The following is a 220,979-nucleotide window of genomic DNA, read 5'->3' as shown; positions in this document are numbered from 1 at the left end:
ACCGGCAGCGGCAAGACCGCGGCCTTCGGCATCGGCCTGCTGAACCCGATCAACCCGCGCTTCTTCGGCTGCCAGGCACTGGTGATCTGCCCGACTCGTGAGCTGGCCGATCAGGTTGCCAAGGAAATCAGGCGCCTGGCCCGCGCCGAAGACAACATCAAGGTCCTGACCCTGTGTGGCGGCGTGTCGTTTGGCCCGCAGATCGCTTCCCTGGAGCACGGCGCCCACATCATCGTCGGCACGCCAGGGCGCATCCAGCAGCACCTGCGCAAGGGCTCGCTGGTGCTGGACGGCCTCAACACGCTGATCCTCGATGAAGCCGACCGCATGCTCGACATGGGCTTCTACGACGCCATCGAAGACATCATCCAGCAGACCCCGGAACGCCGTCAGACCTTGCTGTTCTCCGCCACCTACCCGGTGGGCATCAAGCAACTGTCGTCCAAGTTCATGCGCAACCCGCAGCAGGTCAAGGCCGAAGCCTTTCACTCCGACGCGCAGATCGAGCAGCGTTTCTATGAAATCTCCCCCGAGGAGCGCATGGACGCCGTGGTCAAGGTGCTGGCGCATTTCCGTCCGGCCTCCTGCGTGGCGTTCTGCTTCACCAAGCAGCAGGTTCAGGAAACCGTCGACCATCTGACATCCAAAGGTATCTCGGCGGTCGGCCTGCATGGCGATCTGGAACAGCGCGACCGCGATCAGGTGCTGGCGATGTTCGCCAACCGCAGCACCTCGGTGCTGGTCGCCACCGATGTGGCGGCCCGTGGCCTGGACATCGACGCACTGGACATGGTGATCAACGTCGAACTGGCCCGTGACTCGGAAATTCACATTCACCGCGTCGGCCGCACCGGGCGTGCGGGTGAAAAAGGCATCGCCATCAGCCTGGTGGCGCCGTCCGAAGCCCACCGCGCCCAAGCGATCGAACAGTTGCAGAAGTCGCCACTGAGCTGGGACCAACTCGACAACCTCAAGCCCCAGGGCGGCGGCCCGCTGCTGCCGGCCATGAGCACCCTGTGCATTGGTGCCGGGCGCAAAGACAAAGTCCGCCCCGGCGACATCCTCGGCGCCCTCACCGGCGAGGCCGGCATCCCCGGCGCCCAGGTCGGCAAGATCGCGATTTTCGACTTCCAGGCCTATGTCGCCGTGGAGCGCGCAATCGCCAAACAGGCGCTGCAACGCCTGAACGATGGCAAGATCAAGGGCCGTTCGTTGCGGGTGCGGATCCTGTAACTCCAACAGAGATCAAACTGTGGGAGCAAGCCTGCTCGCGATGACGGACAGTCAGACAACATCAATGTTGAATGTACCGGCCTCATCGCGAGCAGGCTCGCTCCCACAATGGGTTTTGTGGTGACATTTAGAGGGACACCGTTTTGCGCTCTACCGAAGTCGTGATCATTGGCGCTGGCGCCGCGGGGTTGATGTGCGCGCTGACCGCCGCAGGGCGCGGAAGGCAGGTGATGCTGCTGGACCACGCCAACAAGGCCGGCAAGAAAATCCTCATGTCCGGCGGTGGGCGCTGCAATTTCACCAACATGTACAGCGAACCGGGCAATTTCCTCTCGCAGAACCCGCATTTCTGCAAGTCGGCCCTGGCCCGTTACACCCAGTGGGATTTCATCGCCCTGGTGGCCAAGCACGGCGTGCCCTATCACGAGAAAAAACTCGGCCAGTTGTTCTGTGATAACAAGTCCAGCGACATCCTCGGCCTGCTGCTGGACGAATGCGACCAGGCCGGTGTCAACCTGCACCTGGACACCTCGATCGAGCGCATCGAGAAAACCGAGAGCGGCTACCTGCTGCAAACCACCCTCGGGGCCATCACCTGCCAATCCTTGGTGATTGCCACGGGCGGGCTGTCGATCCCGACGCTGGGCGCGACCGGTTTCGGTTACCAGGTGGCCAAACAGTTCGGCCACCAACTGCTGCCCACCCGCGCCGGGCTGGTGCCGTTCACCATCACCGACCAGCTCAAGGCGTTGTGCACCGAACTTTCAGGCACTTCAGTGGATTGCCTGGTGAGCTGCAACGAGCAGAGTTTTCGCGAGAACATCCTGTTCACCCACCGCGGCCTCAGCGGCCCGGCGATCCTGCAGATTTCCTCGTTCTGGGAACCGGGTGACACGGTGCAGATCAACCTGCTGCCGGACCACGACGTGCCGAGCTGGCTGCAACAGCAACAGGCCGAACGCCCCAACAGCGAACTGAAAACCCTGCTGGGCGAATTGTTCACCAAGAAGATGGCCACCCTGCTGGCCGATACTTGGTTCGTCTCCAAACCCATGAAGCAATACACCCACGCCGAACTGGCAGACATTGCCGAGAAACTGTCGAGCTGGAATGTCGTCCCGGCCGGCACCGAAGGCTACCGCACCGCCGAAGTGACCCTGGGCGGTGTCGATACGCGGGAAGTCTCGTCCAAGACCATGGAATCGTTGAAAAGCCCTGGCCTGTATTTCATCGGCGAAGTGCTGGACGTCACCGGGCACCTGGGCGGGTTCAACTTCCAATGGGCCTGGGCGTCGGGGTATGCGGCTGCGCAATACGTCTGATTGAAGGGATGCATAGAATCCAATGGGGATGATGATCCTGTGGGAGCGAGCCTGCTCGCGATGGCGGACTATCAGACAACATCAATGTTGAATGTACCGGCCTCATCGCGAGCAGGCTCGCTCCCACTGGGGTTTGCTGGAGCATCCCGGAACACTTTTTGCTGCCGGATGTGATCGCCGCCATTGCGTCGGCGTCATTACTGCCTCAATTTAGCGTCATTGCCCGTCAGGCCCGTGCACTTCATGTCATCGACCTCGTTTAGTCAGTCTCTGCGTCGCCTTTGGGCGTTGGATAAATTCAGTTATAGCGTGCGGGTGTTCATCGCCCTGACCGGCAGCATGGCGCTGTGTTGGTATCTGGATGAGATGGCGCTGTTGATCCCGCTGTTCCTGGGCATCATCGCCAGCGCCCTGGCCGAGACCGATGACAGCTGGCAGGGCCGCCTCAACGCGCTGGCCGTGACGCTGGTGTGCTTCACCATCGCAGCGCTGTCGGTGGAATTGCTGTTCCCTTATCCGGTTCTGTTCATCGTTGCCCTGGCGCTGGCGAGTTTCGCCCTGACTATGCTCGGTGCGCTGGGCGAGCGCTATGGCGCGATTGCCTCGGCCACGTTGATTCTCTCGGTCTACACCATGATCGGCGTAGACCAGCGCGGTGGCGCGGTCACCGATTTCTGGCACGAACCTTTGCTGCTGGTGGCCGGTGCGGCTTGGTACGGCCTGCTCTCGGTGCTGTGGCAGGCGCTGTTTTCCAACCAGCCGGTGCAGCAAAGCCTGGCGCGGCTGTTCCGCGAGCTGGGACGCTATCTGAAGCTCAAATCATCGCTCTTCGAGCCGATCCGTCAACTGGACGTCGAAGCCCGACGCCTGGAACTGGCCCAGCAGAACGGCCGGGTCGTCGCCGCGCTTAACGCGGCGAAGGAAATCATCCTGCACCGCGTAGGCAATGGGCGACCAGGCTCGAAGGTCAGCCGCTACCTGAAGCTGTACTTCCTCGCCCAGGATATCCACGAGCGCGCCAGCTCCTCCCACTACCCCTACAACGCGCTGGCCGAGGCGTTCTTTCACAGCGACGTGCTGTTCCGCTGCCAACGCCTGCTACGCCAGCAAGGTAAAGCCTGCCAAGCGTTGGCCGAGTCGATCCAACTGCGCCAGCCGTTCGTCTATGACGCCAGCTTCGCCGAGGCGCTGAATGACCTGCATGCCTCCCTCGAACACCTGCGGATCCAGAGCAACCCGGCCTGGCGCGGATTGCTGCGTTCGCTACGGGCCTTGTCGGCGAACCTTGGCACCATGGACCGCCTGCTCAGCGACGCGAGCAACCCCGACGCCCTGGCCGACGCCACCGATAGCAGCCTGCTGGATCGCTCACCGCGCAACCTGAAGGACGTCTGGGTCCGCTTGCGCACACAGCTCACGCCCACCTCGCTGCTGTTCCGACATGCCCTGCGCCTGCCCCTGGCGCTGAGTGTGGGTTATGCCATGGTGCATCTGATCCACCCGTCCCAAGGCTACTGGATCATTCTCACCACGCTGTTCGTGTGCCAACCCAACTACGGCGCCACCCGGCGCAAGCTCGGCCAACGGATCATCGGCACCGCCATCGGCCTGACGGTGGCCTGGGCGCTGTTCGATCTGTTTCCCAACCCGCTGGTGCAATCGTCTTTCGCCATCGCCGCCGGGGTGGTGTTCTTTACCAACCGCACGACCCGCTACACCCTGGCAACCGCCGCGATCACGATCATGGTGCTGTTCTGCTTCAACCAGGTGGGCGACGGCTATGGACTGCTGCTGCCACGCCTGTTCGATACGCTGCTGGGCAGCCTGATCGCCGGCCTTGCGGTATTCCTGTTCCTGCCGGACTGGCAAGGCCGCCGGTTGAACAAGGTGCTGGCCAACACGCTGACCTGCAACAGCATTTACCTGCGCCAGATCATGCAGCAATACGCCGCCGGCAAAAGCGATGACCTGGCCTATCGCCTGGCCCGACGCAACGCCCACAACGCCGACGCCGCATTGTCCACCACCCTGGCAAACATGCTGATGGAGCCGGGGCATTTCCGTAAGGAAGCCGATGTCGGGTTCCGCTTCCTGGTGCTGTCCCACACCCTGCTCAGCTACTTGTCAGGTCTGGGCGCCCATCGGGACACCCCATTGCCTGCAGACGTGCGCGAACACCTGATCGACGGCGCAGGGGTGAAACTGGCCGCGAGCATCGACGAAATTGCCCAGGGCCTGGCGAGCAAACAACCGATAGCGGTCCAAAGCGACGAGGAAGAAGCCTTGGCCAGTGAGCTTGAGCAGATGCCCGATGATATCGACGAGGGTCAGCGGCTGGTGCAGACGCAACTGGGGTTGATCTGCCGTCAGTTGGGGCCGCTGCGCACGTTGGCGGCGCATCTGGTCAAGGATACTAGCGAGGCTTGAGGAGTGTGGTGCTCGCACCACCGCCATCGCGAGCGGGCTCGCTCCCACAGTGGACCTCAGCCGTACAAAATTTAAGTGTCCGCTCTAGATCAACTGTGGGAGCGAGCCTGCTCGCGATAGCGCCAGTCCAGGCACCGCAAGATCACATCCCGTGCGCCTTCAATAACCGCGCATAACTACCATCGGCCTTCATCGCCGCAATCTCCCGATCGAATCCCGCGACAATCTGCTCGTGCTGCGGGTTCTTCAGGCTGACCAGAATGTGCAGGCTGTTTTCACTCAGTGGCTTGGGCATGAACTCCACGGCGTTGCGCACCTTGGCCGACTCACGAGCCAAGTAATAACGGGCGACGAACTCATCTTCCAGGGTCAGCTTCACCCGACCGGCAGCGAGCATGCGCACGGCCATTGCAAAGTTATGCACAGGGATTTTCTGCAATTGCTGATCCTCATCGAACGCCTTGGAGTAGGCGTATCCGCGGACCACGGCGATGGGATAGGCATGCAGCTGCTGCAGGTTCTCGTACTGGATGGGTGCGTCCTTGCGCTTGATGAAGCGCACGCGATTGAGCAGGTATTCAGCCGAGAAACGGCCCACATGGGTACGTTCTTCGCTGTACCAGGCATTGATCAGCACGTCATAGCGCCCCTCGCCGATGCCCAGCATCGCCCGGGCCCAAGGCACCTGCTCAAAGTCACTGGCATAACCGGCTCGCGCCAGAGCGGTACTGACGATATCGGTCGCCAGGCCACCATTGACCAGCGTGGTGTCGGTAAAGGGTGGCCAGCCATCTGCCACCAGACGCAACTTTTGCGCGCAGGCGTTGTGGCTCAGCAACAGCAACCCGACCAAAGCAAGAGCTCGATGCAATCGCGGCATGCCAAACATCCTTGACGGGTTCAAAGCCCGGTTTGTTTTTAGCCGAATCTCAAGAGATGTCGTCAGACATCCGGTCCTAACATTAGCTCAGTGGAACCGCTGCGCAGCGTTGAATCGAAGATTACACAAAGAAGGCCACGCCGCGACAATTCGATGATGGCATTTTGGCCTTTGTCACAGATTTTTACAGTTGTCCAAGAAAGAGACTTCCGCAGCCAGCCCGCTTAATATCGGCATCAGGTTCTTCAGGAAATTCAAAAAATGGATATCGACTGGGTCTGCAAACATCACAGTGACCTGAGCAAGGAACAGCTGTACGCCATCCTCAAATTGCGCGCCGAAGTATTCGTCGTGGAGCAGAATTGCCCCTACCTGGACGTCGACGGCCTGGACCTGGAGGGCGACACCTGCCACCTGATGGCCTGGCAGGACAATCGTCTGGTGGCTTACCTTCGCTTGCTCGATCCGCACTCGCAAAACAGTGACGTGGTCATCGGGCGCGTGGTCATCTCCCCCCAAGCACGGGGACAGGGGCTGGGCCACAAACTGATGGAACAGGGTCTCAAGCAGGCCGAGAAGCACTGGCCCGGTACATCGATCTCACTGTCGGCACAGGCGCATCTGCAGGGGTATTACTCGCGGTATGGGTTTGGAGTGGTGGGTATCGAGTACATGGAAGACGGGATTCCACACATTGGCATGCATCGGCCTTGATGCCCTCTTCGCGAGCAGGCTCGCTCCCAGTGGATCTGCGTGGTACATAAATCATATGTCCACTGCAGATCAATGTGGGAGCGAGCCTGCTCGCGATAACGCCGACCCAGACGCCGCCAATGTTCAGGGATACTCCAACACCGCTTTAATGCGCGGCAAATTCCCCTCGATCCAGCGCCGATCAATCGCCCCCCAATCACGGATCCGATAATGCCCGGCATGGTTACGGGCACCCTCTAGCTGCTCGAATTCACACACGATATCCAGGTCCGCCAGCGCTGCCACGGTGTCCTGGGCGGTGCGTCGCGGCATGCCGGTGACTTCGGTGAGCGCGGGAATGTTGCTGGCCACGCCGCTATCAATCAGGTACGCCACATACAAACGACGATAGAAGCTGCTTTTGGTCTTGCTGACGTCCATTCGGTCATTCCTTGGGGGGTTGCAGATCGCGCCAGGTCAGGTACACCCGCAAGTCGAATTCCAACTGGTGATACCCCGGCAGCATGTGCTCGCAGAGTTGGTAGAAGGCTTTGTTGTGGTCCGACTCCTTGAAGTGGGCCAGTTCGTGCACCACGATCATTTTCAAAAACTCAGGTGCCGCGTCCTTGAACAGCGAAGCGATACGAATTTCTTTCTTGGCCTTGAGCTTGCCGCCCTGCACCCGTGAAATGGCAGTGTGCAAGCCCAGGGCGCGGTGAGTCAGGTCCAGGCGATTGTCGAACAGCACCTTGTCGATAGCGGGCGCGTTACGCAGGTATTGTTGCTTGAGATCCAGCGCATAACCGTACAGGGCCTTGTCGCTCTGGACCGAATGCCGGTCGGGGTAGCGCTGCTGCAAGTAGTCGCCCAGCCGATCCTGGGCAATCAGTTGCTGCACTTGGGCTTGCAGGGCGGCGGGGTAAGCCTGGAGGTATTTGAGCGCGATCATCGGCGGCAACACAGTCACAAAAGCCGCCAGTGTAGCGAATTCAGACCTGCATCGCGCTCCAGTCAAATGGCCGGGCAAAGGCATCCGTGTCTTCGGCCATCAAGGGCCGCGCTACCAGGAACCCCTGCACATATTCGCAGCCGTGGGCCTTGAGCCACTTATATTGCTCAGGCGTCTCTACGCCCTCGGCGATCACCCGCAACCCCAATTGCTTGCACAAATCGATGACCGACGCCGCCAGTGCCGCATCCCGGGGCGAATCCGGCAGACGGGCGATCAGGTGTCGATCAAGCTTGAGGGTATCGAGCTCCAGGTCGCGCAGGTGCGCCAGCGAGCAAGGCCCGGAACCGAAATCATCCAACGCCACCCGCACCCCCAGGTTATGCAGCAGCCGCAGTTGTTTATGGGTTTCGTCGGGGTTGCGCATCAGTGCGTCTTCCGTCACCTCGACCTCAAGTTGCCGGGGTTTGAGGGCATGTCGCTCCAGGACCTGACGCAATTCGGTCACCAGATTGGGCAAACCGAACTGGGTGCTGCTCAGACTCACCCCCAGTACCAGATCATCAGCGAACAAGCGCTCCCAGACCTTACGCTGGGCGGCGCTGCGATGATAAATCCAGCTCCCCAGCCGACTGATCAACCGGGCCTCTTCCAGTAATGGCAGGAACAAGCCCGGCGGCACATCACCGACGCTGGGGTGCTGCCAGCGCAACAGCGCCTCGAAGCCACGGATGCGCCCGTCGCCAACCGCCACCTGGGGCTGGTAGACCATATTGAAATCGCGGTTTTCGATGGCCGAGCGCACACTTTCTTCGAGCATCAGCCGTGAACGGGCTCGACCGTTCATTTCGTGATCGTAAAAACGGTATTGCTGACGGCCAGCGCGCTTGGCCTCGTACATGGCGATGTCGGACGCGCGCAGCAGACCGTCGAGATTGGCGCCGCAATCGGGGTACGTCGCGATGCCGATGCTGGCCCCCAGCGCTACGTCCATGCCCTCGATCTGTTGGCAGATAGACACTCGTTCGATGAGTTTCTCGGCAATCTTGGCCGCTTGCTCGGGCACCTCCAGATCCAGCAGGGCGGTGAACTCATCGCCGCCCAGACGCGCCAGAATGTCGAACGGGCGCAGGCACGCCTTCAGTTGTTCCGACACCCAGCGCAACACGCGGTCACCGGCATCATGGCCCAACGAATCATTGACCCGTTTGAAGCCATCAAGATCCAGGTACAGCAGCACCCAGTTGCTTTCCAGCCGCTCGCTGCGCATCAGCAGGTTTTCGGCTGTCTGATAAAACCCCCTGCGGTTGAGCAGACCGGTCAGCGGGTCAGTGACGGCCTGGTATTCGAGTTGCTGGTGCAAGTGACGCACCACCGACATGTCCTGAAGCGTTACCACCATGGCCTTCTGCTCCGCAGGCAGGGGCGCACAAGACAAGGCCACCGACACCTGCTGGCCGGGCGCGGTGCGCAAGACCGCATCGTGCAGGCGCCAGGTCTGCCCCCGGCAGTAGGCGACATGGATATCGGAGCCGGCCCACTCGGGGATGTGGGGTTTTTGCAGGAAATCCAAGAGCGGCATTCCCTGCAACTGCTCGGCGGTGGCATTAAGCAGGCGGCAGGTAGACGGATTGGCGAAGCGAATACACCCGCTTTCGTCCACCACGAGGATGCCTTCGGCGGCGTTATCCAGCACCGAGGCGTTGAAAGCCCTGGCGGCTTCCAGGTCCTGGCTCAGGCGCTGCAAGGCCCGGCGATTGCGCTGGTGTTCGAGCAGGGCATGAACCTTGGGCTTGAGAATCTGCGGATCGAATGGTTTGAACAGGTAATCCACGGCGCCGCTGGCGTAGCCCTTGATCACCGCATCCTGGGATTGCTCGTTGGCGGTCAGGAAAATGATCGGGGTCAGCCGTGTCCGCTGGCTGCCGCGCATCAGACGCGCTACTTCAAAACCGTCCATGTCGGGCATCTGCACATCCAGCAGGACCAGGTCGATGTCATGTTCGAGTAGAAGGTTAAGGGCTTCGACACCCGAGGACGCGGTCATCACCTTCCAGTCCTGACGCTGCAACAACGCTCGCATGCTGAGCAGGTTTTCAGGGTAATCATCAACTATCAAAAGGACGGAACTGTCTTCGCCAAGCGGTGGTTGCACGCATTCCATGCTGCTTCTCTTATCGGGCGTCACGTCCGTCCTGACGTAGCAAGGCGGACAAATACTGTGATCTCACTCTAGACCGTGATTCTGAAAAGCAGTAGGTGTCATCCCGCCATCATCCAGACAAAGCCCAAAATAGCCGACTAACGGTCACCCACCTCGGGCACAAAACCTGCAATGACACCTTCGACGAACAATTGACGTCAATCATTCGCTGGGCGGTCATCGAAAATTTCCCCCTGCGTGATCAATGCGCCGAAAAGCTTGAGCTAGAGCCTCTGGCTGGGCGTTCAGCATTTTCACTCCGTTACGTAGGATCCGACCATGATTGATCTCGCCACCTGGAACCTGAGCATCCCCGAAGGCAGCCCACCAACGACCATCGAAACCTCTCAACTGGTGCAGGGGTTCCAGAACCAGTATTTCCACGCCGACTCCGGAACGGTGTTTTTCTGGGCACCGGTCACCGGCGCCAAGACTGCCAACGCGATTTACCCACGCAGCGAACTGCGAGAAACCTATAGCAACGGTACCCAGCGCAACTGGTTGTACTCAGCGGCTGATAACAAGCTGGCCGCCACGCTGACCGTCAACCAAGTCCCCAGCACTGGCAAGCTCGTCATTGGCCAGATCCACGCCAAAGACAGCACCAGCCCCATGGTGAAACTGGAGTACCAGTACAAAACCTACAGCTCCACCGGCAACATCGTAGCCAAAGTGCGCATGCGTCCCGACGACGAATCGGGCCAGGTCATCACCATCGCCACAGGCATAAAGCTCAATCAGTCCTTCTCTTACCTGATCCACCTCAGCCCCGCCGGCGTCCTGACCATCAATGGTGCGGGTTACCAGTGGAGCTCCCCCATCAGCTCCACTTGGAGCGACAAGCCGCTGTACTTCAAGGCGGGCGTGTACGTGCAGGACAACACCGGTTATCCCACCGAAGGCGGGACCGTGACGTTCAGCCTGCTGGATATCGATCACATCTAGCCGCTTGGCAGGGCGCCATGGCAGCAACGCAGCGCTGCCCGCCCAGGCGACCCTATCAATGCGAAATCGTTCAGGGCGAATTCGAAACTGCCGACTAACGGTTCTCTCTCCAGGCACAGATGCTGCAAATGACCTATTCGACGGGCAATTGACGTCAAACATCCGCCGGATGGTCATTCAAAAAAACTCCTTCCTGCGTGATCAACACACCCCAAGTGCCTGGAGTAGAGCCTCCCGCTTTGGTTCTCAGCATTTTTACTTTCGTTACGCAGGATCCGACCATGATCGACCTCACCACCTGGAATCTGAGCATTCCCGAAGGCAGCCCTCCGGCGACCATCGAGACGCCGAGACTGGCGCAAGGGTTCAAAGACCAGTATTTCAATGCCGAAACCGGCACCCTGTTTTTTTGGGCTCCCGTGACCGGTGCCAAGACCGCCAACGCCATTTACCCGCGCAGCGAACTGCGGGAAACCTACAGCGACGGCACCCTGCGCAACTGGCTCTACTCCGCGGCAGACAACAAGCTGCGCGCCACCTTGACCGTCAACCAGGTGCCCAGCACCGGCAAGCTCGTGATCGGCCAGATCCACGCCAAAGACAGCACCCGGCCCATGGTGAAACTGGAATACCAATACAAGGCCTACAGCTCCACCGGCAACATCGTCGCCAAAGTCCGACTACGCCCCGATGATGCGTCAGGCCAAGTCATCACCATCGCCACAGGCGTGCAACTTGATCGCAGATTTTCCTACCAGATTCACCTCAGTCCGAAGGGCGCGCTGGGCATCAGCGCGGCGGGTTACAACTGGAGAACCACGGTAAGCCCGGACTGGAAGGACAAGCCGTTGTATTTCAAAGCCGGGGTCTACGTGCAGGACAACACCGGCTACACCACTGAAGGTGGAAAAGTGACGTTCAGCATGCTGGAAATTCATCACACCGTTCGATAAGGGTATTTCCCCTGGCATACCGCAGCATGGACGCTGCTCCCTTCGAACGTGACCCACATCGACACCGATGCCATAGCGCCATCGTTCAAAAAAAATTCGAATTGCCCGACTAACGGTCGTCGTCCTCGGGCACCAAAGCGGCAAACACCACTCTGACGGACAGTTGACGCCAACCCCCCGCCGGACGGATATGAAAATTCGATCCCCCGCGTTTCTCGGGATGCGTCATAAAGCGCTGGCTAGAGCCTCCGGCTGGATCTTGCAACATATTCATTCCGTAGAAAGGGCCCGCACATGGTCGATCTTGCAACCTGGAACTTGAGCATCCCCGAGGGAAGCCCACCCAAAACCATCGAAACCCCTCGACTGGTGGACGGTTTCAAGAACAAATATTTCAACTCTGAAGGCCAGACGGTGTATTTCTGGGCACCGGTGACCGGCGCCAAGACGGAAAACGCCATATACCCGCGCAGCGAGCTGCGGGAAACCTATAAAGACGGCACCTTGCGCAACTGGCTGTACCCCGACGCCGACAACTATCTGCAGGCGACCCTGGCAGTCAATCAGGTGCCCAGCAGCGGCAAGATCGTGATCGGTCAGATCCACGCCAAGGACAGCAACAAACCCATGCTGAAATTGGAATACCAGTACAAGGACGACAGCAAGACCGGCAACATCGTCGCCAAAGTGCGCATGCGCCCCGATGACGACGACGGCCGGGTCATTACCGTTGCCACGGGGGTGAAGCTTGATCGGTCCTTTTCTTACCGGATCCATCTTGATCGTACCGGCGACCTGGGCATCACCGCGGCGGGTCGTAGCTGGTACACCACCATGAGCGCCAAATGGAAGGTCAAGCCGCTGTATTTCAAGGCTGGCGTGTATGTGCAAGACAATACGGGCTATACCAGCGAAGGCGGGAAAGTGACGTTCAGCAAGCTGGATATCGATCACAACACCTGACCACGGTGCTTCAGGCGCCACAGCAGCAACGGAATGCTGCTCGCCTGGCCGTCTGTAAATTTCGTAGGAATTCGCCCACCGTGGCGAGGGAGCTTGCTCCCGCTGGACTGCGAAGCAGTCCCCTCTTTTCGTCAGACCTAGCACATACCCAAGTTTTGCAGCGGCTGCGCGCCCGAGCGGGAGCAAGCTCCCTCGCCACGTGGGCGCGGTGCGTCCTACAGGTCGATTTTGGGCTCGAAAATCTCCTCTATAGTTCGGGTTCGTCTGCTGGCTTTGGTCAGCGGGGCACGGGTTTCGCAGCCCGACAGAGAACAATGACTTTGCACCGCAAAATGAAAACTCAGGCAGAATTGCCGACGTTCATTTTATGGCGGTTGCGCGCGGGAGGCCTTTGGGTCTGCCGGGTTTGGTCATTCTCGGTCTGCGAACCCGCGCGTAGCTGCCACCCACTTTGTTTCGCAGCAAAAAGGTGGCAATTCTTTTTCTATAGGGAATTTCATCTATGACCATGCATCAATCGATTAGCCGCTTCACGCCCTTGACCCCGATCGCCACCACCCAACCCGTCCTGTTCATCGATAAAACCGTCCCACTGAGCGAGCTTCACGCCTGTGCCAGCGAACGCCTGCATGCCACGCTCGACTACTTGACGCTCATGGCCTGCGCCACCCTGCGCGATTCGGCCTCCAGCGACCTCAATACCCTCACCAATGTCGCCCGGATCCTGGTTCAGGATGTCACCGATGTGTTCGGCGTCATTGAACAACGCGGCCTCGAAGACCAATAAAGCCCTCCCGGCGGGAGATGATCCCCTGTGGGAGCGAGCTTGCTCGCGATAGCGCTGGGTCAGCGGCAGAGATGTTGGCTGACACGGCGCTATCAAGATCTGTGTGTATATCCGTTGCTGCGGTAACGGCCACTTAGGGTTCCGCTCTTACAGCGGGTCACTTTCGAAAATCCGGAAGCCGGCCCAGGCGAAAGCAACCAAAGCGCTCCTGCCCCACCACTCGGCACCTCGCTTAGGCTCGGTGTGCCCTCACTCCGGCATTGCTCCGTGGGCCCGCCGCGAAGGGCCATCCATGGCCCAGCGCGGCTACCTCGGCATCCATGCCGAGGTGCCCACTACGCAACACCTGCGTTCGGCCAGCGTGGTTAACGGGGCGCCGAGATCAAAGTCCTCCGCGAGGCGGCCTTATAGCCGACCTGTTTTTTGATTGATCGCGTTTCTCCTGTGGGAGCGAGCCTGCTCGCGATGACGGCAGTAAATCCAACTTCTGTGCAACTGAATTACCGCTATCGCGAGCAGGCTCGCTCCCACAATTGGATTGGAGTACACCCGCAAGAGCCAGGTCGGCTATCAGGCCGCCTCGCTTTTGATTTTGATCTGGGGGCCCCGTTAACCACGCTGGCCGAACGCAGGTATTGTGGAGTGGGCACCTCGGCATGGATGCCGGGATAGCCGCGCTGGGCCATGGATGGCCCTTCGCGGCGGGCCCACGGAGCAATGCCTGCGTTCGGGCATGCCGAGCCTAGGCGAGGCACCGAGTGGTGGGGCAGGAGCGCTTTGGTTACTTTCGCGCTCTTCGAAAGTGACCCGCCGTAAGGGGGGAACCATAAGCAGCCGTTACCCAAAAAACGGATATACACACAAATCCCACACATAAAAAAACCCGCATCACTGCGGGTTTTCTCACAACCACAACGCTGAAGCCTTAGTTAACCTTAGCGTTCAACTCACCCTTCAAATACCGCTGATACATCGCTTCCAACGAGATCGGCTTGATCTTCGAAGCATTACCCGCAGTACCGAAAGCTTCGTAACGCGCAATACACACATCACGCATCGCCGTCACGGTCGCACCGAAGAACTTACGCGGATCAAACTCGCTCGGATTGGTCGCCATCAAACGACGCATAGCACCGGTAGAGGCCAGGCGCAGGTCGGTGTCGATGTTGACCTTGCGCACGCCGTACTTGATACCTTCGACGATTTCTTCAACCGGCACGCCGTAGGTTTCTTTGATGTCGCCGCCGTACTGGTTGATGATCGCCAGCCACTCTTGCGGAACCGAGGAAGAACCGTGCATCACCAGGTGAGTGTTGGGAATGCGTTTGTGGATTTCCTTGATGCGGTCGATGGCCAGCACGTCGCCGGTAGGCGGCTTGGTGAACTTGTAGGCGCCGTGGCTGGTGCCGATGGCGATGGCCAGGGCGTCGACCTGGGTCTTCTTGACGAAGTCCGCGGCTTCTTCCGGGTCGGTCAGCATCTGGCTGTGATCCAGCACGCCTTCGGCGCCGATGCCGTCTTCTTCACCGGCCATGCCGGTTTCCAGCGAGCCCAGGCAACCCAGTTCGCCTTCCACCGAGACGCCGCAGGCATGGGCCATGGCGACGGTCTGCTGGGTGACACGCACGTTGTATTCGTAGTCGGTCGGGGTCTTGCCGTCTTCGCCCAGCGAGCCATCCATCATGACCGAGCTGAAGCCCAGTTGGATGGAGCGCTGGCAGACGTCAGGGCTGGTGCCGTGGTCCTGGTGCATGCACACCGGGATGTGCGGGAATTCTTCGATGGCAGCCAGGATCAGGTGACGCAGGAATGGCGCGCCGGCGTATTTGCGAGCGCCGGCCGAAGCCTGGACGATCACCGGGGAGTCAGTCTTGTCAGCGGCTTCCATGATGGCGCGCATCTGCTCAAGGTTGTTGACGTTAAAGGCTGGGACGCCGTAGCCGAACTCGGCTGCGTGGTCCAGCATCTGACGCATGCTGATAAGTGCCATTAGTGTGTCTCTCCCGGTCGAGGGTCGTTAATCGTGCCAGCCTGCCGGAGCGGCGGCGGCTATTCAAGTCATTGCAGGTCGGGGGTGGGTCCGGCCTGTGTGTTCGGTGAAACAAAATCTCGAAACTATAAGAGGCCCCTGTGGGAGCGAGCCTGCTCGCGATGAGGGCCCGACAGTCAACATCACTGATGCCTGATACATCGCTATCGCGAGCAGGCTCGCTCCCACATTGGATCTCTATTGAATCAGTCAGCCTTGCAGCCCCGGCCAATCAAGTCATTGGTGGCGACCCAGTAAACCAGGCCTTCCTCACCTTTGACGTGAAACGCCAGCATGTCGTCGCTGTACAGCGTACCCGATGCGCCCGGCTCTTCCTTCAGGTGATAGACCTGCTCGGCACCGCCGAGGCGAACGTCGACTTCCTTGCGGGTGTCATCGGTATAGCGCCACAGCACCTTGGCCTGACTGTCACAGGTCCAGGTTGTCCAGCCCTCTACCACAGGCTCGGACGAACGAAACCGATCCAGCTGCGCACAACCGGCCAGCATTGCCAGCGCCACAACGGCGATAAAGCCTTTCATCCGTGTTCCTCGACTGACAGCGCAAGCCGCCAGCCATGAGTTAATGAGTTAATGAGTCAGACCCGTCAAGGGCAACCATGTTCCTTGGCCGGGACCTGCGTCTCGTATTTGTCCAGGCCGTCCGGCCCGGAACGCTTATTGAGCACCGGGTTGGTTTCGGCCTGCCACTCGGCCTGGTAGCAACCTGTTTTCGGCTCGCTGGGAGTGACCGCTTCCGGTGCGGCTTGCGGGTGGCTCCCGCAAGCGGCCAGGGATGCGGTCAGCAATAAAAGCGCCAACGTCTTGACCATCACAACACTCCTTTGCCTGGTCAACGAAACCTCAGGCCTTGGCCCGGCTTTCCAGGACTTCCACGGCTGGCAGTACTTTGCCTTCGACGAATTCGAGGAACGCACCGCCGCCGGTAGAAATGTAGGAGATCTGCTCGGCCACGCCATATTTATCGATCGCCGCCAGGGTGTCGCCGCCGCCAGCGATGGAGAAAGCGTCACTCTCGGCGATGGCCTGGGCCAGCACTTTGGTGCCGTTGCCAAACTGGTCGAACTCGAACACGCCGACCGGACCGTTCCACAGGATAGTCTTGGAAGATTTCAACAGTTCGGCGAAATTGGCTGCGGTTTGGGGGCCAATGTCGAGGATCATGTCGTCTTCGGCCACGTCAGCGATCAGCTTGACGGTGGCGGTGGCGCCTTCGGCAAATTCCTTGGCGACCACCACGTCCACCGGCAACGGCACGCTGACCTTGGCGGCGATTTCCCGGGCGGTGTCCAGCAGGTCCGGCTCGTACAGGGATTTGCCGACCGGGTGACCGGCCGCAGCAAGGAAGGTGTTGGCAATGCCGCCGCCGACGATCAACTGGTTGCACACCTGGCTCAGGCTGTTAAGCACGTCGAGCTTGGTGGAGACCTTGGAGCCGGCAACAATGGCAGCCATCGGCTGGGCCGGGGAGCCCAGGGCCTTGCCCAGTGCGTCCAGTTCGGCGGCCAGCAGCGGGCCAGCAGCGGCCACTTTAGCGAACTTCGCCACGCCGTGGGTCGAGCCCTCGGCGCGGTGGGCGGTGCCGAACGCGTCCATCACAAACACGTCGCACAGGGCTGCATACTGCTTGGCCAGTTCGTCAGCGTTCTTTTTCTCGCCTTTATTGAAGCGCACGTTTTCGAACAGCACGACATCGCCGGCCTTCACGTCCACACCGCCCAGGTAGTCAGCCACCAGCGGTACGTCACGGCCCAAGGCTTTGCTCAGGTAAGCGGCGACCGGCTTGAGGCTGTTTTCCGCCGAGAATTCGCCTTCGGTCGGACGGCCCAGGTGGGAGCAGACCATCACGGCCGCGCCTTTTTCCAGGGCCAGCTTGATGGTCGGCAGCGAAGCCAGGATACGCGCGTCGCTGGTGACAACACCGTCCTTGACGGGGACGTTGAGATCTTCGCGGATCAGTACGCGCTTACCTTGCAGATCGAGGTCGGACATCTTCAACACGGTCATGGGTCGCAATTCCTGGGTAACTGTTTAGAGAGCAGGTTTTTTAGAAGCGGTTTGCAGGTAATGCTCGGCAACGTCCAGCATTCGGTTGGCAAACCCCCATTCGTTGTCGAACCAAGCCAGGATGTTCACAAGCCGTGGCCCGGAAACCCGGGTCTGGCTGGCATCGACGATGGCCGAATGTGGGTCATGGTTAAAATCACAGCTGGCATGGGGCAACTCGGTGTAAGCCAGAAGGCCTTTGAGCGGACCGCTGGTGGCGGCTTCGCGCAAGATCCGGTTGACCTCGGTGGCGTCGGTATCGCTCACGGTCTGCATAGTGATGTCGAGGCAGGACACGTTGACCGTCGGCACCCGCACGGCTTTGGCCTGAATTCGCCCCGCAAGTTCCGGCAGCAGCCGTTCAATGCCGCGCGCCAGACCAGTGGACACCGGAATCACCGACTGGAACGCCGAACGGGTCCGCCGCAAGTCTTCATGGTGATAGGCGTCGATCACAGGTTGATCGTTCATCGCCGAGTGAATGGTGGTGATCGACACGTATTCCAGGCCAATGGCCTGGTCCAGCAGGCGCAGCAGCGGCACGCCGCAGTTAGTGGTGCAGGACGCGTTGGACACCAACAGCTCGTCGCCGCTCAGGCAATCCTGGTTCACGCCGTAGACAATGGTCGCGTCGACATCCGCTTCGCTGGCCATCGGCTGGGAGAACAACACCCGCGGCGCGCCGGCCGCGATGAAGCGCTGGCCATCTTCACGGGTGTTGTAGGCGCCCGAGCATTCAAGCACCAGGTCGACACCCAAGGATGCCCAATCGATACCTTCGGGAGTGGCACTGCGCAGGACTTTCACGCAATCGCCATTAATGTGCAGACAATCGCCCTCGATCCGCACCTCGCCCGGAAACCGGCCGTGGGTGGAGTCAAAGCGTGTCAGGTATTCGATGCTGGCCATGTCGGCCAGATCGTTGATCGCCACAATCTCGAACCCGGCCTTGGCCCCTCGCTCGAACAACGCACGCAAGACGCAACGACCAATCCGGCCGTAGCCGTTGAGTGCAACTTTGTAGGGACGCGGTTGGGGCATGGGGTTCTCTGACTTGGGTGAATCCATCAGGGCAGCGTTGCCTGAGCCATCGCCATCGCGAGCAAGCTCGCTCCCACAGGGTCGGTGGAGATCCTTGTGGGAGCGAGCTTGCTCGCGATGGCGTCAGCCCGGACGACGCGACTTCGGATCAGTCTTCCAACAGCTCTTCAGCCTGACCCAGAATGTTTTCCAGGGTAAAGCCGAACTCCTCGAACAACGCCGGCGCAGGCGCCGATTCGCCGTAGGTGGTCATGCCGATCACGCGACCTTCCAGGCCGACGTACTTGTACCAGTAATCGGCGTGAGCGGCTTCGATGGCGATCCGGGCGCTGACTTGCAACGGCAATACCGCTTGCTTATAGCCGGCGTCCTGGGCATCGAACACGCTGGTGCACGGCATGGACACCACACGTACGTTGCGGCCCTGCGCGGTCAGTTTGTCGTAGGCCTGGACGGCCAGGCCGACTTCGGAGCCGGTGGCGATCAGGATCAGTTCAGGCTCGCCAATGCAGTCCTTGAGCACATAGCCGCCGCGGGTGATGTCACCGATCTGGTCGGCATCGCGGTTCTGGTGCTGCAGGTTCTGGCGGGAGAAGATCAGCGCCGATGGACCGTCGTTACGCTCGATGGCGTATTTCCAGGCCACTGCCGATTCCACGGCGTCACATGGGCGCCAGGTGTCCAGGTTCGGCGTGCAGCGCAGGCTTGCCAGTTGCTCGATCGGCTGGTGAGTCGGGCCGTCTTCGCCCAGGCCGATGGAGTCGTGGGTGAACACATAAAGCACGCGCTTCTTCATCAGGGCCGACATGCGCACTGCGTTGCGGGCGTATTCCATGAACATCAGGAAGGTAGCGCCGTAAGGCACCAGGCCGCCGTGCAGAGCCACACCGTTCATGATCGCGCTCATGCCGAACTCACGAACACCGTAGTACATGTAGTTGCCGCTGGCATCTTCGGCGCTGACGCCTTTGCAGCCCTTCCACAAGGTCAGGTTGGAACCGGCCAGGTCGGCCGAACCGCCGAGCAGCTCCGGCAGCAGCGGGCCAAAAGCGTTGAGGGTGTTCTGGCTGGCCTTGCGGCTGGCAATGGTTTCGCCTTTGGCGGCGACTTCAGCGATGTAAGCCGAGGCTTTTTCAGCGAAATCGGCAGGCAGCTCACCGCTGAGGCGACGGACCAGTTCATTGGCCAGCTCAGGGAATTGCGCGGAGTAGGCGGCAAAGCGCTGGTCCCACTCGGCTTCGGCGGCACGGCCTTTTTCCTTGGCGTCCCACTCGGCATAAATGTCGGCCGGGATTTCGAACGGACCGTGTTCCCACTTCAACGCAGCGCGGGTCAGGGCGATTTCCTCGGCGCCCAGTGGCGCGCCGTGGCAGTCTTCCTTGCCTTGTTTGTTGGGCGAACCGAAACCGATGGTGGTCTTGCAGCAGATCAGGGTCGGCTGGGCGCTCTTGCGCGCCGTCTCGATGGCGGTCTTGATTTCTTCCGGGTCGTGGCCGTCGACATTGCGGATGACCAGCCAGTTGTAGGCTTCGAAACGCTTGGGGGTGTCGTCGGTGAACCAGCCTTCGACTTCGCCGTCGATGGAAATGCCGTTGTCATCGTAGAAAGCGATCAGCTTGTTCAGGCCCAAGGTGCCGGCCAGGGAGGCGACTTCGTGGGAAATGCCTTCCATCATGCAGCCATCACCCAGGAACACGTAGGTGTGGTGATCGACAACGTTGTGGCCTGGGCGATTGAACTGCGCCGCCAGGACTTTTTCCGCCAGGGCAAAGCCCACGGCGTTGGCCAGGCCTTGGCCCAGTGGACCGGTGGTGGTTTCCACGCCTGGGGTGTAGCCATATTCCGGGTGGCCCGGAGTGCGGCTGTGCAACTGGCGGAAATTCTTCAGGTCATCGATCGACAGGTCATAACCGGTCAGGTGCAGCAACGAATAGATCAACATCGAGCCGTGGCCGTTGGACAGCACGAAGCGGTCACGGTCGGCAAACGACGGGTTGCTCGGGCTGTGCTTGAGGTAGTCGCGCCAAAGCACCTCGGCGATATCCGCCATACCCATAGGGGCACCGGGATGGCCGCTGTTGGCTTTTTGCACGGCATCCATGCTGAGTGCACGGATGGCATTGGCACGCTCACGACGGCTGGGCATCGCTGATCTCCTGGGTTTTGAATTGTGAAACTGAAAAAAGGCGAGCATTTTCCCTCACCCACCCGCCCCGGGGCAATGACAGATAGTCATCCAGAGGCTTTTTTCCGGTGGATAAAGTCGCATTCGCCAGGTGAAACCTTTCCGCTGAAGGTTTGTAGAGTCGAGCACACCTTGGGAAGTGCCATTTATCGAGCAATATCAAAACTTTTTGATATTGACCTTGCGGTGATCCATACCCCTCACTAGACTGCCGCCCTATGAATTTACGCGTGCCTTCCATTCGCCATGACGATTGCGATGAGCTGGCGGCCCTTTGCAAGGCCGGCGGCGATCCGCTGCGGCTCAATGTATTGCGCGCCTTGGCCAACGATTCGTTCGGCGTGCTGGAACTGGCGCAGATCTTCGGCATCGGTCAATCCGGCATGAGCCACCACCTCAAGGTCCTGGCCCAGGCCGACCTGGTGGCGACCCGTCGTGAAGGCAATGCGATTTTTTACCGCCGCGCCCTGCCCCATACCGATCTGCTGGGCGGCAAGCTGCATGCCGCGTTGCTCGAAGAGGTGGATGAGCTGGACCTGCCGGCAGACGTGCAGGCCCGCATCGCCCAGGTACACGGGCAGCGAGCCGCTGCCAGCCAGGATTTTTTCGCCCGGGTGGCCGAGAAGTTTCGCGCCCAGCAGGACCTGATTGCCGGGTTGCCGCAATACCGTGAAAGCGTCGTGGCGCTGCTCGACAAACTGGGATTCGAGCCCACCGCCACGGCCATTGAAGTCGGCCCTGGCGACGGTGCGTTTCTGCCGGAGCTGGCGCGGCGTTTCAGCCAAGTGACGGCGCTGGACAACAGCCCGGCCATGCTCGAGCTGGCACGCCAGGTGTGCGAACGTGAAACACTGGCTAATGTCAGCCTGCAACTGGCCGATGCCTTGAATGGTGTGAGCCTGCAGGCCGATTGTGTTGTATTGAACATGGTGCTTCACCATTTCGCCGCGCCGGCCGATGCGCTCAAGCACATGGCCGACTTGCTGCAACCGGGCGGTAGCCTGTTAGTGACAGAGTTATGCAGCCACAACCAGAGTTGGGCCAAGGAGGCCTGCGGTGATCTCTGGCTGGGGTTTGAACAGGACGATCTGGCCCGTTGGGCCACCGCTGCGGGCCTCGTGCCCGGGGAAAGCCTCTATGTGGGCTTACGTAATGGTTTCCAGATCCAGGTCCGCCATTTTCAGCGACCGGCTGGCGACACTCACCATCGGTAACTTGTAGGAAAACATCGAGATGAGCGAATACTCCCTTTTCACCTCCGAGTCCGTGTCTGAAGGGCATCCGGACAAAATCGCCGACCAGATTTCTGATGCGGTGCTGGACGCCATCATTGCTGAAGACAAGTTCGCCCGCGTGGCGTGCGAAACTCTGGTGAAAACGGGCGTGGCGATCATCGCTGGCGAAGTCACCACTTCAGCCTGGGTCGACCTGGAACAGATCGTCCGTGACGTCATCCTGGGCATTGGCTACAACAGCTCCGACGTCGGCTTCGATGGCGCGACCTGCGGCGTGATGAACATCATCGGCAAGCAGTCCCCCGACATCAACCAGGGTGTTGACCGCGCCAAGCCTGAAGACCAGGGTGCCGGCGACCAGGGCCTGATGTTCGGCTACGCCAGCAACGAGACCGACGTGCTGATGCCAGCACCGATCACCTTCTCGCACCAGTTGGTTCAACGCCAGGCTGAAGCCCGTAAATCCGGCCTGCTGCCTTGGCTGCGCCCGGATGCCAAGTCTCAGGTGACTTGCCGTTACGAAGGCGGCAAGGTTGTCGGTATCGATGCCGTCGTACTGTCGACCCAGCACAACCCCGAAGTGTCCTATAAAGACCTGCGTGAAGGCGTGATGGAGCTGATCGTCAAGCACGTACTGCCTGCCGAGCTGCTGTCCAAGGACACCCAGTTCCACATCAACCCGACCGGCCAGTTCATCATCGGTGGCCCGGTAGGCGACTGTGGCCTGACCGGTCGCAAGATCATCGTCGACAGCTACGGCGGCATGGCCCGTCACGGCGGTGGCGCGTTCTCCGGCAAGGATCCATCGAAGGTCGACCGTTCGGCAGCCTATGCCGGTCGTTATGTGGCCAAGAACATCGTGGCCGCCGGCCTGGCCGAGCGCTGCGAGATCCAGGTTTCCTATGCCATCGGCGTTGCTCAGCCTACCTCGATCTCGCTGAACACCTTCGGCACCGGCAAGATCGGCGATGACAAGATCATCAAGCTGGTTCGTGAAGTGTTCGACCTGCGTCCGTACGCCATCACCACCATGCTCGACCTGCTGCACCCGATGTACCAGGACACTGCCGCCTACGGCCACTTCGGTCGTACGCCGCAGACCAAGACGGTCGGTGACGACACCTTCACCACCTTCACCTGGGAAAAAACCGACCGCGCCGACGCCCTGCGCGCCGCTGCCGGCCTGTAAAAACTGCGGGTACGAAAAGCCCCTGGCGACTGGGTCGTCAGGGGCTTTTTCATGTCCGGCTCATACCCATTCAGGGGGGTTTAAGCCATGCAAGGATTTGTCGCTTGGGCACTTATCTGTGGGAGCAAGGGACCATCGACTTCAGGACCGTCGCGCCACCAGCAAGAACGAAGCCGCACTGGCCAGCAGCCCCGCACACAGGCGATTGAACAGACGTTTGCCGCTCGGCCGGGCAAACAGCCGCCGCGCATAAATCCCCATGTAGCAATACAACCCGATGGCAATGCACTCCAACGCCAGGAACAGGCCGCCCAGCACGGCGAACTGCTGGGTGACAGTGCTGGCGCGGTCGACGAACTGCGGCAGGAAGGCGGTGAACAACAGGATCGCCTTCGGGTTGCCGATCGCCACCAGAAACTCCTGGCGTGCCAGGCGGGTCACGCTCATCGAAGTGACCGCCGTTTCAGCTCCGGTTTCTGGCTGCGCCCGCCACAATTGCACGGCAAGGTAGAACAGATAAGCGGCACCCACGAACTTGATCCCCAGGAACAACAGTTCCGAGGTATGCAGCACAGCGGTCAATCCCACCGCTGCCAGGGCAATCATGAGTGCAAACGCCAGCAACCGGCCAATGCCACCGCTGCACGCCCGGACGAAGCCATAACGCGAGGCGTTGCTGATGGACAGCAGGTTATTCGGCCCCGGCGCCATGTTCAGCGCGAAGCAGGCCGGGATGAAAACAGCGAGGGTCGTCAGGTCCATAGGGATGCACGCCTGGCAGAGCGGATCGAGCCCCCATTCTGCACTCGCCCCTGATGGGTTCAAGGCACAGTTGCGCAACCAAATCACGCTGCACTGTACCGCCACGACTTCGCTATCGCCCCCTGCAAAATCCGGTAACGCTCCCAGCCTCGCACCTTCTGTGACAGTGACTAGCCTTCAAGCACACCACCAAGCAAGGATGCTTCGATGCTGCCGTTATCACGCCTATTGGCCTGTCTTATATTCATCTGCTCCCCTGTCATTGCCGCGCCTTGTCCCGACTGGCCCCTCGGACGCGCCCAGGCGGAAATCACCGCCCTGCAACAGCGAATCGATTCGTGGGATGACAGCTATCACCGTCTCGGCCGATCACTGGTAGCCGATGAACTCTACGATCAATCCCGCATCCAGCTGGGCCATTGGCGCGACTGCTTTGACCTTGTGACACCCAGTTTTCCCCTGCGCACGGCGGGCGGGAAAGTGCCACACCCGGTTGCACACACCGGCCTGGACAAACTCAAGGATGCCGACGCGGTCAAGGCGTGGCTACAAGGCCGAGAAGACCTGTGGGTCCAACCGAAAGTCGATGGCGTGGCCGTGACTCTGATCTATCGCGGGGGGCGCCTGCATCAGGCGATCAGCCGCGGTGATGGTGCCCAGGGGCAAGACTGGACCTGGGCTGCGCACAAAATCAACGCCATCCCGCAACGGCTGAATCAGCCATTGGACCTGGTCGTTCAGGGTGAGCTGTACTGGCGGCTGATTGCCCATGTCCAGGCCCGCAACGGCAGTCTCAACGCCCGGGCGACCGTGGCGGGGCTGATGGCGCGCACGAATTTGACCGCGCAAGAAGGGGCGGACATCGGCCTGTTTGTCTGGGACTGGCCTGACGGACCGGCCACGCTGCCCGAACGGGAGGCGACCCTGCAGGCGCTGGGCTTCGCCGACACCATCGGCTACAGCCAGCCCGTTCAGGCATTGGCCGACGTCGAGCACTGGCGCAACCACTGGTATCGCACGCCACTGCCCTTTGCCAGCGATGGCATCGTCCTGCGTCAAAGCCGCCGCCCACCGGCCGACCGCTGGCAAGCCCGGGCGCCGTTCTGGAGCGTGGCCTGGAAGTACCCCTATGCCCAGGCCCTGGCCGAGGTGCGCAACGTGCGCTTCAAGATTGGTCGTACTGGGCGCATCACGCCCGTGCTGGAACTTGAACCTGTCATGCTCGACGACCGACGAATCCGCCGCGTGAGCGTCAGCTCCCTCAAACGCTGGGAGCAAATGGACATCCGTCCTGGCGACCGGGTCGCCATCAGCCTGGCCGGGCTGACTATCCCGCGCCTGGACAGCGTCGTGCTGCGCAGTGTCGAGCGCCAGGACGTGAACGCCCCAACGGCAGCCGATTATCACTTTTTAAGTTGCTGGCAGCCGACACCCGGCTGCGAAAGCCAGTTTCTGGCGCGCCTGGGCTGGCTCAGCGGCAAGCACGGTTTAGCCCTGCCCCATGTCGGCCCGGGCACCTGGGAAAAACTCCTGGCGGCCGGGCGACTCAATGGTTTGCTGGATTGGATGACCCTCGATGCCGACGAGCTTGCTAACATTGCCGGCTTCGGCGAACGCAGCAGCGCCCGCTTGCTCGACAGCCTGCACAGCGCCCGGCAACGTCCGTTTGGGCAGTGGCTCAAGGCTCTTGGCCTGCCACCCGCTGGCGAGGTCCGGCTGGAGGGGCCATGGCAGGTGCTTGCCGAGCGCGACATCGAACATTGGCAAGCCGAAGCCGGTATCGGCCCGGGACGCGCCGCGCAATTGAGGGCTTTTTTTCGCGACCCACAGGTGCTGGCGTTAAGTGAAGTACTAAGGGGTGCCGGGGTCGACGGTTTTTAATCCAGGTCCCACAGTTGAACCCAAGGGGTAAACATGCGCTCCAACAGCGCATCTATACCAACCGTTCGCGAGTTTTCACGGAGTTGCTATGAATTTCCTGTCTCCTATCGCACTGCTGACACTATGCAGCGCTATGGCCGCCCCCCTGATGGCAGCCGAGCAAACACCGGAGCTCACCGGCTGCGCAGCCAAGCGCCAGGGCATCATCAATCAAATCGAGCTGGCCAAGTCCCGCGACAACAAAGACCAGCAAGCCGGCCTGGAAACAGCATTAAGCCAGGTCACCACCCATTGCACCGACGCGTCCCTGCGCAAGGAACGTGAAAACAAGGTTCTTGAAGCCAAGCACGAAGTAAACCAGCGTCAGGCCGATCTGGACAAAGCCATGAAAAAAGGCGACGCGCAGCGGATCAACAAACGCAAGGACAAGCTGGCGGCTTCGCGCAAAGAGTTGCAGGAAGCGGTGGATGAGTTGGATAAATAAGCGGCAAGTTTCAAGCTGCAAGCCCCAAGCTTCACACTTGCAGCTTGCAGCTAAAAACTTGCAGCTGCCCCTACTCAATAATCCCGAAACTCTTTATGGCAGGCACTGCACGCGTCCTCTACTTTCTGCACCGCAGGCCCCAGGTTGCTGGCCCTGTACGGCTGGACCTTGCTGGCGGTTACCAACTCACCGGTGGCGGCTTCAAGGCTGCGGGCCAGTTCCTGGAAACGCGCCTGTTTTTGCCAGACCTCATCCCGGGCACTGGTGTGGTCTTCTTCACGCACTTGCGGGAAATGCTTCCACGGCTCGCGGGACAGTTGATCAAGTTGCACCGCGCCCTCGGCAAAGCGCGGGCCGTCGAACGGGATGCGACCGCGCAGCATGCCACCGAGCTCTTCGTTGGTCTTGAGCATCTGCTTGAAGATCGCTTTGCGTTGGCCCAGCGGGGAATTGGGATCGACACCGCCACAGGCGGACAACATCAGGCAGGCCAGCACGGCCATGGAAAATCGTTTTACAAACATCTTGGCCTCGGAGCAGGAAACGGCGGTTAGTATCCTCGGGTCATCGGCAAAGACCAATAGCCCTATTATCAATACGGGTTGTCTGGACGCCTGGAGCGTCCGTACGACCGGCAAGGAAATCTCATGCACAGTTTCAAGACCTGGCACAAAGGCCTGGCGCTGACCCTACCGCTTATCGCGCTGTTGGCCGGTTGCAATCGCGGCGACAAAGCCGAAGAGCCCCAGACTCACGCCGTCGCTACTTATGTCAGCGCACCGTGGGAAGCCTTGCCATCGGTGTCCGACGAGGACCTGCTGGCGGGCTTTGGCTCCTGGCGCAGCGCCTGCACCCGGCTCAAGGCCGACGCGGTGTGGGGTGCCACCTGCGCGGCGGCGGCCAATGTGCCGCTGACCGCTGTAGATGTGCGCAACTTTCTGAAGCAGAACCTGGATGTCTACGGCCTGCGCTCGGGTGACAACAGCCCCAACGGTCTGATTACCGGTTACTACGAACCGGTCTACCCCGGCAGCCTCACCCAGACTGCCAGCGCTAACATCCCGGTGTACGGGGTGCCGGAGGACATGATCATCGTGTCGCTGGACAGTATTTACCCCGAGCTCAAGGGCAAGCGCCTGCGCGGTCGCCTCGAAGGCCGAGTGCTCAAGCCCTACGACGACGCGGCCACCATCGAAACCAACGGGGTAAAGGCGCCGGTGATCGCCTGGCTGACAGACCCGATGAACCTGCAATTCCTGCAAATCCAGGGCTCGGGCCGCATTCGACTCGATGACGGCCGCCAGTTGCGCATCGGCTATGCCGACCAGAACGGCCACCCCTACCGGCCCATCGGGCGCTGGCTGGTCGAACAGGGCGAACTGAAGAAAGAAGAGGTGACCATGGGCACCATCAGTGCCTGGGCAAAAGCCAACCCGAACCGGATTCCCGAATTACTCGGCAGCAACCCCAGCTACGTGTTTTTCAACCGCAACCCCGACAGCAACGAAGGGCCACGGGGCTCACTGAATGTGCCGTTGACCGCCGGCTACAGCGTGGCGGTGGATCGCAAGGTGATTCCTCTGGGAAGCCTGTTGTGGTTGTCCACCACCCGCCCTGACGGCAGTGCATTGAACCGCCCGGTCGCGGCTCAGGACACCGGCGGCGCAATTGCCGGCGAAGTACGGGCAGATCTGTTCTGGGGTACTGGCGAAGCAGCAGGAAACCTGGCCGGGGATATGAAACAACAAGGGCAGATCTGGATGCTGTGGCCCAAGGGCATGGCATTGCCGCAGGTGCCGCAGGTTGCCAATACGGTCACCGCCAATCCCTGAGAAGTGGGCTGACTGTACCGGCCCCATCGCGAGCAGGCTCGCTCCCACATTGGATCTAGTCGTACACAAAACATGTGTCCACTGGAGATCGACTGTGGGAGCGAGCCTGCTCGCGATGGGGCCAGCACAGACAACGGGACTCAACCGCCAGGCTCAGACCGAAACGAAGAAGAAACTCAACACCAACCCTACCCCCACGAACCACACCAGCGAACGCAAGATCGCCCAGTCCGCCAGATAGCAGATGATGTACAGCAGACGACTGGTGATAAACAGCACCGCCAGCACGTTGATGGTCACAAGCTCGGCATTGCCGGCCAGGTGCGCGACGATCACGGCAGCGGCGAAAAACGGGGCGATTTCAAAGCTGTTCAGTTGCGCGGCGTATGCACGCCGGGGGGCTCCTTCGAGCGAGTCCAGAAAATCCCGAGGGTCGTGGTTGTCGCTCAACCGGTACTTTCCACCGGCCTTGGCGATCGCAATGCACAGGTAAGGCAGGAGAAAGGCAATCAAAATGCACCACAGGGCAACCGTCATGAAGCAGTTCCTTCTTTGAGTGTTATAGAAAAACAAGAATCGAGGCACTGGTCAGAATTTCATCACCAACATGCCAATCAGCACCAGCCCGCAGGCTAAGAGCCGCGGCCGGCCGAAAGGTTCTTTCAGGTAGCGCATGCCAAACAAGACTACCAGGATCACGCTGATCTCCCGCAGCGCAGCCGCTTCGGCAATCGAGCCCAGTTGCATGGCCCACAGCACCAGAGCGTAGCTCAACAATACGCAAAACCCGACCGCCAACCCCAGCCGCCACTGTTCACGCCAGAACAGCATGAACGCAGGTCGTTTGCGCACCAGCGCCAGCAACGGAAAGGGCCAGGCACTGAGCAGCGTGACCCAGGCCAGGTAATCCAGTGGCCGGGGCCAGCGCCGCAGGGCATGGCCGTCAATAAAGGTGTAGCAGCCGATGCACAGGCCGATCAGCGCCACCACCGGTAGCATCGACCAGGGCAACCGTTCGCCACCACCGCCCTGCCACAACAGGCACAGCATGCCGAACGGGATCAGCAAGATGCCGATGATCTGATGGGTTGTCAGCACTTCTCCGGCGAAGATCAACGTCAAAGCCAGCACCACCAATGGCGACAGACCACGCATCAGCGGATAGACCAGCCCCAGGTCACCCACCCGATACGCCTGGATCAACAGATAGCGGTACAACAGCTCGAATGCCGCCGACGCCAGGATCCACGGCCAGATCTCCAGCGGTGGCAACGCCACAAAGCCCAGCACCAGCACCACGAACAGCAACGCGACGCTGTCCATGCACGCTACCACCAGCGAACGCTCGCCACTGAACTTGATCAGCGTATTCCATGCCGCATGCAACAGCGCGGCGACCAATACCAAGGCCGTTGCCAGCACAGCAAGCTCCTTATTGCGTCCAGAGAATTGATTCGCCATCCATCAGCGGCCGTTTATACTGCAAACGACCACGCCGCACTCAGTTGCGCATAAACCAATTCCAATGATTTTGCTGCTGCCCCGTTTCATCCGAACCGGCGCATCGGCATGCGTATGCCTGATCAGAGCGTCAAGACTACAGACAGAGACCTTGCGCATGCCACTCGCCTTGCTTGCTTTGGCCGTCGCCGCTTTTGGCATCGGCACCACCGAATTCGTCATCATGGGGCTGTTGCCCGATGTCGCCCGTGACCTGGCCGTGAGCATTCCCCAGGCCGGGCTGCTGATTACCGGGTACGCCCTGGGCGTGGTGTTCGGCGCGCCGATCCTGGCCATCGGCACCGCCAACATGCCGCGCAAGGCAACGCTGCTGGGCATGACGCTGATGTTCATCGTCGGCAACGTGCTCTGCGCCCTGGCGCCGAACTACGCCACGCTGATGGCCGCCCGGGTCATCACCGCACTGTGCCACGGGGCATTCTTCGGGATCGGCTCGGTGGTCGCGGCCGGACTGGTGGCACCGAACAAACGGGCCCAGGCCATTGCGATGATGTTCACAGGACTGACCCTGGCCAATGTGCTGGGCGTGCCCTTGGGCACTGCGTTGGGCCAATATGCCGGCTGGCGCTCGACCTTCTGGGCGGTGTCGGTCATCGGGATCATTGCCGCCATTGCCCAATGGGTCTGGCTACCCCGGGAAATTCCCATGGAGAAGGCCAATCTGGCCAGCGAGTTCAGAGTGCTGGGCAAGGCCAACGTGTTGCTGGCCCTGGGCATGAGCGTGCTGGCCTCCACCAGCCTGTTCAGCGTGTTCACCTACATCGCGCCGATCCTGCAGGACATCACGGGAGTCAGCCCCCACGGCATCACGCTCATGCTGCTGCTGTTCGGTGTCGGCCTGACAGCGGGCAGTTTCCTCGGCGGACGGCTGGCGGACCGGCGCCTGCTGCCTTCGCTGGTAGCCATGGCCCTGGCAGTGGTGCTGGTGCTGGCCGCGTTCAGCCAGACCAGCCGGTCGGTGGTTCCTGCAGCTATTACCCTGGTCCTATGGGGTGTGTTCGCCTTCGCACTGTGTCCGATCCTGCAATTGCTGATCATCGACCAGGCCCAAGAAGCGCCAAACCTGGGCTCGACCCTGAACCAGAGCGCGTTCAACCTTGGCAACGCGGCGGGTGCGTGGATTGGCGGCCTGGTGGTGGCCAGCGGCGCCGACCTGGCGGACCTGCCATGGACCGGCGCTCTGGTGGGCGGGCTGACCGTGTTGACAGCACTGTATTTTATTTATCGTCAGCGTCGTCAGGACGCCCTGGTGGGTGTGGCCGACTAGGCTGGCCGGTCTCGCTCCGCACCTGGGCATGACTCAGCAGCGCAAAGATGAAACTGCCACCAATGATGTTCCCTGCAAGGGTCGGCCCGGCAAACACCATCCAGAAGTCCTCCCACGACAGCTGGCCGGCGAACACCAGATAGGACACTTCGGCCGAGCCGACGACAATGTGGGTGAAATCCCCAAGCGCCATCAGGTAGGTGATGAGGATGATGATCCACATCTTGGCGCTCTCCATGGACGGGATCATCCAGACCATGGTGGCGATCATCCAGCCTGAAATGATGCCCTTGGCGAACATCTGGCCGGTGTCGTTTTCCATGACCTTGCGACCGATCTCCAGAAAAGCCATATCGGTGCGGCGGTCGAAAATCGGCAGATGCAGCATCACATAGGCCACCAGCAAGGTCCCGCACAAGTTGCCCACCAGCACCACACCCCACAGGCGGAACAGACGGCCGAAGTTGCCCAAGGTGGGTTTGCTCATGATGGGCAGCACGGCGGTCAAGGTGTTTTCGGTGAACAACTGCTGGCGGGCAAGAATCACCGCGAGAAAACCGGCGCAGTAGCCGAAGCTGGCGATCACCTTGAAGGCTTCACCCTCGGGCAAGCGGGAATTGAGCAGCCCCATCGCCATCAGCGACAGGCCCATGGTCAACCCGGCGGCCAGGGCCGACCACCAAAGCGCGGCGACACTGCGCTCCAGTTCCTGATTGCCCTGGGTACGGATAATTTCATGCAGCACTGCGGCCCGCGGTGGCTGATTGCGGTCGACTTCGTGCTTTTCCTGTGCCGAAAGATCAGGTGTCTTGCCGTCTTTACGAGTGTCCATGGAGCTCCTGAACCGGTGGCGTGATGTACCTACGACACGCGGCCTTCAGAGCTGTTCAGTGGCGGATGAAATCCAGGCGCTTGTAGCACTGCCGTCGCGAGCAGGCTCACTCCCACAAGGGATGGGTGGTAGACAACAATGCTGCGATCGACCGCAAGTCCATGTGGGAGCGAGCCTGCTCGCGATCGGCGACGCCGTCGATCTCACGCACCGGCAATATCGTCCTGAAACTGATCCTTGACGTACCTGATCTCGGTCCGGCCGTGCGGCGCCGGCAGGCCATCTTCCCCAAGATTGACGAAGACCATCTTCTCCACGGTGAGGATGCTTTTACGGGTGATCTTGTTGCGCACTTCGCAGGTCAGGGTGATCGAGGTGCGGCCGAATTCGGTGGCGGTGATGCCCAGTTCGATGATGTCGCCCTGGCGCGAAGCGCTGACGAAGTTGATTTCGGAGATGTATTTGGTAACCACACGCTGGTTGCCGAGCTGGACAATGGCATAGATCGCCGCTTCCTCGTCGATCCAGCGCAACAGACTGCCGCCAAACAGCGTGCCGTTGGGGTTGAGGTCTTCGGGCTTGACCCACTTGCGGGTGTGGAAATTCATGTTCACTCCTGAGCGTCTGGCCGATGGATGCCTGCATCATGGCAGACCGGGCAGCGTGGCTCTATGTCGGGGTCCCAATAACGATCATCGGCAATTTTGATTTGCCGACAGAAACCCTTTGGAAGATCCGATTAGCCCGTTATAATCGCCACCGCTTTACCTCGGTCCTCGCTTTGGACCGTTCCCGCCACCTGTCCGAGGGGCGCTGCAGCAGGTTCGACCTGTCAGGCTCGGATGGGGCGTTGTTTGTACGGGGCACCCCGCACGGACACTAAACGCACAACGGCGCCCATTCGCATACATTACGAATGGAGGCTCTTCATGAGCGCTGTTATCACGCCTGCAGATTTTACCGATTACAAAGTCGCTGACATGTCCCTGGCTGCCTGGGGTCGTCGCGAAATCATCATCGCCGAATCCGAAATGCCAGCCCTGATGGGTCTGCGTCGCAAATACGCCGGCGAGCAACCGCTCAAGGGCGCGAAGATCCTCGGCTGCATCCACATGACCATTCAGACCGCCGTGCTGATCGAAACCCTGGTTGCCCTGGGTGCGGAAGTGCGTTGGTCGTCCTGCAACATCTTCTCGACCCAGGACCAGGCCGCTGCCGCCATTGCCGCTGCCGGTATCCCGGTATTTGCCTGGAAGGGCGAGACCGAAGAGGAATACGAATGGTGCCTGGAGCAGACCATCCTCAAGGATGGCCAGCCATGGGCCACCAACATGATTCTTGACGACGGCGGCGACCTGACCGAACTGCTGCACAAGAAATACCCAGCCGTACTGGACAACGTCCACGGCGTGACCGAAGAGACCACCACCGGCGTACACCGCCTGCTGGACATGCTGGCCAAGGGCGAACTGAAGATCCCGGCCATCAACGTCAACGACTCGGTGACCAAGAGCAAGAACGACAACAAGTACGGCTGCCGTCACAGCCTCAACGACGCCATCAAGCGCGGTACCGACCACCTGCTGTCGGGCAAGCAGGCGCTGGTCATCGGCTACGGTGACGTGGGCAAGGGCTCGGCTCAGTCCCTGCGCCAGGAAGGCATGATCGTCAAGGTGTCCGAAGTCGACCCGATCTGCGCCATGCAGGCCTGCATGGACGGCTTCGAGCTGGTTTCGCCATTCATCGACGGTAACAACGATGGCACCGAAGCAAGCATCGACAAAGCGCTGCTGGGCAAGATCGACTTGATCGTGACCACCACCGGTAACGTCAATGTCTGCGACGCGAACATGCTCAAGGCCCTGAAAAAGCGCGCCGTGGTCTGCAACATCGGCCACTTCGACAATGAAATCGACACCGCTTTCATGCGCAAGAACTGGGCATGGGAAGAAGTGAAGCCACAGGTCCACAAGGTGCATCGCACCGGCGCCGGCAGCTTCGACCCACAGAACGATGACTACCTGATCCTGCTGGCCGAAGGCCGTCTGGTAAACCTGGGCAACGCCACCGGCCACCCAAGCCGCATCATGGACGGCTCGTTTGCCAACCAGGTCCTGGCGCAGATTTTCCTGTTCGGCCAGAAATACGCCGACCTGTCGCCAGCCCAGAAAGCCGAGCGCCTGACCGTGGAAGTGCTGCCCAAGAAACTCGACGAAGAAGTGGCCCTGGAAATGGTCCGCGGTTTCGGCGGCGTGGTCACCAAACTGACCAAGCAACAGGCTGACTACATCGGCGTGACCGTCGAAGGCCCGTTCAAGCCGCACGCTTACCGCTACTGATCGGCGCTGCCTCCTTGGTGGAGCGGACCTGTGGGAGCGAGCCTGCTCGCGATGCAGACACCTTGATCTGACTGTCAGACCGAGGTGATGCCAATCGCGAGCAGGCTCGCTCCCACATGAGTCCGCTTCCAGAAGGGATATGCAAGCCTCACCGGCCTACGAGTTTCCAAGGATATGACCATGTCCCAAGACCGTCGCTACAGCTTCGAGTTCTTCCCGACGAAGACCGATGCTGGGCATGAAAAACTGATCGCCACTGCCCGTCAGTTGGCGAGTTACAACCCCGACTTCTTCTCCTGCACCTATGGCGCTGGCGGTTCGACCCGTGACCGCACGATCAACACCGTGTTGCAGCTCGAAAGTGAAGTCAAAATCCCCGCCGCCCCGCACCTGTCCTGCGTGGGTGACAGCAAAGCCGATCTGCGCAGCCTGTTGAGCCAGTACAAGGCTGCCGGCATCACCCGTATCGTGGCCCTGCGCGGTGACCTGCCCTCGGGTATGGGCATGGCGAGCGGCGAACTGCGCCACGCCAACGACCTGGTTGAATTCATTCGTGAAGAAACCGGTGAGCACTTCCATATCGAAGTGGCGGCCTACCCAGAGATGCACCCCCAGGCACGCAACTTCGAAGACGACCTGCTCAACTTCGTACGCAAGGCCAACGCCGGCGCCAACAGCGCGATCACCCAGTACTTCTTCAACGCTGACAGCTACTTCTACTTTGTCGACCGCGTACGCAAGATGGGCGTCGACATTCCTGTCGTGCCGGGGATCATGCCAATCACCAACTACAGCAAACTCGCGCGTTTTTCCGACGCCTGCGGGGCAGAAATCCCACGCTGGATCCGCAAGCAGCTGGAAGCCTACGGCGACGACACATCCAGCATCCAAAGCTTCGGAGAGCAAGTCATCACACAAATGTGTGAACGCTTGTTACAAGGCGGGGCACCGGGGCTGCATTTCTATACCCTGAACCAGGCCGAGCCCAGCCTCGCGGTATGGAATAACCTCAAGCTGCCGCGTTAATGACTTAGTTCGGCGGTGTATAAAAGCCTTGGCGAAAACCAAGGCTTTTTCGTTCGTCCTATGTCGAAAGACGACCAGACCGCGGGCCAGAGGGCTCTAGCTATTTGATGAGCTCTCGTCGTAACCTCAGGCCATGCCCTTCATCACCCGGTTACTGACCACCTTTGTCCTCCTGTACCTGAGCATGGATGCCCGGGCCGAGAAGCTGCGCATTGTCACCGAACCCTGGGCGCCTTATGTCTACGAAGAGAACGGCCAGGTGCTGGGACTCGACTACGAAACCACCGCCATTGTGTTCAAGCGCCTGGGCATTGATGTGCAATGGCAACTGCTGCCGTGGAAACGTTGCCTGGCGATGCTTGAGCAGGGCCTGGCGGACGGTGCGCTGGACATTTTCCACAGCAACGAACGCGACGCCATGCTGCTTTACCCCAGCGAACCGCTTTCGGACGTGGAGTTCGTGATGTTCTACGCCAACGCCCGCCCCCATCCTTTTCGCACGCTGGATGACTTGGGCGGCCTGACCGTGGGCACCTCGCCCGGCTATCTGTACAGCCAGGCCTTCAGTGAGTCGACCCTGTTCAAACGTGAGACGGCACCCACCCATGAAGCCAACTTCGGCAAGTTGCAACTGGGCCGGATTGACCTGCTCATCACCGACCGCCGGGTGGGTCGGCACGTACTCAAGCAAATGCAACTGGGCGACCAGATCACCGAAAACCCCGTGGTTGTGAGCCGTCAAAGCCAATACCTGGCGGTGCGGCGCAACGCCGGGATGGATCTGCTGGTGCAGCGCTTCAGCGCCGAACTCAAGCGCTTCAAGCGCGAACCGGCCTATGCCGAGCTGATCGCCCGCTATGGCGCCGTTCCGTCTGCCAGGACCGAACCGTCCAGCCCGGTGCAGCGTTGAAATAAACCGTTGAGCAGCAGGAAAGCGGCGCGCGGCGTTTGCTCTGTTATACTCCGGCCTTCCCGCCAGGCTCACGCCCGGACGCCCGGTCTTGCAAAAGGCATCCCGACACCGCTACAGCGCAGCTTCCAGCCCGCGCGAGCCCTGTCCGGACCTGCCTTCCAGACTCGGCAGGACCGGACGGGATGACGTCTTTTTGTTGAACGTCATTCGCGCCCGGCAAGACTATCCCATTGGGCCAGGCCCTCACTAAAACAGGATTACTCATGTCCTTTGCTTCCCTCGGTCTCTCCGAGGCTTTAGTCCGCGCCATCGAGGCTGCCGGCTACACCCAGCCTACCCCGGTGCAACAGCGGGCCATCCCCGCCGTGTTGCAAGGTCGCGATCTGATGGTCGCGGCGCAGACAGGCACTGGTAAAACCGGTGGTTTTGCCCTCCCTATCCTGGAGCGGCTTTTCCCCAACGGTCACCCAGACAAATCCCAGCGTCACGGCCCGCGCCAACCGCGCGTCCTGGTCCTGACCCCAACCCGCGAACTGGCGGCCCAGGTACACGAGAGCTTCAAGATCTATGCTCGCGACCTGAAATTCGTCAGTGCCTGCATTTTCGGCGGCGTTGGCATGAACCCTCAGGTCCAGGCCATGGCCCGTGGCGTCGACGTGCTGGTGGCCTGTCCGGGTCGTTTGCTCGACTTGGCCGGCCAGGGCAGCGTCGATCTGTCCCACGTGGAAATCCTCGTGCTGGACGAAGCCGACCGCATGCTCGACATGGGCTTTGTCCATGACGTGAAGAAAGTGCTGGCCCGCCTGCCCGCCAAGCGTCAGAACCTGCTGTTCTCGGCGACGTTCTCCAAGGACATCACCGACCTGGCCGGCAAGCTGCTGCACAACCCGGAACGCATTGAAGTCACACCGCCAAACACCACGGTCGAGCGCATCGAACAACGTGTGTTCCGCCTGGCGGCCAGCCACAAGCGTGCCCTGTTGGCGCACCTGATTACCGCCGGCGCCTGGGAACAGGTCCTGGTGTTCACCCGCACCAAGCACGGCGCCAACCGTCTGGCCGAGTACCTGGACAAGCATGGCCTGCCGGCCGTGGCGATCCACGGTAACAAGAGCCAGAACGCCCGCACCAAGGCCCTGGCCGACTTCAAGGCCGGCGAAGTGCGCATTCTGGTTGCCACCGACATCGCCGCTCGCGGTCTGGACATCGACCAGTTGCCCCACGTGGTCAACTTCGAGTTGCCGAACGTCGATGAAGACTACGTACACCGTATCGGCCGTACTGGCCGGGCCGGCCGTTCGGGCGAAGCGATCTCGCTGGTCGCGCCGGACGAAGAGAAACTGCTCAAAAGCATCGAGCGCATGACCAAGCAGAAAATCGCCGATGGCGACCTGATGGGCTTCGATGCCAGCACCATCGAGGCCGAGAAGCCTGAAGTGCGTGAACGTCCGGACGTGCGCAACCCACGCAATGCCCGTGGCCCTCGCGGTGACGGTCCAAATGGCGGCGGCGGTGGTGGCGGCGGCCGTAAAGACAAAGGCAAGGACAAGGGCAAGGAAAAATCGGCCAGCACCAGTCGCGGCGAACGCCCGGCTCGCGAGCACAAGCCTCGCGAAGGTACCCCGGCCCGTGAACAGCAGCGCCCGGCACCACGTGCCGCTGCCGATCGCGCACCGGACGAGTTCCTGGACGACGATATCGATAACTTCGGCAACCGCGTCGATTACGTGCCGCAGCAGAAACCCGCCCAGGGTCGCGGACGTCGTCCTGGCGCACCGGCACAGGGCGCGGCGGGCGCAGGTGCTCCTCGTGGCCAATCCCAGGGGCGTCAGAACGGCCCGCGCAACAGCAACGGCTCGTCCACCGGCACCCCGCCGGCCAAGCGCAGCGGCCCGCGCAACGGCGCACCTCGTGACGGCCAGGCCCGCCGCGAAGACTCCCGCCCTCGCCGCCCGGCACGTGACGAGCAGCCTCGTCAGGAACCTGCCGTGCAAGCCCCTCGTGGTAACCAGCCGAAGATCATGCACAAGGAGTCGAAGATCGATCGATTCCCGACGCCTGAACAGCTGGATCAACTGCCAAGCCGTCCACGGGGCGAGAAGCCGGCACTGCTGACCCGCAATCGCTGAGTTTCTCCAAGCCGTAAAAATGCCCCTGATCTCGCGATCAGGGGCATTTTTTTTAGGTGACGCCAACTTCACCTTGTGGGAGCGAGCCTGCTCGCGATTGCCATGGGTCAGTCAACCTCTGTACTGGCTGAACCACCGCAATCGCGAGCAGGCTCGCTCCCACAAGGGGTCATGTGCGGTTCACAAGATTCCATGCGGCAATAAAAAACGCCCCTGATCCAAGATCAGGGGCGTTTTTTGTCAGGCGCGAATGTTATTTCGCTTTGACACCTTCAAACGAAACGTACAGCTCGACCACGTCGGACGTTGGGCCCAGGTCTTTCTGCTTGCCGAAATCGGAACGCTTGATGCTGGTGGTCCCTTCGAAGCCGGCACGGTAGCCGCCCCACGGGTCCTTGCCTTCACCCAGGAAGGTGGCTTTGACCACGACAGGCTTGGTCACGCCCAGCAGGGTCAGGTCACCAGCCACGTCGGCGGTTTCCTTGCCATCAGCGTTCTTGCCGGTGGATTTGACGCTGGTGGACACGAAGGTGGCCTTGGCAAATTTGCTCGCGTTCAGGAAGTCAGCACTGGCGATGTGCTTGTCGCGCTCGGCGTGGTTGGTGAACACGCTGGCGGTGTTCACGTTGAACTCGATCTTGCTGTCTTCAGGCTTGGCGGCGTCGAAGCTGAACTTGCCGTCGATGTCCTTGAAGGTACCGGTGATGTAGCTATAGCCCAGGTGGCTGATCTTGAAGTCGACGAAGGCGTGTTGGCCTTCCTTGTCGACCACGTAGTCGGCAGCCATGGCCTGACCGGCCGACAGCAGGGCAGAACCGATTGCCAGGGCGGCGAGCGTTTTTTTCAACATGCTTTCTATTCCTTTGGAGTCGAGGTTGAACATCAGGCTTGGCGTCCCAGCATGCGCTTGAGGGTCGCGTCACGATCGATAAAGTGGTGTTTCAATGCTGCCAACGCATGGAGGCCGGAGAAAATTACCAGCGCCCATGCCAGGTAGAAGTGAATCTGGCCGGCAACGTCTGCCTGATCGGGCAGTCCGGACACCAGCGCGGGTACTTCAAACAGACCAAACACCGGAATCCCGACACCGTCTGCGGTGGAAATCAGGTAACCGGCAATCATCACGGCGAACAACCCGAGATACAGTGCGCTATGGCCAAGCTTGGCGCCGACGCGGGTCAGGCGGCCATAGGTTGACAAGGTCGGTGGTGGCGGACTGACAACCCGCCAGATCACCCGCAGCAACATGACCGCCAGCAGCACCAAGCCAATGCTCTTGTGCAGGTCCGGCGCGTCTTTACGCCAAGTGCTGTAGTAATCCAAGCCGACCATCCACAGCCCCAGCGCGAACAGCCCGTACACCACCAGTGCAATGCCCCAGTGCAAAACGATGCTGACCCAGCCATAGCGAGAAGAAGAGTTGCGTAGCTGCATTGCTCATATCCTGTGAAAACTGCGACCAAGACTAGCGAGTTATCTATCGATTTAAAGCGGAAATTTTTGCTTTGAAATATCGAGAAATACGATCATCAGTCTGGAGGGGGTGGGTTAAGGAAAGATTAAAGGGGAAACGGTGGGTGATGGCGAGGCGATCAGGCAGCCTTTGGGGCCTGTATGGACCTCATCACGAGCAGGTTCGCTCCCACAGGGGATCGCACCGGAGCCGTCACCGCCGTCCAACTATTTGTTCCATTCAATATATATCTATCGCTATTTTCACTTTCACCCTTGATCAAATGGGCGCACCACAACTCATTGAACAAGGTGAACAAAATGACTGTTCGTTATACCCACTTTAAAGCGAGCGGCTCGCCGCAGTTACCCCCTAATCAAACGATGTCCCCGGGGCAACACCTAAAATCCAGTAATGGCGGCTCCGATTGATATTGCAGGCCGATGGAAACTTGGTAATCAAGGACCGCGAGGCAATTATCTGGACCGCTGGTGATAAACAACCTCACAGCGTCACGTTGTATCCAAGGAGAATGCGTGAACCTCTACAATTCGTCGTCAGGAGTGGTGCATTCAGGTCTATAAGGATCTATATCGCATCTGTACGTCAATTGAGGGTCGTGCTTTTTAAGTATCATACGGCCATCAGTACAGCCGCTCGAACCTAAAGCTTTGAATTATTAGTTCACCGAGCATTCAGGTTTATATGGATCGATGGAGCATTTGTATGCTAATTGCGGATCTCTTTTTGGGATCATCGGAATCTTCAAAGGATCCCGGCATTCGCCATACACACATCCATACATCGAAACCAATACGACCATCGCCATCAGTATTTTCATACGCGCTCCAGTTTTTCGAGGAGCCTAGACTTATGGCTTGGTCCGCTCTATCGCCTGCTTCTGGTTAAAGGGTGGGAAGTTTCTGATATATCGCCAAGGCGTGCCCTAACGCAATTCATTTAAGAAAAATGATGGACCTGCGGCGAGGGAGCTTTCCCACTCGGCTACGAAGCAGTCGTGAACCGGCGGGTGCGGTGCGTCTGATGCTCCGCATTCGGCAGGTTTTGGGGCCGCTTAGCGGCCCAGCGGGAGCAAGCTCCCTCGCCACGGGTTTGTTGATTGCCTTAAGTGAACAGCATTACGTCCTTGAGCCGCGTTCTTTCCACCTGATCGTTACTGAGCCTTGGTTTCAGTAGTCGTCGTCGGTTTGACTGCCGGCTTCTTCGCCGGCGGGGCCTTTTTCACCGGAGCCTTGGCCGGGGCTTTTTTGGCCGGGGTCTTGGCGGCTGGTTTTTTCACCGCTGGTTTGGTGGTTGCTTTCTTGGCGGGCTCAACTTTCGCCGGGGCTGGCGCGGGTGGTGCCACCGGTGCAGGCGCTGGGGCGGGTGCCGGCACTGGAGCAGGCGCTACCGGCTCCGGAGCCTTGACCGGCTCCGGCTTCTTGTCGTCATCCGAGCCACCAAACAGGTTGGTGAAAAAATTACCCTTCTTCGCCGCCACCGCACCGGCAGCTGCTGTCGCTGCCACCGGCACGACCTTGGCCGGTTCAAACGATTTGCCCGCCGCCAGGTCTTCAACCTGGCTGGCTGCCCGCTGACCGCTACGCAACGCGCCCTCCAGGGTGCCCGGATACAAGGTATCGGTGTGTTCGCCGGCAAAGGCTACGCGCTGCAACGGCATTTCCCACAGGCGCCAGTACTTGCTGATCTGGCCCGGTCCGAAGGCCAGGTACGCGCCGCCCATGGACGGGTCGGTGCTGTAGCGGCGAATTTCATAACCGGTGAAAGCACCCCGGGCCTGCGGATAAAACGCGTGCAAGCGAATCAGCACCTGATCGGCCATCTGCTTGTCACCAAAGGCCTGCATCACCCGGGCGTTGTCGCCGGACAGATTGATGACCACATTGGCGCCGCCCTTCATGGCCGGCTCGATCCACATCATGCCCAGACCGGTGTTGCTGTAGATCTCACCCGACATGCGCGCCTTGCTGTCCCAGACCGGGGTCTTGAACTTGAGCATGATCTGGTCGCGCCAGCCGTAGTTGGTGCCCTTGATCGCGCCCTGATGCCGGGCGTCCAGGGCCGGGGTCAGCTGGATTTTGTTCAGGGCTCGCAACGGCACCGCCAGCACTACGTAGTCAGCTTGATAGCCGACGCTGCCAACCTTGACGGTAACGCCGTCCTTGTCCTGGGAGATGGCCGAGACGGGCGAGCTGGTCTTGATGGTTTTCAGTTGCTTGACGAAAGCCTGGGCCAACACAGGGCTGCCACCCAGCAGGCGCGCGGCGCGCAGGTCACGGTCGGACACACCACGGTAGACCCGGGTTTGCTGGGCAAAATACAGCAACGACAGTCGCGACGGCTCGTCATAGCGGGTGCGGATCTGCTGGTTCACCAACTGCCGCGCGGTGGTCGGCAATTGCAGACGGTCGAGCCAGTTGGAGACACTGATCTGGTCCAGTGCGTGCAACGTGTTGTTGGCCGACGGGTTCTGTGGGTCTTCAATGGAACGGGCCAGGTCGTCCAGGGTGGTTTCGTAACGTTTGAGGGCCTCAGCCGTGGCCGGTTGCTTGGTCGCCAGGTCAGCGGCGGTGAGGTAGGTGCCGTCGATCAAATAGCTGGGGGTGCGCACGAACTCCGGGGCCGGTGTGGTGCTCAGCTTGAAGGTCGAGATGTACTTGTTCAGTACCGGCTGAGTTTTTTCGTTGCCGATCCATTCACTGGTGGCCATGCCCGAACGACCGCCCAGGCTAGGCTTGGCTTCCAGCAGGGTTACCTGCCAGCCTTTGTTCTGCAGCTCGTAGGCCGCCGTGAGCCCCGCCAGGCCGCCGCCGATGACGATCACCGTCGGTTGCTTGTCCTTGGCCAGCGCACACACGCTGAACAGCCCTATCACCACCAGCGCACAGGCGCGCAGCCAACCAGCAGACATTCAGCGAACTCCGGAATAAAACGCAGGAACGATCAGTTTTTCGAGCCAGACGGCTCAGAGAACGGCGAAGAATACGTCAGCCACCCCAGCGCCGCCAGCGGCGTCTATCGCCTTACTCAAGGTAGCAGGAATGACACAATGGGTTGTCCCCGGGGCTGCCATTGCATAGGCTTGCCCGATTGTTTTGCCCGCGCCCGCCGCGAGCCGCCTCGAGGAGACTGTATATGGGCCTGAATAACCAGTGGATGCAACGCGACCTCGCGGTGCTATGGCATCCCTGCACCCAGATGAAAGACCACGAAAAGCTGCCGCTGATCCCGATCAAGCGCGGTGAAGGCGTGTGGCTGGAAGACTTCGAAGGCAAGCGCTACCTCGATGCCGTCAGTTCCTGGTGGGTCAACGTGTTCGGCCATGCCAACCCGCGGATCAACCAGCGCATCAAGGACCAGGTCGATCAACTGGAGCATGTGATCCTCGCCGGCTTCAGTCACCAGCCGGTGATCGAACTGTCCGAGCGCCTGGTGAAGATGACACCTGAAGGCCTGACCCGGTGTTTCTACGCCGATAACGGCTCGTCCTGCATCGAAGTGGCGATGAAGATGAGCTTTCACTACTGGATCAATCGTGGCCAGCCGGCCAAGAAGCGCTTCGTCACCCTGAGCAACAGCTACCACGGCGAAACCATCGCAGCGATGTCGGTGGGCGACGTGCCGCTGTTCACCGAAACCTACAAGGCATTGCTGCTGGACACGATCAAAGTGCCGAGCCCCGATTGCTACCTCCGCCCTGAAGGCATGAGCTGGGAAGAGCATTCGCGCAATCTGTTCGCGGCCATGGAACAGACCTTGGCCGAACACCACGACACCGTGGCCGCCGTAATCGTCGAGCCGCTGATCCAGGGTGCCGGTGGCATGCGCATGTATCACCCGGTGTACCTGAAGCTGCTGCGCGAGGCTTGCGACCGCTATGGCGTGCACCTGATCCATGACGAAATCGCCGTCGGCTTCGGCCGCACCGGCACGATGTTCGCCTGTGAACAGGCCGGTATCACCCCGGACTTCCTCTGCCTATCCAAGGCCCTGACCGGCGGCTACCTGCCGCTGGCGGCGTGCGTGACGACCGATGAGGTCTACAGCGCGTTCTACGACGACTACCCGACCCTGCGCGCCTTCCTGCATTCCCACAGCTACACGGGCAACCCGTTGGCCTGCGCGGCGGCCCTGGCGACGCTGGATATCTTCGAAGAAGACAACGTCATCGAAAACAACAAGGCCCTGGCCCAACGCATGGCAAGCGCCACCGCGCACCTGACCGATCACCCGAATGTGGCCGAAGTGCGCCAGACCGGCATGGTCCTGGCCATCGAGATGGTCAAGGACAAGGCGAGCAAGACCGCTTACCCATGGCAGGAACGTCGCGGTCTGACGGTGTTCCAGCATGCTCTGGAGCGCGGCGCATTGCTGCGGCCGCTGGGCAGCGTGGTGTATTTCCTGCCGCCGTATGTCATCACCCCCGAGCAAATCGACTTCCTGGCTGAAGTGGCCAGCGAGGGCATCGACATCGCCACCCGGGACAAGGTCAGCGTGGCGGTGCCGAAGGATTTTCATCCGGGCTATCGCGATCCGGGCTGACGTTCCGTTTCTCTGTGGCGAGGGAGCTTGCTCCCGCTCGATTGCGCAGCAATCGCAAAAAAAAAAGGGGCCGCTTCGCAGCCCAGCGGGAGCAAGCTCCCTCGCCACAAAAGCGCTCGCTCAACCAGCAATGCCGAATTCAGATTCAGTAGAGAAAAAACATGAGACTGTCCCGCTTCTTCATCGACGCCCCCCTCAGCCTCGGCGCTCACGAACTGCCCGAAGCCCAGGCCCACTACATCGGTCGGGTGCTGCGCATGGCCGAGGGCGATGCGGTGCAGGTGTTCGACGGCTCTGGCCAGGAGTTTCGCGGCACCCTGGCCGAAGTCGGCAAGAAACGCGTGCTTGTGCAGTTGAACGAACAATTCGCCGGGCAGGTTGAATCGCCCTTGCGCATCCACCTCGGCCAGGGCCTGTCCCGGGGCGAGCGCATGGACTGGGCGATCCAGAAAGCTACCGAACTGGGCGTCAACGAGATCACGCCGATTTTCAGCGAGCGCTGCGAAGTGCGCCTCAAGGACGAACGCGCCGACAAACGCCTGCTGCACTGGCGCCAGGTGGCGATCAGCGCTTGCGAGCAGTGCGGGCGCTCCACCGTGCCGGTGATCCACCCGCCGCTGCTACTGGCCGACTGGCTGAAGCAAACCGACGCCGAACTGAAACTGGTGCTGCACCCGGTGGCCGAGCCGCTGGTCAGCCATGCCAGACCGTCGAGCCTGGCCTTCCTGATCGGCCCCGAAGGCGGTTTGTCGGATGCCGAAGTGGCACAAGCCGGGACCGCCGGCTACCACGCCGCCCGCCTCGGCCCGCGCGTGCTGCGCACTGAAACCGCACCGGTGGTGGCACTGGCCGTGGCACAGCAGCTGTGGGGGGATTTCTAAAGTCGAATGAAGAAGCCGTGTGGGAGCGAGCCTGCTCGCGATAGCGGTGTGTCAGCCAATGAATATGCCCACTGAACCACCGCTATCGCGAGCAGGCTCCCTCCCACAGGACCAGCGGTGGTTATGAGCTAGAGCACATAGAACAAGATCGCCACAAAATGCAGCAAACTGCCGGCGATCACGAACAGATGCCAGATGCCATGGGCGTGCCGCAACCGATGGTCCAGCGCGAAAAAGACAATGCCGACGGTGTACAACACACCACCCGAAGCCAGCCAGGCAAAGCCGGCGCTGCCCAAGGCGGCCAATAACGGTTTGACCGCCACCAGCACGATCCAGCCCATCACCGCGTAGATCACGATCGACAGGATTCGCGCTTCAGAGCGCGGCTTGATCTCCTGCAAGATCCCGATCAGCGCCAGCCCCCAGACAATCCCGAACAAGGTCCAGCCCCACGGCCCGCGCAGGGTGACCAGGCAGAACGGCGTATAGCTGCCGGCGATCAGCAGATAGATCGAAAAGTGATCGACCTTCTGCATGATTGCTTTCTTGCGCCCGCGCACACTGTGGTAAACCGTCGAAGCGCTGTACAGCACCAGCAAGGTGAAACCGTAGATCGCCACGCTGACGATCTTCCACGCATCGCCCGTCATCCCGGCAATTACCAGCAACCACACCGCCCCGATAAAAGCCGCCACCGCCCCGACCAGGTGGGTCCAGGCGTTGAGTCGCTCTCCGTGATACATCCAGTCCCACCTCACATTCCAAAACAGACGCCAAGGCTCAGGCTTGGCGCTACAAAGTGCAATGTTTAGCTCTCTGTGGGAGCAAGGCTTGCCCGCGATGAAGATAACGCGGTGCCTCAGGAGCCCAGTCGCCTGCATCGCGAGCAAGCTTTGCTCCCACAGATCAACATCCTCCTACCGATTGGGGCACAATCGGGCGATACGAATAAGAGTCCACCCCATGCTGATCGACGAAGAATTGACCCTGAAAAAACTCGAGGTGTTCCTGGCGTTCATGCGCACCGGCAATCTTGCGCGGGCGGCGGCCGAGTTGCAGACCAGCAACGTCAGCGTACACCGGGCCATTCACTCGTTGGAAAGCGCCTTGCGTTGCCCGTTGTTCAAGCACGAGGGCCGCAACCTCACCCCCCTGGAAAGCGCTTATGTGCTGGAAGAACGCACACAGAAGCTGATTCAGGACGTAATCGAAAGCGTGCGCCTGACCCGTGAAGCCGCCGGGTTTTCCGCGGAGCGGTTCAAGCTCGGCTCGCTGTATTCACTGACGGTCAAGACCGTGCCGCAGTTGATCATGGGCCTGAAAATCCGCCGCAGCGAACTGAACATCGACCTGATCCTGGGCTCGAACATCGACCTGCTGTACAAGCTCAAGAACATGGAGGTGGACGCCATCCTGATCTCCCTGGACGACAGCGTGAACGATCCGGACTGCGAGCATATCGAGCTGTTTTCAGACGACATTTTTCTCGCCACGCCAGCCGATTCCGCCTTCGCCCAACGCAGTGAAGTGGACTTGGCCGAAGTGTGCAACGAAACCTTCATCACCCTCACCCAGGGCTTCGCCACCCATCAGGATGGTAATCGAGTGTTCAAACAGGCGGGGTTCGAGCCGAAGGTGGCGATGCAGGTCAACGACATCTTCACCCTGCTGAGCATGGTCAGCTCCGGGGTCGGTTATGCCTTGCTGCCGGGACGGATTGCGGCGGTGTATGAAAACCGGGTGAAACTGATCCCGTTGCAGGAAAAGTATCGGCTGCAGCAGCACATCGGCGTGGTATTCCTGAAGGCCAAGGAGCGCGATCCGAATTTGCTGGCGTTGCTGGCGGAGTGCCGGATGTATGCCAATCGCCAGGCTTGAGACCCAGTCGCCTTCATCGCGAGCAGGCTCGCTCCCACACGGGATGGTGAACACCGATCCAATGTGGGAGCGAGCCTGCTCGCGACGAGGACAGCCCGCTCAGCGAAAATTCAAAGCCTTAGCCCAACAACCCCCGCATGATCAGATACAACAGCGAAGGCCCGAGCAAGCACCCGAGCGCCGTGTAGAACGCCGCCGTCAGGCAACCATACGGCACCAGTTTCGGATCGGTGGCCGCCAGGCCGCCGGCCACGCCGCTGGAAGTGCCCATCAACCCGCCAAAGATCACCGCACTGCGCGGATTGTTAAGGCCGATAAAAGGTGCCACGAACGGCGTCGCCACCATCACCAGGATCGCCTTGATCAAACCGGCGGCGATGGACAGCGCCATTACCTCGGAACTGGCACCGATCGCCGCGCCAGTGACCGGCCCGACGATGTAGGTCACCGCTCCGGCGCCGATGGTGGTCAGGCTCACCGCGTCGGTGTAACCGAAGGCCATCGCCACTCCGACACCGGCGATGAACGAGGTGGCCACCCCGACGAACAACGCCAGCACCCCGACGAAACCGGCGCGCTTGAGCTCCTCGACACTCACCCCAAACGCCGTGGCGACAATGGCGAAGTCACGCAGCATGGCGCCGCCCAGCAAGCCGATGCCCGAGAGCAGCGGAATGTCTACTACACCCTTCTGCCCGCCGGTCATCGCACCGCCGATGTACGACAGCACCAACCCCAGGAGAATCGCGATGGCCGAACCGTGCAGGCGGCCCTTGGTGAACGTGTCGCTGATCCAGTACGACACCCACATGGTGATGCCGACAATCGCAAAGCCACTGAGCAGACCGTAGCCGGTGATCACTTTCATCATTGATTCGTACATGGCAATCACCCGACTGTCTTGGCGGAAACATCGGTTTCAGGCCCTTTGTTGCCGATGCGCACCAGCACCGGCACCATCGCAAAGGCAATCACCACCGCCAGGGTCCCAGCCAGAATCGCCATTGGCCCGCCCTTGAGCGCGCCATAGACGTTTTGCTGGGCCGCCATCGCGACCACGATAGGAATGTAGATCGCACTCCAGAATTCCACGCCGGCTTCGGACTTGCCCTTGAACAGGCCGCGTTTGCTCAGGTAACTGCCCAGGCCGATCAACAGCAGCATCGCAATGCCGACACCGCCGACGTTGGCCGGCACGCCGATCAGTTTGCCCAGCAGCTCACCGATGAAAATACCCGCCAGGGTACAAAAGGCCAAAAACGCCACACCGTAAATAATCATTGTTGTAGTCCTCAAAGTGCATCGTCGAAGTTGTTGTTTTTGTGCTTCGCCAGCTTGAGTCGGTGGTTTAGGGTCGGCGGCGTCCCTCCTCTCTGAGCAGCGTCTGCAAGGTGTCCAGGCGCGCACCGTCGAAGGCAATGACGGTGCCCTGCTCGAACACCCGACGCGCCAGTCCCGTCAAAACCGCACCGGGTGGCAGTTCGATCTGTAACCGCACGCCTCGCTCGTAGGCGCTTTGCACGGTGCCGCGCCAATCCACCACGCGGCACATGTTGAAGGCCAGGTCCTCACGCAAGGCGTCGGTGTTCACCACGGGCCGGGCACGACTGCCGCTCAGATAACCCAAAACGGGCGCTTTCAACGGCACGTCGGCAAACGCCTGGGCCAGTGCCCGGGCCGGGACCTCCAGCAACGGGCAGTGGGACGGTACGCTCACCGCCAGCCGACACGCTTTCGCGGCGCCCTGGCGGCGTGCTCTCTCGGCAACGCTGGCCAAGGCCTCGTCACTGCCAGCGATGACCACCTGGTTATCGGCATTGATGTTGGCCAGGTAAACCGGCGTCATGGCGCTGTGTACCTGCGCGAGCAACGCCTCCACTGTCGCCAGATCAAGGCCGATGATCGCCGTCATGCCGTAGCCTCGCGGATACGCCTGCTGCATCAGTTCGCCACGCAGGCTGACCAGGCGCAATGCATCATCGAACCCCAGCGCACCAGCCACCACCGCCGCCGGGTACGCGCCGATGGACAGGCCCGCGACGTAATCCGGCACAGGTGCCTGTTCCAACAATTGCCGGGCCGCCGCGACACCCGCGATCAACAGACACAGTTGTACGGCTCGGGTCGATTGCAACGCCTCGGTGCTGTCCAGCTGTCGTACGTTTTCGCCGAGCACTTCACAGGCCAGTTCCAGCAGTTGCGGCGACACGCCCTGGAGCATGCCCGCTCGCTGCGCACCCTGGCCGGGGAATACCAAAAGGCTGCTCACGCCACTTGCTCCAGCGCCGGTTGCCATGGATCGGTCACCAGACGCGCCTGAAGATTATCCTTGAGCAACACCCGCCGCGCCGAGCCTGCCCACTCGCGCAGGGCGACGGCGCCGAAAGGGGTTTGCAGTTGCATGTCTACGGCGCACGTCGAACCGTCCAGTTGCGCCAACAAATCCCTGGCCTGAATACGATCCAGCGGATGCGGTGTGCGCAGGATCAAGTCCAGATCGCTGCGTGCATGCAGCACCTCGATGCCACTGGCCAGTTCAAATCCGGCGCTGCCGCTGACGCCCCAGATCCAGCCGCTGGCATCCAGCATTGGCCGCACTTGAGCGAGCGCCTGCAACGCCGGCAAGTCACGGCGCAATGCGACATGGCAAAGGTCCTCCGGGCGCACCCGGCGCTGGATCGCCGCCACCGGCATCGACGTGGCGTAACGCTGTTCCCGCGAGACGCCTCGCACGCCCACGGCAATGTGTCCCGGCGCGGTGATCGCTCGCCGCACCACCACCGGCTGCTCAAGGCTCAAGGACTCAATGACCCACGCCGGCGCATCCGCAGGCAACGCCTGTGGAGTCATTCCCCATAGCAGGTCGTGGGCCAGGAAGGTGCTCACCACTGCGCTCTCAACAATTGGCGAACGGTGCTGGAAGCCGCACGATGCGTCGCCCCGAGACGGCTGCTCAGGTCCCGAGGCGCACCTGCCACTTCGTTGATCGCCTGTTGCAGACAATCCCTGACCCGTGCCAGATCCGCCGCGTTTGGCTGTTCGATCTGCTCCACCGACAGGGTTTCCCAGAGCAAACCGAGGCTGGCGAAACTGTCGATGTCGTAGGCCATCGGCGGCACGCTGGCGGCCAGGGCCTCAAGCTCTTCGACACTGCGCAGGGTCACCCGCGCCGCCGAGGCCTTGCCCATGGCGTGGACCATCACGCCCGGATCACGCAAGGCGATCAACCGGTTGGCCTGATAACCGTGGGCCAGGAACGCCCCGGACATGGCCTTGCCCACCAGCAAACCAATCACCGGATGCCCGGCCAGCCGCGCTCGGGCATAACTGTCTGCGGCACCGGCCAAGGCCTGATGAATGCCCAGGGCTTCTTCGCGACGACCGTAGGCCTGGCTCGGCACATCGACGATGGCAATCAGCGCGCGCTTGCTGGACGCATCACGGTCGGCGTCAATAGCCTCATCCACGGCTTTGGCCAAGCCCCAGCCTTCCAGCAAACCGACTTCGCCGTTGCGGGCACGAGGGAAACGGCTATCGGGATCGGCCACGACGGCCAACAGCCGCACGTTTTGCTCGCCCAGTGTGACGTCGGCCACTTTCAGCGAAGCGGGCAGTCCTGCCAACGGCGTGGCGCCGTCGCTCAGAGCCGCGAACCAGCGCAAGCCTCTCAACGAATACGAATTCATGGGCGTTCTCCCTGATACAGCTGGCGAACCGCGGCCGGTTCGATTTGCACTTCAGTGTCCAGTCGGGCCAAACGTTGCAGGAATACCTCGGCCTGACCGCTGCGGTGCTCGGCGGGTACACCCAACTGCAACAACTGGCTGACTTGCTCGCGGATCTGCGCCACGTCATCAGCCACATAGCGGTCCACCAACCCGGTGGCGAAGCGTTGCTCACCGCCGGTCAGGCTCCAGATGAACGGCCGATCACGCGAGTCGTACTCGTCGATCCCGGCTTCCTGCTCGATCACTTGCGGACCGTTCAGGCCCAGTCGCGCTTCCTGGGTCACCAGCAGATAGCTGCACAGCCCAGCGGCGATGGACATGCCGCCAAAACAACCGACGCTGCCGGCCACCACGCCGATGACGGGCTGGTACTGGCGCAAGTCGACAATCGCCGAATGAATCTCGGCAATCGCCGCCAGCCCCAGATTGGCCTCTTGCAGACGCACGCCGCCGGTTTCCAGCAGCAACACGGCGCGGGTCGGGATGCCCTTGCGGTTGTCTTCAGCGGCCAGCTCCAGCGCGCCGGCGATCTTCGCCCCCCCGACTTCGCCAAGGCTGCCGCCCTGGAACGCACCTTCGATGGCCGCGATCACCACCGGCAGGCCAGCAAGCAAACCCTTGGCGATCACCACACCGTCGTCGCTTTGCGGCACCACGCCCTGGCGCAGCAGCCACGGCGACATGACTCGCTGAAAGGGGTCGAGCAGTTCACGGAACGAACCGTTATCCAGCAGGGCCTTGGCCCGTTGCCGGGCACCCAGCTCGACGAAGCTGTGTTTGTTGAGCAACGCGGCGCTGTCAGTCATGGCCGATCTCCTCGAAGCCCTGTTCCAGGCGCAAACGCACCACCCCGGGGGTGGCGCCGAAATCGTGGATGTCGATCGCCAGGGCCGGCGGCATCTGGCCGTCGAACATGCGGGCGAACAGGTGTTGCCAGCGTTGTTCACTGCCGTTGACCGAGGTCTGCACCTGAATGGTCAACTTGCCCGCCAGGCCCGGCTCGATCAGCACTTCCAGGTCGCCCGAGCCGACACAGCCCACCAGCGCCCGGCCCCGTGGCGGCTGCCCGGCGGGAAATTCAAAGGATAAGGTTTGCATCAGCACACTCCTGGGAAGAGGCCATCGCCGCGCTCGATACGGTCGAGGAACAGGCAGGCGGCGAGCAAGTCAGCAGCGCCGCCGGGCGAGGCGTTCATGGCAATCAGTTGTTGGTCCAGCGCATGCAACTGGCGACGACCGCCCAGGCTGGCACTGCCACCAGCGTCGAGCACCGCTCTGGCACCGTGGTGCATGGCCTGCAAACCCGGCTCACCGGCGCGGTAGAGCACGCAGGTGTCGGCCAACGTCGTCATGATCGCCAACAAGGCATCGAGCCGCGCGTTCTGTTCTCCCGCCCCCGCCGCGCGACTGCGCTTGAGTTGTGGCAGGCCCAGGCCGGTGACGGCCGGGAATGCCAGTTGCGCTTCTTCCCGGGCACCGCGCACGCCGTAGCGTTGGGCCACTTGAGCGCCATGGCTGAAAGGTTTGGGGGCGTAGCGATCGTTGAGCAAGGCCAGGCGGGCGGCACGTAAGGTGACGGCGCTGGCGACGCTGGATTCAGGTTCCAGCGCGGCCGCAGCCACCAACAACCCCAACGCCCAGATCGCGCCGCGGTGGGTGTTCACACCATCGGTGGTAGCGAGCATCGCCGCTTCCCCCTCACGGCCGATCCGCCCAAGGGCTTCGCGTAACGGCAGGCCGATCTCGCCGCATTCAAGGGCGGCGTCGGCCATTTCCTTGAATGCCGGCCACAGCGACAGCGCCGAAGCGTGCATCAGCCCCAAGTGCAGATCAGTGTGGGCGCCATTGCCGCGCCGATCCACCAGGGCCGGTTTGGGTGACAGGTCGGCTTCGTCGATCAGCGCGTCCACGGCCATGTCCGCCAAGCGCTCGGCCAAGGACAATTTTTTCGGTTGCAGGTTGAAGGCGTGCATTTACCAACTCCTGAACTTGGCGGGCGGGTTGTAGAGACCACCGGACCACTCCACCAGATCGGCCACGCTCTTGGCGGCGAGCAACTCGCGGGTGGCATCGGTGCGACGAATGCCGAGGTCTTCAGGCAGGGCAATCAAGCCTTCGCGGCGCATACGGGCAGTGTCTTTCGGGTTATGGCGCAAACCGATGGCAGTGACCCCGGCCACGGCCGCGATCATTGCCTGACGCTCTTCCAGCGAGCGGGCCTTGTACAGGTAGGCGATGCCTTCTTCGGTGAGCAAATGGGTGACGTCGTCGCCGTAGATCATGATCGGTGCCAGGGGCATGCCGGCTTTTTTCGCCACCTCCACCGCGTCGAGGGTTTCGACGAAGGTGGGTTTGCCGCCCTCCTGGAAGGTCTCGACCATCTGCACCACCAGTTTCTTGCCCCGTTCGAGCAACGGCGCCTCGCCATCGCCGTGGCGCATGTCGAGCCAGGCCGGCGTGCCGTGACGGCGCCCGCGCGGGTCGTGGCCCATGTTCGGCGCACCGCCGAAACCGGCCAGTCGGCCACGGGTCACCGTCGAGGAATGTCCGTCACCGTCCACCTGCAAAGTGGCGCCGATGAACAGGTCCACCGCGTATTGCCCGGCCAGTTGGCAGACCATGCGGTTGGAGCGCAGCGAGCCGTCATGACCGGTGAAGAACACGTCCGGCCGCGCGGCGATGTAGTTTTCCATGCCCAGTTCGGTGCCAAAGCAATGCACGCTTTCGACCCAGCCGCTTTCGATGGCCGGAATCAGGGTCGGATGGGGATTGAGGGTCCAGTTACGGCAGATCTTGCCCTTCAGGCCGAGGGACTCGCCGTAGGTCGGCAGGATCAGCTCGATGGCGGCGGTGTTGAACCCGATGCCGTGATTGAGGGACTGGACGTTGTGTTTTTCGTAGATCCCGCGGATGGCCATCATCGCCATCAATACATGCACCGGCTTGATGTGGCGCGGGTCGCGAGTGAACAACGGTTCGATGTAGAACGGCTTGTCGGCCACCACCACGAAATCGACCCAGGACGCCGGGATATCAACCCGTGGCAGGTCGCTGACATCGTCCACCAATTGGTTGACCTGGACGATGACGATGCCATCGCTGAAGGCCGCCGGCTCGATCAGCGCGGGGGTATCTTCGGTGCTGGGGCCGGTGTAGATATTGCCGGCACGGTCGGCCATGAACCCGGCCGAGAGCACCACGTTGGGAATCAGGTCCACCACCAACCGGGCATAGAGCTCGATGTAGGTGTGGATCGCGCCGACTTCCAGCAGCCCGTCTTCGAGCAACTGGCTGATGCGCAGGCTCTGGGTTCCGGCGAAGGAAAAATCCAGCTTGCGGGCAATGCCGCGTTCGAACAGGTCCAGATGTTCGGAGCGGCCGACGCTGGGCATGATCATGTGCAGGTCGTGCAGCTTCGCCGGGTCGACTTTGGCCAGAGAGCGTGACAGGAAATCCGCCTGCTTCTGGTTATTGCCTTCCAGCACCACGCGATCGCCCGGCAGAATCAACGCCTCCAGCGCCGCAACGATCTTGTCGGTGGGCAACACCACACCGTCGGCAAGCCCCTTCACCAGCTCGAGACGCCGCTGCTTTTCGCAACGCCGCCGCGTCCAGCGCGAGTCGGGGGATATTGTTGTTGTCATGACCACTCCACGGGTTCGCTGTCGTGGAGGCCACATTAGGAGTGTTGTGGCGAGGGCATCAATCAAGCTTAGCGGCGGATCGTTACGGTTGGCGTAATGGTTGTCCGGGTTGGAATCAGCCCATCCAATGCAAAACCATCCGTCGCATAACCGATCGGACCTGTCAGCCCTGACAGTATCTGATTTGCCGTTTGCAGGGCTGAATAAGCTGTGCAGCGATCCTCAATGCTCGCTTTCCAGGAACAAGGTCGATGCGCCTGTAACCTCACACAATATTTTGGAGGCATTTATGGAATACGAAGATCTCACCACATTCGATAGGGAAGACAGGAACAAGTGGGTTGATGGCGATGGGGCAGTCGACGCAAGAGTTGTGACTGAAGGCGAGAACAGTTTCTGGTCTGGAAAAATCGAGGGGCGTGAAATTTCTACGTTCAAACCAAGTCTGCGCAAGATCTTTAATATCGATCCCAGGTTGATGGGGAACATGTTTCTAGTAACTTACCGTTACCGCTTCAAACAGGAAGTGCTTCACTATATTCAGATTGCGATGACCAACGATAAGCATCAGATTTGGGCCGGCACATTGGTACATCCTGGCACACCTGGCGAAGAGTGGCAGGATTCAGAAACGTTTGCTTTTCCCTTCACCCCTAACAATCGAGAGATGCTGCTAGGCCTGCGTGTCGGTAAGGACCATGCCGGAACGCTCTACGAATTTGAAATCGATAACATCAGGGTCAAGATGGTGTCCTAATCTGCGGAAAGCTGTAACACCCCCTGTGGGAGCGAGCTTGCTCGCGATGGCGGAGTGTCAGGCAACGTCAATGCTGACCTGTTCTGCCGCTATCGCGAGCAAGCTCGCTCCCACAGGGGAACGGGTTGGATTGGAAGTTTGCGGCGACCGCAACGGGTCAACTCATACTCATCAATTGCCGGACCCGTTCGAGCAGTTCTACCGCACTCTCAATCAGCTGGGTAAGCAGTGCATCATCTTCATTCATATACCCCTCGTACTCGGCAAGGTTGCGCCGCTCATGGCACAGCGCGAATAACCGGACCTGCACTTTACTGGCGTCTGCGGTGTGGACCAGACATTGAAAGACCAGATAACGCTTGTCCGAACGATAGCCGCTCAAGCGTAGCGCCGTGAGCGCTGCGGCATGGGCGGCGTTGTAGGCCAGGTCGAACCGGCTGGCAAATGAGAGGGAAGTTGTTTGTGCGTCCTTCAGGCGATCCACTGCAGAACGCATCAAGCCTTCACATTCCTGACGATCAGGCGGTTCGGCTTTCAGGCCGCCGCTATGTAACAGATTCTTCAGGTTTTCGTGCTTGCCCATCCTTGGACTCCAAAGGGTCTTCACCCAGCAAATTGATCTTGTCCTGTTGCGCTACCCGCACCACGAAACTGTTGCCAGCCGCAAATTTCGCAGCCCAGTCCTGGGGCGTGTAGAGCGTAGGGTTGAGGGGGCGACCCAGCTGCTCTTCCAAGGGCATGAGCCGCTCCATCACTTCACTGTAGTGCAGGCCTTCGCCGATCAGCATGAGATCTATGTCACTGGATGCGTTTGCCTGGCCCTTGGCAATGGAGCCATAGACGAACGCCCAGCTCAGTTGTTCTGAAAAGGGTTCCAGCGCCTGGCGCAACGGTTCGGCGATGCCGATGGTTTTCTGCACGATGCCCAACAGTTCGCTGTAAATCGGGCAATGTGGATTGGCTTGATAATGGGTTTGATTGCCCAGACGCGTCATGGTGAGCACACCAGAGCGTTGCAGGCGCTCCAACTCCCGCACGAGGCTGCCCTTACCGACTTGAGCCCAGCGGGCGATTTCGTTGGTGTAGAAGCTTTGATCCGGCTTACCGAACAACAAGCCCAAGACTCGCTGCTGGGTGGCAGTGAATAGAGCATCACTGAGAGAGAGCTGATTCATGGAGGCCACCGCGAGTCCCAAAAAGGGAACGATAGATCCCTTTTTGGGACCTATCAAGCTCTGAGCCCTGAATAAGTCCCAAGAAGGGACTGATCAGACCCTTTATGGGAACGATCCGTTGATATGACGCTGAATCAGCGGCATGCCTGAATCCAGTAATCGACACATAAATCATTGTGGGAGCGAGCTGGGTCTCGATAGCGGTGGGTCTACTTGCATCAATGCTGAATGTGCCGCCGCCTTCGCGAGCAAGCTTTGCTCCCACAGGTCCTACTCAAACAGGTCCAGTCCAAACAGGTCTGATGGCTGTACGCCCCCCGCAAGAGCCCGGCCGGCTATCAGGCCGCCTCGCGCAGGACGTTGATCTCGGGCGCCCCGTTAACCACGCTGGCCGAACGCAGGCATTGTGGAGTGGGCATCCCGGCATGGGTGCCGGGATAGCCGCGCTGGGCCATGGATGGCCCTTCGCGGCGGGCCCACGGAGCAATGCCTTCGTTCGGGCACACCGAGCCTAGGCGAGGTGTCAAGTGGTGGGGCAAAAGCGTTTTGCTTACTTTTGCCTGGGCCGGCATTCCGGCTTCTCAAAAGTGAGCCGCTGTAAGAGCGGAACCGCCAGCGGCCGTTACCGCATCAATGGATATGTACCCGGTCAACAAAACCCTGGTCGGCTGTCAGGCCGCCATCGCGAGCAAGCCCGCTCCCACAGGTACTGTGTCTGACCTAGTTTTTTGCCAACCCCGAGGCAACGACCAACTCCTCCAGCGCCAACAAATCCGGCACCTTCGCTACATGCTCGCCCACTTGTACCGCCGCCTGTTCCAGCCCACACAGCGGTACATCGACGTAGCTCAACTGGGTGTCGAGTTTGTAGGAACGCGGGATACCCTGGACCAGCAACGCAATGAACCGCAACTCCGGGTGCCCGCCCAGGGCATTGAGCACGACGATGCGCGCACGCTCGCCGATCACGGTTTTCTGGCCGCAGGCCGACTCGAAACTCAGCAACGGGATTTGCCGTTCGCGCCAGCTCACCCAACCCAGGAACCACGGCGGAGTGTCCATATCGAACGCGCTGCTCTGGTAGTCGATCAGCTCGGCCACAGCCACGTTGGGCAAAATCAGGTGCCGGTCGGCCAGGGGTAGCAGCAGCCCGGTGATGTGCCCGGTGCGCGGGTGAAGGTCATGCATGGGTTTTGCTCCAGCGGGCGATGCTGTCGAGCAGCACCGATTCCTGGTACGGCTTGCCCAGGTAGTCGTTGACGCCGATGGCCATGGCGCGGTCGCGGTGTTTCTGGCCGGTGCGGGAGGTGATCATGATGATCGGCAGGTGGGCCAGGCGCGGGTCATTGCGTACTTGCGTGGCCACTTCGAAGCCGTCCATGCGCGGCATTTCGATGTCCAGCAACATCAGGTCGGGGGAGTGTTCGGCCAGCAGCGCCATGGCATCCACGCCGTCCTTGGCGGTGAGCACGTGCATGCCGTGGCGCTCCAGCAGGCGGCTGGTGACCTTGCGGACCGTCACCGAGTCGTCCACCACCAGCACCAGCAATGCTCGCGGGTGTTCGCCCTCGCCTTGCGCCGCTGCCGGGCGGCGTGGGACCTGATGAGGCAAGGCGCGGATCGGCGCCAACAGGTCGAGAATCAACACCACCCGGCCATCGCCCAGGATCGTCGCCCCCGACAAGCCCTGCACCGCCGAAAATTGCGGGCCGAGGCTCTTGACCACGATCTCCCGGGTCCCGGCGGTAGCATCCACTTGCACCGCGATATGCCGCTCGCTGCATTGCATCAGCAGCACCGGCAACGGTTGGCTCTGGCCCAACAGTTTCGGGCGAGCGCCGGTTTTCAATAGCTCACCCAGGTAGCACAGCTCATAGCGTTGCCCGGCGTAGGTGTAGGTCGGCGGGTCGAGCTGGTAATAGCCATCCAGTTCAGCGGGCAACACCCGGACGATACTTTCGATGGTGTTCAGTGGGATCGCGTACTGGTCTTCGTGACATTGCACCATCAACGCCCGGTTGACCGCCACGGTAAACGGCAGGCGAATGCGGAAATGCACGCCCTGCCCCGGTGTGGAGTCGATGACCATACTGCCACCCAGTTGCCGCACCTCTTCATGGACCACGTCCATGCCGACGCCGCGCCCGGAAATCTGGGTGATTTTTTCGGCGGTGGAAAAGCCCGGCTGCAAGATGAATTGCAGCACGTCGCGGTCGCTGATGTCGCTGTCCGGTGCCAGCAGGCCACGCTTGATCGCCTTGCTGCGCACCGCCTCCAGCGGCACGCCGGCGCCGTCGTCGCGAATGTCGAAAATGATGTCGCCACCTTCCCGGGACAGGTCGAGGCTGATGCGCCCCCGGGCCGGTTTCCCGGCAGCGATGCGCACGTCGGCCGGCTCCAGGCCGTGGTCGACGGCATTGCGCAGCATATGCTCCAAGGGCGCGGCCATGCGCTCCAGCACGCTACGGTCCATTTCGCCTTCAGCATTGCCAACCACGAACTCCACGTCCTTGCCCAACTCCTGCGCCACTTGCCGCACGATGCGTTTGAGGCGCGGCAACATGCGCTCGAACGGCACCATGCGCGTGCGCATCAACCCTTCCTGAAGTTCGGTGTTGACCCGCCCCTGCTGTTGCAGCAGGTTCTCAGCGTCGTGATTGCTGCGTTCGAGGGTTTCCTTGAGATCGAGCAAGTCCGAGGCCGATTCGAACAGCGCCCGGGACAATTGCTGCAACTGGGAATGCCGGTCCATCTCCAGCGGGTCGAATTCTTCGTAGCCCAGGCGCTCGGCCTCGACCTGCTGGCGACTGAGGATCCGGCCCTGGGTTTCGGTATCAAGACGGCGCAACTGGTCGCGCATGCGCTCGATGGTGGTTTCCATCTCGCCCAGGGCCACGCGCGCGTCGTTGACCTGCTGTTCGATACGCCCACGGAAAATCGAGGTTTCCCCAGCCAGGTTCACCAGGTCGTCAAGCAGTTCGGCGGAGACCTTGACCATGTCCGCGCCGTCGCTCGGGGTGCCGGTCTCAAGCCTTGTGGGCGCAGGCGGCGGGGTCGGGGCCGGTTCCGGCGCGGGGACGACTTTGGGCGTCTCGCTGTCCTGCGGATGATTCACCGCCTGGATCTGCGCGATCAGCCGGTCGGCAACAGGGCACGGGTGGCCGGCGCGTACCGCATCGAGCATCTGCGCCAGCCGGTCATGGCTGCTTTGCAGCAAGGCGAACAGCGCCGGTGTCGGTTGGAGCAGCCCCGCCGACAAGCCTTCATAAAGATTTTCCAGCTCATGGGCCAGGTCGCCGATGGGGACGATTTCCACCATCCGCGCTCCACCCTTGAGGGTGTGCAAATCCCGCAACAGCGTTTCCAGGGCCTGACGGTTCGATGGTTCGTCCTGCCAGCGCAGCAGCGCTGAGCCTGCGCTGTCGAGAATGTCGAAACCTTCTTCGAGGAAGATTTCCAGCAGCTCCGGGTCATGTCCGGCCCCCTCGCCCTGGATCGCCCCTGCCGAATCGATTGGGTTCGGCTTGTCCTGACGGAACCGGCGAATGGCGTCGATCAGCGCAACGGGATCGCCCAACGGCTGGCCCTGCTGCAACTGCCCGAGCAGCAGATCGAGGCGTTCGTGACTGCTGCTGAGCAGTTGCTCGAGTTCCTCGCTGTGGCTGTAACGGCGGTCCACCAGCCCTTCGTAGAGATTTTCCAGCTCCTGGGCCAAGTCGCTCACCGGCCGGATATCGGCCATTCGTGCGCCGCCCTTGAGGGTGTGCAAGTCTCGTTGCAACGAGGACAGCGGTGCTGCGTTGTCCGGGTCGGCCAGCCAACGTTGCAGGGCCTGGGCGGCGCTTTCGAGGATGTCCTGCGCCTCTTCGAGGAAAATCGAGGCAATGTCGTCGTCCACTGAGGTCTCAGCAGGGGCGCTGCGCTGCAGTTCCGCTGTCGCGTTACCCAGTTCGCGGATGCTCAGGGTGCGGCTGCCATCGCTGCGGATCAGGCCGGTGGCGGATGGGTCCAGGCTCTCTTGGAGCAAGCCGCGCAGGGCCTGCACCCGCTCGGGCTGCGAGTGCACGTGTTGCCCGGCGGCCAGTTCATCGAGCATGTCGATCAAGGCTTCATGGGCGCGCTGCGCTTCCTGGAAAAACACGTCGCTGACTGCCAGGCTGCTTTCCTCCACTGCGCCATAGAGATCGAGCAAGGCTTCACAGAGCTCGTCCACCGGGTGCAAGTCGGCCAAGTGCGCGCCTTCGCCGAGGGTGGTCAGCTCGTCCAGCAGCGCACTGAGTTCCTGGCCTTCGCCGGGGTGCTGCTGCCAACGGCGCAAGAGGTTTTCGGCATCGAGCAGGATATCCATGCCCTGGGCGAGGAAGTTGTTGATCAGTTGGGGATCGCGCTTGGTCCGCAAGCCTTTGTCCGGTGCACTGAGGGCCGTTTGCAGGCGCTCGGCCAGCAGCGTTTGGGTTCGCTGGATCAGCTCTTCTGCGCCGGGGATCGGCGCCAGGGGGTCACCGTGCAACTGACGCAAGCCCAGGCGCAACAGGCCCTCGGCCTCCAGCAGCAATTCAGTTTCATCAAGGTCGAGGGCGATCAGGTGCGCCTTGTATTCCCGGGCCAACTGGTCCATCGCGCCGGCCAGCTCGGCAATCGGCAACACGCCGGCCATTGATGCGCTGCCCTTGAGGGTATGCAAGGCTCGCTGCAATTCGTCGTTGGCCTGCAGCGGCAAGTGTTCGGCGGCCTGGTCGAGAAAGCGATTGAGGCTGGCAAGGTGACCCTGGGCTTCGTTGTCGAATATCTTCAGCAACAACGGGTCGAGGGCGGCGACATCCTGGGCGTCTTCATCGTCATCGACGCCCTTTGCCAGCGCATGGGCACGGGCCGCCAGACGGTCGACATCGTCGCGCTGACGCTGGCGGTTGTCTGCAAACTCGCTCACCAGGGCCGGTAGCAACTGCACCGTCTCATCGAGCAACTGCCGGACCGCAGCACCCGGCTCAACACTGCGCTCCAGCACCCGGTTGAGCAGGTTTTCCACAGCCCAGGCCAGCTCTCCCAAGACCAGCGCCCGCACCATCCGACCGCTGCCCTTGAGGGTATGGAAGGCCCTGCGCAATTCGGCCAGGGCGCCATGGTCGTCAGGGTGAGCGGCCCAGCGCGGCAGGTATTCGCGCAAAACGTCGAGTACCTCGTCGGCTTCTTCAAGGAAGACCTCGCGCAGCTCGTCGTCCACCGGATGCTCGTCCAACGGCGGCGGCAGCAGGCTACCCGGCGTGCTCCGGGCCGGCGGGTTGACCGCCGAGACCGGGCTGGCCAGCATTTGGGCCAAGGACTGCACGGTCTGCGGGTCATCCAGCTCCTGCAAGTCCTGCATGACCTGGGCCTCGTTCGGGCTCAGCACATCGTCAAGCAACGGCACCCGGGCTTCGTCGGGGAAATAACCGAGGGCCCCCAGGCTGCGCTCGACCACGTCCAACAAGGGTTCGCCGGGCGTTTCCGGGTCTTCGCTCAAACGTTCCAGGTAATATTCGAGGCCGGTGATTACGTCGGCCAGGTGATCGAGTTCTTCCCAGCCCGGCTGGGCGTGATCCAACAGCAGATGCTCGCGAATGAAACCATTGCACGCCTCCACAAGGCTGGCGGCGCGGCTCAAGGGGATCATCGCCAGCGCGCCGCGCACCTGGGTCAGCAACGCCGGTAGCGCTTGCAGTTGTTCGCTGTTCCAGTCGGCGTCGATGTAGTCGACGATCATGTCCTTGGCCTGTTGCAGGCAGGTGTGGGCTTCCTTGATGACGATCTGGTGGATCTGGGTCAGGTCTGTGGTGGGCAGGTGGCTGTCTTCAGGGCTCTCGGGCTCGACGGTGCCGACCATGCCGGCCAGAGTGGCCTCGACGTAGAGCAAGGCCCCGGCGACATCCATGAGCGTCGCGTCATCCGGCTCGCGATGACCTTGGGCGAGGCTCAGGACCACCGCCAATTGATCGATGATCACTTTTCGCGGCTGACCGAAGCCGAGCACCGCCAGGGTGTCGGCGATCTGTCGCAGGGGCGCCAGCAGGCTGTCCAGCTCCGAGGCGTGCTGGCGGTCACTGCGCACGAACAGGTCGAGCCGCTCCTTGACCCGCACCAGCTCTTCGCAGAGTGCGGCGAGCACCGAGCGCATGGCATCGCGGTCCGGTCCGGCCAGGCGTGCGCGTTCTTCGTCGACCATGGCGCTGTCGGGCAGCGCGTCGTCCAGTGAGTAGCGTTCTTTCATGATCTGCATCTGCCCGCTGGGATGTTCGGCCTTGGCAATATAGAACAACAAACTCGTCAGCAACTGTGGCGGCGCCGGTTGATTGATGCCTTGCAGGCCCTGGTCCAACAGGCGCTTGAGTTCCTTGTCCGCTTCCTTGAATAAGCTGCGCAGGGCCGGGCTATTGGCGATACGCCCCTCGCGCATGCCTTCGACCAGGGCCGACGCCACCTGCCACAGCGCATTGAGCGGTGCGCCGGCGCACAGCCCTTCCAGGCGGTGGAAGACCTTGGCCAGATAGCCGAGATGGGTGGCGTCGTCCTGTTCGCGCAACAGCCCCACCAGGGCCACTTGCAGGGTCTGGCGCAGTTTGCGCAAGGTGTTGGGCAGGTCAGGCGGTTCGAGTCGCTTCAAGGCCTCGTCACTGAGCGGCGCGATCAGCGGTAACTCTGGACTGAACAGGCTGGTCTCCGACAACAGGCTCTCGCCCCGGGCGCTGCGCAAATCATTGATCAACGGCAGCACCACCAACGGCAGGTCGCGGCGGGCACCTTGGATGCGGTCCAGATAGATCGGCAACTGCCCAAGGGCCTGGCTCAACAGACTGATGGCTTCGTCGCGATGGGCGATGCGGTTGTCCTGCAGGGCGACGCACAGCTGTTCCATCTCCTCGGCCAGCAGCGCCGCACCATAGAACTCGACCATCTGCAGGCCGCCGTGCACCTGATGAATGCACGCCAGACAGTGCGCGAGGGCATCCGCCGCCTGCGGGTCGTCCACCAGGCGATTGAGCGCCAGATGGGCCTGCTTCAGCGTTTCGGCAATCTCGCCCTTGACCCACTCCAGGGCCACATAGTCGTGCCGATCACCCATAACCACTCCAATCAGCAGAACCTAACACCTCTGTGGGGAAGAAGTTTCTCTGTGGGAGCAAAGCTTGCTCGCGATGCAGACGCCGCAGCTCCCGAAGTACCGCGTTATCTTCATCGCGAGCAAGCCTTGCTCCCACAGTCACACTTTTCCCTCATCAACAGCCGCCGCCGGCAAAGTAAACCCCGACACCGAACGACGCAGCTGACTGGCCATTTTCGCCAGGTTGCCGATGCTCTCGGCGGTGGCGGTGGAGCCGGAAGAGGTTTGCGTGGTGATCTGCTGGATCACGTTCATGGTCAAGGAAATCTGCCCCGCCGACGTGGTCTGTTGCTGCGCCGCGTTGGAAATGCTCTGGATCAGCGCCGCCAGGGTCTTGGACACGCCTTCGATTTCTTCCAGGGCCACCCCGGCATCCTGGGCCAGTCGGGCGCCGCGCACCACTTCGGTGGTGGTCTGTTCCATGGAAATCACCGCCTCGTTCGTATCAGCCTGAATCGCCCGCACCAGGGTCTCGATCTGCCGGGTCGCCGCCGAAGAGCGCTCCGCCAGCCGCTGCACTTCATCGGCCACCACCGCGAACCCGCGCCCGGCGTCACCGGCCATGGACGCCTGGATAGCGGCGTTGAGTGCCAGGATGTTGGTCTGGTCGGCAATGTCATCGATCAGGCTGACAATGTCGCCGATTTCCTGAGACGACTCCCCCAGGCGCTTGATGCGCTTGGCCGTGTCCTGGATCTGCTCGCGAATGTTGTCCATGCCATGAATGGTGTTGTGCACCACCTCGTTGCCTTTGTTGGCGATCTCCACGGAGCGCTCGGCCACCGCCGACGACTCGGCGGCATTGGCCGAGACCTGATCGATGGACTGGGCCATTTCATTGATTGAAGTCGAAGCTTCGGATATCTGCTGGGCCTGATGTTCGGAAGCCTGCGCCAGGTGCATGGCCGTAGCCTGGGTTTCCTGCACCGCAGCGGCGACCTGGCCGGCGGTGAGGTTGATGGTGGCCACAAGGTCACGCAGTTGGTCCACCGAATAGTTGATGGAATCGGCGATGGTGCCGGTAAAGTCTTCGGTAACCGAGGCGGTCACGGTCAGGTCGCCATCGGCCAGGTCTTCGATCTCGTCCAGCAGACGCATGATCGCGTTCTGGTTGCGCTCATTCTTTTCTGCGGTTTCACGCAACTGCCGGTTGGTTTCGCGGACCATCACCAGCCCGATCAGGATGATCGACATCAGCGCCAACAGACCCAGCACATAACCACCGATGGCGTTTGCGGAACGCCCGCCGGCCAGGTTTTCGAACGCGGTGGCCAGGTGCGACGCTTCGTCCAGCAAGGTTTGCGACAGGTTGAAGATGTTGCCTGCCGACTCGCGGACCTTGAACAGCTCAGGAGAGGTTTCGAGGATTTCGTCCACCGAGCCGGAGACGAATTCGAAGAGTTCGCTGATCTCACTCAGGCGAGCCCGGGCATCGCGGTCCTGTACTTGGGAGATCTTCAAGGCCGGGTCACCTTGCGACATGCCATTGAGCACCTGACCAAAACGTGCGGCATCGCGGCCAAAGGTATCGGCGGCCTGACTAGCGTTTTCATCCCCCGCCAGCACGGTGTTCACCGCCCCGAGAATCCGTTCGGCCAGCAACGACTGGCGCTGGGCCATGGCGACCTGCGCGGCGGGCGCGCCGCGTTGCAGGAGAATTTCGACGACTTTTTCGTACTCGACCTGCAATTGCGGCACGGTTTCGGCGAGGGTTGCCGCCACCTGATGCAGCGACAGCACAGTCTGTTCGCTGGACAGGATGGCATCGGTGTTCTTGAGCAAGCGTTCCCAGTCCAGCTGTACGGCACGCATCTGCGGGCGCAGGGCAGCAGGTGCCGGTGGCAGGCCGGTCACCGGGTCGCCTTGCTTCAGGTAGCCCCAGCGCTGGGCGAAATCATTGCGCGCCTCGCTCAGCAACTTGAACGCCGCGGCCTTGCCGGCGGCCGCCTCGGTGGCGTTCTTGGCGATGCGCTGGGACAGCACCCGCAACTCACCGGCGTGGCCGATGTACTGCTTGTCGTAGTTTGACTGGGTGTTGAGGTAAGCGAAGTTGGCGAACAGCAGCATGATGAAGACAATCAGCGCGACGAACAGCACGATGATCTGCGAACGACTGCGCGACGCTTCCAGAGGCTTGCCTGTATTTGCTTTGATCATCGGTTCTCGCCTGTACTGCCCAATCCAACCCACTCACCACTGCCAACTGTAAGCAAGCCCTTGTAGTGCAGCCTGCTCAATCAGTGTGACTCTGTGGGAGCAAGGCTTGCCTGCGATGAAAACAACACGGTTTCCCGCCTACCGAGGCGCCGCCATCGCGAGCAAGCTTTGCTCCCACTGGCTCGTTCCCACAAGGGACCGTGTGGCATCTCGTCAAACAGCTACATCCATGAACCCCGGCGAGCGCGTCAGCGCAAACGGGCTGAACACCTGCCACTGCCGTTCACCGCGAAACCGGCCCTTGACGAAGGCCGACTCCGGGCCGTCAAGGTCGTCCATCAGCGTCGGCTCCAGGCTGTCCTGGGCAAAATGCTGCAATCCGAGGACTTCATCCACCAGCAACCCGGTAAAGACCTCGTCATGATCCACCACCAGCACCCGCCGCTGCTTGCGCACGCTCGACAGCTCATGGCCGAAGAAACCGCACAAATCCATCAACGGCAATAAGCGCCCGCGCAGATTAGCCACACCACGAACCCATGGCTTGACCCCGGGCAAATGTGTGTAGCGCGGTTCGTGCAGCACTTCGCTAACTTCGCCCATGGGCGCCACGTACCAGTGTTCGCCGAGGCGAAAACCGATGCCGCTCCAGCTGTCGCCGTGGGTCGGTTGTGACGGCAGGTCCGCCCCCAGCAGCCGGCAACGCCGGTCGATCTGCAGGAGCAGTTCGAAAGCGGTCAGGGATTGGCTCATGGCCGCGTCATCAACCCGCCAGCACGTTGTTCAGGGTCTTGATCAGGGTTTCTTCGTCCACCGGTTTGGTCAGGTAGTCCTTCGCGCCTTGGCGAGTGCCCCAGACCTTGTCGGTGTCCTGGTCCTTGGTGGTGATGATGATCACCGGGATGTGCCCGGTGTCCGGATCCTTGGTCAACTGGCGCGTGGCCTGGAAACCGTTGAGGCCGGGCATGACGATATCCATCAGGACCGCGTCGGGCTTTTCCTGGCGAGCCAGGGCCACGCCGTCGGCACCGTTTTCGGCCTTCAGGACCTGGTGGCCGTGCTTTTCCAGCATGCCGGTCAGTTTGTACATTTCGGTCGGCGAATCATCGACGATCAGAATTCGTGCCATGGTGTTCCCCATTTTTCGTTGACCCCAGGCCCGATGGCCGAGTGTCATTAATGTGCCTGGTGCGGCTGGACAGCGGCAAAGCCCGGAACATGAGCCCGTATCGCGCCCAGCAGTTCTTCCTTGCTGAAAGGCTTGGTCAAAAACTGATCGGAGCCGACGATGCGCCCCTTGGCCTTGTCGAACAAACCGTCCCGGGACGACAACATGATCACCGGCGTGGCCTTGAAAACGCTGTTGTTCTTGATCAGGGCACAAGTCTGGTAACCGTCCAGGCGCGGCATCATGATGTCGACAAAGATAATGCCCGGATGATGGTCGGCGATCTTGGCCAGGGCATCGAAGCCATCGACCGCCGTGATGACCTCGCAACCCACGTTGCGCAACAAGGTCTCGGCGGTGCGGCGGATGGTCTTCGAGTCGTCGATGACCATGACCTTCAAGGCGCTGGGTTGCTGCTGCGTAAGATGCTCTGCCATTGCCACTGCAAACCGGTTTTTAACGCGTAAGTGTGAACGACAGCGCAAACCCTTGATGTTCAAGGCCCGCACGTCACATGCCAGCCTTTTTAGCACAGTCTCCATCGCCGATCTATCGGCCGCTCGGTACAGTGGTTTTTCCTTGACCGCCAATCTTCCGGGCGCCACTCTGACGCCACTTTTTCACACCATTTGTGCCCATCAATTTTCGAGGAACCAAGCCATGAGCGTACGCGTCGGCATTGTCATGGACCCTATCGCCAGCATTTCCTATAAAAAGGATAGCTCGCTGGCCATGCTGCTGGCCGCTCAGAAGCGCGGCTGGGAGCTGTTCTACATGGAGCAGCGCGACCTCTACCAGGCCGAAGGCCAGGCGCGGGCACGGATGAAGCCGCTGAACGTCTTCGCCAACCCCGAAAAATGGTTTGAGCTGGGTACCGAACGCGATGCGCTGCTCAGCGACCTGGACGTGATCCTCATGCGCAAGGATCCGCCTTTCGACATGGAGTTCGTGTATTCCACCTACCTGCTGGAACAGGCCGAAAACGCCGGTGTGCTGGTGGTCAACAAACCCCAGAGCCTGCGCGACTGCAACGAAAAGCTGTTCGCCACGCTGTTCCCGCAATGCACGCCGCCCACCATCGTCAGCCGTCGCCCGGACGTGCTGCGTGAATTCGCCGACCATCACGGCGACGTGATCCTCAAGCCCCTGGACGGCATGGGCGGCTCCTCGATTTTCCGTCACACCGCCGGCCACCCCAACCTGTCGGTGATCCTGGAAACCCTGACCCTGCACGGCCAACAGCAGATCATGATCCAGGGTTACCTGCCGGCCATCGTCGATGGCGACAAGCGCATCCTGATGATCGACGGCGAACCGGTGGACTATTGCCTGGCGCGCATTCCCGCGGCCGGCGAAACCCGCGGCAACCTGGCGGCCGGCGGGCGTGGCGAGGCGCGTCCGTTGACTGAAAAGGACCGCTGGATCGCGGCCAAGGTCGGCCCGACCCTGCGGGAGAAAGGTCTGCTGTTCGTGGGCCTGGACGTGATCGGCGAGCACCTGACGGAAATCAACGTCACCAGCCCGACCTGCATCCGCGAGATCGACAACGCCTTCGGCACCGACATCGGCGCGATGCTGATGGATGCCATCGATCAGAAGCTCAAGGCTCGTTGATCCAGATCCTGCTGAAGGAAACCCACATTGCGTTATCATGCCCGGCCTGAAAAAAACGCGATGTTGGTTTCCTTGCCATGACCCTCCCGTCCGATCTGCCCCAAGAGCTCGCCCATCGCGGCGTGCGCCCGGCTGATCGTCTCGGTTTTACCCTGTTCCTGGCGGCATTGATCCACTTGGCACTGCTGCTGGGCGTCGGGTTTGCCACGGTAGAACCCAAACAGATCAGCCAGACCCTGGAAATCACCCTGGCCACCTTCAAAAGCGAAGCCAAGCCACAAAAAGCGGACTTCCTCGCCCAGGAAAACCAGCAAGGCAGTGGCACCCTGGAAAAAAAGGCGACGCCCAAGACCACCCAGATCGCGCCATTCCAGGACAATAAAGTGCAGAAGGTCACACCGCCGCCAGCGGCCAAGCCCGAGGTCCGGGAGACGGCGCCCAAGGCCGCCGTGACCACCGTGGCGCCGAAGCCGAAAAAAGCCCCGGTCAAAGAAGAGGTCAGGCCCGACCCCAAACCCAAGGCCCCGGTGCCCACCTTCGACAGCGCCCAACTGTCCAGCGACATCGCCAGCCTGGAAGCCGAGCTGGCCCAGGAACAGCAGTTGTATGCCAAACGCCCGCGTATCCACCGCCTGAGCGCCGCCTCGACCATGCGCGACAAGGGCGCCTGGTACAAAGATGAGTGGCGCAAGAAAGTCGAGCGCATCGGCAATCTCAACTACCCCGACGAAGCCCGGCGCAAGCAGATCTATGGCAACTTGCGGCTGCTGGTCTCGATCAACCGCGACGGCTCGTTGTATGAAGTGCTGGTGCTGGAGTCCTCCGGCCAGCCATTGCTGGATCAGGCCGCCCAGCGGATCGTGCGCCTGGCCGCGCCGTTCGCACCGTTTACCGGGGACCTGTCGGACATCGACCGCCTGGAAATCATCCGCACCTGGAAGTTCGCCCGGGGCGATCGTCTCTCCAGCAACTGACCCCATCCCCTTGTGGGAGCGAGCCTGGTCGCGATAGCAATCGAACATCCAGCATTGATGTCGCCTGACACACCGCATCGCGAGCAGGCTCGCTCCCATAGGGGTTTCGTGACAGTCTCCGGCATTTGCTGCACATCCCCAGCTTGTCAGTTCGCCCCTGCGCCGCCACACTAGCGCCTATGAAAAACGTCAGCCCCACCTACCTCAAGCATCACTTCCTGATTGCCATGCCACACATGGCCGATCCGAACTTTGCCCACACCTTGACCTACATCGTCGAGCACACGGCCAATGGGGCCATGGGGCTGGTGATCAATCGGCCGCAGGAACTGAACCTGGCGGACATTCTTGAGCAGTTGCGCCCGGATGTAGAACCGCCACTCTTGTGCCAGCACGTCCCGATTTTCATCGGCGGCCCGGTGCAGACCGACCGAGGCTTCGTGCTCCACCCGACGGGGCCGTCCTACCAGGCCACCGTGGACCTGGATGGCGTCTCGCTGTCCACCTCCCAGGATGTGCTGTTCGCCATCGCCGACGGCGTAGGCCCGGAAAAAAGCCTGATCGCCCTCGGCTATGCCGGTTGGGAAGCCGGGCAATTGGAAGCCGAGCTGGCCGATAACGCCTGGCTGACCTGCCCGTTCGACGCCGACATCCTGTTCAACACCAGCAGCGAACTGCGCCTGGAAGCAGCGGCCAGCCGGCTGGGGGTCAACCTCAGTCTGCTCACCAGCCAGGCAGGACACGCCTGATGGCCCTGCGCTTGCTGCTGGGCTTCGATTACGGCACCAAACAGATCGGCGTGGCGGTCGGCCAGGTGATTACCGGCCAGGCCCGCGAGCTGTGCACCCTCAAGGCGCAGAACGGCGTTCCCGACTGGAACCAGGTCGAAGCGCTGATCAAGGAGTGGAAACCCGACGCCGTGGTGGTCGGCCTGCCGCTGAACATGGACGGCACGCCCAGCGAGATGTGCGTTCGTGCGGAGAAATTCGCCCGCAGGCTCAACGGCCGCTACAACCTGCCTTTCTATACCCACGACGAGCGTCTGACCACGTTCGAGGCCAAGGGTGAACGCTTGGTACGTGGCGGGCAGAAAGGCAGTTACCGCGACAACCCGGTAGACGCCATCGCGGCCGCCCTGCTGCTGCAAGGCTGGCTCGACGCCAACGCCGCCCTGTTCGAAACCTGATTTTTTTGAAAGCGCCGCCAGGGCGCTTTCTTTTAGCGATAAACCGGGCCTCTGACCACCGGCCCGGGAACCTGAAGGAGCCAGCATGAGCCTGCCCAATCCCGCCGAACTGATCAGCCAGATGGCGATTCGTCTCACGGCGCATCTGGAACAACGCGGCATCAGCGAACCGCGCTACATCGGCATTCGCACCGGTGGCGTCTGGGTCGCCCAGGCCTTGCTCGAAGAACTGGGCAGCGATGTGCCGCTGGGCACCCTCGATGTGTCGTTCTACCGCGACGACTTCAGCCAGAACGGCCTGCACCCGCAAGTACGCCCTTCGGCCCTGCCATTCGAGATTGAAGGCCAGCATCTGGTACTGATCGACGATGTGCTGATGAGCGGCCGGACCATCCGCGCCGCCATGAACGAACTGTTCGATTATGGCCGCCCCGCCAGCGTGACCCTGGTGTGCCTGCTGGACCTGGACGCCGCCGAGCTGCCGATCCGCCCGAACGTGGTCGGCGCGACGCTGACGCTGGCCGCTCACGAGCGAGTCAAGCTGTCCGGCCCCGCGCCGCTGCAACTCGAACTGCAAGACCTTGCCCTTTAACTGCCCTTGTAAGAGTCCATTGCGATGACGCCTCTCGAAACCAAGCGAGCGCTACAGCTCAACGATCAGGGCCAGCTGCGGCACTTCCTGTCCCTCGACGGCCTGCGCCGCGAGCTGCTGACGGAAATCCTCGACACCGCCGATTCGTTCCTCGAAGTCGGGGCCCGGGCGGTGAAGAAAGTCCCGTTGCTGCGCGGCAAGACCGTGTGCAACGTGTTCTTCGAAAACTCCACCCGCACCCGCACCACCTTCGAACTGGCAGCCCAGCGGCTGTCGGCGGACGTGATCACCCTCAACGTATCCACCTCCTCGGCGAGCAAGGGCGAAACCCTGCTCGATACCTTGCGCAACCTCGAGGCCATGGCGGCCGACATGTTCGTCGTGCGTCACGGTGATTCCGGCGCCGCGCATTTCATTGCCGAGCATGTATGCCCACAAGTGGCGATCATCAACGGCGGCGACGGCCGTCACGCCCACCCAACCCAGGGCATGCTGGACATGCTGACCATCCGTCGGCACAAGGGCAGCTTCGAGAACCTGTCGGTGGCTATCGTCGGCGACATCCTGCACTCGCGGGTGGCCCGTTCGAACATGCTCGCCCTCAAGACCCTCGGCTGCCCGGACATCCGGGTGATCGCGCCGAAAACCCTGCTGCCCATTGGCGTCGAGCAGTACGGTGTGAAGGTCTACACCGACATGACCGAAGGCCTCAAGGACGTGGACGTGGTGATCATGCTGCGCCTGCAGCGCGAACGCATGACCGGCGGCCTGTTGCCCAGCGAAGGCGAGTTCTACCGCCTGTTCGGCCTGACCACCGCGCGCCTGGCCGGGGCCAAGCCGGACGCCATCGTCATGCACCCGGGGCCGATCAACCGCGGGGTGGAGATCGAGTCGGCAGTGGCCGACGGACCACATTCGGTGATCCTCAACCAGGTGACCTACGGCATCGCCATCCGCATGGCCGTGCTGTCCATGGCCATGAGCGGGCAAACGGCCCAGCGCCAATTCGACCAGGAGAACGCCCAGTGAAGCTCAGCATTCTCGGCGCACGCGTGATCGATCCGGCCAGCGGCCTGGATCAAGTGACTGACATCCACATCGATGCCTGCAAAATTGTCGCCCTTGGCGCCGCTCCGGCCGGTTTTACCGCCGTTGATACCCTCAACGCCCAAGGCCTGGTGGCCGCCCCTGGCCTGGTGGACCTGAACGTCGCCCTGCGCGAACCCGGTTACAGCCGCAAAGGCAGTATCGTCAGCGAAACCCAGGCTGCCGCCGCCGGTGGCGTGACCAGTTTGTGCTGCCCGCCACAGACCAAGCCGGTACTGGACACCTCGGCCGTGGCCGAGCTGATCCTCGATCGCGCCCGCGAAGCCGGCAACACCAAGGTGTTCCCTATCGGCGCCTTGAGCAAAGGCCTCGATGGCGAGCAACTGGCAGAACTCATTGCGCTACGCGACGCCGGTTGCGTGGCGTTCGGCAATGGCCTGAACAGTTTTCGCAATACCCGCACCCTGTGCCGCGCCCTGGAATACGCTGCGACCTTCGGCCTGACGGTGATCTTCAACTCCCAGGATCACGATCTGGCTGAAGGTGGGCTGGCCCACGAAGGCCCGACCGCCAGTTTCCTCGGCCTACCGGGCATTCCGGAAACCGCCGAAACCGTGGCCCTGGCCCGGGACCTGCTGCTGGTGGAACAAAGCGGCGTGCGCGCACACTTCAGCCAGTTGACCAGCGCCCGCGGCGCCGCACTGATCGCCCAGGCCCAGGCTCGCGGCCTGCCCGTCACCGCCGATGTAGCGCTGTACCAACTGATCCTGACCGACGAAGCGCTGATCGACTTCAACAGCGTCTATCACGTCCAGCCGCCGCTGCGCACCCGCGCCGACCGCGATGGCTTGCGCGAGGCCGTGAAGTCCGGGGTGATCTCGGCCATCTCCAGCCATCACCAGCCCCACGAGCGCGATGCCAAGCTGGCACCATTCGGCGCCACGGAACCGGGCATCAGCAGCGTCGAACTGTTGCTGCCACTGGCCATGACACTGGTGGAAGACGGATTGCTGGACCTGCCGACCCTGCTGGCACGCCTGAGCAACGGCCCGGCCGACGCGCTGCAATTACCGGTGGGTAAACTGGCAGTGGGCGCGGCGGCGGACCTGGTGCTGTTCGACCCGGCGGCGTCCACCGTGGCGGGTGAAGCCTGGCGTTCCAAGGGTGACAACTGCCCGTTCCTTGGCCACAGTTTGCCGGGGGTGGTGCGTTATACGCTGATGGATGGGCGGATTACTCACCAGGCCTGACACCGCATCGCTCTTATCGCGAGCAGGCTCGCTCCCACAGGGATCTTCGGTGAACACATAACCTGTGAACACCTTGATCCAGTGTGGGAGCGAGCCTGCTCGCGATGCAGGCGACTCGGTCTTAATGAAAAGCCCCGCGCTTCTGCGCATTGCGAATCGAGACCTGATCGTTCAGCGTCCAGAAGTCATACAGCACCCCCAGGAAAAACACCCCGCCAGTCAGCAGGTAAAGGATGCCGGTGAGCCATTTGCCCTGGTACATGCGGTGCACACCCAGCACACCGAGAAACGTCAGCAGAATCCACGCCACGCTGTACTCGAGGGGACCCGGGGTGAAGCGCAGATCGGCCTCCCGATCCATGGCCGGAATCAGGAACAGGTCGATCAGCCAGCCGATGCCCAACAAGCCGAAGGTGAAAAACCAGATCGTGCCGGTGATCGGCTTGCCGTAGTAGAAGCGGTGGGCGCCGGTAAAGCCGAAAATCCACAAGAGATAGCCGATCACTTTGCTGTGGGTATCGCGTAAAGCGTCCTGCTGATAGCTGTTCATGAATCGCCTCTTTTGCCTCGATAGATAAATTTGTTCGGATTATTTGTGACTTTTTTATGGATTGCCGACAAGCGGTCTCCAGCGTCAGGAACCCGGTAAACCCCCGTGCTGTCTGGGTTCTGTCAGACAATCAGGTCAATATGTCGCAATTATGCGGGTTTCACCTGGGGTTGCGATTCGACAAACGGCCTCGGAACAGTAAAAAAAGCTGTTATAAAGTTGCGCGCTTACCTTCAAGAGCCCTGCCTATGCGTCCATTTATCAAGACATGGCTAACCATTTGCCTATTATTGCCCCTGGCCGCCCACGCCACCAATCGTGAGCAACGTCTTCCCAACGTCAACGGCTACACCCCCAAATCCCATGTTTCTGCTCCTTCGAGCAAGAACAAGCGAAACGCCCAGCGTTTGAGCACCGCCAATAGCAAGCTGGTTCCGGTCATGACCGCCAAGACAAGCAGCAACGTCTTGAGCCGTGCCGTTAACGTACTGGGAACACCTTACCGTTGGGGCGGCAGTAGCCCAAGCAAAGGTTTCGATTGCAGCGGCCTGGTGAAGTACGCCTTCAACGATGCCACCTTCGACCTGCCGCGCACTTCCAATGCGATGGCCAGCGGTCACGGCCAGAAGGTCGATCGCAAGGACCTCAAGCCCGGCGATCTGATTTTCTTCAAGCTCAAGAGCCGCCGGGTCAACCACGTGGCCATCTACCTGGGCAATGACCGCTTCATCCACGCCCCGCGCCGTGGCAAGTCGGTGACCATCGATACCTTGAACAAGCCGTACTGGAACAGCCACTACGTCCTTGCCAAGCGGGTGCTGCCCAAAGAGCCGAAAGGGATGCAGCTGGTTCAGCGCTGATTTGAAAGTGGCACATTTGCCAGTTCAAGCAAACTGTGGGAGCGAGCCTGTTCGCGATAGCGGTACATCCGTCAACTTCAATGTTGGCTGATCCAACGCTATCGCGAGCAAGCTCGCTCCCACAGGAGGTTTTGTGGCCGATCCTCAGAAGTTATCCGGCGTACGCGCCCGCTCCCGCGCATGTTCGCGACTGATCAGCCCCTTGTTCAGCAAATCCTTCAAACACATATCCAATGTCTGCATCCCCAGCGACCCACCGGTCTGGATCGCCGAGTACATCTGCGCCACCTTGTCCTCGCGGATCAGGTTACGGATCGCCGACGTTCCCAGCATGATTTCATGAGCCGCGACCCGGCCGCCGCCAATCTTCTTGACCAGCGTCTGTGAAATCACCGCCTGCAAGGATTCGGACAACATCGAACGAACCATGGATTTCTCATCCCCCGGGAACACGTCCACCACCCGGTCGATGGTCTTGGCCGCCGAGGTGGTGTGCAAGGTGCCAAACACCAGGTGACCGGTTTCGGCGGCGGTCAGGGCCAGGCGGATGGTCTCCAGGTCACGCATCTCCCCCACCAGAATCACGTCCGGGTCTTCGCGCAGGGCTGAGCGCAGGGCCGTGGAGAAACTTTGGGTGTCGCGGTGCACTTCGCGCTGGTTGATCAGGCATTTGCGCGGCTCGTGGACAAACTCGATGGGATCTTCGATGGTGAGGATGTGATGGTGTTTGTGGGTGTTGAGGTAGTCGATCATCGCCGCCAGGGTGGTGGACTTGCCGGAGCCGGTCGGCCCGGTCACCAACACCAGCCCGCGAGGCGCCTCGGTCACTTTGCGAAACACTTCGCCCATCCCCAGGTCTTCCATGGTCAGGACTTTCGACGGGATGGTCCGGAACACCGCACCTGCACCGCGATTCTGGTTGAACGCATTGACCCGGAACCGTGCGACGCCCGGCACGTCGAAGGAAAAGTCGGTTTCCAGAAACTTCTCGTAATCTACCCGCTGCCGGTCGTTCATGATGTCGTAGATCAGCTCATGGACCTGCTTGTGGTCCAGGGCCGGCAGGTTGATCCGCCTCACATCGCCATCGACACGGATCATCGGCGGCAGCCCGGCGGACAAGTGCAGGTCCGATGCGCCCTGTTTGGCGCTGAACGCCAGTAGCTCAGTGATATCCATAGCGCTCCTCAATTCCAGTAGAATGCCGCGAACCTCACCGCTGGCGCTTCTTTAATGTCCACGATAGCAGACAACATTGCTCAGGTTAGATCGCGTATCCGCGCAGCCGAACAAGCCGCCCACCGCGACGAACACAGCGTGCAGCTGCTGGCGGTGAGCAAGACCAAGCCCGCCCAGGCCCTGCGTGAAGCCTATGCCGCCGGCCTGCGGGACTTTGGCGAGAACTATCTGCAGGAGGCGCTGGGCAAACAGGCCGAACTGACCGACCTGCCCTTGATCTGGCACTTCATCGGCCCCATTCAATCGAACAAGACGCGCGCTATCGCCGAACATTTCGACTGGGTGCATTCCGTGGATCGTTTGAAAATTGCACAACGCCTGTCCGAGCAGCGCCCGGCCGACCTACCGCCGCTGAATATCTGCATCCAGGTCAACGTCAGCGGTGAAGACAGCAAATCCGGCTGCACCGCGGCGGACCTGCCCGCTCTGGCCAGCGCCATCAGCGCGTTGCCACGCCTGAAGCTGCGTGGGTTGATGGCGATTCCCGAACCGACCGAGGAGCGTGCCGCCCAGGATGCCGCCTTCGCAGCGGTTCAACGCTTGCAAGCCGATCTGAAGCTACCGCTGGACACCCTTTCCATGGGCATGAGCCATGACCTCGAGTCGGCCATTGCCCAGGGCGCCACCTGGGTGCGGATCGGTACCGCGCTGTTTGGTGCGCGCGACTATAGCCGTAGCTAGCCGTACGCCATGCTGACTCAACTCTCTAATCAAGGACCTGTCATGAGCAACACACGTATTGCCTTCATCGGCGCCGGCAACATGGCCGCCAGCCTGATCGGCGGCCTGCGGGCCAAGGGTCTGGACGCTTCGCAGATCCGCGCCAGCGATCCGGGGGCCGAGACTCGCGCCCGGGTGAGCACAGAGCACGGCATCGAAACGTTCGCCGACAACGCCCAGGCCATCGAGGGCGCGGACGTCGTCGTGCTGGCGGTCAAGCCACAGGCGATGAAAACTGTCTGCGAGGCCATTCGTCCAAGCCTCAAACCCCATCAGATGGTGGTGTCGATCGCCGCCGGCATTACCTGCGCCAGCATGAACAACTGGCTCGGGTCCCAGCCGATCGTGCGCTGCATGCCCAACACCCCGGCGCTGCTGCGCCAGGGCGTCAGTGGGCTGTTCGCGACCGCACAAGTGACCGCCGAACAGCGCCAGCAGGCCGAAGAACTGCTCTCGGCCGTAGGCCTGGCACTGTGGCTGGAAACCGAGCAGCAACTGGATGCGGTGACGGCCGTGTCCGGCTCGGGCCCGGCATACTTTTTCCTGCTGATCGAAGCCATGACCGCCGCCGGTGAAAAACTCGGCCTGCCACGCGAAATCGCCGCCAAACTGACGTTGCAGACCGCCCTGGGCGCCGCCCACATGGCAGTGTCCAGCGATGTCGATGCGGCCGAACTGCGGCGCCGGGTGACTTCGCCAGCCGGCACCACCGAAGCCGCCATCAAATCGTTCCAGGCCGGGGGCTTCGAAGCCCTGGTGGAAAAAGCAATCGGCGCCGCCGCGCACCGCTCGGCCGAAATGGCCGAACAACTGGGCCAATAAGGAGCCATTCATGATCGGATTGAACACTGCAGCGGTCTACGTGCTGCAAACCCTCGGCAGCCTGTACCTGCTGATCGTACTGCTGCGCTTTGTGCTGCAACTGGTGCGCGCCAACTTCTACAACCCGCTGTGCCAGTTCATCGTCAAGGCCACCCAGCCATTGCTCAAGCCACTGCGCCGGATCATTCCGAGCGTGTTCGGCCTGGACATGTCGTCGCTGGTACTGGCGATCATCGTGCAACTGGCGCTGATGGCCCTGACCCTGCTGCTGACCTACGGCACCACCGGCAACCCGCTGCAACTGCTGATCTGGTCGATCATTGGCGTGACCGCGCTGTTCCTGAAGATTTTCTTCTTCGCCCTGATCATCAGCGTGATCCTGTCCTGGGTCGCTCCCGGCAGCCACAACCCGGGCGCCGAACTGGTGAACCAGATCTGCGAGCCGGCGCTGGCACCGTTCCGCCGCATCGTGCCGAACCTCGGCGGCCTGGATATCTCGCCGATCCTGGCGTTCCTGGTGCTCAAGCTGATCGACATGCTGGTGATCAACAACCTGGCGGCGATGACCATGATGCCGGAAATCCTGCGGTTGCTGATCTAAAACGCTGCAGCCTTTCCTATGGCGAGGGAGCTTGCTCCCGCTGGGCTGCGAAGCAGCCCCAAAGCGGGCGCCACCGTATCCCGGACAGTCACGGGCAGCAGCTTTCAGGGCCGCTTCGCGCCCCAGCGGGAGCAAGCTCCCTCACCATGGGTAAAGCGGCGGACAATCAGCTCCGCCCTTTGCTTGCCGCTTGCCACAGCGGTCTTTAGACTTACGCCTCATTTCAACGAGAGCAGGGTCGATGCCAGCTGCCTTTCCCCCCGATTCCGTTGGTCTGGTGACGCCGCAAATGGCGCATTTCAGCGAGCCCCTGGCCCTGGCCTGCGGTCGTTCGTTGCCAGCCTATGACCTGATTTTCGAAACCTACGGCACCCTCAATGCCACGGCGAGCAATGCCGTGCTGATCTGCCACGCCTTGTCGGGGCATCACCACGCCGCCGGCTATCACAGTGTCGACGACCGCAAGCCGGGCTGGTGGGACAGTTGCATCGGCCCGGGCAAGCCCATCGACACCAACAAGTTCTTCGTGGTCAGCCTGAACAACCTCGGCGGCTGCAACGGCTCCACCGGCCCCAGCAGCGTCAACCCGGACACCGGCAAACCCTTCGGCGCCGACTTTCCGGTGCTGACCGTGGAAGATTGGGTCCACAGTCAGGCACGCCTGGCGGACCGCCTCGGTATCGCCCAGTGGGCCGCAGTGATCGGCGGCAGCCTGGGCGGCATGCAAGCCCTGCAATGGACCATCACTTACCCGGACCGTGTGCGCCACTGCCTGGCAATCGCCTCGGCCCCCAAGCTGTCGGCGCAGAACATCGCCTTCAACGAAGTGGCGCGCCAGGCGATCCTCACCGATCCGGAATTCCACGGCGGCTCGTTCCAGGAACACGGCGTGATTCCCAAGCGCGGGCTGATGCTGGCGCGGATGGTCGGGCATATCACCTACCTGTCCGATGATTCCATGGGCGAGAAATTCGGCCGCGGTCTCAAGAGCGAAAAGCTCAACTACGACTTCCACAGCGTCGAATTCCAGGTGGAAAGCTACCTGCGCTACCAGGGCGAAGAATTCTCCGGACGCTTCGATGCCAACACCTACCTGTTGATGACGAAAGCCCTGGACTACTTCGATCCGGCGGCGAACTTCGACGATGACCTGGCAAAAACCTTTGCCGGCGCCACCGCCAGGTTCTGCGTGATGTCGTTCACCACCGACTGGCGCTTCTCCCCGGCCCGCTCACGGGAGCTGGTGGACGCGCTGATGGCTGCCCGCAAGGACGTCTGCTACCTGGAAATCGACGCGCCCCAGGGTCACGACGCCTTTCTGATCCCGATCCCGCGCTACCTGCAGGCGTTCGGCAACTACATGAACCGTATAACGCTGTGAGGACGCCATGAGAGCCGATCTGGACATCATCCAGGAATGGATCCCCGCCGGCAGCCGCGTGCTCGACCTGGGCTGCGGCAACGGCGAACTGCTGACCTGGCTGCGCGACCACAAGCAAGTCACCGGCTACGGCCTGGAAAACGACCCGGACAACATCGCCGAGTGCGTGGCCAAGGGCATCAACGTGATCGAGCAGGACCTGGACAAGGGCCTGGGCAACTTCGCCAGCAACAGCTTCGACATCGTGGTCATGACCCAGGCGCTGCAAGCGGTGCACTACCCGGACAAGATCCTCGACGAAATGCTGCGGGTCGGGCGCCAGTGCATCATCACCTTCCCCAACTTCGGTCACTGGCGCTGCCGCTGGTACCTGGCGAGCAAGGGCCGCATGCCGGTGTCGGAGTTTCTGCCCTACACCTGGTACAACACGCCGAACATCCACTTCTGCACCTTCGAGGATTTCGAGGCGTTGTGCCGCGAACGCCAAGCCAAGGTCATCGATCGCCTGGCGGTGGACCAGCAGCACCGCCACGGGTGGGCCAGCAAGCTATGGCCTAATCTGTTAGGTGAAATAGGCATCTATCGGGTCAGCAGCCCAGGCCTTGCCGATCATCAGGTCGCGGTGTGAAGCCCGGCCTTTCCAGGAGCACGACATGAAACGTCTAGCGTTGTTTCTCATTACCGCCTGCCTGAGCGCCGGAGCCATGGCCGCGGATGTCATCAAGAGCGATCGCAAGGAAGTGTTCGGCGACATCACCGTGCACTACAACACCTTCAATTCCACCTTCCTGACGCCGGATATTGCCGACGCCGCCGGATTGATCCGCGACAAGACCCAGGGCGTGATCAACGTTTCGGTACTCAAGGATGGCAAACCCTTGAAGGCCGAGGTCAGCGGGACAGTCAAGGACCTTACCAGCAGCAGTGTCACGCTGAACTTCAAGGAGGTGGCCGAACCCAACGCGACCTATTACATCGCCCAATACCCGGTGAAACAGCAGGAAACCCGCACCTTCAACATCCAGGTGAAAACGGGCGACAAGATCAACACCCTCAACTTCAACCAGGAACTGTTCCCCGGCGAATGATGAATTTCACCCAACTCGTACTGGCCAGCCACAACGCCGGCAAACTCAAGGAGCTCCAGGCCATGCTCGGCGGGTCGGTGCAACTGCGCTCGATTGGCGAGTTCAGCCAGGTCGAACCTGAAGAAACCGGCCTGTCGTTCGTCGAGAACGCCATCCTCAAGGCCCGCAACGCCGCGCGCATTTCCGGCCTGCCGGCGCTGGCCGACGACTCCGGGCTGGCGGTGGACTTTCTCGGCGGTGCGCCGGGCATCTATTCAGCCCGCTACGCCGATGGCAAAGGCGACGCGGCGAACAACGCCAAGCTGCTCGAGGCCCTCAAGGATGTCCCCGAAGCCGAGCGCGGCGCACAGTTCGTCTGCGTCCTGGCCCTCGTCCGTCATGCCGACGATCCACTGCCGATCCTCTGCGAAGGCTTGTGGCACGGGCGCATTCTCACCGAAGCCAGCGGCGAGCACGGTTTTGGCTACGATCCGCTGTTCTGGGTGCCAGAGCGCAACTGCTCCAGCGCCGAACTGGGCCCGGTGGAAAAAAACCAGCTGAGTCACCGCGCCCGCGCCATGGCTTTGCTGCGCCAACGCCTGGGCCTGCAATGATCGATGAGTCCCCCGCACCTCTGATCCATGGCGGTGCGCAAACGCCTCGGGCGCCGCTGCCAATGCTGCCGCCCCTGGCGTTGTACATCCACATTCCGTGGTGTGTACGCAAATGCCCGTATTGCGATTTCAACTCCCATGCCGCCAGCCCGCAGTTGCCGGAAGAAGAATACGTCGACGCCTTGCTGGCCGATCTCGACCAGGACCTGCAGGCGGTGTATGGCCGGGAACTGAGCTCGATCTTTTTCGGCGGCGGTACTCCAAGCCTGTTCAGCGCCCAGGCCCTGGGCCGGCTGCTCAAAGGTGTCGAGGCGCGAATCCCCTTCGCCCATGACATTGAAATCACCCTGGAAGCCAACCCAGGGACCTTCGAGCAAGAGAAATTTGTCGCTTACCGGGCACTGGGCATCAATCGCCTGTCCATTGGCATCCAGAGCTTTCAGGAAGCCAAGCTCAAGGCTTTGGGCCGGATTCATAACGGTGACGAAGCTGTGCGCGCCGCCGGCATGGCCCGTCAGGCCGGGTTCGACAACTTCAACCTGGACCTGATGCATGGCCTGCCCGATCAGTCCCTGGACGACGCCTTGAGCGACTTGCGCCAGGCCATTGCACTGAAGCCCACGCATCTGTCCTGGTATCAGTTGACCCTGGAGCCAAACACGGTGTTCTGGAACCAGCCGCCGACCTTGCCGGAGGACGACACGCTGTGGGACATCCAGGAAGCCGGGCAAGCGTTGCTGGCCGAGCATGGCTACAGCCAATACGAAGTCTCGGCCTACGCCCAACCCGGCCGGCCGGCGCGGCATAACCTCAATTACTGGAGTTTCGGCGACTTCATCGGCATCGGCGCGGGCGCCCACGGCAAGCTCAGCCATCCGGACGGGCGTATTGTGCGCACCTGGAAAACCCGCCTGCCCAAGGACTACCTCAACCCAGCCAAACGCTTCCTGGCCGGCGAGAAAACCCTGAGCAATGAAGAACTGCCCTTCGAGTTCCTGATGAACGCGCTGCGCCTGACCGAAGGTGTGGACGCGCGGCTTTACCCCGAACGCACCGGCCTGCCTTTGCAGAGTCTGGCTGAAGGCCGACGCGAGGCCGAACAAAGCGGGTTGTTGCGGGTCGAACCGGCACGTCTGGCAGCCACCGAGCGCGGACAGTTGTTTCTCAATGACCTGTTGCAGAAATTTTTGAGCTAATCACACAAGGAAACCCCATGGATCTGGTACTCGACCTGCTCGCCACCGTGTCCCGCTGGAGCCGCAGCAACCTGTCGGAAATCTCCCTGGCATTGGTAGGCTGCCTGCTGGTGCTGTTTGGTGCCGACATCAAAGGCTGGGTCGAACAACGCCTTGGCAATATTGCCGGGGCCTTGCGCGTCCCGCTGATCGCCCTGCTGTGCATGATCGGCAGCGGCGCGGCCTTGATCTACGCCACGCCATGGGTCGTCCGGGGCTTGAGCCAGTTCAACAACTACAGCCTGGCACCGGTGCTGTTGGTGGTGCTGGTGTTGATTGGGGTGGTCGCTGACCGTCGCTGATTTTCGATGTAGCACAGAACGAAATGTGGGAGCGAGCTTGCTCGCGATGGCGGCCTGACAGTCAACATTGATATTGAATGTTATGGCCTCATCGCGAGCAAGCTCGCTCCCACAGGGGATCCCATTTCAGCAGGATCTTCTGGTGTTTAAGCCACCTTCTCGAACTTCAAATCCCAAACCCCATGCCCCAAGCGTTCGCCACGGCGTTCGAACTTGGTGATCGGTCGTTCGGCCGGGCGCGGTACGCACTTGCCGTCTTCGGCCAGGTTACGGTAACCCGGGGCGACGTTCATCACTTCCAGCATGTACTCGGCGTAGGGTTCCCAGTCGGTGGCCATGTGCAGCACACCGCCGACCTTCAACTTGCTGCGCACCAACTCAGCGAACGACGCCTGGACGATACGGCGCTTGTGATGGCGGCTCTTGTGCCATGGGTCCGGGAAGAACAGCATCAGCCGGTCGAGGCTGTTGTCGGCCACACAGCGGTTGAGCACTTCGATGGCGTCGCAGTCGTAGACCCGCAGGTTGGTCAGTCCTTGGGTCAGTACGCCGTTGAGTAGCGCGCCCACACCGGGACGATGAACTTCCACACCGATGAAATCCTGTTCCGGCGCCGCGGCGGCCATTTCCAGCAGCGAGTGGCCCATGCCGAAGCCGATTTCCAGCGAGCGCGGCGCCGAGCGGCCGAACACCTGGTCAAAGTCCACCGGCGCATCGGCCAGGGGCAGGACAAACAGCGGCGTGCCCTGTTCCAGGCCGCGTTGCTGGCCTTCGGTCATGCGCCCGGCGCGCATCACGAAACTCTTGATGCGGCGGTGTTGGCGCTCTTCGCCTTCTTCCGGGAGGACAGGCGTGTCGTTCGATTCAGTCATCAATGGCTCTTACTTGATCAGACCATCCAGCGGCGAAGAGGCGCTGGCGTAGAGTTTTTTCGGCATGCGGCCGGCGAGGTATGCCAGGCGACCGGCCACAATGGCGTGCTTCATGGCTTCGGCCATCAGGATCGGTTGCTGGGCATGGGCGATGGCCGAGTTCATCAGCACTGCTTCACAGCCCAGTTCCATGGCGATAGTGGCGTCGGACGCGGTGCCGACACCGGCATCCACCAACACCGGAATCTTGGCTTCTTCCAGGATGATCTGCAGGTTGTACGGGTTGCAGATCCCCAGACCCGTGCCGATCAGGCCAGCCAGCGGCATCACCGCGATGCAGCCGATTTCCGCCAGTTGACGGGCGATGATCGGGTCATCGCTGGTGTAGACCATCACGTCGAAACCTTCCTTGACCAGGGTTTCGGCGGCCTTGAGGGTTTCGATCACGTTGGGAAACAGGGTTTTCTGGTCCGCCAGCACTTCCAGTTTCACCAGGTTGTGGCCGTCGAGCAGCTCACGGGCCAGGCGGCAGGTGCGCACGGCCTCGATGGCGTCGAAGCAGCCGGCGGTGTTGGGCAGGATGGTGTAGCGATCTGGCGGCAGGATATCCAGCAGGTTCGGTTCGCCCGGGTTCTGGCCGATGTTGGTGCGGCGCACGGCAACGGTCACGATTTCAGCGCCCGAGGCTTCGATGGCCAGGCGGGTTTCTTCCATGTCGCGGTATTTGCCGGTGCCAACCAGCAGACGCGACTGGTAGGTACGACCGGCCAGGACGAAGGGCTTGTCGCTACGAACGATGCTCATGGGAAATCCTCTGTTGGGGTGAGGTTCTTGCGAAATACTGGAAAACCGCAGGGACTAGCCGCCGCCGATGGCGTGGACCACTTCGACGCTGTCGCCATCGTTCAACGTGGTGTCGGCGTGCTGGCTGCGCGGGACGATATCCAGATTGAGCTCCACCGCGACGCGGCGTCCGGTCAGTTCCAGACGGGTCAGCAGGGCCGCAACGGTTTCACCGTCGGGCAGATCAAGGGGTTCGCCGTTCAATTGAATGCGCATGCCGGATGCCGCCATCATTTTTAGGGGCTGGCATTCTAGCCCGATCAGTCTGGACGACCCAAGCCATTCGTCATGAATTGGACCGTGCGGTCAGCCCAACCGCCAGGCGGCAAGCCCCAGGCACAACCAGCCGATCAGGAACGCCACCCCACCGAACGGCGTGATAATGCCCAGTTTGCTGATGCCCGTGAGCGTCAGCAGGTACAGACTCCCGGAGAACAGCAGGATACCGATGACAAACGAAATCCCGGCCCAGGTGACGATACGTCCGGGGATGTGCGTGGCCAGCAGCGCGACGCCCAGCAACGCCAGGGTGTGTACCAACTGATAGGTGACGCCGGTATGAAAGATCGCCAGGTAATCGGCGCTCAGGCGATTTTTCAGGCCGTGGGCGGCAAACGCTCCCAGTGCCACGCCGGTGAAGCCGAAAAAAGCAGCCAGCATCAGAAAACTACGCAGCATGAGAACTCCAGTCAGACTCGGTGGACAGGGTCTGTATAATGGCCCGCTCGACGGGTTCGGCCAAGCCATCTCTATGTTACGTTCATTGTTTCGACGATTCGTTAAAGCCCTGCTCTGGTTCGCCGTCGGCAGCGTTGTGCTGGTGCTGTTGTTTCGCGTGGTGCCGCCGCCGTTCACCGCGCTGATGATCGAGCGCAAGGTTGAGTCCTGGTTCGGTGGCGAGCCGATCGACCTGCAGCGTACCTGGCAACCCTGGGATCAGATTTCCGACAACCTCAAAATCGCGGTAATCGCGGGTGAGGACCAGAAATTTCCAGAGCACTGGGGCTTCGACTTCGGTGCGATCCAGGCCGCGCTTACCCATAACGGACGTGGCGGCTCGATTCGCGGCGCCAGCACCCTCAGCCAGCAAGTGTCCAAGAACTTGTTCCTGTGGCCGGGCCGCAGCTGGCTGCGCAAGGGCCTGGAAGCCTGGTTTACCGCGCTGATCGAAATACTCTGGCCCAAGCAGCGGATCCTCGAGGTGTACCTCAACAGCGTCGAGTGGGATGACGGTGTGTTCGGTGCCGAAGCCGCAGCGCGGCATCACTTTGGGGTAAGCGCCGATGCATTGTCCCGGCAACAGGCCAGCCTGCTGGCGGCGGTCCTGCCCAACCCCCGGGTATGGAGCGCCGCACGCCCAAGCCCTTATGTACTGCGGCGCGCGAACTGGATCCGCCGGCAGATGAGCCAGTTGGGGGGCGACAGCTACCTGCTGGGGCTCAATGACTCGCGGCGGGCGCCTTGGGCCCAGTAGACCAGACACCGACATTCAACTGTGGGAGCGAGCTTGCTCGCGATGGCGGAGGGTCAGGCAGCATCGATGTTGAATGATAAGCCGCCATCGCGAGCAAGCTCGCTCCCACAGGGGGTCTGCGGCGAATCCAATAGTGAGCACACACAAAAACGCCCCGATCATCACTGATCGGGGCGTTTTTTATTACCGCTACCGCCGGTCAAGCCGCAATCGACACCTTGAGCTTGTTCATCGCGCTCTTCTCAAGCTGGCGAATCCGCTCGGCCGACACGTTGTACTTCTGCGCCAGGTCGTGCAGCGTGGCTTTTTCCTCGGCCAGCCAGCGCTGGTAAAGGATGTCACGGCTGCGCTCGTCCAGCACTTCCAGAGCTTCGTGCAGGTTGGTGTTGGAGTTGTCGCTCCAGTCGGCGTCTTCCAGTTGACGCGCCGGGTCATACCGGTGGTCTTCCAGGTAGTTGGCCGGCGACTGGAAAGCGCTGTCGTCGTCCGCTTCGGCGGCCGGGTCGAAGGCCATGTCATGGCCGGTCAGGCGACTTTCCATCTCGCGCACTTCCCGCGGCTCGACGCCCAGGCTCTCGGCCACACGATGGACTTCTTCATTGTTCAGCCAGGCCAGACGTTTCTTCTGGCTGCGCAGGTTGAAGAACAGCTTGCGCTGGGCCTTGGTGGTCGCGACTTTCACGATGCGCCAGTTGCGCAGGATGAACTCGTGGATTTCCGCCTTGATCCAGTGCACTGCAAACGACACCAGGCGCACACCCATTTCCGGGTTGAAACGCTTGACCGCCTTCATCAGGCCGACGTTGCCTTCCTGGATCAGGTCGGCCTGGGCCAGCCCGTAGCCGGAATAGCTGCGGGCGATATGTACAACAAAACGCAGGTGGGCGAGCACCATCTGCCGAGCCGCCTCAAGATCCTGCTCATAATAGAGACTCTCGGCCAGTTCACGCTCCTGCTCGGGCGTCAGCAAAGGGATGCTGTTCACCGTGTGCACATAGGCCTCCAGGTTCGCACCCGGGACCAGAGCATAAGCAGGTTGCAAAGAAGTGGTCATACGAAAAAACCTCCGACTCACATAACTCGTGCAGTTCAGCACTGCGAAAATTGACCGGGAACCGTAGGACAAGTTCCCACAAAAACCGAAAGGTCAATACGCGCAAAAAAACACTATTTTGGAGCAAGCTCACGCAAGTGGCGTGCTACCGCAATCCATGCACCGATATAACCCAACAGCACCGCGCCAAGCAAGAGCGACAGACCGTCGGCGGCTGGCACTCCGGCCAGGGAAAAATCACTGCCGTACAAACCGGCCAGCCCCACTACCGCGTCATTCAGCCAGTCCAGGCCAAACGCCAATACGCCCCAGGACAGAATCCCCGCACCGAAGCCATACAGCGCCCCCATATAAAGGAAGGGCCTGCGTACATAACTGTCCGTACCGCCGACGAGTTTAATCACTTCTATCTCGGTGCGGCGGTTTTCAATATGAAGACGAATGGTATTGCCTATCACCAAAAGTAATGCAGAAACCAGAAGCACCGTCAGACCGAAGACAAATCGGTCGCCGAGCTTGAGGATCGCCGCAAGACGCTCGACCCAGACTAGATCAAGTTGCGCCTGTTGTACCTTCGGCAACTCGGAAAGTCTTTGTCTTAATGCTTCAAGGGTCGGCTTGTCGACTTCGTCGGGTGTCACCAGTACCACTCCCGGCAGCGGGTTTTCCGGCAGCTCCTTGAGGGCATCGCCCAGGCCGGACTGCTGCTGGAATTCTTCCAGCGCCTGCTCGCGACCAATGTATTCGGCGTCGGCCACGCCCGGCATGGCCTTGATCTGCTCGCGCAACGCCTGGCCTTCGGCAGGGCTCGCTTCCAGCTGCAAATACAGGGAAATCTGCGCGGCACGCTGCCAGGAGCCACCCAGGCGCTCCACATTACTTAGCAATAATGACAGGCCCATGGGCAAACTCAGGGCCACCGCCATCACCATGCAGGTAAAAAAGCTGCCGATCGGCTGCTTGCCCAGACGCTTGAGGCTGTCCAGCAGGCTGGCGCGATGGCTTTCGACCCAGGCGTGAAACAGTGTCGCGAAATCCGGGCCGTCGTCATCGTCGCGCTTCTTCTTTGGCGGCTGCGGATCGGAGGCTTTCGGAGCCACGCGCTCGGCCACCTTGGGGCTGCGGGTCGCACTCATACGCCAGCCTCCCCGTCACCGATCAGTCGACCGCGTTGCAAGGTGAGCATGCGGTGACGCATGCGCGCGATCAGGGCCAAGTCGTGACTGGCAATCAGCACGCTGGTGCCCAAGCGATTGATGTCTTCGAATACGCCCATGATTTCCGCCGCCAGACGCGGGTCCAGGTTACCGGTAGGTTCGTCCGCCAACAGCAAGGCCGGGCGATGAACGATGGCGCGGGCGATGCCCACGCGCTGTTGCTGGCCGGTGGACAGGTCGCCGGGGTACAGATCGGTCTTGTCCGACAGCGCCACACGCTCCAGGGCCGAATCCACGCGCTTGTTGATCTCGGCCTTGGACAGGCCAAGGATCTGCAAGGGCAACGCCACGTTGTTGAACACCGTGCGATCGAACAGCAACTGGTGATTCTGGAACACCACGCCGATCTGCCGACGCAAGTAAGGAATCTGGGCATTGCTGATGGTGCTCAGGTCCTGGCCGGCCAACAGCAATTTGCCGGTGGTGGGCCGTTCCATCGCCAGCAGCAGGCGCAGCAAGGTACTTTTACCGGCGCCAGAATGGCCGGTGACAAACAGAAACTCGCCACGACGGACCCGAAAGCTCAGCTCATGCAAGCCGACGTGACCGTTCGGATAGCGTTTACCGACCTGTTCGAAACGAATCATGAGTGCTCCCGCTCGGCAAACAGTGCCTGGACAAAGGGCTCGGCTTCAAAGGTGCGCAGATCGTCGATGCCTTCACCCACGCCGATGTAGCGAATCGGCAGGCCGAACTGCTTGGCCAGGGCGAAAATCACCCCGCCCTTGGCGGTCCCGTCGAGCTTGGTCAGGGCCAGTCCGGTCAGTTGGACGGTCTGGTTGAACTGCTTGGCCTGGTTGATGGCGTTCTGGCCAGTGCCGGCGTCCAGCACCAACAGCACCTCATGGGGTGCGTCGGCATCGAGCTTGCCGATCACCCGGCGAACCTTCTTCAGCTCTTCCATCAGGTTGTCTTTGGTGTGCAGGCGACCGGCCGTGTCGGCAATCAGCACATCGATGCCACGGGCCTTGGCGGCCTGCACGGCGTCGAAAATCACTGAAGCGGAGTCGGCGCCGGTGTGCTGGGCGATTACCGGAATCTTGTTGCGCTCGCCCCACACTTGCAGCTGTTCGACCGCAGCGGCGCGAAAGGTGTCGCCGGCGGCGAGCATGACTTTCTTGCCCTCCAACTGCAGCTTCTTCGCCAGTTTGCCAATGGTCGTGGTCTTGCCGGCGCCGTTGACGCCCACGACCAGGATCACGAACGGCTTGTTCTGTGAGGCAATCACCAGCGGCTGTTCCACCGGTTTGAGCATGTTGGTCAACTCGCCCTGCAAAGACTTGTACAAAGCGTCGGCGTCGGTGAGCTGCTTGCGGGCCACCTTTTGAGTCAGGCTCTGGATGATCACCGACGTCGCCTCGACGCCGACATCGGCGGTCAGCAAGCGCGTTTCGATGTCTTCCAGCAATTCGTCGTCGATGACTTTCTTGCCCAGAAACAGGCTGGCCATGCCTTCGCCGATGCTGGCGCTGGTCTTGGACAGGCCTTGCTTGAGGCGGGCGAAGAAGCCGACCTTGTTCTCTTCGGCGGCAGGCGCGGGCTCTGCGAGAGCTGGTAATTCAACTGCAACAGGCTCCGGTTCAGGGGCAACTGGGGCAGCGACAGGCATGATGGCAGGCGCTGGCACTTCGACAATCGGCTCCACGGCCGGGGCCGCGACAGATGGGGTCAGTGCCGGAATCGGCGGGGCGATATGCGGCGCCTGCGCGTCCTCCACCAGCGCTACCGGTTCTTCCGCCACGGGCAAGGTCAGCCAGGGGGTTTGCCCTTCGGGTGGGGTCAGCGGTTGCTCGGCCGCTGGTTCAGCGCTCGACTCCGGCTCAGGCTCAGCCGGTTGCAATACCGGCTCGGCAATCGGCAGGACAATCGGGGCAGCTTGTTCGGCCACCGCCTCGGCATCGGGCTCAGGCAGCGGTTGCGGCTGTTCGACGACAGTTTCCTGCGGCTTCTTGCGCAGCCATCCGAACAGGCCTTTTTTCTCGCCAGCCGCAGCTGGGGTCTTCTTGTCGTCGTTGGAACCAAACATGGAGGACGGCTATCTCACGGTAGCGACGCGCCACCAGGGCGCCTCGGTGATAAATATTCGATGCTGAACAGACTGCGTTTCACCCAGCTTGTTCACGCGCAACATTTTGTCGAGTTGTCCCCAGGACACCTCAAGGTCGATTTTTTCGAAGGACTGGCAGGGCATCATCGGCGAAAACGCTGGGATCAACGAACAAACCCAGGGCTTCTTCCGAGAACCCAAACAACCCCGGACCGAGAAAAGGCCCGATAGGCGTGGCCGCCAGTAAAACGGATCAGTATCCTAGCACCCTCTCGCCCGCCGACGCTAAGACCTAGCGGGCAGCCCAACAGGTTTAAACACGAATGAATGCTCTTGCCCGCCGTGCTGCAGGCCTGCTGCTCAGCACAGTTTGTCTGCCTTTTTCAGCCTTGGCTGCCGATCCACAACCCACCCATGAATTTACCCTCGACAACGGCCTGAAGGTCGTGGTGCGCGAAGATCATCGCGCACCAGTGGTGGTGTCCCAGGTCTGGTACAAGGTTGGCTCCAGTTATGAAACCCCGGGCCAGACCGGTTTGTCCCACGCGCTGGAACACATGATGTTCAAGGGCAGCTCGAAAGTCGGCCCCGGCGAAGCTTCGCTGATCCTGCGCGACCTTGGCGCCGAAGAAAACGCTTTCACCAGCGATGACTTCACCGCTTACTACCAGGTGCTTGCCCGCGATCGCCTGGGCGTTGCCTTCGAACTGGAAGCCGACCGCATGGCCAGCCTGCGCCTGCCGCCGGAGGAGTTCAGCCGCGAAATCGAGGTGATCAAGGAAGAGCGCCGCATGCGCACCGACGACAAGCCGATGTCCAAGGCCTATGAGCGCTTCAAGGCCATGGCTTACCCGGCCAGCGGCTACCACACGCCGACCATAGGCTGGATGGCCGACCTGGAGCGGATGAAAGTCGAGGAACTGCGCCACTGGTACGAATCCTGGTACGCGCCGAACAACGCGACCCTGGTGGTGGTCGGCGACGTCACGCCAGACGAGGTCAAGACGTTGGCCCAGCGTTACTTTGGTCCGGTTGCCCGGCGCGACGTACCGCCAGCGAAGATCCCCTTGGAACTGGCCGAACCTGGCGAGCGGCAGATTACCCTGCATGTGCAGACCCAACTGCCAAGCCTGATGCTGGCCTTCAACGTACCGAGCATCGCCACCGCGACCGACAAACGCTCGGTCAATGCCCTGCGGCTGATCTCAGCCTTGCTGGATGGCGGCTACAGCGGGCGGATCCCGACCCAGCTGGAACGCGGCGAAGAGCTGGTGTCCGGCGGTTCGTCGAGCTACGACGCTTATACCCGTGGCGACACGCTGTTCACCTTGTCGGCCACGCCCAACACCCAGAAAAACAAGACAATGGCCCAGGCCGAGGCCGGTCTGTGGCGCTTGCTCGAACAGTTGAAAACCACTGCCCCGACCGCCGAGGAACTGGAGCGCGTCCGCGCCCAGGTCATCGCTGGCCTGGTGTACGAGCGCGATTCGATCACCAGCCAGGCCACCGCCATCGGCCAGCTGGAGACGGTCGGTTTGTCCTGGAAACTGATGGACACCGAACTCGCCGAACTACAAAGCGTGACCCCGCAAGATATCCAGAAGGCAGCCCAGCTGTATTTCACCCGCTCGCGCCTGAGCGTCGCGCACGTCCTGCCCGAGGAGAAAGCTCATGAGTGAGCGCAAATCATCGCGTCTGGTGCTGATCGGTGTGGTGTTGATCGCCCTGATCGGCGCCTTGGCCTTTTACCTGTCGCCATCCAATGACACCAACGCCAGCCAGGCGCTGGACAAAGCCAAGGCCAGCAACAAGCTGCAATCTTTGGCCGAACTGGACGGCAAGGCACCCAGCCGTCGCCAGCTCGACGTACAAACCTGGACAACCGCTGACGGCGCCAAAGTGTTGTTCGTCGAAGCCCGGGAATTGCCAATGTTCGACCTGCGCCTGACATTCGCCGCCGGCAGCAGCCAGGACGGCGATACACCCGGCCTGGCGCTGTTGACCAACGCCATGCTCAATGAGGGCGTAGCGGGCAAGGATGTCAGCGCCATTGCCCAGGGGTTCGAAAGCCTCGGCGCCGACTTCGGCAACGGTGCCTTGCGGGACATGGCCCTGGCGTCACTGCGCAGTCTCAGTGCGGTGGACAAGCGCGAGCCGGCGCTGAAGCTGTTCGCCGACGTCGTTGGCAAACCGACCTTCCCCGCCGACTCCTTTGCGCGCATCAAGAATCAGCTGCTGGCAGGTTTCGAGTACCAGAAGCAGAACCCCGGCAAACTGGCGGGGCTGGAACTGATGAAGCGTCTGTACGGTGATCATCCGTATGCCCATTCCAGTGACGGCACCGCGCAAAGCATTCCTGCGATCACGCTGGCCCAGGTCCAGGCTTTCCACGCCAGGGCCTATGCCGCCGGCAACGCGGTGATTGCGCTGGTGGGGGACCTGTCCCGCGCCGAAGCCGAAGCGATTGCCAATCAGGTGTCCGCCGCACTGCCGAAGGGCCCGGCGCTGGCAAAGACCGTGCAACCGGTTGAACCGAAGGCGAGCATCGGTCACATCGAGTTCCCGTCCAAGCAGACCAACCTGATGCTCGCGCAACTGGGCATCGATCGGGACGACCCGGACTATGCGGCCGTGTCCCTGGGCAACCAGATCCTCGGCGGTGGTGGTTTCGGCACGCGACTGATGACCGAAGTCCGGGAAAAGCGTGGCTTGACCTACGGCGTGTATTCCGGCTTCTCGCCGATGCAGGCCCGTGGCCCGTTCATGATCAACCTGCAGACCCGCGCCGAAATGAGCGAAGGCACGCTGAAACTGGTGCAGGAAGTTTTCGCCGATTACCTGAAGAACGGCCCGACCCAAAAAGAGCTCGATGACGCCAAGCGCGAGCTGGCCGGCAGTTTCCCGCTGTCCACCGCCAGCAACGAAGACATCGTCGGCCAGCTCGGGGCCATGGGTTTCTATGACTTGCCGCTCAGCTACCTGGAAGACTTCATGCGTCAGTCCCAGGAACTGACCGTCGAACAGGTCAAGGCCGCGCTGAACAAACACCTGAGCACGGATAAAATGGTCATCGTCACTGCCGGCCCGACCGTGCCGCAAAAGCCGCTGCCGGCACCCACTGAAAAACCTGCCGAGCAACCGCTCGGGGTTCCGGAGCACTAATGGCCCGCCCATCCAATTCCAGCAAAAAACCCGTGCATAACGGTGTGAATCAGTTGCGCATCATCGGCGGCCAATGGCGCAGCCGGCGCTTGAGCTTCCCCGACGCGCCGGGCCTGCGCCCAACCCCGGACCGGGTACGCGAAACCCTGTTCAATTGGCTCGCGCCCTACGTGGCCGGCGCTCGGGTACTCGACCCGTTTGCCGGCAGCGGTGCATTGTTTCTTGAGGCGTTGTCTCGTGGCGCCGCCATGGGGCAGGCGCTGGACGCCAGCAGCCTGGCGGTCTCCAGCCTGAAAGAGCACCTGGGCACACTGCGCTGCACCGTCGGTCAGGTGCAGACCGCCGACGCGCTGCGTTATCTGGACAGCCAGCCAGCGACGCCTTTCGACTTGGTGTTCCTCGACCCGCCTTTCAATCAGAACCTGCTGCCGGCCGTTTGCACCCTGCTCGAAGAACGTCATTGGCTAGCCGACGATGCCTGGGTCTACACTGAAAGCGAAGCCGCCCCGTCCACATTGGGGTTGCCGGGCAACTGGCGCCTGCATCGTGAACAGAAATCCGGACGGGTGTATTACGCGTTGTGGCAACGTGTGGCCGAGGCCGTTGGCTGAACGGCTGGCCAGTGCATCGAGAAATGATCGTGTCTGCTGCATCTGAACACTTCGTCCCGGCCCTGGGCCTTGGCAACCCGCACTTGCAAACCTTGTGGGGACCGCTGTGGCGCAAGACCATCCACATCGCTCGGGAACGTGAGCGCCTGTGGCTGGAAGACGGCGACTTTCTCGATCTCGACTGGCATGGCCCCCACCGAGTCGACGCGCCACTGGTGCTGGTGCTTCACGGGCTGACCGGTTCATCCAACTCGCCCTACGTGGCCGGCCTGCAACAGGCGCTTGGCAATCAGGGCTGGGCCAGCGTGGCGTTGAACTGGCGCGGTTGCTCGGGAGAACCGAACCTGTTGCCCCGCAGCTATCACTCGGGGGCCAGCGAAGACCTGGCCGCCGCCATCGCCCATCTGCGGGCCCGCCGCCCCTTGGCACCGCTGTTTGCGGTGGGCTATTCACTGGGCGGCAACGTGCTGCTCAAGCACCTGGGGGAAACGGGGGGCGACAGTCAGTTGCAAGGAGCGGTCGCGGTGTCGGTACCGTTTCGCCTCGACCAGTGTGCCGATCGCATCGGACAGGGATTTTCCAGGTTTTATCAGGCCCATTTCATGCGCGAGATGGTGGCCTACGTGCGCAACAAGCAGCGCCAGTTCCAGCACGACGGACGCCACGAGGGTCTAGCGACCCTCACAGCGCTGGGGCCTCTGGAAAACATGCGCACTTTCTGGGACTTCGATGGACGGGTGACGGCGCCGCTGCACGGCTTCTCTGACGCGGCGGACTATTACCGCCGCGCCTCCAGTCGCTACTTTCTGGGCGAGATCAGCACGCCGACCCTGGTCATCCAGGCCTGCGACGATCCTTTCGTATTCCCCCACAGCGTGCCCGAACCTGGCGAGCTGTCCGCCTCTACCCAGCTTGAACTGCATGCACAAGGCGGGCATGTGGGCTTTGTCGACGGGAGCTTGCGCCGCCCAGGGTATTATCTGGAGCGGCGAATCCCCGGTTGGCTGGCGGGCCTGTCCTGTAGGAGCTGAGGAGCGTAACGAGGCTGCGATCTCCTGCGGGGCCTGCGTTCAGTCACCGACCGCCACTTGCCTTTGGGGATCGGTGATCCACTCACTCCATGAACCGGCGTACAACCTCCCCAACGGATACCCCGCCAGGCACAAGGCAAACAGGTTATGGCATGCCGTCACGCCGGAGCCGCAATAGGCCACCAGTTCCGTCGGCGAGCGTCCTCCCAATTTCTCGGCAAAGCGCTGCTTGAGCTGGTCGACTGGCAGGAAGCGCCCATCAGCACCCAGGTTCTCGGTGAACGCTGCGCACTGCGCGCCCGGAATATGTCCGGCCACCGGATCGATCGGCTCGACCTCACCCTTGAAACGCGGCAACGCCCGGGCATCGAGCAAGGTCATGTCCGGCTCACCGAGACGCTCCTCAAGCGCCTCGGCACTGAGCAACAGGGTCGCGTCCGGCGAACCACTGAAGGTCCCGGGACCGTTGACCGCTGGATCGAGACTCAAGGGCAAGCCGGCGGCATGCCAAGCCTTGAGCCCGCCATCGAGGATATAAACGCCATCGCGCTTACCCAGCCAGGCCAGCAACCACCAGGCCCGGGCGGCATAGGCGCCAGGGCCGTCATCGTACAAAACGATGTCACTGTCGTTGCCGATCCCCCAGGCCCGCAAACGCTTCATCAGGGCCTCAGGCTCCGGCAGCGGATGGCGGCCGGTCACGCCTTTGGTGACCGGCCCACTCAGGTCCCGTTCGAGGTCAGCGAAGGATGCCCCGGCAATATGGCCTTCGGCGTAACTGCGCTGGCCGTAGTCCGAGTCCTCCAGGGCAAAACGACAATCGAGGATCACCAGTCCGGGCTGCGACCGCCTGTGTTCCAGGGCTTGAGGACTGATGAGTTGCGCAATGGGCATAACGGGCTCCTGTGGCTCGATCGAATTTGAATCTTACGCCCCTTCTTCCAGGGTCTGGGCCAGGGGGACATAGAACTCCTTGAACAGCGCATCCACCGCTTCGCGGGCCTGCTCAGTCACGAAACCGGCCTCCAGCACCAGCACTTGATAGACCCCACGCTTGATGGCCTGCTCGCTCAAATGGTTAGAATTTTCCCGTGTGGTGCAGAGGAAACGGACCCAGGACGTGAGGATGATCCAGGCATTGAGGGTGAGGGATTCGATTTGCACCCGGTCCATTTTCAGGATACCGGCGGCCACAAAGCCCTCGTAGATAGCGGTGCCGTGAATCAGACTACGCTGGGAAAACCGACGATAGCGCGCGGCAAGGTCCGGGTCGCTGTCGAGCAGATGCTCCAGGTCTCGGTGCAGGAAGCGGTAGCGCCACATCGCCGAGAGCAACTCCTGCAGATAGAAGCGCTTGTCCTCGACAGTAGCCGCACGGCCTTGGGGCGGACGCAGGAAACTGTCCACCAGGTTTTCGTATTCACTGAACAATACGGCGATGATCGCCTGCTTGTTGGGGAAGTGGTAGTAGAGATTGCCCGGGGACATGTCCATGTGGGCGGCGATATGGTTGGTGCTGACGCTGCGCTCACCCTGCTGATTGAACAGCTCAAGGCTGTTCTGCACGATGCGCTCGCTGGTTTTTATTCGTATGGCCATGGCTTGAGCTTTAATTCGACGAAAGCATTGAACGGCATCTTACGACCTATCGGTCACGGGACAAACCCAAAGGCGTCACGGATGTCGGTTGACTTTTTAGAGCACAAGCTCTAGAAAACACTCACTCTAATACTATCGGTGCCCGCCCATGCCTGCCGACGTTGCTTACCTGCGCGAATCTCAACAGCACCTGGGCGAACTGCAAGCGCTTTTCGACACCCAGCGCCAGGCCTATGCCGCCCACCCCATGCCACCTGCCGAGCAGCGGCGGCAATGGCTCAAGGCGTTGCGCGAGTTACTGAGCAACGAGCGACAAGCACTGATCGACGCTATCAGCCAGGACTTCAGCCACCGCAGCGCGGACGAAACGCTGCTGGCCGAGCTCATGCCGAGCCTGCACGGCATCCATTACGCCAGCCGACACCTCAAGGGCTGGATGAAACCTTCCCGGCGCAAGGTAGGCGTGGCCTTCCAGCCGGCGTCAGCCAAAGTGGTGTACCAACCGCTGGGCGTGGTCGGGGTCATCGTGCCTTGGAACTACCCGCTGTTCCTGGCTATCGGGCCGCTGGTGGGGGCATTGTCGGCGGGTAACAGGGTGATGCTCAAGCTGAGCGAATCGACCCCTGCCACCGGGTTGCTGCTCAAACAACTGCTGGCGCGCATTTTCCCTCAGGATCTGGTGTGCGTGGTGCTCGGCGAGGCCGAGGTCGGCATGGCGTTTTCCAGGTTGCCCTTCGACCACTTGCTGTTCACCGGCGCCACCAGCATTGGCAAGCACGTGATGCGCGCCGCCGCCGAGAACCTGACCCCGGTCACGCTCGAACTGGGAGGCAAATCGCCCGCCATCGTATCCGCGGACGTGCCCGTCAAACACGCCGCCGAGCGCATTGCATTTGGCAAAACCCTGAATGCCGGACAAACCTGTGTCGCACCGGACTACGTACTGGTGCCGCAGAACCGTGTCGGCGAATTCGTTGAAGCGTATCGCGAAGCGGTTCGCGGGTTTTATCCGACCCTGACTGACAATCCGGACTACACCGCGATCATCAACGAACGACAATTGGCGCGACTCAACGGCTACATAAGCGATGCCACCAGCAAGGGCGCATTGCTGATCGAGTTGTTCGATCGAGGTCAGGGGCGACGCATGGCCCACAGCCTGTTGCTCAACGTCAGCGATGACATGACCGTCATGCAGGACGAAATCTTCGGCCCGCTGCTGCCCATCGTGCCTTATCAGGACCTGGACCAGGCATTTGCCTACATCAATCAGCGGCCTCGCCCGCTGGCGCTCTACTACTTTGGCTACAACAAGGCCGAGCATCATCGCGTGCTCAACGAGACCCATTCCGGTGGCGTTTGCCTGAACGATACGCTGCTGCACGTCGCCCAGGACGACCTGCCCTTCGGCGGCATTGGCGCCTCGGGGATGGGGCACTACCACGGTCACGAAGGCTTCCTGACGTTCAGCAAGGCCAAGGCCGTGCTGAGCAAACAGCGGTTCAACGCGGCGAAGCTGATTTATCCACCTTACGGCAAGCCACTCCAGAAACTGATCCAGAAGTTGTTTGTCCGTTAGCAGCAGTCTTTCCGGGTAATAACAATAATGAATCCAAGCCTGACCGATACACCTGCCCTCTCACGACGCGGCCTGTTGCAGTTCAGCCTCGGCGCCAGCGCCTTCCTGGTCACCGTCGGGCTGGGTGCCAGCCTGAGCGGTTGCGGCCCCAGCCGCTCGGCCAGCGGTTTTGTAGCCTTGCGTGACAACGACCTGCCGTTTTTGCGCGCCGTCATTCCCGTAATGCTGGACGGCTCCTTGGTCGCTGAAAAGCTTCCTGGCGCCGCTGAAGCGACCTTGCAAAGCCTGGACACCACCCTGGCTCATCTGTCCCCATCCATGCTCAAGCTCACGCACCAGTTATTCGACGTGCTCACGCTGGGCGTTACCCGTGGGCCACTGACCGGAATCTGGGGCTCCTGGGAAAACGCCAGCGTCGATGACATCCAGAAATTTCTCGGTCGGTGGGAAAACAGCTCGCTGGACCTGCTTCGCCAGGGGCACAGTTCGTTGCTGCAAATGGTCATGATGGCGTGGTACAGCCAGGCCGAGGCCTGGGCGCATTGTGGATACCCGGGACCGCCAACGGTTTAACAGTCACATCCAAACCCTGTGGGAGCGAGCCTGCTCGCGATGGCGGTATGTCAGTCAATACAGATGCAGCTGATCCGACGCCATCGCGAGCAGGCTCGCTCCCACAGGGGGGCATCACATACTCATAACAATAAGAGAGCACCAACATGCCCGTACCCGATCTCTTCCGCGAAGGTCTTGCCCGCGGCTGGACCACCTACAACGGTGCGCAGTTGACCCAGGACCTGACCCTGGAAGCGGACGTTGCGATCATCGGCAGCGGCGCCGGCGGGGGCACCACGGCAGAAATTCTCAGCGCCGCCGGCTACAAGGTGGTGTTGATCGAGGAGGGCCCCCTCAAGACCAGCCATGACTTCAAGCTGCTCGAGGACCAGGCCTACACCAGCCTTTACCAAGAAGGCCTCGGACGCATGAGCAAGGACGGCGCCATCACCATTCTTCAGGGTCGCGCGGTGGGTGGCACGACATTGATCAACTGGACCTCCTGTTTCCGCACGCCCGATCAGACCCTGGATCACTGGGCCACCGAGCACAACGTCAAGGGCCACAGCCCCGAGGAAATGGCGCCCTGGTTCGAAAAAATGGAACAGCGCCTGGGAGTAGCACCCTGGTCGGTTCCGCCCAATGCCAACAACGACGTGATCCGCAAAGGCTGTGAACAACTGGGCTATAGCTGGCACGTCATCCCGCGCAATGTGCGCGGTTGCTGGAACCTTGGTTATTGCGGCATGGGCTGCCCGACCAACGCCAAGCAGTCGATGCTGGTCACCACCATTCCGGCCACGCTGGACAAGGGCGGCGCGCTGCTTTACCTGGCACGGGCCGAACGGCTGATGATCAAAAACGCTGCGGTTGTCGGCCTCGAATGCCTGGCCATGGACGAACGTTGTGTGGCACCGACAGGACGGCACGTCACGGTCAAGGCGCGGCACTACGTACTGGCCGGCGGCAGCATCAACAGTCCGGCCTTGCTGTTGCGCTCCGAAGCGCCCGACCCGCACGGACGCCTGGGTAAACGCACCTTCCTGCACCTGGTGAACATGTCGGCCGGGCAATTCGACGAGGTGATCAATCCGTTCTACGGCGCACCACAATCGATTTATTCAGATCATTTCCAGTGGCAGGACGGCGCCACCGGCAAGATGTCCTACAAACTGGAAGTTCCGCCCCTGCACCCGGCCCTCGCCGCCGCGCTACTGGGCGGGTTTGGCAGCGAGAACGCCGAGCATATGGCGCAACTGCCCCACACCCACGCCATGCTGGCGCTGTTGCGCGATGGTTTTCACCCCGACAGCAGCGGCGGCAACGTTCAGTTGCGCAGCGACGGCACACCTGTGCTCGACTACGCGGTGTCACCCTACGCCTGGGACGGTTTGCGCCGGGCGTTTCACAGCATGGCCGAGATTCAGTTTGCCGGCGGCGCCAGGGCGGTCATGCCGATGCACAGCGACGCCCGTTACGTGAAAACCCTGGCCCAGGCCCGTACGCTGATCGACGACCTGGACCTGACCTTGTACCGCACGCGCCTGGGCAGCGCCCATGTGATGGGTGGTTGCGCCATGGGCGAAGATCCGAAAAGCGCCGTCACCGACAGCCTTGGGCGACATCATCAATTGAGTAATCTTTCCATCCATGACGGCTCGCTGTTCCCCACCAGCATTGGCGCCAATCCGCAATTATCGGTGTATGGGCTGACGGCACAATTGGCCACATCCCTGGCCGATCGCTTGAAAAACCCATGAGTTGGCGGATTATTCGCACTGTCTATAGTGCTTACTTACCTTACAGCCGACTTGGCCGACCGAGTAGGCTGCGATACCATCCGACTCCCCAACGGACACCCGCCAGGACGACGCGATGAACCGAGTGTTGTACCCAGGTACCTTCGACCCTATTACCAAGGGCCATGGCGATCTGGTCGAACGCGCCTCGCGCCTGTTCGACCATGTGATCATCGCCGTCGCCGCCAGCCCGAAGAAAAACCCGCTGTTCCCGCTGGAGCAACGTGTGGAGCTGGCCCGCGAGGTCACCAAACATCTGCCCAATGTGGAAGTGGTCGGCTTCTCGACGCTGCTGGCGCACTTTGCCAAGGAAAAGAACGCCAATGTGTTCCTGCGTGGCCTGCGTGCGGTCTCGGACTTCGAATACGAGTTCCAACTGGCCAACATGAACCGCCAGTTGGCGCCGGACGTCGAAAGCCTGTTCCTGACGCCGTCGGAGCGCTACTCCTTCATTTCCTCGACCCTGGTGCGCGAAATTGCGGCGTTGGGCGGCGATATCACCAAGTTCGTCCACCCGGCCGTGGCCGATGCGTTGACCCTGCGCTTCAAGAAATAACCCGCTGGCTGCGGTCCACTTCGCAGCCAGCACAGCGCAGTCCATCGCGCCCGCGTGCACTGCGCTCGCCAATGCGGCACAATTGCGCACATACGTTTTTCAGATGCCCGGGCCCAACGCCCCGGCAGGAGCCTGCATGTCCCTGATCATCACCGACGACTGCATCAATTGCGACGTCTGCGAACCCGAGTGCCCGAACGAGGCCATCTCCCAAGGCGAAGAGATCTACGTCATCGACCCGAACCTGTGCACCCAGTGCGTCGGCCATTACGACGAACCTCAGTGCCAACAGGTCTGCCCGGTAGATTGCATTCCGCTGGACGAGGCCCATCCGGAAACGGAAGAACAGTTGATGGCGAAATATCGCAAGATTACTGGCAAGGTTTGAGCCAGGTAGTTTTGTAGGGCCTGTGCCGGCCTCATCGCGAGCAGGCTCGCTCCCACAGGGTTCTGTGGTGGCGACACCATTCATGTCTTAAGCAAAATCCCTTGTGGGAGCGAGCCTGCTCGCGATGAGGCCCGCAGCCACAGCGACATCACTCCTGCTCAAACCCCTCCCCAACACACCCCAGGCACCGCACAAATGTCGCCTTCGCCGGGTCCACCACCAACGCCTTCCCCGCATCGCCGACGCCACCGCCCAACGCCGTAAAGGGTAACGACACCACAAATGCCCCGGCACCGATCACGGTGGCGGCGAGCAGCAGCGGACGGGCGATCAGCAGGTCGCCGATCATGGCGTAGGCCGGCGGATTCTGGATGGTGTAGCGCGGGTCGCCGCTGCCGCTGTTCGCCTGGGCAGGCGAACCGAGACACAACAGCAGCGCGAGAACGACAGGTCGGAGCAGATTCATCGGGCGATCCTTCGGCTAGGCAGCATGACAACTGACTATAGGACTATAGACCGCAGGACGGATCAGCTCTGACAGCGTGGGCACCAGACGCTGGCGCGCTGGCCCAGGCGAATCTCCCGCAGCCCCGTACCGCAGACCTTACATGACTCGCCGCCCCGGCCATACACGAAGAGTTCCTGCTGGAAGTAACCCGGCTGGCCGTCTCCCCCGATGAAATCACGTAGCGTCGTACCGCCGCGCTCGATGGCATGGGCAAGGATGCGTTTGATCTCGATCGCCAGTTTCAGATAGCGCGCCCGGGAAATGCCCCCGGCTTCGCGGCGTGGGTCGATCCCGGCGGCGAACAGCGCTTCGGTCGCATAGATATTGCCCACCCCCACCACCACCGCGTTATCCATGATGAACGGCTTGACCGCCATGGAGCGTCCTCGGGAAAGCTGGAACAGACGCTCGCCATCGAATAGATCGGTCAACGGTTCCGGCCCGAGGCGAATCAGCAATTCGTGGTTGAGCGGGTCGAGGCTCCAGAGCATCGCCCCGAAGCGGCGCGGGTCGGTGTAGCGCAAGGCCAGGCCGGATTCCAGTTCGATGTCCACATGCTCATGTTTGGCGGCAGGCATGCCGACTTCCACCAAGCGCAGGTTACCGGACATGCCCAAGTGGCTGATCAAGGTGCCGACTTCGGCGTTGATCAGCAGGTACTTGGCCCGCCGCTCCACCAGCACGATCCGCTGACCCGACAGTCGCACATCAAGGTCTTCGGGGATCGGCCAGCGCAAGCGCCGGTCGCGTACGACCACACGGCTGACACGCTGCCCTTCCAGGTGGGGAGCAATTCCGCGGCGGGTGGTTTCGACTTCCGGCAGTTCTGGCATGGGGGTTCTCGAATAAGGCGAAGGCCTGGTGCTGGTTTTCGATGCTTAGCGCGTGGCGAGGTCGCGAATTTCCTGCTTCTGGGTCTGGAAATCGTATTCCGACAAACCGATGTAATCGAGCACCAGAGCGCCGACACAGGCCCACTCATGATCGACCGGCTGATTGCCCAGGACCCGGTGCGATGAGCAGATGTTTTCGGACATTTTCAGGATCGCCAGCAGGTTTTTCAGCTGACTGTTGTTGCGTGACGTCTCATCGCTGAAAATCGCCAGGGCGTTGTGATGGTTGGCGATGGCCTGGCTGACATGGTCCGGCAGGCGCCAGGATTTGGAAGTGTAGTACCCGACCACCGCATGGTTGGTGTTGAATTCGCGGTTCTCGGTGTCCACCACCCGGCACTCGGCGCTGGCATTGGCGTAGGCCTGCTCCAGCACACTCATGTAGTTGGGGAACTGCTTGAGCATCAACGGCACGCCGCAATCATGGAACAGCCCCAAGGCGTAGGCTTCATCACCGTTTTCCAGACCGACGCGCTTGGCCAGGGTCAGGCAGGTCATCGCCACGTCCTGGGCCGTATCCCAGAAGCGATTGAGGGTGACGATGGCATCATCGTGCAGCTCGCCCTTGATCGACTGCGCGTTGATCAGGTTGATGATCGAACGGCTGCCCAGCAGGTTCACCGCGCGCTGGATCGAAGTGATCTTGTTGCGCAGGCCGTAGTACGGCGAATTGACGATCTTGAGCAAGGCACCCGAGAGGCCCGGGTCATGGGAGATCAGCTTGGCAATGGTCTCCAGGTCCGGATCAGGCATGTACTGCTCCATCTGCAGATCCACCATGATCTGCGGCTGGGGCGGCACACTGATGCCTTGCAGGGACTGTTGGATCTGTTCGGCGGAAAGCTCTTGGGACATGGGCATACACTCTGGGTCAGGCGGCGATTCTAACCCTTAAAGATGGATCCGATACACCGTCGGACAAATCGCGCCACATGTCCATCACAAGCCCCGCACAGGCCGCAACACGCTATACTCCCGCTCTTTTTTCCGGAGCGACGTCATGTCCCTGCCCAGCCTGCGCCTCAAAGCCAACGCCGACCGTCGCCTGCGCGCCGGCCATCTGTGGGTCTACAGCAACGAAATCGATGTAGCCGCTACCCCGCTGCACGGCTTCAAGGCCGGCGACCAGGCCATCCTCGAAGCCGCTGGCGGCAAGCCGTTGGGCATCGTCGCGATGAGCCCCAACAACCTGATCTGCGCCCGCCTGCTGTCCCGTGACGTGAAACTGCCGCTGGACAAATCCCTGCTGGTGCATCGTCTCAACGTGGCGCTGTCGTTGCGTGAGCGCTTGTTCGACAAGCCGTTCTATCGCCTCGTTTACGGCGACTCCGACCTGCTGCCTGGCCTTGTAGTCGACCGTTTCGGCGACATCCTGGTGGTGCAGATCGCCTCGGCCACCATGGAAGCCCACAAGGACGACGTGATCGCCGCCCTGACCCAGGTGCTCAAGCCCAGCGGCATCCTGTTCAAGAACGATTCCGCCGCCCGCGATGCCGAAGGCCTGAACCGCTACGTCGAGACAGTGTTCGGCCTCGTACCGGAGTGGGTCGCCCTGGAAGAGAACGGCGTGAAGTTCGAAGCTCCAGTCATGGCAGGTCAGAAAACCGGCTGGTTCTACGACCACCGCATGAACCGCGCACGCCTGGCGCCGTATGCCAAGGGCAAGCGCGTACTGGATCTGTTCAGCTACATCGGCGGTTGGGGCGTGCAGGCCGCGGCGTTCGGTGCCAGCGAAGTATTCTGCGTCGACGCCTCGGCCTTCGCCCTCGATGGCGTAGAGCGCAACGCGGCGTTGAATGGCTTTGCCGAAAAGCTGACCTGCATTGAAGGCGACGTGTTCGAAGCCCTGAAAGAACTCAAGGCCAGTGAAGAGCGTTTCGACGTCATCGTTGCCGACCCGCCAGCGTTCATCAAGCGCAAGAAAGACCTGAAAAACGGTGAAGGCGCCTATCGCCGCCTCAACGAACAGGCCATGCGCCTGCTCAGCAAGGATGGCATCCTGGTCAGCGCTTCGTGCTCGATGCACCTGCCCGAAGACGACCTGCAAAACATCCTGCTGACCAGCGCCCGGCACCTGGACCGCAACATCCAGCTGCTCGAACGCGGGGGCCAGGGACCGGACCATCCGGTACACCCAGCCATCGCCGAGACCCGCTACATCAAGAGCATCACCTGCCGGTTGCTGCCCAACAGCTGAATCATTTGCTGACCCTTATTAAACGCAGCCCTGGCTGCGTTTTTTTTTGCACGTGTGAAAAGTTACCGAGCGCTTAAGCAAAAGCCTACAAAATAACTTTTTGTATGAGTCATCCCACATTATTACTGGAACTTTCCTACTCAATATCCGCTTGCCAAGCACTCATTAAAAACTATGATTGAACTGTCACTTCGCAAGTGATGACCCTCGAAAAAAACAACATTTATTCAAACCTCTTATTCAAAAAAGGAGCTGTATCATGAAAGCAATCAATCTGGAAGCTAACAAGATCGCAAACCTGGCTGGCCTGATTGTTCCAACAGGCCGCTAAGTAAGTAAAGGGTGGAGCTGAGGAGTGCCGGCGCCTCAGCCCATCCATGCTCGCCCCCTCAGCGGAAAACCTTAATGCATATAAATCCGTGCGTTTTCATACTTGCGCGCCCGCCGCACCAGATTGTATGGAACTATGAGCAGCACACTCAGTTCGAGCTCGATCTGCATTATTCAACGCGACTGGCACAACTTATTCACAACCCTTCACACTTCGACACTTGCAACCCCATCGACATTGAATTCCTGAATGCCGGCATATTGACTGCAGAACCCAAGGAAGCCCTCGAATGGCGATGGGACGAGTTATCCAGAATATTTCATATCGGCACAAAAAATATTCCTTGCGAAAGTGTTCCCCAAAATGTCGATGAATGGGCAACCCTGTACCTGCAGCATTGCCAAGAGGTTCTATCATCACCGCCGCCGGCCTGCCGCATAAAACCGTGCCCGGTTGACCGGATTGCCTTGACGCCCTGCTCCCTGGTCGACATCGAGGACGTTTCGCTGGGACAGACGCTTGTCAGTCGAAGCACCTCTCGCTCATTCAGCGAACGAGCCATTTCAATCGAGCAGGTCAGCACCCTCCTCTACCTGACCCTGGGTTACCTGAACGAGCGCCCTTTTGCTCACAAGACCGGTCATCCCGAAACGCTGGGCGCGCGACGCAGTAGCCCCTCGGGCGGCGGCCTGAATGCCTGCGAAGGTTACCTGTACGTGCGTCACGTGGCCGGGCTGGAACCGGGAATCTACGCCTACCACCCGGCCGAACATGCCTTGAGCCTGATCCGATCACTTCCGGATGAACCCCTGGGGCAATTGTTAGCCGGACAGCACTTCATCAATCCGTTGCCATTCGGGCTATTCATCACTTCGCGCTTCGACAAGCTCTGGTGGAAGTACGAACACTCGCGCGCCTATCGAATGGCGTTTGTCGAAACGGGCCACGTGTCCCAGACCTTTTTGATGGTGGCGACTGCGCTGGGCCTCAAGACCTGGCTGACCGGGGCATTGAGCGACCGTCAGGTAGAACGGCTGCTTGACCTTGAAGACACTCCCGAACAGCCGTTGTTTTTTGTCGGTTGCGGTCATGGCGATGGACAGGTCCACTGCCAGGCGCTGATGGCGCTGGTCAATGGCCAGGACTCTGCATCATGACCTTCACTCAGAGGCCGCGCTACACCTTGGGCGACTGGGATAACAAAGCTGCGGTGCGCGTGCGCAAAAACCACTACCGCCTACCCGACGATCTGGAGCATCAACTCGCCAGTCGGGACTGGTTTGCGCCAGCCTTCATACCCTATATCGAACATCCGCTGATCAATAAGGCGGGGCGCGCCATTGCCCAACGCCTGGCGGCCAATCACCTGGTGTACTTCCTCGACTACACCACCTTACTCGAACACCGGGTGGTCAATCGCGCAGTGGAAACCATCGTCCATGGCGAACTGAGCGTACCCATCCCCAGCCAGATGAAAACCGCCGCCCTGCAGCTCTACACCGACGAGGGTTACCACGCACTGTTTTCCAATGAAGTGGCCGAACAGATCGTCGCCCTGTACGACATCCGCGACCGCTCGCTCCCCAGGCGCATCGACCGCCTGCTGGGCGTGATCGAAGCCACAAGCCCCCCGGATCGCCCTCTGGCGTGGTTTCTGCTGGGGTTCGTTTCCGAAACGATCATCGCCAAGGAGCTGCTGGCCATTACCCGCGAGACCTTGGTCTCCACGGTTTACCAGATACTCAGGAATCATCTCGAGGACGAGGCACGCCATAGTCGCTATTTCAGCGAGGTGTTCCAGTATCTGTGGTCCGCCCTGGCCCCTGACCAGCGTGCTCTGGCCGCAAGGCTGCTGCTGGACATCATCGGCCTTTACTTCGAGCCCGACATCCCTTGGTTAACGCGTAGCCTCGCCAGCGTCGGCTTTGACGAACAGGACGGGTTGAAGATCGTTGCAAACCTCCTGCAACCGGACGCTCACGCCCAGCGAGTTCGCTCGGGGGCAGTCTCGACCTTCACAGCCATGCAGCAGGCAGGTTTCTTCGATGACGACCCCAATCGGCAGAGGTTCTTCCAGGCGGGGTTTATCGATGGCTGACACTCATGATCTCGCCACACGCAAAGCGGCCACTGTCGGCTTATTGTTGATGCTGACCTTGCTCGGCGTATTCCCCATCGATGTGGTGCTGCCTTCGTTTCCGGCGCTGTCCGCACACTTTGAGCGTCCATCGCCCGATATCGCCCTGTCTGTCAGCCTGTTCGCAGTGGGGATCGCAGTGTCCCAACTGCTGGTCGGCCCGCTTTCCGACGCCATGGGACGAAAGAACCTGCTGCTGATCGGGATCATCGTCTCGGCCGTTGGCGCGACCGGGTGCGTGGTTGCCAATGACTACTGGTCCTTCCTGCTTTTCCGGGTCATCCAAGCCGTGGGATGCGGTTGTTTCGTGCTCTCTCAGGCACTGATCCAGGACCTGTTTACAGGCCAGGAGCAGCAGCGATTACGGATTTTCCTGGTCACCTGCGGTGGCATTTTCATTTCCGTTTCACCCTTGGCCGGCACCGGACTGCAAAGCTGGATGGGCTGGCGCGGCAGCTTCCTGGTATTCATTGCCCTGGCTGTCAGTGTGTTCTTGAGCGCCAGTCTTCTACTCAAGCCTTTGCCAGCGGATAGCCAACCCAGGCGCCCGGACTTCATTGCGTCCTACCGGACGGTATGCAGTGACTTCAACTTCATGGCCTACTGGCTGACGTCAGCATTGGCTTTTTCCTGCCATTTCTCGTTCATCGTCATCTCACCGCTGGTTTTCATTGACCAGCTGCAACTGTCGCCGCAGGCATTTTCGCTGACGTTGCTGGGCTACGGGCTGGCCTATATCGGCGGTGGAGCGGTCGCGACCGTGCTGAGCAATCGGATCGACCCACAGACGCAAATCCTCACGGGGCTGTGCCTGATCCTGACGGCGGGAGTGTTGATGCTTGGGCTCTCCAGCCATCTGGGCTTGTCGGTCACCACGCTGCTACTGCCCATGATCGTGTGCACCGCCGGAACGACCATTGCTCGTGCGGCGGCCCACACCCGAGCAATGAATATCTTCCCCGAGCAAGCCGGTACATCGGCCTCGGCGGGCAGCGTGCTGATCTTCATTGTCGGCGGTTTGACCAGCGCTGCGCTCAGCCTCACTCCGCTGGACCTGCAAACCACCCTGGCTCTATGCCTGATGTTGCTCAGCCTCCTGGGGCTGGCACTCAATGGCCTGCTCCGGCATCGTCACAGGACGCTGTTGACGGGTTGAACATCGCCAGTCGTCATCCCGAGCACGACATTGGCACCCGATCAGCGCTTTGCGTCATTTCATCCTGACGCCAGGGGTGTAGAATCGCGACATTCATCGCCATTCATCCCCGGCGGGTTTATGAGCTCATGCTGAGGCGCGCAGCGATCCTGCAAAGTCATCGGCCACTTCCGGACACACGGCCAAACCCGGGTGTTCCAGACGTCAACAGAAGCTCACTTCCCATTGATACCTGATACGTACCTGATTTGCCGCCCGGAGTGCTCCATGCCTGATTACCGCTCGAAAACATCCACCCATGGCCGCAACATGGCCGGCGCCCGTGCGTTGTGGCGCGCCACGGGGATGAAGGATGACGACTTCAAGAAGCCGATCATCGCCATTGCCAACTCCTTCACCCAGTTCGTGCCAGGCCATGTTCACCTCAAGGACCTGGGTCAACTGGTTGCCCGGGAAATCGAACGCGCGGGTGGCGTAGCCAAAGAGTTCAACACCATTGCCGTGGATGACGGTATCGCCATGGGCCACGACGGCATGCTTTATTCGCTGCCCAGTCGCGAGATCATCGCCGACTCCGTCGAATACATGGTCAATGCCCATTGCGCCGACGCCATCGTGTGCATTTCCAACTGCGACAAGATCACCCCCGGCATGCTCATGGCGGCCTTGCGCCTGAACATCCCGGTGATCTTCGTTTCCGGCGGCCCGATGGAAGCCGGCAAGACCAAGCTCGCCAGCCATGGCCTTGACCTGGTCGACGCCATGGTGATCGCCGCCGACTCCAGCGCTTCCGATGAAAAGGTCGCGGAGTATGAGCGCAGCGCCTGTCCGACCTGCGGTTCGTGCTCCGGCATGTTCACCGCCAACTCGATGAACTGCCTGACCGAAGCCCTTGGCCTGGCCCTGCCGGGCAACGGTTCGACCCTCGCCACCCACAGCGATCGCGAACAGCTGTTCCTGCAGGCCGGCCGGACCATCGTCGAGCTGTGCAAGCGTTACTACGGCGAGGATGACGAGTCGGTGCTGCCGCGCAACATCGCCAACTTCAAGGCGTTCGAAAACGCCATGACCCTGGACATCGCCATGGGCGGCTCCACCAACACCATCCTGCATTTGCTGGCCGCCGCCCAGGAAGCCGAGATCGATTTCGACCTGCGCGACATCGACCGTCTGTCCCGTCACGTGCCGCAGCTGTGCAAGGTCGCGCCGAACATCCAGAAGTACCACATGGAAGACGTGCACCGCGCTGGCGGGATCTTCAGCATCCTCGGCTCCCTGGCCCGTGGTGGCCTGTTGCACACCGACCTGCCGACCGTACACAGCAAAACCATGGCCGAGGCCATCGCCAAGTGGGACATCACCCAGACCACCGACGAAGCCGTGCATCATTTCTTCAAGGCCGGCCCGGCAGGCATTCCAACGCAAACGGCGTTCAGCCAATCGACTCGCTGGGAAACCCTGGACGATGACCGTGAAAACGGCTGCATCCGCAGCGTCGAGCACGCGTACTCCAAAGAAGGTGGCCTGGCTGTGCTGTACGGCAACATCGCTCTGGATGGCTGCGTGGTGAAAACCGCCGGCGTCGACGAATCGATCCATGTGTTCGAAGGCAACGCCAAGATTTTCGAAAGCCAGGACAGCGCCGTGCGCGGGATCCTCGCCGACGAAGTGAAGGCCGGCGATATCGTGATCATCCGCTACGAAGGGCCAAAAGGTGGTCCGGGCATGCAGGAAATGCTTTACCCCACGTCCTACCTGAAGTCCAAAGGACTGGGCAAAGACTGCGCACTGCTGACCGATGGCCGTTTCTCCGGCGGCACCTCGGGCCTGTCCATCGGCCACGCTTCACCGGAAGCCGCTGCTGGCGGCGCCATCGGCCTGGTGCGCGACGGCGACAAAGTCCTGATCGACATTCCGAACCGCTCGATCAACCTGCTGATCAGCGATGAAGAACTGGCTGGGCGCCGTGTTGAACAGGACAACAAAGGCTGGAAGCCGGTGGAAGTGCGTCCGCGCAAAGTCACCACCGCCCTCAAGGCCTATGCCCTGCTCGCCACCAGCGCCGACAAGGGCGCGGTGCGTAACAAGGCGATGCTCGACGGGTTGTAAGCGTCCATAAACAGCAATAAAAAATGCCCCACTCAAGGTGGGGCATTTTTTTGCAGTGAAACAAACCATCGATGATCAACTGTGCGAGCCTGCTTGCGAAGGCGGTGTGTCAGTCGGAATCGATGTTGAATGTGTCGCCGTCATCGCGAGCAGGCTCGCTCCCACAGGGTTTACTGGATATCTTCCGGCTTGACGATCACCCAGTTCTTGTCCGCCGTCACTGGCAGCCCTTCCTTGGCCTGGGCCGCGGCGTGCTTGGCCATCATGCCGTTGATCTGGTCCATGTACTTGTCCTTGCGGTTGACCCACAGGTGAATGCCACCCTTGGCCACGTTCACATCGTGGAACAGCATGTAGCCGTCGCTGCTGGGGGTGTCGCCAGCCACAAGCACCGGTTTTTTCCATTCGTCGATGTACGTCAGGATTGCCGCGTGCTTGCCGGCCATCCAGGTCGCCGGAGTCCACAGATACGGTGTGTACTCAAGACTCAGGTTGGCCTTCTCGTCATATTTGCCATTGGTGATCTGCTTGCGGGCGGTGGTCAGTTCGCCGGTCTTGCGATCCTTGAGCAACGTGGTCACGCCGATGATGTTCTGCGGCTTGAGGTTGTAGCCGTACTTCGGATCGGCGGCGACCATGCGCACCAATTCTTCCGAAGCCGCGGTCATGACATAGACCTCGATGCCGTTTTCCATCAGTTTGTTGTACAGCTCGACCTGACCGGTGAAAATCTTCGGCGGGTTGACGTTGTAGTTGACCACCTTGTCGCCGTCGTAATACGTGGTCGGGACCGGCTTGCCAGAAGCCATCAATTCGTCAACGTAGCCTTTGAGTTCTTTGAGGGTAAAGCCGGAAAACACCTGGGCGACCCAGGGGTAGCAGACCATGTCGTCCACTTCGCACAAACGGTAGTAGTAGCTGAACAGGCTTTCCTTGTGTTCGGCCGTGTCTTTGAACGGCATCAGCTTCAAGGATGGGTCGAGGGTTTCGCGGGTGATAAGGCCCTTGTTCTCCATGAACGGCAGCAACGACTCTTCCAGGTCGTAGCGGTAACTGGTGTTGTCCATGTCGAACACCGCGTAGTTACCTTTGTTGGCGTTGGCCGCGATCATCGCGTCCAGCGCCTTGGCCTGCTCCGCGGGCCAGTGCTTGAGCTCAGTGGCGAGCGCCTGGCCAACGAGACCCAGGCCCAAGGCGACAACGAGAAGGTGAGGTGCAAGCTTCATCGGCGTTTCTCCAAGGTTCAAAGAACTCGACGCTAACAAATGCTTGTGACGTTTCTCTCCTGCCCGCGACCGCTTGCGTCTTGATACCGCCAGCGGCATGCCCATAAACGTCATTGCCTTATTCCATAAACGACAATCTACATACCTTTTTATTATTAATTCATTAGATATCAGGCTGTTAGGCTTCCCGCCTCGCAGTCGCGGCTTCAGGCGACTGGCACAAGTCCTATCGGAGTTTTTTTGATGAATCTGCCGCTGATCCTCAATCTGCTGGTGTTCCTCGCCTTGCTGTTTGGTCTGGCGCAAACCCGTCACAGCACCTGGAGCCTGGCCAAAAAAGTCCTGCTGGCATTGGTGCTGGGCGTGGTGTTCGGCACCGTCCTGCACACGATTTACGGCGCCGGCAACCCGGTGTTGAAAACCTCGATCGGCTGGTTTGACCTGGTGGGCAACGGCTATGTGCAGTTGCTGCAAATGATCGTGATTCCGCTGGTTTTCGCTTCAATTCTCAGCGCGGTAGCGCGCCTGCATAACGCCTCATCCCTGGGCAAGATCAGCTTCCTGACCATCGGCACACTGCTGTTTACCACCGCCATCGCCGCCCTTATCGGTATCGGCCTGACCAACCTGTTCGGTCTCACCGCCGAAGGCCTGGTGGCCGGCAGCCAGGAAATCGCACGCCTGCAGGTGATCCAGAGCGACTATGCCGGCAAGGTCGCAGACCTGAATATCCCGCAGTTGCTGCTCTCGTTCGTTCCGCAGAACCCCTTTGCCGACCTGGCCCGGGCCAAGCCGACCTCGATCATCAGCGTGGTGATATTCGCGGCCTTCCTGGGTGTCGCGGCACTGCAATTGCTCAAGGATGACGTGGAAAAAGGTCAGAAAGTGGTCAACGCCATCGACACCCTGCAAAGCTGGGTGACACGTCTGGTGCGGCTGGTGATGAAGCTGACCCCGTACGGCGTGCTGGCGCTGATGACCAAAGTGGTGGCCGGCTCCAACGTGCAGGACATCGTCAAGCTTGGCAGTTTCGTGGTGGTTTCGTACCTGGGGCTGGGCCTGATGTTCGTGGTTCACGGTCTGCTGGTGTCCGCCGCTGGAATCAACCCGCTACGCTTTTTCCGCAAGATATGGCCGGTCCTGACCTTCGCCTTCACCAGCCGTTCCAGCGCCGCGACCATCCCGCTGAGCATCGAAGCCCAGACCAGCCGCCTCGGCATTCCACGGGCCATTGCCAGCTTCAGCGCGTCGTTCGGCGCCACCATCGGCCAGAACGGCTGCGCCGGCCTCTACCCGGCCATGCTGGCGGTGATGGTCGCACCGACCGTGGGCATCAACCCGCTGGATCCGGTGTGGCTCGCGACGCTGGTAGCGATCGTGACCTTGAGCTCGGCCGGGGTGGCCGGTGTCGGTGGTGGCGCGACATTTGCCGCGTTGATCGTGCTGCCGGCCATGGGCTTGCCGGTTTCACTGGTGGCGCTACTGATTTCCGTCGAGCCACTGATCGACATGGGCCGCACAGCGTTGAACGTCAGCGGTTCGATCACTGCCGGGGCGATCACCAGTCAGGTGATGCAGCAGACCGACAAGGCTTTGCTGGATGCCGAGGAGCATGGGGAGTTGGTGCAGGCTTGATTGCTCCCACATGGCTTACAGCTTTTCCCACACCTCAAAGCTGTAGGCCGGCTTGTCGCCCTCGGCCGGATTCGGCTGGTTCGACACCTGTTTCCACTGGCTCGAATCGAACGCCGGAAACCAGGCATCGCCATCCGGGCTCAGCGCCACACGGGTCAGGTACAGTCGGTCCGCCTGCTCCAGGGCCTGGGCGTACAGCTGGGCGCCGCCAATCAACATCAGTTCGTCGACACCCTGCTGCACCGCCCACGCCTCGGCCCGTTCCACCGCTGCCTCCAGCGTGGAAAAAACTTCCGCGCCCTCCAGCACGAGGCCAGACTGACGACTGACCACGATGTTCAAGCGCCCCGGCAGCGGCCGCCCCAGGGAGTCCCAGGTCTTGCGGCCCATGATGATGGGCTTGCCCAAGGTGGTAGCCTTGAAGTATTTAAAGTCCCCCGGCAAGTGCCAGGGCATGCTGTTGTCGACGCCGATCACACGGTTTTCACCGAGGGCTGCGATCAGGCTTAAAGGGAGTGTTTTTTTCATGCCGGCGAGGATACCAGAGGCCACAGCGGTTATGCTCAACCCTCATTTGCGACGGAAGCGCCTGTGTCTGAGCCTCTGACAGAACTGCACGACCTCTGGTTGACCGAGACGGTACGTCTGCGTGAAGAACACGCCGGCCCGCTCGAAGATCAGGAGGCCAATCGCCTGGCCCGCGCGGCGGGTGGCGATTTATCCAGCCGTATCCGTCACCGCGCCCGCTGGCTGGCCGAGCGCGACGGCCTCAGCCAGGCCTTGCATCACTGGCTGCAAGGGGCGCGCCTGGCGCTGATCATAATGGCCGTACTCGCCATCATCAGTGGCGCTGGCCTGGGCTTTGCCGCACTCGGCGACGGACACACGCCGGTCAATGTGTTCTGGGCCCTGGGCAGCCTGTTGGCGTTAAACCTGATCTTGCTTATCGGCTGGGCCCTGGGCCTGATCTTTGCGGGTGAGCAAGGTGCAGCGCTGGGGCGCCTGTGGTTGTGGCTCAGCGAAAAACTCGCCCGCGACGCCAAGGCTGCGCAACTGGCGCCAGCCCTGCTGCTGTTATTGCAACGGCACGAGCTCAATCGCTGGGCCCTCGGTGCGCTGGTCAATGGTTTGTGGCTGCTGGCGATGCTCAGCGCGCTGGTCATCGTACTGATGCTGATGGCCACCCGGCGCTACGGTTTTGTATGGGAAACCACCATTCTCGGCGGTGAGACCTTCGTCGTCATGACCCAGGCCCTCGGCGCCCTGCCCGCCCTGCTGGGTTTGAGCGGGCCAACCGAAGCGATGATTCGCGCCAGTGGCGACGCCGCGCTGAATATCGAAAGCGCCCGCCAAGCCTGGGCCGCTTGGCTGGTGGGCGTGACGCTGGTCTACGGCGTGTTGCCGCGCCTGTGTCTGGCGCTGGTGTGCCTGTGGCGCTGGCGTCGCGGCCGCGCCACGCTGCGCCTGGACTTGAACCTGCCAGGTTATGCCCAACTGCGGGAGCGGCTAATGCCCAGTAGCGAGCGCCTGGGCATCAGCGATGCCGCGCCCGCGCAATTGCATCAAATTGAAAGTGACGTTGGCGCGCTGCAAAGCGACGGTGCGCTGCTGGTGGCGATCGAACTGGACGACCGGCCTTGGCCACCGAAACTGCCAGGCACGGTGAAAAACGCCGGAGTGCTCGACAGCCGCGAATCGCGCCACAAACTCCTCGAACAATTGTCACGCTTTCCTCCCGCGCGCCTGGCGATTGCCTGCGACCCACGACGTTCACCGGATCGTGGCAGCCTGGCGCTGATCGCCGAACTGGCCCGCAGCGCCGGCGCCACCCGCATCTGGTTGTTGCAGGCACCGCCCGGGCAAGCGCTGGACGCTGAACGCCTGGGCGATTGGCACAACGCGCTGCAACAGTTGCAATTGCCCTTCGCGGACTGCGCGCCTTTGAACTGGCTGGAGACCGGCCATGACTGAACCCACCAAGCCGCTGAAGCTGGCCGTGGTTGGCCACACCAATGTGGGCAAAACCTCCTTGCTGCGCACACTGACCCGGGACGTCGGCTTCGGCGAAGTGTCCCACCGCCCCAGCACAACCCGACACGTCGAGGGCGCGCGCCTGTCGGTGGACGGCGAAGCGTTGCTGGAGCTGTACGACACGCCGGGCCTGGAAGACGCCATCGCCCTGCTTGACTACCTCGAACGCTTGGAGCGCCCCGGTGAGCGCTTGGACGGGCCGGCACGCCTGGCGCGATTCCTGGACGGCAGCGAGGCACGACAACGCTTCGAACAGGAAGCCAAAGTGCTGCGACAATTGCTCGCCAGCGATGCCGGACTCTATGTGATCGATGCGCGAGAGCCAGTGCTGGCCAAGTACCGGGATGAGCTTCAAGTGCTCGCCAGTTGCGGCAAACCGCTGCTGCCGGTGTTGAATTTCGTCAGCAGCGCCAGCCACCGCGAGCCCGACTGGCGCGAAGCCCTGGCACGGTTGGGGCTGCACGCCCTGGTGCGTTTCGACAGCGTCGCCCCGCCCGAGGATGGCGAGCGACGCCTGTATGAAAGCCTCGCCCTGTTGCTGGAAAGCGCCCGTGGGCAACTGGAACGACTGGTCGCCGATCAACAGGCCCAACGCTTGGCCCGTCAGCAGAGCGCGAAGCGCTTGATCGCCGAACTGCTGATCGATTGCGCCGCTTGCCGACGCAGCGTAGCCAGCGATGCCGAACTGGAACGACAGGCCATCAGCGAGCTGCGCAACGCCGTGCGTCAACGGGAGCAGCGCTGCGTCGAAGCCTTGCTCAAGCTCTACGCCTTCCGCCCCCAGGACGCCGCCGCCAGCGATTTGCCTCTACTCGACGGCCGCTGGGGCGATGACCTGTTCAATCCTGACACCCTCAAACAGCTAGGTGTGCGTGTGGGTGGCGGGATCGCGGCGGGCGCAGCGGCCGGTGCCGGCGTGGATTTGCTGGTGGGCGGTCTGACCCTCGGCGCCGCCGCCCTGGCCGGCGCCATTGCCGGTGGCGCCCTGCAAACCGCCCGCAGTTACGGGAACAGGTTGATGGGCAAGCTCAAGGGCCAGCGGGAGCTGACAGTGGACGACAGTGTGCTACGCCTGTTGGCCCTGCGCCAACGGCAACTGTTGCAAGCCCTCAACCAGCGCGGCCATGCGGCAATGGACAGCATCCACATCGCCACACCCCAGGATAAAACCTGGCGCGAGGGCAAACTGCCCGAAGCGCTGAACAAGGCCAGGGCGTACCCGCAATGGTCGTCGCTTAATCCGCAGGCGCGGTTGAGCCAATCGGAACGCCAGGAACAGATCGAGCAGCTGGCTGAGCAGCTCTAGATGACACAACCCCTGTGGCAAGGGGATTTGTGGGAGCAAGGCTTGCCCGCGATGAGAGTGTCGCTACCGGTGCTTATTCGTCGGTCAAGGCACTGAGCGCCGCCGCAGCTTCTGCCAATTCCAACTCACTGAACACTTGCACCCCATGACGTTTGAGCAAGGCCGCCGTCACGCCTTCGCCAGGCACTTTCACGCCGCTGAACGTGCCGTCGTAGGTCAGCAGATTGCCGCACGACGGGCTGTTGGCCTTGAGCACGGCGATACGGATAGCGTGTTCGCGCACCCGCTCCAGCGCTTGATACGCGCCGGACAGAAACTGTTCACTGACGTCTTCACCCTCGGTGGTGATTACCGTCGCCTGGCCGTCGAGCACCTGCGTACCTTGCCCACCGGGAATTTCTGCCGCCGCCCGAGGCGTGGGCAAGCCGCCGGCGACTTCCGGGCACAGCGGCACGACCCGACCTTCGTCGAGCCAACGTTGAAGCTGATCGAACGGGCCACTGGCACCGCCGTCGTAGCGCACGCGGTGTCCGAGCAGGCAGCGGCTGACGAGGATCTTTTCCATGCTCAGAACACCTCGGTGCCGCGGCGCCGGAACCAGCCGGTCAAGGACAGGCGATCTCGCGCCGCCGGCAGGACTTCATGGGGGATGTCCCCCGACAGGAACACCACCAGACAACCGCCGGTGGGCACCACGTCGTGCTCCACGCCATCGTCCAGGTACATGCGTAACTGGCCGCCATGCTCCGGCAACCAGGCATCGTTGAGGTAAAGCACCGCCGACACTATGCGTCGATCGTCATCGCGAAAGCGGTCGACGTGCTTGAGGTAGAAGGCGCCAGGAGGGTACAGCGCGAAGTGGCTTTCGAAATCCTCCAGCCCCAGGAACAACCCGCGATTGATCGCCTCCCGCAAGCTGTCCATCAAGCCCAGGTAACGGTCGCACGCTTGCGCCTGACCGGGCTCGATCCATTGGATACGATCACCCCGAATCCCTTCACGAATCTCCGAAAACGGCCCGCGCCCGACCGCCGCCGGGGCCAGTTCGCCTTCGGCGGCGCGCTGGCGACATTCGGCTGCCAGGGCGCGGGTCAGCGCGTCCGGCAGGAAGATATTCTGCTGCGACCAGCCGCGCTCGGCCAGGTCGTCGACGATACGTAACAGCAGTGGGTGATCAGAAGGTATTTGCATGGCGCGCATAGTATTCCTGTGCCTGCAAAACCGACAGCGCCGCGCAGCGGGTTTGTTACGCCTGATGGCGCAGGCGCAGGAACTTGATACGAATTCTCGACAAGTCCCCACACCCCACGGAGAATAGTCGGCTGCTGACAGGAGTCCCTATGCGCCGTTTGCTTTTCTCATTGTTGATGTTCTGTGCGTTGCCCGCCTGGGCAGACAGCTACGACCAGTTGTACAAGGTCGCCGGCTGGCCGGAACAACGGGCGCATTTCAATGACGCCTTGAGCGCCGCGCAGCAGCGTTACCAGAGCAGCCTGCCACCGGCAGTGTTCCAGGCACTGGTCAACAACAGCAATCAACGCTTTGCCCCCCAGGCCATGGACCAGCGGGCCGAGGCGCAATTGCGCAAGAACCTCACCGACCCAGCCCCGGCCCTGAGTTTTTTTCAGTCGCCCCTGGGCCGCAAAGTCGTGGCAGCCGAGCTGCTGGCGACCCGTCGCGACCAATTGGCGAAGAACGCCAAGGGCCTGCCGAAGATGCAAGTCAGTGACAACCGCCTATTGATCATCGGCCATCTGGCCCAGTCCCTGCCCGCCCGCGAGGCCGGCGCCGAAGTCAGCCTGGCGATCGCCGGCGTGGCGGCGGACAGCCTGAGCTCGATGATCCCCGGCCTGCTGGGTGCTGGCCAGGCCCAGGGCATGCTGAACGGTCAGCGCCAGCGTCTGATGGAGCAGATCGGCGCGGACTTGAACAACACGCTGCTGTACGTCTACCGCGACCTGACGGACACCGAGCTGGAGGAGTTCGCCACCTTCGCCGAGTCGGCTGAGGGCCAGGCTTATTATCAAGCGGCCTTGGCAGCGATTCGGGCGGGGTTGGCGGTGGGGCAGACTCTCGGGCAATAGATAGATCTTCAGCGCCCCTGACACCGTTATCGCGAGCAGGCTCGCTCCCACAGGGTGTTTGAGTGAACTCAGATTTTGTGATCGTCGAAAAACCAGTGTGGGAGCGAGCCTGCTCGCGATAGCAATAGCCCGGTCAGCGCCGAACCCGGCTCATCCGCTTCGTCAGAAATCCAAACATCTCCTGCCGCATCGCCAGCGCCTCATTCGCCAGGTGATGCCGACCTTCGGGCAACATCAGAACCTGGGGCCGATCGAACTTGCTGCGCAACACTTGCAGGTTATGCGCCCAATCCACCGTCATGTCCGCCTGGCCCTGCACGATCAAGGGCTGGCGCGGGCTGCTCGGGGCGACTTCGATACGCTTGATCCATTGCCCCAACGCTCCGACCCACGCGGTGGGCAGGCGCAGCGGTTGCAACGGGTCGGCTTGCAGGAATGGCAGGAAGTCCGGGTCGGTAGAGTTCTCGCTGAAACGTCGGGCGATGCCGGTTACAAAGGGTTTGAGCAAGTAGTAACTCAGGCGCGACCAGCCCCAGGCCCGCGGCCGCACCAAGGGCGACAGCAGTATGACCTGACCTTGGGCCGGGCTGTGCTGGCCCTGGTTGAGCACGTGATCAACCACGATGGCCCCTCCGGTGCTTTGTCCGCACAGATGCCAGGGTTGCGGCAGTTCCAGCGTCCCGGCCTCGGTCAGCAGGCCTTGCAACGTGGCCTGGTACTCGGCGAAATCACCGATGCTGGCGCGTTCGCCACTGGACAGGCCGTGGCCCGGCAGGTCGCAGGCGATCACGGCGAATTTCTGCTCCAGCGCCCACTCGATCAAGTGCCGGTACAACCCCATATGGTCGTAATAGCCGTGGAACAGAAACAGCGTCGCTAGCGCTTTTTCCGGCCACCAGACCTGACCGACCAACTCATATCCGTCTATCTCGAAACGCCCCAGGCCCTTGCGCAACGTGCGGTGGGGGAAATCCAGGCCGTAGAACCGCTGATAAGCCAGCGCCTGCGCAGACAGCGGCTGCCACTGAGCCAAAGGTTGCAGGCTGGCACGCAGGTGATCGGGGTCGAAACTGACGGGCATAGGATTTCCACATAAAAGCGCAACGCGCGAAACAGACTTTGTAGGCCTGCGATATTCATCTGTCGCGCCAGGCATGGCAAGCTACGCGGCCTCAGAGGATCGACTCCATGCGCCCGTCCCACCGAACGACCTTGCTTGCCAGCTTGCTTGCCCTCGGGTGCGCCGCCGTGTTGTGGATCGCCTACGACTGGTTTCAGGGCCGCTTTCTGCGAGCGTTCAGTGAACACACGGCGGTATTTTCCGGCGACCCTTTGCGCCTCCCCCCCGGCCTGGCCGGCCCTGGCCCGATCCGTCTGGTGCATTTCTGGGATCCCGCCTGCCCATGTAACGTCGGCAACCAACAGCACCTTTCCGAGCTGGTGGAGAAATACGCCCCCCAAGGTGTCGAGTTTTATGCAGTCCAAAAAACCGGCAGTCAGGGCCAATTGCCGACCACGCTGAGCAGCCTCAAACCGCTTTCGGTGCTCCCCGGCTCAAGCCAGATTCCCGCCAGTCCGGCAGTAGCGATCTGGGATCGCAGCGGCAAACTGGCGTACTTCGGCCCCTACAGCGAAGGCCTGACCTGCAATTCGAGCAACAGCTTCATCGAGCCGATTCTCGAGGCCCTGAGCAGCGGCCGGGCGGTGAATGCGACCCACACGCTGGCGGTAGGGTGTTATTGCCCGTGGGGGCAGGACACATCCGCCAAAGAATAGGCCGCAGGGAAAATCCCCCAAGCAAGGATACGCAGACACCCGGCGGCATGTTAAACATGGGAATAAACAGCGAAACCATGGGACCGCTGTCACTCAATAAGGATTTAGCATGAAACGCACCCTCATCGCCTTCCTGTCATTGGTCGTCACCGCCATCATCGTCGCGGGCGGCTACCTCTACAGCAAGCAGCCCACCCGCCAGGGCACGGTGCAGCTGCAAGGTCTGCAAGGCTCGGTGACCGTGCGCTACGACGAACGCGGCGTGCCGCATATCCGTGCTGAAAACGAAACCGACCTGTACCGCGCCCTGGGTTATGTCCATGCCCAGGACCGGCTGTTTCAAATGGAGATCATGCGCCGCCTCGCCCGTGGCGAACTGGCCGAGGTACTCGGGCCGAAGCTGCTCGACACCGACAAACTGATGCGCAGCCTGCGCATTCGCGAACGCGCCGCGACCTATCTGACGGAACAGGACCCACAGTCCCCGGCCTGGATCGCGATGCAGGCGTACCTGGATGGCATCAACCGCTACCAGGAAACCCACGCCAGACCGGTGGAGTTCGATGTGCTGGGCATCCCCAAGCGTCCTTTCACCGCAGAGGACACCGTGAGCATTGCCGGCTACATGGCCTACAGCTTTGCGGCCGCGTTTCGCACCGAGCCGCTTTTGACTTACGTGCGCGATCAACTGGGCAGCGACTACCTGAACATTTTCGACCTCGACTGGCAGCCCAATGGCGTGCTGGCCGAGACTCGCAAGAGCGGCCTGCCCCTGGCCGCCGCCGACTGGAAAGACCTCAACGCCCTGGCCCGTCTCAGTGAACAGGCCCTGGCCGAAAACGGCCTGCCGCAGTTCGAAGGCAGCAACGCCTGGGCGGTCTCCGGCAGCCGCACCCACAGCGGCAAACCGTTGCTGGCGGGCGACCCGCATATTCGCTTTTCCGCGCCGTCGGTGTGGTACGAGGCGCACCTGTCGGCCCCGGGTTTCGAGCTTTACGGGCATTACCAGGCGCTGATGCCCTTTGCGACGCTGGGCATGAACAAGGATTTCGGCTGGAGCGTCACGATGTTCCAGAACGACGACCTGGACCTGATCGTCGAACGGGTCAACCCGGATAATCCCGAGCAGGTCTGGTATCGCGACCAATGGGTGGACATGACCCGCAGCGAACAACAGATCGCAGTCAAGGGCCAGGCGCCGGTGACGCTGCAGCTGCGCCAGTCGCCCCATGGTCCGATCGTCAACGACGCCCTCGGCGCCCACGCCGGCAAGACCCCCATCGCCATGTGGTGGGGGTTCCTGGAAAGCCGCAACCCGATCCTCGAAGCCTTCTACCAGCTCAATCGCGCCGACACCCTGACCAAGGCTCGCAGCGCGTCAGCCAAGATCCACGCGCCAGGGCTGAATGTGGTGTGGGCCAACGCCAAGGGCGATATCGGCTGGTGGGCCGCGGCGCAATTGCCCAAGCGGCCGGCCGGCGTGAAGCCCGGTTTCATGCTCGATGGCGGCAGCGCAGAGGCGCAGAAGGAGGGTTTCTACCCCTTCAGCAGCAACCCCCAGGAAGAAAACCCGGCGCGAGGCTACATCGTGTCCGCCAATTTCCAGCCGGTATCGGCCAGCGGCATGGAAATTCCGGGTTATTACAACCTTGCCGACCGCGGCCAGAAACTCAACCTCCAACTGGGCGACAAGCAGGCCAAGTGGGACATCGAGACCACACGTGAACTGCAACTGGGCACCACCACCCCCTACGGCCGGCGCTTGCTCGCGCCTTTGCTACCGGTGCTGCGTAACGAGGTCAGCGACCCCCAGGAACGCAAATGGGTGGAGCAACTGGCCCAATGGCAGGGCGACTATCCGCTGGGCTCCATCAGCGCCACACTGTTCAACCAGTTCCTCTTCAACCTGGCCGACGCCGCGCTGCACGATGAATTGGGCGACGAGCTCTTCGAAACCGCGCTGTCGACCCGAGTGATCGACGCCGCGCTGCCACGTCTGGCGGCATCAGAGGATTCGCCCTGGTGGGACGATCGCACCACCCCGGGCAAGGAGACCCGTGTCGACACGGTGATGAGCGCTTGGGGCAAGAGCCTGGCGCACCTCAAGGCCACCTTCGGTGACGATGCCAGCCAATGGCAATGGGGCAAGGCGCACACCCTCACCCATGGTCATCCACTGGGCCTGCAAAAGCCGCTGGACCGGATCTTCAACGTCGGCCCCTTTGCTGCACCCGGCACCCATGAAGTGCCCAATAACCTCTCGGCCAAAATCGGCCCGGCGCCCTGGCCAGTGACCTATGGCCCTTCCACCCGGCGCATCATCGATTTCGCCGATCCGGCCCACAGCGTCACCGTCAACCCCGTCGGCCAAAGCGGCGTGCCGTTCGACCCGCATTACGCGGATCAGGCCGAGTCTTACATCGAAGGGCTGTACTACCAGGCGCATCTGGCCGAAATAGAAGTGATGGCCAATACCCGCAGCACCTTGAAGCTGCTGCCGGTCGGGGCCGAACCCTGAGCCCAGTGGCGGGCAGCGCTGTTCATCAATCAACAGGCTTGGACGCTATTTATGGTCAAGACTGGAAGGGTTTAACAACTACCCCCTCTTTATGGAGTCAACCCCATGTTCATCAACTGGTCCGAGCTGCTGCCTACCATCAAAAGTGCCTTCGGCGCCCTGGGCAAAAGCAATCCGAAAATGGTCAAGGCCTACATGGCCCTGGATGAAGCCGCGGCCGAAAACAACGTGCTGGATGCCAAGACCCGGGAGCTGATCTCCATCGCCGTGGCGATCACGACCCGCTGTGACGGCTGCATCGGCGTGCATACCGATGCAGCCATCAAGGCCGGCGCCACCCGCGAAGAGATCGCCGCCACCCTGGCCACTGCGGTTTCGCTGAATGCCGGCGCGGCGTATATCTACTCCCTGCGGGCGCTGGAAGCGCATGATGCGTTGAAGAAGTGAGAGGCGATCACTGAGATCTTCATTTACTGCTACGCCGCTATCGCGAGCAGGCTCGCTCCCACATTGGACTTGGGCCTGACCCCGGATTTGTGGGCAACAAAAAGACCTGTGGGAGCGGGCTTGCTCGCGATAGCGGACTGACATTCAACCTCTTCGTCGACTGTCACACCGCTTGCGCGAGCAAGCCCGCTCCAACAGTGACTCAGCGTCCGGTCAGACCGGCGCGGCTGCCCGGCGCGGGTCTGGCTGTTTCCAGGAGTCGGCGGCGCTTTCTTCGATAGCTTGCTGGATCGCCCGCTTGCGGTTTTCTTCGGCGCGGCGGCTGAAGTACCAGACCAGGAAAGTCACCAACGATACGGCCAGCAGGATCAGGCTCGCCACGGCATTGATTTCCGGTTTGACCCCCAGGCGTACCGCCGAGAACACTTCCATCGGCAAGGTTGTCGAGCCCGGGCCGGAGACGAAACTCGCCAGCACCAGATCGTCCAGCGACAAGGCGAACGACATCATGCCCCCCGCCGCCAGCGATGGCGCGATCATCGGGATGGTGATCAGGAAGAACACCTTCCACGGCCGCGCCCCCAGGTCCATGGCCGCTTCTTCGATGGACAGGTCCAGTTCACGCAAGCGTGCCGAGACCACCACCGCCACATAGGCCGAGCAGAACGTGGTGTGGGCGATCCAGATCGTGACCAAGCCACGCTCCTGGGGCCAGCCGATCATCTGCGCCATCGCCACGAACAGCAGCAACAACGACAGACCGGTGATCACTTCCGGCATCACCAGTGGTGCGGTGACCAGGCCGCCGAACAGCGTGCGGCCCTTGAAATGAGTAATACGGGTCAACACGAAGGCCGCCAGTGTACCCAGGGCCACCGCGGCGATCGCCGTATAGCAGGCGATTTCCAGCGAGCGCACCACCGAGCCCATCAACTGGCTGTTGTCCAGCAGACCGACGTACCACTTGATCGACCAGCCGCCCCACACCGTCACCAGTTTCGAAGCGTTGAAGGAGTAAATCACCAGGATCAGCATTGGCGCATAGATGAACAGCAGACCCAGCACCAGCATCAGGCTTGAAAAACTGAAGCGCTTCATTCCTTGCCCTCCATTTCTTTGGCCTGACTGCGGTTGAACAGGATGATGGGCACGATCAGGATCGCCAGCATCACCACTGCCAGCGCGGACGCCACCGGCCAGTCACGGTTGTTGAAGAATTCCTGCCACAGCACTTTGCCGATCATCAGGGTTTCCGGGCCACCCAGCAGTTCCGGGATCACGAACTCGCCCACCACCGGGATGAATACCAGCATGCAGCCGGCGATGATGCCGTTCTTGGACAGCGGCACGGTGATTTTCCAGAAACTGTTGAAGGTGCTCGACCCCAGGTCGGACGCCGCTTCCAGCAGGCTCGGGTCATGCTTCACCAGGTTGGCGTAGAGCGGCAGGATCATGAACGGCAGGTACGAGTAGACGATGCCGATGTAGACCGCCAGGTTGGTGTTGAGGATCTGCAGCGGTTCGCTGATCCAGCCCATGCTCATCAAAAAGCCGTTGAGCAGACCGTTGTTGCTGAGGATGCCCATCCACGCATAGACGCGGATCAGGATCGCGGTCCAGGTCGGCATCATGATCAGCAGCAGGAGCACCGTTTGCAGGTCCGGGCGGGCCTTGGCGATGGCATAGGCCATCGGGTAGCCGATCAGCAGGCACAAGACGGTGCTGATCAGGGCCATCTTCAGCGAGCCGAGGTAGGCGGCGATGTACAGATCATCTTCGCTGAGCAGCACATAGTTACTGAAGTTGAGCAGCACCTGCAGCTTCTGGTCGATGTAGCTGTAGATCTCGGTGTACGGCGGAATGGCCACGTCGGCTTCGGCAAAACTGATCTTCAGGACGATGAAGAACGGCAGCATGAAGAACAGGAACAGCCAAATGAAGGGCACCCCGATGACCAGTTGACGGCCACCGGGCGTTATTCGGTCGAGTCGGCGTTTGAATTTGCGCATGTTCATGAGCGAAGCACCACGCCGCTGTCGTCTTCCCACCACACAAATACCTGGTCGCCCCAGGTCGGACGCTGACCCCGGCGCTCGGCGTTGGCGACAAAGGACTGCACCAGCTTGCCGCTCGGCAATTCGACGTAGAACACCGAATGGCCGCCCAGGTAGGCGATGTCATGGACCTTGCCGCTGGACCAGTTGTGCTCGCAGTCCGGCTGCTCGGCGGTGACCAGCAGTTTTTCCGGGCGGATGGCGTAGGTGACCGATTTGTCCTGCACCGAGGTACTGATGCCGTGGCCCACGTAGATGTTGCGGTCCAGGTCCTTGCAAGTCAGCACCGCGTGGCCTTCGGCGTCGTCCACCACTTCGGTCTCGAAGATGTTGACGTTGCCGATGAACTCGCAGACCAGCCGGCTGGTGGGGGTTTCGTAGATGTCGATCGGGCTGCCGATCTGGGCGATCCAGCCCAGGTGCATGATCGCGATGCGCTCGGCCATGGTCATGGCCTCTTCCTGATCGTGGGTCACCATGACGCAGGTTACGCCGACCCGCTCGATGATCTCGACCAGCTCAAGCTGCATCTGCGAGCGCAGCTTCTTGTCCAAGGCCCCCATCGGTTCGTCGAGCAGCAACAGCTTGGGCCGCTTGGCCAAGGAACGGGCCAGGGCCACACGTTGACGCTGGCCGCCGGAGAGCTGATGCGGCTTGCGCTTGGCGTACTGGCTCATCTGCACCAGCTTGAGCATTTCGGCCACGCGGGCGTCGATCTCGGCTTTCGGGATTTTGTCCTGCTGCAGGCCGAAAGCAATGTTCTGCGCCACGGTCATGTGGGGGAACAAGGCGTAGGACTGGAACATCATGTTGATCGGCCGCTCATAGGGCGGCATGTCGGTGATGTCTACACCGTCGAGGAAAATGCGCCCCTCCGTGGGCCGTTCGAAACCCGCCAGCATGCGGAGCAAGGTGGATTTGCCCGATCCCGAACCGCCGAGCAGGGCGAAGATTTCGCCTTTCTTGATTTCCAGGGACACATCGTCCACGGCAATCGTCTCGTCGAACTTTTTCGTGACCCGGTCGATTTTGACCAACACCTGCTTGGGTGTCTGGTCGCCCTCGAGGGCTTTCTTATAGGCGCCGGAGGCAACTGCCATTTACGAAACTCCCACAAAATTTGCAGCTCGCCCTGCGCGGACGAGCCTTGGAATAGTTAAAGCGCTTGACGCTATTTGCCTGACTTGACCCTGGTCCAACTGCGGGTCATGACGCGCTGGATCTTGGGCGGCAGCTCGGAGTTGACGTACAGCTTGTCAATGACCGCTTGCGGTGGGTAAACCGCTTCGTCGGTGCGCACCTGCTGGTCCATCAACTCGCCGGCCTTGGGATTGGGGTTCGCATAGCCGACGGCGTCACTGACTTGGGCGATCACCTCAGGCTTGAGCAAATAGTTGATGAAGGCGTGGGCTTCTTTGACGTTGGAGGAATCGCGCGGGATCGCCAGCATGTCGAACCAGAGGTTGGCGCCTTCCTTGGGAATCACATAAGCGATCTCGATGCCCTTTTTCGCTTCTTCAGCACGTTCGCGGGCCTGGAAGATGTCACCGGAGAAACCGGCAGCCACGCAGATCTCGCCATTGGCCAGATCGGAGATGTATTTGGAAGAGTTGAAGTAGGTGACGTAAGGCCGGATCTTGAGAAGTTGAGCCTCGGCCTTCTTGTAGTCTTCAGGGTTCTGGCTGTTGGGGTCCAGGCCCAGGTAATTGAGCATCGCCGGGATCATCTCGTCGCCCGAATCGAGGAACGAAACGCCACAGCTGGAGAGTTTCTTGATGTTTTCCGGTTCGAACAGCATGGCCCACGAGTCGATCTTGTCGACGCCCAGCGCAGCCTTGACCTTCTCGACGTTGTAGCCGATGCCGTTGGTGCCCCACAGATAAGGCACGGCGTACTGATTGCCCGGATCATTCTTTTCCAGGCGCTTGAGCAGCACCGGGTCCAGGTTGGCGTAGTTGCTCAACTGCGACTTGTCGAGTTTCTGGAACGCCCCGGCCTTGATCTGCTTGCCCAGAAAATGGTTGGACGGCACGACCACGTCGTAGCCGGTACGACCGGCCAGCAGTTTTCCTTCCAGGGTTTCGTTGGAGTCGAAGACGTCGTACACCGGTTTGATCCCCGTGGCCTTTTCAAAGTCCGCCAGGGTGGTCTCGCCGATGTAATCCGACCAGTTATAAATATGCACGGTGGAGGCAGCCTGGACGCTGACGGCAAGCGTCAGTCCGGCACCGATCAGCATGGCATTGCGTAACAAAGAAAAAACAGGCACGTGGAGGTCCTCTTAAATAGTTGGGCCCAAGTTGCCCCCGTTACCTGGCAGCGATGTGCCCTGCAACAAAACCGGCGCGCAACTTACCCTCGATAAACCGATCCAGCAAAACTTTTAGTCATTTAATTATTCCCGTTGCCGCCGCCGCGATGCCGACGACAACAGGAAGATGCCTCAGACCGGCTTATTTGCCAGACTTGATCTTGGTCCAGCTGCGGGTGATCAGACGCAACGTGCCGGCATCCAGATCACTGATTGCATACAGCTGCTTCTTCACTTCGTCAGACGGGTAGATGCTCGGATCGCTGGTGATGTCCTTGTCCACCAGTGGCGTGGCCGCCTTGTTGCCGTTCGGGAAACGTACGGCGTTGGTGATTTCAGCCATGATCTGCGGCTGCATCAGGAAGTTCATGAACTTGTAGGCGGATTCGACGTTCTCGGCGTCCTTGGGAATGGCGACCATGTCGTAGAAAGTGCCGGCGCCTTCTTTTGGAATGACGTAGCTGAGCTTGACCTTGTCTCCCGCTTCCTTGGCGCGCTCCTTGGACTGCTCCAGGTCGCCGGAGTAGCCCACGGCCACGCAGATGTTGCCGTTGGCCAGGTCCGAGATGTATTTGGAGGAGTGGAAATAGGCAACCGAAGGACGAATCTTCAGGAACAGGTCTTCAGCGGCCTTCAGGTCGGCCTTGTCCTTGCTGTCGGTCGGCTTGCCCAGGTAATGCAGTGCCGCCGGGATCATTTCGGTCGGTGCATCGAGGAAGCTCACGCCGCAGCTCTTGAGCTTGGCCATGTTTTCCGGTTTGAACACCACGTCCCACGAATCGATCTTGTCGATACCCAGTGCGGCCTTGACCTTCTCCGGGTTGTAGCCAATACCGATGGAGCCCCACATGTAGGGGAAGGCATATTTGTTGCCCTTGTCGCTGGCATCGCCCACGGCCTTGAGCAGGTCGGTGTCCAGGTTCTTCCAGTCCGGCAGCTTGGACTTGTCCAGCTCCTGGTAAACACCGGCCTTGATCTGCTTGGCCAGGAAGTTGTTCGACGGCACCACGATGTCATAACCGGACTTGCCCGCCAGCAACTTGGCTTCCAGGGTCTCGTTGCTGTCGAACACGTCGTAGACGACCTTGATCCCCGTCTCTTTCTCGAACTTGGCGACCGTGTCCGGTGCAATGTAATCGGACCAGTTATAGACGTGCAGCACTTTGTCGTCCGCCTGAACAGCACTCGCCATCACGCCCGTCAGGGACATGGCGAGGAGGGTCTTGCCAGCCATCTTCATACCTAATGTCTTCATGCCTAATGCCTTCATGAAAAATGCTCCAGTTATTCTTCTTAGCCGTCGTTCAGTAGCCGGCTCGCGGGCAACTTGAACAGCCGGTAGTCTGGCAAGTTACAGGCCAGCCTTTCAACAAAAGCCCAGCCTTTTGTTTACGCTGGACGAGGCCCGTACGGGCGCCTCGCTCAGAGCCTAGCACTTAGCCTTGCAACGCACTGAGCGTCAGGTCCAGGCAGTGCCGCGCCTTGGTCACCAGTTCATCGATCTCGGCCTTGCTGATCACCAGCGGCGGCGCAATGATCATGGTGTCACCCACGGCGCGCATGATCAGCCCGTTATCAAAACAGAACTGCCGGCAGATCATGCCCACGCCCCTGCCTTCGTAGCGCTTGCGCGTGGCCTTGTCCTGAACCAGTTCAATCGCCCCCAGCAAGCCGACACCGCGTACCTCACCCACCAGCGGATGATCGTTCAGTTCCCGCAGGCGCTGTTGCAAATAGGGTGCCGTTTCGCCATGAACACGCTCGACGATCTTTTCGTCGCGCAGAATGCGGATGTTTTCCAAGGCCACCGCAGCGGCTACCGGGTGACCGGAATAGGTAAACCCGTGGTTGAAGTCGCCGCCTTCGTTGAGCACAGCCACGACATCGTCGCGCACGATCAGGCCGCCCATGGGGATGTAACCGGAGGTCAGGCCCTTGGCGATGGTCATCATGTGGGGTTTCAACCCGTAATGATCGGTACCGAACCACTCACCGGTGCGACCGAAACCACAGATCACTTCATCGGCCACGAACAGGATGTCGTACTTGGCGAGGATTTCCTTCATGCGCGGCCAGTAGCTGTCCGGCGGCACGATGACTCCGCCCGCGCCCTGGATCGGCTCGGCGATGAAGGCACCGACATTGTCCACGCCGATTTCCAGGATCTTTTCTTCCAGCTGGTTGGCCGCCCATACGCCGAACTCTTCCGGGCTCATGTCGCCGCCCTCGCCGAACCAGTACGGTTGGGCGATGTGGACAATGCCGGGGATCGGCAGGTCGCCCTGCTCGTGCATGTACGTCATGCCGCCCAGGCTCGCGCCGGCCACGGTCGAACCGTGATAACCGTTCTTGCGGCTGATGATGACTTTTTTGTTCGGCTGGCCCTTGATCGCCCAGTAGTGGCGGACCATGCGCAGCATGGTGTCGTTGCCTTCGGAGCCGGAGCCGGTGAAGAACACGTGGTTCATGCCTTCAGGGGCGATGTCGGCGATGGCTTTGGACAATTCCAGCACCGGCGGGTGAGCGGTCTGGAAGAACAGATTGTAGTACGGCAGCTCGCGCATCTGCTGACTGGCGGCGTCGGCCAGTTCGTCGCGGCCGTAGCCGACGGCCACGCACCAGAGGCCGGCCATGCCATCGAGGATCTTGTTGCCTTCACTGTCCCACAGGTAAACGCCCTTGGCGTGGGTGATGATGCGCGGGCCTTTCTCTTTGAGCTGCTTGAAGTCGCTGAATGGCGCCAGGTGGTGATCGTTGCTCAGGGCCTGCCATTTACGGGTTTGCGGATTGTTGCCGGTCATGCGAATTCTCCTTGTAGATCGGTGGGGACGGAACTGCCTGAAGCAGTCCCGCCCGGCGCTTCAGACGGCAAAGAGCAGGAATTCCCGCTCCCACGAACTGATGACGCGCTTGAAGTTTTCATGCTCGGCCCGCTTGACCGCGACGTAGCCTGTGATGAATTTCTTGCCCAGGTATTTCTCGATGGTGGCGCTGTTTTCCATGCGCTCGAGGGCATCTTCGATGGTCAGTGGCAGGCGCAGGTTGCGACGTTCATACCCTCGCCCCACCACCGGCGCGCTCGGGTTGATGCCTTCGACCATGCCGATGTAGCCGCACAACAGGCTGGCGGCGATCGCCAAGTACGGGTTGGCGTCGGCGCCCGGCAAACGGTTTTCCACCCGACGGTTCTGCGGCCCGGCTTCCGGCACGCGCAGGCCCACGGTGCGGTTCTCTTCACCCCATTCCACGTTCACCGGCGCCGACGTATCCGGCAGGAAGCGGCGGAACGAGTTCACGTTGGGGGCAAACAGCGGCAGCAGCTCGGGGATGAACTTCTGCAGACCTCCAATGTGATTCAGGAACAGCGTGCTCATGGTCCCGTCTTCATTGGAAAAGACGTTCTTGCCGGTGTCTTTGTCGATGATGCTCTGGTGCAGGTGCATCGCACTGCCGGGCTCGCCGGTCATGGGCTTGGCCATGAAAGTGGCGGCAACGTTGTGCTTGAGCGCCGCCTCGCGCATGGTGCGCTTGAACACCAGGATCTGGTCGGCCAGGGACAAGGCGTCGCCGTGACGGAAATTGATCTCCATCTGCGCCGTGCCGTCCTCATGGATCAGCGTGTCGAGGTCCAGCTCCTGCAGTTCGCACCAGTCGTAGACATCTTCGAACAACGGGTCGAATTCGTTGGCCGCTTCGATCGAGAACGACTGACGGCCGGTTTCCGGGCGACCGGAGCGGCCAATGGGCGGCTGCAACGGGAAGTCCGGGTCGTCGCTGCGCTTGGTCAGGTAGAACTCCATTTCCGGCGCGACGATCGGCTGCCAGCCCTTGTCGGCATAGAGCTTGAGCACTTTCTTGAGCACGTTGCGCGGCGACAGTTCGATGGGATTGCCATGCTTGTCGTAGGAGTCGTGGATAACCTGGGCGGTGGGCTCGATGGCCCAGGGCACAAGGAACACTGCGTTTTCGTCCGGGCGGCACATCATGTCGATGTCGGCAGGGTCGAGCAGTTCGTAATAGATGTCGTCTTCGACATAGTCGCCCGTAACGGTCTGGAGCAGAACGCTCTCGGGCAGGCGCATGCCTTTTTCGGCAATGAACTTGTTGGTCGGCGAAATCTTGCCCCGGGTGATGCCGGTCAGGTCGCCAATCATGCATTCGACTTCTGTGATCTTATGGTCTTTCAACCAATCGGTGAGCTGGTCGAGGTTGTTACTCATAAATGCCTCTAGGCGTGAGTTTCCTGGCTGCTATTTAGTAGTCAGGCGTTGTTTGACGCATCGGCGTCGCGTTGTGTTGCCCTTGCCCGGCAGGCATCGCCAAATGCCTGGAAAATCGCAAGGTAGTACGGGTTGGAGCTTACCTCCCATTCAGGGTGCCATTGCACACCTAAAGCAAAAGCCTTGCCTCCTGGCACCGAAACAGCCTCGATCAGGCCATCCGGCGCCACCGCTTCGGCCTGCAACCCAGGTGCCAGACGCTCGATACCCTGGCTATGGATCGAATTGACCTGAATCGCCAGCGGCAGCCCCAGCCCTGCCAGAATACCGCCAGGCTGGATATGCACGGCGTGGGCAGGACCGTATTGGACATCCACCGCTTGAGTGTCGTCTTCACGATGATCGATGAACGTTCCGACTTCATGAACTTTCTGATGCAGGCTGCCGCCAAAGGCTACGTTCATCTCCTGGAACCCACGGCAGATACCCAGCACCGGGATGCCGGCCGCTACAGCGGCGCGGATCAACGGCAGGGTGGTGGCATCCCGTGCAGGATCATGAGCAGTGCCCGGCGCGCTGGCGGAGCCCTGATAGTGAAAAGGTTCTACATTAGAAGGAGAGCCGGTAAAAAGAATGCCGTCCAGGGCGTCCAGAATATCGGACGGCGGGAACAGATCCGCCAGGGACGGAATCAGTACTGGCAAGCCCTTGGCGGCTGTCGCGACAGCCCGGGAATATTTATCGCCACTGACGTGATACGCATGCAGACCCATCTGCCTGGAGCAGGTGGTGACGCCGATTAACGGCAGGCGAGACATGAAGCACCCCGGTATTATTGCTGTTATGGGTTTGAATCGAGCTTAGCCTTGTTCATTTTTTTACACAACACCCCCGTAAAAAATACAACACGGCCCGCTCAAGCCTGCGGGCGCCACCGCCCTCAAAGGGAAAAAAACGCCCCAAATTGCCTCAAAAAAGCCCCGCAGGTGCTTTTTTAGAGCAAAAAAGGCCCAGCTTGACTTCGGCATGCCGTTCGGGTTGACTGGGTTTAGAAGAGATCAATGATTGATATTTTTAACAACAAAGGTGTTGCATCATGTCGGTACCCCCGCGTGCCGTTCAGCTTAACGAAGCGAACGCGTTCCTTAAGGAACATCCTGAGGTTCTGTACGTTGACCTTCTGATTGCGGATATGAATGGTGTGGTGCGCGGCAAGCGCATTGAACGCACCAGCCTCCACAAGGTTTACGAGAAAGGCATCAACCTGCCGGCCTCTTTATTTGCCCTGGATATCAATGGCTCCACGGTGGAAAGCACCGGCCTGGGCCTGGACATCGGCGACGCTGACCGGATCTGTTATCCAATCCCTGACACCCTGTGCAACGAGCCCTGGCAGAAGCGCCCTACCGCGCAACTGCTAATGACCATGCACGAACTTGAAGGTGACCCTTTCTTCGCCGACCCTCGCGAAGTCCTGCGCCAGGTCGTGACCAAGTTCGATGAGCTGGGCCTGACCATCTGCGCGGCATTCGAACTGGAGTTCTACCTGATCGACCAGGAGAACGTGAATGGACGCCCACAACCGCCCCGCTCGCCGATCTCCGGCAAACGCCCGCACTCGACACAGGTCTACCTGATCGACGACCTCGACGAATACGTCGATTGCCTCCAGGACATTCTGGAGGGAGCCAAGGAGCAAGGCATTCCCGCCGATGCCATCGTCAAGGAAAGTGCCCCGGCGCAGTTCGAAGTGAACCTGCACCACGTGGCCGACCCGATCAAGGCCTGCGACTACGCGGTACTGCTCAAGCGCCTGATCAAGAACATCGCCTACGACCATGAAATGGACACTACCTTCATGGCCAAGCCGTATCCGGGCCAGGCGGGCAATGGCCTGCACGTCCACATTTCGATCCTGGATAAAGATGGCAAGAATATTTTTGCCAGCGAGGATCCCGAGCAGAACGCCGCACTGCGTCACGCGATCGGCGGTGTGCTCGAGACCCTGCCGGCGCAGATGGCTTTCCTCTGCCCGAACGTGAACTCCTACCGTCGCTTCGGCGCACAGTTCTACGTGCCGAACTCGCCAACCTGGGGCCTGGACAACCGCACCGTGGCCCTGCGCGTACCTACCGGCTCCGCCGATGCGGTGCGTCTGGAACACCGCGTGGCCGGCGCCGACGCCAACCCGTATCTGCTGATGGCCGCCGTACTGGCTGGCGTGCACCATGGCCTGGTCAACAAGATCGAGCCCGGTGCGCCGGTGGAAGGCAACAGCTACGAGCAGAACGAGCAAAGCCTGCCGAACAACCTGCGCGATGCCCTGCGCGAGCTGGACGACAGCGAAGTCATGGCCAAGTACATCGATCCGAAATACATCGATATCTTCGTGGCCTGCAAGGAAAGCGAGCTGGAGGAGTTCGAACACTCCATCTCCGACCTTGAGTACAACTGGTACCTGCATACCGTGTAAGCGGGTTGCAGTAAAAAAACGCCGCAGGCCTTCGAGGCTGCGGCGTTTTTTTATGCCTTGGGGTGGATGGCCGCCTTCGGCGGATCGCGAGCAGGCTCGCTCCCACAGGGAACTGTGGTGAGCATGATTAACTGACCACCAAAGATCCAATGTGGGAGCGAGCTTGCTCGCGATGACGGCCTTGAAGACAACACTGAACCCGGCTCGTACAATGCCCGGCAGCCCCGCAGGAGACACCGATGACGCGCACCGCCACCCCTCGCAAGCCTCGCGCCCGCAGCCAGGCCCGGATCGACTCGATTCTCGATGCCGCCCGCACGCTGCTTGCTGCCGAAGGCGTGGCCAGCCTGTCGATCTACAGCGTCGCCGAACGTGCCGGGATCCCGCCCTCCTCGGTGTATCACTTCTTCGCCAGCGTCCCGGCCCTGCTGCAAGGGCTGACCGCCGACGTCCACGCGGCCTTTCGCGCCTGCCTGCAAGTGCCGATCGATCATGCGCGACTGAACCACTGGCACGACCTGTCGCGGCAGGTGGAGCAACGCATGCTGACCATCTACAGCCAGGACGCCGCCGCCCGCCAACTGATCCTGGCCCAACATGGCCTGACTGAAGTCATCCAGGCCGACCGTCAGCACGATCTCGAACTCGGCGAATTGTTGCACAAGCTCTTCGCTCGCCATTTCGAACTGCCGGCACTGCCCCATGACGTTGATGTGTTCGCCCTGGCCATGGAACTGGGCGACCGCGTCTACGCGCGCTCGGTGCAGCAACACGGCCAGATCACCCCGCGCATGGCCGAAGAAGGCATGCGGGTGTTCGATGCTTACCTGGGGTTGTATCTGCCGCCGTATTTGCCCAAGCGTGAGAGCGTCTGACGCGACCTCAACGCTTCAAGCGGTGGGCGCCCGTAGCGGCGGCGACAGGGCGCAGATCCTTTTGATGAGGGGCGCGCAAAACCCGCTCGCCCACCTTAGAAAAGCCTTCTAAACGCCCGATTCCTTGACGCACAGAGCCCTCCTGTGGGAGAGCCCTCCTGCTCGCGATGGCGTCGGATCTGCCAGTGGCGATGTCGACTGATAGACCGCTATCGCGAGCAGGCTCGCTCCCACAGGTTTTGCGTTTGCCTTAGCGATTGGGCTGCGGGGTGAGGCGCAGGTAAGGCTTCACGGCGCGATAACCTTTCGGGAAACGCTGTTTGATTTCGTCCTCATCCTTGAGCGATGGCACGATTACCACTTCATCGCCATCCTGCCAATTGGCCGGTGTGGCCACCTTGTAGTTGTCGGTCAGTTGCAATGAGTCGATCACCCGCAGGATCTCGTTGAAATTGCGCCCGGTGCTGGCCGGATACGTGATAGTCAGGCGGATTTTCTTGTTCGGATCGATCACGAACAGGGAGCGCACGGTCAGCGTGTCACTGGCGTTGGGGTGGATCAGGTCATACAGGTCAGACACCTTGCGGTCGGCGTCGGCCAGGATCGGGAAATTGACCACCGCATTCTGGGTTTCGTTGATGTCCTCGATCCACTTGTGGTGCGAGTCCACCGGGTCTACCGATAGCGCGATGGCCTTGACGCCGCGCTTGTCGAATTCCCCCTTGAGGTTGGCGGTCAAGCCCAGCTCAGTGGTGCATACCGGGGTGAAGTCCGCCGGGTGGGAAAACAACACACCCCAGCTATCACCGAGCCATTCGTGGAAGCGAATCTTGCCGGCGCTGGAATCCTGTTCGAAGTCGGGGGCGATGTCGCCGAGTCTGAGGCTCATGGTGCGGCTCCTGGTTGGTTGTTGTGGGGGTCAACTGTGCACCGGTTTTCATTGCTTTAAAAAGAATGAATGCCCATTTGTTTAGATCATTAGAAAATATAAAAAACTGTTCACTGGCACCATGACGCATAGCGGCCCAAGATCATTTCCGAGGTTTCGAGAAGGCCTCGAGTTATTGAAAGAGGAGAAGATTCGGGGAAGGCTACAGGGGTGGGCCAGACCCGAAACGCAAAAGCCCCGCCCGGCGTATAGCCGGGCGGGGCTTTTTTTGTTTTGTACCCACACTGCGGAAATTATTGACGCGATTTCAGGACGAGCGGCTAGGATAGGCAGCATGAACATTCAAGCCTTGCTGACTCATCTGCAAAACCATCTTCCTGGACTGCTGGCGGTTTACCTGTTCGGTAGCCATGCACAGGGCACCGCCGGGCCTGACAGTGATGTCGATATTGCTGTGCTTTTGTCCGGCGAAGTCGATCCTGTGTCGTTGTGGCAGCTTTCAGGTGACTTGGCGGATATCGCGGGCAGTCCGGTGGATCTGATTGATTTACGCGGGGCAACAACCGTCATGCAATACCAGATCGTGACCCGAGGCCAGAGACTCTGGGCCAGAGACGTACGGGCGGGTTTGTTCGAGTGTTTTATCCTCAGCGAAAAAACCGCTCTCGATGAGGCTCGGGCGGGATTGCTCAAGGATATTCAGGAAGAAGGCAGCGTGTATGGCCGATGACGTACTGATCAATAAAGCAGCGAGTATCGAGCGTTGCGTCGCCAGGGTACGGGAGGAGTACGAGAAAGATCCCGCTACGTTTGCCACCGATTTCACTCGCCAGGATTCGGCAGTCCTGAACATCCAGCGTGCGTGCGAAGCGGCACTGGATATGGGACAGCATTTGATTCGACGTGAGCGATTGGGTGTCCCGCAAAGTGCCCGCGATACATTCGAGTTGCTTTTTCAAGGAGGCTGGGTGGAAGAAGGTCTGGTGAAAAACCTGAAGAACATGGTGGGTTTCAGGAATATCGCCGTGCATGACTACCAAGCCCTGCAATTGCCGATCATGGTTGCGATCATTACCGGACATCTGGACGATTTTCTGGCATTCAGTGCGTTCATCCTGCGTAAAGATGCGACGGAGTCTGCACGATAGCGAAGGGACCGCTTAAAAATCCTCCCGCCTCCCCAGAAACGCAAAAGCCCCGCCCGGCGTGCTGCCGGGCGGGGCTTTTTTACTTCGCTACGTCTTACATGAAGTTGTAAGTGTAGTTGAAGATCAGGCGAGTTTGATCCCGGTCGGCGAGACCGGTACCGCTGCCACGGTAGGAACCGTGACGCACAGTGGTACCGAAACCTTTCAGAGGACCTTGCTGGACAACGTAGTCCAGGCGCAAGTCACGCTCCCATTCCGAGGAGTCGCTGCCGCCCGAGGCGGATTTGATGTCGTCACCATGGAGGTAAGAGATCGAGGCTTTCAGGCCCGGGGCACCCAGCGAAGCGAAGTCATAGGAGTACTGACCGAAGGTCGTGTTCTCGCCTGCGCGGACAAACTGGTGGATCATGCTGTCGGTGAACAGGTAGAAGCTCGCACCACCGGCCCCTTCGTTAGCCAGACTGCCTTGGTTCATGTAGACAAAACCACCGTCATCACCGACTTGCTGATGGCCCAACAGGAAGGCACTGCCACCCAGGGTATAGGTGAACATGGCGCTCCAGGTTTTGTTATCGACCTCACCGGGGTTCTTGGCATAACCACCGTTGTTGCTGAACTCGTAACCCGCCTCACCGTTACGACCATCCGAGCTGCTGTCGAAGTAACGCAGGTCAGTCTTGAACGATTGGTTTTCGCTGATCGGAAAAACGTGTACCGCGCCCAGGAAGTGCTGCTTGTAATAGTCCTGCAGGTTGGCGTAGTAGTACTGCAGGGTCAGGTCCTTGGTGACCTTCCAGTCGGCACCGCCGTAACGGAACTGGTTGCTCTCCTGGGTACCCCCGTCCACTGCCAGACCAGTGCTGTTGCTTGATGCACGGCCCGTGGCATGCTCCAGCTGACCGGCGTTGAAAGTTACACCGTCGATCTCCTTGGAGGTGATGGTGCCACCTTCAAAGGTCTGTGGCAGGAGACGAGCATCGTTCGCGATCAGGATCGGCAGGTTAGGCGCCAATGCACCACCTACATGAGCCTCGGTCTTCGAGAAGAGCGCTTTCACATTAGCTGACAGACGGCTCCAGTTATGCACGGCCGAACCATCGGTGTCGCTTGGAACAAAAGAATTGTTATTGGGGTGGTGACCTTTGCCGCCATCCAGATGTATACCTACCAGCGCCTGGGCATCAATACCAAAACCCACGACCCCTTGGGTGAAGCCAGACTTGTAGTCAAACTTCAGGCCAGTGGCCGTCTCACGTTGGTCGGCACCGCCTTCGCGGTGATCGTTATCGAAGTACATTGTACGAGAACTGACAGACGCCTTGCTGTCCTCGATAAAACCCGCGGCGCCTGCCTGCTGCGCCAGAACCCCAACGGCCACAGCCAGGGCCAAGGTGGACTTGTTCATGCTTCGCTCCTCTCGTTTTCTAATTCTTGTGTGTCTTTGGTTCCGGGTCGAACGCCCGGAATCCGCGGATGCGTGATTAGCGCCAGACCGTGACTGGCAAGTCAATCGTAAGCATTTGTGATTACGACCATCGTCTAACCCCGCGACACCGGCCCGCAGAATAATGGTTTGTTTATAAATCTAAAAAGAATTGTTTCATAAGTTTTCAGCTCATTTGGAAATATCACCGCCATCAAAGCGTCATCCAACCGTGACATGGCATATCGGCCAGTCTGTGAATTACTGAATATTTTTATTGATAGCGATTCTGCACTGTGGCGATCGTGGGAAACGCAGCCGGCTTCCATGCATTCCAAGTGCAGCACTCATGGACAAAACAGCGTAGCTGCGATCTTGATGGATTCCAGCCTGACGGATCATTGTCTGGAATCAAGAAGGTCGCAGCTACGCGGTTCACTCCGATGTGCGGCTCCCCCAGGCAGGACGCCTAGAGGGCTTTTTCGAAGATTTTCGAGTTGCGCTGATAGTTGTACAGCGATGCCCGCGCCGCTGGCAGGCGCTCGACACTGCTGGGCTCAAAGCCCCGCTCGCGGAACCAATGGGCCGTACGGGTGGTGAGTACGAAGAGAGTCTTGAGCCCTTTGGCCCGAGCCCGGGTTTCGATCCGCTCCAGCAGCTCATCGCCACGACCGCCGTGGCGGTATTCCGGATTCACCGCCAGGCACGCCAGCTCCCCGGCATCCGAATCGGCGATCTGGTAAAGCGCCGCGCAGGCGATGATCATGCCTTCGCGTTCGACCACGCTGAACTGCTCAATCTCACGCTCCAGCACTTCGCGGGAACGACGCACCAGAATCCCCTGTTCTTCCAGCGGGCTGATCAGGTCCAGCAAACCGCCGACATCCTCGATGGCCGCTTCGCGCACCACCTCGAATTGTTCCTGGGCCACCAGCGTACCGCTGCCATCGCGGGTAAACAGTTCGGCCAGCAACGCACCGTCTTCGACATAGCTGACGATATGACTGCGCGCCACACCGCCGCGACAGGCCTGGGCCGCCGCATCCAGCAGCTCGGCCTGATAGTCGCTGCCCAGCCGTTGCATGTGAGCCGGGACCTGTTGCGGGCGCAACTCGCGCACTAAACGACCGTCTTCGCCGATCAGCCCCTGCTCGGCACCGAACAGCAGCAGTTTGTCGGCTGCCAGGTCGATGGCCGCCCGGGTCGCCACGTCTTCGCAGGCGAGGTTGAAAATCTCCCCGGTCGGCGAATAGCCCAATGGTGACAGCAGGACGATGGAGCGTTCGTCCAGCAGGCGATTGATGCCCTTGCGATCGACCCGACGGACTTCGCCGGTGTGGTGATAATCCACACCTTCCAGTACGCCGATGGGCCGTGCCGTCACCAGGTTGCCGCTGGCGACCCGCAGGCGCGAACCCTGCATCGGCGAGGACGCCATGTCCATCGACAGGCGCGCTTCAATGGCGATGCGCAGCTGGCCGACAGCGTCGATCACGCATTCCAGGGTTGCAGCGTCGGTGATGCGCATACCGTGGTGGTAATGGGGCGTCAGGCCCCGCGCGGCGAGGCGGGTTTCGATCTGTGGACGCGAACCATGAACCAGCACCAGACGCACGCCAAGGCTGTGCAGCAGCACCAGGTCATGGACGATGTTGCCGAAGTTCGGATGTTCCACACCATCGCCGGGCAGCATGACGATGAAGGTGCAATCGCGGTGGGCGTTGATGTAGGGCGAAGCGTGACGAAGCCAATTGACGTATTCGGGCATGAACCTGGGCCTGTAAATAAATAGCAGCCGAAAAAAGACGAAACGGAACGCACAGCGGGCTGATGGTTATCGTCGGAACAGGCTTGGCGACACGCGCGCTCTCCTCATGAATACGGGCCCGGATGTGGGCAATTTAGCCGGCCGTGGCCGGTGTCAGGCAGTAATGTTCGATCAGTTGCCGCAATAGCTGCACGGTAGGTTGCAAACGTGACATTTCAAGGTACTCGCCCGGTTGGTGGGCACAGGCGATATCGCCGGGGCCAAGTACCAGGGTTTCGCAGCCAAGACGCTGAAGATAAGGCGCTTCGGTGCCAAACGCCACTGCTTCGGCACGATGGCCGGTGAGTCGCTCGGCCACTCGCACCAGTTCGCAGTCTTCGGCCTGCTCGAAGGGGGGCACTTCGGGGAACAGCGGTGCGTAGTCGATCTTGACTTTATGGCGCTCGGCGATGGGATTGAGTTTCTGCTGGATCGCCGCCCGCAAGACATTCGGGTCCATGCCGGGCAATGGCCGCAGGTCGAACTCCATGGAGCACTGGCCGCAAATCCGGTTGGGGTTATCGCCACCGTGGATGCAGCCGAAATTCAGGGTTGGCTGTGGCACGGTGAATTGCGGGTTACGAAATTCGCGCTGCCATTGCAGGCGCAGGCCACGCAACTCGCCCATGGCGTCGTGCATCGCTTCAAGGGCGCTGTGACCCAGGCTCGGGTCGGAGGAATGACCGCTGCGCCCGAGAATGTCGATGCGCTCCATCATGATGCCTTTGTGCATCCGAATCGGCTTGAGGCCGGTCGGCTCGCCGATCACCGCCGCACGCCCCAACGGCCTTCCGGCATCGGCCAGGGCACGGGCGCCGGCCATGGAGCTTTCTTCGTCGCAAGTGGCCAGGATCAGCAAGGGCTGCTTGAACGGTTGCTCCAGCAAGGGCTTGACCGCTTCGATGGCGAGGGCGAAAAAACCCTTCATGTCGCAACTGCCCAGGCCAACCCAACGGCCATCGACCTCGGTGAGCTTCAGCGGATCGGTCTGCCACAACTGGCCGTCGAACGGCACCGTGTCGCTGTGCCCGGCCAGTACCAGGCCTCCGGGACCGCTGCCGAAACTGGCCAGCAAATTGAACTTGCCGGGGCTGACCTGCTGGATATCGCAGGAGAACCCCAGATCGGCGAGCCAGCCCGCCAACAGCTCGATCACGGCGCTGTTGGACTGGTCCAGCCCAGGTTGGGTACAACTGACCGAAGGCGCGGCGATCAGGGCAGCGAACTGATCTTTCAGGGTGGGCAAAGGCATCGCTGGCTCCGGACTTACAAATTGATGTCCATCATAGAACCATCTTGCGCGAGTGTCCTGTCTCACCAAAAAGGAACAGTATTGGTGAGACAGGACACTCCCATAAACCGCCGCGGCGCGTAGAACGGATGAGTCCTGTACACTGCACGGCCTTGGCAGCCACACCTTCCCCCGGCTGCGCACCCGATCCCTGGATTTTCCGGCCATGCAGAAAGAAACCGAAATCAAACTCCGCGTCAGCCGCGAGACCCTGGCAGCCTTGCGCGAGCACCCATTGCTCAAGAAACGCAACAAAAGCGGCTGGGAACGCCACGAACTGATGAACCAGTATTTCGACACGCCAGAGCGTGACCTGGCCGGGGCCAAGGTCGCCCTGCGCCTGCGTCGCGACGGCGAAGAGGTGATCCAGACCCTCAAGACTCGCGGCCAGAGCATCGCCGGCCTGTCCGAGCGCAACGAGTACGACTGGCACCTGCCTAAAGCCAAGCTCGACCTGAAGAAACTCGATGGCGAATGCTGGCCAGAGGCGTTGGCCGAACTGGACAAGAAAACCCTCAAGGCCATCTTCACCACCGATTTCGTTCGTGAACGCGCGGAAATCGCCTGGGGCCGCGGCAAAAGCAAAGTGGTCATCGAGGCCGCGCTGGACCTGGGCCACGTCGTGGTCGGCAAGCAGAAGGAAGAAATCTGCGAGCTGGAGCTGGAATTGCGCGAAGGTGAACCCGCTGCCCTGCTGGAACTGGCCGCCGAGCTGGCCGCGACCCTGCCCTTGATGCCGTGTGATATCAGCAAGGCCGAGCGTGGTTATCGCCTGCATGATGCGAACAGCTATGCCCTGAGTCTGCCGGCCCCGCAATTGACCGCCGAGATGCCACTCGATGATGCCTTTGCCGCGCTGAGTTGGCATTTGCTGAGCAGCAGCCAGCGTCTGGCCGAACAGTATCGTTTTAACGGCCACTGGCGCCTGCTGCAGGACTGGGTGGAAAACCTGGCCGAATTGCGCGCCCTGCTCAGCAGCCTCGGCCAGGCCGCACCACGCCAATCAACGCATGACTTGCGCGTCGCCCTGGACGCACTGCTGGAAGACTGGCGCCCGTTGGTCCAGGCCGGCCTGGATGACGAAGACGTGCGCAAGGCCGCGCCGGAACAGTTCCTTGAAGAGCTGCAAGACCCGCGCTGGGGCCAATTCTCCCTCAACACTTCACGCTGGCTGCTGGCCCGCAGCTGGGCCGCCGAGCGCAACACCCGCGGCAATCGCCAGGGTGCCGCCCAACTGGCTAGCTGGCTGCCGCGCCTGCTGGGCGAAGAGTCCTCGTCGCTGCAACTGCAACGCTATCAGCAACAGCCGGAAGACCTGGCCGAACAACTGCCGCGCATCGAACGCATCCAGGCCTGGCTGCACCACGCCCGCCATGTGCTGGAAATCCCGGAAATGGACCGCCTCTACGGTGAGCTGAACAAACTGGCGCAACTGGCCAACGAACCGATTACCGAAGAAGCCCTGGACGCGCGCAAGCAACAGGCGATCGCGGTTTATCAGAATCGGGCCTGGAAGACTTTGTTGCGCCTGTAACATCGCCATCGCGAGCGGGCTCGCTCCCACAGTGGATCTTCGGCGAACAGAGATCCCATGTGGGAGCGAGCCTGCTCGCGATGGGGGCAGCACAAACACCGCAAAAACAAGCTCAGCGCACCACCGGCAAACTCGTCGTCGATTTGATCTCCGACAGCGCCACAATCGAGTTCACTTCCTGGATCCCCGGCACCATCGACAGCTTTTCGAAAAAGAAACGCTCATACGCCTCGATGTCCGCCGTGACGATGCGCAGCAGGAAATCCACCGATCCCATCAGCACGTAGCATTCCAGCACCTCGGGGAAGCCGCGAATGGCTTCGGTGAACTCGGTGAAGTTCGAACGTCCGTGCGCGTTGAGTTTGATTTCGGCGAATATCTGCGTGTTCAGGCCGATTTTCTTGCGATCAAGCAAGGTTACCTGACCGCGAATAATCCCCTCCTCCTTCATCCGTTGAATCCGCCGCCAGCAGGGTGATTGGGACAAGCCCACCTGTTCGGCGATCTGCGCGCTGGACAGCGAAGCATCCTCTTGCAACAGCGCCAGGATCCTGCGGTCGTAGCCGTCCAACTCTCCGTGCATAAATAAACCTCTTCTAGACTTAATCCTGAATCATACGATTCACCAGATCTGAATAATCATTCATATTAGATAAGAAATACCCCGTCGCGCATGTAAATATTTCTCCACATCCACGGAGACTGTCCATGCCCTCTCTCGAAGCCGTCACCCCCAACCGACCCGATGTCTGGCACGCCCAGAACGGCCATTGTCGCGCCCACTACTATCTGCGGGCCGAAGCCGAACCGGATCTGCTGTGCCGGGCGCTGAATCTGTTTGCCTTGCAAGGCCTGACACCCCGGCAGGTCCACGTCGAACGCGACGCCGATCTGCTGTCGATGGAGATCCTCATGGACGGGTTGAGCTGGCACCGTGCCCAAGTGCTTGCTGAAAAATTACGTAACCTGATCAGCGTGTGTTCCGTGGACCTGCAAGACGCTGACAGTGCGCGCCTTGAGCCGGCCCAGGCGGCAGGCTGAACGGCTGCCGGCAAGAATTCGAAACGCATTGGTCGGGTAGTGGCCCAACGGTCCATAGTGTCGGGACTATTCTTTTGCAGACCGAGCGAGGACGCCGAAGCGTCTGTATCGCGGCTTTGCTGCAATTGTCCAATAGGAACCCGCATGTCCACCAAACACGCCACTCAGGACCGCTGGCTGGACCTCAATGATCTGCTGCGCCAATTGGTCGCCCAGGGCTTCATCAGCCAGGACTGCGCCGAAACCGCACTCAATGCGCGCCGGCGCCATAGCGCCAGCGCCCAGTTGCACCCACTGGAGTTCATCGCCAACCAGCATCTGGACGATCTCAGCCGCCCCGGCAAGCGCCTGGACCTGGAAAGCCTGACCCTCTGGCTGTCGCAACAGGCCGGCCAGCCCTACCTGCGCATCGACCCGCTGAAAATCAACGTGGCGGCCGTCACACCACTGATGTCCTACGCCTTTGCCCAGCGCCACAAGATTCTCGCGGTGGCTGTGGACCGCGACGCGGTCACGGTGGCCAGCGCCCAGCCTTACGTCAGCAGTTGGGAAGCGGACCTGACCCATGTACTCAAGCTGCCGATCCAGAGGGTCGTTGCCAACCCGGTGGATATCCAGCGCCTGAGCGTGGAGTTCTATCGCCTGGCCAAATCGGTCAGCGGCGCCACTACGGTCGACCAGCAACCGAGCAACCTGAGCAACTTCGAACAACTGCTCAACCTGGGCGCCAGCGATCAGGAGCCGGACGCCAACGACGCCCATATCGTCAACATTGTCGACTGGCTGTTCCAATACGCCTTCCAGCAACGGGCCAGCGATATCCACATCGAACCGCGTCGCGAGCAGGGCACGGTGCGCTTTCGCATCGACGGGGTGCTGCACACCGTCTATCAGTTCCCGCCGCAGGTGACGATGGCGATCATCAGTCGCCTCAAGAGCCTGGGGCGGATGAACGTCGCGGAAAAGCGCAAGCCCCAGGACGGCCGGGTCAAGACCAAGACTCCGGACGGTGGCGAAGTGGAATTGCGCCTGTCGACGCTGCCCACGGCGTTTGGCGAAAAAATGGTCATGCGGATCTTCGATCCCGAAGTACTGCTCAAGGACTTCGACCAGCTCGGCTTCTCCGCCGATGACCTGCGCCGCTGGCAAGACATGACCCGTCAGCCCAACGGCATCATCCTGGTGACCGGCCCGACCGGTTCGGGCAAGACCACCACCCTCTACACCACCCTCAAGAAGCTGGCCACGCCAGAGGTAAACCTTTGCACCATCGAGGACCCGATTGAAATGGTCGAGGCGTCCTTCAACCAGATGCAGGTGCAGCACAACATCGACCTGACCTTCGCCGCCGGCGTGCGTGCGTTGATGCGGCAAGACCCGGACATCATCATGATCGGCGAGATCCGCGATCTGGAAACCGCTGAAATGGCGATCCAGGCGGCGCTCACCGGACACCTCGTCCTCTCGACCCTGCACACCAACGATGCACCGAGCGCCATCAGTCGCTTGCTGGAGCTAGGCGTGCCCCATTACCTGATCAAAGCCACGGTGCTCGGCGTCATGGCCCAGCGCCTGGTACGCACGCTGTGCCCGCACTGCAAGGCCCCTCTGACCCTGGATGAAGACGATTGGCAGACCCTGACACGCCCCTGGCAGGCCCCGTTGCCGGCCAATGCCCAACAGGCCGTCGGCTGCCTGGAATGCCGTGACACCGGCTATCGCGGCCGCGCCGGGGTCTACGAAATCATGCAATTGACCGACAGCGTCAAAGGCTTGATTCACCCCGACACCGACCTGCTGGCGGTGCGTCGCCAGGCATTCAAGGAAGGGATGCGCAGCTTGCGGTTATCGGGCGCACAAAAAGTCGCCGCCGGGCTGACGACCGTTGAGGAAGTCCTGCGCGTGACCCCGCAGAGCGAGCAGAAGTAGCTGTGGGGAGAGGCTGTGGGAGCAAGGCTTGCCCGCGATGAAAATGACGCGGTCTCCCAAGGAAGCAAGGCGCCTGCATCGCGAGCAAGCTTTGCTCCCTCTGAGTGATGACAATGGCCGTTTGCCCTACACTCAGGGCGCGCAAGTCATTTTCAATCAGAACAGGGAACAGTCATGCAGATCGGTAGCGTACTTTTACTTTTTATCGGCCTCGTGGTCGCCATTCTATTCATGGGCTTCAAGGTCGTGCCCCAGGGCTACCAATGGACTGTCGAACGGTTCGGCCGCTACACCAACACCCTCAAGCCCGGCTTGAACATCATCATCCCAGTGATGGATCGCATCGGCCGCAAGATCAATGTCATGGAAAGCGTACTGGACATCCCACCTCAGGAAGTCATTACCGCCGACAACGCCACGGTACAGATCGACGCAGTGTGCTTCTTCCAGGTGGTCAACACGGCCCAGGCAGCCTACGAGGTCAACAACCTCGAGCACGCGATCCGCAATCTGCTGCAAACCAATATCCGCACCGTGTTGGGGTCCATGGAGCTGGACGCGATGCTGAGCCAGCGTGATGGCATCAATGAAAAACTGCTGCGCACTGTCGATGAAGCTACAGCACCGTGGGGCATCAAGATCACCCGGATCGAGATCAAGGACATCAGCCCACCGGCCGACCTGATGGCCGCCATGTCAGGGCAGATGAAAGCCGAACGCATCAAGCGTGCCCAAATCCTGGAAGCCGAGGGCTTGCGAGCGTCGGCGATTCTCACCGCCGAGGGCAAGAAGCAGGCGCAGATCCTCGAGGCAGAGGGCAGCCGCCAGGCCGCGTTCCTGGAGTCCGAGGCCCGCGAGCGTCAAGCGCAAGCCGAAGCGCTGGCCACCCAGGTGGTATCCCAGGCAATCGCAGACGGCAACGTCCAGGCCGTGAACTACTTCGTCGCGCAAAAATACATTGATGCGCTGGGCCGCCTGGCGTCGGCCAACAACAGCAAAGTGATCCTGATGCCGCTGGAAGCCAGTCAGGTCATCGGAGCGGTTGGCGGCATCGGTGAGATCGTCAAGGCCACCTTCGACAGCAAGAAAGCCTGAGGCGCCAATATGTGGGTGTTCCTGCAACAACTATCGTACTGGGACTGGCTGGCGCTGGGCGTCATCCTGCTGATCCTCGAAGTGTTTGGCGCCGGCGGCTACCTGCTGTGGATCGGCATCGCCGCCGCCGCGGTCGGCGTGCTCACGTTCATCCTGCCCCAGATGCCGTGGGAAATGCAGTTCCTGTTATTCGGCCTTTTCGCCATCGCGACAGCACTGTACTGGTGGCGACGCCAGCGCAGCGCAGTGCGCCAAAGCGATCAACCGCTCCTGAACCTGCGCGGGCAGGAACTGATCGGCAAGGTCTTTCAGATTCATGAAGCGATTATCGATGGACGCGGCAAGATCAAGGTGGCGGACAGTGTCTGGCTGGCCAAGGGGCCCGAGTCGCCCGTGGGCACGCGGGTCAGGGTGGTGGCACAGGAAGGCGCGGTGCTGCTGGTAGAACGGGCTGACTGAGACGTCATGGAACTCAATCGAGGGGTTGGTTATCCAAAGTCATAGTTAACCCAGTGGAGTCACCTATCATGCGTCTCAAACTTGCTGTCGCGACCTTGGCCTTGCTCGCTCTTCCTGTCGGCTCGGCAATGGCCGACACGTTTTGGCGTAACGTCATCTCGTCCGGTGCAACCACCGGTTCCACCTACCTGACTTTCAAGGATAACAAGCTGATCGTCGCCGCTCAGGACGACGCCGGCAGCTTCGTTGCCAGCGACGGCGGTATCCGTGGTCCATACCTGGAAGCTGCAATGCAGAAAGTCCGTGCCGACAACCCGGGCCTGCAGGCCACCGACATGGAGCTGGCCAACGCGATCCTGGCGAAAAACGCCGTCGCCCAGGACTGATTCCAGACCGATGAAAAATGCCGCTCGATTGAGCGGCATTTTTTTGCCTGGCAATTCTCTCCAAGGCACTTAAAACCTGTGGGAGCGAGCCTGCCCGCGATGGCGGTGGATCAGTGGCAACCATATTGACTGACCCACAGCCATCGCGAGCAGGCTCGCTCCCACAGGTTTGTTGCTTATTCGCCAATAGCAGCCTTGTAGCCTGCTGCATCAAGCAGCTTGTCCAGCTCAGCCTTGTCGCTTGGCTTGAGCTTGAAGATCCAGGCCCCGTATGGATCGGAGTTCAGCAGTTCCGGTGAACCGCCCAGGTCTTCGTTGATTGCGATCACTTCGCCACTGATCGGCGAGTAGATGTCGGAAGCGGCTTTTACCGACTCCACCACACCGGCCTGGTCACCCGCGGAATAAACCTTACCGACCTCGGTCAGCTCGACAAACACCACATCACCCAGAGCTTCCTGCGCATGATCGCTGATGCCCACGGTGACCGTACCGTCAGCTTCCAGACGCGCCCACTCATGGCTTTCGGCAAAACGCAGTTCGGCAGGGATATCACTCATATTCTGTGTCCTCAAGAGAAGTGTCAGCGGTCAGCGGCCCGCCGCAAAAGGTTAAATCAGGGTTTTGCCATGGCGGACGAAGGTCGGCTTGACCACTCGTACCGGGTACCACTTACCACGAATTTCCACCTCGGCACGATCGGCGGTGGCCATCGGAACGCGTGCCAAGGCAATTGACTTGCTAAGCGTAGGAGAAAAACTACCACTGGTGATCTCCCCTTCGCCAACATCGGCGATGCGGACCACCTGATGAGCGCGCAGAACGCCGCGTTCTTCCAGCACCAGGCCCACCAGCTTTTGCTGTACACCGCCGGCCAGCTCGGCTTCCAGAGCACTGCGCCCGATGAACTGACGGCTCGCCGGTTCCCAGGCGATGCTCCAGGCCATGTTCGAGGCCAGCGGAGAAACGTCCTGGTGGATGTCCTGGCCATACAGGTTCATGCCAGCTTCCAGACGCAAGGTATCGCGAGCGCCAAGGCCGATGGGAGAAATGCCGGCGCCCACCAGATCATTGAAAAAACTCGGGGCTTCGTGGGCAGGCAGGACGATTTCCAGGCCATCTTCGCCAGTGTAGCCGGTACGAGCGATGAACCAGTCACCGTCGGCACGGCCTTCGAAAGGCTTGAGTTGCTGGATCAGTTGGCCGCGCGATTGCGAAACCAGTTCGGCAATCTTGTGCCGGGCCTGGGGGCCCTGGATCGCCAGCATTGCCAGTTCGGGGCGTTCAAGCAGGTGCACATCGTATTCACCGAGTTGTGCCTGCATCCAGGCCAGGTCCTGATCGCGGGTCGAGGCGTTGAAGACCAGCCGATAGCCGTGCTCGACCCGATAAATGATCATGTCGTCGACGATGCCGCCGCGCTCGTTAAGCATGGTGCTGTACAAGGCACGTCCCGTGTCCTGCAAGCGATCGACATCGTTGGCCAGCAAGCGCTGCAACCAGACCTTGGCCTGGGGACCGGCGACATCGATAACGGTCATGTGGGATACATCGAACACACCGCAGTCGCGACGCACCTGATGGTGCTCCTCAACCTGCGAGCCGTAATGCAAAGGCATATCCCAACCGCCAAAATCGACCATCTTCGCGCCGAGGGCGAGATGAAGGTCATACAGAGGCGTACGCTGTCCCATGGGTGTCTCCTTCCGGGCTTGGCGAAGGTGCGGACGAGCACTGCACAGCGTGAACGCCAAAAACGTTTTCAGACGCTATCAGTTGCCCGGTCCGACAGACGGACCGCACCGAATGCCGCGCATTGTAGCCGCATGATGTAGGACTGACACCTAGCTGTTTCGATGGGCCGAGCGTCGTATCAATCCGATGACCGGCAACAACCCCACCAGCACCAGGGTCAGCGCCGGTAACGCGGCCCGGGCCCACTCCCCTTCACTGGTCATTTCAAAGATCCGTACCGCCAGCGTGTCCCAGCCGAACGGGCGCATCAGCAGGGTCGCGGGCATTTCCTTGAGCACATCGACGAACACCAGCAACGCCGCACTCAAGGTGCCCGGCAACAGCAACGGCAGATACACTTTGAAAAACAGTCGCGGCCCACTGACCCCAAGGCTGCGTGCTGCTTCAGGCAAAGAAGGACGGATTCGCGCGAGGCTGCTTTCCAGTGGACCGTAGGCCACGGCCAAAAAGCGCACCAGATAGGCCAGCAGCAGGGCCGACAGGCTGCCCAACAGCAACGGTTTGCCGGCACCGCCAAGTAGCGTTGACAGGGGGATGACCAGTTCGCGGTCCAAATAACTGAAGGCAAGCATGATCGATACCGCCAGCACCGAACCGGGCAAGGCGTAGCCCAGGTTCGCCAGGCCGACACCGGCGCGAATGGGACGGGTCGGCGCCAGGCGTCGAGCGAAGGCCAACAGCAAGGCGACGCAAACGGTGACCAGTGCCGCGAGCCCACCCAGATAGAGGGTATGGACGATCAGCCCGGCATAACGCTCATCCAGATCGAACCGGCCGCGCTGCCAGAACCACACCAGCAGTTGCAGCATCGGAATAACAAATGCGCAGGCAAACACCAGGGCGCACCAGCCGCTGGCCGCCACCGCCTTGAGACCGCGCAAGTGATAAAGCGCCTTGACCCGGGGTCGCTCGTTGCTCGCCCGCTGGGCGCCTCGGGCGCGGCGTTCGCCGTAAAGCACCAGCATCACCGCCAGCAGCAACAGGCTGGCCAGTTGCGCGGCGCTGGAGAGGCTGAAGAAGCCGTACCAGGTTTTGTAGATGGCCGTGGTGAAGGTGTCGAAGTTGAACACCGACACCGCGCCGAAATCCGCCAAGGTTTCCATCAACGCCAGCGCCACGCCGGCACCAATGGCCGGTCGGGCCACCGGCAACGCCACTCGCCAGAACGCCTGCCACGGCGACTGCCCGAGCACCCGGGCCGCTTCCATCAATCCCTTGCCTTGGGCCAGGAACGCACTTCGCGCCAGCAAATAAACGTAAGGGTAAAAGACCAGGACCAGCACCAGGATCACTCCGCCGGTGGAGCGTACCCGGGGCAGGCGCAGGTCGCTGCCGAACCATTCGCGCATCAATGTCTGCACCGGACCGGCAAAGTCCAGCAGGCCCACGAAGACAAACGCCAGCACGTAGGCCGGAATCGCAAACGGCAACATCAACGCCCAGTCGAGCCAGCGTCGCCCGGGGAACTCACACAGGCTGGTGAGCCAGGCAAGGCTGACGCCCAGCAACGTTACACCGACACCCACACCGACAATCAGCGTCAGGGTGTTGCCCAACAAGCGTGGCATCTGGGTATCCCACAGGTGGGACCAGATTTGCTGATCGATGTTTTGCCAGGACAGCAGCAGGACGCTCAAGGGCAACAGCACCAGCGCGGCGATAGCAAAAACCAGAGGGTACCAGCGGCGTTGGACGGGGTGGGTCAAGGGGGAATCTCGGGGCAGTCAGCAAACGCCTATTAAACCGCAAAAAAAAGATCGCAGCCTGCGCCACCTTCTACATTGGAACGCGATCCCCTGTAGAAGCTGTCGCAGGCTGCGATCTTGAGTGCTTTTTTAGTTCCAGCCAGCGCGATCCATCAAGCGGATGGCTTCGGCCTGGCGTTTACCCGCCACTTCAACCGGCAGGGTGTCAGCCTTGAACTTGCCCCAGGCGGCGACTTCCTTGGAAGGCTCCACGTTCGGATTGGCCGGGAACTCCTGGTTCACGTCGGCAAAGATGTTCTGGGCTTCGGGCGTGGTCATCCACTCCACCAGTTTCTTCGCGGCTTCCGGGTGCGGTGCGTACTTGGTCAGGCCGATGCCCGAGAGATTGATGTGCACGCCACGGTCGGCCTGGTTCGGCCAGAACAGCTTGACCTTCAGGTCCGGCTTCTGCTGGTGCAGGCGACCGAAGTAGTAAGTGTTGACGATACCGACGTCGCACTGCCCGGCATTGATGGCTTCAAGCAGTGCCGTGTCATCGGAGAACACATCGGTGGACAGGTTCTTGACCCAGCCCTTGATGATTTCTTCGGTTTTTTCCGCGCCGTGGGTTTCGATCAAGGTGGCGGTCAGGGACTGGTTGTAGACCTTCTTCGAGGTGCGCAGGCACAGGCGGCCTTCCCACTCTTTACCCGCCAGGGCTTCATAGGTGGTCAGTTCGCTCGGTTTGACCCGGTCGGTGGAGTAGACAATGGTCCGCGCCCGCAGGCTCAGGCCGGTCCAGGCGTGGGAAGACGCGCGGTATTGGGCCGGGATGTTGGCGTCGATCACCTTGGAAGTGAACGGTTGGAGAATCCCCATCTGCTCGGCCTGCCAGAGGTTGCCGGCGTCGACGGTCAGCAACAGATCCGCGGTGGCGTTTTCACCCTCGGCCTTGATCCGCTGCATCAATGGCGCTTCCTTGTCGGTGATGAACTTCACCGAGACGCCCGTCTTTTTGGTGTAGGCATCGAAAACCGGCTTGATCAGCTCATCGATACGCGAGGAGTAGACCACTACCTCATCGGCAGCCTGGGCGGCGGTAGCGCCGATCAGGGTCAAGGCGAGGACGGACAGCAGACGCTTGGGTGCCAACATGGGAGCGGTCTCTCGATTGTTATAAGTGCGCGAATGATAAGGACTCACATTTGCCTTCTCAATCGAACAGTGTCCAGACACGTTTCAAAATGTTGCGACTATGAGAGGAGCTGTGTTTTTGCGTCCGCCATCGCGGGCAAGCCGTGCTCCCACAACAGCTCGTCCCACATTGCCCCTGTGGAAGCAAGAGCTTGTGGGAGCAAGGCTTGCCCGCGATAGGGCCATAAGCCCCAACCCATCTCTCAGACCTTGGCCAAATCCGGCAAATCCCCGGTCAACCCCAACGCCTCACGTACGAACAACGCCTTGGCCTCGGGCAGACCGTCCACCAGTTTCAGCCCGGTATTACGCAGCCAACGCACCGGCAACGGATCGGCCTGGAACAGCCGCTCAAACCCTTCCATCGCGGCCATCAGCGCCAGGTTATGGGGCATGCGTCGGCGTTCGTAGCGGCTCAGTACCTTCACGTCCGCCAGCCGTTCACCGCGCCCGGCCGCCTGCAACAGCACTTCGGCCAGGACGGCGGCATCCAGGAAACCCAGGTTCACCCCCTGTCCGGCCAGCGGATGGATGGTGTGGGCCGCATCGCCGATCAGCGCCAGCCCTTCGGCCACGTAGCGCTTGGCATGGCGCTGGCGCAGCGGTACGCACAAGCGCGAATCGGCGCTCAGCACCGTCCCCAGTTGCCCCTCGAAGGCCCGCTCCAGCTCGTTGCAGAAATCCGCTTCCTCAAGCGCCATCAACCGCTGAGCTTCGCCAGGGGTGGTGGACCAGACGATCGAGCACCAGTCGTGCAGGCCGTCGCGCTCCAGTGGCAGGAATGCCAAGGGACCGTTATCGGTGAAGCGCTGCCATGCGGTCATCCGATGAGGCCGGGCGCTGCGCACACTGGTTACGATGGCGTGGTGCAGGTAATCCCATTCCCGGGTGGCAACCCCCGTCAAGCGACGCACGGCGGAGTTCGCACCGTCGGCGGCGATCACCAGCGGTGCCCGCAGGGTGCGGCCATCGGCCAGGGTCAGCAACCAGTCATCGCCGGAGCGGCGCATCTGCTCAAGCCGCGCGTTGGCCAGCAGGCCCAGATCACAGTCATGCAGGCGGTCCAGCAGGGCATCCTGCACGACGCGGTTTTCGACGATGTGCCCCAGGACCTCGGCATGCAGGCTGGCCGCCGAGAAATGGATCTGCCCGGTGCCGCTGCCATCCCAGACGTGCATGTTGGTATAAGGACTGGCGCGCCGGGCGATAATGCCGTCCCAGACCCCAAGACGATCAAGGATCCGCTGGCTCGCCGCCGACAATGCACTGACCCGAGGTTCGAAGGCAGCCTGGGGATCGAAGGGTTTGACGCTCATCGGGCTACCGTCGAGCAACAGCACTTGCAGGCCACTACCCTGCAACGCCAGCGCCAGGGCGCTGCCGACCATTCCGGCGCCGACAATCAGCAGATCTGCACGCAATTCCATGCTTTAAGCCTGTTGTGCTGGCGACATGAGTCGCCCATGAGAAAAATGATCGAACCAAGCCTCACGCATCGGGACGCGTCCCCAACCCCATGGCCTGGCGGGCGAACCAGCGCTTGGCCGGAGGCAGCAGGTCGAGCCCCAGCAGGCCAAGGTTGCGGCCCAGGGACACCAGCGGCAGGTTGCTGCTGAACAGCCGCGTAACCTGGTCGGAAAACCCGACGGTCAGCGTCTGATCCATCCGCTGACGCTCGCGATAGGCTTGCAGCACGGCGAAATCCCCCGGCGCGCTGTCGCTGTCGAGCAAGGCGTCGGCCAGGGCCTGGGCATCGCGCAGGGACAGATTGAACCCCTGGCCGGCAATCGGATGCAGACTGTGGGCCGCGTTGCCCAGGATCGTCAGATGCGGGCGGACCTGCTCTTCGGCTTCCACCAGCGCCAACGGATAAAGATGTCGAGCGCCAACCTGTTTCAGGGTGCCCAGGCGATAACCGAACACGCCCTGCAATTCGCTGAGAAAGCTGCGCTCATCCAGGGCCGCCAGACGTTGCGCATCCATGCCCTGGCGGGTCCAGACCAACGCGCAACGGTTTTCCGGCAGCGGCAGCAAGGCCATCGGGCCGTCGTCGGTGAAGCGCTCGAAGGCCATGCCGTTGTGGGCTTCGCCGGGTGTGATGTTGGCAATCAGCGCGCTCTGGCCATAAGGTCGATTGCGCACGCCAATACCCAGCTGTTCGCGCAGGCTGGAACGACCACCGTCAGCCAGCACGGCAAGGTCGCATTCCAAGGTGGTTTCGTCATCGAGCGTCAGGCGATAGCCGCCGACCATGGGCTCCATCCGGGTGACTTGTGCCGGACAGTGCCAACTGACCACCTCGGTGTCCAACCCTTGCCACAGGCACTGGCCGAGCCAGGCGTTTTCCACCACATACCCCAGGGCCGGCACCCCTTCTTCCATGGCCGACAACCGCGCCGTGGAAAATCGCCCGCGATCAGACACGTGGATCTGCTTGATCGGCTCGGCGCGACGAGACACTTCCTGCCAGATACCCAGGCGTTGATAAATCTGCCGGGACCCGAACGACAAGGCCGAGGAACGGGCATCGTAGCTCGGCTGCCAGGCATCGCCGGGGGCGAAGGGTTCGATCAGCATGATCTTCCAACCCCGGGCCTTGGCGCCGGCTTGCAGGGCCAGGGCCAGGCTCGCGCCTACCAGGCCACCGCCGACGATCGCCAGATTGACCCGGCTCATGCCGCATCAGCCCGGGCGGCGGCCATCAGGGCCTCGATTTCGGCGACCGTCTTGGGTACGCCGTGACTCAGGATTTCACAACCGGTTTTGGTCACTACCACGTCATCCTCGATGCGCACGCCAATGCCGCGCCATTTTTTCGCTACGTTGCGGTTGTTCGGGGCGATGTAGATGCCCGGCTCCACGGTCAACGTCATACCGACTTCCAGTACCCGCCATTCGCCGCCGACCCGGTACTCGCCAACGTCGTGCACGTCCATGCCCAGCCAGTGGCCGGCGCGGTGCATGTAGAAGGCCCTGTGGGCTTCGCTGGCGATCAACTCGTCCACTTCGCCCTCCAGCAGGCCCAGGCGCACCAGCCCTTCGGTAATGACTCGCACTGTTGCTTCGTGGGCCTGGTTCCAGTGTTTGTCCGGCGCAATTTCGGCGAACGCCGCTTCCTGGGCGGCCAGCACCACTTCGTAGATCGCCTTCTGCTCGGGCGAAAACTTGCCGCTGACTGGCCAGGTACGGGTGATATCACTGGCGTAGCAGTCGATTTCACAACCGGCGTCGATCAATACCAGGTCGCCGTCCTTGAGCAGTGCGTCGTTCTGCTGGTAATGCAGGATGCAGCTGTTGCGACCCGCCGCGACGATCGACCCGTAGGCCGGCATTTTCGCCCCGCCCTTGCGGAACTCATAATCCAGCTCGGCCTCCAGGCTGTATTCGTACAACCCCGTGCGCGCGGCCTGCATGGCCCGGATGTGCGCCTGGGCGGAAATCCGCGCCGCTTCGCGCATCACCTTCACCTCTGCCGCCGATTTATACAGGCGCATGTCGTGCAGCAGATGATCCAGGGCAACGAATTCGTTCGGCGGCTGGGCACCGAGATGGGCCTTGGAGCGAATCACGTTGATCCACTCCATCAGGTGCCGATCGAATTCCGGGTTGCTGCCCATGGCCGAATACACCCGGTCACGGCCCTCGATCAGGCCCGGCAGGATGTCGTCGATGTCGGTGATGGGAAATGCATCGTCGGCGCCATAGTCACGCATCGCCCCTTCCTGGCCGGCTCGCAGGCCATCCCACAACTCCCGCTCGGCGTTGCGTTCGCGGCAGAACAGGATGTATTCGCCATGGGCCCGGCCGGGCATCAGCACGATCACCGCTTGCGGCTCGGGGAAGCCGCTGAGGTATTGAAAGTCGCTGTCCTGGCGGTAAACGTGCTCGACGTCGCGGTTGCGGATGGCAACGGCGGCGGCGGGCAGGATTGCGATGCTGTTGGGTTCCATCTGCGCCATCAGGGCCTTGCGGCGACGGCTGTATTCCGATTTCGGGATATGAATCATGGGCAGACGGTGTTCCCTTTCAAGCAATCAGTGCAAGGACGGCTTGGCGGCCGGTTCAGCGGTTTTCTTGGTTTCGGTGAACAGCAGCAATGGCGCGACCCGCAGGTACTCCATCACTTCCATGTAGTCGCTTTCACCGTCATCGGATTCTTCCAGGGCGTCCTGGACCTGAGAGATCGCCGCCAGGTCTTGCAATACTTCCTTGGCCTCGTCACTCAACGCATATTCGCGGCGGGTCAGGCCGAAGCCGGCGAGGAAGCCCTGGCACCACTGGCCCAGCGCTGCGGCGCGTTCGGCCAGCGGAGCGTCATCGGTAGGCAGCAGCAGGACGACGGTCATGTCATCGCTGGTCAACTCACCCTTGACCATTTCCTGCAGGCCGATGAGCGCATTGCGCACGTTGTCCGCCGGCTCGCCTTCCAGCAACTCGGCGGCGTCAGCCAGCCAGCCGTCGGCATCGAAGCCGGCGCCGGCGCAACTGCGCCCAAGCAACAGGCCATGCAGTTCAGCAGGCGAGACAGGATGACCGCTGGTGCTCAGCAGGGTGGCAAACGCTTGATACGGGGAATTCTGAATGGGCATGGGCAGCTAGGCGCCAGACGGCGCTATGTCTAGAATGGAGGCCTTGTATCCTACATCGACAGACTCGCCAAGACTATCAGAGGCTGTGCGACCCTATCCCCATCAGACACAATCTTCAGTGGACACAATGGAAGACACCGACCTGCAAGCGCTGATGGCCAGACTCGAATTGCTAATTGAGCGGGTCGAGCAACTTAAGAGCCAAAACGGACTCCTATTAGCTCAGGAAAAGACCTGGCGCGAGGAACGCGCGCACCTCATTGAAAAAAACGAAATCGCCCGGCGTAAGGTCGAATCGATGATTTCGCGCCTCAAGGCCCTGGAGCAAGACTCATGAGTTCAAGCAATAGCGTAACCGTGCAGATCCTCGATAAAGAATATTCGATCATCTGTCCCCAGGAAGAGCGCAGCAACCTGGTAAGCGCCGCCCGTTACCTGGACGGCAAGATGCGCGAGATCCGCAGCAGCGGCAAAGTCATCGGCGCCGACCGCATTGCTGTAATGGCTGCCTTGAACATCACCCACGAGCTGTTGCACCGCCAGGATACGCCGGACGTGCAAGTCAGCGGCTCGACCCGTGAACAGGTGCGCGACCTGCTCGATCGGGTGGATCTGGTACTGGCCACCGACCCGGACGTCAGCAAGGGCTGATTCGCGAGGCTGCCTGGGGTATACTTGCGTCACTCCCTGGGGTGCTTGCCAGTTGGTGATGTCCCTGAGCCGATACGCACAACCACGGGAGTTGCACGTTGGGGCCGGTGTGCATGTCCGCTTGACGGAAAGCCTTAACGCCCCCTGCAACTTCCACCTTGAACTTTCGGGTTCAAGGGCTAAGCCGACAGCGGTTCATCCGGGGAGCCTGATTCTCACAATGCCAGTCATCAAGACTGGCATTGTTGTGTCTGGCGCAGGCATTTCTGAGCGCGCTGTTTTGCGGTTACGCTGTGCTGTCGCCTCCGATTGCGTGAAATATCGATATGACCGAACCCGCGCTGCTGCCGCGCCCGCAACTCCGCCGCCTGCTACGCCAGGCTCGTCGCGCCCTGACACCTGCCCAGCAGCGTGAAGCCGCTCGCGGGCTCTATAGGCAACTGGCCCAGCACCCGCTGTTTCGCCGGGCAAGACACATCGCCCTGTACCTGCCCAACGATGGCGAGATCGACCCGCGCCTGTTGCTGCGCGCCGCTCAGCGCCGGGGCAAGGCCACTTATCTGCCGGTACTGAGCCCATGGCCGCAGACCAAGATGGTGTTCCAGCGCATCCGCCCCGGCGAAAAGCTGCGGCCCAATCGTTTTCGTATTCTGGAGCCGCGGATGAACATCGCCCGGCAACGCAAGGTCTGGACTCTGGACCTGGTGCTATTGCCGCTGGTGGGGTTTGACGATGCGGGAGGTCGGCTGGGCATGGGCGGTGGCTTTTATGACCGCAGCCTGGCGTATCTGGCGCGACGCAAGCAATGGCGCAAGCCGACACTGCTGGGACTGGCCCATGAATGTCAGAAAGTCGAACGGTTGGCGCAGGCGAGCTGGGACGTGCCGCTGCAGGGAACGGTCAGCGACCGGCATTGGTATATCGCGGGGTAGACGCCGCAGGGAAACAGCGGCGTCCGCTAGACCGGCTCAGCGTTTGAGCGAAGGCGCGGGCTGGGTGATTTCCATCGGTGTATCGGTCTTGCTGGCCCACAGACTCTGGGCGTATCCCGTGGTAACGACCCCCAGGCCGAACAGAATGACCAAGATCCACAACAAATCCGGTTTGCGTTTCATCGATTGCCCCCCTCAAGGCATATCACACACGATGACAGCAGCGGTTTTCTTATTGGCCGTGCAGCAGCGTAAAGCTTGGAAGGCCGGCATTTTGCGGCAACCTGCTGCAACACGCAAACTCTGGCGTCAACCGACTGTCGGTTTGTCATAAGATCGCTGAACTTTTTTTATCATTACCGCCCAGGAGTAGAAATCATGGCCTATTGGCTGATGAAATCCGAGCCCGACGAATTGTCCATCCAGGGTCTGGAAAAGCTCGGCCAGGCGCGATGGGACGGGGTGCGCAACTACCAGGCGCGCAACTTCCTGCGGGCCATGGCGGTGGGCGATGCGTTCTTTTTCTACCACTCCAGTTGCCCCGAGCCAGGCATTGCCGGGATCGGCCGAATCGTCCGCGCGGCCTACCCTGACCCAACGGCGCTGGAACCCGACAGCCATTACTTCGACCCCAAGGCCGGGCCGGATAAAAACCCCTGGACCGCGATCGACGTGACCCACGTCGAAACATTCCCCCGCGTGCTGAAGCTCGACTACCTCAAGCAACAGACCGCCCTGGCTGAAATGCCGCTGGTGCAGAAAGGCTCACGGCTGTCGGTGATGCCCGTCACGGCCGAACAATGGGCAGCGGTGATTGCGCTGCGCTGATCGCCGATGAGTTGATGGACATCAAGCGGGGTCGGTCGCTGATCCTGCAGACTTCGATGCTACAGCCGCAGGATGCCGGACATGTCGACGAACCATCGTACCTCTCGCTTTTTTGCCTTCGCCTTGATGGCTCTGTTGCTGGCCGCCGGTGGATTTGGCTATTGGAAGTCACGCCAGGATCGCCTGCCGGAAGGCTTGAGCATGGGCAATGGCCGCCTTGAGGCCACCGAAGTCCAGATCGCCAGCAAGACACCCGGGCGCCTGGCCGACGTTCAGGTCGACGAAGGCGACAACGTCATCAAGGGCCAAGTGCTGGCGCGCATGGACACCCGCACCCTGGAGGCCCAGCGCAACCAGGCCGAAGCCGAAGTCACCCGGGCCCGGCAGAACCTCGCCGCCACCGAAGCCAACGTGCAACTGCGCCAGAGCGAACAATTGCTCGCCCATCAAGAACTCAAGCGGACCCAGGAACTGTTCAAGCGCGGTTACGCCAGCGGCCAGATCCTCGACCAGCAACAAGCTCGCGTCGACACCGCCAACGCAGCGGTCAACGCCGCCCGGGCCCAGGTATCGGCGGCGAATGCGGCCATCGGCGCGACCCTGGCCCAGGTGGCCCAGCTCACCAGCGAAATAGATGACAGCACCTTGCGGGCCCCCCTCGACGGCGTGATCCAGTTGCGCCTGGCCGAGCCAGGTGAAGTGCTCGGCGCCGGCGGTCGAGTATTGCTGATGATCGATCCGAGCGACCAGTACATGAACCTCTACCTGCCGGCGTCGGTGGCCGGGAAACTGGCGGTGGGCGATGAAGCGCGACTGTTGCTCGACGCCCTGCCCGAGCGGCCGCTCCCGGCCAAAGTCAGCTTCGTCGCGGCCAAATCCCAGTTCACCCCCAAGGAAGTCGAAACCCGTGATGAGCGCCAGAAACTGGTGTTCCGCGTCAAAGTGCACCTGACCCGCCCCGGCGAAGTGCCCCAGGCAAAACCGGGTATGCCCGGGGCCGGTTACGTGCGCACGGCGCCCATTGACTGGCCGGCCAACTTGCAATGAGCGCCACCGCCGGCGAGGCATTGCACGCCTCGGGTCTCGAACATCGCTACGGCCAGCATGTGGCGCTGAGCGATATCGCCTTCAGCCTGCCCGCCGGCACTCGCTGCGGCCTGATCGGCCCCGACGGTGCCGGCAAATCGAGCCTGCTGGGGCTGATTGCCGGGGTGAAGAAGCTCCAGCATGGCCAACTGGATGTGCTCGGCGCCTCGATTGACGATCGACGCCATCGCAAGACTCTCTACCGACGCATTGCCTTCATGCCCCAAGGGTTGGGGGGCAACCTTTACCCGGACCTGTCGATAGGCGAGAACATTCGGTTCTTCGGCACATTGTTCGGGCTATCGCGAGCAGAATGCGAACAACGCATGGGGACCTTGCTGCTGGCCACCGATCTGCAGCGTTTTGCCGACCGTCCGGCAGGCAAACTGTCCGGCGGTATGAAACAAAAGCTCGGCCTGTGTTGTGCGCTGATCCATGAACCGGACCTGCTGATTCTCGACGAACCCACCACGGGCGTGGACCCGCTGTCCCGGCGACGCTTCTGGGAACTGATAGAAAGCGTGCGTCGGCAAAGACCGCAACTGACCCTGCTGGTCGCCACGGCATACATGGAAGAGGCCGAGCAATTCGAGCACTGCCTGATGCTCGACAACGGTCGCTTGATCGCCAAGGGCTTGAGTGCGGAGCTGGCCAAGGTCACCCAGGACGGCAAGCTCGATTCGGCCTTCACCCACTTCCAGGGCGGCAGCGGCCATGACGCCGAACCGCTGGTGATCCCCCCCAGGACCGCCAACACTACCGACATTGCCATCCAAGCCCACGATCTCACCTTGCGCTTCGGCGATTTCACCGCCGTCGATAACGTCAGCTTCGCGATTGGTCGCGGTGAAATCTTTGGCTTCCTGGGTTCCAACGGTTGCGGCAAGACCACCACCATGAAGGTGCTGACCGGACTGATCCCCGCCAGCGAAGGCAGTGCCCGGCTGCTGGGTAACCCGGTCAACGCCAAGGACCTCGCCACCCGCAAGCGGGTGGGTTTCATGTCCCAGAGCTTTTCGCTCTACGGCGAATTGAGCGTGCGCCAAAACCTGGAGCTGCACGCCAAGCTGTTCGATCTGCCCACTACAGACAGCCGCCAGCGCATCGATGAACTTATCCAGCGCTTCAATCTCCAGGAACTGGCAGACCAAACGTCCGGGGCGCTACCACTGGGCCTGCGGCAGCGCCTGTCCCTGGCGGTGGCGGTTTTGCATCGCCCGGAAGTACTGATCCTCGACGAGCCGACCTCAGGCGTCGATCCGGCCGCGCGGGATGATTTCTGGCGACTGTTGATCGAGTTGTCTCGCGAGCAAGGTGTGACGATTTTCCTTTCCACGCACTTCATGAACGAGGCCCAGCGCTGCGATCGCATTTCGCTGATGCATGCCGGCAAGGTCCTGGCCTGCGACACGCCAGCGGCCTTGCAAGCGCAGTTCAGCGGTCAGACGCTGGAAGCCGCGTTCGTCACCTGCCTGGAAAACGCCCAAGGCGAAACGCAGCAAGACGCAGCCCCCGTGACCCTCGAGAACGCCGGCGCGCCCCGGGACCGGCGCGGCCTGAGCCTCGGTCGCCTGTGGGCCGTCGCCAGCCGGGAGGGCAAGGAGTTGCTGCGCGACAAAGTGCGGATGGCATTCGCCCTGCTGGGGGCATTGTTCATGATGGTGGTCTTCGGCTTCGGTATTTCCCTCGACGTGGAAAAACTGGCCTTCGCCGTGTATGACCAGGATCAGAGCCCGCAAAGCCGTGCCTACCTGGAGGCGTTCCGCAGCTCACGCTACTTCGAAGAACGACCGATCATCCGCGATGCAAAGGAGCTACACCGACGCTTGCAGCGCTCGGAGATCAAGCTGGCCCTGGAAATCCCCCCCGGTTTCGGTCGAGACCTCTACGCCGGCCGCCAACCGACAGTGGGCGCCTGGTTGGATGGCGGCATACCGTTTCGGGCCGAGACCAGTCGCAACTACGTCCAGGCGGTGCACCAGGGCAACCTTGAGCAACTGGCTGAATCCAGCAGTCGCGCGCCCACCCGGCAACCCAGCGCGAAGCTGGAGACACGCTTTCGTTATAACCAGGACGTGGTCAGCGTCAACGCCATCGGCCCAGGGGTCATGGCGCTGATCCTCGCATTCATTCCGGCCATGTTGACGGCGCTGGGCATCGTGCGGGAAAAGGAACTGGGCTCGATCACCAACTTCTACGCTACGCCGCTGACCCGCCTGGAGTTCCTGCTGGGCAAGCAAGTGCCCTACCTGGCGGTAAGCCTGATCAACCTGGCCCTGCTGACCGCGATGAACCGCTGGCTGTTTGGCGTGCCATTCAAGGGCAGCGCCCTGACGCTGGCGTTGGGCGGCCTGCTCTATGTGCTGGCGACCACCAGCATGGGGCTGTTGATCTCGGCATTCACCCGCACCCAGATCGCCGCGATCCTCGGCACCATGATCATCACCAGCCTCCCGACCATCCAGTTCTCAGGGCTGATCGTGCCGCGCTCATCCCTGGACGGTGCAGCCTCGGTGATGGGCCAGCTGTTTCCCGCCGGGCACTTCCTCGACATCGCCGTCGGCACCTTCACCAAGGCCCTTGATCTGCGCCAGCTATGGCCACAATGCCTGGCGTTGTTCGGGTTTTTCCTGGGCTTCACCGGGCTCAGCCTGATCATGCTGAAGAAGCAGGAGGCCTGATGCATACGCTTTCACATATCTGGCGTCTTGGGCTCAAGGAACTGACCAGCCTGCGCTACGACTCCGTTCTGCTGCTGTTCCTGGGCTACGCCTTCACCGTGGCGATCTACATGCCGGCCGCCGGTTCGGTGATCGGCGTGCACAACGCCAGTGTCGCAATAGTGGACGAAGACCAGAGCCATCTCTCGCGCCAATTGGCCCTGGTCCTGCAACCGCCGGAGTTCCAGAGCCCGGTGGCACTGCCCTACGCCGAACTGGACAAGGTCATGGACAATGGCCGCTACACCTTCGTCATTAACGTGCCCGCCAATTTCCAGGCCGACCTGCTCGCAGGACGCGAACCGACGCTGCAACTCAACGTCGATGCCACGGCCATGAGCCAGGCGTTCATGGGAGCCGGCTACATCGGACGGATTTTCCAACAGGAACTGACGACCTATGCCGGCCAGGCACAAGCGAGCGAACAAACGCCCGTGAGATTGACCACTCGTTCGCTGTTCAATACCAATCTGGAAGGTGGCTGGTTCCTCGCAGTGATCCAGATCGTCAACAACATCACGATCCTGGCCATCATCCTGACGGGCACGGCGCTGTTGCGCGAGCGCGAGCACGGCACCCTCGATCACTTGCTGGTGCTGCCGCTCACGGCCTTGGAAATCATGCTGGCGAAAATCTGGAGCAACATGCTGGTGGTGGTGCTATGTACCTGGGCGTCGCTGGAAATCATCGTCAAGTTCGCACTGGGCGTTCCGCTCGCCGGCTCCATGCTGCTCTTCCTGCTGGTGACTGCGCTCTACCTGTTCGCCAGCACCGCCCTGGGTATTTTTCTCGCCACCCTTGCCCGTTCGACGCCCCAGTTCGGCTTACTGTCGATCCCGGTCATCATTCCGATGCTGCTGTTGTCGGGCGGCAGCACGCCGCTGGACAGCATGCCGCAATGGTTGCAATGGGTGATGCAAGGTTCGCCTTCGACCCATTTCGTCAGCCTCAGCGCGGCGATCCTGTTCCGTGATGCAGGCGTGAGCGTGGTATGGCCAGACCTGCTGGCACTGGCGGCGATCGGGCTGTTGTTCTTCGCAATCGCCCTGGGCCGGTTTCGCAAAAGCCTGGCGTCTTGACGAAAAAAAGCAGCCTTGGGTAGCGCCTGGGGATCCGGGCACTGCCAAAGGCTGCGATCTAGCGGGTTTATTGAATGATCAGGTTATTGAACAACAGGTCATCCACCATCGGCTTGCCGGTTTCGTCGTTCATGATCTGCTGGGTCTGCTTCAAGGCTTCCTGACGCAGTTTTTCCTTGGCTTCGATATTGTTCATGGCCTCGGTGGTCTGTTGGGCGAACAGCGCAACCAGCTGATTACGGATCAGCGGCTCGTTGGCCTTCACCGCTGCAGCGGCGGCATCCCCCGTGACACGCAGGGCCACATCGGCCTTGTACACCCTCAGCTTTGCCGAGCCGTCCAAGCCATAGTTGCCCACGAACGGCGGGCTGAGGGTGATGTAACTGACCTTCGGCGCCTCGCCTTCTTTGGCTTCCTCGGCCGTTGCCGTCACAGGCAACGACAGGGCCAGCATCAACATGATCCACGCTTTCACATTCGACTCCTCATACGGTTTGCGGCCCAGCATACCGACCCGCCGTTCAAGCACAAGCTTATGGCCGGCTATCAGGGCAGGGCATGCTCGTTGACCCATTGACTCTCACACCTACACTTATCGGCCATCACTCCCAAAGGAATAGCCCTGATGAAAGCCGTGCTGTGCAAAGAATTCGGTCCTGCCGAATCGCTGGTGCTGGAAGACGTCGCCAGCCCCGTCGCGAAGAAGAACGAAGTGCTGCTGGATGTGCATGCCGCCGGCGTGAACTTCCCTGACACGCTGATCATCGAGGGCAAATACCAATTCAAACCACCCTTCCCGTTTTCCCCCGGCGGCGAAGCAGCGGGCGTCATCAGCGCCGTGGGCGAAAAGGTCAGCCACCTGAAGGTCGGTGACCGGGTCATGGCGTTGACCGGCTGGGGCAGCTTTGCCGAACAGGTGGCCGTGCCAGGCTACAACGTGTTGCCCATCCCCTCGTCCATGGACTTCAACACCGCCGCCGCCTTCAGCATGACCTACGGCACGTCGATGCATGCCCTCAAGCAACGGGCCAACCTGCAACCCGGCGAAACCCTGCTGGTGCTCGGTGCATCGGGCGGCGTCGGCCTGGCGGCCGTGGAGATCGGCAAGGCCATGGGCGCCCGGGTGATTGCCGCCGCCAGCAGTGCAGAGAAGCTGGCCGTGGCCAAGGCTGCCGGTGCCGACGAACTGATCAACTACAGCGAAACCAGCCTCAAGGATGAAATCAAACGCCTCACCGACGGCCAAGGCGCCGATGTGATTTACGACCCGGTGGGCGGCGATCTGTTTGACCAGGCCATTCGCGCCATCGCCTGGAACGGCCGGCTATTGGTGGTCGGCTTTGCCAGCGGACGCATCCCCGAGCTTCCGGTAAACCTGGCCCTGCTCAAGGGCGCCGCCGTGGTCGGCGTGTTCTGGGGCTCCTTCGCCCAACGCCAACCCCAGGACAACGCCGCCAACTTCCAGCAATTGTTTAGCTGGTTCACCGAAGGCAAGCTCAAGCCACTGGTCTCGCAGGTGTATCCATTGAGCAACGCCGCCCAGGCGATCAATGACCTGGGCCAGCGCAAAGCCGTGGGGAAGGTGGTGGTGCAGGTGCGTTGATAGTCAATCAAGCGGTCCGCGTGCCAAAAGCGGCGGACCGCGTGACGATTGAATCTGGCGATCAAGGCAAAACGCCCGGCGCCCGGCATCTACTTGCCGAAAAACACATCGGACACGTAGCGGGGCGTGTAATGGAACGAGCGCAACTTCTGCACCCATGGTTGGCGCCATGCACGTTGATGTCCGAGCACTTCCAGGCCTCGGCCAATTTGTCTGCATCGATCGGCTCGCCCTCCGGATGGAATTCCAACGATTCCACGGCTTGCGTCTGCGCTGCCGGGGAGGCTGGCTCGGGATTGTTCTCGGGCACCCATAAAACCTGAGCGGCCCAACTCGCACTGCCCAAGCACAGCAGCATCACAGCACACCCCCTCATACCGTTCCTCACCTGAATGCCAGCTCCGGCAGAAACGTGAAGTGTAAAGAGCGAGGCTCATTAGTTGAATGGCGAGATTTCTGTGTTGGTTGAAGGACGTTTCCTACTTTCTTGTCCCGCAACGATGGAGTGCAGGAGTAAAGAGACCTTACAAGGCAATTCCTACAACGCCATCGGCGTATGTCTGAGCGACATGTTCATTTAAGAACATTCATTCAGGGAAATTCCCATTGTTTAAGTGATGAGAAGCGATGCTATTTTCGGTAACGAAACTGTAACATTCGCATCCGCAGTCATAACAAGAATCTGGAGCCCTTGAATGTTTGCTTTCTTTCGTCCTGCCGTACATCAGGCGCCCCTGCCTGAAGAAAAAATAGACAGCACCTACCGACGCCTTCGCTGGCAGATTTTCGCCGGCATCTTCATCGGCTACGCCGGTTATTACCTGCTGCGCAAAAACTTCTCCCTGGCCATGCCGTACCTGATCGACGAGGGCTACACCCGGGGTCAGTTGGGTCTGGCCATGTCGGCCATTGCCATCGCCTACGGGCTTTCGAAGTTCCTGATGGGCCTGGTGTCCGACCGTTCCAACCCGCGCTATTTCCTGCCATTCGGTTTGCTGGTCTCGGCGGGGGTGATGTTCATTTTCGGTTTCGCGCCTTGGGCAACATCCAGCGTAACCATGATGTTCATCCTGCTGTTCATCAATGGCTGGGCTCAGGGCATGGGTTGGCCACCCAGCGGCCGGACCATGGTGCACTGGTGGTCGCAGAAAGAACGCGGCGGTGTGGTGTCCGTCTGGAACGTGGCGCATAACGTCGGCGGTGGCTTGATTGGGCCGTTGTTCCTGCTGGGAATGGGCTGGTTCAATGACTGGCATGCGGCGTTTTATGTACCGGCGGCCGTGGCGCTACTGGTGGCGCTGTTTGCCTTCGCGACCATGCGCGACACCCCGCAATCGGTAGGCCTGCCGCCGATCGAAAAATACAAGAACGATTACCCGGAAGGCTACGACGCCAGTCACGAGAACGAGTTCAGCGCCAAGGAAATCTTCGTCAAGTACGTGCTGCGCAACAAAATGCTCTGGTACATCGCCATGGCAAACGTCTTTGTTTACCTGCTGCGCTACGGCGTGCTGGACTGGGCGCCCACCTACCTCAAGGAAGCCAAAGGCTTCACGGTGGATAAAACCTCCTGGGCGTACTTTTTGTATGAGTGGGCAGGCATCCCCGGCACGTTACTGTGCGGCTGGATGTCGGACAAAATCTTCCGCGGCAACCGTGGCCTGACGGGCATGGTGTTCATGGCGCTGGTGACCGTGGCGACACTGGTGTACTGGCTGAACCCGGCCGGCAACCCGACCGTGGACATGATCGCCCTGGTTTCGATTGGCTTTCTGATCTACGGCCCGGTGATGCTGATTGGTTTACAGGCGCTGGAGCTGGCGCCAAAGAAAGCCGCCGGCACCGCTGCCGGGTTCACAGGCCTGTTTGGCTACCTGGGCGGCTCGGTCGCGGCCAGTGCTGCCATGGGCTACACAGTGGACCACTTCGGCTGGGACGGTGGTTTTGTATTGCTGGTGGGCGCTTGCCTGCTGGCGATGGCATTCCTCGCGCCAACCTTGTGGCACAAGCAAATCGCCAGTCAGAGCCGCGAAGCGGTGGCCTGATCCAGGGCTGATTTGCAGCGTTTGAGCCGCGCCTCCAGATTCCGGTCTGGCATGGCGTGGCTGCGCAAGGCGTGGATGGTCTGCTCGACATAATCGCGCGTGGTGCCATAGCGCCCACAGGCGCTTTCGAACACCTGGCTCAGCACATGATCCGGCAAGTTGCCGGCATAGCTGGGCAGGTGTCGCTCCAGCACGAAACCCAAGGCCTGCACCCGGCTGCCATCTTCGAGACGGCAACTGAGCCAGTGCGGACGATAGGACGGGAACGGCATCTCGCGCTGCCACAAGGCAAACAGCGAATCCTCAAGATTGTCTTGTGGCAATCGATAGGCAAAACCGCTGCACGAACCGCCGCGATCCAGCCCAAACACCAGCCCCGGCAATTCAGGGGTGCCACGGTGTTCGTGAGACCACAAATACAAACCGCGATGATAACCGTGAACCCGGCCGCGCACCCGCTCCACCGCCGTGCATTCCGGCCGCCAGATCAACGAACCATAAGCGAACAACCACACTGGCCCGCCCTGGTGCAGACTCATGGTCGATTGCATCGACGTGCGCAGCTGCTCATGGGTCAGCTGCGGCCCCAGGTCGAGGCGTGGCGGGTATGGGGCGCTGGCAAAGGCGGATTCGATAGCGGTCATGGCCGGTAGCAGTTGGCTCCTCGCGGGTCGGAAGTTGGGTAGCGCCGTCATGACACTGACGCTGATCAGAATCAAGGCAAGTTGGATGCCATGAATGCCTGAAACTCAGGCATATACCTTAACGACATCTAGTGTGCGTACTAAATATCGAATCGATATATCGCCAGGTATATGGCCCTGTGGGAACAGGGCTTGCCCGCGATGAGAGCGATGCAGCCTTTCAGAGACCGAGGTGCCTGTTTCGCGAGCAAGCTTTGCTCCTACAAAGCTGAAATTCTTTCGCTACAAAAAAACAGACCTCAATCAAGCTTCAAGAGCCGCTCAAGAGCCGCTCAAGAGCGCGGCTCAAGAGCGCGGCGCATAGGCAAACACGTCGGCGCGCATTTGGTGGGCGTCCATTCCGGCCTCTACCAAGGCATCGAGCGTGGCATAGATCATGGCCGGCGAACCGCTGGCGTAGACATGCACATCCTTGAGATTGCTGATGTCCTCGCACACAGCTTCGTGAAGCATCCCGCAACGACCTGTCCAGCCGCACAGGTCGCTGACGACTTTGTGCAGATACAGGTTCGGCAGTTTTTTCCACTCATCCCAATGCTCGATTTCATAGAAATCTTCCGGACGCCGCACACCCCAATACAGATGCACCGGGTGTTTGAAACCCGCTGCGCGGCAATGTTCGATCAGGCTGTGCATCTGCGCCATGCCGGTACCGGCGGCAATCAACACCAGTGGGCCCTCCGGCAACTCGGACAAATGGGTGTCGCCAAAGGGCATTTCGATGCGCACATTGGGGTTACGCTGAAGTTGCTCCAACAATGTCTGCGCACTGTTTTCGCGCACTAATACGTGCAATTGCAGCTCGCGCCCCGAATGCGGCGCCGAGGCCAGGGAAAACGCCGATTTCTCGCCATTTTCCCGCTCGATCATCAGGTACTGCCCCGCGTGATAGCGCGGCGGCTTGCCCGCCGGCGCGCGCAGGCGTACTCGCCAGACATCACCGCCCACGTCGGCGCATTCAGTGACCTGGCACGCCAGGCTGCGCACCGGCAACTCGCCCGGTGACAGCACGCCATCCCAGAGCACCACACAGTCCTCCAGGGGCTCGGCAATGCAGGTGAAAATCTCACCGTGATCGCGCACTTCACCCGCCTGCTTCACGCGGCCTTCCACTAACAGCGCACCACAGACATGGCAGTTGCCATTGCGGCAGCTTTGCGGGCACTCGTAGCCCAGGCGTCGCGCGCCATCGAGAATCCGCTCGGCGGGCCGGATATCCAACACCGCCCCGGAAGGCTGCAAGGTTACACGCATCAATCTATTCCTAACTGATTCCAGATGGCATCGATCCGTTGGGTAACGGCTTCATCCTTGACGATCACCCGGCCCCACTCACGGGTGGTTTCACCGGGCCATTTGTGCGTGGCATCGAGTCCCATCTTCGACCCCAGGCCGGACACCGGCGAGGCAAAGTCGAGGTAATCGATCGGCGTATTCTCGATCATCACCGTGTCACGCTTGGGGTCCATGCGCGTGGTGATAGCCCAGATCACGTCGTTCCAGTCTCGTGCGTTGATATCGTCGTCAGTGACAATAACGAACTTGGTGTACATGAACTGTCGCAAAAACGACCAGACCCCCAGCATGACTCGCTTGGCATGCCCCGGGTACGACTTCTTCATGGTCACCACGGCCATGCGGTAAGAGCAGCCTTCCGGCGGCAGGTAGAAGTCGGTGATCTCGGGAAATTGCTTCTGCAGGATCGGCACGAACACTTCGTTCAGAGCCACCCCGAGAATGGCCGGCTCATCAGGCGGACGGCCAGTGTAGGTACTGTGGTAAATCGGCTTGATCCGATGCGTAATGCGCTCGACGGTGAACACCGGAAAGCTGTCGACTTCATTGTAGTAGCCGGTGTGGTCGCCGTACGGACCTTCATCGGCCATTTCGCCGGGATGGATCACGCCTTCAAGAATAATCTCGGCAGTGGCCGGCACTTGCAGGTCGTTGCCGCGGCATTTCACCAGTTCGGTGCGGTTGCCACGCAACAGCCCGGCGAAAGCATATTCGGAGAGGCTGTCAGGCACTGGCGTGACAGCGCCGAGAATGGTCGCCGGGTCCGCGCCGAGGGCCACAGACACCGGAAACGGTTGCCCAGGATGTTTTTCACACCATTCCCGGTAATCCAGTGCACCGCCACGGTGGCTCAGCCAGCGCATGATGACCTTGTTCCGGCCAATGACCTGCTGACGGTAGATACCGAGGTTCTGACGGTCCTTGTTCGGACCTTTGGTGACGGTCAGGCCCCAGGTAATCAGCGGCCCCACGTCGCCCGGCCAGCAGGTCTGCACCGGCAACATTGCCAGGTCGACATCGTCGCCTTCGATCAGCACTTCCTGGCAGATGGCGTCCTTGACGACTTTCGGCGCCATGGAAATGATCTTGCGGAAAATCGGCAGCTTGGACCACGCATCCTTCAGGCCTTTGGGCGGCTCAGGCTCCTTGAGAAACGCCAGCAGCTTGCCGATCTCGCGCAATTCGCTAACGGCTTCGGCGCCCATGCCCAAGGCCACGCGCTCCGGCGTGCCGAACAGGTTGCCCAGCACCGGGATGTCATAACCGGTCGGGTTTTCAAACAACAGCGCCGGGCCTTTGGCTCGCAGCGTACGGTCGCAGACCTCGGTCATTTCCAGTACGGGGGACACCGGCACCTGGATGCGCTTGAGTTCGCCGCGCTGTTCCAGACCGCTGATAAAGTCGCGCAAGTCGCGATACTGCATGCAAAAGCCTCATGGTAGCCGTGGCGTTCGGGGGCCCGAGTTTAACGCCGCCCGTTCAAAATAGTGAATGCACGGATAGCAAAAAGCCGGGTTTCCCCGGCTTTGCTGCCCTGCCTGATCGATTACTTGCGTTTCATCGACAGGAAGAACTCATCGTTGGTCTTGGTCTGCTTCAACTTGTCGACCAAAAACTCGATGGCAGCGACTTCATCCATAGGATGCAGGAGCTTGCGCAGGATCCACATACGCTGCAGCTCGTCGTCGGCGGTCAGCAACTCTTCGCGGCGGGTGCCGGAACGGTTGATGTTGATGGCCGGGAAGACGCGCTTTTCAGCGATCTTGCGATCCAGAGGCAGTTCCATGTTACCGGTGCCTTTGAATTCCTCGTAAATCACTTCGTCCATCTTCGAGCCGGTTTCAACCAGCGCGGTGGCGATGATGGTCAGCGAGCCGCCTTCTTCGATGTTGCGCGCGGCGCCGAAGAAACGTTTCGGTTTCTCCAGGGCGTGGGCATCGACACCACCGGTCAGCACCTTGCCGGAGCTCGGGATCACGGTGTTGTAGGCACGGGCCAGACGGGTGATGGAATCCAACAGGATCACCACGTCTTTCTTGTGTTCGACCAGGCGCTTGGCCTTCTCGATCACCATTTCGGCAACCTGCACGTGGCGGGTCGGCGGCTCGTCGAACGTCGAGGCAACCACTTCGCCGCGCACGGTGCGCTGCATCTCGGTCACTTCTTCCGGACGCTCGTCGATCAGCAGCACGATCAGATGAACTTCAGGGTTGTTACGAGCGATATTGGCCGCGATGTTCTGCAGCATGATCGTCTTGCCCGCTTTCGGCGGCGCCACGATCAGACCGCGCTGGCCCTTGCCGATAGGTGCGCACAGGTCGATGACCCGGCCGGTGAGGTCTTCGGTGGAACCGTTACCGGCTTCCATCTTCATGCGCACGGTCGGGAACAGCGGGGTCAGATTCTCGAAGAGAATCTTGTTCTTCGCGTTTTCCGGACGATCGAAGTTGATCGTGTCGACCTTGAGCAGCGCGAAGTAACGCTCGCCTTCCTTCGGAGGGCGGATCTTGCCAACGATGGTGTCACCGGTGCGCAAGTTGAAACGACGGATCTGGCTCGGCGAGACGTAGATATCGTCTGGGCCGGCAAGATAGGAAGCGTCTGCGGAGCGGAGAAAGCCGAAGCCGTCCTGGAGAATCTCCAGCACGCCATCACCGGAGATTTCCTCGCCGCTTTTCGCGTGCTTTTTGAGCAGGGAGAAAATCACGTCCTGCTTGCGCGAACGGGCCATATTTTCTATGCCCATCTGTTCGGCCAATTCGAGCAGTTCGGTAATCGGCTTTTGCTTGAGTTCAGTCAGATTCATATAGGAATGACGTAATCATTTATGGAGGGGGGAAATTAAGCTTTTGGCTTAATGAGGCCGCGCCGCGGAGAAGGCGACAGGATCGCGTACTTATTCGAAAGGAGTGCGTCGGCGACGGCTTGCAGGGGGCAAAGGAGAAACCAGTGCGGGGCCGAATGTAACACCTGGGTTTGCGAGCGTCTAGCCCCGAGTAACGAAAAAAGCCCCGCGATTAGCGGGGCTTTTTCAACAGCATTCGGCGCTTAGATGTTGGCGTCGATGAAAGCAGCCAGTTGCGACTTCGACAGTGCGCCAACCTTGGTGGCTTCGACATTACCGTTCTTGAACAGCATCAGCGTCGGGATACCACGCACGCCATACTTGGGCGGGGTTTCCTGATTCTCGTCGATATTGAGCTTGGCAATGGTCAGCTTGCCAGCGTAGGCGCCAGCGATTTCGTCCAGGACCGGGGCGATCATTTTGCATGGACCGCACCACTCAGCCCAATAGTCGACCAGTACCGCGCCTTCGGCCTTGAGTACGTCAGCCTCGAAGCTAGCGTCGCTAACATGTTTGATCAGATCGCTGCTCATGGAATCTCCGGGATTGTCAGCAAAAAAACGTGGCCCATCATAGCTGCCCTTACCGGGTTCAGGAAGCCGCAGTTGATTGAGTCTCGCTATGGTGTCCGATGTATTTGGGTATGACGCCCGTCATGGGGCAGCCGGGGCCACGAAGGAAATTCCGGTGCGCAGTGCGGCGTTACGTACGTGTTCCTGCATGGCTTTTTGCGCGCCACCCGAAGCGCGACGGGCCAGGGCCCGAAGGATCTTGCGATGCTCCTGCCAGGTCTCCATCGCCCGCTCCGCCCTGATGAACGGCAGTTTCTGGCTCTCCAGGAAGATGTCGGCGCTGGCGGTGAGAATACTCAGCATCGCCTGGTTGCCGCTGGCCTGCAGGATGCGCCGATGGAACTCGAAATCCAGCCGCGCCGCTGCGTCGAAATCCCCTGCCTTGAGCTCCCGACGCATGGCCTCGACGTTGTCCTCCAATGTGTCGAGTTCATCGGCGCTCAACGTCACCGCCGCCAACCCGGCCGCGAACCCCTCCAGGGCATAACGCAACTGGAAGATATCCACCGGCGAAGCCTGGGCCGCGAACGGCCAGCCCGGGGCCAGTTCGCTGCGCGAAACCTCCACCGACGACTGCACGAACACACCCTTGCCCGGCTGTACGCTGATGACGCCCAGCGCACTCAACGATGAAAGCGCTTCACGCAGCGAGGCGCGACTCACCCCCAGTTGCAACGCCAGGTCCCGTTGCGACGGCAGCGCATCCCCGGGAGCGAAGCCTTCATCGACGATCAGTTTACGGATGGCTTGCAGCGCCACTTCGGGCACTGCGCGAGAGATGGAATTCATGGTTTTTCAGACGAACCGGGCCAGTGAGCGACCAGTTGTAAAGCTAAACGCCGCGCCCGGCAAGTCGTGCTCCACTTGGGTTCGGCGGCAAATACCAACGCTCGATAACGGTGCGAAACGCGGCGCAACTGTTCAGACCAGTAAGACCTCATCCCACCAGTAAAACCGTGGCTTTGGCAGATTAAAAACCAGCTTGGCATGGCCTGTGCTCTGTCCGAACGCAGAAATCACATCACCGATGCGGAGATTCGCCATGATCAAGCGTTACAGCGCCCTGCTTACCGCCCTGTTCGCCAGCCTGATGCTCACTCATCTGCCCGCTCAAGCGGACGGCCTGGAAGACGTGGTCAAGCGTGGCACCCTCAAAGTCGCAGTCCCCCAGGACTTCCCGCCGTTCGGCTCGGTTGGCCCGGACATGAAGCCGCGCGGCCTGGACATCGACACCGCGAAACTGCTGGCCGATCAGCTCAAGGTCAAGCTTGAACTGACCCCCGTCAACAGCACCAACCGCATTCCGTTCCTGACCACCGGCAAGGTTGACCTGGTGATCTCCAGCCTGGGCAAGAACCCCGAGCGTGAAAAAGTCATCGACTTCTCCAGCGCCTACGCGCCGTTCTACCTCGCGGTATTCGGCCCGCCCGAGGCCGCCATCAATGGCCTGGACGATCTCAAGGGCAAGACCATCAGCGTCACCCGCGGCGCCATCGAAGACATCGAGCTGACCAAGGTCGCTCCCCAAGGCGCCACGATCAAACGCTTTGAAGACAACAACTCGACCATCGCCGCCTACCTGGCCGGTCAGGTGGACCTGATCGCCAGCGGCAACGTGGTGATGGTCGCGATCAGCGAACGCAACCCCAAGCGCGTCCCGGCGCTGAAAGTAAAACTCAAGGATTCGCCAGTGTATGTGGGCGTGAACAAGAACGAGCCGGCGCTGCTGGACAAGGTCAACCAGATCCTGGCCACTGCCAAGACCGATGGCAGCCTGGAGAAAAACTCCCAGACCTGGCTCAAGCAGCCGCTGCCGGCCGATCTCTGACCGTCGCCTGAGAGGTTGAGCATGGCTTATCAGTTCGATTTTATGCCGGTGGTGCAGAACACCGAGCTGCTGTTGCGCGGTGCCTTGTTCACCTTGGAGTTGACGGCCATCGGCGCGCTGCTCGGGGTTGGCCTGGGCATCGTCGGTGCCGTGGTGCGGGCGTGGCATATTCGTCCGTTCGCGGCGATCTTCGGCGTGTACGTGGAGCTGATCCGCAACACGCCATTCCTGGTGCAGCTGTTTTTCATTTTCTTCGGCCTGCCGTCCCTGGGCTTGCAGATATCCGAATGGCAGGCAGCGGTACTGGCGATGGTGATCAACCTCGGCGCCTACTCCACCGAGATCATCCGCGCCGGCATCCAGGCCATTCCGCGTGGGCAGCTGGAAGCCGCCGCGGCCCTGGCGATGAGCCGTTTCGAAGCCTTTCGTCATGTGGTGCTGCTGCCGGCGCTGGGCAAGGTCTGGCCGGCCCTGAGCAGCCAGATCATCATCGTGATGCTCGGCTCGGCGGTCTGCTCGCAGATCGCCACCGAAGAGCTGAGCTTTGCCGCCAACTTCATTCAGTCCCGTAATTTCCGCGCGTTCGAAACCTATGCACTGACCACGCTGATCTACTTGTGCATGGCGCTGTTGATCCGCCAGTTCCTGAACTGGGTGGGGCGCCGCTACATTGCCAGGAGCAGCCAATGAGCGATTTCACTTTCTGGGACGTGGTGCGCAACCTGCTCACGGGCCTGCAATGGACCCTGGCATTGTCGCTGGTGGCGTTTATCGGGGGCGGCGTGATCGGCTTGCTGGTGATGGTGCTGCGCATTTCCAAAAGCGCCCTGCCTCGTAATATTGCTCGCACCTACATCGAGCTGTTCCAGGGCACACCGCTGTTGATGCAGCTGTTCCTGGTGTTCTTCGGCGTCGCCCTGGCCGGGGTGGAAATCTCGCCGTGGATGGCAGCGGCAATTGCCTTGACGCTGTTTACCAGTGCCTATCTGGCGGAGATCTGGCGTGGCTGCGTCGACGCGATATCCAACGGCCAGTGGGAAGCCTCGGCGAGCCTGGCCCTCAACCCGCTGGAGCAGTTGCGCTACGTGATCCTGCCCCAGGCCTTGCGCATCGCCGTGGCGCCGACCGTGGGGTTTTCGGTGCAAGTGGTCAAGGGCACGGCAGTGACCTCGATCATTGGCTTTACCGAACTGACCAAGACCGGCGGCATGCTCGCCAACGCCACGTTCGAGCCGTTCATGGTGTACGGCCTGGTGGCCCTCGGTTACTTCCTGCTTTGCTACCCCTTGTCCCTCAGTGCGCGCTACCTGGAAAGGAGACTGCATGCCTCTGCTTAGAATTTCCGCCCTGCATAAATACTACGGCGATCACCACGTGCTTAAAGGCATCGACCTGAGCGTCGAGGAAGGCCAGGTCGTGGCAATCATCGGTCGCAGCGGTTCGGGCAAATCCACCCTCTTGCGCACCCTCAATGGTTTGGAGTCGATCAACGACGGCGTGATTGAAGTCGACGGCGAATACCTCGACGCCAGCCGCGCCGATCTGCGCAGCCTGCGACAGAAAGTCGGGATGGTGTTCCAGCAATTCAACCTGTTCCCGCACCTGACCGTCGGTGAGAACGTGATGCTCGCGCCGCAGGTTGTTCAAAAAGTACCCAAGGCCAAAGCGGCTGAATTGGCACGCCAGATGCTGGAGCGAGTCGGACTCGGGGAGAAATTCGACGCCTTTCCGGACCGCCTGTCCGGCGGCCAGCAACAGAGGGTCGCCATCGCCCGCGCCCTGGCGATGTCGCCAAAAGTACTGCTGTGCGACGAAATCACCTCCGCCCTGGACCCGGAACTGGTCAATGAAGTGCTCGGCGTGGTGCGACAGCTGGCCAAGGACGGCATGACCCTGATCATGGTCACCCACGAGATGCGCTTCGCCCGTGAAGTAGGGGACAAGCTGGTGTTCATGCACCAGGGCAAGGTGCATGAGACGGGGGACCCCAAGGTGCTGTTCGCCGATCCGCAGACGGTGGAACTGGCGAATTTTATCGGGACGGTCGAGTCGGCGACCTGAGGTTCTGCTGCGCCGTTTCTGGCCTCATCGCGAGCAGGCTCGCACCCACTTCGATCGCGACTCGGTCACTTGTGGGAGCGAGCCTGCTCGCGATTGACGCGAAGCGGTCGCCTTTGCGTTGGCGTAAGCGGTTGATCGTGGCAGGATGGCAAGGTTATCGACCGAGACTTTTTGACCATGCCGCCATCCCAAGCCAAGAATCTGTCCCTGATCGCAGCCATAGACCTGGGCTCCAACAGCTTCCACATGGTCGTCGCCAAGGCCCAGAACGGGGAAATCCGAATTCTTGAGCGGCTCGGCGAGAAGGTCCAACTGGCCGCCGGCATCGACGAAGAGCGCCAGCTGAGCGAGGAATCCATCCAGCGCGGGCTCGATTGCCTCAAGCGGTTCGCCCAACTGATCAACGGCATGCCCCTGGGCGCGGTACGGATCGTGGGCACCAACGCATTGCGCGAGGCGCGCAACCGCGGCGAATTCATCCACCGCGCCGAAGAGATCCTCGGCCATCCGGTGGAAGTCATTTCCGGGCGTGAAGAAGCCCGTCTGATTTACCTCGGTGTCTCCCATACGCTGGCAGACACACCGGGCAAACGCCTAGTGGCGGACATCGGTGGCGGCAGTACCGAATTCATCATTGGCCAGCGCTTCGAGCCGCTGCTGCGCGAAAGCCTGCAAATGGGTTGCGTCAGCTACACCCAGCGTTATTTCCGCGACGGCAAGATCACCCCGGCGCGCTACGCCCAGGCCTATACGGCGGCTCGCCTGGAAATCATGAGCATCGAACATGCCCTGCACCGCCTGACCTGGGATGAAGCCATTGGCTCCTCGGGCACCATTCGCGCCATTGGCCTGGCCCTCAAGGCCGGCGGCCATGGCACTGGCGAGGTCAACGCTGAAGGCCTGGCCTGGCTCAAGCGCAGGCTGTTCAAGCTCGGCGACTCGGACAAGATCGATTTCGAAGGCATCAAGCCTGACCGCCGGGCGATTTTCCCGGCGGGCCTGGCGATCCTCGAAGCGATTTTCGACGCCCTCGAACTGCAACGCATGGACCACTGCGAGGGTGCCCTGCGCGAAGGCGTGCTCTATGACCTACTCGGGCGCCATCACCATGAAGACGTCCGTGAGCGCACCCTGGGCTCGCTCATGGAGCGTTACCACGTCGATCAGGAACAGGCCGCACGGGTCGAACGCAAAGCGCTGCACGCCTTCGACCAGGTGGCCGACGACTGGGATCTGAACGACGGGGTCTGGCGCGAATTGCTGGGCTGGGCCGCCAAGGTGCATGAGGTGGGCCTGGACATCGCCCACTATCACTACCACAAACACGGCGCCTACCTGATCGAGCATTCGGACCTGGCAGGCTTCTCCCGCGAAGACCAGCAGATGCTCGCGCTATTGGTACGTGGCCACCGGCGCAATATTCCCAGGGATAAATTCGCCGAGTTCGGCAATGACGGTATCAAACTGATTCGTCTGTGCGTGCTGCTGCGCTTTGCGATCCTGTTCCACCACATCCGCGGTACCCAGCAGATGCCTCAGGTGGTCCTGCGCGCCGACGGAGCTCAACTGGATGTGCTGTTTCCCGAGGGCTGGCTGGAGGAGAACCAACTGACCCAGGCCGACTTCGCCCAGGAAGCTGAATGGCTTACCCGAGTCGGGATCGTGCTGAACATCCACTGATTGCTCACTGGAGTGAGCTGCAATCCCTGTGGCGAGGGAGCTTGCTCCCGCTGGAGGGCGAAGCCCTCCCAAGAATTCAGGGCCGCTTTGCAGCCCAGCGGGAGCAAGCTCCCTCGCCACAAAAGCTAAGCCTGCCTCTACCTCTTAACGAACCGTCAGCAATGGGCTGCCCAAGCGCTCCAGCAATGTCGCCTGGGCGCTGCGGGCATTCTGGTTGCCGGTCGGCGTGTTGCGGATATAGCGACCGTCCGATTGCAGGCTCCAGCTGTGGGTGTTGTCGGTGAGGTAGCTTTCCAGCTCCTTCTTGACCCGCAGGATCAGCTTCTTGCCTTCCACCGGGAAGCAGGTCTCGACGCGCTTGTCGAGGTTGCGCTCCATCCAGTCGGCGCTGGACAGGAACATCTGCTCCTCCCCACCGTTGAGGAAGTAGAACACCCGGGTATGTTCCAGGAAGCGGCCGATGATCGAGCGTACATGGATGTTGTGGGAAACCCCCGGGATACCCGGCCGCAGGCAGCACATGCCGCGCACCACCAGGTCGATGCGCACGCCCGACTGGCTGGCCTTGTACAACGCGCGGATGATCTTCGGATCGGTCAGCGAGTTGAATTTGGCGATGATGTGCGCCGGCTTGCCGTCCAGGGCGAACTGCGTCTCCCGGGCAATCATGTCGAGCATGCCCTTTTTCAAGGTGAACGGCGCGTGCAGCAGTTTTTTCATGCGCAGGGTCTTGCCCATGCCGATCAACTGACTGAACAGCTTGCCGACGTCTTCGCACAAGGCATCGTCGGAGGTCAGCAGACTGTAGTCGGTGTACAGACGGGCGTTGGCGGCGTGATAGTTGCCGGTGCCCAGGTGGGCGTAACGCACGATCTCGCCGGCCTCGCGCCGCAGGATCAGCATCATCTTGGCGTGGGTCTTGAAGCCGACCACACCATAAATCACCACCGCACCGGCCGCTTGCAGACGACTGGCCAGTTGCAGGTTGGACTCTTCATCGAAGCGCGCCCGCAACTCGATCACCGCCGTGACCTCTTTGCCGTTACGCGCCGCGTCCACTAGGGCGTCGACGATTTCCGAGTTGGCGCCGCTGCGATACAGGGTCTGGCGCACCGCCAATACGTGGGGATCCTTGGCCGCCTGGCGCAGCAGGTCGACCACGGGCGTAAACGACTCGAACGGATGCAGCAGCAGGATGTCCTGCTTGCTGATCACGCTGAAGATGTTCTCGCTGTTTTGCAGCAACTTCGGGATCTGCGGCGTGAACGGCAAATATTGCAGTTCCGGATGGCTGTCCAGACCGGTGATGCTGAACAGTCGGGTCAGGTTGACCGGACCGTTGACCTGATACAGCTCGGTCTCATGCAGGTTGAACTGCTTGAGCAGGTAGTCGGACAGGTGTTTGGGGCAAGTGTCGGCCACTTCCAGGCGCACCGCATCACCGTAGCGGCGCGAGAACAGCTCGCCGCGCAGGGCGCGGGCCAGGTCTTCGACGTCTTCGGTGTCTACCGACAGGTCGGCGTTACGGGTCAGGCGGAACTGGTAGCAACCCTTCACCTTCATGCCCTGGAACAGGTCATCGGCGTGAGCGTGGATCATCGACGACAGGAACACATAATTGTCACCGGGCCCGCCAACGTCTTCCGGCACGCGGATGATGCGCGGCAACAAGCGTGGCGCGGGGATGATCGCCAGGCCGGAATCGCGACCGAAGGCGTCGATGCCTTCGAGCTCGACGATGAAGTTCAGGCTCTTGTTGACCAGCAGCGGGAACGGGTGCGTCGGGTCGAGGCCGATCGGGGTGATGATCGGGGCGATCTCGTCGCGGAAATAGCGGCGCACCCAAGTCTTGAGCTTGGTGTTCCAGTTGCGCCGACGAATGAAGCGAACCTGATGCTTTTCCAGTTCGGGCAACAGAATGTCATTGAGAATCGCGTACTGGCGGTCAACGTGGCCGTGGACCAGCTCGCTGATGCGGGCCAGAGCCTGGTGCGGCTGCAGGCCGTCGGCACCGGCCTGTTCACGGGCGAAGGTGATCTGCTTTTTCAGGCCGGCGACGCGAATCTCGAAGAACTCGTCCAGGTTGCTGGAAAAGATCAGCAGGAACTTGAGCCGTTCCAGCAGCGGGTAGGACTCGTCCAGCGCCTGCTCCAGCACGCGGATGTTGAACTGCAGTTGCGACAGCTCGCGATGGATGTACAGGCTGCTGTCATCCAGGTTGGGAATGATAATCGCAGGGGCCACGGGGGCCTCGGGCACCACCGGCGGCGTAGGCACGGCCTCATGCTCCGGCGGTGTTTCGGCGACCTGCTCGACCACGGGCTGAGCGTCTTTTACGGCAACTTCAGAGAGTCCTTCGGTATTCATCACAAGTTCCTGGGAGGCTATTTCTGCTCTCGTAACAATTGGGCGGCGCGCACAGCAAAGTAAGTCAGGATGCCATCAGCTCCTGCACGTTTGAAAGCGGTCAAGGACTCAAGGATCACTCCTTCGCCCAACCAGCCGTTCTGGATTGCCGCCATGTGCATGGCGTACTCGCCGCTGACCTGATAGACAAAGGTCGGTACTTTGAATTCGTCTTTGACCCGGCAAAGAATGTCGAGGTAAGGCATGCCCGGCTTGACCATGACCATATCAGCCCCTTCTGACAAGTCCGCCGCCACTTCGTGCAAGGCTTCCTCGCTGTTGGCCGGGTCCATCTGATAAGAGGCCTTGTTGGCCTTGCCCAGATTCAGCGCCGAGCCGACCGCATCACGGAACGGGCCGTAATAGGCGCTGGCGTACTTGGCCGAGTAGGCCATGATCCGCACATTGACATGTCCGGCCACTTCAAGCGCCTCACGGATCGCCTGGATGCGACCGTCCATCATGTCCGACGGCGCCACCACCTGGGCACCGGCCTCGGCGTGAGACAACGCCTGCCTGACCAGTGCATCGACGGTAATGTCATTCTGCACATAGCCTTCTTCATCGAGAATGCCGTCCTGCCCATGCGTGGTGAACGGGTCCAGCGCCACGTCGGTGATCACGCCCAGTTCCGGGAAACGGGCACGCAGGGCCCGAGTCGCGCGCTGGGCGATGCCATCGGGGTTCCAGGCTTCGGCGGCGTCCAGGGACTTGAGCCCGGCAGGCGTGACCGGGAACAGCGCCAGCGCCGGAATACCCAGCTCGACCCACTTGGCGGCTTCTTCAAGCAACAGATCGATGGTCAGGCGCTCTACCCCGGGCATCGATGCCACGGCCTCGCGACGGTTCTCACCGTCCAGCACGAACACCGGCAGGATCAGGTCATCGGTGGTCAGCACGTTTTCACGCACCAGCCGACGAGAGAACTCATCACGGCGATTGCGACGCAGACGGGTAGCGGGGAACAGACGATTGGCGGGGGTAAAGCTCACGGCAGACTCCTGAGCCCGCGCTGACGGGCGAGCGTGACAGTTATAGACGGCCATTATGACGAACAGATGACAGATATGTGCACCTGCGTCCCGTCGTCGCAGTCATTGTCGTTGCAGGAAATGTTCACGTCGAGACACATCTCGATACTTTCCTGAATGTGTCCGAAGGGTTAGGCTGCGCGTTCATTTCGCCAGCACCCAGACAATGCTCCAGCAATTTCTCCATGACTTCGGCTACCTGGCCTTGTTTATCGGCACGTTCTTCGAAGGCGAAACCATCCTCGTGCTCGCAGGCTTCCTGGCGTTCCGTGGCTACATGGACATCAATCTGGTGGTGGTGGTGGCGTTCTGCGGCAGCTACGCGGGCGATCAGTTGTGGTACTTCATGGGGCGCAAGCACGGCCGCAGGCTACTGGCGCGAAAACCTCGCTGGCAGTTGATGGGCGATCGGGCGCTGGAGCACATTCGCCGGCATCCAGACATCTGGGTCCTGAGTTTTCGCTTCGTCTACGGCTTGCGCACAGTCATGCCGGTGGCCATCGGGCTGTCGGGCTATCCGCCGGGCCGCTATCTGTTGCTCAACGGTATCGGCGCGGCGATCTGGGCCACTGCCCTGGCCGCCGCCGCGTACCACTTCGGCGCGGTGCTCGAAGGCATGCTGGGCAGCATCAAGAAATATGAGTTGTGGGTACTCGGTGCCCTGCTGGTGCTGGGGCTATGCCTGTGGCTGCGTCGACGTATCAAGAATGCACGGCTGGCCAGGAAAGTCCTCGAAGCCGAACGGCTGGAGCAAGCCAGGACCCACGAGCCTACGACGCCAGCCGAGTGACCCGGCTGCGACAGCAATACAGCCCGATGCCACTGAGCAGGCTGTAGCTGAGCAACCCAACCCAGGCCACGGGGCTGGCCGGCCACAAACCCACCAGCGGCGCCAGCCACACCAGTGGTAAATTCAGGACCAGCCGCAACAGCTCCAGCCTCAGGGCCCACGGGCGATTCTCCAGGGCCACGCCCAACACAAACAAACCCAGCGCCACCGTGCCCCAACCCAACACCAGGGCAGCAACCGACAGGCTGTTCTCCAGGTTCATCAAGTAACTGCCCAGCGCAATGTAGGTACAGAACTGCAACGCCACGTACCACTGCTGGCGACCGTCCAGCGGCACCTCGAATTTGCGGAACTGACTCAGGTCCGGCTTGTTCAGCGGGTACCGCGCCGCCACATCCGCCGGACGCCAACCGGTGGGCATAAACCAGATCCGCAGCTTGTCTCGCCAGCGCTCTGCCCGTCGCGCATCCGCCCACAATTGCACATAGAACTGCAGGTTGGCCCACAACGGATTCCAGCTCGCCAGCGGCGTGGTCACGCCAAAAATCACCGGTTCGTTAGCGTCTTCTTCCTGAAAGGTGCGAAACAGACGGTCCCAAATAATGAACACCCCGCCGTAATTGCGATCCATGTAAAGAGGGTTCTGTGCATGGTGGGCGCGATGATTGGACGGCGTAACGAAACACCACTCCAGCCAGCCGAGCTTGGGGATGTGTTGGGTGTGGACCCAGAACTGATACAGCAGATTCAACGCCGCCACGCTGACGAACACCACCAGCGGCACGCCGGCCACCGCCAGCGGCAGGTAGAAAATCCAGCTCAACACAAACCCGGTGCTGGTCTGGCGCAACGCCGTGGAGAGGTTGTAGTCCTCGCTCTGATGATGGACCGAATGGGCCGCCCAGAGGATGTTGCGCTCATGGCCCATGCGGTGCAGCCAGTAATAACAGAAGTCGTAGAACACGAAGGCCAATACCCAGACCCAGGCCTGGTCGGCAGACAAGTGGATAACGGCCAGGTGTTCCAAGGCAAACGCGTAGGTCACCAACCCCACGCCCTTGGTCAGCAAACCGGTCGTGGTGGAGAGCACGCCGGTGCTCAGGCTGTTGATGGCGTCTGCCACGCGGTAATGGCTCACACCCCGCCAGCGGTCGGCCAGCAACTCGACGGCAATCAGCACAAAGAAAAACGGCACGGCATACAGAATGAAATTCATGACGCAACCCGAGCAGACAAAGCAGGGAGATAGTCGGCAGATTAGGTGTAGCTGCTCGATAACCCTATGGCAACGAGTGACAAATTAGTGGACATTTAACGCCATGAATCTGGAGAAAAGCCCATGAGCAAAAAAGTTGCAGTGATCCTTTCCGGCTGTGGCGTGTATGACGGTGCAGAGATCCAAGAAAGCGTGATCACCTTGCTGCGCCTCGACCAGCGCGGCGCACAGGTGCAATGTTTCGCCCCCGACATCGCGCAGTTGCAGGTCATCAATCACCTGACCGGCGAGCAGATGCCCGAGAGCCGCAACGTGCTGGTGGAGTCCGCCCGGATCGCTCGGGGCAATGTAAAGGATTTGCGCGAAGCCAACGTCGAGGACTTCGACGCGCTGATCGTGCCTGGCGGTTTCGGCGCGGCGAAGAACCTCTCCAACTTTGCCGTCGAAGGCGCGGGCTGCACCGTCCAGCCGGAGGTTCTGGCGCTGACCGAAGCCTTTGCCGAGGCCGGAAAACCGGTGGGGCTGATCTGCATTTCCCCGGCCCTGGCGGCAAAAATCTATGGTCCGGGGGTGACCTGCACCATTGGCACAGATACCGACACTGCCGCCGCCGTCACCAAAATGGGCGGCATCCACGAAGACTGCGCTGTCACCGATATCGTCGAAGACACTGCGCGCAAGCTGGTCAGCACGCCGGCCTACATGCTGGCGCAGAACATCAGCGAAGCGGCTTCGGGGATCAATAAACTGGTAGACCGGGTGCTGGAGTTGACTCACGAGAATGACGAGTAACACCACCCTTCAATGTGGGAGCGAGCCTGCTCGCGATGGCGTCAGTTCAGTTGATGTATCTGTTTGCTGACACACCGTCATCGCGAGCAGGCTCGCTCCCACAAGAGGTCCGAGCAGACTCAGGAAGTTCGGGCCAACCGCGTCAGTATCCGATCCAGCGCATTGGCGAACCCCTGCTTGTCCCGCTCGCTGTACGCTGCCGGCCCGCCGCCCATATGGCCCTGCTCACGCAAGTCGGTGAACAGGTTGCGCACCGCCAGCCGATCACCCATGTTCTGCGCATCGAACTCCTTGCCCCGCGGATCCAGTGCCGCAACCCCCTTCTTCACCAGCCGGTCAGCCAACGGTACGTCGCTGCAGATCACCAGCTCACCCGGTACGGCATGCTCCACCAGGTAATCGTCCGCCGCGTCAGGCCCGCTGGGCACCACGATCAGCTTCACGCAGGCCAGGGCCGGCTTGATCTGCGGTTGGCCGGCCACCAACACCACTTCGAAGCGGCGTTTCAAGGCGAACTTGACCACCAGTTCCTTCGCGGCCTTGGGGCAGGCGTCGGCGTCGATCCATACACGCATTGAGTTTTTCCTCTAATTAAAAGCATCGCGGGCAAGCCCTGCTTCCACAGGCGAATACTGACTGTGGGAGCAAGGCTTGCCCGCGATTATGAGCGCAGCGAATGCTGTTCAGGAAACCTGGACCCTACGCTTCTCCGCCACCCGACTGCGCCCGTACAACACCACAATGGCCACGATCGCCACCACTTGGGCGGCCAAGGAATAAGCATCGGCATGAATGCCCAGCCAGTCGAAATCGAAGAACGCCACCGGACGGGTGCCAAAGATCCCGGCTTCCTGCAGCGCCTTCACGCCATGACCGGCGAAAACCACTGACAGCGCGCAGAGCAATCCGGCATTGATGCTGAAAAACAACGCCAGCGGCAGTTTCGCCGAGCCGCGCAGAATCACCCAGGCCAACCCCACCAACAGCACCAGCGCCGTGGCGCCGCCAGCCAACACGGCATCATGCCCGGCGGGACCGGCTTGCAGCCACAGGGTTTCGTAGAACAGGATCACTTCGAACAGCTCGCGATAGACCGAGAAAAACGCCAGGATCGCAAAACCGAAACGTCCGCCGCCGCCCACCAGACTGCTCTTGATGTAATCCTGCCAGGCCGCCGCGTGACGTCGGTCGTGCATCCACACACCCAGCCACAGCACCATCACACTGGCAAACAAGGCCGTTGCGCCTTCGAGCAATTCGCGCTGGGCGCCGCTGACGTCAATCACATAAGCGGCCAGCCCCCAGGTCGCCAGACCAGCCAGCAGCGCCAGCCCCCAACCGACGTTGACGCTGCGAACCGCGGACTGTTGGCCGGTATTGCGCAGGAACGCCAGGATCGCCGCCAGCACCAGAATCGCTTCCAGCCCTTCGCGGAGCAGAATCAGCAAGCCCGAGATGTAACTCAGCGACCAGCTCAGACCGTCGCCACCCAGCAGATCCGCCGACTCCGTCAGCTTGGCCTTGGCCGCGTCCAGGCGCTGCTCGGCCTGCTCGACCGACAAGCCGTCCTGCAACGACTGACGGTAGGCCATCAGCGCTTTTTCAGTGTCCTTGCGCACATTGGCATCGACGTTATCCAGCGAACTTTCCACCAGCTCGAAACCTTCCAGGTAAGCCGCTACCGACAAGTCATAGGCTTGGTCGTGATCACCGGCGCGATACGCCGCGATGCTCTTGTCCAGGGTGGTGGCGGTGTAGTCGAGCAACTGCGCCGGGCCACGCTGCACCTGTGGCGGCTGGGCACGCTGGGCACGAAAGGTGGCTGCCGCTTCAGGGCCCTGCGCCGCGAGGATTTCGGCCGGTGTCTGGCGCGCGAGATCAGCGAGGTTGAAGGTCTGTCCGCTTTTAGCGGCCGCCGGGTCGGCGCTGAAGCTGGCGATGTACGTCGCCAGGTCCCAGCGCTGACGGTCGTCGAGCTGATCGGCAAAGGCCGGCATGTCAGTGCCTTCGACGCCCATGCCAAGCGTGTTGTAGATCGCGTAGAGACTCAGATGATCCAGGCGCGCCCCATCGCGCAGGTTGGCGGGTGCAGGCTCCAGGCCGACACCGGCAGGACCGTCGCCCGCCCCGCTGTCACCGTGGCACACCGAGCAATTTTGCGCATACAGCGGCGCACCGCGGGCCGGGTCCGGGGTGATCACCGGCGCCTGACTGACCTCATACGCCACCGCCAGTCTGGCCCCCAGTTGCCGCGCCAGGCGGGCGACCTCATCGCCGTCCTGATGCGCGGTGATGGCGCTGCGCAAGGCGCCGACGCCTTGTGTCAGCTCTGCTTTTTCAGGTTTGGCTGGCAGCGCAACGATCAGCCCTTCCAGGCGCTGGGTAAATTCCAGTTGCTCGCGGTATTCAGACTCGTCGACAACCTTGCCCGCCTGCACCGTCGCCGGATAATCCGCCCCGATGTAATCCAGTAAATGCAGCGCCTGGGGGGCGCCCTCCAGGGTGTCGGCCAATAGATTGGCGCTGCATAGCGCAAACAACGGCAGCGCTAGCCAGGCCAGAAAACGGTACGGGGCAGTCATGAATGACTCTCAGATGGAAATAAGAAGTAACACATTGTTCACTTCCAATGACCTTGACTCAAGGGTTGATGTGTTTCTGAAGCAGATTTCATCGGATCTTCACGCTTGGAAGTGATGTCACAAAAACTGCATTACGAGATTAAAAAGCCATTACATAGCCAACGGCCATGTTTATAATCCCGCCGCCCTCTTATTGTCCGAAGGCATAAAAGCTCCTCCGGTTATGAGGAACCGACAGCGCCCAGCGCTCGTCCGTGGATCGTCCCAGCCCGACCCGCACCCCCGGCTGATACCTCAGGGAAGAAGTATTCATGGCATCCCGTGCTGCTCTTTCGATCGCCCTCGGCGCGATCACCTTGTTGTCTGGCTGCTCTGCGTTTCGCAACTACGACAGCGAATTGGCCCAGACCAATCAGCAACTGGCTTCCGGCAACGTCGACGCGGCGTTGACCCTGCTGGAGAAGAACAACACCAGCCAAGACAAAGACCTGCTGTATTTCTTCGAAAAAGGCGAACTGTTGCGCGCCAAGGGCGACCTGCCCGGCAGTCAGGCTGCCTGGTCCAGCGCCGATCAGCAGGTGGGTCAGTGGGAAGATGCAGTCAAGCTCGACACAGGCAAATATCTGGCACAGTTCGGCAGCTTTCTGGTCAACGATAAAGTTCGACGCTACGAAGGCTATGACTACGAAAAGGTCATGCTGACCACGCAGATGGCCCTGAACCAGCTGGCCGTGAACGACTTCGACGGCGCGCGGATGCAGATCAAGAAAACCCACGAGCGCGAAGCGGTGATTGCCGACCTGCGGGACAAGGAATACCTCAAGCGCGAGGAGGACGCCGAGAAGCAAGGGGTCAAGACCGAGTACAAGGACCTGCAGGGCTACCCGGTGGCCAGCCTCGACGCGCCGGAAGTGATCAGCCTGAAAAACAGCTATCAGAGTGCGTTCAGCCATTACCTGGCCGGGTTCGTCTATGAAGCCTTGGGCGAAAAAGACCTGGCCGCTCCGGGTTATCGCAAAGCCGCCGAACTGCGTCCGAATACGCCGTTGCTGGAGCAGGCATTGATCAACCTCGACAAGCCCGCTGGCAAGAAGGATGAAAGCGACATCCTGATTGTGGTGCAGAGCGGCCTGGCGCCGTCCCGGGACTCGATCCGCATTCCCCTGCCCCTGCCCATCAGCGGCAATGTGGTGATCACGCCACTGTCATTCCCCCTGATCAAGCCTGACACCTCCACCGCCACGTTCACTCAAATCGGTGTCGACGGTCGTCAACTGGACCTGACCCAGCTCAACAGCACCACAGCCATGTCCCGCCGCGCCCTGCGCGACGACATGCCCGGCATCATCCTGCGCACAACCGTGCGCGCGATCACCCGGGGCGTGGCGCAAAAACAGATCAACGAAACCAATCCCCTGGCCGGCCTCGCGGTGGGCCTGACCTCGGCCGTGCTGGAAGGCGCGGACACCCGGACCTGGCGCACCCTGCCGGACTACACCCAAGTGGTGCGTCTGCGCCTGAAAAAAGGTGAACACCACGTCACCTTGCCGAGCGCGGTGGGCGGTTCGGTGGTCAAGGTTACCGTCGATCAGCGTTACCAGGTCATCAGCCTGCGGGCGGTGGGCAATCAGGTCTTCGCCGGTGGCCTGGCCGCCCAGGTGATCCCGAGCACCAACCCGACCGCCGTCGCCAGCATCAAGCAACCTTAAGAACGGAGTCTTGTTCAAATGCGTTTAAAACTGATCACCCTCGGTGTCCTGGCCTTGCTGGCCGGTTGCGCCACCCCTGCGCCGCCGGAGCCGGGCAGCGCCGCCAGCAAAGTCGTGGCCATGGGCAAGCAGAAAAACATCGTGGTCGGCGCCATGCGCGTGGCCCGGGAAAACGGCTACCTGACCGTCAATGTGCAGTTGAGCAACACCAGCTTCAACAACAAGACGATGTACTACCGCTTTGCCTGGTTGGGACCGGAAGGCTTTCCGGTTGCCGAGGAAGAAACCTGGAAAAGCCTGACGCTGTACGGCGAACAAACCAGTTTCCTGCCGGCTATCGCACCGACCCCCAAGGCTGTGGATTTCCGATTGGAAATCAATACGCCTTGAGCCACACACCTGTGGGAGCGAGCTTGCTAGCGATAGCAATGCATCAACCAGCAATGCGCTTGGCTGACAGACCGCTATCGCGAGCAGGCTCGCTCCCACAAAAGGCTCTACTGACTGGCACCACGCGTTAACCCTAATTTTTCAGCTTTCGAGAGCACTCCCATGTTTGTACGCATTTCATCCCTCGCCATTGCCGCCCTGCTGGTCAGCGGCTGTGCCAACAACTCTCCGGTCCTGGGCAACAAGAACATCAGCTACGGCGACACCAAGGCCGTGGAAACCGTGACCAACGAATTCGGTTCCACCGATCTGCAAATGATCGCCGAGTCCATGACCCGCTCCCTGGCCCAGTCCGGCATTCTGCAGGGCCGCCCGGTGGTTCAGGTCTATGACGTGAAGAACAAGACCAGCGAGTACATCGACACCCGCGAGATCACCACCAGCATCAAGACCCAATTGATGAAGACCGGTGCGGCACGTTTCGCCAGCGACAACAACGCCATGGACAGCCAGGTTGACCAGCTCAAGCTGCAAAACCAGAGCGGCCTGTACAAGAAAAGCACCGTGGCCAAGACCGGCAACATGATCGCGGCCAAATACCGCCTCGAAGGCTCCATCAGCTCGATCGTCAAGCGCAGCAGCGACTACAAGGACGTCTTCTACAAATTCAGCCTGCAATTGATCGACGTCGAAAGCGGTCTGGCCGAGTGGATGGACGAGAAAGAAATCCGCAAGACCACGGAGCGCTAAGCCATGCGCACATGGATCGGCATCATGGCCCTGGCCTGCGCGTTCGGCGCCCAGGCGGCCCCGAAAGTCGCGGTCACTGACCTGGCGTACCAGCAACGGGTGGAGGAATACATCCACACCGTTTCGGCCCAGAGCAACTTCCAGGCGAACCCTTACAGCGCCAGCGCTTCGTCGAGCTACGACGAGATGGAAGCCACCACCAGCTACATCGAGCAGGGCGAACTGCGCAAGTTCACCGGCGACATCAAGGGCGAAATCCTGCGCAGCGGGATGTTCCAGCTCGTGCAAGGCACGCCCCACACCGCTTCGTCCACGGGCGACGTCTATGACGTGATCAAGCGAATCAAGGCTGGGCACTTCAAGGGCGCCGATTACGTGCTGTTCGGCACCGTATCGGACATCGACTTCACCCGCGACATCAATGAACTGGCCAATACCAACAGCTACTCGGCCGTGCTCGCCTTGACCCTGGTGGCGGACTTCAGCCTGATCAACACCAAAACCTACGAAATCACCTCGGCCTTCACCGCCATGGGTGAAGGCCAGGACACCAAGCTGCTGAATCATCGGGACGTACGCATCAACCTCAACCGCCCGCGAGTCGTGCGCGAGGTGTCCAAGGCCCTGGGTGAGGACGTAGCGCGGCAACTGAGCGAACAACTTGGCGGGCCGAACTACGAACAAGCCGGCGAGCCTGCGCCGCGCAACAACCTGCCACGGGATACCGCGCCGGTCATTTTGCGCTAAGCGGTTCAGCGATTATTTTGTGGCGAGGAGATTTATCCCCGCCACATTGGAACCGGCGGGTTAGACCGAGGCTTTGCGAATTGTCGCCAGCAACCCCGCCGCACCAATGAACAGCCCGGCAAAGGTGCGGTTCATTCGACGCTGCTGTTTCGGAGTGCGCAGCAGGCGCAGGACTTTGGATGCCAGCCCGGTGTACCCGGCCATGACGATGAGGTCGACGCAAACCATCGTCACACCCAGGATCAGGTATTGCTTGATCAGCGGGGCATGGGGGTCGATGAATTGAGGCAACACCGCAAGCATGAACACCAATGCCTTGGGGTTGCTGATGTTGACCAGAAAACCGCGAAACACCAGCGCCAAAGGCTTGCCGATAGGCCGCACGGCCGCGTCATCACTGAGATCGCCCGGGATGGCTCGCCACTGCTTGACGCCCAGATAAACCAGATAGGCCACACCAAACCACTTGATCGCATAAAACGCGGTCGCCGATGCGGTGAGGACCGCGCCGACACCGGCGGCGACAATCACGATTTGCAACGCCAGACCCAATTGCAGGCCCAGGGCATTCCAGTAGCCGCGCCAGAAACCGTATTGCAGACCGCTGGACATCGATGCGATGGCACCAGCACCCGGCGAAAGACTGATCACCCAGCAAGCGGCGAAAAACGCCAGCCATGTCTCCAGCACCATTGCACACCTCGGCTCAGATTCGTTGAAACCACTAAGCTAATGCGCCGCCGGACGGTTGACCACAGATATTTAACGATCGAGCCCCGCTTACTCGACGAACCCGCCGACCGGAAACGCCTCGTTGCCGCGCCAGCGTCGAACTGAACGTTGGAAGAACAGGCTGTTGGGCACTTGCACCATGGAACTGCCCGTACCGAGTTCCTCGGGTTCGATCAAGGTGGTGTAAAGCAGGTTGATGGCCACCACCCGCCCCTTGATGCCGGGCTTGTCGGTGGACTCCACCAGCTCAACTACATCGCCCAGACGAAACGGCCCGACGGTGTAGATCAAAATGGCGCACAACAGATTGGACAGTACGCTCCAGATGGCGAAGAACGCCACCGCCGCCACCGCGACGAACCCCGACAGCGCGGTCCACAGCACCGTGGCCGAGACGCCCAGGCGTTCAAGCACCACCAGCACCGCGCTGCCCATGATCAGCCAGCGCAGCACACCCCGCAGGATGATCACCAACTGGGACGGTAACGGGTAGCGCTCGGCAAGGCCCGTGAGGGCCCGCGCCACGCAACGCTGTGCGATGTAGCCGGCCAGCAGGATCAGCAGTATTTGCACACCGAGCCAGATCGGCTCGACCCACATGACGGGTATCGGCAAAGCCAAGGCTTCCATCAGGACAGTGCCTCCAGCTCCGCTTGCAGGTTTTCCAGCAGTTCCAGGGCTTGCATCCACGCCTCCTCAAGCTCCGCTTCCCGAACCTTCAGCCTGGCCTGTTCGGCCAGCAGATCGCGCAACTCATCCTTGCGCGCCGCTTCGTAGAGACCGCTGTCGCCGAGGCTGGTTTCGATCTTTTGCAGTTTTTCATGCAGCTTGCCCAGTTCGACTTCGAGCTTGTCGGCCTCACGCTTGTGAGGCGCCAACTGCTGACGCAATGCGGCGGCGGCCTGGCGCTGGGCTTTCTTGTCGGTCTTGTCCGGGTTAACCGGCGTGGTACTGACCGGTGCGTTGCGCTGACGGTAATCCACCAGCCAACGGGCATAGTCTTCCAGATCACCGTCGAACTCTTCGACCTTGCCGTCGGCCACCAGGAAAAAATTATCCGTGGTGCTCTTGAGCAAATGCCGGTCGTGAGACACCACCAGCACCGCGCCGCTGAATTCCTGCAAGGCCATGGTGAGGGCCAGGCGCATTTCCAGATCGAGGTGGTTGGTCGGTTCGTCGAGCAGCAACAGGTTCGGCCGGCCCCAGGCGATCAATGCCAGCGCCAGGCGAGCCTTTTCACCACCGGAAAAATTCAGTACCGGCTCATCGATGCGCGCACCACGAAAGTCGAAACCACCGAGGAAATCACGCAGGGTCTGCTCGCGTTCGTTCGGTGCCAGACGCTGCAAATGCAGCAGCGGGCTGGCCTTGGCGTCGAGAGAATCGAGCTGATGTTGGGCGAAGTAACCGACCACGGTGTTCTCGCCCCGGGTCAGACGCCCGGCCAGGGGCTCGAGCTCGCCGGAGAGATTCTTGATCAGGGTCGACTTACCAGCACCGTTCGGGCCCAGCAGGCCGATCCGCGCACCAGGGGTCAGCTGCAGCTTGACCTTCTCCAGCACGGTCTTGTCGCCATAACCCAGACGCGCATCCGACAGGTCGATCAGCGGGCTGGAAATCTTGGTCGATTCGCGGAAAACAAAATCAAACGGTGAATCGACGTGGGCCGCGGACAGTTCTTCCATCCGCTCCAGTGCCTTGATCCGGCTCTGGGCCTGACGGGCCTTGGTGGCCTGGGCCTTGAACCGGGCGATGTAGCTTTCCATGTGCGCACGCTGCGCCTGCTGCTTCTCGTAGGCCTGCTGTTGCTGGGCCAGGCGTTCGGCACGGGCCCGCTCGAATGCGCTGTAGCCGCCACGGTACAAGGTGAGCTTGCGCTGGTCGACATGGGCGACATGATCCACCACCGCGTCGAGAAAATCGCGGTCATGGGAAATCAGCAGCAATGTGCCGGGATAGCTCTTGAGCCAGTCTTCGAGCCAGATGATGGCGTCGAGGTCCAAGTGGTTGGTGGGCTCATCGAGCAGCAGCAGGTCCGAAGGGCACATCAGGGCCTGGGCCAGGTTCAAGCGCATCCGCCAGCCACCGGAGAAATCCCCAACCTGACGGTCCATCTGCTCATTGGTAAACCCAAGGCCTGCCAGCAGCTTGCGTGCGCGGGCATCGGCGGTGTAGCCGTCGGCGCTGTCGAGCTCCGCGTGCAGACGGGCCTGTGCGGCGCCATCGTGTGCCGCCTCGGCCGCCGCCAGGTCGCGCTGGACCTGACGAAGGCGCAGGTCGCCGTCAAGCACGTAGTCCACCGCCAGGCGCTCAAGGGTGTCGACCTCTTGGCGCATGTGGGCGATACGCCAATCGGCGGGCAGCAGGCAATCGCCCGAGTCCGGATGCAGTTCACCTCGAAGCAGGGCGAACAGGCTCGATTTGCCGGCGCCGTTGGCACCGATGAGGCCAGCTTTGTGGCCGGCGTGCAGGGTCAGCTCGGCGTCTTCTAGCAGACGTTGCGGGCCACGCTGTAAAGTCAGGTTCTGAAGTCGAATCATAATGGCGGCGGAGTCTACCAGCTTCGCTCGCAACTGGCGCGAGTAGCACGATGTCCTCTGATCTATGGAGCTTTTCCCTCGACCTCTACGCCAAGCCTGGTGTGGAACAAACCTGCCTGGCGCTGCAGGGCGCCGGCGCCAATGTCTGCCTGCTGCTTTGCGGGCTGTGGCTGGAACAGCGCGGGGTAGCCTGCACTGAACAAAGACTGCAACAGCTTCAGCAATGGGTCGGCCCTTGGGACACGGACGTCGTTCAGCCCTTGCGCACGCTCCGTAGCCAATGGAAAGCCCGCGCCCTTCAAGACACGGCACTCGATAGCCTGCGCGAGCAGGTCAAGCGACTGGAACTGGAAGCCGAGCGACGATTGCTGGAGCGACTGGAGACTGCGACCAAGGAATGGCCTGGGGAACAACCCAAAGATTCAGCGCAATGGCTGCAAGGACTCGTGGCGGGCGCCGACCAAGGGAACCGCGACGCGCTGCATCAGCTGCGCGTCGCGGCGTCCGGCACTTAGGAAGCGCGGGTTGGGGTGTTGCTGCTCGGCGCCGGGGCGGCGCTCGGGTTCAGCGCCGGGGTCGCAGTGCTGGCGGTTGGCGCAGGGGTCGCTGCAGGAGCCGGAGTCGATGTCGCAGGCTTGGCCGCCGGAGCAGTCGAAGGTTTTGCGGCAGCAGGCGTTTTCACGGCGGGTTTCGCAGCAGGCTTGGCCACAGGCTTGGCGGCGGCAGGCTTCGCGGCGGGTTTGGCAGCAGCCGGCTTGGCAGCCGGTTTAGCCGCAGCTTTGGCAGGTGCTTTGACAGCGGCTGGCTTGGCAGCGGGTTTAGCTGCAACTTTGGCGGGCGCTTTGGCAGCGGCTGGCTTGGCAGCCGGTTTGGCGGCGGGCTTGGCAGCAGCCGTTTTTGTAGCAGCTGGCTTGGCAGCCGGTTTAGCCGCGGCGGTTTTTGTCGCTGCGGGTTTGGCGGCGGCTGTTTTAGCGGTCGGTTTAGCAGTTGGCTTGGCGACAGGTTTAGCGGCTGGCTTGGCCGCCACTTTGGCCGCCGGCTTGGCGACAGCTTTAACGGCGGTTTTTTTCGCAGCAGGTTTTGCAGCGCTGGCAGCAACCGGTTTTTTCGCAGCCGGTTTAGCGGCTGGTTTGCTCGCTGCTTTGGCCGGCGCTTTTGCGGCAGGTTTGGCAGCTACCTTGGCCGGTGTTTTTGTCGCGACAGGTTTAGCGGCCGGTTTTCTGGCCGATACAGCGGCAGCGGCAGGCTTGGCAGCACGAAGGCTCAGTGCCTTGCCCACGGCTTCTTGCACACGACCGACGCCTTGGGCCAGTTTCAGGCTTTCCTGGGCATCACGCTTGAGTTGCAGAATATAGGCGCGGGTTTCGGACTGACGATCCTTCAAGGCATCGAGCAGATCTTCGAGTTCTTTCACAGCGTCTTTGGCCTTGGCTTGTGCCTTGGCCTTGCCGGCGGTGGCCGCGTCTTGCAGTTTGGTGCGCGACTTGTGCAGTTTTTCCTGCGCTTTGCCGCGTTGTTTTTCCAGTTTGGCGAGCAGTTTTTCAGCATCAGCCAGGGCTTGGGAGCAGGCGTTTTCCAGATGCTCGAGCAGACTGCCCGAAAGTTGTTGGAGCAAGTGCAACGGAGTGTTTACTGGCTTCTTGGTGGCCGACATGGTTTACCTCCTGACTGACGTGAGTGCGGCTCATACTAGACCTCTGCTGCAACCGCCGCTAGGGCATGTTGACAGTACACAAGACGTTGCGTTGCAAGGGACGAAAAATCTTCTACCCCACTGCCGGGGCAAACCACCTTTGCGGATATCGGCACTGGCATAATCCCCTCCATTCGAGGCCGGAGAACACTACATGTCGCGTCACTTGTTTTTATTCCTTTGCATGGTTTGCTCCATGGCTCAGGCCGCAGAAAAAACCAGCGCAAACGACGCTCATGACCTGGCGTACAGCCTGGGGGCAAGCCTGGGTGAACGTCTGCGCCAGGATGTACCCGACCTGCAGATCCAGGCGTTGGTCGAGGCTCTGCAACAGGCTTATCTGGGCAAACCATTGGCCCTCAAGGATGAGCGCATCGAACAGATACTGGCCGACCATCAGGCACGGCTGACGTCGTCACCGGCGACACCGCAGATCGAAGCGGCACTGAAAACCGAGCAGAAATTTCTTGATGAGGAAAAAGCCCGGCCCGGTGCTCAGCAACTGGCAGATGGCATTCTGCTGACCGAACTCAAGCCCGGCAATGGCGCCAAGGCCGGCCCTCACGGCAAGGTCCAGGTGTTGTATGTCGGTCGATTGCCAGACGGCACCGTGTTTGATTCCAACGGACAAGCGCAGTGGTTCAGTCTCGACAGCGTAATTGACGGTTGGCGCAGTGCATTGCCGCAAATGCCGGTAGGCGCAAAATGGCGACTGGTAATTCCTTCCACCCTGGCCTACGGCGCCGAAGGAGCCGGGGATGTCATCCCCCCGTTCACGCCGCTGGTGTTTGAAATCGAGTTGCTGGGCGCGACGACCTGAAGCTGACTCCAAAAAAAAACGGTGCGCAATGCGCACCGTTCTTTTGACTCTGCAAAAATCCTCAAGCCTGGGCCGGCGCTTCTTCCTTGTGGGAGTTGTGCAGCACTTCGATCAGGCAGTCTTCCAGTTCGAAACGCTCGTGCAGCAAGCCACCCAGTTCCTTGAATTTTTCCGCTACGCATTTGCCTTCATCACACAGGTCATTGAAGGCCAGCAGTTTTTCGGTGATGACGTCGATACGCGGGTAGATTTGCTCGGCGAGCTCCAGGCCACGTTTGTCGTTGAAGGCCTTGGCCTCGCTCGTCAGTTGCTCGTATATCTCGAAATGACCGGCAGACACGTAGTCGACCAGCACACCGCAGAACTCCTGCAACGGCTTGCGGCTTTCACTCAGCGCTTCAGGCCTGTCGCCGAGAGCATCATAGGCCCGAACCAGTTCGTGACGCTCCTGCAACCAGCGGTCGATCAGCAGATGCACCCCACCCCAGCGTTCCTGAGCATTCTGACAACTTTCGAGCATGGTGATTTCTTCCCTTGTGAGTCATGCCACTCGCAGCCTGCGCACCGCCTGAAATGATCAGGGACAAGCCAGACACAACATGATCGAGCGGCATAAATCCGATAACACGTGCGGGCCAGATTATGCCCGCACGACAACCGCTTCAAGGTACGCAGGAGATAAAGTTCATACAAGTGTTTAATCCATGACCCGGACCAGTTGCGACGTTGTGCCGCTGAGCGGTCGTATCAGAGCGTTCCAGACAAGGCGCAGCAGCAGATAGGACATCACAAAAGACACGGCGAGAAAAAACAACAGGCTCCATTCGGGAAGACTCAGATCGAACAGGGTCCAGGTGATGCTCGCGCAGTCGATCGCACCCTCGAGTACACGATGTACAGCGCCCCACCACGAACTCACTGCCTTGAGGTGATCGATACAATCGGGCAACTGCTCCAGCGAGTCGCCTTGCACCAGAACCTGACGCCATGCCAGCGTCAACCCGCTCGACGCGAAAACCAGCCCCATCGTCCCGTAGAAGATGCTGCCCTTCTGAGCAGGACCGTGCAGGCATGCGGCGAGACAGTTCATCAAAAACAGCATCAGGCACAACCGTTGCAAAACACACAGGCTGCAAGGCGTCAGACCTACCGCATATTCAAGGTAACTGGCGATACCAAAAACCAGAGCGGCGGCGATGAAAGCCATGAAAAACAAGAAGCGTGAGCAAGCCAAAGACATGGCGGTTCCGTAACAGAAGAGACAGGCCGTTACGGTAGAGGAAAGGCCGCCGGCCTTTCAAGGCGGGGCCGTGCAGACACTTCACCAGGGGTGTAGGGAATTCCCGACAAGCAAGAGAAGATTAAGCGCAGCTTGCTGTAGGACTTTACCGAAGGCATTGCTAACGCCATTAGGGGCATCAATAAACACGTGGCGAGGGAGCTTGCTCCCTCGCCACAATGATTCATACAACCCTCAAGAACGACTCACTCTCTCTCAAGTGGCCAAAACCTGAGCCGGGACCGGCAGTGGCGCGGCCAGCAAGCGCTCATCCAGTAACCCCAAGCCTTCCTGGAAGAGCTGGTTGCTGCGCTCGGCATCCCCCAGTTGCGCCAGCAGTCGCGCCAGTTCGGCGCAGGCCTCGGGATTGCGCTGCAGGCGCAAACTGCTTTCCAGATAATCCCGTGCCTTGCCCCACAAACTGTTTTGCAGGCACAGGCGGCCCAGTGTCAGCAGCAGGCCAGGGTCGTTCGGATGATCCTTGAGCCAGCCTTCTGCCGCTTGCAGTTGGCGGCCCGGATCATTGCCTCGGACCAACCCGTACAGGCGCGCCAGATGACTGTCATAGTGACGTTTGAGCGCCGCCCGTAGCACCTCTTCGGCCTCGGCCTGCGCCCCGAGTTGCCGCAGTTGCTCGGCATAGGCCAACACCAGCGCCGATTCCTGGCGTTGTGCGGACGACAGTTGTTGCCAGGCACGGTTAAGCGATTGCAACCCGACACTGCCGTCTTCGTCACGGTGGGCCGCCAGGGTGAGGTTTTCGCCCCAGGCCCGACGCTCCAGTTCAGCCAGCTCAGCCGGCGGCAGGACTTTGTCCTTGCGCAGCTCCGGCAACAACCGGACCACCGCAGACCAATCCCCGCGCTGCTGATGCAGACGTTGCAACTGACGCAGGGTCTGGGCGTTATGTGGGTGGCGATCATGCATGGCTTGCAGCGTGTTCAATGCACCGTCGGTGTCGCCGCGGTCCATCTGCAATTGTGCGTGCGTCAGGGCAATCGCCAGCTCAGCCTGGGGCTGACGTTCAAGGGCACGTTCCAACAGGCTGTCGCACTGCTCGTAAAGACCTTGCTCATTGGCCGCACGGGCGGCGCCAAGGTAATACAGCAACGGTTGGCGCTCGGCTTCAGCGGCGCGATGCAGGTGGCGCTGGGCACTGGCCCAGCGACCTTCGGCCAGGTCCAGTTGCCCGTGTTCGATTGCCACCTGCACCCGCCGGCTGCGGTTGCGGCGCGACCATGGGTTGACCACGCCAGTGGAGGTCGTCACCAGGCCAACCAAGGCGCTCACGCCCCGCCACACCAGCCAGAGCACCGCCACCAGCGCCAGGGTGACCCAAAGGCCGGCCTCGTATCGGAAGTTCTTGTATGCCACCAGCACGTAACCCGAATGTTCGGCGATCGCCACGCCCAGCAAGGCAGCGACGGCGATGACCACGAACATAATCACGTAGAGGCGTTTCATGGCGTGGCCTCCTGCTCATCAGGTTTGGCCAGCGGCTTGACCGACTCTTCGGCGTTCAGGTTGCGGCGCTCCAGATAGGCCTGAACGCTGCTCAGGGTTCCTGTCAGATCCGGGGTCGCAACCGTCACCGGCTGCCTGGCCAGCTCGACCACGCGCTCGAGCATGATTTTGCTTTGCGGGTTGTCCTGGTTGAAGTTGTTCTTGAGCACATCATGCGCTTGAGCCAGCGCTTGGGTGTACACCGGGGCCTGGCCGTTGAGAGCGGCCCATTGCGCCTGCTCCAGGGCCAGGCTCAAGGCCAGGCGCACCTGCACCAGACTCTGCCCGGCCAAGAGCGGACGGACATTCTCATCCGCGTTGAAGTCGATACGGATATAGCGCGATATCTGGTCCCACCACTGCGCCCAGCGGCTGGCGCCATCGCCATCGGCGGTCAAGCCCAGCAACGACTCACCACGATCCTTGTATTCGGGGGCCAGTTCCGTGAGTTGCAGGACCTGGTCACGCAAGGCCCCCAACTGCAGGAACAGCCCGGTACGATCTGGCTGCTCGGTACTGCGCAACGCAGCAAGGGTCTTGGCCAGTTGCTCGCGAGCGGCGAATGAGCCAGGGTCGTTTTGCTCGCGCAGGATTTCGTCAGCACCCTGGACCAGGGCCTGGGCACTGCTGATGTCCTGCAGAGCGGAAAGACGCAGGCTGGCCAGGCGCAGCAGATGTTCGGCTTCGGCCAGGCGCCAGTCCTTGCGGCTGGCACCGAGCACGGTTTCCAGGCGCTGGTTCAGTCGTTGTTGATCACCCTGCAACTGGGCGACCTGACGCCGACGCTCTTCCAGCTCTTGCGCCGCAGGCAATTGAGCCAGACGCTCACTCAGGCGTTGCTCATTGAGCTTGAGGGTCTGGGCCTGATCATTGAGCGCCTGAACCTGAGTGACCTGCTGCTGGTTATTGGCTTGCAGATGACGCACCTGCCACACGCCCCAACCACCAACGGCCACGCCGGCGGCTCCCAACAACAACGCGACAATGGCCAGCCCGTTGCCGCGACGCGGCGCCTTCGGAGCCGGGGTTTCAACCGGCGTATCGATCGCGGGTTGGTCTTGATCTTTTGGCAAGGCTGTTTCGCTCACGTATCCATCCTTTGCATTAGAAAACGGCACGGACTGATCCCGTAACGCCGCCAGCAAAGCCGCAGCACTGGCGCCACGGCAATCCACAACTGTCAGGGCCCCGGCGGCACGGGCCATCTCGGCAACCCTTGGGCTTGGAACGAACAACGGTAACCGCGCCAGCGCGGGCCACTCATCGCCAGCCAACCGCTGCAGATGCTCGAAGCTCTGCCCACTGCTGACCACCAGCGCGTTCAAGCGTTCCGCTTTGACCCTTGCCGCCAACTCACCTTCTCGGTAATGCGGCAGGCTGCGCCGGTACAGTTCCAAATAATCGACACTAGCACCTTGCTCGCGCAAGCGCTCCGCCAGCAAGCCGCGCCCGCCCTCGCCACGCACAATCAAAACCTTGGGATTGGGTCGGGTGATAGCCTGGCGTAACACCAGATGCTCCAGCAAGGCTTCGCTGTCATCGCCGTGGTCGGGATAAAACACAGTGAGGCCGGCATCGATAAGGATCTGCCCGGTCGCCGCCCCCACGCTGAACCATGGCTGGTCTGGCGGCTGGGGCCAATATTGGCGCAGCAGCTCCACACACAAACGTGCGGCGGGCTTGCTCACCACAATCACGGCACAGTACTGGTCCAGCCGTTGAAAAGTCTCCCCCATGGCGTCGGACATGGGGACCGGCTCGATATCCAGCAGCGGCAGGCTGCTGCTGTAGATCCCGGCCTCGGCCAGGACAGCCGCCAGGGCCGACGACTCGTCGACCGGCCGGGTCAGCAGCAGCCGCCAGCCCGTCACGCGTGGCCCGCCTCGCCGTAGACCTTCTTGAGAATGTCGTCGGCACCCTGGCTGAGCAGGTCTTCGGCTACCCGGACACCCAGCGCTTCGGCATCGCGGCGCGGCGCCCGGGCCTCGGCACTGAGCAGTCGGCCACCGTTCGGATCACCCACCAGACCGCGCAACCAGACCTGCTCGCCTTCGAGTACGGCGTAACAGGCGATCGGCACCTGGCAACCGCCATTGAGGTGTTTGTTGAGGGTGCGCTCGGCGAAGACCCGGGTGGCGGTGTCGTCGTGATGCAGCGGTGCCAACAGGGCATGGATCTCGCTGTCGGCGCTGCGACATTCGATACCCACCGCCCCCTGCCCACCAGCCGGCAGGCTGTCCTCGACGCTGATGGCCGACGTGATGCGATCTTCAAAACCGAGGCGGATCAGGCCGGCGGCGGCAAGGATAATTGCGTCGTACTCACCGGCATCGAGTTTGGCCAGGCGGGTATTGACGTTGCCCCGCAGAAAGCGGATTTGCAGGTCTGGGCGGCGGGTCAGCAACTGCGCCTGGCGACGCAGGCTGGAGGTGCCGACCACACTCCCGGCGGGCAGGGCGTCGAGGCTTGCAAACGTGTTGGAAACGAACGCATCGCGTGGATCTTCTCGCTCGCAGATGCAAAACAGGCCCAGGCCTTCCGGAAAGTCCATAGGCACATCTTTCATCGAGTGCACGGCGATATCGGCTTCGTTGTCCAGCAGCGCGGTTTCCAGCTCCTTGACGAACAGGCCCTTGCCGCCGATTTTCGACAGCGGCGAGTCCAGCAGCTTGTCGCCGCGACTGACCATGGGCACCAGCGTCACGATCAGGCCGGGATGGGCCTCTTCCAAACGGGCTTTGACGTATTCGGCCTGCCAGAGGGCCAAGGCACTTTTACGGGTGGCGATGCGGATCTCGCGAGGGGACATGGATCAATCCGTACTTAAAAGATACGGCGGATAATAACAGCTCAGTCAAATTCGCTTTGACTTGAATCACGACCCCAAGGCCTCCCTGGCCGTCAATGTCCTGGAAATGGAACGCGCTAAACGGCTTGGACGCCTTGGAACCTCAAGCTAAAGCTGTTGCATCATCTTCCGCACGCCGGCCACGTGCCGCCGGCTGACAATCAGCGCGTCGCCATTGAGGCCTTTGAGAAACAACTGGAAATGCCCAAGGGGTGTGCGCTGCAAACGCTCGATACGCTCGCGAGCCACCAAGGCATTGCGGTGGATGCGCACGAAGCGTTCACCGAACTCGTCTTCAAGAGCCTTGAGTGGTTCGTCCAGCAGCACCTCGCCGCTCTCGTGACGCAAGGTCACGTATTTATGGTCGGCGATAAAGTAGACCACCTGATTCAATGGGATCAGTTCAATGCCTTTGCGAGTGCGCGCACTGATGTGGCTGCGCGGGCCGCTGCCGCTTTCGGCGGCCGGACGGGTCAACGCCGCCAGTTGCACGCGGTTGGGCCGCTCGGCCTTGCGCAAGGCCTCGACCAGCGCCTCGGCAGTGACCGGCTTGATCAGGTAGCCCACGGCGCCGGCCTGCAGCACCTCCGGCGGGAAGTCGTCCCGAGTGGTGCAGAACACCACCGCGGGCGGTGACTCACGCTCGCACAACTTCGCCGCGACCTGCAAACCGTCCAGGCCAGGCATGCGAATGTCGAGCAGCACGATATCCGGCTTGTGGCTGTCAATAAGGGCCAACGCCTCTTCGCCATTGGTGGCGCTCGGCTCCAGGACACTGTAACCCTCGAGTTCGCCAACCATTCGGCTCAGGCGCTCACGGGCCAGTGGTTCGTCATCAACGATCAGGACATTCATATTGCGCTGGATTCCTGCGTGAGTCTCGCACAAGGATAGCGTAGACAGGGGAAGTGACATCCGTCACCGCGATCCACGCTAAGACTCGTTCGAGGGCCAAAAAGTGCCGCGAGGCGGTTACCTATCTTTACCCGCGCCTGCCAATCGATGCTTGAGGCCTGTTGTCGCACGGCGCCGTCGTAGGAATTGTTAACACTCCATCTGACCAATACGAGCCCCCCTCTTCTATTCGTCCAATGCTCCGTGGATGAAAAAGTAAAAGTCCTACAGTCCACTGTAGACGGTTGCCGCGCCGATATTGCTCAATCGAAAAATATCGTTGTGCAAAAAAACCATTAAATGCTCGGCTTGTGCGCAAAAAACCTGCCGACCAGTGCCAGCGCCAGTCCCGGCAACCCTGCTATCATCCGCCGCAGCCTTTAACCGCTACTTTTTCCACAGCCGATCACGAGCGAATTCATGAGCACTGACAAGACCAATCAGTCCTGGGGCGGCCGCTTCAGTGAACCCGTCGACGCCTTCGTCGCCCGCTTCACCGCCTCCGTCAACTTCGACCAGCGCCTGTATCGCCACGACATCATGGGCTCGATCGCCCACGCCGCCATGCTGGCCAAGGTCGGCGTACTGACCGATGCCGAGCGCGACAGCATCATCGATGGCCTGAAAACCATCCAGGCTGAAATCGAGGCCGGCCAGTTCGACTGGCGCGTCGATCTCGAAGACGTGCACATGAACATCGAAGCGCGCCTGACCGATCGCATCGGCGTGACCGGCAAGAAGCTGCACACCGGCCGCAGCCGAAACGACCAGGTGGCCACCGACATTCGCCTGTGGCTGCGCGATGAGATTGACCTGATCCTGGGCGAGATCACCCGTCTGCAAAAAGGCTTGCTGGAGCAGGCCGAGCGCGAGGCCGAGAGCATCATGCCGGGCTTCACGCACCTGCAAACCGCTCAACCTGTAACGTTTGGGCATCACATGCTGGCCTGGTTCGAAATGCTCAGCCGCGACTACGAGCGCCTGGTGGACTGCCGCAAGCGCACCAACCGCATGCCCCTGGGCAGCGCCGCGCTGGCCGGCACCACGTACCCGATCGATCGTGAATACACCGCACAGTTGCTGGGTTTCGACGCCGTGGGCGGCAACTCGCTGGATAACGTTTCGGACCGCGATTTCGCCATCGAATTCTGCGCCGCCGCGAGCATTGCGATGATGCATCTGTCGCGCTTCTCCGAAGAACTGGTGCTGTGGACCAGCGCGCAATTCCAGTTCATTGACCTGCCGGATCGCTTCTGCACCGGCAGTTCGATCATGCCGCAAAAGAAAAACCCCGACGTGCCGGAGCTGGTACGCGGCAAGAGTGGTCGGGTGTTCGGTGCGCTGATGGGCCTGCTAACCCTGATGAAAGGCCAGCCGCTGGCCTACAACAAGGACAACCAGGAAGACAAGGAACCGCTGTTCGATGCCGCCGATACCCTGCGTGATTCGCTGCGGGCCTTTGCCGACATGATCCCGGCGATCAAGCCCAAGCATGCAGTGATGCGCGAAGCGGCCTTGCGCGGCTTCTCCACCGCCACCGACCTCGCTGATTACCTCGTACGCCGTGGCCTGCCGTTTCGTGACTGCCACGAAATCGTCGGCCATGCCGTGAAGTACGGCGTGGACAACGGCAAGGACCTGGCAGAAATGAGCCTGGACGAACTGCGCCAGTTCAGTGACCAGATCGAGCAGGACGTGTTTGCCGTGCTGACTCTGGAAGGTTCGGTCAATGCCCGCGACCACATCGGCGGCACAGCGCCTGCCCAGGTGAAGGCTGCCGTGGTGCGCGGCCAGGCGATGCTCGCCAGCCGTTAAAAGCCGAAAGCATCGCGAGCAGGCTCGCTCCCACAGTGGATCTTTAGTGAACGCACATGTGTGAACACAGGGAGTTCAAATGTGGGAGCGAGCCTGCTCGCGATGACTCACTTCTTGGCAGCAATCATCGCCAAAAACGCTGGCATCTCTGCCTCCCTGTCGGCCGCAATCCGCTGCACATGCGGGTTCTGCTCCAGCCGCTCCATCAGCCCCTTGGCCGCCGGCATATCCGCCAGCAAGTCGATATCGAACACTTTCCGGCCCACCTGGCACGCCAGCGATACGCTGTAGAGGAAATACAGATCGGCCAGGCTCAGACTGTCACCCGCCACGTAGGGCGAGAATTTGCCGTGACGGCCGAGCGAGGCGAACCCCAGCAGCAATTCGGCCTTGGTCTTTTCCTTGATGGCGTCGGGTACCGACATGCCGAAAAACGCCTCGGCGTAGCAAGCCCGTCCCGGCAGCTCGATGTACAACTCGATTTCCCTGCACAAAGCCAGCACCTGGGCACGCTCGAACGGGTCGCTGGGCAACAGGGCTTTGCCCGGCTGGGTTTGTTCGATGTATTCGAGGATCACGCTGGTTTCGTTGATAAACCCTTGCTCGGTCTTGAGCACCGGCACCTTGCCCCGTGGACTGATGGCCAGCACATCGGGGGTCTGAGCGCCGTAGAACGGCACCTCTTCGAAGGGCAGACCCTTCTCCAGCAACGCCAGCTTGACCATGTTGTAATAATTGCTGACGGAAAAACCATAAAGCTTGAGCATGACAAAGCCTCCAGGCCGTGCGGGGTTGGCAGCCTTGCGTTATAGACCGCCGAGCCGTTTCTTGCCAGGCGCATCACTGCGCTGAATGCAGGTAAACTGGCGACCTTTCTCCAAGGAGCCTGCCATGAGCGAGCCAACCGACATCGACAACGACGAAGAAGAGTTCGTCGAGAACACGCTGATCCAGGCCATCGAAAACCAGATCGAAGATGACAACCCGCCAGCGGCCAAGGCCGTTTTCAATAAATTGACCCTGGTGGGTTACGAGCGCGAAGAAATTCTCAACCTGATGGCCCATGTGCTGGCAGTGGAAATTGATGCGATCCTCGAAGAAGACCGTGCGTTCGATACCCAGTGGTACGAAACGGCGTTGCGCGCTCTTCCCGAGTTGCCGCCAGAAAAGAAATAAGGTCTCACCGACTATGGCGAGGGAGCTTGCTCCCGCTCGGCTGCGCAGCAGCCATCAAGCTATTGGGACCGCTTCGCGCTCCAGCGGGAGCAAGCTCCCTCGCCACAACGAATTACGCCTGCGGTCACCCAAAACAAAAAAAGCATGACGCTGACACTGGACAGCTCGGCCGAGTGCGCTCACTTTAGTGACGCTGTCGACCAAATTCCTAGAAAGTCTGGAGTCCTTATGTCGCTTACCCCTGAGCTGGTTGCCGAACTGGAAATCCTTGCACTCTTCAACCTGGACAGTTCCCAGGAAGGCCTGAAAATCCATCAGACCGCTGCCCCCTCTGCCATCGCTGCCGCTAAACGCCTGTTCGAAAAAGACCTGATAACCCAGTCCGACGGTGGTTACCTGACCAGCCTGGGCCGGGATGCCGCCGAGCATGTGCAAAGCCTGCTGACCATTCTCAACGTCGTAAAAGAAGCCGCCTGATTCCTCCTGTCGCCCACGGAAATCTCCTTCATCGAGGTTTCCGCAGGCGCCCTGGCGCACTGTGTAAAAATTCTGACGTCAAAAACATACATTCAGCTTAAGAAATCCCGGGTTCGGGCGCTAAACTGCCACCACCTGTGATCTCCCACGTTCGACGCCGCGAGCCGGTTTGAGCTGACATGACCCGCAATCACGAAATACGCCCCGATCTGGACGAGGGAATCGACCGCAAGGTCCTGAGCCAGTTGCGCGCACGTTTTCTCAAGCTCAACACCGTGCGGATGGATCGCGCCCTGGAAGGGCTGTCGACCCGCCAGCAAAGCGTGCTGACGCTGTTGCCGTTGTTTTTCCACGTCAACCACCCGCTCCTGCCCGGCTATGTCTCAGGCAGCACACCTGCCGGGCTGTCCAACTATGAGCCCGACGCCAGCGTCCTCGCCGAAGCCCAGCGGCTGACCCGCTCGTTCTCCTACAAGCCGCGCCACGGCAGCAATCCACCGCGACCGATTCTGGGTCTGTTCCTGATGGGCAGCCTCGGCACCCTCGCCCAAGCGGATCAAAGCGACATGGATGTGTGGGTCTGCCATGGTCCGGACCTGAGCGAGGACGAACTGGCCGAACTGCGCAAAAAATGTCTGCTGCTGGAAACCTGGGCGACGACCCAGGGCGCGGAAGCGCATTTTTTCCTGATCGACCCGGCGCGCTTTGTCCGCGGCGACCGGGACACTCAGCTCAGTTCCGACGATTGCGGTACAACCCAGCATTACCTGCTGCTGGACGAGTTCTACCGCACGGCGATCTGGCTGGCCGGACGCACGCCGATCTGGTGGTTGGTGCCGGTGTATGAAGAAGAAAACTATGAGCAGTACACTCACACGCTGATTTCCAAACGCTTCATCCGCGCCGATGAAACGCTCAACCTGGGGCACCTGGCCTATATCCCGCCGGGAGAATTCATCGGCGCCGGCCTCTGGCAATTGTTCAAGGGCATCGAGTCGCCCTACAAATCAGTGCTCAAGCTGCTGCTGATCGAAGTCTACGCCAGCGAACACCCGGACGTTCGCTGCCTGAGCCTGCGCTTCAAACAGGCGGTGTTCGCCAACCGCCTGGACCTGGAAGAGCTGGATCCCTACATGGTGGTTTACCGTCGTATCGAGGAGTACCTCAACGCCCGAGGTGAATCCGAACGCCTGGAGCTGGTGCGCAGGGCGCTTTACCTGAAGGTCAATCGCAAGCTGACCGGCCAGGGGCGCAGCACTGGCTGGCAACGGGTTCTGCTTGAGCGTCTGGCCCGGGAATGGGGCTGGGACCCACGGCAATTGGCGCTGCTGGACAGCCGCAGCCAGTGGAAAGTGCGTCAGGTCAGCAACGAACGGCGGGCGCTGGTCAACGAACTGACCTACAGCTACCGCTTCCTGACCCAGTTCGCCCGCACCGAAAAAACCGTCAGCCTGATCAACAAGCGCGACCTCAACGTCCTGGGCCGGCGGTTGTATGCCGCATTCGAACGCAAGGCCGACAAAGTCGAGTTCATCAACCCCGGCATCGCCCCGGACCTGGCCGAAGACACCCTGACGCTGGTGCAGTCACCGAACAAGAAAGAACCCGGGCAGAACCAGTGGGGCCTGTACAACGGCAGCCTCAACGCCCTGGAGTGGGAAAACTTCGCACCGATCAAACGCTGCCGCGAGTTGCTGGAGTTGCTGACCTGGTGCCATCGCAACGGTGTGATCGACAGCAGTACGCGCCTGGCGCTGCACCCAGGTAGCAGCGACCTGAGTGAGTTTGAGCTGTTCAACCTGCTGGGCAGCCTGCAACAGTCCATCGCCCTGCCGCTGAGCACGGTAGATGAAGAACAGCTGTTGCGCGCCAGCGTGCCCAGCGAAGTGCTGATACTGGTTAACGTCGGCGTCGATCCGCTCAAGCATCATCGCGACCTCAATATCCTGATGACCACCGAGCGCACGGACTCCCTGAGCTACGCCGGGGTTCGGGAGAACCTGGTGCTGACCCTGGATCAGGTCACGCTCAACAGTTGGAACGAGGTGCTGGTCAACCGCTTCGACGGCGAGCACGCCCTGCTCGACTGCCTGCGCGATTACCTCAATGACCTGCCCGTCACTCAGCGCCAGCCGCGTTTGCAGGTACGCTGTTTCTGCCACAACCGCGCGCAGTTCATTGCCCGCCGGGTCGAGGAAGTCATCGAAACGGCCCAGACCCTGCTGCTGAGTAGGCTCAACCACCGCTATCTGCTCCAGGTCCAGCAGCACTACCACGTATTGGAGCTGGTGCCGGGCCAGGTCAATCACGTGGCCCTGGGCAGCCTGTCGGCGCTGATGGATTACCTGGGCGAGGAGCTGACGGCCTACAGCCCTCTGCATCTGGATCCGATGGCTCTGGAGGACCATGACCTGGCGCTGATCCTGCCCATGGGGCAGCCCGAGTGCATTCAGGTGTTCTACCGGGTCAACGAGGACGACGCTGAGCTGTACGTGCTCGATGAGCTCAATGCCCTGTGGCAACAGCGCTTGCCTTATCACGACGACCACAGCCTGCTGCTGCCGCTGCAGCGCTTCCTGCAATCGGTGCTGTACCGCCGCGACGCGTTACTGCCGATGGATGCCACCCAGCCATTGCCCCTGGAAACCCTGTACTACCAGCTCCTGCCCTCGGGCAGCGGGCGGGCACGGCGGATCGAGGCGCGGCAGGCGCCGCAAACGCCAGTGAACAAGCCGTTCTATGACGTGCAGGCAATCATCGGCAAAGCCACTCATGGGCAGGTGCACGTCACCCTGTATTGCGATCAGCGGGAGTTTTCGGAGCTGGAACATGGCGACCAGTTGTTCCGCGTGGTCGCCAGGGAGATCGTCGAACAGCGCCGCGAGGCCGAACGCTATCGCTGCTACATCACCGACCTGGACCTCTCGGGTCTTGTGGGTGATGGGGCCTGCTCAAGTAATTTGTACCTGCGTTACAAGGCTGACCTGGAACGCGCCCTGAACGAGGCGCTGGCCTTGGTCTGAAGCGCTTAGAGGTGGAAATCGCCGCCCGCTTCCGGCTGGTATTCCACGGCCAGCAATGTCAGTTTCAGCGTCTTGCCGCCCGGCGCCGGCCAGTCGATGTGCTGGCCAACCTTCAGGCCCAACAGTGCGCTGCCTACCGGGGCAAGGATTGATATCTTGCCTTCGTCGGCATTGGCATCCTGTGGATAAACCAGGGTCAGGTGATAGTCCTTGCCGCTGCTTTCTTCGCGGCAGTGCACACGCGAATTCATGGTCACGACATCGGCGGGCACTTCATCGTGGCCTACCACGGTGTCGGCACGATCCAGTTCGGTTTGCAACGCAATCACGCCCGGCAGCGTTTCATCAAGGCTATCGATCAGGCGCTCCAGACGTTGTACGTCCAGACGTGTAAGGGTGATGGAAGGTACGGTCATGATTCAGGCAGACTCCTTTGTTCTGCACGAAAAAAGCAAAACCCCGCCACAAAAAGACGGGGTTTTCACGGGCCTCGATGAGTTGAGGCGTAGCTGGACACTATCACAGCTCAATAAATAAACAACCCGGGCCAAATCTACCCATTGTCATGGGGAGCAGAATTACTGTGGCGCGGGGATTGTGGGAGCAAAGCTTGCTCGCGAAACAGGCGCCTCGATTTCAGGAAGAACGCGTCGTCTTCATCGCGGGCAAGCCTTGCTCCCACACAGTGGGCGATTACACCAGAGATTTGCGTTTAGCCGCCTCGGCGCAGATGACCCGGCGGCGCTCATCATCGGCCGAGCGCCATTCGCGGATATCCTCCACATGACGGAAACAACCGAGGCAGACCTTCTGCTCATCCAACTTGCACACGCTGGTGCACGGAGAGGGCACTGCGGGGCTGACGTTGCTGTAGAGCGGTTTGGGCGGGCGCGCCGGAGTGTTCTGGCTCACGCTGTCAAAGGCCTTCGAAATCCAGTTCCACCCCGGCCTGCTGCTTGACGATGCGCTCGAGCATTTCGCCCAATTGCTCTTCGCTCTTGTCGCACATCCAGCGTTCGCTTTCCTCGTCGTAGTCGAAGTGGAAACCGCCGGACACCGCCGCCAACCACAGCTGCCGCAACGGCTCCTGGCGGCTGAAAATCAACTGGCTGCCATTTTCGAACTTGACGGTCAGCACCCCGGCGGAGCTTTCCAGGTCGATGTCCAGCTCGCTTTCGTCGAATACATCCTCCAGCGTTTGCTGGGTCGCATCGACCAGATCGTGGAAACGGGCTTCAGTCAAACTCATTGCGGCAACCTCGAAAATGTCTGCTCATGCTCAAGCGCCGCAAGATACGGACGCTTCCCGGCGATTGCAAAGGATATACCGACCGACGACAGCCGGCTTTGGGAAAAGCCTCCCGGCGCCGGACGGGAACCCCGTTGCATAGGCAAGCTGCCGGGTGGCCGGTATACTCCGGCGCAATTAACGCATTTTCAAGGATTTCGCCATGAAGCGCCTGATCTCTTCCCTTGCTGCGCTCGTCGCGGTTGCTTGCCTTGTGACAGCCTGTGGTCAAAAAGGTCCGCTGTACCTGCCCGACGACAGCAAATCCCCTGAAGAACAGGCCAAGTCGTCGCAATCCAAGTCCCACGCGCACGATACCCACACCACTTATTAAGGGAACGCCATGGACGCTTTTAACTACCGTGGCGGGGAGCTGTTCGCGGAAGGGGTTGCCTTGTCCGCGCTCGCGGAACGTTTCGGCACGCCAACCTACGTTTATTCCCGTGCACACATCGAAGCCCAGTATCTGGCCTTCGCCGATGCTCTGGCCGGCATGCCGCACCTGGTATGTTTCGCCGTAAAGGCCAACTCCAACCTCGGTGTACTCAACGTCCTGGCACGCCTGGGTGCCGGCTTTGACATCGTTTCCGGTGGTGAGCTCGAACGCGTGCTGGCCGCTGGCGGCAGCGCCGACAAGATCGTTTTTTCCGGCGTCGGCAAGACCCGTGAAGACATGCGCCGCGCCCTGGAAGTGGGGGTGCACTGCTTCAACGTCGAATCGACCGATGAGCTGGAGCGCCTGCAACTGGTCGCCGCCGAGATGGGTGTCTGCGCGCCGATCTCTTTGCGCGTGAACCCGGACGTTGATGCTGGCACGCACCCGTACATTTCCACCGGTCTCAAGGAAAACAAGTTCGGCATCGCCATTGCCGACGCCGAGGATGTGTACGTACGCGCGGCCCAACTGCCGAACCTGGAAGTGCTGGGCGTGGATTGCCACATCGGCTCGCAACTGACCACCCTCGAACCTTTCATCGATGCCCTCGACCGCCTGCTGGCGCTGGTCGACCGCCTCAGCGATTGCGGCATCTACCTGCGTCACATCGACCTGGGCGGCGGCGTCGGCGTGCGCTACCGCGACGAAGAGCCGCCGCTGGTGGCCGACTACGTCAAGGCGGTGCGTGAACGCCTCGACGGTCGCGACCTGGCCCTGATGTTCGAGCCGGGCCGCTACATCGTTGCCAATGCCGGCGTGCTGTTGACCCGGGTCGAATACCTCAAGCACACCGAGCACAAGGATTTCGCCATCGTCGATGCGGCGATGAACGACCTGATCCGCCCGGCGCTGTATCAGGCCTGGATGGACGTCACCGCGGTGCGCCCTCGCGCTACCGCCGCCCGCAGCTACGATATTGTCGGCCCTATCTGCGAAACCGGCGACTTCCTGGCCAAGGGTCGGGAGCTGGCGCTGGAAGAAGGCGATCTGCTGGCCGTGCATTCGGCCGGGGCCTACGGGTTTGTCATGAGTTCCAACTACAACACTCGCGGCCGCTGCGCCGAAGTGCTGGTGGACGGTGATCAGGCGTTTGAAGTGCGTCGCCGCGAGACGGTAGCCGAGTTGTTTGCCGGCGAAAGCCTGCTGCCGGAGTAAAACCATGCTGCTGCGTTTTACCAAGATGCACGGCCTGGGCAACGACTTCATGGTCCTCGACCTGGTCAGCCAGCACGCGCACATCCTGCCCAAGCATGCCAAACAATGGGGCGACCGGCACACCGGTATCGGTTTCGACCAGTTGCTGATCGTCGAGGCGCCCAACAACCCGGACGTGGACTTCCGTTACCGGATCTTCAACGCCGATGGTTCGGAAGTCGAGCAGTGCGGCAACGGCGCCCGCTGCTTCGCCCGATTCGTGCTGGACAAGCGCCTGACCGCCAAACGGCAGATTCGCGTCGAGACTAAAAGCGGCATCATCGAACTGGATGTACGCAGCGACGGCCAGATCGGCGTCAACATGGGTGCCCCGCGCTTGATACCGGCGGACATTCCGTTCGAAGCGCCGGCCCAGGCCTTGAGCTATCAGTTGGAGGTCGACGGCACCACGGTGGAACTGGCGGCAGTATCCATGGGCAACCCCCATGCCGTCTTGCGAGTCAGCGATATCAACAGCGCGCCAGTGCATGAGCTGGGGCCGAAGATCGAAAATCATCCGCGCTTCCCCGCGCGGGTGAATGTCGGTTTCCTGCAGGTCATCGATCGCCACCGTGCGCAATTGCGCGTCTGGGAACGCGGTGCCGGGGAAACCCAGGCGTGCGGCACCGGCGCCTGCGCGGCGGCAGTCGCCGCGATCAGTCAGGGATGGATGGATTCGCCTTTACTGATCGACCTGCCCGGTGGACGCTTGTCCATCGAATGGGCAGGCCCCGGCCAACCGGTGCTGATGACCGGCCCGGCAGTACGCGTATACGAAGGACAAGTTCGTCTTTGAGTGAGTCAAACCCATGACCGACAAGCCACAGGTTCCAGCCCCGCAGCCCGACGAATCCCCCAGCCATCCGGACGCCGCAGCCGTGGCCGCGTACCTGGAGGCTCACCCGGACTTCTTCGTCGAGCATGAAGAACTGCTGGCGACGATGCGCATCCCCCACCGCCGCGGCGACACGGTGTCGCTGGTCGAGCATCAGATGAAGATTCTGCGCGAGCGCAACATCGAAATGCGCCATCGTCTTTCGCACCTGATGGACGTAGCCCGGGATAACGATCGGCTCTTCGACAAGACCCGTCGCTTGATCCTGGCGCTCATGGATGCCAACACCCTCGAAGACCTGGTGATGAGTGTCGAAGACAGTCTGCGCCAGGATTTCCAGGTGCCTTTCGTCAGCCTGATCCTGTTTGGCGATAACGCCATGCCAGTGGGGCGCTGGGTAACCCACGCCGACGCCCAGACAGCCATCGGCGGATTGCTCACGGAGAACAAGAGCGTCAGCGGCAGCCTGCGCGAACATGAGCTGGACTTCCTCTTCGGCGAAGAACAGCGCAAGCAGATCGGCTCCACCGCTGTCGTCGCCATCGCCCACCAGGGCGTACATGGCGTGCTGGCCATTGCCAGCCGTGATCCGCAACACTACAAAAGCTCGGTGGGCACGTTGTTTTTAAGCTACATCGCCGAAGTCACCGGCCGGGTCCTGCCGCGCATGACTGGTTCACTGCGCTCGGTACGCTGATGATGGAACGGCAGCTGGACGCCTACTGCGAACACCTGCGCAGTGAGCGCCAGGTGTCGCCCCACACGCTGTCGGCCTATCGCCGCGACCTGGAAAAAGTGTTGGCCTGGTGCCAGAAGCAAAACATCGGCAGTTGGGCAGCCTTGGACATCCAGCGCCTGCGCAGCTTGGTCGCCCGCCTTCATCAACAAGGGCAATCCTCCCGCAGCCTGGCGCGACTGTTGTCAGCAGTGCGAGGCCTGTACCACTACCTCAACCGCGAAGGGCTGTGCGATCACGACCCCGCCACCGGCCTGGCACCGCCCAAGGGCGAACGCCGGTTGCCCAAGACCCTGGACACCGATCGGGCCCTGCAATTGCTGGAAGGCGCTGTCGAGGATGACTTCCTGGCGCGACGGGACCAGGCGATTCTCGAATTGTTCTACTCCTCCGGCCTGCGGCTTTCCGAACTGACGGGGCTTAACCTGGATCAACTGGACCTGGCCGATGGCATGGTCCAGGTGCTGGGCAAGGGCAGCAAGACACGTTTGCTGCCCGTTGGCCGCAAAGCCCGTGAGGCCCTGGAGCTGTGGCTGCCGTTGCGGGCGCTGACCAACCCGGCCGACGACGCGGTATTTGTCAGCCAGCAAGGCCGGCGTCTCGGCCCGCGGGCGATCCAGGTGCGGGTCAAGGCCGCCGGTGAACGCGAACTGGGACAGAACCTGCATCCCCACATGCTCAGGCATTCCTTCGCCAGCCATCTGCTGGAGTCTTCCCAGGACCTGCGCGCCGTCCAGGAACTGCTCGGCCACTCCGACATCAAGACCACCCAGATCTATACCCACCTGGACTTCCAGCACCTGGCAACGGTCTATGACAGTGCCCACCCAAGGGCCAAACGAATCAAGGGCGACGAATCATGACCATCGAGCTCATCACTTTCGACCTCGACGACACCCTATGGGACACCGCCCCGGTGATCGCCAGTGCCGAGGCCATCTTACGCCAGTGGCTGACCGACAACGCCCCGAACCTGGGCAGCGTGCCGGTGGAGCATCTTTTTACCATTCGCGAGCAAGTGTTGCGCGAGGAGCCCGGCCTGAAGCACCGCATCAGCGCACTGCGCCGACGAGTGCTGTTCCGTGCCTTGCAGGACGCCGGTTATGACCAGTGGCAAGCCTCGGAGCTGGCGGACGAAGCGTTCGAAACATTCCTGCACGCCCGTCACCAATTGGAAATCTTTCCCGAGGTGCAGCCTACCCTGGAAATTCTGGCCAACCATTTCGCCCTCGGCGTGGTCACCAATGGCAACGCCGATGTACGTCGCCTGGGACTGGCGGATTATTTCAAGTTCGCCCTGTGCGCCGAGGACATCGGCATCGCCAAGCCTGACGCCCGGCTGTTCCACGAAGCCTTGCAACGCGGCGGCGCCACGGCGCAAACCGCCGTGCACATTGGCGATCATCCGGGTGACGACATCGCCGGCGCCCAACAGGCCGGCTTGCGGGCAATCTGGTTCAATCCGGCGGGTAAAACCTGGGATGCCGAGCATGTACCGGATGCAGAGATTCGCAGCCTGACCGAGCTGCCGGGGTTGCTGGCGGGGTGGCATAGCCAACCCTGAACCGCCTGTTTTGTGGCCACCAGAACTCAAACTGTGGGAGCGAGCCTGCTCGCGATAGCAATGTCACATCCAGCGTCGATGTGACAGATAGATCGCTATCGCGAGCAGGCTCGCTCCCACAGGATCCGCGGCGCCTGGCCTGAAGATTTTTATAGCCCATGAAAAAGCCCGCAGCGACGGCGGGCTTTTTCAGCAAGCAAGAAGCAGATGCTCAGATCGGGCGGCTGCCGTACTTGTTGTCCGGTTTCTTGGGCGGATCCGCAACAACGTTGGCCTCCACTTCCTGCACTTTACCGCCTCGGGCCAGGAACTCCTCCATGGCCTTGGCGAGCGCATCACGCTCCTTGTTCTTGGCCTCTACGCTCGGCAACTCGTCGACCGAAACCGCCGCCTTGGCCTTGCCTTTGGCGGTTGGCGCCGGTACATCGGCCCCATCGTCGTCGGCGACGTCTTCAGCCGCCGCTTCCAGGCCTTCTTCGGTCTCGTCTTCGTCACCTACTTCGAGGTCGTCGTTTTCCAGATCATCGTCGCTCATGTTCTACCTCATGACTTGCGAAAAGCAGATTAGTTATAGCCCAGCTTCGCCGTCTGTCGAAGGCTGCCAGAAAAAATTCAACATCCGCCGGCAATCAGCGGTTACTCCCCATCACCGTACAAAGTGGCGAGGACTTTACGAGCACCACCATGATCACGGTGCTCGCCCAGATAAACACCTTGCCAGGTACCCAATGCCAGCCGTCCCGCCGTGACCGGCAGGCTAAGCTGACACCCCAGCACGCTGGCCTTGAAGTGCGCCGGGAGGTCGTCCAGGCCTTCGTCGTTGTGCTCATAATCGGCGGTTCCTTGTGGGATCAGCCGATTGAAAAATCGTTCGAAGTCTCGACGCACCGCCGGATCGGCGTTCTCGTTGATGGTCAACGAGGCCGAGGTATGCTGCAGCCACAGATGCAACAGACCGACACGACATGCCCGGAGTTCAGGCAGGCCGGCGAGCAACTCGTCCGTTACCAGATGAAAGCCCCGAGGCCTTGCCCGCAGGGTTATCAGCGTCTGTTGCCACATACAGATCTCCGCACGTTCGGCGCGCATTCTAGCGCGCTCTGGGAAAAAACAAAGGGCCTAATACGCCTGCTTTGGTGTAAGCCGATGGCGGTAGAAAAACCCATGTCGCGTACATAACAAAAGACGTCGGAAAAACCGGTACATCCTGTGAGCAATGACAAACTCCAGACAAAAAAATGCCCGGCGAACCGGGCATTTTTTTTATTGCGTGTACTTACAGATTGTAGCCACGCTCGTTGTGCTGGGCCAGGTCCAGGCCGACCGCTTCTTCTTCCTCGGAGACACGCAGACCCATGACGGCGTCCAGGACTTTGAGAATGATGAAGGTGACGATCGCGGTGTAGATCACCGTGAAGCCTACACCCTTGAGCTGAATCCACACTTGCGCGCCGATATCAGTCACGGTGCCGAAGCCACCCAGGGCCGGCGCTGCGAACACACCGGTCAGGATCGCGCCCAGGATACCGCCGATGCCGTGCACGCCGAAGGCGTCCAGGGAGTCGTCATAGCCCATTTTGCGCTTGAGGGTAGTGGCGCAGAAGAAGCACACCACACCCGCCGCCAAGCCGATGACCAGGGCGCCCATCGGGCCCACGGTGCCGGCAGCCGGAGTAATCGCCACCAGACCCGCCACCACACCCGAGGCAATGCCCAGTGCGCTTGGCTTACCGTGGGTGATCCACTCGGCGAACATCCAGCCCAACGCCGCAGCAGCGGTTGCAATCTGGGTAACCAGCATTGCCATACCGGCGGTGCCGTTGGCCGCGATGGCGGAACCGGCGTTGAAGCCGAACCAGCCTACCCACAGCATGGCCGCACCCATCAAGGTGTAACCCAGGTTATGCGGTGCCATCGGGGTAGTCGGAAAACCCTTGCGCTTACCCAATACCAGGCACGCCACCAGGCCAGCAATACCGGCGTTGATGTGCACCACGGTGCCACCAGCGAAGTCCAGCACACCCCAGTCCCACATCAGGCCGCCGTTGCCGGACCAGACCATGTGCGCAATCGGTGCATACACCAGGGTGAACCACACGGCCATGAAGATCAGCATGGCGGAGAACTTCATCCGCTCGGCGAACGCGCCGACGATCAGGGCCGGGGTGATGATGGCGAACGTCATCTGGAAGGTGATGAACACCGCTTCAGGGAACAGGCCAGTCAGGCTACTAGGCGTGAGGCCCGCCAGGAATGCCTTGTTCAGACCGCCGACGAACGAATTGAAGTTGACGACGCCCTGCTCCATCCCCGTGGTGTCGAACGCAATGCTGTAGCCATAAATGACCCACAGGATGCTGATCAGACCGGTAATGGCAAAGCATTGCATCATCACGGAAAGAATGTTTTTCGACCGAACCATGCCGCCGTAGAACAGCGCCAGGCCGGGAATAGTCATGAACAGTACAAGAATTGTGGCAGTGAGCATCCAGGCAGTGTCGCCGGAGTTCAGGACTGGGGCTGCCGCTTCTTCTGCCATGGCCAGGCCAGGCGTTACGAAGGACAACAGGGCTCCTAGCCCTGCGAATTTACGCAGAGTCATATTGTTTTCTCCTGGGGCGTTGGGTTTGGCGGCTTAGATAGCGTCGGTATCGGTTTCGCCGGTACGGATGCGAATAGCCTGTTCCAGATTGACCACAAATATCTTGCCGTCACCAATCTTGCCGGTATTGGCGGCCTTGGTGATCGCCTCGATAACCCGGTCCAGATCCTTGTCGTCAATGGCGACATCGATCTTCACCTTGGGCAGGAAATCAACCACGTATTCCGCGCCGCGATACAGCTCGGTGTGACCTTTCTGCCGACCGAAGCCTTTGACCTCAGTAACGGTAATGCCCTGCACGCCGATTTCGGACAGCGACTCGCGCACGTCGTCCAACTTGAACGGCTTGATGATGGCAGTGACTAGCTTCATGAAACTTTCTCCCGAATTGGTGGACTTGCCCCAGGAAAACAAACCCGACTCAAGTCTAAGCGCAGTGCCTGGCTTTGTAACGCATCGTCGGCCCAAGTTGCCCGACCGGTGCCAGCTAACCACTCTGACGAAGCTCCCCGCCTCGCCGGCTGCACTGCATTCGTCACAGCGACTGCATCAGTGCATGGGTCATCAGCCACTAAGCAGAAACCTTGCCATCTGTGCCCAAACCTTCTGATTTCAGTCTCTTACCCACTGTGCCGGCTCGCGCCGCACCCCGAACAGGAACAATACGCACAACAACAGTGCGGCGATGCCCGGTCCAGTGCGCGAAAAGCGTGCACTCCTTGCTCGCCAATTGAATATAGACGCTGCGTGATACACTGCCCTCATCGTTTTCAGGACACCTGCCATGCTTGCGCCCAAAGACCTCCTCGACGCCCTCAGCGGCCACGCCTCCCGCCTATTGAGCGGCGACACACCCCTGCCCAAAAGCGAAATCGAAAGCCAGTTCAAGGCACTGCTACAAAGCGGGTTCAGCAAGCTGGATCTGGTCAGCCGGGAAGAATTCGACAGTCAGATGGTCGTACTGGCCCGGACCCGGGCGCGGTTGGAGAGCCTGGAGGCGAAGGTGGCGGAGCTGGAGGCGAAGATAAATCCTCCTACCGAATAAAATCCCCAGCAGGAGCTGCTGAAAGCTGCGATTTTTTGTCTCGCTCCCTGCAACGCTTTCTTGCCGAGACCTCAAGCCGACTAGGTCAGCCACTCGCGGCTCGCTGAGATTGACCTTGGGCCAGCGCAAGCGGCAACTCCAGGGTAAAGAGC

214 protein-coding genes, 1 other RNA gene, 2 pseudogenes and 1 riboswitch (2 of these 218 running past the window's edge) are annotated in these 220,979 nt (G+C 61.0%); of the genes and pseudogenes, 105 read left to right on the top strand and 112 right to left on the bottom strand.

All coding sequences use genetic code 11. The annotated features are described in order from the left end of the window. From dbpA to yccS, 3 genes are all read left to right on the top strand, one after another. On the top strand, positions 1-1,233 hold the 3' portion of the coding sequence (dbpA, locus tag PSEUDOMOFG3G_RS27195; RefSeq protein WP_230682660.1) for an ATP-dependent RNA helicase DbpA. It extends 105 nt beyond the left edge of the window; the window shows 1,233 of its 1,338 coding nt (coding positions 106-1,338); its start codon lies off the left edge, out of view; it ends in the stop codon at positions 1,231-1,233. A 143-nt stretch (positions 1,234-1,376) separates the two neighbouring features. Then, a complete protein-coding gene (locus tag PSEUDOMOFG3G_RS27190) occupies positions 1,377-2,555 on the top strand; it encodes an NAD(P)/FAD-dependent oxidoreductase (protein WP_047230492.1) in 1,179 nt (392 codons plus the stop codon). A gap of 243 nt (positions 2,556-2,798) precedes the next feature. Continuing rightward, positions 2,799-4,982 carry a YccS family putative transporter gene (gene yccS, locus PSEUDOMOFG3G_RS27185; RefSeq protein WP_139048974.1) on the top strand — a complete coding sequence of 728 codons (2,184 nt, stop codon included), beginning with the start codon at positions 2,799-2,801 and terminating at the stop codon, positions 4,980-4,982. 142 nt (positions 4,983-5,124) lie between these two features. Here the strand turns inward: yccS and PSEUDOMOFG3G_RS27180 are convergent, their stop codons facing one another. After that, complete coding sequence (locus PSEUDOMOFG3G_RS27180) at positions 5,125-5,862, bottom strand: ABC transporter substrate-binding protein (protein WP_139048973.1); 738 nt, start codon at positions 5,860-5,862, stop codon at positions 5,125-5,127. 261 nt (positions 5,863-6,123) lie between these two features. Between PSEUDOMOFG3G_RS27180 and PSEUDOMOFG3G_RS27175 the strand changes: the two genes are divergently transcribed. After that, complete coding sequence (locus tag PSEUDOMOFG3G_RS27175; RefSeq protein ID WP_139048972.1) at positions 6,124-6,576, top strand: GNAT family N-acetyltransferase; 453 nt, start codon at positions 6,124-6,126, stop codon at positions 6,574-6,576. A gap of 123 nt (positions 6,577-6,699) precedes the next feature. On the opposite strand, the gene PSEUDOMOFG3G_RS27170 is transcribed toward PSEUDOMOFG3G_RS27175, so the two are convergent. From PSEUDOMOFG3G_RS27170 to PSEUDOMOFG3G_RS27160, 3 genes are read right to left on the bottom strand one after another with little or no spacing between them, the layout of a single operon-like run. After that, positions 6,700-6,996, bottom strand: a complete 297-nt coding sequence (locus PSEUDOMOFG3G_RS27170; protein WP_047230496.1) for a helix-turn-helix domain-containing protein — start codon at positions 6,994-6,996, stop codon at positions 6,700-6,702. Between the two features lie 4 nt (positions 6,997-7,000). Then, positions 7,001-7,504: a M48 family metallopeptidase gene (locus PSEUDOMOFG3G_RS27165; protein ID WP_139049043.1), complete on the bottom strand. Its 504-nt coding sequence runs from the start codon at positions 7,502-7,504 to the stop codon at positions 7,001-7,003. A 40-nt stretch (positions 7,505-7,544) separates the two neighbouring features. Beyond that, on the bottom strand, positions 7,545-9,668 hold the full coding sequence (locus tag PSEUDOMOFG3G_RS27160) for a bifunctional diguanylate cyclase/phosphodiesterase (protein ID WP_139048971.1): 2,124 nt from the start codon (positions 9,666-9,668) through the stop codon (positions 7,545-7,547). A 318-nt stretch (positions 9,669-9,986) separates the two neighbouring features. Between PSEUDOMOFG3G_RS27160 and PSEUDOMOFG3G_RS27155 the strand changes: the two genes are divergently transcribed. The 4 genes from PSEUDOMOFG3G_RS27155 (at position 9,987) to PSEUDOMOFG3G_RS27140 (ending at position 13,355) form a co-directional block, all read left to right on the top strand. Further along, a complete protein-coding gene (locus PSEUDOMOFG3G_RS27155; RefSeq protein ID WP_076383385.1) occupies positions 9,987-10,652 on the top strand; it encodes a polysaccharide lyase family 7 protein in 666 nt (221 codons plus the stop codon). 281 nt (positions 10,653-10,933) lie between these two features. Continuing rightward, positions 10,934-11,605 (top strand): polysaccharide lyase family 7 protein, encoded by a 672-nt coding sequence (locus PSEUDOMOFG3G_RS27150; protein WP_139048970.1) that lies wholly within the window; start codon positions 10,934-10,936, stop codon positions 11,603-11,605. 294 nt (positions 11,606-11,899) lie between these two features. After that, complete coding sequence (locus tag PSEUDOMOFG3G_RS27145; protein WP_139048969.1) at positions 11,900-12,568, top strand: polysaccharide lyase family 7 protein; 669 nt, start codon at positions 11,900-11,902, stop codon at positions 12,566-12,568. 502 nt (positions 12,569-13,070) lie between these two features. Continuing rightward, positions 13,071-13,355, top strand: coding sequence for a fructose-bisphosphate aldolase (locus PSEUDOMOFG3G_RS27140; protein ID WP_139048968.1), 285 nt, complete (start codon positions 13,071-13,073; stop codon positions 13,353-13,355). Positions 13,356-14,280: 925 nt separating this feature from the next. Here PSEUDOMOFG3G_RS27140 and fba read toward each other — a convergent pair. From fba to tkt, 6 genes are all read right to left on the bottom strand, one after another. Beyond that, complete coding sequence (gene fba, locus PSEUDOMOFG3G_RS27135; protein WP_003177554.1) at positions 14,281-15,345, bottom strand: class II fructose-bisphosphate aldolase; 1,065 nt, start codon at positions 15,343-15,345, stop codon at positions 14,281-14,283. A 245-nt stretch (positions 15,346-15,590) separates the two neighbouring features. Next, positions 15,591-15,926: an MliC family protein gene (locus tag PSEUDOMOFG3G_RS27130; RefSeq protein ID WP_047230408.1), complete on the bottom strand. Its 336-nt coding sequence runs from the start codon at positions 15,924-15,926 to the stop codon at positions 15,591-15,593. Positions 15,927-15,991: 65 nt separating this feature from the next. Further along, on the bottom strand, positions 15,992-16,216 hold the full coding sequence (locus PSEUDOMOFG3G_RS27125; protein ID WP_139048966.1) for a hypothetical protein: 225 nt from the start codon (positions 16,214-16,216) through the stop codon (positions 15,992-15,994). Positions 16,217-16,247: 31 nt separating this feature from the next. After that, positions 16,248-17,411, bottom strand: coding sequence for a phosphoglycerate kinase (locus PSEUDOMOFG3G_RS27120; RefSeq protein WP_139048965.1), 1,164 nt, complete (start codon positions 17,409-17,411; stop codon positions 16,248-16,250). Between the two features lie 24 nt (positions 17,412-17,435). Beyond that, positions 17,436-18,491, bottom strand: a complete 1,056-nt coding sequence (gene epd / locus PSEUDOMOFG3G_RS27115; RefSeq protein ID WP_139048964.1) for an erythrose-4-phosphate dehydrogenase — start codon at positions 18,489-18,491, stop codon at positions 17,436-17,438. A gap of 148 nt (positions 18,492-18,639) precedes the next feature. Further along, positions 18,640-20,637, bottom strand: a complete 1,998-nt coding sequence (tkt, locus tag PSEUDOMOFG3G_RS27110; RefSeq protein ID WP_047230412.1) for a transketolase — start codon at positions 20,635-20,637, stop codon at positions 18,640-18,642. A 257-nt stretch (positions 20,638-20,894) separates the two neighbouring features. Here tkt and PSEUDOMOFG3G_RS27105 point away from each other — a divergent pair, with 257 nt between their 5' ends. Continuing rightward, entirely contained in the window at positions 20,895-21,890 is a 996-nt protein-coding gene (locus PSEUDOMOFG3G_RS27105; protein WP_047230413.1) for a metalloregulator ArsR/SmtB family transcription factor, read from the top strand. Between the two features lie 19 nt (positions 21,891-21,909). Next, positions 21,910-23,100 (top strand): methionine adenosyltransferase, encoded by a 1,191-nt coding sequence (gene metK / locus PSEUDOMOFG3G_RS27100; protein WP_047230414.1) that lies wholly within the window; start codon positions 21,910-21,912, stop codon positions 23,098-23,100. A 141-nt stretch (positions 23,101-23,241) separates the two neighbouring features. Here metK and PSEUDOMOFG3G_RS27095 read toward each other — a convergent pair whose 3' ends face one another. After that, positions 23,242-23,862: a LysE family translocator gene (locus tag PSEUDOMOFG3G_RS27095; protein ID WP_139048963.1), complete on the bottom strand. Its 621-nt coding sequence runs from the start codon at positions 23,860-23,862 to the stop codon at positions 23,242-23,244. Between the two features lie 207 nt (positions 23,863-24,069). Here PSEUDOMOFG3G_RS27095 and ligB point away from each other — a divergent pair, with 207 nt between their 5' ends. Then, positions 24,070-25,743, top strand: a complete 1,674-nt coding sequence (ligB, locus tag PSEUDOMOFG3G_RS27090; RefSeq protein ID WP_139048962.1) for an NAD-dependent DNA ligase LigB — start codon at positions 24,070-24,072, stop codon at positions 25,741-25,743. 88 nt (positions 25,744-25,831) lie between these two features. Further along, positions 25,832-26,227, top strand: coding sequence for a DUF1090 domain-containing protein (locus tag PSEUDOMOFG3G_RS27085; protein WP_047230417.1), 396 nt, complete (start codon positions 25,832-25,834; stop codon positions 26,225-26,227). Between the two features lie 74 nt (positions 26,228-26,301). On the opposite strand, the gene PSEUDOMOFG3G_RS27080 is transcribed toward PSEUDOMOFG3G_RS27085, so the two are convergent. Beyond that, positions 26,302-26,751 carry a cytochrome c gene (locus tag PSEUDOMOFG3G_RS27080; protein WP_047230418.1) on the bottom strand — a complete coding sequence of 150 codons (450 nt, stop codon included), beginning with the start codon at positions 26,749-26,751 and terminating at the stop codon, positions 26,302-26,304. Positions 26,752-26,874: 123 nt separating this feature from the next. Between PSEUDOMOFG3G_RS27080 and PSEUDOMOFG3G_RS27075 the strand changes: the two genes are divergently transcribed. Further along, the gene (locus tag PSEUDOMOFG3G_RS27075; protein WP_139048961.1) at positions 26,875-28,059 is read left to right on the top strand and encodes a murein transglycosylase A; all 1,185 of its coding nucleotides are present in this window, start codon (positions 26,875-26,877) and stop codon (positions 28,057-28,059) included. 153 nt (positions 28,060-28,212) lie between these two features. Here the strand turns inward: PSEUDOMOFG3G_RS27075 and PSEUDOMOFG3G_RS27070 are convergent, their stop codons facing one another. Then, positions 28,213-28,596, bottom strand: a complete 384-nt coding sequence (locus PSEUDOMOFG3G_RS27070; protein WP_047230420.1) for an MAPEG family protein — start codon at positions 28,594-28,596, stop codon at positions 28,213-28,215. Positions 28,597-28,647: 51 nt separating this feature from the next. Then, positions 28,648-29,481, bottom strand: a complete 834-nt coding sequence (locus tag PSEUDOMOFG3G_RS27065; protein WP_139048960.1) for an EamA family transporter — start codon at positions 29,479-29,481, stop codon at positions 28,648-28,650. Between the two features lie 196 nt (positions 29,482-29,677). Here PSEUDOMOFG3G_RS27065 and PSEUDOMOFG3G_RS27060 point away from each other — a divergent pair, with 196 nt between their 5' ends. Next, positions 29,678-30,847 carry an MFS transporter gene (locus tag PSEUDOMOFG3G_RS27060; protein WP_139048959.1) on the top strand — a complete coding sequence of 390 codons (1,170 nt, stop codon included), beginning with the start codon at positions 29,678-29,680 and terminating at the stop codon, positions 30,845-30,847. Here the strand turns inward: PSEUDOMOFG3G_RS27060 and PSEUDOMOFG3G_RS27055 are convergent. After that, positions 30,798-31,679: a formate/nitrite transporter family protein gene (locus PSEUDOMOFG3G_RS27055; RefSeq protein ID WP_047230423.1), complete on the bottom strand. Its 882-nt coding sequence runs from the start codon at positions 31,677-31,679 to the stop codon at positions 30,798-30,800. The genes PSEUDOMOFG3G_RS27060 and PSEUDOMOFG3G_RS27055 overlap by 50 nt on opposite strands. A 203-nt stretch (positions 31,680-31,882) precedes the next feature. Then, positions 31,883-32,287, bottom strand: coding sequence for an acyl-CoA thioesterase (locus tag PSEUDOMOFG3G_RS27050; protein WP_139048958.1), 405 nt, complete (start codon positions 32,285-32,287; stop codon positions 31,883-31,885). Positions 32,288-32,478: 191 nt separating this feature from the next. Next, a riboswitch (S-adenosyl-L-homocysteine riboswitch) is annotated at positions 32,479-32,585 on the top strand. A 23-nt stretch (positions 32,586-32,608) separates the two neighbouring features. On the opposite strand from PSEUDOMOFG3G_RS27050, the gene ahcY reads away from it, so the two are divergent. The 4 genes and pseudogenes from ahcY to PSEUDOMOFG3G_RS27030 all read left to right on the top strand — a co-directional run bounded on the left by ahcY (position 32,609) and on the right by PSEUDOMOFG3G_RS27030 (position 38,086). After that, the gene (ahcY, locus tag PSEUDOMOFG3G_RS27045) at positions 32,609-34,018 is read left to right on the top strand and encodes an adenosylhomocysteinase (protein ID WP_076383373.1); all 1,410 of its coding nucleotides are present in this window, start codon (positions 32,609-32,611) and stop codon (positions 34,016-34,018) included. A gap of 180 nt (positions 34,019-34,198) precedes the next feature. After that, entirely contained in the window at positions 34,199-35,044 is an 846-nt protein-coding gene (metF, locus tag PSEUDOMOFG3G_RS27040) for a methylenetetrahydrofolate reductase [NAD(P)H] (RefSeq protein ID WP_047230426.1), read from the top strand. Between the two features lie 133 nt (positions 35,045-35,177). After that, positions 35,178-35,959, top strand: a pseudogene (locus PSEUDOMOFG3G_RS27035) (substrate-binding periplasmic protein). 261 nt (positions 35,960-36,220) lie between these two features. Continuing rightward, positions 36,221-38,086, top strand: a complete 1,866-nt coding sequence (locus PSEUDOMOFG3G_RS27030) for a DEAD/DEAH box helicase (protein ID WP_047230429.1) — start codon at positions 36,221-36,223, stop codon at positions 38,084-38,086. Between the two features lie 253 nt (positions 38,087-38,339). On the opposite strand, the gene PSEUDOMOFG3G_RS27025 is transcribed toward PSEUDOMOFG3G_RS27030, so the two are convergent. From PSEUDOMOFG3G_RS27025 to PSEUDOMOFG3G_RS27015, 3 genes are all read right to left on the bottom strand, one after another. Then, a complete protein-coding gene (locus PSEUDOMOFG3G_RS27025) occupies positions 38,340-38,936 on the bottom strand; it encodes a YceI family protein (protein ID WP_047226959.1) in 597 nt (198 codons plus the stop codon). A gap of 32 nt (positions 38,937-38,968) precedes the next feature. Then, positions 38,969-39,520, bottom strand: a complete 552-nt coding sequence (locus PSEUDOMOFG3G_RS27020) for a cytochrome b (RefSeq protein ID WP_047226958.1) — start codon at positions 39,518-39,520, stop codon at positions 38,969-38,971. Between the two features lie 1,193 nt (positions 39,521-40,713). Further along, positions 40,714-42,471, bottom strand: a complete 1,758-nt coding sequence (locus PSEUDOMOFG3G_RS27015; protein ID WP_139048956.1) for a flavin monoamine oxidase family protein — start codon at positions 42,469-42,471, stop codon at positions 40,714-40,716. A gap of 224 nt (positions 42,472-42,695) precedes the next feature. Between PSEUDOMOFG3G_RS27015 and PSEUDOMOFG3G_RS27010 the strand changes: the two genes are divergently transcribed. Both PSEUDOMOFG3G_RS27010 and PSEUDOMOFG3G_RS27005 read left to right on the top strand, forming a co-directional pair. Beyond that, positions 42,696-44,102, top strand: coding sequence for an adenosylmethionine--8-amino-7-oxononanoate transaminase (locus PSEUDOMOFG3G_RS27010; protein WP_139048955.1), 1,407 nt, complete (start codon positions 42,696-42,698; stop codon positions 44,100-44,102). A gap of 161 nt (positions 44,103-44,263) precedes the next feature. Further along, entirely contained in the window at positions 44,264-44,983 is a 720-nt protein-coding gene (locus PSEUDOMOFG3G_RS27005; protein ID WP_047226954.1) for a 16S rRNA (uracil(1498)-N(3))-methyltransferase, read from the top strand. Positions 44,984-45,111: 128 nt separating this feature from the next. Here the strand turns inward: PSEUDOMOFG3G_RS27005 and PSEUDOMOFG3G_RS27000 are convergent, their stop codons facing one another. Continuing rightward, positions 45,112-45,729 carry a hemolysin III family protein gene (locus PSEUDOMOFG3G_RS27000; RefSeq protein ID WP_047226953.1) on the bottom strand — a complete coding sequence of 206 codons (618 nt, stop codon included), beginning with the start codon at positions 45,727-45,729 and terminating at the stop codon, positions 45,112-45,114. Positions 45,730-45,949: 220 nt separating this feature from the next. On the opposite strand from PSEUDOMOFG3G_RS27000, the gene PSEUDOMOFG3G_RS26995 reads away from it, so the two are divergent. Continuing rightward, the gene (locus PSEUDOMOFG3G_RS26995; protein ID WP_047226952.1) at positions 45,950-46,864 is read left to right on the top strand and encodes a LysR substrate-binding domain-containing protein; all 915 of its coding nucleotides are present in this window, start codon (positions 45,950-45,952) and stop codon (positions 46,862-46,864) included. 118 nt (positions 46,865-46,982) lie between these two features. On the opposite strand, the gene madM is transcribed toward PSEUDOMOFG3G_RS26995, so the two are convergent. From madM to mdcA, 9 genes are all read right to left on the bottom strand, one after another. Continuing rightward, the gene (gene madM, locus PSEUDOMOFG3G_RS26990; RefSeq protein ID WP_076386537.1) at positions 46,983-47,747 is read right to left on the bottom strand and encodes a malonate transporter subunit MadM; all 765 of its coding nucleotides are present in this window, start codon (positions 47,745-47,747) and stop codon (positions 46,983-46,985) included. 5 nt (positions 47,748-47,752) lie between these two features. Then, positions 47,753-48,145 (bottom strand): malonate transporter subunit MadL, encoded by a 393-nt coding sequence (madL, locus tag PSEUDOMOFG3G_RS26985; protein ID WP_047226951.1) that lies wholly within the window; start codon positions 48,143-48,145, stop codon positions 47,753-47,755. Between the two features lie 67 nt (positions 48,146-48,212). Then, on the bottom strand, positions 48,213-49,133 hold the full coding sequence (gene mdcH / locus PSEUDOMOFG3G_RS26980; protein WP_139048954.1) for a malonate decarboxylase subunit epsilon: 921 nt from the start codon (positions 49,131-49,133) through the stop codon (positions 48,213-48,215). Continuing rightward, a complete protein-coding gene (locus PSEUDOMOFG3G_RS26975; RefSeq protein WP_257220628.1) occupies positions 49,130-49,753 on the bottom strand; it encodes a malonate decarboxylase holo-ACP synthase in 624 nt (207 codons plus the stop codon). Before PSEUDOMOFG3G_RS26975 ends, mdcH begins: the two co-directional genes overlap by 4 nt. Next, positions 49,747-50,550 carry a biotin-independent malonate decarboxylase subunit gamma gene (mdcE, locus tag PSEUDOMOFG3G_RS26970; RefSeq protein ID WP_107323038.1) on the bottom strand — a complete coding sequence of 268 codons (804 nt, stop codon included), beginning with the start codon at positions 50,548-50,550 and terminating at the stop codon, positions 49,747-49,749. The genes PSEUDOMOFG3G_RS26975 and mdcE overlap by 7 nt, the downstream gene beginning before the upstream one ends. Then, on the bottom strand, positions 50,547-51,398 hold the full coding sequence (locus PSEUDOMOFG3G_RS26965) for a biotin-independent malonate decarboxylase subunit beta (RefSeq protein WP_139048952.1): 852 nt from the start codon (positions 51,396-51,398) through the stop codon (positions 50,547-50,549). Before PSEUDOMOFG3G_RS26965 ends, mdcE begins: the two co-directional genes overlap by 4 nt. Then, a complete protein-coding gene (locus tag PSEUDOMOFG3G_RS26960; RefSeq protein ID WP_047226946.1) occupies positions 51,391-51,690 on the bottom strand; it encodes a malonate decarboxylase subunit delta in 300 nt (99 codons plus the stop codon). The genes PSEUDOMOFG3G_RS26965 and PSEUDOMOFG3G_RS26960 overlap by 8 nt, the downstream gene beginning before the upstream one ends. Then, positions 51,690-52,565 carry a triphosphoribosyl-dephospho-CoA synthase gene (locus tag PSEUDOMOFG3G_RS26955; RefSeq protein ID WP_139048951.1) on the bottom strand — a complete coding sequence of 292 codons (876 nt, stop codon included), beginning with the start codon at positions 52,563-52,565 and terminating at the stop codon, positions 51,690-51,692. The genes PSEUDOMOFG3G_RS26960 and PSEUDOMOFG3G_RS26955 overlap by 1 nt, the downstream gene beginning before the upstream one ends. Further along, positions 52,566-54,236 carry a malonate decarboxylase subunit alpha gene (gene mdcA / locus PSEUDOMOFG3G_RS26950; protein ID WP_047226944.1) on the bottom strand — a complete coding sequence of 557 codons (1,671 nt, stop codon included), beginning with the start codon at positions 54,234-54,236 and terminating at the stop codon, positions 52,566-52,568. It abuts the gene before it with no gap. Positions 54,237-54,525: 289 nt separating this feature from the next. Between mdcA and PSEUDOMOFG3G_RS26945 the strand changes: the two genes are divergently transcribed. Further along, the gene (locus tag PSEUDOMOFG3G_RS26945) at positions 54,526-54,993 is read left to right on the top strand and encodes a hypothetical protein (protein ID WP_139048950.1); all 468 of its coding nucleotides are present in this window, start codon (positions 54,526-54,528) and stop codon (positions 54,991-54,993) included. A 157-nt stretch (positions 54,994-55,150) separates the two neighbouring features. Here PSEUDOMOFG3G_RS26945 and PSEUDOMOFG3G_RS26940 read toward each other — a convergent pair whose 3' ends face one another. The 9 genes from PSEUDOMOFG3G_RS26940 to PSEUDOMOFG3G_RS26900 form a co-directional block, all read right to left on the bottom strand. Next, complete coding sequence (locus PSEUDOMOFG3G_RS26940) at positions 55,151-55,576, bottom strand: hypothetical protein (protein WP_139048949.1); 426 nt, start codon at positions 55,574-55,576, stop codon at positions 55,151-55,153. Further along, positions 55,539-56,168 (bottom strand): nucleotidyltransferase domain-containing protein, encoded by a 630-nt coding sequence (locus PSEUDOMOFG3G_RS26935; protein WP_139048948.1) that lies wholly within the window; start codon positions 56,166-56,168, stop codon positions 55,539-55,541. Before PSEUDOMOFG3G_RS26935 ends, PSEUDOMOFG3G_RS26940 begins: the two co-directional genes overlap by 38 nt. A 338-nt stretch (positions 56,169-56,506) precedes the next feature. Beyond that, positions 56,507-56,695: a nucleoid-structuring protein H-NS gene (locus tag PSEUDOMOFG3G_RS26930; protein ID WP_171061304.1), complete on the bottom strand. Its 189-nt coding sequence runs from the start codon at positions 56,693-56,695 to the stop codon at positions 56,507-56,509. 193 nt (positions 56,696-56,888) lie between these two features. Then, positions 56,889-57,356 (bottom strand): chemotaxis protein CheW, encoded by a 468-nt coding sequence (locus PSEUDOMOFG3G_RS26925; RefSeq protein ID WP_139048946.1) that lies wholly within the window; start codon positions 57,354-57,356, stop codon positions 56,889-56,891. Beyond that, positions 57,349-63,267, bottom strand: coding sequence for an Hpt domain-containing protein (locus PSEUDOMOFG3G_RS26920; RefSeq protein ID WP_139048945.1), 5,919 nt, complete (start codon positions 63,265-63,267; stop codon positions 57,349-57,351). Before PSEUDOMOFG3G_RS26920 ends, PSEUDOMOFG3G_RS26925 begins: the two co-directional genes overlap by 8 nt. Positions 63,268-63,405: 138 nt before the next feature. Beyond that, positions 63,406-65,463, bottom strand: coding sequence for a methyl-accepting chemotaxis protein (locus PSEUDOMOFG3G_RS26915; protein ID WP_139048944.1), 2,058 nt, complete (start codon positions 65,461-65,463; stop codon positions 63,406-63,408). A gap of 213 nt (positions 65,464-65,676) precedes the next feature. After that, complete coding sequence (locus PSEUDOMOFG3G_RS26910; protein ID WP_047225996.1) at positions 65,677-66,216, bottom strand: chemotaxis protein CheW; 540 nt, start codon at positions 66,214-66,216, stop codon at positions 65,677-65,679. A gap of 10 nt (positions 66,217-66,226) precedes the next feature. Beyond that, positions 66,227-66,592, bottom strand: coding sequence for a twitching motility response regulator PilH (gene pilH / locus PSEUDOMOFG3G_RS26905; RefSeq protein WP_047226188.1), 366 nt, complete (start codon positions 66,590-66,592; stop codon positions 66,227-66,229). A gap of 47 nt (positions 66,593-66,639) precedes the next feature. After that, positions 66,640-67,068 (bottom strand): PleD family two-component system response regulator, encoded by a 429-nt coding sequence (locus PSEUDOMOFG3G_RS26900; RefSeq protein WP_047225997.1) that lies wholly within the window; start codon positions 67,066-67,068, stop codon positions 66,640-66,642. Between the two features lie 223 nt (positions 67,069-67,291). Between PSEUDOMOFG3G_RS26900 and gshB the strand changes: the two genes are divergently transcribed. The 7 genes from gshB (at position 67,292) to PSEUDOMOFG3G_RS26865 (ending at position 73,294) form a co-directional block, all read left to right on the top strand. Continuing rightward, positions 67,292-68,245 carry a glutathione synthase gene (gene gshB, locus PSEUDOMOFG3G_RS26895; RefSeq protein WP_139048943.1) on the top strand — a complete coding sequence of 318 codons (954 nt, stop codon included), beginning with the start codon at positions 67,292-67,294 and terminating at the stop codon, positions 68,243-68,245. 77 nt (positions 68,246-68,322) lie between these two features. Continuing rightward, on the top strand, positions 68,323-69,219 hold the full coding sequence (locus PSEUDOMOFG3G_RS26890) for an energy transducer TonB (RefSeq protein WP_047225999.1): 897 nt from the start codon (positions 68,323-68,325) through the stop codon (positions 69,217-69,219). Positions 69,220-69,398: 179 nt separating this feature from the next. Continuing rightward, positions 69,399-69,968: a YqgE/AlgH family protein gene (locus PSEUDOMOFG3G_RS26885; RefSeq protein WP_047226000.1), complete on the top strand. Its 570-nt coding sequence runs from the start codon at positions 69,399-69,401 to the stop codon at positions 69,966-69,968. Then, positions 69,968-70,405: a Holliday junction resolvase RuvX gene (gene ruvX / locus PSEUDOMOFG3G_RS26880; protein WP_047226001.1), complete on the top strand. Its 438-nt coding sequence runs from the start codon at positions 69,968-69,970 to the stop codon at positions 70,403-70,405. The genes PSEUDOMOFG3G_RS26885 and ruvX overlap by 1 nt, the downstream gene beginning before the upstream one ends. Before the next feature lie 85 nt (positions 70,406-70,490). Continuing rightward, positions 70,491-70,997 (top strand): bifunctional pyr operon transcriptional regulator/uracil phosphoribosyltransferase PyrR, encoded by a 507-nt coding sequence (gene pyrR / locus PSEUDOMOFG3G_RS26875; protein ID WP_139048941.1) that lies wholly within the window; start codon positions 70,491-70,493, stop codon positions 70,995-70,997. A gap of 24 nt (positions 70,998-71,021) precedes the next feature. Beyond that, a complete protein-coding gene (locus PSEUDOMOFG3G_RS26870) occupies positions 71,022-72,026 on the top strand; it encodes an aspartate carbamoyltransferase catalytic subunit (protein WP_047226003.1) in 1,005 nt (334 codons plus the stop codon). Then, positions 72,023-73,294 carry a dihydroorotase gene (locus tag PSEUDOMOFG3G_RS26865; RefSeq protein ID WP_076383024.1) on the top strand — a complete coding sequence of 424 codons (1,272 nt, stop codon included), beginning with the start codon at positions 72,023-72,025 and terminating at the stop codon, positions 73,292-73,294. The genes PSEUDOMOFG3G_RS26870 and PSEUDOMOFG3G_RS26865 overlap by 4 nt, the downstream gene beginning before the upstream one ends. A gap of 121 nt (positions 73,295-73,415) precedes the next feature. On the opposite strand, the gene PSEUDOMOFG3G_RS26860 is transcribed toward PSEUDOMOFG3G_RS26865, so the two are convergent. After that, complete coding sequence (locus PSEUDOMOFG3G_RS26860) at positions 73,416-73,844, bottom strand: TM2 domain-containing protein (RefSeq protein ID WP_139048940.1); 429 nt, start codon at positions 73,842-73,844, stop codon at positions 73,416-73,418. Between the two features lie 248 nt (positions 73,845-74,092). On the opposite strand from PSEUDOMOFG3G_RS26860, the gene PSEUDOMOFG3G_RS26855 reads away from it, so the two are divergent. After that, complete coding sequence (locus PSEUDOMOFG3G_RS26855; RefSeq protein ID WP_047226006.1) at positions 74,093-74,704, top strand: C40 family peptidase; 612 nt, start codon at positions 74,093-74,095, stop codon at positions 74,702-74,704. Between the two features lie 144 nt (positions 74,705-74,848). Here the strand turns inward: PSEUDOMOFG3G_RS26855 and PSEUDOMOFG3G_RS26850 are convergent, their stop codons facing one another. Then, positions 74,849-75,883 (bottom strand): type IV pilus twitching motility protein PilT, encoded by a 1,035-nt coding sequence (locus PSEUDOMOFG3G_RS26850; protein ID WP_047226007.1) that lies wholly within the window; start codon positions 75,881-75,883, stop codon positions 74,849-74,851. Between the two features lie 54 nt (positions 75,884-75,937). Between PSEUDOMOFG3G_RS26850 and PSEUDOMOFG3G_RS26845 the strand changes: the two genes are divergently transcribed. The 9 genes from PSEUDOMOFG3G_RS26845 to PSEUDOMOFG3G_RS26805 all read left to right on the top strand — a co-directional run bounded on the left by PSEUDOMOFG3G_RS26845 (position 75,938) and on the right by PSEUDOMOFG3G_RS26805 (position 82,685). Then, positions 75,938-76,624 (top strand): YggS family pyridoxal phosphate-dependent enzyme, encoded by a 687-nt coding sequence (locus PSEUDOMOFG3G_RS26845; RefSeq protein WP_047226008.1) that lies wholly within the window; start codon positions 75,938-75,940, stop codon positions 76,622-76,624. 42 nt (positions 76,625-76,666) lie between these two features. Further along, the gene (gene proC / locus PSEUDOMOFG3G_RS26840; RefSeq protein ID WP_139048939.1) at positions 76,667-77,485 is read left to right on the top strand and encodes a pyrroline-5-carboxylate reductase; all 819 of its coding nucleotides are present in this window, start codon (positions 76,667-76,669) and stop codon (positions 77,483-77,485) included. A 10-nt stretch (positions 77,486-77,495) separates the two neighbouring features. After that, entirely contained in the window at positions 77,496-78,086 is a 591-nt protein-coding gene (locus PSEUDOMOFG3G_RS26835; RefSeq protein WP_047226010.1) for a YggT family protein, read from the top strand. Positions 78,087-78,327: 241 nt separating this feature from the next. Further along, positions 78,328-79,467, top strand: a complete 1,140-nt coding sequence (locus PSEUDOMOFG3G_RS26830; RefSeq protein ID WP_047226011.1) for a homoserine O-acetyltransferase — start codon at positions 78,328-78,330, stop codon at positions 79,465-79,467. Positions 79,468-79,474: 7 nt separating this feature from the next. Continuing rightward, positions 79,475-80,095 carry a methionine biosynthesis protein MetW gene (gene metW, locus PSEUDOMOFG3G_RS26825; protein ID WP_047226012.1) on the top strand — a complete coding sequence of 207 codons (621 nt, stop codon included), beginning with the start codon at positions 79,475-79,477 and terminating at the stop codon, positions 80,093-80,095. Positions 80,096-80,120: 25 nt separating this feature from the next. Continuing rightward, entirely contained in the window at positions 80,121-80,555 is a 435-nt protein-coding gene (locus tag PSEUDOMOFG3G_RS26820) for a DUF4426 domain-containing protein (RefSeq protein WP_047226013.1), read from the top strand. Continuing rightward, positions 80,552-81,148 carry an RdgB/HAM1 family non-canonical purine NTP pyrophosphatase gene (rdgB, locus tag PSEUDOMOFG3G_RS26815; protein ID WP_047226014.1) on the top strand — a complete coding sequence of 199 codons (597 nt, stop codon included), beginning with the start codon at positions 80,552-80,554 and terminating at the stop codon, positions 81,146-81,148. Before PSEUDOMOFG3G_RS26820 ends, rdgB begins: the two co-directional genes overlap by 4 nt. 62 nt (positions 81,149-81,210) lie before the next feature. Next, positions 81,211-82,344, top strand: a complete 1,134-nt coding sequence (gene hemW, locus PSEUDOMOFG3G_RS26810) for a radical SAM family heme chaperone HemW (RefSeq protein ID WP_218938991.1) — start codon at positions 81,211-81,213, stop codon at positions 82,342-82,344. Positions 82,345-82,361: 17 nt separating this feature from the next. After that, positions 82,362-82,685: a DUF3392 domain-containing protein gene (locus tag PSEUDOMOFG3G_RS26805; RefSeq protein WP_047226016.1), complete on the top strand. Its 324-nt coding sequence runs from the start codon at positions 82,362-82,364 to the stop codon at positions 82,683-82,685. 146 nt (positions 82,686-82,831) lie between these two features. Here PSEUDOMOFG3G_RS26805 and trmB read toward each other — a convergent pair whose 3' ends face one another. The 4 genes from trmB to PSEUDOMOFG3G_RS26785 form a co-directional block, all read right to left on the bottom strand. After that, the gene (gene trmB, locus PSEUDOMOFG3G_RS26800) at positions 82,832-83,557 is read right to left on the bottom strand and encodes a tRNA (guanosine(46)-N7)-methyltransferase TrmB (RefSeq protein ID WP_047226017.1); all 726 of its coding nucleotides are present in this window, start codon (positions 83,555-83,557) and stop codon (positions 82,832-82,834) included. 9 nt (positions 83,558-83,566) lie between these two features. Next, a complete protein-coding gene (locus PSEUDOMOFG3G_RS26795) occupies positions 83,567-84,361 on the bottom strand; it encodes a thiazole synthase (RefSeq protein WP_003177480.1) in 795 nt (264 codons plus the stop codon). Positions 84,362-84,415: 54 nt separating this feature from the next. Next, the gene (gene thiS / locus PSEUDOMOFG3G_RS26790) at positions 84,416-84,616 is read right to left on the bottom strand and encodes a sulfur carrier protein ThiS (protein ID WP_160893822.1); all 201 of its coding nucleotides are present in this window, start codon (positions 84,614-84,616) and stop codon (positions 84,416-84,418) included. A 90-nt stretch (positions 84,617-84,706) separates the two neighbouring features. Beyond that, positions 84,707-85,078: a DUF423 domain-containing protein gene (locus PSEUDOMOFG3G_RS26785; protein WP_047226019.1), complete on the bottom strand. Its 372-nt coding sequence runs from the start codon at positions 85,076-85,078 to the stop codon at positions 84,707-84,709. A 73-nt stretch (positions 85,079-85,151) separates the two neighbouring features. On the opposite strand from PSEUDOMOFG3G_RS26785, the gene mtgA reads away from it, so the two are divergent. Beyond that, a complete protein-coding gene (mtgA, locus tag PSEUDOMOFG3G_RS26780) occupies positions 85,152-85,874 on the top strand; it encodes a monofunctional biosynthetic peptidoglycan transglycosylase (RefSeq protein ID WP_047226020.1) in 723 nt (240 codons plus the stop codon). A 199-nt stretch (positions 85,875-86,073) separates the two neighbouring features. On the opposite strand, the gene rpoH is transcribed toward mtgA, so the two are convergent. The 4 genes from rpoH to ftsY all read right to left on the bottom strand — a co-directional run bounded on the left by rpoH (position 86,074) and on the right by ftsY (position 90,171). Then, the gene (rpoH, locus tag PSEUDOMOFG3G_RS26775; protein ID WP_003177476.1) at positions 86,074-86,928 is read right to left on the bottom strand and encodes an RNA polymerase sigma factor RpoH; all 855 of its coding nucleotides are present in this window, start codon (positions 86,926-86,928) and stop codon (positions 86,074-86,076) included. 113 nt (positions 86,929-87,041) lie between these two features. After that, positions 87,042-88,064: a permease-like cell division protein FtsX gene (gene ftsX / locus PSEUDOMOFG3G_RS26770; protein WP_047226021.1), complete on the bottom strand. Its 1,023-nt coding sequence runs from the start codon at positions 88,062-88,064 to the stop codon at positions 87,042-87,044. Next, complete coding sequence (gene ftsE / locus PSEUDOMOFG3G_RS26765) at positions 88,061-88,732, bottom strand: cell division ATP-binding protein FtsE (RefSeq protein ID WP_024778908.1); 672 nt, start codon at positions 88,730-88,732, stop codon at positions 88,061-88,063. Before ftsE ends, ftsX begins: the two co-directional genes overlap by 4 nt. Beyond that, the gene (gene ftsY / locus PSEUDOMOFG3G_RS26760) at positions 88,729-90,171 is read right to left on the bottom strand and encodes a signal recognition particle-docking protein FtsY (RefSeq protein WP_139048938.1); all 1,443 of its coding nucleotides are present in this window, start codon (positions 90,169-90,171) and stop codon (positions 88,729-88,731) included. The genes ftsE and ftsY overlap by 4 nt, the downstream gene beginning before the upstream one ends. A gap of 344 nt (positions 90,172-90,515) precedes the next feature. On the opposite strand from ftsY, the gene PSEUDOMOFG3G_RS26755 reads away from it, so the two are divergent. From PSEUDOMOFG3G_RS26755 to PSEUDOMOFG3G_RS26740, 4 genes are read left to right on the top strand one after another with little or no spacing between them, the layout of a single operon-like run. After that, positions 90,516-91,871: a pitrilysin family protein gene (locus PSEUDOMOFG3G_RS26755; protein WP_047226023.1), complete on the top strand. Its 1,356-nt coding sequence runs from the start codon at positions 90,516-90,518 to the stop codon at positions 91,869-91,871. Continuing rightward, positions 91,864-93,354 carry a pitrilysin family protein gene (locus PSEUDOMOFG3G_RS26750; protein WP_107321395.1) on the top strand — a complete coding sequence of 497 codons (1,491 nt, stop codon included), beginning with the start codon at positions 91,864-91,866 and terminating at the stop codon, positions 93,352-93,354. The genes PSEUDOMOFG3G_RS26755 and PSEUDOMOFG3G_RS26750 overlap by 8 nt, the downstream gene beginning before the upstream one ends. Then, positions 93,354-93,965 carry a 16S rRNA (guanine(966)-N(2))-methyltransferase RsmD gene (rsmD, locus tag PSEUDOMOFG3G_RS26745; RefSeq protein ID WP_047226025.1) on the top strand — a complete coding sequence of 204 codons (612 nt, stop codon included), beginning with the start codon at positions 93,354-93,356 and terminating at the stop codon, positions 93,963-93,965. Before PSEUDOMOFG3G_RS26750 ends, rsmD begins: the two co-directional genes overlap by 1 nt. A gap of 29 nt (positions 93,966-93,994) precedes the next feature. After that, positions 93,995-94,996, top strand: coding sequence for a hydrolase (locus PSEUDOMOFG3G_RS26740; RefSeq protein ID WP_139048937.1), 1,002 nt, complete (start codon positions 93,995-93,997; stop codon positions 94,994-94,996). 39 nt (positions 94,997-95,035) lie between these two features. Here PSEUDOMOFG3G_RS26740 and PSEUDOMOFG3G_RS26735 read toward each other — a convergent pair whose 3' ends face one another. Continuing rightward, a complete protein-coding gene (locus tag PSEUDOMOFG3G_RS26735) occupies positions 95,036-95,890 on the bottom strand; it encodes a sulfurtransferase (protein ID WP_139048936.1) in 855 nt (284 codons plus the stop codon). A 33-nt stretch (positions 95,891-95,923) separates the two neighbouring features. Then, the gene (locus tag PSEUDOMOFG3G_RS26730; RefSeq protein WP_047226027.1) at positions 95,924-96,595 is read right to left on the bottom strand and encodes a TetR/AcrR family transcriptional regulator; all 672 of its coding nucleotides are present in this window, start codon (positions 96,593-96,595) and stop codon (positions 95,924-95,926) included. 148 nt (positions 96,596-96,743) lie between these two features. On the opposite strand from PSEUDOMOFG3G_RS26730, the gene PSEUDOMOFG3G_RS26725 reads away from it, so the two are divergent. From PSEUDOMOFG3G_RS26725 to PSEUDOMOFG3G_RS26705, 5 genes are all read left to right on the top strand, one after another. Beyond that, positions 96,744-98,174: a coniferyl aldehyde dehydrogenase gene (locus PSEUDOMOFG3G_RS26725; protein ID WP_139048935.1), complete on the top strand. Its 1,431-nt coding sequence runs from the start codon at positions 96,744-96,746 to the stop codon at positions 98,172-98,174. Positions 98,175-98,201: 27 nt separating this feature from the next. Beyond that, positions 98,202-98,747: a twin-arginine translocation pathway signal protein gene (locus tag PSEUDOMOFG3G_RS26720; RefSeq protein ID WP_139048934.1), complete on the top strand. Its 546-nt coding sequence runs from the start codon at positions 98,202-98,204 to the stop codon at positions 98,745-98,747. Positions 98,748-98,893: 146 nt separating this feature from the next. Further along, complete coding sequence (locus PSEUDOMOFG3G_RS26715) at positions 98,894-100,489, top strand: GMC family oxidoreductase (RefSeq protein WP_139048933.1); 1,596 nt, start codon at positions 98,894-98,896, stop codon at positions 100,487-100,489. 115 nt (positions 100,490-100,604) lie between these two features. Then, positions 100,605-101,084, top strand: a complete 480-nt coding sequence (coaD, locus tag PSEUDOMOFG3G_RS26710) for a pantetheine-phosphate adenylyltransferase (RefSeq protein WP_007897855.1) — start codon at positions 100,605-100,607, stop codon at positions 101,082-101,084. Between the two features lie 136 nt (positions 101,085-101,220). Then, entirely contained in the window at positions 101,221-101,472 is a 252-nt protein-coding gene (locus PSEUDOMOFG3G_RS26705; protein WP_047226031.1) for a YfhL family 4Fe-4S dicluster ferredoxin, read from the top strand. A gap of 148 nt (positions 101,473-101,620) precedes the next feature. Here the strand turns inward: PSEUDOMOFG3G_RS26705 and PSEUDOMOFG3G_RS26700 are convergent, their stop codons facing one another. The 3 genes from PSEUDOMOFG3G_RS26700 to PSEUDOMOFG3G_RS26690 form a co-directional block, all read right to left on the bottom strand. Next, positions 101,621-101,938 (bottom strand): multidrug transporter, encoded by a 318-nt coding sequence (locus PSEUDOMOFG3G_RS26700; RefSeq protein ID WP_139048932.1) that lies wholly within the window; start codon positions 101,936-101,938, stop codon positions 101,621-101,623. A 62-nt stretch (positions 101,939-102,000) separates the two neighbouring features. Further along, complete coding sequence (mutM, locus tag PSEUDOMOFG3G_RS26695; RefSeq protein ID WP_047226033.1) at positions 102,001-102,813, bottom strand: bifunctional DNA-formamidopyrimidine glycosylase/DNA-(apurinic or apyrimidinic site) lyase; 813 nt, start codon at positions 102,811-102,813, stop codon at positions 102,001-102,003. Positions 102,814-102,858: 45 nt separating this feature from the next. Then, positions 102,859-103,674 (bottom strand): HDOD domain-containing protein, encoded by an 816-nt coding sequence (locus PSEUDOMOFG3G_RS26690; RefSeq protein WP_171061309.1) that lies wholly within the window; start codon positions 103,672-103,674, stop codon positions 102,859-102,861. Positions 103,675-103,873: 199 nt separating this feature from the next. Here PSEUDOMOFG3G_RS26690 and PSEUDOMOFG3G_RS26685 point away from each other — a divergent pair, with 199 nt between their 5' ends. From PSEUDOMOFG3G_RS26685 to ilvD, 5 genes are all read left to right on the top strand, one after another. Further along, positions 103,874-105,070 (top strand): class I SAM-dependent rRNA methyltransferase, encoded by a 1,197-nt coding sequence (locus PSEUDOMOFG3G_RS26685; RefSeq protein ID WP_047226035.1) that lies wholly within the window; start codon positions 103,874-103,876, stop codon positions 105,068-105,070. 405 nt (positions 105,071-105,475) lie between these two features. Continuing rightward, on the top strand, positions 105,476-106,558 hold the full coding sequence (locus PSEUDOMOFG3G_RS26680) for a SagB family peptide dehydrogenase (RefSeq protein ID WP_139049042.1): 1,083 nt from the start codon (positions 105,476-105,478) through the stop codon (positions 106,556-106,558). Beyond that, positions 106,555-107,499: a diiron oxygenase gene (locus PSEUDOMOFG3G_RS26675; RefSeq protein ID WP_139048931.1), complete on the top strand. Its 945-nt coding sequence runs from the start codon at positions 106,555-106,557 to the stop codon at positions 107,497-107,499. Before PSEUDOMOFG3G_RS26680 ends, PSEUDOMOFG3G_RS26675 begins: the two co-directional genes overlap by 4 nt. Beyond that, positions 107,492-108,694, top strand: a complete 1,203-nt coding sequence (locus PSEUDOMOFG3G_RS26670) for an MFS transporter (RefSeq protein ID WP_139048930.1) — start codon at positions 107,492-107,494, stop codon at positions 108,692-108,694. Before PSEUDOMOFG3G_RS26675 ends, PSEUDOMOFG3G_RS26670 begins: the two co-directional genes overlap by 8 nt. 267 nt (positions 108,695-108,961) lie before the next feature. Continuing rightward, positions 108,962-110,803, top strand: a complete 1,842-nt coding sequence (gene ilvD / locus PSEUDOMOFG3G_RS26665; protein WP_047226039.1) for a dihydroxy-acid dehydratase — start codon at positions 108,962-108,964, stop codon at positions 110,801-110,803. Positions 110,804-110,973: 170 nt separating this feature from the next. Here the strand turns inward: ilvD and PSEUDOMOFG3G_RS26660 are convergent, their stop codons facing one another. Next, positions 110,974-112,029 carry a phosphorylcholine phosphatase gene (locus PSEUDOMOFG3G_RS26660; RefSeq protein ID WP_092452705.1) on the bottom strand — a complete coding sequence of 352 codons (1,056 nt, stop codon included), beginning with the start codon at positions 112,027-112,029 and terminating at the stop codon, positions 110,974-110,976. 243 nt (positions 112,030-112,272) lie between these two features. Between PSEUDOMOFG3G_RS26660 and PSEUDOMOFG3G_RS26655 the strand changes: the two genes are divergently transcribed. Then, positions 112,273-113,664 (top strand): L-cystine transporter, encoded by a 1,392-nt coding sequence (locus PSEUDOMOFG3G_RS26655; protein WP_139048929.1) that lies wholly within the window; start codon positions 112,273-112,275, stop codon positions 113,662-113,664. 15 nt (positions 113,665-113,679) lie between these two features. Here the strand turns inward: PSEUDOMOFG3G_RS26655 and PSEUDOMOFG3G_RS26650 are convergent, their stop codons facing one another. After that, complete coding sequence (locus PSEUDOMOFG3G_RS26650) at positions 113,680-114,192, bottom strand: dihydrofolate reductase (RefSeq protein WP_139048928.1); 513 nt, start codon at positions 114,190-114,192, stop codon at positions 113,680-113,682. Between the two features lie 75 nt (positions 114,193-114,267). On the opposite strand from PSEUDOMOFG3G_RS26650, the gene PSEUDOMOFG3G_RS26645 reads away from it, so the two are divergent. After that, positions 114,268-115,635 carry a DUF2868 domain-containing protein gene (locus tag PSEUDOMOFG3G_RS26645; protein WP_139049041.1) on the top strand — a complete coding sequence of 456 codons (1,368 nt, stop codon included), beginning with the start codon at positions 114,268-114,270 and terminating at the stop codon, positions 115,633-115,635. After that, positions 115,628-117,001, top strand: coding sequence for a GTPase/DUF3482 domain-containing protein (locus PSEUDOMOFG3G_RS26640; RefSeq protein WP_139048927.1), 1,374 nt, complete (start codon positions 115,628-115,630; stop codon positions 116,999-117,001). The genes PSEUDOMOFG3G_RS26645 and PSEUDOMOFG3G_RS26640 overlap by 8 nt, the downstream gene beginning before the upstream one ends. 73 nt (positions 117,002-117,074) lie before the next feature. Here PSEUDOMOFG3G_RS26640 and PSEUDOMOFG3G_RS26635 read toward each other — a convergent pair whose 3' ends face one another. Next, positions 117,075-117,566 (bottom strand): DUF523 domain-containing protein, encoded by a 492-nt coding sequence (locus tag PSEUDOMOFG3G_RS26635; RefSeq protein ID WP_139048926.1) that lies wholly within the window; start codon positions 117,564-117,566, stop codon positions 117,075-117,077. A 2-nt stretch (positions 117,567-117,568) separates the two neighbouring features. Continuing rightward, on the bottom strand, positions 117,569-118,201 hold the full coding sequence (locus PSEUDOMOFG3G_RS26630; RefSeq protein WP_139048925.1) for a 2OG-Fe(II) oxygenase: 633 nt from the start codon (positions 118,199-118,201) through the stop codon (positions 117,569-117,571). 140 nt (positions 118,202-118,341) lie between these two features. On the opposite strand from PSEUDOMOFG3G_RS26630, the gene PSEUDOMOFG3G_RS26625 reads away from it, so the two are divergent. Next, complete coding sequence (locus tag PSEUDOMOFG3G_RS26625; RefSeq protein WP_047226045.1) at positions 118,342-119,085, top strand: DUF2059 domain-containing protein; 744 nt, start codon at positions 118,342-118,344, stop codon at positions 119,083-119,085. A gap of 133 nt (positions 119,086-119,218) precedes the next feature. Here PSEUDOMOFG3G_RS26625 and PSEUDOMOFG3G_RS26620 read toward each other — a convergent pair whose 3' ends face one another. After that, positions 119,219-120,166: an alpha/beta hydrolase gene (locus tag PSEUDOMOFG3G_RS26620; RefSeq protein WP_047226046.1), complete on the bottom strand. Its 948-nt coding sequence runs from the start codon at positions 120,164-120,166 to the stop codon at positions 119,219-119,221. 107 nt (positions 120,167-120,273) lie between these two features. Between PSEUDOMOFG3G_RS26620 and PSEUDOMOFG3G_RS26615 the strand changes: the two genes are divergently transcribed. The 3 genes from PSEUDOMOFG3G_RS26615 to PSEUDOMOFG3G_RS26605 all read left to right on the top strand — a co-directional run bounded on the left by PSEUDOMOFG3G_RS26615 (position 120,274) and on the right by PSEUDOMOFG3G_RS26605 (position 123,826). Next, on the top strand, positions 120,274-120,861 hold the full coding sequence (locus tag PSEUDOMOFG3G_RS26615; RefSeq protein ID WP_047226047.1) for a DUF6436 domain-containing protein: 588 nt from the start codon (positions 120,274-120,276) through the stop codon (positions 120,859-120,861). 109 nt (positions 120,862-120,970) lie between these two features. After that, entirely contained in the window at positions 120,971-123,379 is a 2,409-nt protein-coding gene (locus PSEUDOMOFG3G_RS26610) for a penicillin acylase family protein (protein ID WP_139048924.1), read from the top strand. Between the two features lie 105 nt (positions 123,380-123,484). After that, a complete protein-coding gene (locus PSEUDOMOFG3G_RS26605; protein WP_139048923.1) occupies positions 123,485-123,826 on the top strand; it encodes a carboxymuconolactone decarboxylase family protein in 342 nt (113 codons plus the stop codon). Positions 123,827-124,039: 213 nt separating this feature from the next. On the opposite strand, the gene PSEUDOMOFG3G_RS26600 is transcribed toward PSEUDOMOFG3G_RS26605, so the two are convergent. The 8 genes from PSEUDOMOFG3G_RS26600 to PSEUDOMOFG3G_RS26565 all read right to left on the bottom strand — a co-directional run bounded on the left by PSEUDOMOFG3G_RS26600 (position 124,040) and on the right by PSEUDOMOFG3G_RS26565 (position 133,229). Beyond that, entirely contained in the window at positions 124,040-124,924 is an 885-nt protein-coding gene (locus PSEUDOMOFG3G_RS26600; protein ID WP_139048922.1) for an ABC transporter permease subunit, read from the bottom strand. Beyond that, positions 124,921-125,841: an ABC transporter permease subunit gene (locus tag PSEUDOMOFG3G_RS26595; protein WP_047226051.1), complete on the bottom strand. Its 921-nt coding sequence runs from the start codon at positions 125,839-125,841 to the stop codon at positions 124,921-124,923. The genes PSEUDOMOFG3G_RS26600 and PSEUDOMOFG3G_RS26595 overlap by 4 nt, the downstream gene beginning before the upstream one ends. Then, entirely contained in the window at positions 125,838-126,980 is a 1,143-nt protein-coding gene (locus PSEUDOMOFG3G_RS26590) for an ABC transporter ATP-binding protein (RefSeq protein ID WP_047226052.1), read from the bottom strand. The genes PSEUDOMOFG3G_RS26595 and PSEUDOMOFG3G_RS26590 overlap by 4 nt, the downstream gene beginning before the upstream one ends. 71 nt (positions 126,981-127,051) lie before the next feature. Next, positions 127,052-128,119, bottom strand: a complete 1,068-nt coding sequence (locus PSEUDOMOFG3G_RS26585) for a polyamine ABC transporter substrate-binding protein (protein ID WP_139049040.1) — start codon at positions 128,117-128,119, stop codon at positions 127,052-127,054. A gap of 214 nt (positions 128,120-128,333) precedes the next feature. Then, positions 128,334-129,446, bottom strand: coding sequence for a polyamine ABC transporter substrate-binding protein (locus tag PSEUDOMOFG3G_RS26580; protein WP_076386499.1), 1,113 nt, complete (start codon positions 129,444-129,446; stop codon positions 128,334-128,336). A gap of 181 nt (positions 129,447-129,627) precedes the next feature. Continuing rightward, the gene (locus PSEUDOMOFG3G_RS26575; protein ID WP_047226055.1) at positions 129,628-130,992 is read right to left on the bottom strand and encodes an aspartate aminotransferase family protein; all 1,365 of its coding nucleotides are present in this window, start codon (positions 130,990-130,992) and stop codon (positions 129,628-129,630) included. A 60-nt stretch (positions 130,993-131,052) separates the two neighbouring features. Further along, entirely contained in the window at positions 131,053-132,411 is a 1,359-nt protein-coding gene (locus PSEUDOMOFG3G_RS26570; protein ID WP_047226056.1) for a glutamine synthetase family protein, read from the bottom strand. Between the two features lie 41 nt (positions 132,412-132,452). Then, the gene (locus PSEUDOMOFG3G_RS26565; RefSeq protein ID WP_139048921.1) at positions 132,453-133,229 is read right to left on the bottom strand and encodes a gamma-glutamyl-gamma-aminobutyrate hydrolase family protein; all 777 of its coding nucleotides are present in this window, start codon (positions 133,227-133,229) and stop codon (positions 132,453-132,455) included. A gap of 278 nt (positions 133,230-133,507) precedes the next feature. Here PSEUDOMOFG3G_RS26565 and PSEUDOMOFG3G_RS26560 point away from each other — a divergent pair, with 278 nt between their 5' ends. Together PSEUDOMOFG3G_RS26560 and PSEUDOMOFG3G_RS26555 are read left to right on the top strand one after the other, a co-directional pair. Further along, the gene (locus tag PSEUDOMOFG3G_RS26560; protein ID WP_047226058.1) at positions 133,508-134,884 is read left to right on the top strand and encodes a glutamine synthetase family protein; all 1,377 of its coding nucleotides are present in this window, start codon (positions 133,508-133,510) and stop codon (positions 134,882-134,884) included. Between the two features lie 239 nt (positions 134,885-135,123). Continuing rightward, positions 135,124-135,759, top strand: coding sequence for a TetR/AcrR family transcriptional regulator (locus PSEUDOMOFG3G_RS26555; protein WP_139048920.1), 636 nt, complete (start codon positions 135,124-135,126; stop codon positions 135,757-135,759). Between the two features lie 250 nt (positions 135,760-136,009). On the opposite strand, the gene PSEUDOMOFG3G_RS26550 is transcribed toward PSEUDOMOFG3G_RS26555, so the two are convergent. Continuing rightward, the gene (locus tag PSEUDOMOFG3G_RS26550) at positions 136,010-136,648 is read right to left on the bottom strand and encodes a peroxiredoxin (protein ID WP_139048919.1); all 639 of its coding nucleotides are present in this window, start codon (positions 136,646-136,648) and stop codon (positions 136,010-136,012) included. A gap of 334 nt (positions 136,649-136,982) precedes the next feature. On the opposite strand from PSEUDOMOFG3G_RS26550, the gene PSEUDOMOFG3G_RS26545 reads away from it, so the two are divergent. Both PSEUDOMOFG3G_RS26545 and PSEUDOMOFG3G_RS26540 read left to right on the top strand, forming a co-directional pair. Then, positions 136,983-137,378: a nucleotidyltransferase domain-containing protein gene (locus tag PSEUDOMOFG3G_RS26545; RefSeq protein WP_139048918.1), complete on the top strand. Its 396-nt coding sequence runs from the start codon at positions 136,983-136,985 to the stop codon at positions 137,376-137,378. Further along, entirely contained in the window at positions 137,368-137,796 is a 429-nt protein-coding gene (locus PSEUDOMOFG3G_RS26540; protein ID WP_139048917.1) for a DUF86 domain-containing protein, read from the top strand. Before PSEUDOMOFG3G_RS26545 ends, PSEUDOMOFG3G_RS26540 begins: the two co-directional genes overlap by 11 nt. A 94-nt stretch (positions 137,797-137,890) precedes the next feature. On the opposite strand, the gene PSEUDOMOFG3G_RS26535 is transcribed toward PSEUDOMOFG3G_RS26540, so the two are convergent. The 3 genes from PSEUDOMOFG3G_RS26535 to argE form a co-directional block, all read right to left on the bottom strand. Next, positions 137,891-139,201, bottom strand: a complete 1,311-nt coding sequence (locus PSEUDOMOFG3G_RS26535) for an OprD family porin (protein ID WP_139048916.1) — start codon at positions 139,199-139,201, stop codon at positions 137,891-137,893. Between the two features lie 487 nt (positions 139,202-139,688). Next, a complete protein-coding gene (argA, locus tag PSEUDOMOFG3G_RS26530) occupies positions 139,689-140,987 on the bottom strand; it encodes an amino-acid N-acetyltransferase (protein WP_047226067.1) in 1,299 nt (432 codons plus the stop codon). A gap of 133 nt (positions 140,988-141,120) precedes the next feature. Beyond that, the gene (argE, locus tag PSEUDOMOFG3G_RS26525; protein WP_047226068.1) at positions 141,121-142,278 is read right to left on the bottom strand and encodes an acetylornithine deacetylase; all 1,158 of its coding nucleotides are present in this window, start codon (positions 142,276-142,278) and stop codon (positions 141,121-141,123) included. Between the two features lie 205 nt (positions 142,279-142,483). Here argE and PSEUDOMOFG3G_RS26520 point away from each other — a divergent pair, with 205 nt between their 5' ends. Then, on the top strand, positions 142,484-143,851 hold the full coding sequence (locus PSEUDOMOFG3G_RS26520) for an inorganic triphosphatase (protein WP_139048915.1): 1,368 nt from the start codon (positions 142,484-142,486) through the stop codon (positions 143,849-143,851). A gap of 112 nt (positions 143,852-143,963) precedes the next feature. On the opposite strand, the gene PSEUDOMOFG3G_RS26515 is transcribed toward PSEUDOMOFG3G_RS26520, so the two are convergent. Then, positions 143,964-144,434 carry an Lrp/AsnC family transcriptional regulator gene (locus PSEUDOMOFG3G_RS26515; protein ID WP_047226070.1) on the bottom strand — a complete coding sequence of 157 codons (471 nt, stop codon included), beginning with the start codon at positions 144,432-144,434 and terminating at the stop codon, positions 143,964-143,966. Positions 144,435-144,559: 125 nt separating this feature from the next. Between PSEUDOMOFG3G_RS26515 and PSEUDOMOFG3G_RS26510 the strand changes: the two genes are divergently transcribed. From PSEUDOMOFG3G_RS26510 to PSEUDOMOFG3G_RS26490, 5 genes are all read left to right on the top strand, one after another. Next, positions 144,560-144,892 carry a hypothetical protein gene (locus PSEUDOMOFG3G_RS26510; RefSeq protein ID WP_139048914.1) on the top strand — a complete coding sequence of 111 codons (333 nt, stop codon included), beginning with the start codon at positions 144,560-144,562 and terminating at the stop codon, positions 144,890-144,892. Positions 144,893-145,036: 144 nt separating this feature from the next. Next, positions 145,037-146,821 (top strand): GspE/PulE family protein, encoded by a 1,785-nt coding sequence (locus PSEUDOMOFG3G_RS26505; RefSeq protein ID WP_047226072.1) that lies wholly within the window; start codon positions 145,037-145,039, stop codon positions 146,819-146,821. A 174-nt stretch (positions 146,822-146,995) separates the two neighbouring features. Beyond that, positions 146,996-147,916, top strand: a complete 921-nt coding sequence (locus PSEUDOMOFG3G_RS26500; RefSeq protein ID WP_047226073.1) for an SPFH domain-containing protein — start codon at positions 146,996-146,998, stop codon at positions 147,914-147,916. 9 nt (positions 147,917-147,925) lie between these two features. Next, a complete protein-coding gene (locus PSEUDOMOFG3G_RS26495; RefSeq protein ID WP_047226074.1) occupies positions 147,926-148,375 on the top strand; it encodes an NfeD family protein in 450 nt (149 codons plus the stop codon). Between the two features lie 65 nt (positions 148,376-148,440). After that, positions 148,441-148,761 (top strand): DUF2388 domain-containing protein, encoded by a 321-nt coding sequence (locus PSEUDOMOFG3G_RS26490; protein WP_171061308.1) that lies wholly within the window; start codon positions 148,441-148,443, stop codon positions 148,759-148,761. A gap of 176 nt (positions 148,762-148,937) precedes the next feature. Here the strand turns inward: PSEUDOMOFG3G_RS26490 and gcvH are convergent, their stop codons facing one another. The 8 genes from gcvH to PSEUDOMOFG3G_RS26450 all read right to left on the bottom strand — a co-directional run bounded on the left by gcvH (position 148,938) and on the right by PSEUDOMOFG3G_RS26450 (position 157,984). Then, positions 148,938-149,321: a glycine cleavage system protein GcvH gene (gene gcvH / locus PSEUDOMOFG3G_RS26485; protein WP_139048913.1), complete on the bottom strand. Its 384-nt coding sequence runs from the start codon at positions 149,319-149,321 to the stop codon at positions 148,938-148,940. 51 nt (positions 149,322-149,372) lie between these two features. After that, the gene (gcvT, locus tag PSEUDOMOFG3G_RS26480) at positions 149,373-150,455 is read right to left on the bottom strand and encodes a glycine cleavage system aminomethyltransferase GcvT (protein ID WP_047226077.1); all 1,083 of its coding nucleotides are present in this window, start codon (positions 150,453-150,455) and stop codon (positions 149,373-149,375) included. 150 nt (positions 150,456-150,605) lie between these two features. Continuing rightward, on the bottom strand, positions 150,606-152,222 hold the full coding sequence (locus PSEUDOMOFG3G_RS26475) for an iron ABC transporter permease (RefSeq protein ID WP_139048912.1): 1,617 nt from the start codon (positions 152,220-152,222) through the stop codon (positions 150,606-150,608). 129 nt (positions 152,223-152,351) lie between these two features. After that, positions 152,352-153,356 carry an extracellular solute-binding protein gene (locus PSEUDOMOFG3G_RS26470; RefSeq protein WP_076383055.1) on the bottom strand — a complete coding sequence of 335 codons (1,005 nt, stop codon included), beginning with the start codon at positions 153,354-153,356 and terminating at the stop codon, positions 152,352-152,354. A 242-nt stretch (positions 153,357-153,598) separates the two neighbouring features. Continuing rightward, a complete protein-coding gene (locus PSEUDOMOFG3G_RS26465; protein WP_171061307.1) occupies positions 153,599-154,816 on the bottom strand; it encodes a 2-octaprenyl-3-methyl-6-methoxy-1,4-benzoquinol hydroxylase in 1,218 nt (405 codons plus the stop codon). 67 nt (positions 154,817-154,883) lie between these two features. After that, positions 154,884-156,071, bottom strand: a complete 1,188-nt coding sequence (gene ubiH, locus PSEUDOMOFG3G_RS26460; RefSeq protein ID WP_047226081.1) for a 2-octaprenyl-6-methoxyphenyl hydroxylase — start codon at positions 156,069-156,071, stop codon at positions 154,884-154,886. Beyond that, positions 156,068-157,402, bottom strand: coding sequence for a Xaa-Pro aminopeptidase (pepP, locus tag PSEUDOMOFG3G_RS26455; RefSeq protein WP_047226082.1), 1,335 nt, complete (start codon positions 157,400-157,402; stop codon positions 156,068-156,070). Before pepP ends, ubiH begins: the two co-directional genes overlap by 4 nt. 27 nt (positions 157,403-157,429) lie before the next feature. Then, positions 157,430-157,984: a YecA family protein gene (locus PSEUDOMOFG3G_RS26450; RefSeq protein WP_047226083.1), complete on the bottom strand. Its 555-nt coding sequence runs from the start codon at positions 157,982-157,984 to the stop codon at positions 157,430-157,432. A 127-nt stretch (positions 157,985-158,111) separates the two neighbouring features. Between PSEUDOMOFG3G_RS26450 and PSEUDOMOFG3G_RS26445 the strand changes: the two genes are divergently transcribed. From PSEUDOMOFG3G_RS26445 to PSEUDOMOFG3G_RS26430, 4 genes are all read left to right on the top strand, one after another. After that, entirely contained in the window at positions 158,112-158,321 is a 210-nt protein-coding gene (locus PSEUDOMOFG3G_RS26445; protein ID WP_030138125.1) for a TIGR02449 family protein, read from the top strand. Then, a complete protein-coding gene (locus PSEUDOMOFG3G_RS26440) occupies positions 158,318-158,635 on the top strand; it encodes a cell division protein ZapA (protein ID WP_047226084.1) in 318 nt (105 codons plus the stop codon). The genes PSEUDOMOFG3G_RS26445 and PSEUDOMOFG3G_RS26440 overlap by 4 nt, the downstream gene beginning before the upstream one ends. Before the next feature lie 30 nt (positions 158,636-158,665). Next, positions 158,666-158,845: non-coding RNA, 6S RNA (gene ssrS / locus PSEUDOMOFG3G_RS26435), on the top strand. Between the two features lie 116 nt (positions 158,846-158,961). Then, positions 158,962-159,567 (top strand): 5-formyltetrahydrofolate cyclo-ligase, encoded by a 606-nt coding sequence (locus PSEUDOMOFG3G_RS26430; RefSeq protein ID WP_047226085.1) that lies wholly within the window; start codon positions 158,962-158,964, stop codon positions 159,565-159,567. 36 nt (positions 159,568-159,603) lie between these two features. Here PSEUDOMOFG3G_RS26430 and PSEUDOMOFG3G_RS26425 read toward each other — a convergent pair whose 3' ends face one another. Beyond that, entirely contained in the window at positions 159,604-159,750 is a 147-nt protein-coding gene (locus tag PSEUDOMOFG3G_RS26425; RefSeq protein WP_092395219.1) for a hypothetical protein, read from the bottom strand. A 195-nt stretch (positions 159,751-159,945) separates the two neighbouring features. Between PSEUDOMOFG3G_RS26425 and PSEUDOMOFG3G_RS26420 the strand changes: the two genes are divergently transcribed. The 4 genes from PSEUDOMOFG3G_RS26420 (at position 159,946) to PSEUDOMOFG3G_RS26405 (ending at position 165,280) form a co-directional block, all read left to right on the top strand. Then, the gene (locus tag PSEUDOMOFG3G_RS26420) at positions 159,946-160,395 is read left to right on the top strand and encodes an EVE domain-containing protein (RefSeq protein ID WP_139048911.1); all 450 of its coding nucleotides are present in this window, start codon (positions 159,946-159,948) and stop codon (positions 160,393-160,395) included. A gap of 81 nt (positions 160,396-160,476) precedes the next feature. Further along, the gene (locus PSEUDOMOFG3G_RS26415; protein ID WP_107321378.1) at positions 160,477-161,442 is read left to right on the top strand and encodes an HlyD family secretion protein; all 966 of its coding nucleotides are present in this window, start codon (positions 160,477-160,479) and stop codon (positions 161,440-161,442) included. Continuing rightward, positions 161,439-164,162: a ribosome-associated ATPase/putative transporter RbbA gene (gene rbbA, locus PSEUDOMOFG3G_RS26410; protein ID WP_139048910.1), complete on the top strand. Its 2,724-nt coding sequence runs from the start codon at positions 161,439-161,441 to the stop codon at positions 164,160-164,162. Before PSEUDOMOFG3G_RS26415 ends, rbbA begins: the two co-directional genes overlap by 4 nt. Continuing rightward, on the top strand, positions 164,162-165,280 hold the full coding sequence (locus PSEUDOMOFG3G_RS26405; RefSeq protein ID WP_047226089.1) for an ABC transporter permease: 1,119 nt from the start codon (positions 164,162-164,164) through the stop codon (positions 165,278-165,280). The genes rbbA and PSEUDOMOFG3G_RS26405 overlap by 1 nt, the downstream gene beginning before the upstream one ends. A 67-nt stretch (positions 165,281-165,347) precedes the next feature. On the opposite strand, the gene PSEUDOMOFG3G_RS26400 is transcribed toward PSEUDOMOFG3G_RS26405, so the two are convergent. After that, positions 165,348-165,755, bottom strand: coding sequence for a flagellar basal body-associated protein FliL (locus PSEUDOMOFG3G_RS26400; RefSeq protein ID WP_076386501.1), 408 nt, complete (start codon positions 165,753-165,755; stop codon positions 165,348-165,350). Positions 165,756-165,905: 150 nt separating this feature from the next. On the opposite strand from PSEUDOMOFG3G_RS26400, the gene PSEUDOMOFG3G_RS26395 reads away from it, so the two are divergent. Both PSEUDOMOFG3G_RS26395 and glpT read left to right on the top strand, forming a co-directional pair. After that, on the top strand, positions 165,906-166,883 hold the full coding sequence (locus tag PSEUDOMOFG3G_RS26395) for an NADPH:quinone oxidoreductase family protein (RefSeq protein WP_076383061.1): 978 nt from the start codon (positions 165,906-165,908) through the stop codon (positions 166,881-166,883). A 695-nt stretch (positions 166,884-167,578) separates the two neighbouring features. Then, the gene (glpT, locus tag PSEUDOMOFG3G_RS26390; protein ID WP_139048909.1) at positions 167,579-168,928 is read left to right on the top strand and encodes a glycerol-3-phosphate transporter; all 1,350 of its coding nucleotides are present in this window, start codon (positions 167,579-167,581) and stop codon (positions 168,926-168,928) included. On the opposite strand, the gene PSEUDOMOFG3G_RS26385 is transcribed toward glpT, so the two are convergent. From PSEUDOMOFG3G_RS26385 to PSEUDOMOFG3G_RS26360, 6 genes are all read right to left on the bottom strand, one after another. Then, complete coding sequence (locus PSEUDOMOFG3G_RS26385) at positions 168,904-169,572, bottom strand: gamma-glutamylcyclotransferase (protein WP_047226092.1); 669 nt, start codon at positions 169,570-169,572, stop codon at positions 168,904-168,906. The two genes, glpT and PSEUDOMOFG3G_RS26385, sit on opposite strands and share 25 nt — an antisense overlap. A 345-nt stretch (positions 169,573-169,917) precedes the next feature. Next, positions 169,918-170,886, bottom strand: a complete 969-nt coding sequence (locus tag PSEUDOMOFG3G_RS26380; RefSeq protein ID WP_047226093.1) for a CDP-6-deoxy-delta-3,4-glucoseen reductase — start codon at positions 170,884-170,886, stop codon at positions 169,918-169,920. Continuing rightward, positions 170,886-172,352, bottom strand: a complete 1,467-nt coding sequence (gene ubiD / locus PSEUDOMOFG3G_RS26375; protein ID WP_139048908.1) for a 4-hydroxy-3-polyprenylbenzoate decarboxylase — start codon at positions 172,350-172,352, stop codon at positions 170,886-170,888. Before ubiD ends, PSEUDOMOFG3G_RS26380 begins: the two co-directional genes overlap by 1 nt. A gap of 122 nt (positions 172,353-172,474) precedes the next feature. After that, the gene (gene rho, locus PSEUDOMOFG3G_RS26370; RefSeq protein ID WP_025216061.1) at positions 172,475-173,734 is read right to left on the bottom strand and encodes a transcription termination factor Rho; all 1,260 of its coding nucleotides are present in this window, start codon (positions 173,732-173,734) and stop codon (positions 172,475-172,477) included. Positions 173,735-173,976: 242 nt separating this feature from the next. Next, entirely contained in the window at positions 173,977-174,306 is a 330-nt protein-coding gene (gene trxA, locus PSEUDOMOFG3G_RS26365; protein ID WP_139048907.1) for a thioredoxin TrxA, read from the bottom strand. 120 nt (positions 174,307-174,426) lie between these two features. Next, on the bottom strand, positions 174,427-175,134 hold the full coding sequence (locus PSEUDOMOFG3G_RS26360) for a FadR/GntR family transcriptional regulator (protein WP_047226096.1): 708 nt from the start codon (positions 175,132-175,134) through the stop codon (positions 174,427-174,429). 253 nt (positions 175,135-175,387) lie between these two features. Here PSEUDOMOFG3G_RS26360 and PSEUDOMOFG3G_RS26355 point away from each other — a divergent pair, with 253 nt between their 5' ends. The 5 genes from PSEUDOMOFG3G_RS26355 (at position 175,388) to ppx (ending at position 179,914) form a co-directional block, all read left to right on the top strand. After that, positions 175,388-176,173: a transporter substrate-binding domain-containing protein gene (locus tag PSEUDOMOFG3G_RS26355; protein WP_139048906.1), complete on the top strand. Its 786-nt coding sequence runs from the start codon at positions 175,388-175,390 to the stop codon at positions 176,171-176,173. A 21-nt stretch (positions 176,174-176,194) separates the two neighbouring features. Next, positions 176,195-176,863: an amino acid ABC transporter permease gene (locus PSEUDOMOFG3G_RS26350; RefSeq protein ID WP_092452819.1), complete on the top strand. Its 669-nt coding sequence runs from the start codon at positions 176,195-176,197 to the stop codon at positions 176,861-176,863. After that, positions 176,860-177,510, top strand: coding sequence for an amino acid ABC transporter permease (locus PSEUDOMOFG3G_RS26345; protein WP_076383065.1), 651 nt, complete (start codon positions 176,860-176,862; stop codon positions 177,508-177,510). Before PSEUDOMOFG3G_RS26350 ends, PSEUDOMOFG3G_RS26345 begins: the two co-directional genes overlap by 4 nt. Next, entirely contained in the window at positions 177,497-178,234 is a 738-nt protein-coding gene (locus PSEUDOMOFG3G_RS26340; RefSeq protein ID WP_076383066.1) for an amino acid ABC transporter ATP-binding protein, read from the top strand. The genes PSEUDOMOFG3G_RS26345 and PSEUDOMOFG3G_RS26340 overlap by 14 nt, the downstream gene beginning before the upstream one ends. Positions 178,235-178,411: 177 nt before the next feature. Further along, positions 178,412-179,914, top strand: a complete 1,503-nt coding sequence (gene ppx / locus PSEUDOMOFG3G_RS26335; RefSeq protein WP_139048905.1) for an exopolyphosphatase — start codon at positions 178,412-178,414, stop codon at positions 179,912-179,914. 144 nt (positions 179,915-180,058) lie between these two features. Here ppx and ppk1 read toward each other — a convergent pair whose 3' ends face one another. Then, positions 180,059-182,281, bottom strand: a complete 2,223-nt coding sequence (gene ppk1 / locus PSEUDOMOFG3G_RS26330; RefSeq protein ID WP_139048904.1) for a polyphosphate kinase 1 — start codon at positions 182,279-182,281, stop codon at positions 180,059-180,061. A gap of 17 nt (positions 182,282-182,298) precedes the next feature. After that, positions 182,299-183,312, bottom strand: coding sequence for a porphobilinogen synthase (gene hemB / locus PSEUDOMOFG3G_RS26325; protein ID WP_047226103.1), 1,014 nt, complete (start codon positions 183,310-183,312; stop codon positions 182,299-182,301). 205 nt (positions 183,313-183,517) lie between these two features. Here hemB and PSEUDOMOFG3G_RS26320 point away from each other — a divergent pair, with 205 nt between their 5' ends. Then, complete coding sequence (locus PSEUDOMOFG3G_RS26320) at positions 183,518-184,141, top strand: DedA family protein (protein WP_047226104.1); 624 nt, start codon at positions 183,518-183,520, stop codon at positions 184,139-184,141. Here the strand turns inward: PSEUDOMOFG3G_RS26320 and PSEUDOMOFG3G_RS26315 are convergent. Beyond that, positions 184,122-185,357 carry a sterol desaturase family protein gene (locus PSEUDOMOFG3G_RS26315; protein ID WP_139048903.1) on the bottom strand — a complete coding sequence of 412 codons (1,236 nt, stop codon included), beginning with the start codon at positions 185,355-185,357 and terminating at the stop codon, positions 184,122-184,124. The genes PSEUDOMOFG3G_RS26320 and PSEUDOMOFG3G_RS26315 overlap by 20 nt on opposite strands. Positions 185,358-185,480: 123 nt before the next feature. Between PSEUDOMOFG3G_RS26315 and elbB the strand changes: the two genes are divergently transcribed. Further along, on the top strand, positions 185,481-186,149 hold the full coding sequence (gene elbB / locus PSEUDOMOFG3G_RS26310; RefSeq protein ID WP_047226106.1) for an isoprenoid biosynthesis glyoxalase ElbB: 669 nt from the start codon (positions 185,481-185,483) through the stop codon (positions 186,147-186,149). 119 nt (positions 186,150-186,268) lie between these two features. Here the strand turns inward: elbB and PSEUDOMOFG3G_RS26305 are convergent, their stop codons facing one another. Continuing rightward, the gene (locus tag PSEUDOMOFG3G_RS26305; protein WP_047226107.1) at positions 186,269-186,724 is read right to left on the bottom strand and encodes a YaiI/YqxD family protein; all 456 of its coding nucleotides are present in this window, start codon (positions 186,722-186,724) and stop codon (positions 186,269-186,271) included. Positions 186,725-186,832: 108 nt separating this feature from the next. Next, positions 186,833-188,731: an FTR1 family protein gene (locus PSEUDOMOFG3G_RS26300; RefSeq protein ID WP_139048902.1), complete on the bottom strand. Its 1,899-nt coding sequence runs from the start codon at positions 188,729-188,731 to the stop codon at positions 186,833-186,835. Positions 188,732-189,042: 311 nt separating this feature from the next. Here PSEUDOMOFG3G_RS26300 and PSEUDOMOFG3G_RS26295 point away from each other — a divergent pair, with 311 nt between their 5' ends. From PSEUDOMOFG3G_RS26295 to PSEUDOMOFG3G_RS26280, 4 genes are all read left to right on the top strand, one after another. Next, positions 189,043-190,440, top strand: a complete 1,398-nt coding sequence (locus PSEUDOMOFG3G_RS26295; protein ID WP_047226109.1) for a COG3014 family protein — start codon at positions 189,043-189,045, stop codon at positions 190,438-190,440. A gap of 18 nt (positions 190,441-190,458) precedes the next feature. Further along, a complete protein-coding gene (locus PSEUDOMOFG3G_RS26290) occupies positions 190,459-190,830 on the top strand; it encodes a YcfL family protein (protein WP_047226110.1) in 372 nt (123 codons plus the stop codon). 162 nt (positions 190,831-190,992) lie between these two features. Further along, positions 190,993-191,580, top strand: coding sequence for a penicillin-binding protein activator LpoB (gene lpoB / locus PSEUDOMOFG3G_RS26285; protein WP_139048901.1), 588 nt, complete (start codon positions 190,993-190,995; stop codon positions 191,578-191,580). A gap of 3 nt (positions 191,581-191,583) precedes the next feature. Next, positions 191,584-192,327 carry a hypothetical protein gene (locus tag PSEUDOMOFG3G_RS26280; RefSeq protein WP_047226112.1) on the top strand — a complete coding sequence of 248 codons (744 nt, stop codon included), beginning with the start codon at positions 191,584-191,586 and terminating at the stop codon, positions 192,325-192,327. 60 nt (positions 192,328-192,387) lie between these two features. Here the strand turns inward: PSEUDOMOFG3G_RS26280 and rhtB are convergent, their stop codons facing one another. The 3 genes from rhtB to PSEUDOMOFG3G_RS26265 all read right to left on the bottom strand — a co-directional run bounded on the left by rhtB (position 192,388) and on the right by PSEUDOMOFG3G_RS26265 (position 195,599). Next, the gene (rhtB, locus tag PSEUDOMOFG3G_RS26275; RefSeq protein ID WP_047226113.1) at positions 192,388-193,020 is read right to left on the bottom strand and encodes a homoserine/homoserine lactone efflux protein; all 633 of its coding nucleotides are present in this window, start codon (positions 193,018-193,020) and stop codon (positions 192,388-192,390) included. Between the two features lie 87 nt (positions 193,021-193,107). Next, entirely contained in the window at positions 193,108-193,689 is a 582-nt protein-coding gene (locus PSEUDOMOFG3G_RS26270) for a mechanosensitive ion channel family protein (RefSeq protein WP_047226114.1), read from the bottom strand. Continuing rightward, the gene (locus PSEUDOMOFG3G_RS26265; RefSeq protein WP_047226115.1) at positions 193,689-195,599 is read right to left on the bottom strand and encodes an ATP-binding cassette domain-containing protein; all 1,911 of its coding nucleotides are present in this window, start codon (positions 195,597-195,599) and stop codon (positions 193,689-193,691) included. Before PSEUDOMOFG3G_RS26265 ends, PSEUDOMOFG3G_RS26270 begins: the two co-directional genes overlap by 1 nt. Positions 195,600-195,649: 50 nt before the next feature. Here PSEUDOMOFG3G_RS26265 and PSEUDOMOFG3G_RS26260 point away from each other — a divergent pair, with 50 nt between their 5' ends. After that, positions 195,650-196,114, top strand: a complete 465-nt coding sequence (locus PSEUDOMOFG3G_RS26260; protein WP_107321372.1) for a TIGR02444 family protein — start codon at positions 195,650-195,652, stop codon at positions 196,112-196,114. On the opposite strand, the gene PSEUDOMOFG3G_RS26255 is transcribed toward PSEUDOMOFG3G_RS26260, so the two are convergent. Further along, on the bottom strand, positions 196,111-197,253 hold the full coding sequence (locus PSEUDOMOFG3G_RS26255) for an AlgP family protein (protein ID WP_139048900.1): 1,143 nt from the start codon (positions 197,251-197,253) through the stop codon (positions 196,111-196,113). The two genes, PSEUDOMOFG3G_RS26260 and PSEUDOMOFG3G_RS26255, sit on opposite strands and share 4 nt — an antisense overlap. A gap of 193 nt (positions 197,254-197,446) precedes the next feature. On the opposite strand from PSEUDOMOFG3G_RS26255, the gene PSEUDOMOFG3G_RS26250 reads away from it, so the two are divergent. Further along, entirely contained in the window at positions 197,447-198,112 is a 666-nt protein-coding gene (locus tag PSEUDOMOFG3G_RS26250; protein ID WP_139048899.1) for an FKBP-type peptidyl-prolyl cis-trans isomerase, read from the top strand. Positions 198,113-198,173: 61 nt separating this feature from the next. Here the strand turns inward: PSEUDOMOFG3G_RS26250 and PSEUDOMOFG3G_RS26245 are convergent, their stop codons facing one another. The 7 genes and pseudogenes from PSEUDOMOFG3G_RS26245 to PSEUDOMOFG3G_RS26220 form a co-directional block, all read right to left on the bottom strand. After that, the gene (locus tag PSEUDOMOFG3G_RS26245) at positions 198,174-198,632 is read right to left on the bottom strand and encodes an Rsd/AlgQ family anti-sigma factor (protein WP_047226119.1); all 459 of its coding nucleotides are present in this window, start codon (positions 198,630-198,632) and stop codon (positions 198,174-198,176) included. Between the two features lie 177 nt (positions 198,633-198,809). Next, positions 198,810-199,352, bottom strand: a complete 543-nt coding sequence (locus PSEUDOMOFG3G_RS26240) for a disulfide bond formation protein B (protein ID WP_139048897.1) — start codon at positions 199,350-199,352, stop codon at positions 198,810-198,812. 255 nt (positions 199,353-199,607) lie between these two features. Next, complete coding sequence (locus PSEUDOMOFG3G_RS26235) at positions 199,608-200,855, bottom strand: heme biosynthesis protein HemY (protein WP_047226121.1); 1,248 nt, start codon at positions 200,853-200,855, stop codon at positions 199,608-199,610. Further along, positions 200,852-201,982 (bottom strand): uroporphyrinogen-III C-methyltransferase, encoded by a 1,131-nt coding sequence (locus PSEUDOMOFG3G_RS28210; protein ID WP_257220632.1) that lies wholly within the window; start codon positions 201,980-201,982, stop codon positions 200,852-200,854. Before PSEUDOMOFG3G_RS28210 ends, PSEUDOMOFG3G_RS26235 begins: the two co-directional genes overlap by 4 nt. A gap of 36 nt (positions 201,983-202,018) precedes the next feature. Beyond that, positions 202,019-202,765, bottom strand: a pseudogene (locus tag PSEUDOMOFG3G_RS28205) (uroporphyrinogen-III synthase); the annotation flags it as partial. Then, complete coding sequence (hemC, locus tag PSEUDOMOFG3G_RS26225) at positions 202,762-203,703, bottom strand: hydroxymethylbilane synthase (RefSeq protein WP_139048895.1); 942 nt, start codon at positions 203,701-203,703, stop codon at positions 202,762-202,764. The pseudogene PSEUDOMOFG3G_RS28205 and the gene hemC, both read right to left, overlap by 4 nt. Before the next feature lie 147 nt (positions 203,704-203,850). Further along, positions 203,851-204,597 (bottom strand): LytTR family DNA-binding domain-containing protein, encoded by a 747-nt coding sequence (locus PSEUDOMOFG3G_RS26220; protein WP_047226123.1) that lies wholly within the window; start codon positions 204,595-204,597, stop codon positions 203,851-203,853. Positions 204,598-205,056: 459 nt separating this feature from the next. On the opposite strand from PSEUDOMOFG3G_RS26220, the gene argH reads away from it, so the two are divergent. After that, a complete protein-coding gene (gene argH, locus PSEUDOMOFG3G_RS26210) occupies positions 205,057-206,451 on the top strand; it encodes an argininosuccinate lyase (RefSeq protein WP_139048894.1) in 1,395 nt (464 codons plus the stop codon). 107 nt (positions 206,452-206,558) lie between these two features. On the opposite strand, the gene PSEUDOMOFG3G_RS26205 is transcribed toward argH, so the two are convergent. Further along, complete coding sequence (locus PSEUDOMOFG3G_RS26205; protein WP_139048893.1) at positions 206,559-207,218, bottom strand: glutathione S-transferase family protein; 660 nt, start codon at positions 207,216-207,218, stop codon at positions 206,559-206,561. Between the two features lie 124 nt (positions 207,219-207,342). On the opposite strand from PSEUDOMOFG3G_RS26205, the gene PSEUDOMOFG3G_RS26200 reads away from it, so the two are divergent. The 3 genes from PSEUDOMOFG3G_RS26200 (at position 207,343) to PSEUDOMOFG3G_RS26190 (ending at position 211,127) form a co-directional block, all read left to right on the top strand. After that, on the top strand, positions 207,343-207,627 hold the full coding sequence (locus PSEUDOMOFG3G_RS26200; RefSeq protein ID WP_139048892.1) for a hypothetical protein: 285 nt from the start codon (positions 207,343-207,345) through the stop codon (positions 207,625-207,627). Between the two features lie 228 nt (positions 207,628-207,855). Further along, positions 207,856-208,104, top strand: coding sequence for a TIGR02647 family protein (locus PSEUDOMOFG3G_RS26195; RefSeq protein ID WP_047226127.1), 249 nt, complete (start codon positions 207,856-207,858; stop codon positions 208,102-208,104). Between the two features lie 179 nt (positions 208,105-208,283). Beyond that, a complete protein-coding gene (locus PSEUDOMOFG3G_RS26190) occupies positions 208,284-211,127 on the top strand; it encodes a class I adenylate cyclase (RefSeq protein ID WP_139048891.1) in 2,844 nt (947 codons plus the stop codon). Positions 211,128-211,132: 5 nt separating this feature from the next. Here PSEUDOMOFG3G_RS26190 and rnk read toward each other — a convergent pair whose 3' ends face one another. The 3 genes from rnk to cyaY form a co-directional block, all read right to left on the bottom strand. Beyond that, positions 211,133-211,543, bottom strand: a complete 411-nt coding sequence (rnk, locus tag PSEUDOMOFG3G_RS26185; protein ID WP_047226129.1) for a nucleoside diphosphate kinase regulator — start codon at positions 211,541-211,543, stop codon at positions 211,133-211,135. A gap of 277 nt (positions 211,544-211,820) precedes the next feature. Beyond that, positions 211,821-212,039 carry a DUF1289 domain-containing protein gene (locus tag PSEUDOMOFG3G_RS26180; RefSeq protein ID WP_047226130.1) on the bottom strand — a complete coding sequence of 73 codons (219 nt, stop codon included), beginning with the start codon at positions 212,037-212,039 and terminating at the stop codon, positions 211,821-211,823. A 4-nt stretch (positions 212,040-212,043) separates the two neighbouring features. Continuing rightward, entirely contained in the window at positions 212,044-212,376 is a 333-nt protein-coding gene (gene cyaY, locus PSEUDOMOFG3G_RS26175; RefSeq protein ID WP_047226131.1) for an iron donor protein CyaY, read from the bottom strand. Positions 212,377-212,578: 202 nt separating this feature from the next. On the opposite strand from cyaY, the gene PSEUDOMOFG3G_RS26170 reads away from it, so the two are divergent. From PSEUDOMOFG3G_RS26170 to PSEUDOMOFG3G_RS26145, 6 genes are read left to right on the top strand one after another with little or no spacing between them, the layout of a single operon-like run. Beyond that, the gene (locus PSEUDOMOFG3G_RS26170) at positions 212,579-212,749 is read left to right on the top strand and encodes a lipoprotein (protein WP_047226132.1); all 171 of its coding nucleotides are present in this window, start codon (positions 212,579-212,581) and stop codon (positions 212,747-212,749) included. A gap of 9 nt (positions 212,750-212,758) precedes the next feature. After that, on the top strand, positions 212,759-214,006 hold the full coding sequence (gene lysA, locus PSEUDOMOFG3G_RS26165; RefSeq protein WP_139048890.1) for a diaminopimelate decarboxylase: 1,248 nt from the start codon (positions 212,759-212,761) through the stop codon (positions 214,004-214,006). 4 nt (positions 214,007-214,010) lie between these two features. Beyond that, positions 214,011-214,841, top strand: a complete 831-nt coding sequence (gene dapF / locus PSEUDOMOFG3G_RS26160) for a diaminopimelate epimerase (RefSeq protein ID WP_139048889.1) — start codon at positions 214,011-214,013, stop codon at positions 214,839-214,841. A 13-nt stretch (positions 214,842-214,854) separates the two neighbouring features. Next, positions 214,855-215,577 (top strand): DUF484 family protein, encoded by a 723-nt coding sequence (locus PSEUDOMOFG3G_RS26155; RefSeq protein ID WP_047226135.1) that lies wholly within the window; start codon positions 214,855-214,857, stop codon positions 215,575-215,577. Positions 215,578-215,579: 2 nt separating this feature from the next. Beyond that, positions 215,580-216,479, top strand: coding sequence for a tyrosine recombinase XerC (gene xerC, locus PSEUDOMOFG3G_RS26150; RefSeq protein WP_076383081.1), 900 nt, complete (start codon positions 215,580-215,582; stop codon positions 216,477-216,479). Further along, a complete protein-coding gene (locus PSEUDOMOFG3G_RS26145) occupies positions 216,476-217,180 on the top strand; it encodes an HAD family hydrolase (RefSeq protein ID WP_139048888.1) in 705 nt (234 codons plus the stop codon). The genes xerC and PSEUDOMOFG3G_RS26145 overlap by 4 nt, the downstream gene beginning before the upstream one ends. A 211-nt stretch (positions 217,181-217,391) precedes the next feature. On the opposite strand, the gene sutA is transcribed toward PSEUDOMOFG3G_RS26145, so the two are convergent. The 4 genes from sutA to glnK form a co-directional block, all read right to left on the bottom strand. Further along, complete coding sequence (gene sutA, locus PSEUDOMOFG3G_RS26140; RefSeq protein WP_014340827.1) at positions 217,392-217,715, bottom strand: transcriptional regulator SutA; 324 nt, start codon at positions 217,713-217,715, stop codon at positions 217,392-217,394. A 101-nt stretch (positions 217,716-217,816) separates the two neighbouring features. Beyond that, a complete protein-coding gene (locus PSEUDOMOFG3G_RS26135) occupies positions 217,817-218,242 on the bottom strand; it encodes a secondary thiamine-phosphate synthase enzyme YjbQ (RefSeq protein ID WP_047226195.1) in 426 nt (141 codons plus the stop codon). A gap of 214 nt (positions 218,243-218,456) precedes the next feature. Continuing rightward, a complete protein-coding gene (locus PSEUDOMOFG3G_RS26130; protein WP_047226138.1) occupies positions 218,457-219,782 on the bottom strand; it encodes an ammonium transporter in 1,326 nt (441 codons plus the stop codon). A 33-nt stretch (positions 219,783-219,815) separates the two neighbouring features. Then, the gene (gene glnK / locus PSEUDOMOFG3G_RS26125) at positions 219,816-220,154 is read right to left on the bottom strand and encodes a P-II family nitrogen regulator (RefSeq protein ID WP_002555808.1); all 339 of its coding nucleotides are present in this window, start codon (positions 220,152-220,154) and stop codon (positions 219,816-219,818) included. Positions 220,155-220,566: 412 nt separating this feature from the next. On the opposite strand from glnK, the gene PSEUDOMOFG3G_RS26120 reads away from it, so the two are divergent. Beyond that, on the top strand, positions 220,567-220,827 hold the full coding sequence (locus PSEUDOMOFG3G_RS26120; RefSeq protein ID WP_076383082.1) for an accessory factor UbiK family protein: 261 nt from the start codon (positions 220,567-220,569) through the stop codon (positions 220,825-220,827). 85 nt (positions 220,828-220,912) lie between these two features. On the opposite strand, the gene PSEUDOMOFG3G_RS26115 is transcribed toward PSEUDOMOFG3G_RS26120, so the two are convergent. Beyond that, on the bottom strand, positions 220,913-220,979 hold the 3' portion of the coding sequence (locus PSEUDOMOFG3G_RS26115) for a sensor histidine kinase (protein ID WP_139048887.1). It continues 1,211 nt past the right edge of the window; the window shows 67 of its 1,278 coding nt (coding positions 1,212-1,278); its start codon lies off the right edge, out of view; it ends in the stop codon at positions 220,913-220,915.

The organism is Pseudomonas sp. FG-3G (genome assembly GCF_901007645.1).
GTDB lineage: Bacteria > Pseudomonadota > Gammaproteobacteria > Pseudomonadales > Pseudomonadaceae > Aquipseudomonas > Aquipseudomonas rhizophila.
This window is presented reverse-complemented; position numbering and strand designations above follow the sequence as displayed.

Coding starts and splice junctions, on each gene's coding strand:
- pilH (WP_047226188.1), bottom strand. CDS start 66,592: ATGGCACGAATTCTGATCGTCGATGATTCGCCGACCGAAATGTACAAA.
- PSEUDOMOFG3G_RS26360 (WP_047226096.1), bottom strand. CDS start 175,134: ATGAATTCCATCTCTCGCGCAGTGCCCGAAGTGGCGCTGCAAGCCATC.
- PSEUDOMOFG3G_RS26290 (WP_047226110.1), top strand. CDS start 190,459: ATGCGTTTAAAACTGATCACCCTCGGTGTCCTGGCCTTGCTGGCCGGT.
- PSEUDOMOFG3G_RS26910 (WP_047225996.1), bottom strand. CDS start 66,216: ATGAGCCAATCCCTGACCGCTTTCGAACTGCTCCTGCAGATCGACCGG.
- PSEUDOMOFG3G_RS26120 (WP_076383082.1), top strand. CDS start 220,567: ATGCTTGCGCCCAAAGACCTCCTCGACGCCCTCAGCGGCCACGCCTCC.
- PSEUDOMOFG3G_RS27120 (WP_139048965.1), bottom strand. CDS start 17,411: ATGACCGTGTTGAAGATGTCCGACCTCGATCTGCAAGGTAAGCGCGTA.
- trmB (WP_047226017.1), bottom strand. CDS start 83,557: ATGACTGAATCGAACGACACGCCTGTCCTCCCGGAAGAAGGCGAAGAG.
- PSEUDOMOFG3G_RS27075 (WP_139048961.1), top strand. CDS start 26,875: ATGCACAGTTTCAAGACCTGGCACAAAGGCCTGGCGCTGACCCTACCG.
- PSEUDOMOFG3G_RS26145 (WP_139048888.1), top strand. CDS start 216,476: ATGACCATCGAGCTCATCACTTTCGACCTCGACGACACCCTATGGGAC.
- rnk (WP_047226129.1), bottom strand. CDS start 211,543: ATGACCGTACCTTCCATCACCCTTACACGTCTGGACGTACAACGTCTG.
- PSEUDOMOFG3G_RS26675 (WP_139048931.1), top strand. CDS start 106,555: ATGACCTTCACTCAGAGGCCGCGCTACACCTTGGGCGACTGGGATAAC.
- pepP (WP_047226082.1), bottom strand. CDS start 157,402: ATGATTCATATCCCGAAATCGGAATACAGCCGTCGCCGCAAGGCCCTG.
- PSEUDOMOFG3G_RS26570 (WP_047226056.1), bottom strand. CDS start 132,411: ATGAGTAACAACCTCGACCAGCTCACCGATTGGTTGAAAGACCATAAG.
- PSEUDOMOFG3G_RS26245 (WP_047226119.1), bottom strand. CDS start 198,632: ATGCTCGAAAGTTGTCAGAATGCTCAGGAACGCTGGGGTGGGGTGCAT.
- cyaY (WP_047226131.1), bottom strand. CDS start 212,376: ATGAGTTTGACTGAAGCCCGTTTCCACGATCTGGTCGATGCGACCCAG.
- ubiH (WP_047226081.1), bottom strand. CDS start 156,071: ATGAGCCGGGTCAATCTGGCGATCGTCGGCGGTGGCCTGGTAGGCGCG.
- PSEUDOMOFG3G_RS26655 (WP_139048929.1), top strand. CDS start 112,273: ATGAATCTGCCGCTGATCCTCAATCTGCTGGTGTTCCTCGCCTTGCTG.
- rho (WP_025216061.1), bottom strand. CDS start 173,734: ATGAATCTGACTGAACTCAAGCAAAAGCCGATTACCGAACTGCTCGAA.
- PSEUDOMOFG3G_RS27105 (WP_047230413.1), top strand. CDS start 20,895: ATGAATTTACGCGTGCCTTCCATTCGCCATGACGATTGCGATGAGCTG.
- PSEUDOMOFG3G_RS26635 (WP_139048926.1), bottom strand. CDS start 117,566: ATGGAAAAGATCCTCGTCAGCCGCTGCCTGCTCGGACACCGCGTGCGC.
- PSEUDOMOFG3G_RS26730 (WP_047226027.1), bottom strand. CDS start 96,595: ATGGCCATACGAATAAAAACCAGCGAGCGCATCGTGCAGAACAGCCTT.
- ppx (WP_139048905.1), top strand. CDS start 178,412: ATGCCGCCATCCCAAGCCAAGAATCTGTCCCTGATCGCAGCCATAGAC.
- mtgA (WP_047226020.1), top strand. CDS start 85,152: ATGTTACGTTCATTGTTTCGACGATTCGTTAAAGCCCTGCTCTGGTTC.
- rbbA (WP_139048910.1), top strand. CDS start 161,439: ATGAGCGCCACCGCCGGCGAGGCATTGCACGCCTCGGGTCTCGAACAT.
- PSEUDOMOFG3G_RS26835 (WP_047226010.1), top strand. CDS start 77,496: ATGATCGGATTGAACACTGCAGCGGTCTACGTGCTGCAAACCCTCGGC.
- PSEUDOMOFG3G_RS27060 (WP_139048959.1), top strand. CDS start 29,678: ATGCCACTCGCCTTGCTTGCTTTGGCCGTCGCCGCTTTTGGCATCGGC.
- PSEUDOMOFG3G_RS26885 (WP_047226000.1), top strand. CDS start 69,399: ATGAAAAACGTCAGCCCCACCTACCTCAAGCATCACTTCCTGATTGCC.
- lysA (WP_139048890.1), top strand. CDS start 212,759: ATGGACGCTTTTAACTACCGTGGCGGGGAGCTGTTCGCGGAAGGGGTT.
- PSEUDOMOFG3G_RS26670 (WP_139048930.1), top strand. CDS start 107,492: ATGGCTGACACTCATGATCTCGCCACACGCAAAGCGGCCACTGTCGGC.
- PSEUDOMOFG3G_RS26785 (WP_047226019.1), bottom strand. CDS start 85,078: ATGCTGCGTAGTTTTCTGATGCTGGCTGCTTTTTTCGGCTTCACCGGC.
- PSEUDOMOFG3G_RS26600 (WP_139048922.1), bottom strand. CDS start 124,924: ATGAAGCGCTTCAGTTTTTCAAGCCTGATGCTGGTGCTGGGTCTGCTG.
- PSEUDOMOFG3G_RS26260 (WP_107321372.1), top strand. CDS start 195,650: ATGTCCTCTGATCTATGGAGCTTTTCCCTCGACCTCTACGCCAAGCCT.
- PSEUDOMOFG3G_RS26630 (WP_139048925.1), bottom strand. CDS start 118,201: ATGCGCGCCATGCAAATACCTTCTGATCACCCACTGCTGTTACGTATC.
- PSEUDOMOFG3G_RS26935 (WP_139048948.1), bottom strand. CDS start 56,168: ATGAATCAGCTCTCTCTCAGTGATGCTCTATTCACTGCCACCCAGCAG.
- PSEUDOMOFG3G_RS26445 (WP_030138125.1), top strand. CDS start 158,112: ATGGAAGACACCGACCTGCAAGCGCTGATGGCCAGACTCGAATTGCTA.
- PSEUDOMOFG3G_RS26440 (WP_047226084.1), top strand. CDS start 158,318: ATGAGTTCAAGCAATAGCGTAACCGTGCAGATCCTCGATAAAGAATAT.
- PSEUDOMOFG3G_RS27080 (WP_047230418.1), bottom strand. CDS start 26,751: ATGTTTGTAAAACGATTTTCCATGGCCGTGCTGGCCTGCCTGATGTTG.
- PSEUDOMOFG3G_RS26725 (WP_139048935.1), top strand. CDS start 96,744: ATGCCTGCCGACGTTGCTTACCTGCGCGAATCTCAACAGCACCTGGGC.
- PSEUDOMOFG3G_RS26270 (WP_047226114.1), bottom strand. CDS start 193,689: ATGGAAGCCTTGGCTTTGCCGATACCCGTCATGTGGGTCGAGCCGATC.
- PSEUDOMOFG3G_RS27155 (WP_076383385.1), top strand. CDS start 9,987: ATGATTGATCTCGCCACCTGGAACCTGAGCATCCCCGAAGGCAGCCCA.
- PSEUDOMOFG3G_RS26470 (WP_076383055.1), bottom strand. CDS start 153,356: ATGTTGGCACCCAAGCGTCTGCTGTCCGTCCTCGCCTTGACCCTGATC.
- PSEUDOMOFG3G_RS26995 (WP_047226952.1), top strand. CDS start 45,950: ATGCTGATCGACGAAGAATTGACCCTGAAAAAACTCGAGGTGTTCCTG.
- PSEUDOMOFG3G_RS26940 (WP_139048949.1), bottom strand. CDS start 55,576: ATGGGCAAGCACGAAAACCTGAAGAATCTGTTACATAGCGGCGGCCTG.
- PSEUDOMOFG3G_RS26240 (WP_139048897.1), bottom strand. CDS start 199,352: ATGTCTTTGGCTTGCTCACGCTTCTTGTTTTTCATGGCTTTCATCGCC.
- gcvH (WP_139048913.1), bottom strand. CDS start 149,321: ATGAGTGATATCCCTGCCGAACTGCGTTTTGCCGAAAGCCATGAGTGG.
- proC (WP_139048939.1), top strand. CDS start 76,667: ATGAGCAACACACGTATTGCCTTCATCGGCGCCGGCAACATGGCCGCC.
- PSEUDOMOFG3G_RS26315 (WP_139048903.1), bottom strand. CDS start 185,357: ATGAATTTCATTCTGTATGCCGTGCCGTTTTTCTTTGTGCTGATTGCC.
- PSEUDOMOFG3G_RS26420 (WP_139048911.1), top strand. CDS start 159,946: ATGGCCTATTGGCTGATGAAATCCGAGCCCGACGAATTGTCCATCCAG.
- PSEUDOMOFG3G_RS26820 (WP_047226013.1), top strand. CDS start 80,121: ATGAAACGTCTAGCGTTGTTTCTCATTACCGCCTGCCTGAGCGCCGGA.
- lpoB (WP_139048901.1), top strand. CDS start 190,993: ATGTTTGTACGCATTTCATCCCTCGCCATTGCCGCCCTGCTGGTCAGC.
- hemW (WP_218938991.1), top strand. CDS start 81,211: ATGCTGCCGCCCCTGGCGTTGTACATCCACATTCCGTGGTGTGTACGC.
- PSEUDOMOFG3G_RS27145 (WP_139048969.1), top strand. CDS start 11,900: ATGGTCGATCTTGCAACCTGGAACTTGAGCATCCCCGAGGGAAGCCCA.
- PSEUDOMOFG3G_RS26170 (WP_047226132.1), top strand. CDS start 212,579: ATGAAGCGCCTGATCTCTTCCCTTGCTGCGCTCGTCGCGGTTGCTTGC.
- metF (WP_047230426.1), top strand. CDS start 34,199: ATGTCCCAAGACCGTCGCTACAGCTTCGAGTTCTTCCCGACGAAGACC.
- metW (WP_047226012.1), top strand. CDS start 79,475: ATGAGAGCCGATCTGGACATCATCCAGGAATGGATCCCCGCCGGCAGC.
- PSEUDOMOFG3G_RS26855 (WP_047226006.1), top strand. CDS start 74,093: ATGCGTCCATTTATCAAGACATGGCTAACCATTTGCCTATTATTGCCC.
- PSEUDOMOFG3G_RS26395 (WP_076383061.1), top strand. CDS start 165,906: ATGAAAGCCGTGCTGTGCAAAGAATTCGGTCCTGCCGAATCGCTGGTG.
- PSEUDOMOFG3G_RS26620 (WP_047226046.1), bottom strand. CDS start 120,166: ATGCCCGTCAGTTTCGACCCCGATCACCTGCGTGCCAGCCTGCAACCT.
- PSEUDOMOFG3G_RS27015 (WP_139048956.1), bottom strand. CDS start 42,471: ATGTCTGCTGGTTGGCTGCGCGCCTGTGCGCTGGTGGTGATAGGGCTG.
- PSEUDOMOFG3G_RS27130 (WP_047230408.1), bottom strand. CDS start 15,926: ATGAAAGGCTTTATCGCCGTTGTGGCGCTGGCAATGCTGGCCGGTTGT.
- PSEUDOMOFG3G_RS27005 (WP_047226954.1), top strand. CDS start 44,264: ATGAGACTGTCCCGCTTCTTCATCGACGCCCCCCTCAGCCTCGGCGCT.
- PSEUDOMOFG3G_RS26585 (WP_139049040.1), bottom strand. CDS start 128,119: ATGCTGATCGGTGCCGGACTGACGCTTGCCGTCAGCGTCCAGGCTGCC.
- PSEUDOMOFG3G_RS26550 (WP_139048919.1), bottom strand. CDS start 136,648: ATGAGCCTCAGACTCGGCGACATCGCCCCCGACTTCGAACAGGATTCC.
- PSEUDOMOFG3G_RS26295 (WP_047226109.1), top strand. CDS start 189,043: ATGGCATCCCGTGCTGCTCTTTCGATCGCCCTCGGCGCGATCACCTTG.
- glnK (WP_002555808.1), bottom strand. CDS start 220,154: ATGAAGCTAGTCACTGCCATCATCAAGCCGTTCAAGTTGGACGACGTG.
- PSEUDOMOFG3G_RS26830 (WP_047226011.1), top strand. CDS start 78,328: ATGCCAGCTGCCTTTCCCCCCGATTCCGTTGGTCTGGTGACGCCGCAA.
- PSEUDOMOFG3G_RS26805 (WP_047226016.1), top strand. CDS start 82,362: ATGGATCTGGTACTCGACCTGCTCGCCACCGTGTCCCGCTGGAGCCGC.
- PSEUDOMOFG3G_RS26960 (WP_047226946.1), bottom strand. CDS start 51,690: ATGCAAACCTTATCCTTTGAATTTCCCGCCGGGCAGCCGCCACGGGGC.
- ftsE (WP_024778908.1), bottom strand. CDS start 88,732: ATGATTCGTTTCGAACAGGTCGGTAAACGCTATCCGAACGGTCACGTC.
- PSEUDOMOFG3G_RS27125 (WP_139048966.1), bottom strand. CDS start 16,216: ATGGTCAAGACGTTGGCGCTTTTATTGCTGACCGCATCCCTGGCCGCT.
- PSEUDOMOFG3G_RS26220 (WP_047226123.1), bottom strand. CDS start 204,597: ATGAATGTCCTGATCGTTGATGACGAACCACTGGCCCGTGAGCGCCTG.
- PSEUDOMOFG3G_RS26860 (WP_139048940.1), bottom strand. CDS start 73,844: ATGAACAGCTATCAGCAGGACGCTTTACGCGATACCCACAGCAAAGTG.
- tkt (WP_047230412.1), bottom strand. CDS start 20,637: ATGCCCAGCCGTCGTGAGCGTGCCAATGCCATCCGTGCACTCAGCATG.
- PSEUDOMOFG3G_RS26340 (WP_076383066.1), top strand. CDS start 177,497: ATGCCTCTGCTTAGAATTTCCGCCCTGCATAAATACTACGGCGATCAC.
- PSEUDOMOFG3G_RS26625 (WP_047226045.1), top strand. CDS start 118,342: ATGCGCCGTTTGCTTTTCTCATTGTTGATGTTCTGTGCGTTGCCCGCC.
- PSEUDOMOFG3G_RS26425 (WP_092395219.1), bottom strand. CDS start 159,750: ATGAAACGCAAACCGGATTTGTTGTGGATCTTGGTCATTCTGTTCGGC.
- PSEUDOMOFG3G_RS26505 (WP_047226072.1), top strand. CDS start 145,037: ATGTCCACCAAACACGCCACTCAGGACCGCTGGCTGGACCTCAATGAT.
- PSEUDOMOFG3G_RS26850 (WP_047226007.1), bottom strand. CDS start 75,883: ATGGATATCACTGAGCTACTGGCGTTCAGCGCCAAACAGGGCGCATCG.
- PSEUDOMOFG3G_RS26735 (WP_139048936.1), bottom strand. CDS start 95,890: ATGCCCATTGCGCAACTCATCAGTCCTCAAGCCCTGGAACACAGGCGG.
- PSEUDOMOFG3G_RS26515 (WP_047226070.1), bottom strand. CDS start 144,434: ATGCACGGAGAGTTGGACGGCTACGACCGCAGGATCCTGGCGCTGTTG.
- PSEUDOMOFG3G_RS26520 (WP_139048915.1), top strand. CDS start 142,484: ATGCAGAAAGAAACCGAAATCAAACTCCGCGTCAGCCGCGAGACCCTG.
- PSEUDOMOFG3G_RS26700 (WP_139048932.1), bottom strand. CDS start 101,938: ATGAATCTGCTCCGACCTGTCGTTCTCGCGCTGCTGTTGTGTCTCGGT.
- ahcY (WP_076383373.1), top strand. CDS start 32,609: ATGAGCGCTGTTATCACGCCTGCAGATTTTACCGATTACAAAGTCGCT.
- elbB (WP_047226106.1), top strand. CDS start 185,481: ATGAGCAAAAAAGTTGCAGTGATCCTTTCCGGCTGTGGCGTGTATGAC.
- PSEUDOMOFG3G_RS26265 (WP_047226115.1), bottom strand. CDS start 195,599: ATGATTCGACTTCAGAACCTGACTTTACAGCGTGGCCCGCAACGTCTG.
- ppk1 (WP_139048904.1), bottom strand. CDS start 182,281: ATGAATACCGAAGGACTCTCTGAAGTTGCCGTAAAAGACGCTCAGCCC.
- PSEUDOMOFG3G_RS26615 (WP_047226047.1), top strand. CDS start 120,274: ATGCGCCCGTCCCACCGAACGACCTTGCTTGCCAGCTTGCTTGCCCTC.
- argA (WP_047226067.1), bottom strand. CDS start 140,987: ATGCCCGAATACGTCAATTGGCTTCGTCACGCTTCGCCCTACATCAAC.
- PSEUDOMOFG3G_RS27180 (WP_139048973.1), bottom strand. CDS start 5,862: ATGCCGCGATTGCATCGAGCTCTTGCTTTGGTCGGGTTGCTGTTGCTG.
- PSEUDOMOFG3G_RS26500 (WP_047226073.1), top strand. CDS start 146,996: ATGCAGATCGGTAGCGTACTTTTACTTTTTATCGGCCTCGTGGTCGCC.
- trxA (WP_139048907.1), bottom strand. CDS start 174,306: ATGAGCAGCGATCTGATCAAACATGTTAGCGACGCTAGCTTCGAGGCT.
- PSEUDOMOFG3G_RS27055 (WP_047230423.1), bottom strand. CDS start 31,679: ATGGACACTCGTAAAGACGGCAAGACACCTGATCTTTCGGCACAGGAA.
- PSEUDOMOFG3G_RS27095 (WP_139048963.1), bottom strand. CDS start 23,862: ATGGACCTGACGACCCTCGCTGTTTTCATCCCGGCCTGCTTCGCGCTG.
- epd (WP_139048964.1), bottom strand. CDS start 18,491: ATGCCCCAACCGCGTCCCTACAAAGTTGCACTCAACGGCTACGGCCGG.
- PSEUDOMOFG3G_RS26450 (WP_047226083.1), bottom strand. CDS start 157,984: ATGCCCATTCAGAATTCCCCGTATCAAGCGTTTGCCACCCTGCTGAGC.
- PSEUDOMOFG3G_RS26130 (WP_047226138.1), bottom strand. CDS start 219,782: ATGACTCTGCGTAAATTCGCAGGGCTAGGAGCCCTGTTGTCCTTCGTA.
- madM (WP_076386537.1), bottom strand. CDS start 47,747: ATGTACGAATCAATGATGAAAGTGATCACCGGCTACGGTCTGCTCAGT.
- yccS (WP_139048974.1), top strand. CDS start 2,799: ATGTCATCGACCTCGTTTAGTCAGTCTCTGCGTCGCCTTTGGGCGTTG.
- ftsY (WP_139048938.1), bottom strand. CDS start 90,171: ATGTTTGGTTCCAACGACGACAAGAAGACCCCAGCTGCGGCTGGCGAG.
- PSEUDOMOFG3G_RS26135 (WP_047226195.1), bottom strand. CDS start 218,242: ATGTGGCAACAGACGCTGATAACCCTGCGGGCAAGGCCTCGGGGCTTT.
- argE (WP_047226068.1), bottom strand. CDS start 142,278: ATGCCTTTGCCCACCCTGAAAGATCAGTTCGCTGCCCTGATCGCCGCG.
- PSEUDOMOFG3G_RS26495 (WP_047226074.1), top strand. CDS start 147,926: ATGTGGGTGTTCCTGCAACAACTATCGTACTGGGACTGGCTGGCGCTG.
- PSEUDOMOFG3G_RS26430 (WP_047226085.1), top strand. CDS start 158,962: ATGACCGAACCCGCGCTGCTGCCGCGCCCGCAACTCCGCCGCCTGCTA.
- PSEUDOMOFG3G_RS26965 (WP_139048952.1), bottom strand. CDS start 51,398: ATGACTGACAGCGCCGCGTTGCTCAACAAACACAGCTTCGTCGAGCTG.
- PSEUDOMOFG3G_RS26650 (WP_139048928.1), bottom strand. CDS start 114,192: ATGAAAAAAACACTCCCTTTAAGCCTGATCGCAGCCCTCGGTGAAAAC.
- PSEUDOMOFG3G_RS26680 (WP_139049042.1), top strand. CDS start 105,476: ATGCATATAAATCCGTGCGTTTTCATACTTGCGCGCCCGCCGCACCAG.
- PSEUDOMOFG3G_RS26155 (WP_047226135.1), top strand. CDS start 214,855: ATGACCGACAAGCCACAGGTTCCAGCCCCGCAGCCCGACGAATCCCCC.
- PSEUDOMOFG3G_RS26685 (WP_047226035.1), top strand. CDS start 103,874: ATGTCCCTGCCCAGCCTGCGCCTCAAAGCCAACGCCGACCGTCGCCTG.
- mdcE (WP_107323038.1), bottom strand. CDS start 50,550: ATGAATTCGTATTCGTTGAGAGGCTTGCGCTGGTTCGCGGCTCTGAGC.
- PSEUDOMOFG3G_RS27140 (WP_139048968.1), top strand. CDS start 13,071: ATGACCATGCATCAATCGATTAGCCGCTTCACGCCCTTGACCCCGATC.
- PSEUDOMOFG3G_RS27085 (WP_047230417.1), top strand. CDS start 25,832: ATGAATTTCCTGTCTCCTATCGCACTGCTGACACTATGCAGCGCTATG.
- PSEUDOMOFG3G_RS26195 (WP_047226127.1), top strand. CDS start 207,856: ATGTCGCTTACCCCTGAGCTGGTTGCCGAACTGGAAATCCTTGCACTC.
- PSEUDOMOFG3G_RS26580 (WP_076386499.1), bottom strand. CDS start 129,446: ATGAAGACATTAGGTATGAAGATGGCTGGCAAGACCCTCCTCGCCATG.
- PSEUDOMOFG3G_RS26385 (WP_047226092.1), bottom strand. CDS start 169,572: ATGACCGCTATCGAATCCGCCTTTGCCAGCGCCCCATACCCGCCACGC.
- mutM (WP_047226033.1), bottom strand. CDS start 102,813: ATGCCAGAACTGCCGGAAGTCGAAACCACCCGCCGCGGAATTGCTCCC.
- PSEUDOMOFG3G_RS27030 (WP_047230429.1), top strand. CDS start 36,221: ATGTCCTTTGCTTCCCTCGGTCTCTCCGAGGCTTTAGTCCGCGCCATC.
- xerC (WP_076383081.1), top strand. CDS start 215,580: ATGGAACGGCAGCTGGACGCCTACTGCGAACACCTGCGCAGTGAGCGC.
- rpoH (WP_003177476.1), bottom strand. CDS start 86,928: ATGACCACTTCTTTGCAACCTGCTTATGCTCTGGTCCCGGGTGCGAAC.
- PSEUDOMOFG3G_RS26355 (WP_139048906.1), top strand. CDS start 175,388: ATGATCAAGCGTTACAGCGCCCTGCTTACCGCCCTGTTCGCCAGCCTG.
- rsmD (WP_047226025.1), top strand. CDS start 93,354: ATGGCCCGCCCATCCAATTCCAGCAAAAAACCCGTGCATAACGGTGTG.
- PSEUDOMOFG3G_RS26755 (WP_047226023.1), top strand. CDS start 90,516: ATGAATGCTCTTGCCCGCCGTGCTGCAGGCCTGCTGCTCAGCACAGTT.
- PSEUDOMOFG3G_RS26925 (WP_139048946.1), bottom strand. CDS start 57,356: ATGCATGACCTTCACCCGCGCACCGGGCACATCACCGGGCTGCTGCTA.
- PSEUDOMOFG3G_RS27175 (WP_139048972.1), top strand. CDS start 6,124: ATGGATATCGACTGGGTCTGCAAACATCACAGTGACCTGAGCAAGGAA.
- PSEUDOMOFG3G_RS26565 (WP_139048921.1), bottom strand. CDS start 133,229: ATGTCTCGCCTGCCGTTAATCGGCGTCACCACCTGCTCCAGGCAGATG.
- sutA (WP_014340827.1), bottom strand. CDS start 217,715: ATGAGCGACGATGATCTGGAAAACGACGACCTCGAAGTAGGTGACGAA.
- PSEUDOMOFG3G_RS27150 (WP_139048970.1), top strand. CDS start 10,934: ATGATCGACCTCACCACCTGGAATCTGAGCATTCCCGAAGGCAGCCCT.
- PSEUDOMOFG3G_RS27025 (WP_047226959.1), bottom strand. CDS start 38,936: ATGTTGAAAAAAACGCTCGCCGCCCTGGCAATCGGTTCTGCCCTGCTG.
- coaD (WP_007897855.1), top strand. CDS start 100,605: ATGAACCGAGTGTTGTACCCAGGTACCTTCGACCCTATTACCAAGGGC.
- PSEUDOMOFG3G_RS26920 (WP_139048945.1), bottom strand. CDS start 63,267: ATGGGTGATCGGCACGACTATGTGGCCCTGGAGTGGGTCAAGGGCGAG.
- PSEUDOMOFG3G_RS26575 (WP_047226055.1), bottom strand. CDS start 130,992: ATGACCGGCAACAATCCGCAAACCCGTAAATGGCAGGCCCTGAGCAAC.
- ligB (WP_139048962.1), top strand. CDS start 24,070: ATGCTGCCGTTATCACGCCTATTGGCCTGTCTTATATTCATCTGCTCC.
- PSEUDOMOFG3G_RS27000 (WP_047226953.1), bottom strand. CDS start 45,729: ATGTATCACGGAGAGCGACTCAACGCCTGGACCCACCTGGTCGGGGCG.
- thiS (WP_160893822.1), bottom strand. CDS start 84,616: ATGCGCATTCAATTGAACGGCGAACCCCTTGATCTGCCCGACGGTGAA.
- PSEUDOMOFG3G_RS26890 (WP_047225999.1), top strand. CDS start 68,323: ATGACCCTCCCGTCCGATCTGCCCCAAGAGCTCGCCCATCGCGGCGTG.
- PSEUDOMOFG3G_RS26320 (WP_047226104.1), top strand. CDS start 183,518: ATGCTCCAGCAATTTCTCCATGACTTCGGCTACCTGGCCTTGTTTATC.
- fba (WP_003177554.1), bottom strand. CDS start 15,345: ATGGCACTTATCAGCATGCGTCAGATGCTGGACCACGCAGCCGAGTTC.
- PSEUDOMOFG3G_RS26255 (WP_139048900.1), bottom strand. CDS start 197,253: ATGTCGGCCACCAAGAAGCCAGTAAACACTCCGTTGCACTTGCTCCAA.
- PSEUDOMOFG3G_RS27160 (WP_139048971.1), bottom strand. CDS start 9,668: ATGGAATGCGTGCAACCACCGCTTGGCGAAGACAGTTCCGTCCTTTTG.
- PSEUDOMOFG3G_RS26350 (WP_092452819.1), top strand. CDS start 176,195: ATGGCTTATCAGTTCGATTTTATGCCGGTGGTGCAGAACACCGAGCTG.
- rdgB (WP_047226014.1), top strand. CDS start 80,552: ATGATGAATTTCACCCAACTCGTACTGGCCAGCCACAACGCCGGCAAA.
- PSEUDOMOFG3G_RS26280 (WP_047226112.1), top strand. CDS start 191,584: ATGCGCACATGGATCGGCATCATGGCCCTGGCCTGCGCGTTCGGCGCC.
- ftsX (WP_047226021.1), bottom strand. CDS start 88,064: ATGAGTGCGACCCGCAGCCCCAAGGTGGCCGAGCGCGTGGCTCCGAAA.
- PSEUDOMOFG3G_RS26595 (WP_047226051.1), bottom strand. CDS start 125,841: ATGAACATGCGCAAATTCAAACGCCGACTCGACCGAATAACGCCCGGT.
- PSEUDOMOFG3G_RS26955 (WP_139048951.1), bottom strand. CDS start 52,565: ATGCACGCCTTCAACCTGCAACCGAAAAAATTGTCCTTGGCCGAGCGC.
- PSEUDOMOFG3G_RS26845 (WP_047226008.1), top strand. CDS start 75,938: ATGTCCACGATAGCAGACAACATTGCTCAGGTTAGATCGCGTATCCGC.
- PSEUDOMOFG3G_RS26200 (WP_139048892.1), top strand. CDS start 207,343: ATGAGCGAGCCAACCGACATCGACAACGACGAAGAAGAGTTCGTCGAG.
- PSEUDOMOFG3G_RS26415 (WP_107321378.1), top strand. CDS start 160,477: ATGTCGACGAACCATCGTACCTCTCGCTTTTTTGCCTTCGCCTTGATG.
- PSEUDOMOFG3G_RS26640 (WP_139048927.1), top strand. CDS start 115,628: ATGACTGAACCCACCAAGCCGCTGAAGCTGGCCGTGGTTGGCCACACC.
- PSEUDOMOFG3G_RS26540 (WP_139048917.1), top strand. CDS start 137,368: ATGGCCGATGACGTACTGATCAATAAAGCAGCGAGTATCGAGCGTTGC.
- rhtB (WP_047226113.1), bottom strand. CDS start 193,020: ATGGTGCTGGAGACATGGCTGGCGTTTTTCGCCGCTTGCTGGGTGATC.
- PSEUDOMOFG3G_RS27020 (WP_047226958.1), bottom strand. CDS start 39,520: ATGCAGCTACGCAACTCTTCTTCTCGCTATGGCTGGGTCAGCATCGTT.
- PSEUDOMOFG3G_RS26610 (WP_139048924.1), top strand. CDS start 120,971: ATGAAACGCACCCTCATCGCCTTCCTGTCATTGGTCGTCACCGCCATC.
- PSEUDOMOFG3G_RS26300 (WP_139048902.1), bottom strand. CDS start 188,731: ATGACTGCCCCGTACCGTTTTCTGGCCTGGCTAGCGCTGCCGTTGTTT.
- PSEUDOMOFG3G_RS26510 (WP_139048914.1), top strand. CDS start 144,560: ATGCCCTCTCTCGAAGCCGTCACCCCCAACCGACCCGATGTCTGGCAC.
- gcvT (WP_047226077.1), bottom strand. CDS start 150,455: ATGGGACAGCGTACGCCTCTGTATGACCTTCATCTCGCCCTCGGCGCG.
- PSEUDOMOFG3G_RS26545 (WP_139048918.1), top strand. CDS start 136,983: ATGAACATTCAAGCCTTGCTGACTCATCTGCAAAACCATCTTCCTGGA.
- PSEUDOMOFG3G_RS26560 (WP_047226058.1), top strand. CDS start 133,508: ATGTCGGTACCCCCGCGTGCCGTTCAGCTTAACGAAGCGAACGCGTTC.
- PSEUDOMOFG3G_RS26870 (WP_047226003.1), top strand. CDS start 71,022: ATGACGCCTCTCGAAACCAAGCGAGCGCTACAGCTCAACGATCAGGGC.
- PSEUDOMOFG3G_RS26250 (WP_139048899.1), top strand. CDS start 197,447: ATGTCGCGTCACTTGTTTTTATTCCTTTGCATGGTTTGCTCCATGGCT.
- glpT (WP_139048909.1), top strand. CDS start 167,579: ATGTTTGCTTTCTTTCGTCCTGCCGTACATCAGGCGCCCCTGCCTGAA.
- metK (WP_047230414.1), top strand. CDS start 21,910: ATGAGCGAATACTCCCTTTTCACCTCCGAGTCCGTGTCTGAAGGGCAT.
- PSEUDOMOFG3G_RS26555 (WP_139048920.1), top strand. CDS start 135,124: ATGACGCGCACCGCCACCCCTCGCAAGCCTCGCGCCCGCAGCCAGGCC.
- PSEUDOMOFG3G_RS27170 (WP_047230496.1), bottom strand. CDS start 6,996: ATGGACGTCAGCAAGACCAAAAGCAGCTTCTATCGTCGTTTGTATGTG.
- PSEUDOMOFG3G_RS26305 (WP_047226107.1), bottom strand. CDS start 186,724: ATGCGTGTATGGATCGACGCCGACGCCTGCCCCAAGGCCGCGAAGGAA.
- PSEUDOMOFG3G_RS26720 (WP_139048934.1), top strand. CDS start 98,202: ATGAATCCAAGCCTGACCGATACACCTGCCCTCTCACGACGCGGCCTG.
- PSEUDOMOFG3G_RS26945 (WP_139048950.1), top strand. CDS start 54,526: ATGGAATACGAAGATCTCACCACATTCGATAGGGAAGACAGGAACAAG.
- PSEUDOMOFG3G_RS26405 (WP_047226089.1), top strand. CDS start 164,162: ATGCATACGCTTTCACATATCTGGCGTCTTGGGCTCAAGGAACTGACC.
- PSEUDOMOFG3G_RS26605 (WP_139048923.1), top strand. CDS start 123,485: ATGTTCATCAACTGGTCCGAGCTGCTGCCTACCATCAAAAGTGCCTTC.
- madL (WP_047226951.1), bottom strand. CDS start 48,145: ATGATTATTTACGGTGTGGCGTTTTTGGCCTTTTGTACCCTGGCGGGT.
- PSEUDOMOFG3G_RS27165 (WP_139049043.1), bottom strand. CDS start 7,504: ATGATCGCGCTCAAATACCTCCAGGCTTACCCCGCCGCCCTGCAAGCC.
- PSEUDOMOFG3G_RS27070 (WP_047230420.1), bottom strand. CDS start 28,596: ATGACGGTTGCCCTGTGGTGCATTTTGATTGCCTTTCTCCTGCCTTAC.
- ruvX (WP_047226001.1), top strand. CDS start 69,968: ATGGCCCTGCGCTTGCTGCTGGGCTTCGATTACGGCACCAAACAGATC.
- dapF (WP_139048889.1), top strand. CDS start 214,011: ATGCTGCTGCGTTTTACCAAGATGCACGGCCTGGGCAACGACTTCATG.
- mdcA (WP_047226944.1), bottom strand. CDS start 54,236: ATGACAACAACAATATCCCCCGACTCGCGCTGGACGCGGCGGCGTTGC.
- PSEUDOMOFG3G_RS26205 (WP_139048893.1), bottom strand. CDS start 207,218: ATGCTCAAGCTTTATGGTTTTTCCGTCAGCAATTATTACAACATGGTC.
- gshB (WP_139048943.1), top strand. CDS start 67,292: ATGAGCGTACGCGTCGGCATTGTCATGGACCCTATCGCCAGCATTTCC.
- PSEUDOMOFG3G_RS27050 (WP_139048958.1), bottom strand. CDS start 32,287: ATGAATTTCCACACCCGCAAGTGGGTCAAGCCCGAAGACCTCAACCCC.
- PSEUDOMOFG3G_RS26915 (WP_139048944.1), bottom strand. CDS start 65,463: ATGATCAAAGCAAATACAGGCAAGCCTCTGGAAGCGTCGCGCAGTCGT.
- PSEUDOMOFG3G_RS26750 (WP_107321395.1), top strand. CDS start 91,864: ATGAGTGAGCGCAAATCATCGCGTCTGGTGCTGATCGGTGTGGTGTTG.
- PSEUDOMOFG3G_RS26705 (WP_047226031.1), top strand. CDS start 101,221: ATGTCCCTGATCATCACCGACGACTGCATCAATTGCGACGTCTGCGAA.
- pyrR (WP_139048941.1), top strand. CDS start 70,491: ATGAGCCTGCCCAATCCCGCCGAACTGATCAGCCAGATGGCGATTCGT.
- PSEUDOMOFG3G_RS26535 (WP_139048916.1), bottom strand. CDS start 139,201: ATGAACAAGTCCACCTTGGCCCTGGCTGTGGCCGTTGGGGTTCTGGCG.
- PSEUDOMOFG3G_RS26795 (WP_003177480.1), bottom strand. CDS start 84,361: ATGAGCATCGTTCGTAGCGACAAGCCCTTCGTCCTGGCCGGTCGTACC.
- PSEUDOMOFG3G_RS26900 (WP_047225997.1), bottom strand. CDS start 67,068: ATGGCAGAGCATCTTACGCAGCAGCAACCCAGCGCCTTGAAGGTCATG.
- PSEUDOMOFG3G_RS26235 (WP_047226121.1), bottom strand. CDS start 200,855: ATGAAACGCCTCTACGTGATTATGTTCGTGGTCATCGCCGTCGCTGCC.
- hemC (WP_139048895.1), bottom strand. CDS start 203,703: ATGTCCCCTCGCGAGATCCGCATCGCCACCCGTAAAAGTGCCTTGGCC.
- ubiD (WP_139048908.1), bottom strand. CDS start 172,352: ATGCAGTATCGCGACTTGCGCGACTTTATCAGCGGTCTGGAACAGCGC.
- PSEUDOMOFG3G_RS26590 (WP_047226052.1), bottom strand. CDS start 126,980: ATGGCAGTTGCCTCCGGCGCCTATAAGAAAGCCCTCGAGGGCGACCAG.
- ilvD (WP_047226039.1), top strand. CDS start 108,962: ATGCCTGATTACCGCTCGAAAACATCCACCCATGGCCGCAACATGGCC.
- argH (WP_139048894.1), top strand. CDS start 205,057: ATGAGCACTGACAAGACCAATCAGTCCTGGGGCGGCCGCTTCAGTGAA.
- PSEUDOMOFG3G_RS27010 (WP_139048955.1), top strand. CDS start 42,696: ATGGGCCTGAATAACCAGTGGATGCAACGCGACCTCGCGGTGCTATGG.
- PSEUDOMOFG3G_RS26660 (WP_092452705.1), bottom strand. CDS start 112,029: ATGAAGCTTGCACCTCACCTTCTCGTTGTCGCCTTGGGCCTGGGTCTC.
- PSEUDOMOFG3G_RS26345 (WP_076383065.1), top strand. CDS start 176,860: ATGAGCGATTTCACTTTCTGGGACGTGGTGCGCAACCTGCTCACGGGC.
- PSEUDOMOFG3G_RS26380 (WP_047226093.1), bottom strand. CDS start 170,886: ATGCGTGTAACCTTGCAGCCTTCCGGGGCGGTGTTGGATATCCGGCCC.
- PSEUDOMOFG3G_RS26715 (WP_139048933.1), top strand. CDS start 98,894: ATGCCCGTACCCGATCTCTTCCGCGAAGGTCTTGCCCGCGGCTGGACC.
- PSEUDOMOFG3G_RS26190 (WP_139048891.1), top strand. CDS start 208,284: ATGACCCGCAATCACGAAATACGCCCCGATCTGGACGAGGGAATCGAC.